This is a genomic window from Xanthomonas sp. NCPPB 901 (genome assembly GCF_056725085.1).
The window spans coordinates 4,331,516-4,556,443 of the sequence record NZ_CM161511.1 but is presented as its reverse complement, the minus strand read 5'-3'; the positions used below and the strand labels follow the sequence as shown (position 1 = coordinate 4,556,443).

Genomic DNA, 224,928 nt, shown 5'->3' with positions numbered 1-224,928 from the left:
TCCCTGGCCGCCAGCGGACCCGCGTTCGCAGGCGCCGGTGAGATGGCCGCTGCGGCGGGGATCTCGGGCAGCGGCGGCGCGCTTGCGGATGCGTCGGCCTCCTCGGCCGGCTGCGCCGCAGCGTCGCCCTGCGTGGCGGGCGCGTCGGGCTGGCGCAGCAAGGTGGCGAGGCTGGGACGGGGCGGGGTGCGATCGGGCATGCGCGCGGGCGACGACGGCGAGAGCCGTATTCAAGCATGCGCCGACTGGATCTGCAGCGCGCCGCCGGTTGACCCTGGCCGTTGCCAGGACCCGGCGCGTCGCGGAGCACGGCGCGCGCGGGCGCTCAACGCTGCGGCTTGCGGGTGTCGAGCAGGTCGAGCAGGCCGGCGCGCTGGCGCGGGCTCAGGCTTTCGAAGCGTTCCAGCAGGCGCAGTTGCTGGTCGGTGAACTGGTAGTGGTTGGGCAGTTCGCCGATGGCGGCGGCGTCCACCGCGATCGGTTCGCCGAACACGCGCTCGCCGCGGCCGGTGGCCAGGTATTCGAAGCTCAGCCCGCTGCGGCGGGCCAGGGCGATCAGGTGCTCCACTGCCGGCGCGGTGCCTTCGGCCATTTCCCACTGCGCCACCGCGCTGCGGGTCACGCCCAGGTCCAGCGCCAGGGCCTCCTGGGTCAGGCCGGTGAGCTTGCGCGCTTCGCGCACCCGTTCGTACAGCTTGCTGTTCACGCGCACCTCCGCAAGGGAGGCGAGATATAGCCGCGCCGGCCGCTACGGGTGGTTCGCTGCGCTGTCCATCGGCGAAATGTTAGCGATACTGTCTATGTGGCGCTGGCCCTGCCTGCCCCGGCGCGGGCCGCGCGCTGGCCTGGACCGCCGCGCGCCGGCGACGCCGGCCGCGGCCGCGCTCCGCTTCAGTCGCGGCGCACGCCGTCGATGCGCATCCAGTCGCCGTCCTGCTCGGTGCGCAGTTGGGTGAACCACGGCGCGTAGCGCTGCAGCAGTTCCTGTTCCTGCCCGTGCAGGATGCCGGACAGGGCGATGCGCCCGCCCGGCGCCACGCGCGCGGCCAGGGTCGGCGCCAGCGCGTCCAGCGCCGAGGCGAGGATGTTGGCCACCACCACCGGATAGGTGGCGGCCGGTTCGTCGGCGGGCAGGTACACCGCCAGGCGTTCGCCGACCGCGTTGCGTTCGGCGTTGTCGTGGCTGGCCAGCAGCGCCTGCGGGTCGTTGTCCACGCCCACCGCGGCGGCGGCGCCCAGCTTCAGCGCGGCCAGCGCCAGGATCCCCGAGCCGCAGCCGAAATCGAGCACGCGCGCCTGGGCCAGGGCGCCGTCGGCGGCCAGCGCGTCCAACCAGCGCAGGCACAGCGCGGTGGTCGGGTGGGTGCCGGAGCCGAACGCCAGGCCCGGGTCCAGGCGCACCACCGCGGCGTCGGCGCCGCTGGCGTCTTCGGGCAGGTCGTGGTTCCACGGCACGATGAAGGTGCGCGCGCCGAAGCGCATCGGCTGGAACTGGTCCAGCCAGGCCCGTTCCCAGTCCTGGTCGTCGACCTTGCGGAAGGTGACCTGGGTCCAGTCCAGCCCGGGGTCGAACGCCTCCAGCGCGGCCAGCAGCACCAGCGCGTCCTGTTCCTCGGGGAACAGCGCGCTGAGCACGAGCGTGCCCCACAGCGGGGTCTCGCCCACGCCCGGTTCCAGGATCGCGCGTTCGTTGCTGGTGTCGGCGTCGGCATCGAGCAGGGTCACCGCCAGCGCGCCGACGTCCTCCAGCGCGGTCTCGTAGCGGGGCTGGGTGGCGTCGGTGCAGCGCAGGGTCAGTTCGAGGAACGGCATCGGTCGGTGGGGCAACGAGGGAAGCGCGCATCTTAGACGGGCGGCGGACTTCGCGCTGGAGACCGCTTGGCCGGCGCGCCCGAGGCAGGGCGCGCGCCAGGGCTGGCGGCGACCGAACCGTGACTTGCCGGCGGCGTTCGGCATGCGACCCCACGATGGTTGTGGGCGGCGTCGCGCCGCTGTGGGTCGTTTGCCGGGGGAGAGCCGGCCAGGCGTGCGGCCGTCGTCGTGTCCGGCCGTATCGCTATGCGGGTGGCGCCGGCGCGGCGGCAGGACCGCCGCGGACCGCAGCCTTGGGCAAGGTGCGGCCGAACTAACCCGAGGCCGGGATGCGGCCGGCCGAAAGGGCGGGCACCACCGCCAGGCGCTGCCCGTTCGGGAAGGCGGGGCGAACCGGGCGGCGCGACGGCCATCGCGCCGTGCCGTTCGTCCGTCTCGCCGGTCCGCGCGCCCGCGCACCGGTGCCGCGCGGAGGCAGTTGGCGCATACCGCGGCCGTGGGCTGGGGTAGACTGCCGGCTCGCAGCGGCCGGGCGACAGGGGGTCCGGCTGCGCCTTTGCCCGTTGTCCGGCTCTTTCGCGCATGCCCGTCGTGTCCCGTCCAACCTGGCTGTTGCTGGCGCCCGCCGCGCTGTTGCTGGGCGTGGTCGCCTATCGGGCGCTATCGCTGCCGGCCGCGCCGGCGGCGTCTGCGCCGGCGGCCCCGATGGTGGTCGGCGCCGCGCCTGCGTCCGCCGCGCCGGCGACTGCGACTGCGCCGGTGGTGGCGTCGATGCCGGCGCCTGCGCGCCTGCGCGGGGAGGCCGACGGCGAACGGGGGGCCGACCTCTACCGCGCCGCGCAGCAGCTGTCGATCGCCGCCGCGCATGGCGACCCCGAGGCCTCCTGGCGGCTCAGCCGCATCTACGACTACTGCGCCGGCTATGCGATGGACCCGGTCGGCTACGGCGCCGACACCCGCGCGATCGCCGATGCACGCCTGCCGACCTCGGCGCAGATGGTGCAGGCGCGCGCCCGCGTCGGCCGCCGCTGCGCCGGGTTCGTGCCCGGCGACGGCCTCACCCGCCAGGCCATCGTCGCCCAGCGCGTGCAGGCCGCACGCGGCGGCAACCTGGCCGCCGAAGCGGCGCTGCTGGCGCTGGGCCAGCCGCTGCACGCCGGCGCCGAGTACAAGCGCGACCTGGTCGCGCGGGTGCGCGCCTCCGGCGATCCGGATGCCTATGTGGCGCTGGCGCCGGCGATGGGCCTGGCCGCCAGCGGCGACGACGGCCTGGACGGTCGCGTGGCCGGCACCCAGTTTTCCGAATTGGCCTGGCAGTTGGCCGCCTGCAGGCTGGGATTGGATTGCGGCCCGGATAGCGAGTTGATGACCCGCTATTGCGCCAACGGCGGGATCTGCTCGCGCGATCCCACCCAGGATTTCAGCAGTTTTGTTTACGACGCCGCGGTGCCGCGGCAAGGCACGGACACGATGAACGACATGGTCAATCGACTGTTGGACAGCAAGGGAGCAGGCTCATGAATTACCGGCGATGGCTGCATGGCGCCAAATTCTGGTTCTGGGTCCTGGCCTTCGTCGCCTACTCGGCGGCGGCGGCGGGCCTGTTGCTGATCGACACCGCCGAACAGCGCTACCGCGGCCTGTCCAAGGTCGAACTGACCACCGCGCACGCCGCGCCGGACCTGCGCCGCGCCGGCGCCGCACAGGTGGCGGCGATCTACCGCGCCAACAGCGGCATGCCGTTCTCCACCCTGGCCCCCGGCAGCACCTTCCAGATCGTCTGGCCGGACGGCTCCACCGAGACGGTGATGATCGTCAGCCCGACCTCGAGCCTGGGCGCGGAGCCGGTGGCGGGGACGCAGCAGGAGAAATAGCCGGGAATGGGGAGTGGGGAATCGGGAATCGCGACAGCGGTTCCCGGTTCCTCCTTGCTCTAGGCGACTCAGGCACGCCGACTTGCCGTGCGCCAGGTCTGTAGTACGGGCGTCAGCCAGCGGTCGCTGAGGTGCTGCATCCCCGTGGTCGTGGGCCTTCGTCATCGGACATCGGGAACCGGCACTGCCGATTCCCGATTCCCGTTTCTCCATTCCCCCCTTTCAAACCAACGCAATCGACTTGTTCTTGCGCTCGGCCAGGCGCTTTTCCAGGTAGTGGATGTTCTGGCCGCCGGCCTGGAAGCCCTTGTCGCGCATGATCCGCTGCTGCAGCGGGATGTTGGTCTTGATGCCATCCACCACCATTTCGCTCAGCGCCACGCGCATGCGCGCGATCGCGGTCTCGCGGTCGGGGCCGTGCACGATCAGCTTGCCGATCATCGAGTCGTAGTTCGGCGGTACCTTGTAGCCGCTGTAGATGTGCGTATCCACGCGCACGCCGGGGCCGCCGGGCGGGTGGAAGCCGGTGATCAGGCCCGGGTTGGGCATGAAGGTTTCCGGATCCTCGGCGTTGATGCGGCACTCGATCGCATGGCCGCGCAGGACGATGTCCTTCTGCTTGATGCTGAGCTTGTGCCCGGCGGCGATGCGCAGCTGCTCGCAGACCAGGTCGATGCCGGTGATGCGCTCGGTGACCGGGTGCTCGACCTGGATGCGCGTGTTCATTTCGATGAAGTAGAAGCGCCCGTTCTCGAACAGGAACTCGAAGGTGCCGGCGCCGCGGTAGCCGATGCGGATGCACGCGTCCACGCAGACCTTGCCGATCTCGTTGCGCAGTTCCTCGGTGATGCCCGGCGCCGGCGCTTCCTCCACCACCTTCTGGTGGCGGCGCTGCATCGAACAGTCGCGCTCGCCCAGGTGGATGGCGCCGCCCTGGCCGTCGGCCAGCACCTGGATCTCCACGTGGCGCGGGTTCTCCAGGAACTTCTCCATGTACACCTGGTCGTTGCTGAAGGCGGCCTTGGCCTCGGACTTGGTGGTCTCGATCGCGGCCTTCAGCGCGGCCTCCGAATGCACCACGCGCATGCCGCGGCCGCCGCCGCCGCCGGCGGCCTTGATGATCACCGGGTAGCCGATCTCGCGGGCGATCTTGGTGTTGGCGACGATGTCCTCGCCCAGCGGGCCGCCCGAGCCGGGCACGCACGGCACGCCGGCGGCCTTCATCGCGCGGATCGCCTCGACCTTGTCGCCCATCAGGCGGATGGTGTCGGCCTTGGGCCCGATGAAGATGAAGCCGGACTGCTCCACGCGCTCGGCGAAGTCGGCGTTCTCCGACAGGAAGCCGTAGCCGGGATGGATGGCCTGGGCGTCGGTGACCTCGGCCGCGGCGATCAGCGCCGGGATGTTGAGGTAGCTCTCCGACGAGGGCGCCGGGCCGATGCACACCGACTCGTCGGCCATGGCCACGTGCTTGAGGTTGCGGTCCACGGTGGAATGCACCGCGACCGTGCGGATGCCGAGCGTATGGCACGCGCGCAGGATGCGCAGCGCGATTTCGCCGCGATTGGCGATGACGACTTTATCGAGCATGGGAAGGCCGGGAATTGGGAATGGAGAATCGGGAATGGAGGACGGCGTGCATCGTCAATCTCCGCGCTTGCTCAGGACATTCATCAATGCGGTCAGTTTGGCGAAGATCGTATCGATCAATCCGTCGAGTGCCGCGATGTCGGGGGTGTAGTCGAGCCGGCGCGCGATCTGCAGATGCGTGCTTGCCTCGGACAGCGAGCCACGTGCGATCGACAGGAAGCGCAGGTATTCGGGAGTGGAGCGGCGTGCCGCGCCTTCGGCGATGTTGGCGGGGATGCTGACCGCTGCGCGGCGCAGCTGCGCCGTCAGCCCGAAACGTTCCGTCGCCGGAAACGTCTCGGAGAGGCGGTAGATCATTTCCACCAGATCCATGGAGTCGCGCCAGACGTCGAGCCGCTCGTGCGGCCGCTTTGACGATTCCCCATTCTCCACTCCCGATTCCCGGCGTCTCAGCCAATCACAAACAACGGCTGGTCAAACTCCACCGGCTGGCCGCTTTCGCCCAGGATCGCGACGATGGTGCCGGAGACGTCGGCTTCGATCGGGTTGAACATCTTCATCGCCTCGATGATCGCCAGGGTCTCGCCGGCCTTGACCGCCTGGCCGACGCTGACGAAGGCGGGCTTGTCCGGCGCCGGCGAGGTGTAGAAGGTGCCGACCATCGGTGCGCGCAGCACGTGGCCCTCGGGCAGGGCGTTGCCGGGCTTGGCGCTGCCGCCGGTGGAGGCTTCGGTGGGCGAGTTCATCGGCATCGGCGCGGCCGCCGCCGGCGCGGCCACCGGGGCGGCGGCCACGTACTGCGGCGCGCTGCCGGTCATGCCCTTGGGGGTGCGCGCCAGGCGCACGCTTTCCTCGCCTTCCTTGATCTCGATCTCGGCGAGATTCGATTCTTCCAGCAGGTCGATCAGTTTCTTGATTTTGCGGAGATCCATAACGGCCTCTTGAGGTGACTCGGAAAAAGACCGGGCGCGCGGCCCGGGGACTCAGACGGGGGTGTGCGGCACCGGTCGGGCGCGGCTCATGCGGCAGTTCCCAGCCGGGTCAGCGCCGCGTCCATCGCATAGCGGTAGCTGTCGGCGCCGAAACCGCAGACCACGCCGACCGCGTGGTCGCTGAAATAGCTGTGGTGGCGGAACGGCTCGCGGCTGTGCGGGTTGGACAGGTGGATCTCGATGAACGGGATCGCCACCGCCGCCAGCGCGTCGCGCAGCGCCACCGAGGTATGGGTGAAGGCCGCCGGGTTGATCAGGATGAAGGCGGTGCCGTCGGCGCGCGCGGCCTGCACCCGGTCGACCAGCACGTGCTCGGCGTTGGACTGCAGGCTCTCCAGCTGGTGGCCGGCGGCACTGGCCTGGGCCTGCAGCGCCGCGTCGATCTGCGCCAGGGTGGCATGGCCGTACACGCCCGGCTCGCGGGTGCCGAGCAGGTTGAGGTTGGGGCCATGCAGCAGCAGCAGTCGCGCCATCGGGAACAAAACAGCCGAAAGGGCGGCAGTCTGCGCGAAGCCGGCATTGCTGTCCAGTTCGGCGAAGTTGCGGGTGTTTTAAACAAATGTTTGATTTTGTCGCCGGGCTGCGGGGCGTCATGCGGCGCGCGGCGGGCCTCGGCCGCAGGGAGGACGCAGCGCCCGCGGCCTACGGTGATGGCCCATCGTGCGCGGGCCAGGCAAGTCTCGCTGCCGCATGGGTCGGGACGATTGCAGTGCCGGCGCCCGCGCGGCGCCGCCGCCATAAGTGGTATATACCATTTGGAAATCACTGAAATACCAATCGGGAGTGGGCGCATGCGAACCGACCATGGTGGCCGTTCCGGCCTTGGCCGCTACATCCTGGCGCTGGCGCTGCTGGCCGGCTCGATCGCCGCGCCCGCGCTGGCGGCGGCGCCGGCCACGCTGCCGGCGGTGTACCCGGCGCCGACCGCGCTGCGCCTGCTCGGGCCGGAACTGCCGCTCGGGCCGTCGGTGGTGCTGGTGCAGGCCGGCACGCCCGATCCGGCCACCGACGCGCTGGTGCGCGCGGTGTTGCGCGAGGCCGGGGTCTCCCGCATCCGCCGCGCCAGCGCGCTGCCGCGCGACCCGCAGGCGGTGGCGGTGGTGCTGGGCACCGTCGACGCCGCGCCGGTGCGCGATGCGCTGGCCGTCGTCGACCTGGACGTGCCCGAGCGCGCGGAAGGCTATGCGCTGGGCAGTGTGGCGCGCGGCCGCGGCGCGCTGATCGTGCTGGCCGGTCGCGACGGCGACGGCCTGTACCACGCGGCGCAGACCTTCCGGCAACTGGTCGCGCACGGGCGCATCGCCTCGGTGGCGGTGACCGACGCGCCGGCGATGCCGGTGCGCGGCACGATCGAGGGTTTCTACGGCAAACCCTGGAGCATGGCCGAGCGCGCCGCGCACCTGGCGTTCCTGGCGCGCTTCAAGGCCAACACCTTCATCTACAGCCCCAAGGACGACGCGTTTGCGCGCGATCGCTGGCGCGCGCCGTATCCGGCCGCCACGCTGGCGGCGCTGGGCAAGCTGGCCGCGGTCGCCAATCGCGAGCACATCAACTTCGTCTATGCGCTCTCGCCGGGGCCGTCGATCTGCTACAGCGACCCGGCCGACCTGCAGGCGATCCGGCGCAAGTTCGCCGCGCTGCGCGCACGCGGCGTGCGCAGCTTCTACATCGCCTTCGACGACATCGAATACACCAAGTGGAACTGCCCCGGCGACGCCACCGCGTTCGGCCCCGCCGGCGAGCAGGCCGCGGCCACCGCGCAGGCGCGGTTGCTCAACGCGGTGCAGGCGGACATCGCCGCGGCCGGCCACGGCGCGCTGATCATGGTGCCGACCGAGTACTACAACGTCACCGAGTCGCCGTACAAGGCGACGCTGCGACAGGCGCTGGATCCGCGCGTGGTGGTGCAGTGGACCGGCACCGACGTGGTCCCGGCGTCGATCTCGGTGAGCGACGCGAAGAACGCGACCAAGGCGTTCGGGCGCAAGACGCTGCTGTGGGACAATTATCCGGTCAACGACTTCGCCGAAACCGCTGGGCGCCTGCTGCTGGCGCCGTACGACCGCCGCCAGGCCGGGCTGTCGGCGGAGCTGAGCGGCATCGTCGCCAACCCGATGAACCAGGAAGTGGCCAGCCGGCCGGCGGTGGCCGGGGTGCTGGCCTTCGCCTGGAACGACCGCGGCTACGACGCGCAGCGCACTTGGCGTGCGGCCGCGCGCGACCTGGCCGGCGGCGACGCGCCGGTGGCCGACGCGCTGCTCACCTTCTTCGACACCCAGCACCTGGCGCCGACTTTCGGCCATCTGCCCTGGCAGCCGCAGGCGCCGCGGCTCAAGGCGCTGATCGACGCCGCCCGCGACGCGCTGGCCGACGGCGATCCGGCGGCCCGCACCGCGGCGCTGGCCGCGCTGGGCCGCGCGGCCGACGCCTTGGCGGAGGCGCCGCAGCGCATCCGTGCCGGCGCTGCCACCGGCGCGTTCGTGGCCGAGGCCGCGCCCTGGCTGGACGCGACCGCGCTGTGGGGCCGCGCGTTGCGCCTGAGCGTGGACGGGTTGAACCAGGCGCTGGCCGGCGATCCGGCGGCCGAGCAGGCCTTCGCCACCGCCGGGCAACTCGCCGCGCAGGCCGCGGCGATCCCCTCCATTCCTGGCGCCACCCGCTTCGGCGGCCCGGTCAAGGTCGCCGACGGCGTGCTCGACACCTTCGTTGCCGATGCGCCTGGCCTGGTGCAGCGTCCGCCGGCGCGCTAGCGGGGGGGCGTGACGGTGCGGATCGGCGCGAGTTGCAGGCGCAGCGCCGCAGGCAGGTCGTAGCGGCCATCGCGCAGCGGCACCGCGGCTAGCGCGGCGTGATCCGGTGCCGGCGGCAGCCATGCCGGCGCACGCAGGGACCGGGGCGGCGCGCTGGCGCGATCCTTCGTGCCGAGGTCTACGTGCTGCCTGGAAGATGCCGGGGTTGCGACAGCATGTCGCGGAGCGCTCGCGACGCGCCGGATGCGAGCGCAAGGCGGCTGCCTGACCGCAGCGGTGCTGGTGCGGACGTGCAGAACACGAACCGCATCCGCCGCAGTGCGCGCGGCCAGGCCGCAACCGACAGGTGCGGATGCTGTGCTACCCGCCCGCATGCCGGCCCAACGCGGCGGCGCTGGTCACGCACCGGCGCCTTCCGGCTTGCCCTGCGGATCGGCGCTCGCGCGGACACGCTCATGCGCATCGCCCATGTGCTGATGTCCGATCGCCATGCCGCCGAGCGCACGCATTAACCGGCGGTTTACACCTTCGGCCCGCATCCCGGGCACAAAGAACGCCCGACCGGCCACGAGGGCGAGCCATGCGAATTGCGATCATCGGCGCAGGATTCTGCGGCACCGTGCTGGCCGCGACGCTGGCCAGACAGGGCGCCGTCCGCCACATCACCCTGGTCGGCGTGGCCGACACCTACGGCCGCGGCATCGCCTACGGCGCGGCGCGGCCGGAACACCTGTTGAACGTGCGTGCCAAGGATCTGGGCGTGGACCCGCAGGCGCCGGGCGGCTTCGCCGACGCCCTGCAGCTGGACGCCGAGCAACGCCTGCGGTTCCTGCCGCGGCTGCTGTACGGCCGCTATCTGCAGCAGCACCTGGACGACGCGCTGGCGGCGTCGGCGGTGGAGGTGGCGCGGGTGAGCGAGGAGGCGGTGGCGGTGGAGCGCGATCCCGACGGCTTCCGTCTGTTCCTGGCCAACGGCGAGGCGGTGGTCGCCGACGTGGTGGTGCTGGCGATCGGCGCGCTGCCGCCGGCGGCGCTGCCGGGCATCGGCCCGCGCCTGGCGGTGCATCGGCGCTACATCGGCTGGCCGTGGCAGGACGGCGTGCTCGACGAGGTGCCGCCGCAGGCGCGGCTGTTGCTGGTCGGCACCGGCCTGACCATGGCCGATGTGGCCTTGACCCTGCGCCGGCGCGGCCACCGCGGCCCGATCACCGCCCTGTCGCGGCGCGGCCTGCCGCCGCAGGCGCACCTGGCGGTGCCGGGCGCGCCGGTGACGCTGCCGCCGAGCGTGGCGCAGGCGCTGCGCAACCACGACCTCGCCGGCCTGCTGCGCAGCCTGCGCCAGCTGACCACGGTGGTGGAAGACTGGCGCTGCGTGGTGGACGCCTTGCGCCCGCACCTGCAGCCGTTCTGGCAAGGCCTGGCGCCGGCGGCGCGCGCGCGCTTCCTGCGCCACCTGCGTCCGTACTGGGAGGCGGCGCGGCATCGGCTGGCGCCGGCCGCGGCGACCGCGCTGGCGCAGATGCAGGCGCAGGGTCAGCTGCGCATCCGCGCCGGGCGCCTGCTGCGCGCACGGCTGGGCGAGACCGCGGTGGAAGCGGTGATCCGCGATCGCGCCAGCAGCAGCGCGCGCACCGAGGACTTCGACGTGCTGATCCGCGCCACCGGGCTGGACACCGATGTCGCCCGCACCAGCCACCCGCTGGTCGCCACGATGCGCGACGCCGGCCTGCTGCAGGCCGATCCGCTGGGCCTGGGCCTGCGCGTGGACGAGCGCCTGCGGGTGCGCGACGGCAGCGGCCATCCGGTCGCCGGGTTGTACTGCCTGGGACCGCTGTTGCGCGGCGTGCTGTGGGAATTCACCGCGGTGCCGGAACTGCGCGCCGGCGCGCAGCGCCTGGCGGCGGAACTGGCGACGCTGGGGCAGGCACGGACCGCCGATGACGGTGCGGGCGACGCGCGCCAGCGACAGGCGTTCTAGCGATCGGATCCGGTACGGTGTTGGGGAGCGACGGCGGTCGCGGCGGGGCTTGAGCTGTATTCCGTCGCGACGGCAGGCGAGCTTCCGAGCATCCTGCAAGGCGCGCGCGTAGGAGCGGCGTCAGCCGCGACGGGTGTTCCCGGGAAGGCCCGTCGCGGCTGAAGCCGCTCCTCCAGGACACTGCACGCATCGGGACGCGCACCGGCTACGGCGACGGCTGGGCGCCGCCGCCGGCCCACGTCTCGACTTCGCCCGGCGCGAACGGGCCCAGCTTCTGCTTGACGATGCGGCCATCGGCGTCGATCAGCACGCTGTACGGCAGCAGGCCCTGGGTGTCGCCCAGGCGCACGCTGGCGTCGGCCGGACCCGGGGTCTCCAGGGCGATCGGGTAGCCGATCGGTACCCGCTGCAGGAAGGCGCGCACGTCCTCGGCGCGGTCCAGGGCGATGCCCAGCACCTGCACGCCGCCGTCGGCCTGGGCGCGGGCCAGCCGGTCCAGTTCCGGCATCTCGCGCACGCAGGGCTCGCACCAGCTGGCCCACACGTTGACCAGCAGCGGCCGGCCGCGGAACTGCGCCAGGGTCAGCTGGCCGCCGTCGAGCGTGGGCAGGCGCAGCGCCGGGGCGGGGTCGCCCGGCCGCGCTGTGGCGACCGGCGCCGCGGCGCGGCCGCTGGCCGTGGCCGGCACTGCCGTGGCCATGCCCGGCGCCCGCCGTTCCCACCAGTGCGCCGCCGCCACGCCCAGCACCGCCGCCACCGCGGCGACCGCCAGCAGGCGCGCGGCGCCGGCGTTCACCGCGCCGCGCGCAGCAGGGCGTCCTCGACCACGGCCTGGCTCAGCACCGGCGGCAGCACCGTCGGCGGCGCGCCGGGGCCGTAGACCACGTACAGCGGCACGCCCACCGCCTTGTGCTCGGCGAGGAAGGCGCTGATGCGCGGATCCTCGTTGGTCCAGTCGCCCTTCATGTACACCGCGTCGACCCGCTTGATCGTGTCGCGGAACGCGTCGCTGTCGAACACGTTGCGCTCGTTGGCCTTGCAGGTGACGCACCAGTCGGCGGTCATGTTGACGAACACCACGCGGTTGTCGGTGCGCAGGCGGTCGAGCATCTGCGGCGAATAGGCCACGGTATTGCGCTCGACGCTGGCGCTGGGCGGCGGCAGCCGGGTCACGCCCCAGGCCGGCAGCAGCGCCAGCAGCAGCAACACGCTGGCCAGGCGGGTGCCCAGCGCATGCCCGCGCCAGCGCGCGCGCTCGAACCACCACAGGCCCAGCGCCAGCAAGGTGGCGCCGATCAGCAGCAGCGCCACCGCGTCCACGCCGCGCTGCTTGCCCAGCACCCACAGCAGCCAGATCGCGCTCAGGTACATCGGGAACGCCAGCACCTGCTTGAGCGTCTCCATCCACGCCCCCGGCTTGGGCAGGCGCCTGGCCAGCGACGGCACGAAGCCGATCAGCAGGAACGGCAGCGCCAGGCCCAGGCCCAGGGTCAGGAACACCAGCATCGCCGCCGCCGCCGGCGCGGTGAGCGCATAGCCCAGCGCCGGGCCCATGAACGGGCCGATGCAGGCGCTGGACACCACGCAGGCCAGCACGCCGGTGAAGAAGTCGCCGACCGGGCCGCTGCGCGCCGACAGCGACTGGCCGACGCCGCCCAGGTTGGCGCTGAGGGTGAACACGCCCGACAGGCTCAGCCCGACCACGAACATCAGGTACACCAGCACCGCGACGAAGCCCGGGCGTTGCAGCTGGAAGCCCCACAGCAGGCGCGCGGCCACGGCGATGCCGCCGATCACGGCGAAGGAGGCGAGCACGCCCAGCGTGTACCACAGCGCATGGCTGCGGGCGCGGCCGCGGCTCTCGCCGCTCTGCGCCAGGCCCAGCACTTTCAGCGACAGGATCGGCAACACGCACGGCAGCAGGTTCAGCAGCAACCCGCCGCCCAGCGCCAGCAGCAGGATCCACAGCAGGTTCTGCGTGGCCGGCGGCGGCGCGGCGCTGCGCGCGGCGTTGTGCGCCGAGGCGTCCGGGATCGCCGGCAGGGCGTCGGCGGCCGCGGCGGCGGCCGCGTCGTTGGCGTCGGCCTGGCGGCTGTCCAGCGGGGTCACCAGCAACGGGCTGACCTCGGCCTGGTCGGCCGGGGTGACGGTGCCCTTGGGCAGCGCCAGCTTCACCCGCCGGGTCATCGGCGGATAGCAGATGCCGTCGGTCTGGCAGCCCTGGAAGGTCGCCACCAGGGTCGCGGCGGCGGCATCGGCGCGCTGGCGCTGCAGCGGCACGGTGACTTCGGCCTGGTCGAAGTACACCACCACGTTGCCGAAGTGTTCGTCCTGGTGCGAGCTGCCCTTGGGCCAGCGCGGCATGCCGGTGCGGATGCCGGGCGCGCCTTCCAGCGCCAGCGCGGTGCGGTCGCGATACAGGTAGTAGCCCGGCGCCGGGGTGAAGCGCAGCAGCAGGGTATTGCCGTCGCCGACGATGGCTTCGAACTGGAACGCCTGGTCCGACGGCAGCGGCAGGCCCTGCACCGCGGCGGCACCGGCGCCGGGACCGAACAGCGGCTTGGCGCCGGTGCCCGCGCCCGGGCCGCTGCCCGGCAGCCCGCCCGTCGCGGCCGGCGGCGGCAGCGCCGGATCGGCGGCGGCAGTGGCGGTGGCGGTTGCGGCCGGCAGGGTCACCTCCAGCAGGCGCTTCTGCGGCGGGTAGCACACGCCGGCATCGGCGCAGCCCTGGTAACGCACCTCGAGCTGCACGCGGCTGGTACCGGGATCGGCGACGCCGCTCTGCACCGCGTTCAGTGCGTCGCGGTAGGTCTCCACTTCGCCGAAGTACGGGTCGGTCTTCTTGTGGCCGGCCGGCAACTGCAGGGTCGGGTTGGGCTTGAAGCCGCCGATCACCTTCACCGCGATGCGGTGCCGATACAGGTAATAGCCCTTGGCGATGTCCCAGTGCAGCGCGATGCGGCCGCGTTCGGGCGCCTGCGCGCTGAGCGCGAAGGCCTGGTCCACCGGCAGCAAGTCCTTTTCGCTGATCGCCAGGGCGGGGAAGGCGGCCACGGCCAGCAGGCACAGGGCGGCGAGGCGGTGCAGCAGGGTCATCGGTTTACGGTTCCTCACGGGTTTCGGCATGGACCCACTGCAGGTAGGCCGGCAGGCCGCCGGCGACCTCGAGTTCGACCAGTTCGGGGACTTCATAGGGGTGCAGCGCACACAGTCGCTGCTGCAGGGCAGGCAGGCGGTCGGCGGCGGTCTTGATCAGCAGCAGCACTTCCTCGCCCTGTTCCACCGTGCCTTGCCAGCGATAGGTGGACTGCACGCCGGGCAGGCGGCTGACGCAGGCGGCCAGGCGCTCGTCGACCAAGGCCTGGGCGATCCGCGCGGCGCTGGCCGCATCGGGGCAGGTGCTGAGCAGCAAGCGGAGGGCGGGCGCGGACATGCGGCCGACAGTATAGGGATGCCGGCCCCGCTTTGGCGGCGCCGGCCGTGGCCGCTCGCGGCCAATTCCCAATCCCGGCTTTCAGCAGCCGCAGGCTGGTCATCCCGAATTCCCGCCCGCTGCAAACGCAGCGGGCGGGGCAACACGGCTCAGTTGACCAACTGGCAGCTGGCCGGCTTGGCCGAGGTGAACAGTGACGAGGTCGCCCACTCGGGGTGGTCGATGAACGGGTTGCGGTTGCCCTGGAAGCTGTAGATCACCTCGTTGCGGGCACGCTCGGCGTCGTCCGGCGGATCCTGCTGGCTCCACGCGATCAGGGTCGACAGCAGGCCCATGTAGGCGGGCGAGGACGAGGTCTTGACGATCTTGCTGCGGTCGTCGGTCAGCTCCAGGTCCGGCTCGGACTGCCCGGTCTTGGCATCCACCCCGCCTTCATAACGGATCGCCATGTACATCACCGCACGCGCCATGTCGCCCTTGCGGTGGTCCCACACCTCGAAGGTGCCGCTGTTGCCGTCCGGGGTGCGCACCCAGTTGGAATTGCCCGGGTAGCGGCCGCTGCCGCCGCCGAAGCCGGCGTTGGCCTCGGTGGCGCGCTCGCCGCAGTTGCTGTCGCACTTGGCGTAGGGCTTGTTGCCGCGGTCGGCGTTCCAGGTGGCGTCGGTCAGGTACAGCATGTGGGTGTCGGTGTACGGCGCGTAGGGCAGGCCCTTGTCGCCGGTGGCGGTGCCGAAGCCCAGCGAGTTCGGCCAGCTGTGCTCGCGGTTGTACTTCAGGCCGCTGCCGCTGCCGGCGCGGTCGCTGCCCTTGGCGTAGCTGCGGTTGCGGTAGGCGTCGAGGACGCGCTGGCTGTTGTTCGGATCCTCGTCGGCGATCTCCAGGATGGCCCAGGTGTCGGTGCCGGAGCTGCTGCTGTACGGATAGACGGTGTGGCCCTTGATCGTCTCGTGCAGCGAGCAGCGCAACTGGCTGGGGCTGGAGGTGTTGACGTGCGAGTAGTAGGTGCCGGCGCCGCTGCCGCCGCCCGAGCCGCTGGCCACGTTGAAGGCGACGCTGCGGTCCTGCGCCGGATGCGCGCCGTCGGCATCGCTCACGCGCGCGGCGACGATGCTCAGGGTGCAGCTCTCGCCGGCCTTCAGCGCGGTGTTGGTGGACAGCGTGAACTGGGTGCCGCTGCTGGGGTAGCTCAGCGCCACGCTGCCGGACTGCTGGCAGCTCAGGCCGAACGCGCCGCTGGCCAGGCTCACCGCCTCGCTGAAGGTCACCGCCAGGTCGCCGGCGGCGGGGAAGTCGGTGGCGCCCTGGGTCGGGGTGGTGGCGGTCACCGTCGGCGCGGCGTTGCTGCTGCCGCCGGCGAAGGTCTGGCCGTTGTTGCAGGCGCCGAAGGTATTGGCGGCGCTGGCGGCCCAGCTGAAATCGGCCGCGGCGCTGCCGTTGCCGCGCAGTTGCAGCGAGGTGCCGGCCGCGGTGCTGTTGCTCTCGCTGACCGGCAGGTTCTGGCTGGTCATCCCCGCGGCGGGACCGCCGCTGCCGGTGATGGCGCCCTCGTAGCTGAGGAACTGCACCACCTTGCCGTTGCCGTCGACCAGCGCCAGGCCGTCGTTGGGCCCGTTCTGGATGCCGTTGCTGGCATAGCCGACGGTGGCGATGCGCACCTGTCCGCCGCAGCTGACCAGGTTGCCGGCCGGCACCGCGCTGTTGGCGTAGACGGTGGCCGCGCTCGGGTTGCTGCCGTTGTACAGGTAGACGCGGTAGCCGCTCAGGCTCTCCCCGGCGGTGGCGACGATCTCCACACCTTCGCCGGTGTCGCCGGCGGCGGTGGCATCGTCGTAATGCAATTCGTTGATGAATACGGCGGCCTGGGCCGACCCGGCAAGGGCGAGCAGGCAGGCCAGCGGCAACGCAACGGCGGATGGCTTCATCGACAACTCCTTTTGGTGATGGATCCCCCCCTGGGTCCGCGCCCAGCCTAGCCCGACTCTGTGACACTGTGACGGGATTCGGTCACTGCTTGGAACGCCGCGCACGCCGCCGGCAAAAATTTTTTGCCGCCGGCCCTTGAAAGCGCCCGCCGCGGCACTACATCAGGCGCATCCCGGCCTTACCGGGTTTTTTCGCGAGCGTTGCTGGCAGTCGTCATGGGCGAGTGCTAACATCGCCGGCCTTTCCTAGACCAATCAATCACTTAAGAGGTCTCTCTCAATGAGCATCAAGCCGCTTCACGACCGCGTCGTAGTCAAGCCGATCGAAGCCGACGAAATCTCCGCCGGCGGCATCGTGATCCCGGATTCGGCCAAGGAAAAGTCCACCAAGGGTGAAGTCGTGGCCGTCGGCGCCGGCAAGCCGCTGGACAACGGCAGCGTGCGCGCCCCGGCGCTGAAGGTCGGCGACAAGGTCATCTACGGCCAGTACGCCGGTTCCAGCTACAAGGCCGAAGGCGTCGAGTACAAGGTGCTGCGCGAAGACGACGTTCTGGCGATCGTCGGCTAACAGCGCCGCCGATCGCGGGAATCGGGAATGGTGAATCGGGAATCGGTCAGGCGCCTTCGTCGCCCGCGATTTCCGTCCATCCCGACCGCCCGCTCTTGATCTGCCTATTCCCTGTTCTCCATTCCCTATTCCCGAGGTAACTCAACATGGCTGCCAAAGATATCCGTTTCGGTGAAGACGCCCGTTCGCGCATGGTGCGCGGCGTCAACATCCTCGCCAATGCCGTCAAGGCCACCCTGGGCCCGAAGGGCCGCAACGTCGTGCTCGAGAAGAGCTTCGGCGCCCCGACCATCACCAAGGACGGCGTCTCCGTCGCCAAGGAAATCGAACTGGCCGACAAGTTCGAGAACATGGGCGCGCAGATGGTGAAGGAAGTCGCCTCCAAGACCTCCGACAACGCCGGTGACGGCACCACCACCGCCACCGTGCTGGCGCAGGCGCTGATCCGCGAAGGTTCCAAGGCGGTCGCCGCCGGCATGAACCCGATGGACCTCAAGCGCGGCATCGACAAGGCCGTCGTGGCCGCCGTGGCCGAGCTGAAGAAGATCAGCAAGCCCACCGCCGACGACAAGGCCATCGCCCAGGTCGGCACCATCTCCGCCAACTCCGACGAGTCGATCGGCAACATCATCGCCGACGCGATGAAGAAGGTCGGCAAGGAAGGCGTGATCACGGTCGAGGAAGGCTCGGGCCTGGAGAACGAGCTGGACGTGGTCGAGGGCATGCAGTTCGACCGCGGCTACCTGTCGCCGTACTTCATCAACAACCAGCAGAGCCAGCAGGCCGACCTGGACGACCCGTTCGTGCTGCTGCACGACAAGAAGATCTCCAACGTGCGTGACCTGCTGCCGGTGCTGGAAGGCGTGGCCAAGGCCGGCAAGCCGCTGCTGATCGTCGCCGAGGAAGTGGAAGGCGAGGCGCTGGCGACCCTGGTGGTCAACACCATCCGCGGCATCGTCAAGGTCGTGGCGGTCAAGGCCCCGGGCTTCGGCGACCGTCGCAAGGCGATGCTGGAAGACATGGCCGTGCTGACCGGCGGCACCGTGATCTCCGAGGAAGTGGGCCTGGCGCTGGAGAAGGCGACCATCAAGGACCTGGGCCGCGCCAAGAAGGTGCAGGTCTCCAAGGAGAACACCACCATCATCGACGGCGCCGGCGACACCTCGGCGATCGAGTCGCGCATCAAGCAGATCAAGGCGCAGATCGAAGAGACCTCTTCGGACTACGACCGCGAGAAGCTGCAGGAGCGCGTGGCCAAGCTGGCCGGCGGCGTGGCGGTGATCAAGGTCGGTGCCTCGACCGAGATCGAGATGAAGGAAAAGAAGGCGCGCGTCGAAGACGCCCTGCACGCGACCCGTGCGGCGGTGGAAGAAGGCGTGGTCCCGGGCGGCGGCGTGGCGCTGGTGCGCGCGCTGAGCGCGATCGGCGAGCTGAAGGGCGCCAATGAAGATCAGACCCACGGCATCCAGATCGCGCTGCGCGCGATGGAAGCGCCGCTGCGCGAGATCGTCACCAACGCCGGCGAAGAGCCGTCCGTGATCCTGAACAAGGTCAAGGAAGGCAGCGGCAACTTCGGCTACAACGCCGCCAACGGCGAGTTCGGCGACATGGTCGAGTTCGGCATCCTGGATCCGACCAAGGTGACCCGTTCGGCGCTGCAGAACGCCGCCTCGATCGCCGGCCTGATGATCACCACCGAAGCGATGGTGGCCGAGGCCCCGAAGAAGGAAGAGCCGGCCGCCCCGGGCGGCATGGGTGGCGGCATGGGCGGCATGGGCGGCATGGATTTCTGATCCAGCCGGCCACGGCCGACCTGTTCCACGCAGTCGAAAGGAGCCCCGCAGCGATGCGGGGCTCTTTTTTTGCGTGCGCGCCGGTGGCGACCGCACCGCGTGACGGTCATCGCGGTGGCATGCCGATGCGCTCGTCCGCGCGTTCGCGCGCCTGGGCCAACGCCGCGGCGCATCCGCTTGCCGTGACGCCGCAGAACCTGCTTGGCGAGCGTCTGTGGAGCACTTCGGCAAGGACGAGGGAACCATGTTGCAGGAGCGGCTGCAGCCGCGGTGAAGCGTTACCGGCAATGCCCGTCGCGGCTGAAGCCGCTCCTGCGAGGACAACGGCGTGTCTCGCCGAGCTGCGGCAAGCAGCAACGCGCGTCATTGGACGCTGCCTGCCGCCGCACTCGTGCGATCTCCCCGACTGAGGCGCGGCACAGGCGCGCCAGGCGACAGAGCCCCGCTAGGGGGATGAGGATGCACGCGTCGCGCCGTGTACCCCAGCACCGCGAGACGCTGCGCGCCGGACGCCTCCACCCAACCTCCCGGTGGAGAGGGGCACGCCATTGCGACGCGGGCGCAGCGTCTCATCGCCCACCTGCAGCTCCGCCGGATCTGCTGCTCCTGGCGCTGTCCACGATGGCGATGCGGCGGCAATCGGCGCGCTGCGCGGCGAATCGTGCACAACGCGCAATCGTCTACAGGTGCGGGGTGGCCGCGTGTTGACAGGGTTTTCAGCGCCATGCAGGTTAGGACGCACGGGCGTGCAGGGGGATCTGCATGTCCGCATGTTCGTCTTCTTCTGTGCGTCGCGGCCGGCGCAGGGCGGCGCGTGCCTGCGGCATGCGCGGCACGGTCGTGGGCGGCGCAACGAAGAGGACGCCGCACGTCGTGTTCGCACGGCGCTGCTTCCATCCGCTGCCGGGGACATCGCATGCCACTTCGCCCACTCACCACCCTCGCGTTCGGCATCGTGCTGGCGCTGCATGGCGCGCCCGAGGCGCGCGCGCAGACCGCAGACGCCGACACCGCCGCGCCCAAGGCCGCCGCCACCGACCTGGGCCAGGTCGTGGTGACCGGTTCGCGGATCAAGCGCTCGGACGTGGAGGGCGCAGAACCGGTACTGACGATCAGCGCGCAGCAGATCCAGCAGGAAGGCTTCCTCACCGTCTACGACGTGCTCAGCACGCTCAACCAGCAGGGCAGCGTCGAGGCCGACACCAAGTATGGCTCGCACACGCCCAACGCCTCGCCGGTGAGTCTGCGCGACCTCGGTCCCGGGCGCACGCTACTGCTGGTCAACGGCCACCGCGTGGCCGACTACCCGCAGCCCTACGCCGGCGAGAGCAACTTCGCCAACTACGCCAACATTCCCTCCGCGGCGGTGGAACGCATCGAGATCCTCACCGGCGGCGCCTCGGCGATCTACGGCTCGGACGCGGTCGCCGGGGTCATCAACGTGATCCTCAAGCAGGGCTATGAAGGCAACCAGGTGCGCCTGCGCGGCGGCACCGCCACCGCCGGCGGGCGCGACGTGGTCGACCTGTCCTGGGTCGGCGGCCGCAGCGGCGACAAGTGGAACCTGACCTATGCACTGCAGTGGACCCGTCGCGATCCGCTCTCGGTCGGCGGGCGGCCGAAGATGGACGATCAGGACGACGAGTCCTACAGCAACTGGACCGCGCAGGCGCGCAAGTACGGCTTCAATCCGTTCACCGGGCTGAGCCTGGTCGACGCCGGCAACAGCCAGCGGCTGGCGCCGCCCAGCGGCACCTGCGCGCGTTTCGGCGGCCAGTTCATCGACGCGCAGCGGCTGAGCTACAACTACAACAGCGACACCGTGCGCAACCTCGGCGGCTACTGCGGCATGGCCCACGACTACGCCGACTGGCTGGCCGCCAGCGGCGGCGACAGCGGCTCGGCCTACCTGTACGGCACCTTCGATTTCGACAACGGCGTGCAGGCCTGGAGCACGCTGTCCACGACCAAGAGCCTCGGCTACTGGACCTACGACCCGCCCTACGTCTACCTCGGCCCGTTCCACGACACCGGCAGTGACCGCGACCTGTACGCGATCCGCCAGTTGACCCGTTTCGAATCCGGCGGCTGGAAGAACCTGGCCAACACCACCAAGGAACTGTCCTGGGACCTGAGCGCCGGCCTCAAGGGCCGCCTCGCCGATCGCTTCGATTGGGAGCTGGCGGTGGGCCGCGCGCGCTACACCGTGGACGAATACGTGCGCACCGTGGACACGCAGAAGGCCACCGCCTACTTCCTGGGCCCGCAGCTGGGCAGCACCGCCGACGGCACGCCGATCTACGACCTGGACGAAGCCCGTTGGTACCAGCCGCTAACCGGCGCGCAGTACAACGACCTGGCGGTGAAGGCGCACAACCGCGCCGATTCCTGGGTCAACCAGGCCAGCGCCAACATCACCGGCGAGCTGCTGCAGGGCTGGGCCGGGCCGATCAAGTTCGCCGCGGTCGGCGAAGTCGCCAAGCAGGGCTACCGGCTGGCGCCGGACCCCTGCGCCAACACCTGCTATCCGCTGGACGTGGTCGACTACGGCGGCGGCGAGCGCCTGCGCTATTCCGGCGGGATCGAGTTCGACGTGCCGCTGCTGTCCTCGCTCAACGCCAGCCTGGCCGCGCGCCACGACCGCTACGGCGACTACCGCGCCTACGGCAGCGACCTGGGCGCGGCGATCGGCACGCAGCGCGACACCACCTGGAGCGCCGGCCTGGAGTGGCGGCCGCTGAGCACGCTGCTGTTGCGCGGCAGCGTCGCCACCAGTTTCCGCGCCCCGGACATGCACTACGTGCTCGGCGAACCCAGTTCCACCGAGCAGACCGTGATCGACCAGTACCGCTGCATCCAGAAGGGCTACTACCTCACCGGCGGCTGCAGCGCCGAGAACAGCGACGTGTTCTACCTGATGCAGGTCAATCGCCGCGGCACGCCTGACCTGGAATCGGAGCACGGCCGCTCGGTCACCGCCGGCTTCGTCTGGGACATCGCCGAGGGCCTGTCGCTGACCGCCGACTACTACCGGATCCGGCTGCAGGACATGATCAAGGACCTCAACCGCGACGAGGTGCTCAGCGCCGAAGCCGGCTGCCGCACCGGCCTGACCACCGCCGGCGGCGTATGGGTCAATCCCGGCGGTGCCGAGTACTGCGCGCGCATCCTTTCGCGCGTGTCGCGCGATGCCGCCGGCCGCGTCACCGGCATCGAGCAGGGGCCGATCAACATCGCGCAGATGCACGTGTCCGGCGTCGACGCCTCGTTGAAGTACCGCCTCAACACCGCGCGCTGGGGCAACTTCAGCATCGCGCTGGATTACAACAACCTGATCGGCTACCACGAGCAGACCTACCGCACCGACGACGACAAGAACCTGCGCGATCAGAAGATCCGCAGCAAGCTGCGCGGCAGCGTGCACTGGGAGAACGGCGGCCCGCTGGACCTGACCGTGTACGCCAAGCGCTTCGGCTCCACCCAGGCGGTGAACTGGGGCACCTGCACCCGTTTCGACGACGGCTACCAGCCCAGTCCCTCCGACGCCTGCCGCGTCACCGACAGCGGCAACCGCCACTTCGGCCAGAGCACCACCCGCTACTTCGGCCGCGTCGGCCCGGCGCTGTACTGGAACCTCACCGCCGGCTACCGCATCGCCCCGAAGATGAAGGTCAACCTGTACATCAACAACGTGCTCAACACCGTCGGCTACGACAACAAGGAGCGCTACTACGGCTACCAGTTCTACAACACCACCCTGTACGACGCGATCGGGCGCGAGGTGGCGGCGGAGTACGTGCTGGATTTCTGAGGGGCGGGGAATCGGGAGTCGGGACTGGGGAATCGAAAGCGGAGCGGTGGCGCTGCTTTTTCCGATTCCCCATTCCCGATTCCCCATTCCCGGCTCCACAAGTTGCCAATGCAACTGTGGCGCCGCCGCAAACCCTGTGTTATCACTACGTCCCATGAACGCTTCCTGCCGCAGCTTTTACTTTTGGTACTACGGTTTTCCGATGCCGCTGGCGGAGGAAGGATCGCGTTCACCCTGAAGGACACTTCAGCCGCAATCCCGAAAGCCGCCAGCGAACCTGGCGGCTTTTTTCATGCCGCCGGCCCTGGCCCCACCCAAGCCCCCACGAGAGACACCCATGGCCCCGCATACCGACGATCTGCGCATCCGCAAGATCGAACCGCTGACCCCGCCCTCCCAGTTGCTGGCGCTGCTGCCCTGCGACGAGGAGGCCTCGCAGACCGTCGCCGCCTCGCGCGCGGCGCTGCACGAGATCCTGCACGGCCGCGACGACCGCCTGGCGGTGGTGATCGGCCCTTGCTCGATCCACGACCCGGTCGCGGCGATGGAGTACGCGCAGCGCCTGCGCCCGCTGCGCGAGACCTACGGCGATGCGCTGGAGATCGTGATGCGGGTGTACTTCGAGAAGCCGCGCACCACGGTCGGCTGGAAGGGCCTGATCAACGACCCCAACCTCGACGGCAGCTTCGACATCAACAAGGGCCTGCGCCTGGCGCGCGGCCTGCTGCGCGACATCAACCGCCTGGGCCTGCCCGCGGGCGTGGAATTCCTCGACATCATCTCGCCGCAGTACATCGCCGACCTGGTGGCCTGGGGCGCGATCGGCGCACGCACCACCGAGAGCCAGGTGCACCGCGAGCTGGCATCGGGCCTGTCGTGCCCGGTGGGCTTCAAGAACGGCACCAGCGGCGACGTCAAGATCGCGGTCGACGCGGTCGGCGCGGCCTCGCATCCGCACCATTTCCTGGCGGTGACCAAGGACGGGCAGACCGCGGTCGCGGCCACCGCCGGCAATCCCGACTGCCACGTGATCCTGCGCGGCGGCACCCAGCCCAACTACGACGCCGACAGCGTGGCCGCGGCGGCGCAGGTGCTGCAGAAGGCCGGCCTGCCGGCGCGGCTGATGGTCGACGCCAGCCACGCCAACAGCGGCAAGAACCCGGACAACCAGCCCAAGGTGATCGAGGACATCGCCCGTCAGCTCGAGGCCGGGCAGACCCGCATCGTCGGCGCGATGGTCGAGAGCCACCTGCGCGGCGGCCGCCAGGACCTGGTCGCCGGCCAGCCGCTGGTCTACGGCCAGAGCATCACCGACGGCTGCATCGACTGGGACAGCTCGGTGCAGGTGCTGGAGCGGCTGGCGCAGGCGGTGCGGGTGCGGCGTGCGCGCTGCCTGAGCGACGCGGCGTGAGGTCGGCGCGCGCCCGGGCCGCGGGTCCGGGCGCGCACCCCGCACTGCCGCGGCGCGCGCTCAGTGCGCTTCGTCGCTGTACACGAACTTGGGCATTTCCCATTTGCAGTGGATCGCCAGCAGGCGCAACAGGAAACCGCCGCCCAGGCACCACAGCGTGGCGGCGTTGAGCGATACGCCCACGCGCAGCAGTCCCAGCCAGGCCGCGCCGGTGAACAGGGTGATCAGCGCATAGAGTTCCTTCTGGAAGATCAGCGGCACTTCGTTGCACAGCACATCGCGCAGCACGCCGCCGAAGGCGCCGGTCAACATGCCCGCGATCACCACGATCGGCGCGGAGTGCCCGGCATCGCGCGCCACCGCGCAGCCGATCAGGGTGAACGCGATCAGGCCCAGCCCGTCCAGCACCAGGAAGGTCCGGCGGAAGTGATGCATCCAGCGCGCGACCCAGGTCGCGATCAGCGCCGCGCAGATGGTGAAGCCCAGGTACTCCGGATGCTTCACCCAGCCCAGCGGGTAGTGTCCCAGGACGATATCGCGCAGCGATCCGCCACCGAGCGCGGTGACGCAGGCGATGATGGCCACGCCGAACAGGTCCATGCGCCGGCGCCCGGCGGACAAGGCGCCGGTCATGGCTTCGGCGGAAATGGCGACGAGGTAGATCAGAGAGAGCAGCATGGGGAGGCTCCGGACACGGCAGGCGGGGACGGAAACGCGCCGCGCACGCGGGCGCGAGCACGCGGGCGTGGGGATTTCCGTTGCCGCTCCCGCTGTCCTTTTGCCTGAGAGTTCGGTGGCCGGGCCACGTGCCCCTTCGGCGGGTCATTGAAGACCTCTCTCCAGATCGGCGTACCGGATACATGGTTGGCGGCGTGTCGTGCCACCGGCCTGAGCGATTATGGGAGCCTGCGCCTTCGGCGGGCGCCGGCATCGGCGCCTCTCTCCTGCATCCGGTGCCGATTCTAGCAGCCGGCGCCGCCGCTCCGCTGGAGACTCCCGTTGCGCGCGCTGCATCGGCGCGCCGGTCCGGGCGATGGCGCTGCGACTTGGCCAGCGTACCCGCGGCGGTTGCAACAACGCTGCAGGCGGCGAGGCACACGGCGGAGACTGCGCCGCGCCAGCCAGCGGCCGCCGGCCATGACGCCGCGCCTGGCGGCCGAACACGCAAAAAAAACCGGCCGCGCCGCCGAATACGAAGGGAGAGAGCTTCGGTGTCGACGGCTGCGAGCCGGCGATGTCGTTATCCGCCTGCACGGTGGCCCTGGTATGCCGGTGTGTGGCAACGGCTGGCAAGGTGTTCGCAGCGCGTTAAGGCCTGTTGTGGCCGGTTCAGCGCGGCGGCGCGGGAGCAGGTTTGCCACCGCCCCGGATGGATGACGGGCGCGGACGCAGCGGCGATCGCCTGCCGAGGTGCGCCAGGTGCAAGCGCCAATACGTTCCGGCCAGCCTGCGATGGTCGCCGCCACTGCAGCCGCACACTGCCGCTGCTGGCGAAGCCGGCCGCCGCGTCGATAATGGGGCCATGGCCACCGACTCGCCCTGGTTCCTGTACCTGCTCGAATGCCGCAACGGCAGCTACTACGCCGGCATCACCCCGGACCTGCAGGCGCGCTTCCAGGCGCACCTGCGCGGCACCGGCGCCAAGTACACCCGCGCCAACCCGCCGCTGCGGCTGCTGGCCAGCCGCGCCTATCCCGATCGTGCCGCCGCCTCGCGTGCCGAGTACGCGCTCAAGCAATTGCCGCGTGGCCGCAAACTGGCGTTCCTGGGCGCGCCGGAATCCGTCCCCGCGGCCGACAGCCTGCAAGCGACAAGCCATGTAGGAGCGGCTTCGGCCGCGAGAGGCGTTACCAGTAAAGCCCGTCGCGGCTGAAGCCGCTCCCACAACGGCCAACGGCACCGGACATGTGCGCAGATGCCGAACGGCAGGAAGCCTGCATTGTGGGAGGGACTTCAGTCCAGACGCGATGTCCTGCAGTTGCTTGGCGAGCCTCCAGCAGAACCAGCGCCAGCAGGGGTAGGAGCGCTTTCAAGCGCGACTCCGGGGGCAGACGCGTCGCGGCTGAAGCCGCTCCCACAACGGTGCCTGACATTCGCGCGGATGTCGGATGAAGCGGCTTCACTGTGGGAGGGACTTCAGTCCCGACGCGATGTCCTGCAGTTGCTCGGTGAGCCTCGAGCAGAACCGTCGCCAGCAGGGGTAGGCGCGCTTTCAAGCGCGACCCCGGGGCAGAGGCGTCGCGGCTGAAGCCGCTCCCACAATGGCGCCCGACATTCGCGCGGATGTCGGATGAAGCGGCTTCATTGTGGGAGGGACTTCAGTCCCAACGCGATGCGTTCGAACGACCCGACAACCTACAACCGCCCCACCAAGCATCCGGCTGTGTGCTGTTCGCTGTCCGCACGCCCCAAGCACGAGCCGCCTCCGCGGCGAGGTCAATGCCACCCCGGACGTGGTCGAGCGCGCGCAGGCCGGCGACGTCGGTCTGGCCGTGCTCCTTGAGCAGCGGGTGGTGCAGGCAATCCGGCCGCTCTCTCAGTGCCGCGATCCACCGCCGGGCATCAACCGCCCGCGTGCATCGTGCCGGTGTCCAACCAGCGCTGGTGCCAGGACAGTGCCTCTGTCAGCAGGTGCGGGGTGTGCTTGCCGTAGCTGGCATGCAGGGCGCGGTCGAAATAGTCCTGCAGCTGCGCGCGGTAGCTCGGATCCACGCAGTGCGCCAGCAGCTGCTGCGCGCGCTGCCGCGGCGGCAGGCCGCGCAGGTCGGCCAGGCCGTGCTCTGTGACGATGATGGAGACGTCGTGCTCGGTGTGGTCGACGTGGCTGACCATCGGCACGATCGAGGAGATGCTGCCGTTCTTGGCGGTGCTGGGGCTGAGGAAGATCGACAGGAAGCCGTTGCGGGCGAAGTCGCCGGAGCCGCCGATGCCGTTCATGATGCGGCTGCCCATCACGTGGGTGGAATTGACGTTGCCGTACAGGTCGGCCTCGATCATGCCGTTCATGCCGATGCAGCCCAGCCGCCGCACCAGTTCCGGATGGTTGGAGATCTCCTGCGTGCGCAGAATGATGCGCTGCCGGTAGAAGTCGATGTTGCGCTTGAATTCCTCGTTGGCCTCCGGGCTCAGCGCGAAGCCGGTGCACGAGGCGACCCTGAGCACGCCGCTGCGCAGCAGGTCGAGCATGCCGTCCTGGATCACCTCGGTGAACGCGCTGAGGTCGCGGAAGCCGCTGCTGGCCAGCCCGGCCAGCACCGCGTTGGGGATGTTGCCCACGCCCGACTGCAGCGGCAGCAGGTTGGGCGGCAGCCGGCCTTTGCCGACCTCGTGCTGGAAGAACGCGATCAGGTGTTCGGCGATGCGCTGGCTGGTGGCGTCGGCCGGGGTGAACGGGCTGTTGCGGTCGGGGCCGTGGGTGCGCACCACCGCCACGATCTTGTCCGGGTCGCAGCGCAGCGACGGTTCGCCGATGCGGTCGTCGGCGTGCAGCAGCGGAATCGGCTTGCGCTGCGGCGGCAGCGCGGTGCCGTAGTACACGTCGTGCATGCCGTCGATGCCGGCCGGCTGCCAGTCGTTGACCTCGATGATCACCTTCTTCGCCAGGTCCAGCCAGGTCTTGTTGTTGCCGACCGAGGTCGACGGGATCAGGCGGCCGTCTTCGCGAATGCCGGCCACTTCCACCACCGCGGTGTCGATCTGCCCGTAGAAGCCGAACCACACGTGCTGGGCGACGTGGCTGAGGTGGATGTCGATGTAGTCCAGGCTGCCGGCGTTGATGCGCTGGCGTGCGTCCGGGTCGGATTGGAACGGCATGCGCAGGGCGATGCCGTCGGCCTTGGCCAGGGCGCCGTCCAGTTCCGGCGCGGTCGAGGCACCGGTCAGCAGCTGGATCTTGAACGACTGGCCCTGCAGATGCGCCGTCTCGATGCGCTGCGCCAGCGCCATCGGCACCGCCTTGGGATAGCCGGAGCCGGTGAAGCCGCTCATCGCCACCGTCTCGCCGGGCTGGATCAACGCCGCCGCGGCCTCGGCGCTGACGATGCGTTCGCGCAGGCGGGGATGGAGGATGCGTTCGGCGGACATGCGGCGACCATGGCGTGGGAAGGGGACGGCAATTATCGCGGATCGGGCCGGGGCCCGCGCTGGGACGTGTCCCCACTTTCATTTCCGTTGCGCCGCGCGCGTGCGCGCGGCAGGCAGCGCGGCGACGCAGGGGAGCGGCCCTCCACCCCTGCGCGCCGGCACACGCGCCGCGCGCGATGTGCTCCAGCGGCCGCTCGCGTGCTGTCGTGCCAGATCCGCCGTGCGCCTGCCCGGGGCGGACACCGTGCAACGGCATCGAGGCCGGGCGCCCGTGTGCCGCTTTCACGCGCTCCACGCCGCGCCGCGGCGATAGTGCGGCGGTGCCGCTCTCTGCCCGCCCGCTGACCGCCGTCCACGCACGCTACCGGCGTCTGCCGCGTGGCTGGCGCCTGCTCCTGCGCGGCCTGCTGATCGCCTACCTGCTGTACCTGCTGGCCGGCAACGTGTTCCTCAACACGCCGCTGTTCGACCTGGCCACCAACCGCAAGCCGGAGAAGTTCCGCATGCACACCGGGCCGGCAGTCACCGTGCTGCCCGGCTTCATCACCGCCTGGAACGTGCGCATGCGCGGCCATGTGCAGCGCAACGTCTGGCAGGTGCGCGCCGACCGCGCCAGCGCGCGCATCGCGCTGCTGCCGCTGCTGCATCGCGAGGTGCGCGTGCCGTGGATGGAAGCGGTGAACGTGGTCGGCGAGATGGATCGCGTCGAGCAGATGATCCCGCCGCCGCCGCCGAGCGACCAGGGCTGGACTCTGCGTTTCGACGCGATCCACAGCGGCACGCTGCGCCGCGCCCGCTTCGGCGACTTTGCGATCGAGGGCAAGGGCCACGGCACCGTCGGCTTCCTCAAGCAGCTGCGCGGCGGCCCGTCGCAACTGTTCCGCTCGCAGATCGTGTTCGAGGACGCCAGCGTGCGCTACGGCAAACGCCAGATCGCCGACCAGGCCACGCTGGATGCGCGCTTCTCGTTCCCGCGGCACTACCGCGCGCAGGCGCCGGGGCTGCGCAAGCTGGGCATCACCGACCTGGCGCTGCGCGTGCACGGCCGCAGCGTGGCCCTGCGCATCGACACCGCCGGCGACACCACGAAGCTGAGCACCGAACCCGGGCTGGGCCACATCCAGGCCGATCTGCACGTGCTGCGCGGCGCGCTGCAGCCCGGCAGCACGCTCAACTGGCGGGTGCCGCTGCATGCCGGCGTCGGTGCCACCGACCGCGGCGTGCTGGCGCTGCTGCTGGACGTGGAGGGCGACAGCATCCGCGCGCGTGCGCGCCTGCCCGGCCAGGTCGATCCGGGCAGCATGCTCGATGCCGACCTGCGCATCGCCGGGCGCCAGGTGCCGTTCGCCGACCCGGCGGCGCTGCTGCCGCGTACCTCCGGCCGCGTGCAGGGGCGCTGGCATTTCGAATCGTTGAACTGGATCAGCGACCTGCTGGTGCGCAAGCCGTGGTTCCAGCTCGACGGCGGCGGCGACGTCGCCGCGGACCTGCTGCTGCGGCAGGGCGCGCTGCAGCCCGGCAGCCGCCTCGACGTGCCCGACGTGCAGGCGGTGGCGGAGATCATGCGTGTGCGGGTGAGCGGCAAGGCGCAGGCGGCCGGCCGCATCGTCGGCAGCGCCGAACAGCCACGCACGCAACTGGACGTGCGCATGCGCCGCTTCGCGCTGGCGCCGCTGGACGATCCCAAGGCCAGCTTCGTCGAAGGCGAGAACCTGCAACTGGCGCTGCAGGGCGACGGCGCGCTGGCCACGCTGCGCGATTCGCTGCAGGCGCAACTGCGCTTCGCCGATGCGCGCGTGCCCGACCTGCGCGCCTACAACCGCTACCTGCCGGCGTCGCAGGTGCGCGTGCTCGGCGGCGACGGCCGGCTCAGCGGCGACCTGCAACTGGACGCGTCGGGCCAGGTCGGCCAGGGCCGCGTGCGCGTGCTCGGCCGCCGGGCGCGGCTGCAGACCGCGGGCCTGGAACTGGCCGGCGATCTCGACCTGGACGCGCGGCTGCGGCGTGCCGAACTGCAGGGCAAGCGCCTCGACCTCAGCGGCAGCACCCTGCGCCTGAAGGGCGTGCGCTACGGCAGCCAGCCCAAGCAGGGCGACTGGTGGGCGACGCTGCGCATTCCGCAAGGACGCATCGCCGGCGCGGCGCCGGTGCAGGCCGATGCGCAGGTGCAGATGCAGATGCGCGACGCCGGCCCGGTGCTGGCGGTGTTCGCGCAGCACAGCGATTCGCCGGCGTGGTTGCTGAAGCTCGCCGACGCCGGACAACTGCAGGCCAGCGGCCAGTTGCGCTGGCGCAAGGACGCGCTGTGGCTGGATCGCGTGAGCGCGGAGAACGAACGGATCGCGTTACGCGCGCGCCTGCGGGTGGGCGATGCCGGCACCCAGGGCGATCTGTACGCGCGCTGGGGCGTGCTCGGCGTGGGGGTGGCCTTGCGCGGCGAACAGCGGCAATGGCATCTGCTCGGCGCGCGCGAGTGGTACGACCGGCAACCGGCCTGGTTGCCGGAGGCGTCGGCACCGGCAGCATCGCCCTGACGCGACGACGCACGCGTCGTGCCGTGCGCCGGTGTGCGTGCGTCGGCAAGGGCAGGCAACTGCAATCGCGGCGTCCGCAGTGTGCGGGCCTGCGCAAGGCGCACAGCGCCCGCTTTTCCCGTTCCCGATTCCCGTTTCCCCACTCCCGCCAACCAAGCAGAATGTACTGCCCGGTATCGTTTTGCAGTGCAGCGTGCAATGTCCAAAAAAAGCGCCCAAGATCGCCCTGCATCCCGACGTGGGGGAGGGAGCAAAGCCCGCTGGCAGTTCGCTGCAAGCGGGCTTTTTTATTGCCTGTTTCCTGGTGCCGGGCCGGCGCGGGCGCTGCGCGATGGCGTGCTGTGGGATGGCGATCCCAATCATTCACCGCAGTGGCGTGAATGCGGCGCCCCCCGGGAACATCCGCGCTGGCCGCGCGGGTTTCGCGGCAACGCGGGCGACCGCGAGCGCGTCAGGTCGGCATGGCCTGCGACGGCGCTTCCGGCGACGGCGGAAGTTCCGGCCGGGTCGGATCCACGGTCAGCGGCTCGTCGTTGTGCAGCAGCGCGTGCGCCTCGGCTTCGCTGGCCACCGCCGGCGGCGAGCCGCGCAGCGGCAGGCCTGCGGTTTCGCGCACGAAGACCATCGTCGCGATGCCCACCACCGCCGCACCCATCAGGTAGTAGGCCGGCACCAGCGGATCGCCGGTGCGCTCGACCAGCCACGCGGTGACCAGCGGCGTGGTGCCGCCGAACAACGAGACCGACACGTTGAAGGCGATCGACAGCGCGCTGTAGCGCACCGGGGTGTAGAACAGCGCCGGCAAGGTGGAGGGCATCGAGCTGGTGAAGCACACCAGCGCCAGGCCCAGCAGCATCAGGCCGAGGAAGATCAGCCAATCGTTGCCGGTGCCGATCAGCAGCAGGCACGGCACCGCCAGCACCAGCAACGCGATGCACGCGCCGATCACCATCGGCTTGCGGCCCAGGCGATCGCTGAACAGTCCGCCGACCACGTTGAGCGGCATCATCACCAGCATCACGATGATGATCAGCAGCAGGCCCTTGCTCTCGGCATAGCCCATGGTGACGCTGAGATAGCTGGGCATGTAGGTCAGCAGCATGTAGTCGGTGACGTTGAACACCAGCACCAGGCCCACGCACTTGAGCAGCTGCGGCCAGTGGATGCGGAACAGCGCGCCCAGGCCGGGCGCGTCCTGCTCGCGCTTTTCCGCTTCCTCGGCATAGGCCTGGAACGCCGGGGTTTCCTCCAGCTTCATGCGCATGTACAGGCCGAGCAGGCCCAGCGGGCCGGCGATCAGGAACGGCACGCGCCAGCCCCAGTCGAGCATCTGCGCATCGCTCAGCGCGAAGTGCAGCGCGGTCACCGTGGCGGCGCCGGTGATGTAGCCGCCCAGCGTGCCGAACTCCAGCCAACTGCTCATGAAGCCGCGGTTGCGGTCGGTGGAGTACTCGGCGATGAAGGTGGCCGCGCCGCCGTACTCGCCGCCGGTGGAAAAGCCCTGCACCAGTCGCGCCACCAGCAGCAGGATCGGCGCCCAGATGCCGATGCGCTCGTAGGAGGGGATGATGCCGATCGAGAACGTGCCCAGCGCCATCAGGATCATGGTCGCGGCCAGCACTTTCTGCCGGCCGTAGCGGTCGCCCAACGGGCCGAACACCAGTCCGCCCAGCGGGCGCACCAGGAACGCCACGGTGAAGGTCGCGAACGTGGCGATCAGCTGCGCGGTGGGGTTGGTGCTCGGGAAGAACACATGGCCCAGGGTCACGGCCAAGTAGCCGTACACGCCGAAGTCGAACCATTCCATCGCGTTGCCCAGCGCCGCCGCGCCGACCGCCCGCCTGAGCATCGGTTTGTCGACGACGGTGACCTCTTCCACCCGCAGCTGGCGGCGGCGCTTGAACCATCCGAAATGGGCGTGGAATTCCGACATGTCTTCTCCTGTCCTAAAACGGTGAGGTGATGACCCCCGGCCCGCACGCGGCAGGGCAAGCAAGACGGAATGGCGCAGCGGCGCCGCATTGGTCTGCGGGGGCACGATCCCGGATGGCCGCGTCGACACCACGGCGCTGCGAGATCGAAGAGACGGAGCGGGCGGCGCGGGATCACGCGAGGCTCCGTCGAGGGGCGCATGATACACCATCGCCCGATTCGGCCGAGCGGCATGGTCCGCGAAACGCGGCGAACGTGGCGTGAAACGCTGCGTATTGCGGCGATGTGCGGCAACGCGCGGCGCGTACGGTGTCGTGTTTGCGACGTCTCAATTGCGCGGCCGGCACGCAGCGGGCATCGCCCCGGGACGCGCCTGGCGCGTGGTTTCGCGTGCAGGCCAATGGCGACGTGTCGCTTTGGGCGGATCGCAGCCGCAATGGGGCCGCGATGCCGAGAGGTTGCATGGCGATGGCAGCGGTACCTGTAGGAGCCAACTGTCATGCAGCCACGGCGCGCGAAGCGGCGTGCGTTCCGATGGCGCAATGCGTCGGGACTGAAGTCCCTCCCACAGTGCACCCGGCGAGCTCGCCGCAAGACCCGCTTTCGACACAAGCGGCTTCAGCCGCGACGGGGCGTCGCGGCTGAAGCCGCTCCCGCAGTGGCGGCGTCGGCACTGTCGGGAACTGCATTGTGGGAGGGACTTCAGTCCCGACGCGCCGACTCGGTTGCGCTCTTGAACCTCCGCGCGTCGCGGCTGAAGCCGTTCCCACCAACGCAACGGCGCTTCTGACGAGCCGCGAAAAGCATGCGCTGTTGGATGTGCCTGAACGCCCGAGATGCCAGAATCGCCTGATGTCCAACGCGTCCGCCGCCGTTCCCGCCGCCCTGCAGCCCACCCTCGATCGCAGCCTGGCGCGCCTGCGCCAGGCCGTGGCCGCGCAGCCGTGGCCGTCCTCTCCCGGCGTCGACGCCGCGCTGGCGCGCGCGTTGCTGGCCAGCGACTTCCTGCTCGACACGCTGTGCCGGCAGCCGGCGTTGCTCGCGCACCTGGCGCAGCCGGACCCGCCGCCGTTGCCGCTGCCGCAACTGGATCCGGCGCAGCCGGCGGCGTGGCCGGCGCAGTTGCGTCGCTACCGCGCGGCCGCCTCGGCGCGGCTGGTGTGGCGCGACGTGCTGGGCCTGGACGATGTCGATGCGACCCTGGCCGGCAGCACGCAGCTGGCCGAGGACTGCCTGGCGCTGGCGTTGCAGGCGCTTGAAGCCGAGTTCGCCACGCGTCATGGCGTGGTTCGCGCGGCCGATGGCAGCGTGCAGCGGCTGGTGGTGTTCGGCCTGGGCAAGCTCGGCGGTGGCGAACTGAATTTCTCCTCCGACGTGGACCTGGTCTACGCCTATCCGCAGGGCGGCGAGTCCGACGGCGCGCGCGCGCTGGCCGCCGAGGAATACTTCGCGCGGCTCGGCCAGCGCCTGGCGCGGCTGCTCGACGAGACCACCGCCGACGGCTTCGTGCACCGCGTGGACCTGCGCCTGCGCCCGTTCGGCACGGCCGGCCGGGTGGCGTTGTCGTTCGCCGGCATGGACCAGTATTTCCAGCGCGAGGGCCGCGACTGGGAGCGCTACGCCTGGCTGAAGGCGCGCGCGGTGGCCGGCGACATCGCCGCCGGCGAGGAATGGCTGCAGGCGCTGCGTCCGTTCGTGTACCGGCGCTATCTCGACTACACCGCGCTGGACGGCCTGCGCGAGATGAAGGCGGCGATCACCGCCGAAGTCGCGCGCCACGACCGCCTGGACGACATCAAGCGCGGCGCCGGCGGCATCCGCGAGATCGAGTTCCTGGTGCAGTCGCTGCAACTGATCCGCGGCGGTCGCGAAGCGGCCTTGCGCGAGCGCCGCCTGCTGCCGGCGCTGCGCGCGCTGGTCGCCGCCGGCCAGGTCGCGGCCGAGGACGGCGCGGCGCTGGCGCAGGCCTACCGCTTCCTGCGCCAGGTGGAGAACCGCCTGCAGATGCTGCGCGACGCGCAGACCCATGCGCTGCCGGAAGACCCCTTGGATCGCGCGCGCATCGCCTTCGGCCTCGGTTATGCCGACTGGGCGGCGTTGCACGCGGCGCTGCAGGTGCAGCGCGACCGCGTCGCCGCCGAGTTCGCCGAACTGCTGGCGCCGCGCGAGCGCGTGCTGGCGCCCGATGCGCTGGCCGACTATTGGCGCGGGCTGCCCGATGGCGGCCAGGCGCAGGTGCTGCGCGCCGCCGGCTTCGCCGACGCCGAGGGCGCCGACCAGGCCTTGCGCGGCTTCGTGCAGTCGTTGGGCGTACGCAGCCTGTCCGATGCCGCGCGCGCGCGCCTGGACCGGGTACTGCCGGCGCTGCTGCATGCCGCGGCGCGCTCGGCGCAGGCCGATGCCGCCTTGCACCGCGTGCTCGGCCTGCTGCAGGCGATCCTGCGCCGCGCCAGCTATCTGGCCCTGCTCGACGAACAGCCCAGCGCGCTGGCGCGGCTGGTCGACGTGCTGGCGCGCAGCGCGTTCCTGTCCGAACGGCTGGCCGCGCACCCGTTGCTGCTGGACGAACTGCTCGACAGCCGCGTCGCCGGGCCGCTGCCGGACCTGGCGGCGATGCAACGGCTGTGCGAGGCCGCGGTCGCCGCCGCCGGCGACGATCCGGAAGCGGCCTTGCGCGGCCTCAACGAAGCGCGCCAGTCGCTGAGCTTCCGCATCGCCCTGGCCACGCTGGACCGGCGCCAGCCGGCCCTGGCCAGCGCCCGCCAGCTCGCGCAGCTGGCCGAGGCGGTGGTGCTGACCGTGCTGCGCCTGGCCCGCGCCGACCTGGTCGCCGCGCACGGCGAGGTGCCCGGCGGCAGTTTCGCCATCGTCGGCTACGGCAGCCTCGGCGGCGTCGAGCTGGGCATTGGCTCGGACCTGGACCTGGTGTTCCTGTACGACCATCCACCCGGCGTGGAGGCCTCGGCCGGCCCGCGGCCGCTGGAGAGCGGGCGCTGGTTCGCGCGGCTGGCGCAGAAGGTGATCGCCCTGCTCGGCGCGGTCACCGGCGGCGGCCGCCTGTACGACATCGACGTGCGCCTGCGCCCGGACGGCGGCAAGGGCGCGCTGGTGTCGTCGCTGGCCAGCTATCGCGACTACCAGCGCGAGCGCGCCTGGACCTGGGAGCACCAGGCGCTGGTGCGCGCGCGCGGCGTGGCCGGCGATGCGGCGCTGCTGCAGCAGTTCGAGCAGGTGCGTGCACAGACCCTGGCGCGTCCACGCGAGGCCGCGGCCCTGCGCGAGGAAGTGCGCAAGATGCGCGCACGCATGCGCGCCGAACTGGACCGCAGCGATGCCGCACGCTTCGACCTCAAGCAGGGCGCCGGCGGCCTGGTCGACCTGGAATTCCTGGTGCAGGCCGGCGTGCTGCTTGGCGCCGCGCAGCAGCCGGCGTTGCTGGCGCCGCGCGACACCCCGGCGCTGATCGACGCGCTGGCGCACAGCGGCTGGCTGCCGTCGCCGATCGCGGCGAGCCTGCATGCCGCCCACGCCACGCTGCTGGAGGCCGGCCTGGCCTGCACGCTGGACCGGCGTCCGCGCCTGACCGCGCCCACCGCCGAGATCGCCGCGGCGCGCACGGCGATTCGCCAGGCCGCGGCCGCCCTGGAGCTGGTGTTCGTCGACGGGCGTGCGGGCGATGAGGTGGTGCACTGACACGCGACGGGAGCGCTGCGTGGAGGGGCCGCTGCGTGTGCTGTCCAGCGCATGGGCATGGGCGGCGGGGTGCCAGGGTCGAGAGAGCGACAGGAGCTGTAGGAGCCGCTCTGCACAGGAGTGGGCATGCGTTGCGATGCGGCTATGCACTGCAGCGCGGTCGACATCGCGCGTCGGGACTGAAGTCCCTCCCACAATGCAGTTCCTGACAGTGCCGACGCCGCCACTGTGGGAGCGGCTTCAGCCGCGACGCGCGGAGGCTCAAGAGCGCAACCGAGTCGGCGCGTCGGGACTGAACTCCCTCCCGCAATGCAGTTCCCGACAGTGCCGACGCCGCCACTGTGGGAGCTGCTTCAGCCGCGACGCGCGGAGGCCAAAGAGCGCAAACCGAGTCGGCGCGTCGGGACTGAAGTCCCTCCCACAATGCAGTTCCTGACAGTGCCGACACCGCCACTGTAGGAGCGGTTTCAGCCGCGACGGGCGGAGGCTCAAGAGCGCAACCGAGTCGGCGCGTCGGGACTGAAGTCCCTCCCACAATGCAGTTCCCGACAGTGCCGACGCCGCCACTGTGGGAGCGGCTTCAGCCGCGACGCGCGGAGGCCCAAGAGCGCAAACCGAGTCGGCGCGTCGGGACTGAAGTCCCTCCCGTAATGCAGTTCCCGACAGTGCCGACGCCGCCACTGTGGGAGCGGCTTCAGCCGCGACGGGCGGAGGCTCAAGAGCGCAACCGAGTCGGCGCGTCGGGACTGAAGTCCCTCCCACAATGCAGTTCCCGACAGTGCCGACGCCGCCACTGTAGGAGCGGTGTCAGCCGCGACGGGCGCAGCGGAGTGCCGCATGTGCCGATGGGTTTACCCAGCTATCGCGTCGGCGCCATCCGCCACAGCAGCGCGCGGAACGGCGCGAGCAGGCACACGCCGATGCCCAGCTTCACCGCCAGGTCGCCGGCGGCCCAGCTCAGCCAGGGCAGCGCCGAGCCGGCGAAGGCGATCGACCAGAAGATCGTGGTGTCCAGCGTCGCGCTGCAGGTGGTGGCGACGATCGGCGCGCGCCACCAGCGCCCGCGGCGCAGCCGGTCGAACACGGTGATGTCCAGCAGCTGCGCGGCGATGAAGGCCAGGCACGAGGCCGCGGCGATGCGCGGGGTGGCGATCCAGATCGACAGCAGCACGGCCAGCGCGAACCCGCACCAGGCCACCCGCCGCGCCGCGCGCGGGCCGAAGCGGCGGTTGATCAGGTTGCTGACCAGGAACGCCACCGGATAGCTGAAGGCACCCCAGGTCAGCCAGTCGTTGATCGGGAACTGCACCAGCACGTTCGACAGCAGCACCACCGCGCCCATCGCCAGCACGGACATCAGCAGCGCGCGCGGGGTCAGCGCGGCGAAAGTGGGCGAGGGAGCAGCGACGGAGGGCACGGCGATCGTGGGCAGGGCGGGGCGCGCATTATCGCGGCCCGGTCGCGCCATGACCAATGCCAGGGGCGCGGACATGCGCTTCGGAGGAGTGGCTTCAGCCGCGACCACGCGAGATCGGAAACGCCCTGTCGCGGCTGAAGCCGCTCCTCCAGTGGGAGCCCCGCGACGGGAACCGCGTTTGCGAATCCCCATCCCCTAATCCCCATTCCCGGCTCCATCGCGGCTGAGGCGGCTCCCACTCTTGCGGCACCTGCACTATCGGAAGCTGCATTGTGGGAGGGACTTCAGTCCCGACGCGACGATGCATCCGCTTCGCATAGCGAGCCCCCACCTCCGCGCGTCGCGGCTGAAGCCGCTCCTACAAGAGGAATCCCGCGATGGAACCGCTGTTGCGAATCCCCATTCCCTAATCCCATTCCCGGCTCCATCGCGGCTGAGGCGGCTCCCACTCTTGCGGCACCTGCACTATCGGAAGCTGCATTGTGGGAGGGACTTCAGTCCCGACGCGACGATGCATCCGCTTCGCATAGCCGAGCCCCCGACCTCCGCGCGTCGCGGCTGAAGCCGCTCCTACAAGAGGAATCCCGCGATGGGAACCGCTGTTGCGAATCCCCATTCCCTAATCCCATTCCCGGCTCCATCGCGGCTGAGGCGGCTCCCACTCTTGCGGCACCGGCCCTGTCGGAAGCTGCATTGTGGGAGGGACTTCAGTCCCGACCCGACGATGCATCCGGTTCGCACTGCGTGTTCCTTACTTTCATGCGTCGCGGCTGAAGCCGCTCCTACAGAAGCCACCACGACGGGACCGCTGTTGCGAATCCCCACTCCCTAATCCCCAATCCCGGCTTCATCGCAACTGAAGCCGCTCCCACCCTTGCGGTACCGGCACGGTCGGAGGCTGCACTGTGGGAGGGACTTCAGTCCCGACGCGACGATGCATCCGTTTCGCCCAGGGTGTCCCCGACCTCCGCGCGTCGCGGCTGAAAGCCGCTCCTATGGGAGAATCCCGCGACGGGAACCGCTGTTGCGATTCCCCAATCCCGATTCCCCACTCCCAGCGTCACCGCCCCGTCGGCGACGTTCCATCCACCGCGGCACGGCCCACGGCCGGGTCGTCGGTGAAGAAGCCATCGATGCCGGCGTCGATCAGCGCGCGCATCTCGGTGATGCTGCCGGCGGCGTTGACCGCGGCCGGACCGCGGCCGTCCTGCAACTGCCTGGGCAGGAAATAGTTCTCGGGCCGGAACGTGTACGGAATCACCTGCAGGCCGGCCGCATGCGCGTCGGCGACGAAGGACGTGGGCGCGGCCAGCGCACCGTCGGCGGTCACCGGCACGATCGCGCGCAGGTTCGGGCTGACCAGCTGCGCGTACTTGGCGATCGCGCGCAGGCCCTGCGCGCTGCCCATCTGCGCGTAGGTCGGGCCGTCGCGCAACTGGTCGCCCGGGCGCTCCTTGGGATCGCCCAGCAACTGCACCAGGCGCACGTTCGGATGGGTGCTTCCCAGCTTGCCGTGCAGATACTCCAGGTTGCCGATCTCGAACGACTGGATCACCACCGGCGCCTTGCGCGTGTAGGCATGCGCATCGAGGGTGGCGACCAGCTTGTCTTCCATCGCCAGGCCGAGCCCACGGAAATAGGTGCCGTGCTTGATCTCCGGGATCAGCCCGATCGGGCGTCCGCGCGTGGCCGATTCGGCCGCGGTGAAGTCGATGATCTCGTCCAGGGTCGGCACCTGGAACTGCCCGTCGAAGGCGGTGCCGCGCAGTTGCGGCAGGCGCTCGCGCGCGCGCAGGGTCTTCAGTTCGGCCAGGGTGAAGTCTTCGGTGAACCAGCCTTCCACGCGCTGCCCGTCGATCTGCTTGACGGTCTTGCGCGCGGCGAACTCCGGATGCGCGGCCACGTCGGTGGTACCGCCGATCTCGTTCTCGTGACGCGCCACCAGTACGCCGTCCTTGGTCGAGACCAGGTCCGGCTCGATGAAGTCGGCGCCGTCGGCGATGGCCTTGGCGTAGGACGCCAGGGTGTGCTCGGGGCGCAATGCGCTGGCGCCGCGGTGGCCGATCACCAGCGGCTTGTGCTCGCCCGGGGCGGCGGCCGGTGCGGCCGCCGCGGTGGTCGCCAACACGGCCATCGCGCATCCCAACAACCAGGAGGTGGATCGGATCATCGCATGCGTTCCGGTGCGGGGGCGGGCGGACAGGATGGACGCGCTCAGAAGCGCGCGTCCAGGGTTAGGAACGCCTGCCGCGGCGCACTGGCGTGGAAGGCCTGCGCGCGGCCGCTCGGATCGGTGTTGCTGAAGGACGTGAGGTTGGAGGCGTAGCGCTTGTCGGTCAGGTTGGTGACGTTCAACGACAGCTTCAGGTCCTGCAGGAACGACACCGCCCCGAAGTCGTAGCCGGCGCCGGCATCGAAGGCGGTGTAGCCGCCGAAGCCCTGGTCGTTGGTGTAGGTGTAGTAGCGCTGGCCGGTGTACTTGCCGCGCAGGTTGGCGTTCCAGCCGTTCCAGGTCCAGCTGATCTCGCTGGCGAACATGCGCTTGGGCGTGTCCACGGTGTACTTGCCGGCGGTGGGGATCACCGCGCCGTTCTGCACATAGTTGTCGTCGTAGGTGGAGCGGTTGATCGAGGCCGAGTTGTACCACTGCAGGTGCGCGTTCGGCTTCCAGATGAAGGTCAGCTCGCCGCCGCGGCTGCTCACCGAGCCGACGTTGAAGAAGCGCGTGGTGCAGGCCGGGCTGGTGCCCTGCTGGATGCTCGCGCAGGGGTTGAGCGAGAGCAGGCGGTTGTCGAAGGTGACGTCGTAGCCGACCAGCGAGGCTTCGAACTGGTCGCGCACCAGGCGGTAGCCGGCTTCGAAGGTCTTGGACTTCTCCGGTTGCAGCGCGCCGACGCTGGCGTCGAACGAGGCCTGGGTCACCAGCAGCGGGCCGCCGGCGCCGCCGCCCTGGAACGCGGCGATGTTCTCGGCGTAGGAGCCGAACACTTCCTGGCCCTCGCCCAGGCGGTAGCTCAGGCCGGCCTGCGGCAGCAGCGCCTTGCTGGCCTTGAGTTCGCCGTTGGCCACCGGCGACTCCACCGCGATCCCCGGCGTCTCGCGCGCGGTCATCGTGGTGTGCGGGCTCTTGGCGCCGATGTCCAGGGTCAGGCGCTCGTCGAGCAGCTTGAAGGTGCCCTGCACGTAGGCCTGCTTGGTGGTGATGACGTAGTCCTGCGAGAACAGCCGGCGGTTGGGGTTGCTCAGGAACACGTCGTCGTCGATCGGGCCGTCGATCCAGTAGAAGTTGCGCTCCACGTGGTGCTTGTTGCGCTCGTACCACACGCCCGCCTCCAGGTGGTGCGGGCCGATGTCCCAGCCCAGCGAGGCGATGCCGCCGGTGCGGTTGATGGTGTAGTTGGTGCTGCGGATCGAGATCGGCAGCGCCTGCGGCGTGCCCGGGTAGGAGGGCTGGCCCGGCGACCACCAGTGGCCCTGGCCTTCGTTCTCGTGGTGGTAGACCTGGGTGTGCACGCTCACCGCGTCGGACGGCTGGAAGTCGCCGGCCAGGTAGTACAGGTCGTCGTTGCGCAGCGCGCGGCTCTGGTAGTAGGCGTCGTTGATGTTGTCCACGCCGCCGCTGTAGCCGCAGCGGCTGGCATCGAACGTGGCCGGCGCGCAGTACGCCGCGGCCAGCGCGCGCTGCCAGTCCGGCGCGTACAGGTTCCAGTCCCAGCCCAGGCCGCGGTGCAGGCCGCTCTTGGACAGGTAGGCATAGTCGGCCTGCGAGGTGCGCGAGGTGTCGACGAAGGCGGTGAGCTTGCCGCCCTCGAACTGGTACACGCCCTTGCCGTTGAACTGCGCGGTATGGGTCGGCGATTCCGGCTTGGCCCACATGTCGGCGTCGGCATAGACGCCGGACAGATACGCGGAGAAGCCGTTGTGCTCGCCGGTATCCAGGCGCAGGTAGGTGCGGCGGTTGTTGTCCGAGCCCACGGTCTGCGCCAGGCGCACGCCGACCTCGGTGGACGGATCGTCGGAGTAGTACTGCACCGTGCCGCCAAGATTGCTGGTGGAGGCGGTGCCCAGGCTGCCGATGCCCGAGGCCAGTTCCACGCCGCCGAAGTTTTCGGCGATCAGCGCGCGGCTGATGTTCAGGCCGTTGTAGTTGCCGTAGGCGTTGTCGCCCAGCGGCAGGCCGTCCAGGGTGTAGCCCAGCCGCGTGCCGTTGAAGCCGCGCAGGCTGATGGTCTGCGATTCCTCGTTGGCGCCGAAGGCGTCGTTGGACTGCACGTTGACGCCGGGGATGCGGTTGAGCAGCTTCTGGATGCTGGTGCCCGGCGGCAGCACCGCCACGTCCTGGGCGGTGATGCGCTGCACCTGGCGGGTCTCGCCCTGGCCGATCACCGACACCGCGTCGAGTTGCTGCACGTCGGACGCGGCGCCATCGGCGGTGGCAGGCTCCGCGGCGGTGGCGGCGAAGGGCGACAACAGGGCGGCGAGGATCGCCGTGCTCAGCAGGGAATGGAGAGGCATGCGCAAGGGGGATTCGTAAAGGAAGTGCGCACACGATGCGACAGCGACGTTGCAGGTTGGCGTCACCGGCGTTGCGTTTGTCATGCAATGGTCCTGCAGCGTGGCATTGGCGTCGTGGCGGCAGGGCGCGTCATGGCCGCATGCGGACCATCGCGCGCCACTGCGCAAGACCTGGCGCGGCGCCGCGCGTATCGACATCAAAACGTTACAGAGTGGCGGTTATTGCCATGCATGGCAGGCACCGAACACATGTAAGCGCATGTGTCGGAAGCCCGGCGAAAGACGCTGTTTACAAAGTCGAAAAGGGCGTCGGCCGTCAAAGTTTTGCGGTGCATTCCTCTTCAATGATCACGCCTCGCCCAGCCCGACGAGGTGCCGATGCGTGCAGACATGAGCAGGACGCGCAGTGCACCCGCATCGGTCCGATGGCTGTCCGCGTGCCGCGCTGGATCCGCGCATCGCCGGCTCGGCGCGCGCATCGCTTGTCCCGCACTTTCACCCCAACCCCTCTTCCGAAAGGAGAGGAGCACCAGCGCCTCCCTTCTCCCCCCGGGAGAAGGTGCCCCGAAGGGGCGGATGAGGGTGCGGGCGAAGCTCGCAGCGATGGATCAACGCGTGCGCTGCGCGCTTCGCACCCTCACCGCAACCCCTCTCCCGGTGGGAGAGGGGCCACGCACTTCCCTTCTCCCCTCGGGAGAAGGTGCCCCGCAGGGGCGGATGAGGGGCCGGGCGCAGCGGCGCAGCAACGGACCAACGCGGGCGTTTCGCGCTCCGCACCCCAGCCCCTCTCCCGAAGAGAAAGAGGCAATCGATTTCCCACCGCGAGGCCGTTGCGGCCTCGTCCACCCGCTCTACCCCCGGAGAGACGCCCATGCTTGATCGCATCCGCCGTCGGCCCTTGCTGGCTGCCGTGTTGTCCGCTTCCCTGCTGTGCGCGCTCGGCACCGCCAGTGCCGCGCCCGACGCCTCCATCGCGGCGATGACCGCCGCCCTGCGCAGCGCGCCGGTCAGCTTCGACGTGCACCTGCCGTTGCGCGACCAGGCCGGTCTGGACGCGTTGCTGGCCGACATCCAGGATCCGCTCTCGCCGCAGTACCACCACTGGCTGACGCCAGCCGAATTCCAGCGCCGCTTCGCCCCGGCGCCGGCGCAACTGGCAAAGGTGCGCGCCGCGCTGCAGGCCGCGCACATGAACGTCGCCGAGGAGGGCGCCACCCTGCATGTCAGCGCGAGCGCGGCCAACGTCGAGCGCTTGTTCGCGGTACCGCTGACCGCCGAGGTGCAGCAGGGCAGCCAGGCCCGCCTCGCCGCGGCCGCGCCGCTGCAACTGCCGGCGGCGCTGCGCGACACCGGTGCGACGGTGATCGGCCTGACCCGCGGCGCGCCGCCGATGCACGTCAACTGGCAGCGCTCGGCCGTCAAGAATCCCGCCAACCGCTACGGCGCCGGCGGCACCACCTATTGGTACAACGACCTCAAGCAGGCCTACGGCTATCCGTCCTACCAGGCCACCACCGGCGCGGCGGGGCAGCAGCGCCGGCTCGACGGCAGCGGCAGCACCATCGCCATCCTGATCAGCAGCGACGTGCTGGATTCGGACATCAAGGCGATGTTCGACCACGAAAACTTCAGCCGCTACGCCGCCAACCGCGCCGACCCGACCCTGTACGCACGCCGCTACGTCGCCGGCGCCACGCCGGGCTTGCAGGACGGCAACGACGCCGCGGCAGGCGAGGCTGCGCTCGACGTGGAGATGGCGCTCGGCGGCGCGCCCGGCGCGCACGTGCTGCTGTACGTGATCCCGGACCTGAGCGACGCATCGGTATTGGCCGGCTACCGGCAGATCGTGCAGGACAACCAGGCCGACGTGGTCAGCTCCTCGTTCGGCGTCTGCGAGCTGTACTACACCGCCGCCTACAACGGCGGCAAGGATTTCACCCCGCTGCTGCGTCCCTACGATGCAGTGTTCAAGCAGGGCAACGCGCAGGGCATCACCTTCGTCGCCTCCAGCGGCGACAACGCCGGCCTGGACTGCGCCGACACGCAGTACGCGATCGACCACAAGGACGGCCGCTTCGTGGCCGGCGTGGAACACCCGGCGGCCAGCCCGCACGTGACCGCGGTCGGCGGCGGCAACCTGCTCACCGCCTACAAGAAGGGCAGCCTGGAGTCGGGCTACAAGAGCGAAAGCGCCTACGCCGATCCGCTGGAGACCGCCGATTACTACGGTGTCGGTGCCAACCTGGCCGGTGGCTACTGGGGCGCCGGCGGCGGCGTCAGCACCCTGTTCCAGCGACCGGCCTATCAATTGCGTGCGCTCGGCGGGACGCGCACGTCCATGCGCGCGTTGCCGGACATCGGCATGCTGGTCGGCGGCTGCCCGACGATCGCGACGCAGCCGTGCCGGGAGGGCGATAGCTCGGTGGCCACCTACTTCAAGGGCAATCTCGAGGCGGTGATCGGCACCAGCGTGGCCGCGCCGGAGTTCGCCAGCGCGGTCGCGCTGCTGGTGGAGAAGCAGGGCCGCCAGGGCAATCTCAACGACTACCTGTACCGCCTGGCCGCCAATGGCCCGGAGGCGCTGCATCGCGGCATCCCCGGCGACAACGGCGTGGTCGACAACAACCAGCCGATCAAGGGCAAGTACAACTACACGGTCGGCCTGGGCACGCCGGTGGTGCGGCTGCTGATCGGCGCGCTGGATGCGGCGCCGGCCGGCGTGCCGCGCTCGCCGAGCAATCCCTGACGGGTTGGGCCCGGTTGCCGTGTCGGCGTCGTGGCAGCGACGCCGGCGCGGCGGCCGATCAGGCCAGCGCCAAGCGGTCGCGGATCAACGCGGCCACCCGCGCGGTTTCGCGCAGCGGTGCGATGTCGGCGGCGTGCGCGCCGCCGGCATCCTCCGCCGGCAGCAAGCGCCCGCGCGCCTGCAAGGCGCGATGGAACGCCAGGGCGCGGCCGCGCGCCGCCTCCGGCATCAGCACCTGCACCGGCACGCGCGTGGCGCAGGCCTCGGACAGCAGGTTCACCGAATCCGGCGTGCAGGCCAGGCGTTCGGCCCAGCCGAGCAGGCCGGCGTAGGGATTGGCGCCGTCGTTCGCGCCGCACCAGACCACGCCCGGCACCCCAGCGAACGCGCGGCGCAAGGCCGTGGCTACCGCGGGCGGCGTGCGCCGCGAGGCGCTGGCGAGGACGCTGCCGCCGTGCGCGCGTAGCTGTGCGGCGAGCGCAGCGAAGGCGTCCTGTGCCTGCGCGTCACTCCACGGCGCCAGCCCGGACGGGCCGCCCACCAGAAGCCCCACGCGCGGCGAAGGCAACGCGCCCAGCGCAGGAAACGCCGTGCGCCCGGCGGCCAGCCAGGCATCGTCGATGGGATGCAGGCTGCCGAGCAGGGTCAGCACGTTGCCGCCGCGCAGGCGGTCGTGCTCCGGCACCACCACCATGTCCCAGTGCCGCGGGTCCAGCCGCGGGTCCAGGATCTGCACCACCTGGCTGCCGCGCGCGTGCAGTAGTCGCGTCGCCAGCGCCGCCTGGCGGCCGCAGCCCACCGCAAGCCGCGGCGGCTGCCGCAGCGCCGCGGCGAAGGCCGCGCCATAGGCGTGGGTCGCGCCGGGGAGCCGGCGCGGCGCCGCCCAGCGCCAGGGCATGTGCGGCTGCAGCAATAGCGCCTGGACCGGTGTCGCGGTCGGAAGCGCCAACGCGGCGGCCAACGCTTCGGCCTGGCGGGCGTTGCCGGCGCGGCCATCGCTAATCGCCCAGGTCGCGTCCGATCGTTTCACGTTTGGTAGTAATCCGTTGCATCGCGGCCGGGTGTTGCGGCAATCGTGCCACTCTACACTGGCCGCCTTGCATCGGGACGGCCCCACCGGGTCTCCTGGCGCTTCCCCCGACCAAGGAACTCCCCGCATGTCCGACGCCTTGCACGACGCCGCCCTCGACCAGTTGTTCCGCACCGCCCGCACCCAGAACGCGTTCCTGGACAAGCCGGTCGGCGAAGACACCCTGCGCGCCCTGTACGACCTGGTGAAGTGGGGCCCGACCGCGGCCAACGGCAGCCCGGCGCGTTTCGTCTTCGTCACCTCGCCTCAGGCCAAGGAAAAGCTCAAGCCGGCGCTGTCCGAGGGCAACCTGGCCAAGACCCTGGCCGCGCCGGTCACGGTGATCGTCGCCCACGACGAGGACTTCCACGAGAAGCTGCCGTACCTGTTCCCGCACACCGACGCCAAGAGCTGGTTCGACGGACCGCGCGAAGGCCGCAGCGAAGGCGCGTTCCGCAACGGCTCGCTGCAGGGCGCCTACCTGATCCTGGCCGCGCGTGCGCTGGGCCTGGATGCCGGTCCCATGTCCGGCTTCGACAATGCCAAGGTCGATGCCGCGTTCTTCGCAGGCACTGCGATCAAATCCAACTTCCTGGTCAACCTCGGCTACGGCGACCCCAGCGGCCTGTTCCCGCGCCTGCCGCGGCTGAGTTTCGACGAGGCCGCGCGCATCGAGTGAGCGCGCGCGTTTCGCTTCCCTGTCCCACCGCAGGCCCGCGCCTGCCGCAGTTTCGTCCCATCACCCCTCCAAGGAGTTCCACCATGACCAAGACCCGCAAACTGCTGCTCCCGCTCGCCATGGCCCTGGCCGTCGTCGTCGCCCAGCCCGCCACCAGCGCCTTCGCCGCGCCGGCCGCCGCCGCTGCCCCCGCCAAGGGCGTGTCCGGCACCTACACCCTCGACCCGGCCCACACCGACGTGCTGGTGCAGTGGAGCCATTTCGGCTTCTCCAACCCGTCCGCGCACTTCGGCGACGTCGACGGCACCCTGGTCTACAACGCCCAGGACGTGAGCAAGTCCAGCGTCAACGTGACCCTGCCGCTGTCCGGCCTCAACAGCTTCACCGCCAAGTTCGACGAGCACCTGAAGAGCGCCGACTTCTTCGACGCCGCCAAGTTCCCGACCGCCACCTTCAAGAGCACCAAGGTGACCTCGGCCGGCCCCAACAAGCTGACCGTCGCCGGCGACCTGACCATCAAGGGCACGACCAAGCCGGTGGTGCTGGCGGTGACCCTCAACGGTGCCGGTCCGCACCCGATGAAGAAGGTGCCGGCGCTGGGCTTCGACGCCACCACCACGGTCAAGCGCAGCGACTTCGGCCTGGGCGCCTACGTGCCGAACGTCAGCGACGAGGTGAAGATCCGCATCACCACCGAAGCGACCTTGAACGCGGCCAAGTAAGCCTGTCTGCGCGCGGCGGTGGCGCTTCGTGCGCTGCCGTCCGCCCGTAACGCGAACGCCCGCCATTCGGCGGGCGTTTGCGTTTCCGGACGCGCGTTGCGCGTCGCGCTGTGGACTACCTACATCGCCTGTTCGATCGACAGCGCGTAGACCTGTACGCCGTAGCGGCTGAAGGTGGCGGTGGTGTCGCTGCCGATGTTCATTTCCTCCAGTGGCGTGCCTTGCGCGTCGGCGAGGGTCAGCCGATAGATCGGCCCGAAGCGCGTGGTGATGTCCGTGGTGCTGATCTTCACCCGGTAGGTGCCGTTGCCCTTGAGCGCCAGCGGTTCGGAGAGCTGACCCGGGATCAGTTGCAGGTCGGTCGATGGCTGGCGCAGGTCGCCAAGGACTTGCACCGCGAAGGTCTGCGTCTCGGGGAGGGCGCGGCCGACGGGGGGCGCGGTCTGTGGAGCGCTGGCACCGGTTGCCGCGGCAGATGCGGCGGCGGCAGGAATCATCGCGGCGATTGCAGTAGCAGCGGTGCCGAAGAGGAAGTTGCGGCGGCTATCGTTCGTATGCGTTGTCATGGCGATCCACCTGGTGGTTGCACGTCAGCCCTGGCCTGGGCCGGGGGTGGGGGTGATGCAGGAGCCTTTGTTAGTGCAGTTGGTGTTGCTCCCTAACGAGCAGTCTTTTGTATTCGTGCACGCCGGGTTTGTGCCATTGCAGACTTCGTTGGTGGCGAGTGTGCCGAAGCGCCGCGTTGCCAATGCTTCCACTGCAGCAGCGGTGGAAGCTTCCGAGCCGTCGAACAGCACCTCGGCATTCTTGCCTAGGGATATCTTGTCTGGGTCTATGCGGATTGGCATTGGAATGCACCTCAGGTGCTTGCCAAGGTGGAAAGCGGGCAACCAAGCGTCTGCTCGGAGAGGTCGGAAAATCCGCTCATCCAACGACGCAGCTTGTCGTTTTCGATGTCGATGGTGCCGTCAGCGTGGAGGCGCCCGAGGTCGTTGCGATCATCGCTGAGCGCGACCGTGCATTTGCCGATCTTCCCGTTGGCGCGAATCATCAGTGAGTTCGGTTTTGCCGCATAGCAGATATACCCATCCAGGTGCTCTTCCGAAATCGGGCGCTCGTCCTTGGGCGGAAGATCGGTGGAGGCGGTGATATAGGCGATGGCGTCCAGGTAGCGGTCTCGCGGCAGCACCTTTTCCCCTATCGTGCTGCCGGCGCTCAAGTTCGAGACTTTGTGGAAGTAAACCGAGAACCGTGAATCATCGAGCAGCTCGCGATGCAGGCGTGCGTAGAGGCGCCGCACGGATTCAATATTGTCCTGGTGCAGATGCAGCCGCAGCGAGATGGAAAAGCGCGCCGCGAGTGAGCGATAGGCGATGAGGTTGGACCAGGTTTTCTCGAACGTCGCACCTTTGTTGGCGGTGACTCGCGTCTTGTCGTGCCATTCTGCGTCACCGTCCAGCGTGATCTGGAACTCGCGGTGCTGGAGTTCCGTAAAGCGTTGGAGCAAGGCGGGCTCCAGCAGATAGCCGTTGGTGGTAAAGCCGGCGCTGAAGGCGACGTCGTGTTGCGCGCAAACCGCATTTGCGTGTTGGCCGATCTCCAGGACGACATCGCGCGCCAGGAGGGGTTCCCCGCCGAACCAGGAGATATTGAGTCGATCCAGGTGGGGCGCGCGATTGGCGATCAATGCCTTGATGCCGCTGACCACGCTCGGTTGCATGCGGCCTATCGCAAAATCTTCATAGCAATAGGTGCAGCGGAAATTACATTTTTCGGTCGGCAAAAGGATGAGAGACAGGATGCGCGGAGAAAGCGCCTCGGCGACGGTGGCTTCGCTCAGCATCGGCGTGCCTCAACCGTTTGGCGAGGGCTGGCCGCCGGCGCGACAAGAGCCGACATTGGACGCTTTGGAACAGTCACCTGTGTTGTTGCAGGTGTAATTCGTGGAGGAGCAGGTGCCGGAGTTGGTGCACGTTCCGGCATTTTCGCTCATGGGGCGAATCGCCCCTGCCGTCGCTGAAGCGATTGCCGCGGCGCGCAATCGATGGTTGGCGAAGTTGATCGATCCGTCCGGGTTCAGCGTAATGCCGCGGGGATCGATCGCGTGAAATGCCTTGTCCATGTGCAAGCCGCCTCCCGAGATCCGTCGATGGGTAGGCGGGTTTGTAAAATGCAGGCCTCTGAAATATTGTGATGAAAGTCACAAATGAGTCGCGTGTCTACAGCACAAATGCGTGCTGCCCAACCCAACCTGCGATCGCACTTCGCCGCGTGGCGGCATGCCGTCGCCCCGGCGTGCTACTCGTCCTGGTCGCCGCCCGCCTTCCAATACCCGGTCGCCCGGATCCACTCCTTGGGCACGCCCAGGTGGCCTTCGACGAACTTGCGCATCATCCGCGCGCGGGCCGATTCGCAGGCGATCCAGTAGAACGCGTCGCCATCGGGCGGATCGAAGTCGCGCAGGGCGCCTTCCAGCAATTGGCTGCTGCGCGGGTCCACGCCATTGCGTTCCAGCCAGGTGACGCGCAACTCGGCGTCGCAATCCAGCGTCTGCCGGTCGGCGTAGCCGGGGATCTCGATCAGCGCGTCGACCTGCGCATCGGCCGGCACGGTTTCCAGCCAGCGCCCGATCGCCGGCAGCGCGGTCTCGTCGCCGATCAGCACGTAGGCATCGAAATCGTCGGCAGCCACGAACGAGCCGCGCGGCCCGCCGACCACCAGCGCATCGCCCGGGTCGGCCTGCGCCGCCCAGCGGCAGGCCGGGCCGTCGCCGTGCAGCACGAAGTCCAGGGTCAGTTCCTGCGCGTCGGCGTCGTAGTGGCGCGGGGTGTAGTCGCGGGCGGGCGAGGGCAGCGCGTCGGCCGGATACACCGGGCCGTGCTCGGTCATCGTCGGCAGCACGAACGCGCCGGCGGGGTTGGGGAAGAACAGCTTGACGTGGTCGTCCGGCCCGGCGCTGACGAAGCCGTCCAGCTCGGGGCCGCCGACGACGACGCGGCGCATGTGCGGGGTCAGGGGTTGCGTGCGCAGCACCTGGAGATGGCGCAGGCGCAGCGGGTGGCGCAGCAGGCGGTGTTCGTGAGTCGCCATGGGAATCCTCGGAAGTGGGGGAGAGGGTTGGCGGGCGACGCGGACGCCGAAAGCGCAGATGTCCGCGTGCTGGCTGGAAGGGAAATCAGGGGGGAGTGCCATCCATACCGTCGGCAGCGGCATTCAACAGCGCGGCGACTCGGTCGATCTCGTCCGGGTCCCAGCGTCCGTGCCGTGCCAGCAGGCCGTGCTTGATGCGGCGCATCGCCTCGCGCACCGGTGCCGGCACATTGGCGCGCACCAGGGCGCGCGCGCTGTGCTGGGTGCGCTGCAGCGCCGCGTCCACCTGCGCGCGCTCGGTGCGCACGAAGGCCTGGCCGGCCTCGGTGATCGCGTAGCGCTTGCGGGTGGCGTCGGCATCGGCCTGTACCAGGCCCTGCGCTTCCAGCTGCGCCAGGGTCGGGTAGACCGTGCCGGCGCTGGGCGTGTACAGGCCATGGAACAGTTCGGCGATCGCGCGGATCAGCTCGTAACCATGGCGCGGCTGGGTCTCGATCATCGCCAGCAGCAACAGCCGCAAGTCGCCGTGGCCGAGTGGGCGGGGGCCGCGCGCGCCGCGGCCGCGGCCGGTCCGGTCTTCCTCGAACAGGCGGTGCGCGGGGTGCGGGCCGGGGGTGTGGGGTCGTGGCATTTCGATATGTCGAATCTGGTGCGGAAACGATATATCGAAGTGGGGTGGTCGGCAAGCGCCTGGGAGGGCGGGCGTTGGAGCGCTGTGGGATTGGTTCAGCCAAGACGGCAGGGTGCGTTCGCGTCGTGCGCGTGCGTTCGGTGCGCGTGGGATCTCTGCGGGGGGAGTTGCGCAGGTCGCGTCGGCCAGCGGTGGCCCTTGTGGCAGTCCACTGTCATGCAGCCGCGACAAGCGACGCCGAAAGTCGACGGACACGCTCCGTCGTCGGGACTGAAGTCCCTCCCACAAGGGATGCCCAACCCATCCCTGTAGGAGCGGCCTTCGCCGCAGCGGGCTGTACGGCAAATCCCGTCGCGGCTGAGGCCGCTTGTGTCGAAAGAGGGTCTTGCGGCGAGCTCGCCGGGGCACTGTGGGAGGGACTTCAGTCCCGACGCATTGCGCCATCGGAACGCACGCCGCTTCGCGCGCCGTGGCTGCATGACAGTTGGCTTGTGTCGAAAGCGGGTCTTGCGGCGAGCTCGCCGGGTGCACTGTGGGAGGGACTTCAGTCCCGACGCATTGTGCCATCGGAACACACGCCGCTTCGCGCGCCGTGGCTGCACGACAGTTGGCTTGTGTCGAAAGAGGGCTTTCGGCGAGCTCGCCGGGTGCACTGTGGGAGGGACTTCAGTCCCGACGCATTGCGCCATCGGAACGCACGCCGCTTCGGGCGTTGTGGGCTGCATGACAGGCGACTCCCACGCAAGACGGGCTCATCACCATCTTGCTCACACCGCCGCGGCGGCATCGCGTCCAGCCAACGATGCTGGTGCCGCGCCCAAGCGAGCGCGCGTTCCCTTCGTGGGAAACAGCGCTACATCATCCAGTGCCTCAGGCCGCAGCGACTCCTGTGGGAGCGGCGTCAGCCGCGACGGGCTTTACCGACTGTGCCTGGCGCAGCTGATCCCGTAAAAGGGAACAAAGGCGGGCCTGCAAAAAAGCGGATGTGCCGATTTGATCGGTGGACGTCGCGCGCCTCAGCCACCGCGTTCCTGCTCCAGCACCCGCCGCTGCATCTCGTCCAGGTAGTCGTCCAGCTCCTGCACCGAGGTGAAGATCTCGTTCAACGGCACCGCCTTGACCACGTCGAACACCTTGCGGATCTGCGGTTGCGGGTTCACCACCAGCACCCGCCCGTCGCGCGCGGCCAGCACCTTGCGCGCCTTGAAGATCGAGCGGATGCCGGCGCTGCTGATGTAGTCCAGGTGCGAGAGATCCAGCACCAGGGTGGTGATCGGCGTGGCCAGCAGCGGCGCCAGCGCCTCGTCCAGCGCCTGGTAGGTATGCGTGTCCAGGCGCCCGCTCAGGGTGAGGCGTTGGCGCTTGTCCTGCGCCGGGTCGATCTGCAGGCTCAACGTGGTCATGCGGGCGACTCCTGAAGGGAGGGATCGGCGGGCTGCAACAGCACGATGCGCACGACGTTGCGGCCGGCGTCGTGGCGGTACTCCAGGCGATCGGCGAGTTGCTGCACCAGGTGCAGGCCGAGGCCGCCGATCGGGCGCTCGGCGATGTCCGCGTCCAGGTCCGGCACCGGCGCAGTGCGCGGGTCGAAGGCCGGGCCGCTGTCGTGGAACTCCAGCACCAGCGCGTCGTGCTGCAGGTGCACGATCACGTCCACCGGCAGCGGTGCGCGGCGCAGGTGGCCGTGCTCCAGGGTGTTGCAGGCCAGTTCCTCGACGATCAGCCGGGTGCGGCTGACCTGCTCGCCGCTCACCCCATGCCGCAGCAACGCGGCCTCCACGCTGTCGCTCAGCTGCGCCAGCGCGTCCAGTGCCGGTTCCATTTGCCACCGCAGCATCATCGTGTCGTCTCCCGTGCCGGATCCTGGCGCAGCCGGATCGCCAGCAGGGTAATGTCGTCGGACTGCGGTGCCAACGCGGTGAACGCCTGCACGTCGGCCAGCACCGCGGCGCACTGCGCCTGCGCGTCGGCGCCGGGCCGCAGCGCCGCCAGCAGCCGCGCCTCGCCATAGGCCTGCTCCTGCGCATCCATCGCCTCGGTGATGCCGTCGGTGTAGCTGAGCAAGGTCGCGCCAGCGGCCAGGCGCCCATGCACCACCGGATAGCGCGACTGCGGCTCCAGCCCCAGCGGCGGACCCGATTCCAGCGGCAGCAGCTCCGCGCGGCCGTCGGCGCGCAGCAGCAGCGGCGCCTCATGGCCGGCGCTGGACAGCCAGTAGTCGCCGCTGTGCACGTCGATCAGCCCGCACAGCACCGTAGCGAACATGCACGGCTCGTTGCCCTCCACCAGCCGCTGCGAGGCCGCGATCAGGATCGCGTCCGGGCGGGTGTGCCGGCGCGCGGCGATCTCCAGCACGGTCATCGCCCGGGTCATGAACAGCGCCGCCGGCACGCCCTTGTCGGAGACGTCGCCGACCACGAACCACAGCAGGCCCGGCTCGGTCTCGAAGAACTGGTAGAAGTCGCCGCCGACCATCTCCGCCGGCTCCAGCAGCGCATAGGTCTCCAGGTGCTTGTTGGCGCTGTCGAAGGTGCGCCCGCCCGGCAGCATCGCCTGCTGGATGTCGCGGGCGATCGACAGTTCGCTCTGCATGCGCTGCCGCGCCTGCGCCAGCGTGGCGATCTCCTCCAACTGGCGCTTGATCGAGCCGCGCGCGCTGTCGAAGGCGCGCGCCATCACCCCCACTTCGTCGGCGCGTTCCACATGCCGCAGTGGCGTATCGAACGCGCCCTGGCTCAGGTGCACCGCCGACTCGGTCAGATCCTCGATCGGCCGCACCAGGCGCACCGTGTAGCGGTGCAGCAGCCACAGCCACAGCGCCAGCGCCGCCGCGCCGGCCAGCGCACCCCACAGCACGATGCGGTTGAGCCCGGCCAGGATGTAGTCCTCGGACACGCTCAGCGCGAAAGTCCAGCCGGTGTCGCCCACCGCCGCGCTCTGCGTGAGGTAGCGGGTGCCGTCCGGCGCGGTGTGTTCGAAGCGCACCGGCGCGTGGGTGTCGGCCGCCTGCGCCAGCGGCGACAGGTCCGGCCGCGCCCGCGCCACGTGCACCTCCAGGGTGCGGCGGAAGCGCAGCGCCGGGTCCGGATGCAGCACGAACAGCCCGTCCGGCGACAGCAGCATCGGCTGCAGCCCGCTGTTGGCCGGCAGTTGGGCGACGGTGGCCTGCAGCCGCTGCAGCGGCACGTCCACGCTGACCATGCCGATCGCCGGCGCCTGCGGCCCGTCACCGGGCAGGCGCAGCGGCAGGTTGTAGGTGGTCAGGTAGGCGCCGCTGCCGCTGGCGTCGCTGTACGGCTCGGACCACCACGGCGCCGGCGCGGCCAGCGTGCGCCGGTACCAGGGCATGCTGGGCGCATCGAAGCCCAGCGCCTCGGTCGGCTGCTCCAGGATCCCGGTGGCGGTGCGCCGCAGGTGCCAGGCGAAGCCGCGGTCGTCGCCCTGCAGTGCGCCCGGCTCGATCACCAGCAGGGCCCCGGCGATGTCCGGGTCGCCCTGCAGCGTGGCGTGCAGCAGGCTGCGCAGATTGACCGGCTGCCGGCCCAGCCCGGCCGCGGCGGCGGCCAGGGTGCGCCCACTCACCTGCACCGAGCCCAGGGTGGCGTCCAGGCTGCGCGCGGTCTGCTGGGTCAGCCCGGCCACCTCCTCGCGGGCGTTGCGCACCATCACCTGGCGCGCGCCCAGGTAGAACAGCAGGGCCAGGCCCAGCAGCAGCGCCACCTGCAGCAGGCTGCCCCACAGCAGCAGCCGGGTGCGCAGGCTGTGCCGCCAGGCGACCGCGGAGGCGTCCTGCGCTGACGGGGCAAGGGCGATGGCGGCGCTCCACGGGGGCCTGGCTCCCGATCATAAGCGCAGCCGCGGCCACCCGGCGCAGCGGCGCCGGCGGCCGGCCCGCCGGGTGTCCCGGGCCAATGTGACAGTCCGTTCCATACGCTGGCGTACGAGGTCCTGCGAGGCGGTTGCGCTACACTTGCAGGCTTCGAGAAAACACATGCCATCGCGCGCGTGCGTGCGACCTACGGGAGCGTTATGAACTGGTTGAACGAGGTGCTGCAGAACGATCCGAATCCCACTGAAACCCAGGAGTGGATCGAATCGCTCAAGGCCGTCATCGATGTCGCAGGCCCCGAGCGCGCGCATCAGCTGCTGGAGGACATGGTCGAACTGACCCGTCGTTCCGGCGCCTACCTGCCGTTCTCGCCGACCACCGAGTACGTCAACACCATCGCCCCCGCCAACGAGGCCAAGAGCCCGGGCGACGCGGCCATCGAGTGGAAGATCCGCTCGATCATCCGCTGGAACGCCATGGCCACCGTGGTCCGCGCCAACCGCAAGCCGGGCGACCTGGGCGGCCACATCGCCTCCTTCGCCTCCAGCGCCACCCTGTACGACGTGGGCTTCAACCACTTCTGGCGCGCGCCCTCGGACAAGCACCCCGGCGACCTGCTGTACATCCAGGGCCACAGCTCCCCCGGCATCTACGCCCGCGCCTTCCTGGAAGGCCGCATCAGCGAAGACCAGCTCAACAACTTCCGCATGGAAGTGGACGGGCAGGGCATCTCCTCCTATCCGCACCCGTGGCTGATGCCGGACTTCTGGCAGACCCCCACCGTGTCGATGGGCCTGGGCCCGCTCAGCGCCATCTACCAGGCGCAGTTCATGAAGTACCTCGAGCACCGCGGCCTGATCGAGAAGTCCGACCGCAAGGTGTGGTGCTTCATCGGCGACGGCGAGAGCGACGAGCCCGAGACCCTGGGCGCCATCGCCCTGGCCGGCCGCGAGGGCCTGGACAACCTGATCTTCGTGGTCAACTGCAACCTGCAGCGCCTGGACGGCCCGGTGCGCGGCAACGGCAAGATCATCCAGGAGCTGGAGGGCGTGTTCCGCGGCGGCGGCTGGAACGTCATCAAGCTGCTGTGGGGCGGCTACTGGGACGCCCTGCTGGCCAAGGACACCAACGGCGTCCTCAAGAAGCTGATGATGGAAACCGTCGACGGCGAGTACCAGAACTGCAAGGCCTTCGGCGGCGCCTATACCCGCGCCAACTTCTTCGGCAAGTACCCGGAGACCGCGGCCATGGTCGCCGGCCTGTCCGACGACGACATCTGGCGCCTGAACCGCGGCGGCCACGATCCGCACAAGGTCTACGCCGCCTACCACCAGGCGGTGAACACCACCGGCATGCCCACCGTGATCCTGGCCAAGACCGTCAAGGGCTACGGCATGGGCTCGGCCGGCGAAGCGCTGAACCCCACCCACCAGACCAAGAAGCTGGACGACGACGCCGTGCGCGCGTTCCGCGACCGCTTCAACATCCCGCTCAGCGACAAGCAGCTGGCCGATGCCGAGCAGGTGCCGTTCTACCACCCCGGCCCGGACTCGCCGGAAGTGCAGTACCTGCAGGAGCGCCGCGCCTCCCTCGGCGGCTACCTGCCGCAGCGCCGCCGCAAGGCCGACCTGTCCATCCCGGCCCCGGGCCTGGACAAGTTCGAGCGCCTGCTCAAGGACAGCGGCGAGCGCACCTACTCCACCACCATGGCCTTCGTGCAGAGCCTCAACATCGCCCTGCGCGACAAGGAACTGGGCCCGCGCATCGTGCCGATCGTGGCCGACGAAGCGCGCACCTTCGGCATGGAAGGCATGTTCCGGCAGATCGGCATCTACGCCCCGTTCGGCCAGAAGTACAAGCCGGTGGACGCCGACCAGCTGATGTTCTACCGCGAGGACCAGTCCGGCCAGGTGCTGCAGCAGGGCATCAGCGAGCCGGGCGCGATCTCCTCGTGGCTGGCGGCCGGCACCAGCTACTCGGTCAGCAACGTGCCGATGCTGCCGTTCTACATCTACTACTCCATGTTCGGCTTCCAGCGCGTGGGCGACATCGCCTGGCAGGCGGCGGACATGCGCACCCGCGGCTTCCTGCTCGGCGGCACCGCCGGCCGCACCACGTTGAACGGTGAAGGCCTGCAGCACGAAGACGGCTTCAGCCAGGTCATCGCCGGCTCCATCCCCAACGTGCGCAGCTACGACCCCACCTTCGGCTACGAAGTCACCGTGGTCATGCAGTACGGCATCCAGCGGATGATGCAGGAGCAGGTGGACGAGTACTACTACATCACCCTGATGAACGAGAACTACGCCCACCCGGAAATGCCGGCGGGCGCGGAAGACGGCATCATCAAGGGCATGTACCTGCTCAAGGACGCCGGCAAGCCCAAGAAGGGCGAACTGCGCGTGCAGCTGCTGGGCTCGGGCACCATCCTGCGCGAAGCCATCGCCGCCGCCGAGCTGCTGGACAAGGACTTCGGCGTCACCGCCGACATCTGGTCCTGCCCCAGCTTCAACGAACTGCGCCGCGACGGCTTCGACGCCGAGCGCTGGAACCGCCTGCACCCGGAAGGCGAACAGCGCAAGCCGTACGTCACCCAGCTGCTGGAAGGCCGCCAGGGCCCGGCCATCGCCGCCACCGACTACGTGCGCGCCTTCGCCGACCAGATCCGCGCCTTCGTGCCGATGCACTACACCGTGCTGGGTACCGACGGTTTCGGCCGCTCGGATACGCGTGCGAACCTGCGCCGGTTCTTCGAGGTCGATCGCTACTACATCGCGCATGCCGCCATTGCGGCGTTGGCGAAGGATGGGAAGATGACTGGGAAGGATGTGGCCAGGGCGATCAAGCAGTACAAGATTGATCCTGAGAAGGCTAATCCGGTTGGGGTTTGATTAGATTTCAAAATTAGCAAAAAAAGGCGGCCGAGGTCGCCTTTTTTTTTAATAGAATTGGCACTAAACATCCTGGAGAATATGATGAAGGCTGTCGCTGTTTTTAATAATAAAGGCGGCGTGGGTAAGACTACGCTGCTGTGTAATTTGGCAGCATACCTCGCAAAAAAGAAGGGTTTTAAAGTATTGGTTGTGGACGCTGATCCACAATGCAACGCAACCCAGAGTGTTATCAAGCCAGAAATTGTCGAGAGGATATATTCAAAAGGTAAAGATTACACGCTGTGGAGCTTCGCTCAACCTATTAAGCTTGGAAAAGGCTACGCTCAGGATCTTAATTATTTTGAAACAAACGAGTTTGGATTTGGGCTAATTGCTGGTGATCCCAGGATGGCGCTCATGGAAGATCTATTGTCTTCTGACTGGCTTTCCTCTACTGGTGGTCAGGTTAGAGGTCTGCGTACTACCCTAATGTTCTCCGAGCTTCTTAGTAGGTGCAAGCAATTTGATCTAGTTCTTTTTGACATGGGGCCTTCTTTGGGGGCAATAAACCGAGCTGTGCTCCTCGCTTGCGATTATTTTGTGGTTCCTGCTTCACTGGATATCTTTACTCTACAAGCAGTGAGTAACATATCGGCCGCTCTTGGAGATTGGCGAAAAAGGCTGAATATTGGTTTGGCTAACATTGAAGCCGGCGAGGATGAACTTCTAGGGACATTCGAAGGGTGGAGATTAAAGTTTGGTGGATATGTGACACAGCAATACACTTTTAGGCGAGATGCACAAGGGGAAAAGCGAGCTGTAAAGGCGTACGAGCGTATTCTTAAACGGCTTCCCCAAGTAATTGGATCAGAGCTATTAAAAGGGTATGAGGGGACGAGCTCAACTCAAGTTCATCAATATCTGCTTGGAAGTATCCCGTATTTTCACTCTCTCGTCCCTCTCTCTCAGACAAGCAATAAGCCAATATTTGATTTGAAAGGTGGGGACGGCGTTGTCGGCGCGCACTTTGCCAAAGTTTCTGAATTTGAAGAAGTTATTGGAGAGGTTGCACATAACTTTATCATGCGTTGCGGGCTGCAAGAATGACAATTCAGTGGCCCGAATCGCTTATTAAAGATATCGCGCGCCGCCGCTGTGTTCTGTTTCTAGGTGCCGGCGTTTCAATGAACTCGGTTTCTGGAGATGGAAACAAACGGCCACCGGATTGGATTGGATTTCTATCTTCTGGTCTAAGTCGAATTCCGAAGCCCAATGGTCATATCGGTAAATTACTAAAATCGGGTGATCTTCTCACTGCATGTGAATTAATTAAGACTAGGCTGGACGAAGAATGGTTGGCTCTATTAGATCGAGAATTTGTAACGCCTAGATATAATCATGCGGAAATCCATGAGGAAATTCTGAAATTAGATTCGCGTATTGTATTAACCCAGAATTTCGACAAAATATATGACACCTACGCGCAAAATACAACGCAGAATAGCATTAGAGTGAAATCCTATTCTGATCCTGATGTTTCAGATTTTCTGCGTGGCGGGCAGTCTGTTGTCTTAAAGGCACATGGAACGATTGACGTCCCCGCCGAAATGGTGTTTACCAGGAGAGATTATTCGAAGGCGCGCCATGATTATCCTTCTTTTTATGCGATGCTGGATGCGCTTGCTGTAACCCATACATTCTTATTTATCGGTTGTGGTGTAAGCGACCCCGATGTAAGGATATTGCTGGAGAAAGTTGCATTTTTTCATAAGGGAGGACGTCCTCATTATATTTGCATGCCAAAAGCTGCCGGTATTCCTCATGAAGATATAATTAATAGCTACCGTGAAAATCTAGCGCTCAAATCTTTAACATATGACCCTAAAGGTGGGCACTCAGCTCTAACTAAGGCAATAGCTGATTTGGCTGTTATTGTCGAGGAGGAGCGGCGAAGTATGGCTGACACCCTAGCTTGGTAGATGAGCAAGACTGATCTTATGGGCTTGGCTGTATTTGACGAAAATATTCGATTGGTCCGGGGGAAGTATGAAAGCAGGATTTGTATACATAATGATCAATCCCGTTATGCGGGGTCTAGTAAAGATAGGTCTAACAAAACGAACAGCATATATCAGGGCTAAAGAAATTAGAGGGAGTGGGGTGCCTGACGATTTTACCGTGGTTTACGATGAACTGGTTGCTGATTGTGTAGCTGTGGAGCGTCGACTTCATCGGCGTTTTGATCGCTACCGATACCTCAATAATCGAGAGTTCTTCCAACTACCGGTGAAAGAAGCGATTAGGGGGCTAATAGAGGAGTCTTCTGATTTAATTGTTCCTCAAGTGGGTATGCGTGGTGGGATAGAAATTCTTGCGGATTTAAAAAGAAAATACCCCAGTTATCTAAAGCCAGATTTTCATTCAATTAAAATTGTACACAGTGGGGAAGTTGTTTATTTGGAATCGGCGCGATATCCGTATAAAGGTCTCCGAGATGAGATAATCGAGCGAATTGATCTTGGTTTCATAAATGAAGATGAGGTGGGTATGTTTCAGGCTTCAAGGCTTCCAAGTGACAATGCGCGCATTTTTATTCATCAGTTGGATGAGTTCTCCATGCTCAACTGCGCTGATCTATTTACAGCTGAGGCATGCAAAGAGATAGTAGCTAGGTACGAGCTTAGCTGTGAATAAAACATGGATTAAAGTGTCGCCAAGGCGATGGCGTGAAATGGAGGCATTTTGCTGTTTGCCATCTATCGCAGTCCAATGTGAAATCCTGGTTTAAGGAGTATGTATTCGCCCACGGTGCCGCTATCCGAGCCAGAGAATGGTGATAATGCAGTTGCAGCGCGATCGGCTGGGTTTCGCTTCCTGCACGATGCAATGCAGTCTGAGTGAGTCATGGAAGAAGCACGATGCTAAGCCTTGAAAGTCCGCGCTGGTCCGAACTGCAGCACGCATATGGCTCTGCCGGCGACATCCCCACGTTGTTGGCGTGGCTACAGGAGGTGCCTTCATCCGTGGATGGATCGGAGCCGTGGTTCACCTTGTGGAGCGCGCTTGCGCATCAGGGCGACGTCTATTCGGCTTCCTTCGCGGCCGTGCCGCATGTCGTCCATGCATTGGCACGGGCACCCGACAAGGCGGATCACGGGTACTTCCAGTTCCCTGCCTGGGTCGAGATCTGTCGCGCGAAGAGCCAGACCGAGATCCCCGAGGATCTTCGGGCTGCTTACCTGCACTCCCTCGCGCAACTCCCCTCCTTGGTCGCGGCTGCGTTCTCTCGCGCCTGGGACCCTGAGTTTCTTGCTTGCGCTCTAGCCGCCGTCGCCGCTGCCAAGGGGCAGCACGCGGTCGCGGAGGCCGTCCTTGAGCTGACGCCCGACGTCGCCGAGGAGTTCATGGAGTGGTTCTTTACGCGGTGACGCGTGCTTAACCACTTGCGGTAGTGTCTTTCCGGTTCGCTTCACCAAGCAGCTGCTCGTATGTCTGCACGCGAACGCGCAATCGGATCAGGTGCCAGGAAAGCGCGTAAGCGAACAGCAGCAAAAAGGCGAGAACGCTCTGCATGATCGTGATCTTGCTCAGGACGCTCCAGTCACCCCAGTGCCAGTCCTTGAACTGCAGATAGAGGGCGAGCAGCACCGGCATGATCCCGAGCTTCTCCATTCCGCCGGTGAACAAGCCCAGGCGTTCATGCATGTTCGTCCGGCGGTCACGCATGAAGGTCTCGCGTTGACGGCGCTGCTCAAGCGGAAACGCGCGTAGTGCCGTGACGATGTCTTGGTACTGGGAAAACTCCTGCTCCATCTGCTCTGCATGTGTGGCGTAGGGTTGTCTAACACCCGGCAGCTCTCGTTTGATCTGCAAAATCGCGGCGACTGCAAAGCCAATGAGCTCGATGGTGACTCCCACTGCAGCACAGACAAACCCGGCCTTGCCATCCAGCACAGTGCCGAACAACATGCCAAACCCCGCGCCCAACAAGCCAATGATGAAACTCCACCGCTCCACTGGGCCAGCGCGGTTCTGCTCGGTCACTTGCGAGTAGTGGCTCATCACCTCTGCGAGCCAAGGAAAGCTGAGTGCGTGGGCTGCCACACGATCTTCGGAATGCTTAGCGGGCGCTGCGGGCACTTCTTCCATTGTGTTCGCCATGTCTCTACCTTCGAGCGTCCAGCTGAGGCTGTCTGCCAAGTATTCCGTAGCCACTGACATCGCGCTAGAGCAATCCGATTGTCCACTGCAAGGTCTACAAATCGCTATTGACACGCCATGGCGTGCAGTAGCAATCTCCAATTCAAGGAGCGTCGAAACTCCCCTAACAGCGGTACCCACCTCCGACAAACCGGTGGGTTTTTTGTGCCCGAAGCTCGGGCGCAAGCCGACGCGATGCCTGCGTCGGGAGGGCGGCTAATACAACACCCTTCGGGGAAATACGCCCGCCGTCTGTTAGCGGTTTCGAACCTCCCGACTTCCCGTCCGCCGTCTGTGGCGGCCGGACCCCTTCATGGAACGAGGAGGCAACGATGGCGCACGACCGATTGGACGACGACGACATGCCCGGCTATTTCCTACCGGAGGACAGCCAGTTCCGCCTGACGAAGCTGCGCGATCACGTGCGCTTCCTGGTCCGGCTGGCGCAGCCACGCACGCAGGCCGAGGAGCGCGCCGCCGAACCCAAGGTGCGCATGGGCGAACTGGCGCTCTGCCTCGAGCTGTTGGCCGAGCAAGTGGACCTGGTGCTGGGAGCGCTGTCCTATCCGGCCCAGCGGATTGACACGACGCATGGCGCCTGGTCCGATGTGACCATGGATGTCAAGCCGAGCAAGGAGAGTGGTGCATTTCGGGTGACGCAAGAGCAAGTCGAGCGGTTCAACCTGCTGGTAGAGACCGTCGCGTTTCACGCTACGGTCAAGGCGTTCGACAGTGGATCCAAGGGCTGCGGCGAGATTTCGATGGGTGCCGGCATCACGCTCAGCGATGCGGTGAACGAAGTATGCGCACTGTTGCAGCAAATCAAGCGCCAGCCGCTACCTGCATCAACGCCCAATGGTGTGCGAGAGGATCGGGCGGTCTATGCGGTGCAGTGGGGCACTTTGCCTTCAGGAAGTGGGTGGATGCACTGATCCTAGTCTTACGGCGAGGGGGAGAACGAGGAGCGGCTTCGCGACGCGAGGACGCTCTAAGTTGCTGAGAGTCCTGACGCGCCACTAGCTACGCCGAGGTGCGAGTGGAAGTCGGCCTGATGCGGTAAAGCTCAGCGAGGCCAAGAGGGAGTTCGGATTCCAGTTTGCGCAAACTCACTAAGCGCTGCACGTATTAATATTTCTTCTATACTTTATGTTGGCTTGCTTTTGACTATCGAGGTTATTCCCTATCCGGGGCGTGGATATTACTTATATTAAAGACTCTTTCGGACTCATTATGACCCTCGATAGCCGTGCTTCAACTGGTCTTATAGGAGCCATAGTTGATTTTGTAAATATAAATCTGCGTGCAATAGTGGGACTGCTTATGGCGATCTCACTAAGCTGCGCTATATGGCTTGCCTTAAATCAGCCCTTCATTCGCTCTTTTATTTTTGGTGGCGGGTGGGGGTTGTCGATGCTCTATGGAGTACAGTTGCGTGGCCTGTTGCGGCGAGACGGATCTGTCAGCTGGACAGGAGCACTACTGAGTTCCACAATTTGGATTCTGGTTGCGCTTCCTCTTTTATTATCTTGGTCGCTAATCGGTTATGTTTTAGACTGGTGCATGCTATCGACGCTTTTGATTTATATCTCGGCGAAGCTTGGTTGTCACCGGATCGGATGCTGTGATTGGATGTTGGGGAGAAAAAGAACAATTGCCTCCCTGCCAATGCTAGAAGTTGTGATAACAGCACTCTTGGTAGTAATTGGGGTATTTTCTAGTTTAACATTAATCCCTGGCGTTACCGGGCTGCTGCTTCTGCTTTCACATGTAGCAGTGTGGACAAGCTTGAAAAAGTTCAGGCTGCCATTAGAAATGTGATGGATGTCAGAATCTTGTGCGCAACTCCACGCTAGCCTCACATCGCTGAATTTCAGCGAAACGGAGGTCTCTGTGAAGAAGTCAGCTCTAGTTCCTAGTATCGGTTTGTCATTGATTTCAATCGGCACAGCCGGGTGTGCCAGCTATAACACCTCTGTCCGCGCTTATGGAGAATGCAGCGCAAAGACAGGCGGAGGCGGCGAATGCAAAGCTGGTGCTGAAATCAAGTGGGAAAAGAAGGGAGGCGGGGGCGGAGGCGGTGGAGGAAAAGAAAGCATCATGCTGGCCGCTCTAGCGGCTGCGCTTGATTCCACTGCTGATGCTGCTCAATTCCAGATTGACACAACCGGTTCCACCATACCGTATCCGGCAAATGGGATGGTCAATGTCTTGCTTGTGAGGTCAAGCGACAACTCCGTTGTGGCTACTCACACTTTTCCATACGTGAAGTCTGGTGCGGTGATTCGCTTGGCGGACCCTGATTCGGTGAATTCTTGGGCATATTCGAATGCAGGTGACGCGGACAGCGTTCGTTACGAGACGGTGCCGTTTACGTCGATGTTCCAAGGCGAGAAAAAAATGTCGGTTGCCACTAAATATGAAGGACAGTCTGTCGCTTCTTTTACGGCGACCGTCTACGGGAATCCGCCGTGTACAAGATACCCTTCTCCAACGCAATGCCCTCCACAGTAAAGCGAAAAGGGGGGCTTAGGCCCCCCTTTTTTGAAAAAGGAGCGGCATACATACGTATGCTGATGGATTTCTTCTCTTTCCGCCTTGTTTTGCATGCAAAATTTGTTTAAAAAACCTCAGGGGAGTGAAAGTAAAGACGTTGCGATTAATAAATCAGTCGTGTCGCTGTTGCTAAGCCTGCTGATTGGTTTTTCTTTGCTAGATGTAAGCGCGTCAGAGCTGCCGCAACTCTCTATGGAGGGAATGAACAAGCACACGGCTACGTCCGGGCTCGGGTTATTTATTACGCGCTCGGAAGTTGCTACGCAAGGTGCGGAGAGTAAATTAATTCTTAGGAATAGGTACGCATGTGAAGATGTCCGCATCAGGTTGGCTATGGACGAAACGATTAAAGATTCGCCAAAGATCATCTGTAAAATAGCGGCGAGTGCGTTGGACTTTGTGCGTTCACAGTCACGGGTCGAAAATATCTCTATAACTTTGCTCATTGTGCCAAGCCGGGTTAATTACCACAAAAGTTTTTTCAGAATTGGCAGGGGGCCGAAGCTTGTACTCATTGCACCTGTACTCCAGACCGAGGAGGCGACATTGGCTAACATTGCAGACCTTGTCGCGCACGAAGCTTTTCATGTCGGCATGTTCGCCGCAGGCGATACAGCGTTGGCGGGTAACGAATACGCTGCCTATCACTACGGGCTGTGTGGACAACTGGTGGCGCTGGGGCGTCTGGAACCGTCGGCATTGCCCGGATTCGGAGTAGCCTCGAATGACTCGCACGTAGTGGATTCATCCGAAAGCGCTGAACGTGTTCGCGCAGAAGTCATCGAGGCTTTCGATGGTCACCCGATGACGAAGGAAAGCGACGCTGGAGAAGCTCTAATCGCGCAGTGCAGAGCGTTCAAGCCCGCCGGACATAGAGACTGAATTCTGCGTACCTTACCAAGGGACTTAATAGATGTTGCTTCTCCAATCTTCTAAAAGTGTCGTTGCGCCGGCCCTTTTCTAACCGTACGAACGCTGATCAGCACTACACTTCACCCGAACACTCTGCAGATATCTTGCTTCCCCCGGATGCGCTAGCATCCCCCGCAGACGAAGTAAAACAGGGGTCAGAGTGCACTTCCTCTACGCTTAGTTCAAATCCCGGCGGTTCAGTCGCCCGTGCCGGTCCATTGACATAGCGTTAGAGGAATCCGATTTCCCAACGCAAGGTCTACAAATCGCTATTGACACGCCATGGCGTGCATTAGCAATCTCCACGTCAAGGAGCGTCGAAACTCCTCTAACAGCGGTACCCAACACCGACAAACCGGCGGGTTTTTTGTGCCCGAAGCTCGGGCGCAAGCCGACGCGATGCCGGCGTCGGGAGGGCGGCTAATACAACACCCCTCGGGGAATACGCCCGCCGTCTGTTAGCGGTTTCGAACCTCCCGACTTCCCGTCCGCCATGCGTGGCGGCCGGACCCCTTCATGGAGCGAGGAGGCAACGATGGCGCACGTCCGTTTGGACGACGACGACATGCCCGGCTATTTCCTGCCGGAGGACAGCCAGTTCCGCCTGACGAAGATGCGCGATCACGTGCGCTTCCTGGTCCGGCTGGCCCAGCCACGCACGCAGGCCGAGGAGCGCGCCGCCGAACCCCAGTTACGCATGGGCGAACTGGCGCTCTGCCTGGAGTTGCTGGCCGAACAAGTGGATCTGGTGCTGGGCGCGCTCTCCTATCCCGCCCAGCGGACCGACACGACGCGCGGCGCCTGGTCCGATGCTGCTATCCAGGCAGCAACGGACGCCGGCAGCGGCACGTTCCGCATGACGCAGCAGCAGATCGACAGGCTCACTCAACTGGCCGAGACCGTCTCCGCCAATGCCCGGATAGTGGCGGCTGGCGATGCGGCCGAGGGTGCCGGTCAGGCGCTGCCGGAAGTGGGCAGCACGCTCTGTGCCGTGGCGAACGATGTGCATGAACTGCTGCTGCAGATCGCACACCAGCCGCTGCGCGAACCACCGTCGAACCGCGTTCGCGAAGAGCGGGCGGACTATGCGCTGGAGTCGACCGCACAGCCCGCAAGCGGCGGGTGGCTGCATTGATCCGACATCGAATGAAGCGATATCCAACACGCGCCACTGCTCTAGCGATGGTGCTCTCCTTGCTGACAGCCTGCACCTCCATTCAGGTGCCACCTGCCGACTTGCTCGCCAAAGAGGGCGCGCACGCGACCGCGGTGTCGAAGTTCGGACCGGTGTTCGTGGTCAGAACAGTGAGCGTGTTGCCTGGTAGCTCACGCGCGGCCGAAAAATTCACTGTCATTGACGAGTGTCGCAACGGAACGCTGCACGTCGCCTTGCGACGACAGGGGAGTGCAGACGCCTACGCTGCGCCCGCCTGTGACGCAGTGCTGGCGGCAATGCAGTACGCCGTCGCTACATCGAAATTGCCTGGCATGGAGTTGGAGTTGACTGTGGATCTGATCAGTCCCGGTCAACAACTCATTGCCCGCAAGTCGTCCCTGGCAACGGCGGCCAGCGCAAGCGCGCGCTATGCATTCGCGCTAGACAAGGAAAGTGATCTGGCCGCCGCGAATGTCGTCTCCACGACGGCACACGAAACATTCCACCTGCTGCGTGGTCTCAGCGGCACGACGTCCGAGATGCAACAGGAAGAGCGCCTGGCTTACACGATGGGTGCATGTGCGCAACTGCAGGCACTGGGATGGGTGAGGAGCAGGGATCTACCTTCGATTGCCCTCGCTCCTCACGTCAAAGATGTCTCGGAAAGTGTCGCGGCATCCAATGCCGTGGGTCTTTCGGTGACGAGAGACTTGATGCCGTTCTTGCGCAATGGCGCGGTGACAAAAGCATCGCAAGAAGGCAACGCGATGCAGCAGTTCTGCCTGAAAGCCCTTCGCTGAGGCGGCAGTGGAGTCGCCATACTGTGGTCGCTTGTAACTGCTGCGACGTATTCAAATGTTTGTGCGTCGGTCAGCGGTGTCATCCAGCTGTTCGGTCATGCAGAACCGCGTCGTCGTCACTATGCGAACCACGGTTTGAACGCGGACACGAAGAACAAGTTTTCACGGCGGTCCAGCGGCTGTGCCGCCTACAGCGGACGCCAATGCTATTGGAGCTTTACCGACGATGCGACCGCACTCAGCGTACGTTGCTCACACCGTTCTGGTAGCTGTGTCCTGCGTCCGCTGCTGCCGTTGAGTCTCATCCTGTTGCTGCGCGATCGCCTGTTGTTGGTTGAGTGCCAATGTTTGATGCGCGGTTTCCTGCAGCGGCGGCGTTGGTTGTGAAACATCCACCACGCAACGGAAGCCGGGCGTCGTCCCGTTCACCACAAGACGGTCTCCCAGCATGTGCACACTATCAATCTTGGACGCGTCCGCGATGCCATCCTGCTTCGCTGCATACAGTGCCTTTGCCACCACATCGTCCGAGAGATGGCCGGGCGTCGCGCCGCGGATCTTGTCGAATATCTGTCGATCCTCGGGTGGGAGCAGGGCCAATGCCTGGTTTTGTTCGGGTGTTCGCTCCGCTGCTGGTGCGTTGCTGGCGTAATGGGCTGAGCGCGCCTGGGACCACTGCGCGGCGTAGGTCTCCATGGTTCCCGATTGAGCGCTTTGCGGATCCACGTTCACACGCCTCTCGGATTCGAAGGCGTTGTAGCGCGCGATGCCCTGCACCTGGCCGTCGGCTCGCATCTCGACATTGGTGATGCCTTGCTTGTTTCGCTCCGCTTCTACGAGTAGTGCAGCGGCTACCTTCTCGCTGTGCGGTCCATGCGGAATGCCTTGCCCGTCCTCCATGCGGTGGACCTCGCCGAGGGTACGCTGAAATGCCGCGTTTCCGGGATGCGCAGGATCGCGCAGGTCTGTCGGCAATAGTGGCGTTGGGTTGGATTCAATGGCGCCTTGTCGTTGGCCACCGCGCTCTCCAGTCCCCGGGAGCGGTGCCTGCTGCACAGGTGTGGGTGGTGTCTGATCGACCGGGCCGGTTGCTGGTTGCGGCGGACGCAAGACCGGTGCATTCGGATTCAGGTGGAGCAGCCGATCGGTAGTGCCGCCGCGGCTGATGTTCAGATCGACAGTGCCGTCGTGGTTATTGACGCGCGTGAGGTCGGCGCGATTCACGTCGCTCCAAGCGCCGCCGATATAGGCCTTGCCCACTCCGTTCCCGTCCATCACGACGAAGTCGTCGCCCGAGGCATACAGGCTGGTGGACTGCGGCCGGGGACGCCCCTGACGATCAGGGACGTTGTAGCCGTAGGCTCCGCCCTGGTTCAATGCTTCGATCAGCGCAGGGGCATTGCTCTTCTGCAGGAACAGATTCTTGACCGTCGTGTATTCCGCGCTGAGATTCGGCCTTGCCGCGTCCTGCCCTGTCTGCGTTGGGTTGACCAGTGGATTGGCCAATACGTTCTGCCAGGGTTGATGTAGCGGGCTGCGCGCGTCCGCGTTGCGCAAGGCGTTGAAGACATCTGTCGCCTCAAGGGCGTGCGCAGCGCCGGTCTCGATGTAATCGGGCTCGGTTCGGCTTCGCCCACCACGATTGGGCAGAAATCCGTTGACGACGGTTTGGGCGTCTTCCGCGCTGGTGATCGTTCCTTTGCTGATGCCGTCGATGATCCTTGGGTAGTAGCGCTCCCCGCCTTGGTTCTCCAGCTTCAGCACGATGGTGGCCAGTTTGGCCTGCTCGTCCAGTGTCGCGCCTTGGTAGAGCGCTGTCTCTCGGAGCTGGTTGACCCCGCTACCGGGCCGCATCAACAAGTTGACCTGGGCAGTGTCACGCTCGTGGACGTAGGTGAGGCCCGCATCCGAAGTGAGGAAGGTATCCAGGTGCGATTTGACGGTCGCGTCCAAGGCCCGACCTTGCTGGGCCGTGATCGTGCGCCCGTTGCGGCCGAGGTCGCTGGCTGTTTGGGTTTGCTGCGCTTCGGTGAGCACCCAGTCCGGATGGGCTCTGCCCGCCCAGGTCTGATACGCCTCCACCAGAGACGCAGCTACCTCGGGATGCTGGCCCAAATCCGTCTGCAAGGTGCCGATGGAATAGCCGCTGTTTCCCACTGGGGTCATCACCCCATTGCGAACATTGCCGGCGAAGGAGAGTTGATAGGAGACGTTCTTCCCGCTGTCGCCTCCTTCTGATCCAATGCCCACGCCAAAGTAGGCCAGTGCCCGCAGCTCCGAATCCGTCAGTGTGGTCGCCGGCGGCGGCGTGGTGCCCTCATTCCCTTCTGCCATGACACTCCCTCGCGTTGGGGGCTACTTCTTCGTTGCGCCTTTGCGGCACAGGCCGATGTTGGTTCTCGCTGCGCGCACGATGGCCAGGTAGCGGTCCGCCAGCATTGGCGTCCATCCTTCCACGGCCGCGTCGTCGTCCTTGGCGGCGTCCTCGGCATACTTGTCGAGTGTGGCCAGGCACTGCGCATACAGGCCATTCTTGTACTGGGTGATGGCCAGATCGTTGCGAATGGCGCCTTCGTCTTCCCATTCCAGCGTCGGCAGGCAACTCGGCACGACTGGCGACAAGGTGGCGAGCGCCGCCTTGTAGTCTTTCGCATCATAGAGACGCTGGAAGGTCGTCCGTGTGCGGTCCAGCTCGTCCCGACCACAGCCATCCTTGACCCGCAGGTAGGGCGCCTCGAAATCCCCGTTGTAGCCGCAGAACGTCTTGCATTCGGCGGGCGTGGCAGCCGCTACGTCAATGCCCTGCGGCGTACTGGCGAACTTCACCTGGCAGGTGGGTTGGCCCTTGTTCCCCTTGGCGACGCCGGTGTGTCCCTCTATCGCGCCATTCAGCTCGCACACGTCTTCCCCCGTGGTGCTTTCCAGGGAGAAGGTCAATGTTCCGTTTTGCTGCTTGATCAGCAGGCGACCCCATCCCTTGTCGGTGATGTACTCGCCCGGCGGCGGAGCACTGTCGGGTGCAACTTGCGGCGCCGCCACGGCAGGCTGTTCCTTGCGCGCTGCCGGCTTCGGGGCATCGGCCGGTGGTTGTGCCGAACAGGCCGCCGTGGACAGGGTGGCGATCGCGGCGCAAGCCAGCCAGATCATCTTCAGCGGACGCGTCTTCGCCATATCCTTTTGTCAATTCTGTCTTCCGTCCTGCTCTTTAACGCGCGACGCGGCCATGCGTCAAGTCGGGAGTTCGCTGAGCTGGATAGCATGCGAACCCATCTCCAGCGGGATGTCCTGTGGAGCGCCACGAGCCCGATTGCTATCTTCCCTGCATACCAGTCGCAGACCATGTTCAAGGAGTGACCGATGGTTGAGCAACATCAACACAGGCCGCGCTTGTGGCTGGTCGCGCTTATCGTGCTGATCGCTATCTCCTTGGCCGGATGCGCTAATCTCCCTGCTGCCCGCGCAGAAGAGCCTCCGGGAGAAGCGCTCTGTAAGCAAGCCAGCGACTGGGATCGTGGATCGCCCGTGCCAGGGCTGCAGATCACTCCAACGGTGGTAGAAGGCGACGCGGGGCGCGCCTATCATTTCGACCTGGACGGAAAAGGTGGTCTTCAGGCGTTGGATGCCAATTGTGGTTGGGGCAGCTATGCCGAATGCATCTTCACAGCGCGCCGATCGGATGGCGGAACCTACCAGTTCTCGGATCTGTCGAGCTTCGGCCTGTGGGAAACCGAAGGTCGCTTATACCTGCTGTACCGCATCGTGTCTCCGAAGGGGGAGGCCGATGCCCGCAAGCGTCGCATTGTGAGGTTGGGCGATCCGCCTCAAGAGGTCTGTAACCAGGTTGGCGACTATTCGCGTTTGATGTAGGTCAAGGAGCGTCGGGTCTGCTTATGCCGGCAGATGCCTTGCACCCCGACGATGCGCTAGCATCCCCCGCACACGACGGCGCGCGGCGCCGTCCTTCAGGGGGACATCGATGAAATATTTCCTGCTGGCCGCCGCCGTGGCGGCCTTGCTGTGCGGCTGTACCGTGGTCTCGCCCGATCCAGGGCAGCAGGCGGTGCTGGTGGACAAGCCGCTGCTGTTCGGCAAGGGCGGCATCCGCCTGGACGACGTGCGCGATCCCGGCCGCACCTACACGTGGATGACGACCTCGGCCGTGTACGTGGACACCACGCCGCAGACGGTGCAGGTCGCCTTCGACGACTTCTCCTCCAGCGACAACATCCTGTTGGACTTCTCCACGCAGATCCAATACCGCATCACCGCGCCGGCGCGGCTGCTGTCCGGCTTCGGCCAGGACTGGTTCAAGAACAACGTCGCCAGCCAGTACGCGGCGATTGTGCGCGATCAGGTCAAGCGCTACGACATGACCCGGATGATGAGCGACCCGGATACGGCGCGGAAGATCGACGATTCGGTCACCGAGAACGTGCGCGCCCTGGTCAAGGAGCAGGGCCTGCCGATCCAGATCCAGAACATCACCCTCGGCCGCGCCCGTCCCAACCCGGACGTGCTGCAGCAGATGAACCTGACCGCGGCGCAGCAGCAGCGGGTCAAGACCCTGGTGGAAGCCACCACCGCCGAGCGCCAGCGCGAGCAGGAGCAGGTGGCCAAGGCCGATGCGGACAACGCCTACCGCAACCGCATGGGCCTGACTCCGGAGCAGTACCTGGCCAGCCAGATCGCCGAGATCAACGCCGAGGCCTGTGCCAAGGCGCAGGCGTGCTACATGGTGCCGTCGGGAACGTCGGTGATCGCCAAGTAGCGCGACGCGGCAGAGGCGGGCTCGGGTGGCCCGCCGTTTGCGGACATCGGTGGTGGCATGTGCGTCGCGAATGCGGTGCGCCGGCGGCGGTTGTCGCGATGCCGCGGGTCTGCCACTGTGACGGCTGAGTCCTGCGAGGAGATTCGCAGATGGAATCCACTCCGTCCCCCGTGTCGCAGCGCCCGCCGGCGACCCGCCTGTTCGCTCTACTGGCGCGCGAGGCGCGCACCGGCGTGATCTTCCGCCGCGGGCCGAGCAAGCAGGTGCAGTTGATCCACTGGGATCTGCGCGACGACAGCTTCGTGCACGGCCAGTGGTTCAAGGGCCGCATCTACGAGCGGCGCTGCGATCTGTCGCCGTCGGGACGGCTGCTGGTGTATTTCGCCTCCAAGCAGCATGGCGACTTCGGTACTTGGACCGCGCTGTCGCGGCCGCCGTTCTTCACCGCATTGGCGCTGTGGCCCAAGGGCGACAGCTGGGGTGGCGGCGGGATGTTCGAGGACGAGCGGACCTTGTTGTTGAACCATCGGCCGCGCGAGGGGCGGGATCCTTTTCCGATGCCGACCGGCTTCCAGTTGCCGCACGATCTGCAGGTGCGCCCGTTCGGTGCGGATTCGGGCGGCGGCGAGGACGAGCCGATCGACGGCGTGTTGCGCGAGCGCGATGGCTGGCAGCTGCGCGACGACGGCGAGGGCGAACGTGGCGGCCTGCGTGGCGACGCCCTGTTCCGCTTCAGCCGTCCGCGCGTGCGCGAGAAGCTCGGCGCCAATGGCCGCCGCCTGCAATCGCTGTTGCATGTGGTTGGCCAGGACAATCATGCGTGGTATGGCTCGGATCACCGGGTGCTGGACCGCGATGGCAACGTGCTGGTCGATCTGCCGGGCAGCGACTGGGCCGAGTGGGATGGCGGTGACCTGGTGTTCGCACGCGATGGTGGGCTCTATCGCCTGCGCAAGAGCGACTTCCGCGAAGTGGCGCAGCGGGGTGCGCAGGCGTTCCAGTTGCTACACGACTTCAGCGGCGCGCGCTTCGCGCCACTGGCGCCGACCGCGGATGCGCTGAAGTATTGAGGCGACCTGTGCGTGGCGCGCTCACCAGGCAGCTGCGAGCGACGCATCGCACGATGGGAGACGCATCTTGGAGTGCCTTGAACAACGACCAGCGGTATTCAGTTATACACGCTGCTTCCCATCAGCGCGCAGATGAGGCGAAGAGTTTGGGCTGGTCGTAGGGAGTGGATTGCGTACCATGGCCCATGGCGACGGTCGGAGCTTGCGCATGACCGCAGCCTAGGTCGCTGCGCCTCACTGCGGTGGCACACCCAGCAGAAACTTCAATCCATGGGTGAGCCCACGCGGCGCCACGCTCAGATGATCCTCGTCGGCGAGCACATCCATCTGTAGGCGCAGCGACGGATAGTGCCGTCCACGCAAGGTCTGCACCATCTGCTGCGCGTCGGTCACCATGTCGTAGTGCTTGCCGTAGCGGCGCTGTTCGTACTCGCCGACGTACAGGTAGACCTGCGCCGGCAGGTCGCGGTGACTCGAAGCGAAGCGCGCTTCCTCGGCGCGCATGGCATGCTCGCCGAACCAGTACGACGGACTGCCCAGGATGTAACCGGAGAACAGCTCCGGCGTGCTCAGCAGGATCTGCGTGCCGAGCAGCCCGCCGTAGGAGTGCCCAAGGAACAGGCGTCGCGCTTCATCGGTGCGATAGCGCTGGCCGACGAAGGGGAGCACTTGGTCGCGCAAGTACGCAATGTAGGTGCTGGAACCCCCGTGAGTGGCACCGGCGGCCGCAACATCGCCGGTCTCGGTGGTGGGCGTGTAGTCGCGGCGCCGGCTCGGCGTCGGCGCATCACCGAGCGCATACGACAAGCCCACCAGGATGAAGTCCTCGATTGCCGGCCCTTCGCCGTTCAAGCGCCGCGCGATCTGCCGTGCCACCGGAAACGCATAGTCGGCATCGGTGGCGTACAGCACCGGGTAGCGCCGCTCGGGATGGTCCGCATAGCCGGCAGGCAGCGCCACGAACACCTGATACGTGCGACCGGACACGGGATCGGGAACATCCCACACCTCGGTCCCGACCAGTTCATAAGGCGCACCGCTGCCGCGCTGTCCGCCGAGCTGCGTTGCCACTGTGCGTGCGGCAGGTGCCGCAGGCCGTGCGGCGGCTTCTTTCGCTGCTGCTACCGCCGCGGGTGCTTGTGCCACGTTCGTGCACCCTGCCAGCAGCAGGGACGTCCAGACCAGCCACAGCGCCTTCCTCATTCCTTCGTCTCCTGATGTCGTGCTAGTGCGGGGTTCGTATCCGGCACATGGTGCCATGTTGGCTGCGGCGACCATCCGGATAGACTGGTGCTTCACTCCGGGAGCATCCGATGAAACTGCTTCGCCGCCTGCTACTGCCGGCCTTGCTGTGCATCACCGCACTCGCCCAGGCCCAGGACGACACCCGCCGCATCGCGGTGACCATCGACGACCTGCCGTGGCAGCGCATCGAGCAGACGCCGCCAGCGCAGTTGCCGGCGCTGCATGCGCAGTTGATGGCCTCGCTGCGGCAGGCGCAAGTGCCCATCGTCGGCTTCGTCAACGAGGACAAGCTGGAGCAGGCGGGGCAGGTGCAGCCGCAACGCGTGGCGATGCTGCGCGATTGGCTGGACGCCGGCTATGCGCTGGGCAACCACACCTACGGCCACGTGAATCTGCACCAGGTCGGCGTGCCGGCGTACGAAGACGCGATCGTCCGTGGCGAGCGCACCTTGCGGTCGTTGCTGGCCGAACGCGCTCAGCCGCTGCAGTGGTTCCGTCATCCGTATCTGGCCACCGGCCGCAGCGTCGCCGACCGCGAGGCGGTCAATGCCTTCCTGGCCGCGCACGGCTACCGCGTCGCGCCGGTCACCGTGGACAGCGGCGAGTGGGTGTGGGCGTTCGCCTACGCGCATGTGCTGGAAGAGCCGGCAGGTCCGGCGCGCGATGCCATGCTGCTGCGGCTGCGCAAGGGCTACGTGCCCTACATGCTCAACAAGCTGGATTTTTTCGAACGCGAATCGCAGGCCCTGTTCGGCCGTCGCATCCCGCAGGTGTGGCTGATGCACGCCAACGCGCTCAACGCCGCTACCTTCCCCGAGCTGGTCGCGGCCACCCGCCGCCGCGGCTACGCTTTCATTTCCCTGGACGAGGCACTGCGCGATCCGGCCTACACCCATGCCGAGGGCTACACCGGCCCCGGCGGGATCAGCTGGCTGCACCGCTGGGCGATGGCCGAGGACAAGCCGAAGGCCTTCTATGCCGGTGAACCCGTGGTGCCGCGTTGGGTGTTCGCGCTGGCTGGGGTGGATTCGGAGTAGGTGGAGCATGCAGCTCATCGGCGACACCGGCAGGCCTTCACTACTTGCGCACGCGCGGCGGGATCACGATGGCCCGTCTCCGTTTGCCGTGACGCCCATGCCCTCGTCCAAGACGCCTCCGTGGAAGAAGCCGAATCCGCGCGGTCAGCGCAGCCAGCCGTTGTCGCCGTCGCAGAAGGCGGCGGCGGAACAGCGTGCCGAGGAGAACGGCCGCCCGTATCCGAATCTGGTCGACAACATGTGGGCCGCGCGCTTGCCGCGCGATGCGTCGTCCTCCAGCACGGCCAAGGCGAAGTAGGGCCGAACGGGTGGGGGCGGATCGCTGCGCCTGGGCTGACCTGTCGCGCGGCCGGCATCGTTTCGGGACACCCCGTCGCTGGCGCGGATACCGGCCGCAGGTGCTCACCGCGTGTTGTGGCCGTTCCTCTGGGTTATCCACCCCCGCTTGACTACAACGTCATGCTGCGAGGTGCCCGAATCTGCCGGACGCCATGCGCCGCCAGCATCTCTGCGGCGTCCAAATGCCGCGACTGGATGAATGCCGGCGCACTGGCGCACAGGGCATGCCCTTGGCGCGGGCTGGGCGATGCCCATACCGTGCCGTGCCGGCACTGGGCCGGTCATCGCATCCAGGTACGGGTATGACTCCGCAAGAACAGCAGCTTCTCGAAGACTTCCTGGCGCGCCTGCGCAGCGCCGGCGGGGTGGCCAAAGATCCGCAGGCCGACGCGCTGATCCATGCGCGCCTGGCCGATCAACCCGATGCCGTGTATCTGCTGGTGCAGCGCACCTTGCTGCTGGAGCACGCGCTGGAGGCCGCCAAGGCGCAGATCGCGCAGTTGCAGCAGGCCGCCACGCCACCGCCGCCGCCCGCCAGCTTCCTGGGTCAGGGTTTCAATGCAGCGCCGCCGCCGTTGCCGCCGGCGCCTGCCGCCGCCACGAGTGCACCCGGCTGGCGCGAGCGCTGGTTCGGTGGCGGGGCTGCGGCCGCGGAGCCGACGCCGGCCCCGGCCGCCGCGCGTGGTCCCAGCTTCCTCAGCACCGCGGCCACCACCGCGGCCGGCGTGGCCGGCGGCATGTTCCTGTTCGAGGGCGTGGAGAGCCTGCTGGGCGGCCACCACGGCGGCGGCCTGTTCGGGGGCGGCGCGCCGCAGGAGACGGTGGTCGAGAACATCACCAACAATAACTATTACGACGACACGCCGCAGCAGGACATCGGCCAGGACTTCCAGGACGACGGCGACTTCGGCAACGACAACTGGACGTGATGCCCGGCGCGCTCGCGTTACCGCGCGGATCGATTGATCGAGCGAGCGCCAGCCGGCGCTCGCGATCGGTTGCTTCGAGACATCGAAGCGACAGATCGGCGCAAGTATCTATTCATCAATCTATTCACGGTTGGCGCTCTGGATTGACGCATAGATGCAAGAAAGCCCAGAAAAACAGGCAGGGCCTTGCCCTGCGTCAGTCGATTATCTATTCATGCATCTATTCGATCGCAGGCGCGCGCGAGGCCCGACGTTATGTGTTCGCGGGGCTCCATGTCGTCTTCCGGTGTGGATGTGGTCTGGTGCATTGACTGGTGGCTGTCCGCGCCGCCGGCGCCGCGCAATGGCTGGCTGAGCTTGGTGGGTGCCGAGTGCCTGGGCGCTGCCGTTGCCAGACCAGCGCGACGACTGGCGCGCAGCGGCCGGCATGGCGGTGCAGTTCTGGGAGCGCGTCAGCGAGGACGCGCACATGTCCGCGGCATTCCACAGCATCGCGCGGGACGCCCTGGCCCAGTTGACGCGCGCCGTGTCGCGGATCGGTTGAGCGCTTTCGCATCACGTTAAACGACCCCACACATGGCAATCACGCGGGCAGGACATGCGGCAAGGGAAGCTGCCGCGACTCCCTACCACGAGGTCCTGCCCATGGCTGCAACCAGCGCACGCGTCCGTCTGCATGTCGAAGATACCGGCGGTGCCGGTCGTCCGGTGATCCTGATCCATGGCTGGCCGCTGTCGGCCGAGGCGTGGAAGGACCAGGTCGGGCCGCTGCAACAGGCCGGCTACCGGGTCATCGCCTATGACCGCCGCGGCTTCGGCCGTTCCGAGAAGCCGGCCGACGGCTACGAGTACGACACCCTGGCCGACGACCTGGCCGGCATCCTCGAGGACAAGCAGCTGCGCGACGCGGTGCTGGTCGGCTTCTCGATGGGCGGCGGCGAGGTGGCGCGCTACGTGGCGAAGCATGGCACCGACAAGCTGGCCGGCGTGGTGTTCGCCTCCGCGGTGCCGCCCTACATGCTCAAGACCGACGACAACCCGGAAGGACCGCTGAGCAAGGAGCAGGCGCAGGAGATGGAGCAGGGCCTGAAGGCCTCGCGCGAGACTTTCTTCGACGACTTCACCCGCGGCTTCTTCAGCGCGCACGGCACGCTGAAGGTGAGCGAGGCGCAGCGCCAGGAGGCGATCGCGCTCTGCCTGCAGAGTGACCAGACCGCGGCGCTTGGGTGCATGCAGGCGTTCGGTACCACGGATTTCCGCGAGGATCTCAAGAAGGTCGACGTGCCGACCCTGGTGCTGCACGGCGATTCCGACGCCACGGTGCCGTACGAGGGCTCCGGCCAGCGCACCCACCGCGCCATCGCCGGCAGCGACGTGGTGCTGCTGAAGGATGCGCCGCATGGCTGCAACACCAGCCATGCCGAGGAGTTCAACCAGGCCTTGCTGGCATTCCTGGCCAAGCTGGGCTGACCGCGAGTCCCAGTATCGGCGGCGTACCGCGGTGCCGCCGTGCAAGGCGCGGCACCGCACCGACGCGAGAAGCAAGCCTGTAAGAAACAGACCCGCGGCACCACTCGGCTGCCGCGGGTCGATCTGGCCTACTTACGCCATCACGCAGGTCACTCGCCGACCAGCGTCGCCACGCTCTGCGGGTCGACGTAGACCACGGTCTGGCCCGAGGTGACGCTGTACTTGCCGCCGTAGCCGACGTTGAGGCTGGACGAGGTGCTGTACTTGGTGAACGCGGTGGCGCTGCCGGCGGGAACGCGCACGGTGATCTGCCGATGCTGGGTGCCGGTATTGACCACGACCAGAGCCAGCTTGCCGCTCGGGGTCTTGTAGGCGCTGACTGCGACATCGCTATACGGCGCGGCGGTGGCACCGATGCGCACCGAGCCCGGGCGCACGAAACGCGCGTATTGCGACATCACATAACCACGCTTGCTCACCGTGCCGTTCTCGGCGATCAGCCCGTAGCTGCGGCGGATGTACCACCAGATGTAGCCGCTGTAGTTGGCGAGCATGCTGTTGTGCAGTTCGCTGGCCACGCCGAGCGCGGACGGCCAGGCATTGCCATCGGTGTTGTCGGTGTAGTGCTCGGTCATCCACAGCTGCTTGCCCTTGCTGCGCGCCAGCGGGTAGTCCTTGGGCTGCACCCCATACAGGTGCCCGCCGATGATCGACAGGTACTGGGCGGCGCTGCTGTTGAGCACCGGGTCGGTCAATGCCGGGTTGAAGCCCAGCGACTCGGCGGCGAGCAGCTTGAACTTGCCGAACTTCGCGCCCTGCGCGCTGATGAAGTTGAGGAAGTCGGTGCCGTTCCAGTCGCCCGACTCGTAGTCCGGATGCCAGTCCGGCTCGTTCTGCAGCGACAGGGCGTAGATCGGCGCGCCCTTGCTGTCCATGTAGGCGGTGAAGTCCAGCAGGTGCTTGGCGTAGGCGTCGTAGTACTGCGGCAGCAGCTTGCCGCCATTGTTGAGGTTGTTGTTCGACTTCATGTAGGCCGGTGCCGACCACGGCGTGGCCAGCAGCACCGCGCCGTGCGCGCGGGCGCGTACCGCCGACGGCACCTGCTGGCTCCAGCCGGAACTGGACGGATCGATGCGCAGGCGCATGATCGACAGGCCGATCTGCCCCGCGTCGCTGCCGAACGCCAGATCGACCTGGGCCGGGGTGAGGTCGGCGATCCAGCCGGCGCCGTTCATGCCGCCGAAGCCCTGGATGGTCTGGTGGACTTCGGACGGATTGACGGTGACGGTCTGCGCCGAGGCGCCGCCGGCCGAGAACAGCGTGGCGGCCGCGGCGAGCAAGGTGCCGAGCAAACGAGGGGTCTTCATGGTGTCTCCAGGGGTGGGGGAGGCGTGACGCTAGCCAGCGCAGGTGACCATTTCAATGTCGCGATCGTCCAAAGCGTCCAAGTGAGACCGGTGGCGCAACGCGAGCGCAACGCTGTCCTCAGTCCACATGGAGGCATGGGCCTTGCTGGATGACGCGCTGCAGCGTTGGCGCATCCTGCGTTACGCGATGAGGTGCGGGGTGCGGATTGTGCGCAGTTGCGCGCGCAAACGCCGCAAGATGCACAAGTGCACACAGGACAAAGCTGCGCACAATGCACACGCCGGCAGCACGCAGGGGGTGTGCCGGCATTTCCTGTTGCGAAGGATGTTGCGCATGCCACTGTTCCGTTTTCCGCAACGCTGCGGCGTTGCGCTGTTTGCCGTGCTGTTGTCGATCGCGCTCTGCGTGCCGCCGTTGGCGCAGGCGCAGGCGACCCGCTATCGCGACGCTGCGCCGCTCTTGCTCGGCGTGGCCTGGTATCCGGAGCAGTGGCCGGAAGCGCAGTGGGAGCACGATCTGGCGCTGATGCAGGCGGCGCACGTGCGCGTGGTGCGGATCGGCGAATTCGCCTGGAGCCGGATGGAGCCGCGCGAGGGGCAGTACGACTTCGCCTGGATGGACCGCGCCATCGCCGCCGCCGCGCGCCATGGGATGGTGGTGGTGCTGGGCACGCCGACCGCGGCACCGCCGGCCTGGTTGACCCAGACCTATCCGGACACCTTGCGGGTCAGCCAGGATGGCGTACGCGACGAGCACGGCAACCGCCAGCAGTTCTCCTTCGCCAGTACCCGCTACCGCCGCTTCGCGCACGCCATCGCCGAGCAGATGGCGCAGCGCTACGGGCACAACCCGCACGTGGTCGGCTGGCAACTGGACAACGAGTACGCGCAGTCCTCGTTCGATCCCGAGGCCAAGGCGCAGTTCCATGCCTGGCTGCAGCGCAAGTACGGCAGTATCGACGCCCTCAACCAGCGCTGGGCCACGGCGTACTGGAGCCAGACCTACAACGACTTCGCGCAGATCCCTGTGCGCGAGGACGAGGAGAACCCGGCCCTGCTGCTGGAGTGGAAGCGCTTCGTCAGCGACACCTGGACCGACTACTCGCGCAACCAGATCGATGCGATCCGCCCGCATGCCGATCCACGCCAGTTCATCACCACCAACACCATGGGCTGGTTCGCCGGTTTCGACGCCTACACCGTGCACGGCGTGCTCGACATCGCCGCCTGGGACGACTACGTCGCCGGCGAACGCTACGACTGGGTGGACAACGCGGCGCGCCACGATCTGACCCGCGGCTACAAGCAGCGCAACTACTGGGTGATGGAGACCCAGCCGGGCTTCGTCAACTGGCGCGCGACCAACGTGGCCCTGCGCAAGGGCCAGGTGCGGGCGATGGCGTGGCAGGCGGTGGCGCATGGCGCCGATGCGGTGTCGTACTGGCAGTGGCGCGCCGCGCCCAACGGGCAGGAGGAGTACCACGGCACCCTGGTCGGCGCCGATGGCGAGCCGGTGCCGGTGTATGCGGAGATCCAGCAGGTCGGCGCCGAGTTCGCCAAGGCCGGGCCGGCGCTGGCCGGCACCACGCCGCAGGCGCAGGTGGCGCTGATCAACGACTTCGACAGCCGCTGGGCGATCGGTTTCCAGAAGCACGCGGCCGACTTCGATCCGGTCGTGCAGATGAAGAGTTTCTACCGTCCGCTGCGGCAGCAGGCGCAGGTGGTCGACGTGGTCTCGGCGATGGCGCCGCTGGAGCGCTACAAGCTGGTGGTGGCGCCGGCACTGAACGTGCTGACCGAGGCGCAGGCGCAGCGGCTGAAGGCTTATGTCGAACACGGTGGGCACCTGGTGCTGGGGCCGCGCAGCGGCATGAAGAACATCGACAACGGCCTGCATCCGCAGCGCCAGCCCGGTCCGCTGGCGACCTTGCTCGGTGGGCGCGTGGAGCAGTTCTATGCGCTGGACAAGCCGATCCCGCTGGTCGGTGCGGGCGCAGACGGCAGCGCCAGGATCTGGGCCGAACAATTGCAGGCCTCCGCCGCCGACACCACCGCGCCGCTCCGGTACGGCACGGCCAATGGCTGGCTGGATGGCGCGCCGGCGCTGCTGACCCGGCGTGTCGGCAAGGGCCGCATCAGCTATGTCGGCGGCTGGTTCGACGACGCCACGCTGGACCGGCTCACCGGCGACTGGCTGCGCGACGCCGATGTGCACGCGCCGCTGGCCGACGTGCCGGACGACGTGGAAGTGGGCGTGCGCAGCGATGGCACGCGTTGCATCGTGGTGCTGATCAACCACGGCACCGCCGCGCATGCCGTGCGGCTGCCGGCGCCCATGCGCGCGCTGCTGGGCCCGGCGCCGAGCAACGACTCGGTGCAACTGGCGCCCGACGACGTGGCGGTGCTGGAACAGCGCCGCTGAGGTCTGCAGCGGTGCGCTGCAGCGCACCGCCGACGGGGCGATGACGGATTGGTGCGATTGCTGCGCACGTCCCGCGTGTGACATGGCCGCGTCGCGGCTGTGCACCAAGCGCGACGGCACGCTCTACAATGCAGGCGCCAGCGGGCGTCGCCGCCGCCATCGCGTCGCGGCCTCGTTCCCTTACTGGAGTCGCGCGTGTCCTTGTCTTCTTCTGCTCCGCTGTCGCCGGTGGGCCGGCTGTTCGCCGTTGCCGCCGTGTTCGAAGGCCTGACCTGGGCCGGCCTGTTGCTCGGCATGCTGCTCAAGTACGGCACCCAGACCACCGAGTTGGGCGTGTGGCTGTTCGGCCGCCTGCATGGCGTGGCGTTCCTGCTGTACGTGGTGGCCAGCCTGGTCGCGGCGCTGCGGTTGCGCTGGCCCTGGTGGGCATGGGCGTTGAGCCTGCTGGCGGCATTGCCGCCGTTGGTCACGGTGCCGCTGGAACTGTGGTTCCGCCGGATCGGCCTGCTCGGCGCGCCACGGCAGCGCACGGCGCGATAGCGCAGGCGCCGCGATCCAGGTGATGCACTGCGCCGCCTGCGGATGCGCTGCGTCGGTACTCCATCGCGCGCTGCGTTCTTCGCCACCGTTCTAGAATGCAGCCCCCAGCGCAGGCGAGGAGGCCATGGGCAAACGCCAACGACGACACCCGCCGCCCGCACCGCCACCCAGCCGCGCGCAGCGGCTGGTCGCGCGTCTGCAACGGCCGGTGTTGCTGCTGGTGGCCGCGGCCATCGGCGCGAGCGCGGTGTTGAAGCTGTACCTGCTGGCGAAGGCACTGCTGAGCGGCGTGTACATCGGTGGATCGCGCATCGGCCCGCCACGGATCCATCTGCTGCAGAGTGATCCTGGCCACTACTGGTTCTCGATCGCGTGGGACGGTGTCCTCAGCCTCGTGTTGCTGGCGCTGGCCGTCGCCCTTGGCTGGTCGGTCATGGCGCTGCGCAAGCCGACGTAGCACGCGGCCGCCGGATCGCCGCGGCATCACTTGTCCAGGCAGCGCTGCCAGCGTTCGGCCACGCGTTGCGCGAACCAGGCGGTGGTGAGCTTGCGGGTGATCTTCGGGCTTTCCAGGGCGATGCCCGGCAGCACCGCGCGCGGCAGTGGGCGGCCGGCATCGCGGTCGGCCAGCGCGAACACCTGGCGATACAGCGCGCTGTCGGCGAAATCCGCCTCGCCGCCACGCTGCAGTTCGCGGCGGATCCTGCGCGCGTCCATGCCCAGTTGCGTGCCCAGGCTGCGCACGGCGCGCTCGGTGGCGCCGGGCGTGTCGAGGTCGGCGCCTGGTGTCAGCAGATCGCCATCGAGCGCAAGCGCAATGCCGCTTGCGCGTGCCAGCGCCGCCTGGAACGCGGCGTTGCGGCTGGCATACCAGCCGGCATTGAAGTCGGCGAAGCGGTACAGCATCGCCGCCTCGTTCGGGTAGCCGAGCAGGTGGCGGGTGCCGAACCAGATGCCGCCGCGGCGGCTGAACACCGCATGGCGCACGCTGTCGCGCAGCGGGTACGGGTAGCCGTCGGTATGCGCCTCGGCGAAGGCGATGCTCACCTGCATCGGCCCGGCGGTGTGCACCGGGTTGAGATCGCCGAACAGGCGCTGGCCCAGCGGCACGCTGCCGGCGATGTCCTCGAAGATGGCGCTGAGATCCTGTTCGGTGCGTGCGGCGGCCAGACGCTCGGCATAGCTGCGGCCATCCGGTCCGCGCAGCTTGAGCGCCGCCTCCAGCGCGAACGCCGGCACATGCAGCGCGGCCGCGCGCTTTTGCAGTTCCGCCCGTGCGATCTTGCCCAGCCCCGGCACCGGCGGGTTGGTCTGGTAGGTCGATTCCTGTTCGATCACCGCCAGTACCGCACAGATGTTGGCGGCGCTGGTGCCGAGGTTCTGCGAGGCCAGGGCCACGTAGACGTCGTCGGCCCAGCCGCGGCGGTCGGGCACCGTCGCCGGGATGCGCCGGGCGATGTCGGCCTTGACCTCGCTGGGCGTGCGCTCGGGCACGCGCGGCGCCTGCGTGGCGCAGGCGCCGAGCAAGACGGCGCTGCACACGGCGAGCAGGCGGACGAAGACGGCGGCGGGCATCGGCGAGGCTGTTCCTGCTGGAGGGCGATCGTCCGCATCCTACATGTGCGGCGTCGCCGCCGCGCTACGTCGCCGACGTCGACGCGGTGTGCTCGGAGGTCGCTGCTGGTTGCGCGTCCGTACTGACGACATGGATGCCGACGCCGCTGCGGCCGGGGGCCAGATCGGCCCGCAGGGTCAGCGCCGGAATCGCGTAGTCGCCGCCGTTCTGCTTGCGGAAGGCGATCGGCGCGGCGCTGAACAGCGTGTCCAGGCGCTCGCCCAGCGCCGCGCTGGTCTGCGCGAAACGCGCCGCATCCATGCGTCCGCTGCGGTAGACCACGAACGGCGGCAGCACGTCGAAGCCCGGGTAGTGCAGGATGCCGTGCTGGATCGGGAACAGCAGGTCGTCGATGGGCCCGTTGATGCCGCGCGGCGCGTAGTGCGATTCCCAGCCGCCGGCGGTGACGATCAGCATCGCGCGCTTGCCGGCCAGCGTGCCTTCGCCGTAGCGATCGCCCCAGTGCGTGTCGGAGTGTTCGCCGACGCCGTAGGCGAAGCCGCAGGCATACACCCGGTCCACCCAGCCCTTGAGGATGGCCGGCATCGAGAACCACCACAGCGGGAACTGCAACAGCAGGGCGTCGGCCCAGCGCAGCTTGTCCTGCTCGGCGGCGATGTCCGCGCGCTGGCGGCCGCTGGCGTAGGCGCGCTGGGAGTCGCGCGAGGGATCGAAGCGCGCCTCCGCGGCGCCGTCCAGGCTGTCCTGCGCGTCGACCGTGGTCTTCCAGTCCATTGCGTACAGATCCGAGACCTGGACGTGGTGGCCGGCGTTCTGCAGGCGTTGCACCGCCACCTGCTTGAGGGCGCCGTTGAGCGAGGCGGGTTCGGGATGGGCGTAGACCAGCAAGACGTTCATGCGGGTGCTCGGTGAGGGGGGCCTCCACGCTAGGCCCTCGTTCGCTATAGTGGAAATGAATTACCTTAATGTCCGCTATTGCGATGGTTGATCTGCGACGCCTGGACCTGAACCTGCTGCTGACGCTGGACACGTTGCTCGACACGCACAACGTGACCCGCGCCGCGGCACGCCTGCATCTGTCCCAGCCTTCGGTCAGCGTGCATCTGGCCAAGCTGCGCGAGGCGCTGGACGATCCGCTGCTGCTGCCGGGACCGCGCGGGATGCGTCCCACAGCCCGCGCCGAGGCGCTGCGCGCCCCGCTGCGCGAGGCCTTGCAGGCGCTGCAGCAGGCGGTGGCGCCGGAAGCGCCGTTCGATCCGGCGCGGGCGCAGACGCTGTGGCAGGTGGCGGCCACCGACTACGGCGCCTCGACCGTGCTGTTGCCGGCGATCGCCGCCTTGCGCCGGGTGGCGCCGGGCTCCCGGCTGGCGGTGCTGCAGCTGGCGCCGCCGACGATCGCGCAGCAGGCCGAACAGGGCCAGATCGATCTGGCCTTGCATACCGTCGCCGACGCGCCGCCCGGCCTGCACCGCCGCACGCTGTTCGCCGAGCGCTATGTGCTGGTCGGCCGTGCCGGCCATCCGCGATTGCGGCGGCGGCCGAGCCTGGCGCAGTTCTGCACGCTCGACCACGTCATCGTCTCGCCCGACGGCGGCGGCTTCAGCGGCGTCACCGATGCGGCACTGCGCGCGCGTGGGTTGCGGCGCCGCGTGGTGCTGTCGGTGCCGCATTTCCTGTTCGTCGTCGCCGCGCTTCAGCGTAGCGACCTGGTGGCGATGCTGCCCGAGCGGCTGGCACGCGGGCAGCCCGGCCTGCAAGTATGCGCGCCACCGCTGGAACTGCCCGGCTACGAAATGGCCATGCTCTGGCACGAGCGTGTGCACCGCGATCCGGCGCATCGCTGGTTGCGCGAGCACCTCCTGGCGTCGATCTGACGTTTCGGCCGCGACGTGGCTTCAGCGGCGCGTGGCCAGCACCCCGTCCAGCGCCAGCTGCGTGGCGAAGCCGGCCTTCTCCAGGCGCTTGGCCACTTCGCGCGGCACGTCGCGGCCGCTGGTGAGCTTGTTCGGCGTGCCGGTGTAGTGGAACAGCCGGCCGCTGCGGCGCAGCACCCGTGCGAGCTGGTCGTAGAAGGTTTGCGCGTAGAGTTCGCCGGCGATGCCGAAGCGCGGCGGGTCGTGCAGGATCGCATCCATCGACGCGTCGGCGATGCCGCCGATGGCGGCGCCGACATCGCCATGGGTCAGCTGCAGACGGCCCTCACTGGCGGCCGGATCCGGCGACCACGGATTGAGCGTGCGCAGCCACAGCACATCCGCGTTCTTCTCGAACGAGTGCAACTGCGCCACGCCGGCCTCCAGCGCGCAGGCGGCGAAGTAGCCGAGGCCGCCGCAGGTGTCGAGCACCTGCTTGCCGCGCGGTTCCACCAGCGCCACCTTGCGCCGCGCGTCCTCGAACGGCGACAGCTGCGCGCTGGGCAGCATCTTGATGCCGTCGATCTCGAAGGTCGGCGCGCCCCACTCGGTCGGCACCAGCTTGATCAGCGCGCCGCCGAAGCGCGACACCGCTTCGAAATCCTCGCCATCCCAGTAGTAGAGCGTGCGGTCCTTGAGCTTGCCCGGATAGGGGTAGTCGCGCCCCTGCCACTGCCAACGTTCAGTGCCAAGCAGCGCCTGACCCTGACTGCGCTCCAGGTCGAGCGAGCCGGACCAGGTGGCGGTGCCGGCATCGCGCGCGGCGAGCAGCGCGGCGGCGAGCGGACGGGTCAGCAGGGGGCCGGAATAGCGGGTCACGTGGGATCTGCCGGCGCCAAGGGCGCGGCACGGGGCTCGGATGCGGGAGCGCATCGTAACCGACGCGGTGCCGAGAGGGGATGATCGCAACGGGCGAGCGCCGCATTTGCCGTCGCTAAGTGCGAAACGCATCGGCAGGGTTGCGGCACCGGCCCAAAGCGCTAATCCGGCAGAAGCGCTTTGCTCTCCGGTCCACATCTCATCGGGACCCAGGTGCCGCGCGCTGCGCGAGCAGCGCGGCAGCTTCGTTCAATGCGCCATGCCACCGCGTGCCTGGGCAGGTTCCTGTTGCTGGGCCGGCTGCTGCAATGCTTGGTCGCGCTGCTGATTCTGCGCATCCACCTGGCGAGTGCTTTCCTGCAGCGTCGGCGTCTGGTCCAGATCGACACGAGCGCGAAATCCTGGCGTGGTGCCAGCGACGAACGCAACCTTGTCCTGCACCGTGACCGTCTGCAGTTGCTGCGGGCCCTGGATGCCCTCGGCCTTGGCCGCTTGCAGGGTGTGCGCGACTTGCGCGTCGGTGGCGCCGGGCATGCGTTCGCGCAGTGCGTTGAAGAACGGATGGTCGGCGTGCGTGGCTTCGGAGAGCAGGGGCGAGCGCTTGGCCTCGGCCAAAGCTGCCCGTGTGTCGCGTCCGACAACGGCATCATCATCCAGGCCATGCGCGCGCTGGAACTCTTTCAGGGCATGGCGCGTATTGCGTCCGAAGTCGCCATCCGGCTTCAACGGCTTGCCGTCGGCGCCGCGATAGCCCAGTTCAGCCAATTGCTCCTGCAGCGCCCGGGTTTGCTGGTTGCGCTCATCCCCACCCATGCTGGCCAACTGCTGCAGCGAGATTTTGCCGCTCTGGATGTCGGCGATTAGTTCGGGCGTGATGGTCTGGGCCCATTGGTTCGCGGCCTGCACGCGTTCGTTGGCACCGTTGTCGCCACCATTGATGATACGGCCCGCTGCACGGGCGTTGTCGCGCAGGTTCTCCGGCACGCGATCCCGCCAGTAGGCCACCGCGAGATTGGCCGCCGTTTGCGGCTCGGCCGCCAGGTCCGGGTTGTTGGCGAGATCCACATTGAAGCGCTGGCCGTAGCGCTCGTAGTTATCGCGGCCGGTGTACTGCAGATAGCCGCGGCCATGAAACCGCCAGCCGTCGCCGGGTTCGGTATTGCCGAGATCGGCGCGGTTTTCGTACATCACGGTGGCAATGCGCTGCGGATCGCGGCTGGCGACGGCGTCCTCCACCTGTTTGCGGGTGAAGCGGTCATCGGCCGAGGAGACCGCGGCGATCACGCTGTCGGCCGAGGTATAGCCCAGGTTCTCGTGCATGCGGCGAAAGTGACCGGTCTCGACGGCGGCATTTCCCATCAGGTTGGCCAGTTCCGTCGGCGAGGTGATGCCCGAATCGACCGCCGTCTTGAGCAGCAGCGCCGAACTTTCGTTGAAACGGGGCATGGTTCTCTCCTTAGAATCGGATTACTGGACGACGGCGCGGTGCTTGTCCATGGCGTCCTGCAGTTTTTCTGGGTCGATCTGCGAGATCGGGGTCCATGCGAAGTCCGCCGGATAACTGGCGGTTCCGCGGAAGACGTCCATCGCGCCGCTCTGCGGATTCTCTGCAGGTGCCGTGCTGCTCGCTTCCGCCAGATACCAGGCTTTCTTGGCCGAGTCGTATTTCAGCGTGTAGGTGACATTGCTGCGGGTCTGCTGGTTGACGTAGACGATTTCCTGCGTCTTCAGGCTCAGGTTGTCGTCCAGGCGCTTCGCGTTGCGCGCCACATCGTTGTAGAGGCAGTCGACCGCTTGCGGGCTACGGTCGGCCACGCTCCATGCCGCATTCGCCTGTTGCAGGACCAGCAGCTCGCAGGTATTGCCTGATGCATCGGCATTGGCGTGGCGGACGATGGCGACGGCATCGGTCCCGCCGTTGCCGGTCAGGTCGTGCTGTTTGAAGGCGAGGATCTGGTCTCCCGGCTTGAGCAAGGGTTGCAGGGATGCCTCCCCTGAAAGGGACGCCGCCGGCGAGGGCGCCTTGTCGGTTGTTGGAGCAGGGGAGGGCGAGTCCGTGCCGCCGTTGGCGGCGTGGTCGGCCGGTGCGGTTTGCGCGGACGGCTGGCAGCCGATCAGGCTTGCCGAAAGGAGGAAAGGCAGACAACGTGGCAGTGATGGCATCGGGCGGTCTCTGGCTGCATGCAACGGACGCGTTGCGATTGGATTCAAGGCAGCAGGGAGGCCGACGAAGCGGTTTTGGGTTCGCGTCGTCCTGACACGGAGGCAACTCCCGCTCCCTGGATGCAACCGCGGGCGCACCCTTGGTTGCGCTGAGGCTTATAGCAACGCATTGCTTAAGAATTTGTTGGGTCTTGGACGGTTCGCGCGGTCGCTGCTTCCGTTCCCCCCGCATAATGGGCGCTAGTTCCCGTGTGCCCGGTATGGGGCGCCGTTCGATCGCAAGAGGCTCATGATGCTCAAGGGTGTGCTGCTCGGTTTTGCCTGTTATGCCGCCTATTCGATCAGCGACGCCTTCGTGAAGGGGCTGGAGGGGTCGTTGCCGGCCTACGAGGTGGTGTTCTTCGGCGCGCTGCTGATGCTGTCCGCGCTGCCGTTCCTGAAGAGGCCGGGCGACCGCTGGCGCGAGGTGGTGGTGGCGCAGCGGCCCAGCATCTGGCTGCTGCGCGCGTTCACCGGCGCGGCCGGCAACCTGTCTGCGGTCACCGCCTTCACCCTGCTGCCGATGGCCGAGGCATTCGCGCTGATCTTCCTGATGCCGATCTTCGTCACCGTTTTGTCGGTGCTGTTGCTCAAGGAGGAGGTGCGCTGGCGGCGCTGGCTGGCGGTGATCGTCGGCTTCATCGGGGTGCTGGTGGTGCTGCGGCCGGGCTTCCGGCACCTGGGCCAGGGCCATGTCGCGGCGATCGTCTGCGGGCTGGTGGGGGCGGTGTCGGTGATCAGCCTGCGCATGGCCGGGCCCGGCGAGAAGCGCCTGACCCTGTACGGCGCCGGCGTACTCGGCCCGCTGCTGATGGGCGGCCTGCTGATGCTGCCGACCTTCGTCTGGCCGACCTGGCAGCAGTGGATCCTGCTGGCCGGCTACGGCCTGCTCGCCGGCCTGGCCGCGATCTTCATGATGTACGCCTCGCAGGCGGCGCCGATCAGCGCGGTGGCACCGACCCAGTACAGCCAGATGCTGTGGGCGATCGGCTTCGGCTACTGGCTGTTCCACGACCACCTGGACTGGCCGATGGCGGTGGGCATCGCGCTGATCCTGGGCGCCGGCCTGTTCACCCTGGTGCGCGAGGAAAAGGTCACGCGGTGGTGGCGGCGCACCAAATTGGTGTGAGTGCCGCCGCCTGGGCCGATCTGGGGCGCCGCACGCGCGCCGATCAGGACATCGCCGGTACCGCCGCCCGCGCCGCGCCGTGCCGCCGCGGACCCGCCCGCGTCACGCGCGGCTGGCGCACGCTGCCGCCATCTTCTATGTTTGCAAGCTAATCCCTCGCGATGGCCTGCGCCCATGACCGATCCGTCCGCCCAGCCCGACCACCTGCAGCGCAGTCTCTCCAACCGCCACCTGCAGCTGATCGCGATCGGCGGGGCGATCGGCACCGGCCTGTTCATGGGCTCGGGCAAGACCATCAGCCTGGCCGGGCCCTCGATCCTGTTCGTGTACCTGATCATCGGCGTGATGCTGTTCTTCGTGATGCGCGCGATGGGCGAGCTGCTGCTGTCGAACCTGGAGTACAAGTCGTTCATCGACTTCTCCACCGACCTGCTGGGGCCCTGGGCCGGGTTCTTCTGCGGCTGGACCTACTGGTTCTGCTGGATCATCACCGCCATCGCCGACGTGATCGCGATCGCCGCCTACGCGCAGTTCTGGTTCCCGACGCTGGCGCCCTGGATCCCGGCGATGTTGTGCGTGCTGTTGCTGCTGGGGCTGAACCTGGTGACGGTGAAGCTGTTCGGCGAAATGGAATTCTGGTTCGCGCTGATCAAGATCATCGCGATCTGCGCGCTGATCCTCACCGGCGCCGGTCTGGTCGCCTGGGGCTTCCAGTCGCCGTCCGGGCACGTGGCCTCGTTGGCCAACCTGTGGAACGACGGCGGCATGTTCCCGATGGGGTTGGGCGGGTTCTTCGCCGGGTTCCAGATCGCGGTGTTCGCCTTCGTCGGCATCGAACTGGTCGGCACCACCGCTGCCGAGACCGCCGACCCGCGCCGCAACCTGCCCAAGGCGATCAACTCGATCCCGGTGCGCATCCTGGTGTTCTACGTGCTGGCGCTGGTCGCGATCATGGCGGTGACGCCGTGGCGCGAGGTGGTGCCGGGCAAGAGCCCGTTCGTGGAGCTGTTCGTGCTGGCCGGCGTGCCGGCCGCGGCCAGCCTGATCAACTTCGTGGTGCTGACCTCGGCCACCTCCTCGGCCAACAGCGGCATCTTTTCCACCAGCCGCATGCTCTACGGCCTGGCCGAGGAGCGCCACGCGCCGCGTGGCTTCGCCCGGCTCTCGCGTGCGGCGGTGCCGGCGCGCGGCCTGCTGTTCTCCTGCGCCTGCCTGCTCGGCGGCACCGTGCTGATGTACCTGATCCCGAACCTGGTCACCGCCTTCACCCTGGTCACCACGCTGGCCGCGGTGCTGTTCATGTTCGTCTGGTCGCTGATCCTGTGCGCCTACATCGCCTATCGACGCAAGCGCCCGCAGCTGCATGCGGCCTCCGCGTTCAAGATGCCCGGCGGGGTGGCGATGTGCTACGTGTGCCTGGCGTTCTTCGCCTTCGTGCTGGTGCTATTGACCCTGCAGGCCGATACCCGCCAGGCGCTGTTCGCCAGCCCGGTGTGGTTCCTGCTGCTGGGCGTGGGCTATGCGTTGAAGCGCCGCAGCGCCTAGGGCGGGTCACCAATTCCCGAGTATGCCGCGTTGGGTCTGGCAGGCGCGCCTGCCAGGCCCAACCCGAATGGCCGCGGTTGCGCGCGCCCGTGGCCGCGTCATCGCTCGGGCGTGGACGCACGTCCACTTCCTCGCGCTTCCTTGCCACAGGCGCGCGCAATCGCGGCGCGGCATGCTCGGGGATGGATGACACGCCCTAGCCTGAACCGGTGCGCGCGGCAGTCGTTGACGCTCCGCGCGCGCTGGCGGATGCTCGCGGCCTTTCCTGCGCGAGCCAGCACCGATGATCACCCTCCATCGCCTCGGTGGCACCTCCGACACGCCGGTATGCTGGGTGGACCTGTGCCGGCCGAGCGAGGCGGACCTGGCCGAGGTCGACCGCAAGGTCGGTTTCGCCGTGCCGACCCGCGCGGCCATCGGCGAGATCGAGTTCAGCAGCCGGGTGCGGGTGGAGGGCGACGTGCTGTTCCTCAACGTGCCGCGCTTCCAGGACGCCGACGGCCCGACCGCGCCGCTGGGCTTCGCAGTGTCGCCGCGGGTGCTGGTGACCCAGCGCGAACAGCCGATGGCCTCGCTGGACGCGGTGCTCGTGCAGTTGCAGCACAGCCCCTGCCGCAGCACCGACGACCTGCTGCTGCGGCTGCTCGACGAACTGGTCGGGCGCCTGGCCGACCGCCTGGAGGGGCTGGAGGCGCAGATCACCGAGACCACGCGTGCGGCGTTCGCCAAGCCGCATGCGCGGCACAAGGCGCGGCACCTGGAGCGGATGCTGCACGACGTCGGCGACATGGGGCGGCGCCTGGGCGGCATGCACAACGCCGGCCACGGCCTGTTGCGCCTGGCCACCTACCTGGACGATGCCGCGCCGGCCTGGTTCGGCGAGGGCGCGGCCAAACGCATCGGCCTGCTGCACAAGGATCTGTCCACGCTCATCGAATTCGAGCAGCACCTGGACGACCGCATCGAATTCCTGCTCGACAGCGTGCTGGGCATGATCAACGTCGACCAGAACAACGTGATGAAGGTGATGGCGGTGGCCTCGGTGGTGGGCATCCCGCCGACGGTGCTGGTCGGCATCTGGGGCATGAACTTCGCGCACATGCCCGAGTTGAAATGGCATGACGCCTACTACTGGGCGCTGCTGGTGATCGCGCTGAGCGTGGTGCTGCCGCTGGCCTGGTTCCGCCGGCGCGGCTGGATCTGAGCGCGATCGCCACTCAGTCCGGGCTGTGCCGCGTGCCGCGGCGTTTGCGCAGGTGCTGCCTGGCCAGACGTAGCGCACGCAGTCCCGGATAGGCCCAGTGCAGCGCCCGCGGCAAGGGCGTGGCCAGGCGGTCGTCCTCGGTGGGCGCCAGCAGGAACGGGATCAACTGCAGGCGGCCGCGCCAGTTCGATTGCAGCGACAACAGGCGCAGGGTATAGCGTGCCATGCCGAGCCGGGCGGCCAGGTCGGCGCCGCGATCGGAGCCGAGCGCGTCCAGGTGCGGCAGCAGCGTGTCGGCGGCGAAGCGGGCGCTGCGCAGCAGGGATGCCGGTTCGCGCAAGGCCGCGGGCACGGGCGCACCGAGCGCGGTCTCGGCGAGCAGGACGCCCAAGGCCAATTGCCGTTCCACGCCCAGTTGCCGTGCCAGGGCCAGGGTGGCGGCCCAGTCCTGCGACGGGCTGCGCAGCGCCTGCGCGAGATCCACCAGCCAGAAGGCGCGGTGCCAGTTGTGCTTGGTGCCGTGGAAGGCGGCATACACCACCGCCAATGGTGGCGCCAATGTGGTCACCTGCACCCCGGCCACGCGCACGGCGGCAGTGTGGTGGTCCCACAATGCCGCCGGTTGCAACGGAAATTCGCGGGCCTGGTTGGCCAGGCGCAGGTGCAATTCCAACTCCAGCCCGCTGTCGGCATGGCGCAAGGACAGGGCGTGATTGTCGCGCACGTAGCGATCGAGCGCGCGCGCCGCGTCGGGGTCGAGCCGATACCCCAGGCGTTCCAGCAGCGGCAGTACGCGATCGCGGTCGGCCGCATCGATCAACACGTCGATATCGCAGGCCTCGCGATGCTGCGGGGTGCCGAACAAGGCGGCGTAGCCCTGGCCCTTGAGCAGGCAGTGGCGCAGTCCCGCATCGTCCAGGCACTGCACGAGCGCGCGCAGCGCGGCGGTCTGCTGCAGCGTCTGCACGAGCATGCGCCGTTGTCGCTGGCGGAGCGCATCGCGGAGCGGCGCCGGCATGATGCCCCCCAGTGCGTTGGCAGGCGGCAGCGCAAGCGCGAGGCGATGCTGCGCAAGCACGCGCGCGAACGCCGGCGGATCGATCGCGCTCGCATCGCACGATGCGGTGTCTGCGCGCAGGACGCGCAGCGCGTAGTCGAACGCGGGCGACCAGCCGGAGCCGGTGTGCGGGCACGTCACCACGGGCGCTGTGTCGCGTCGCGCGCGCGATCGGCAATCGTGCCCAAGACTGGAGGTCGATCATGCATTGCAGTGGATTTGTATCTATGTGTAGACAAAATTTGCTGGCGAGGCCGCATCGCGCATGCAGAAGGACGTGCTAAGTGGCTCAGCGCACACATGATTCCGGTTCGTTCCCCAGGTTGTTTCGATGCGTATCAGTCTTGGACTGATGTATCGGTTGCACGCGCGCTGTGTAGCATACCCTTGACATGCGGCGCGATGCTCTGCGCGGCCTGGGGGAACGTTGGGGACGCATGCGATCGGCGACGCGACGCACGCGACGTGTTGACATCTGAGGAGCCGCTCTATGAATGAGACCGATGCGTTTGTGGGCGAAATTCGCCTGTTTCCGATCGACTGGGCACCCGATGGGTGGTTGCCATGCGATGGCCGCTCGTTGCCGGTCGGCCCCAATTCCATACTGTTTTCGTTGATCGGCACCGAGTTCGGTGGCGATGGCGTTAACACGTTCAATCTGCCCGACTTGCGGGGCCGCGTGCCGGTGAGCCAGGGCGTCAACCCGCTCGCCTCGCCGCCGGTGTCCTATAAGGTCGGCAGCTATGGCGGGCTGGAGAGCGTGGCGCTGACCGCTGCGCAGGTGCCGCCGCATACGCACGATGTGCGTGCGGTTGCGGCGCCAGCCACGACCGCTGCGGTAGTGAGTGGCGGAAATGACTTGCTGGCCGAACCCGAGGCGTCGCGGAACCTGTATGCGCAAACCGGCGCGTTCGCCGCGCTGGCTGCCGACTCGGTGAGCCGAGCCGGTGGTGGTGCCGCCCATGACAACATGCAGCCATCGCTGGTGCTGAATTTCTGCATCTGCACGGTAGGCGTCTACCCGCGCCGCCCCTGACACTGGCCACAAAGGAACGACACCATGGATGCCTACATCGGTCAAATCATTCTGTTCGCTGGCAATTACGAGCCCAAGGACTGGGCGTTCTGCGACGGGCGCCAACTCCAGATCAACAACAACATGGCGCTGTATTCGCTGATTGGCACCACCTACGGTGGCAACGGCAGCACCACCTTCAATCTGCCGGATCTACGTGGTCGCGTGGCGATCTCGCAAGGGCAGGGGATTGCGCGTGCGCCGGCGCCACAACTGACTGCGCGTGTGCTGGGGCAGAATTTCGGCACCGAGACGGTGACGCTGCAACTGGCCGAGATTCCCTCGCATCAGCATACGCTGCAGGCGTTCAATGCCCCTGCATCTTCGCCGGAACCCGGCGGGCGGTTGCTCGCCGTCACCCAGGGGAGTGAAACGGCGTACCTAGTCCCCCCGATTGGTTCGAACCCCGCCGACATTGAGTTGGGGGCCAATGCGGTGGGCATGGCCGGCGGCAGCCAGCCACACAACAATCGCATGGCGACGCAGACGCTGAACTATCTGATCTGCCTGAACGGGTACTACCCGCCGCGGCCGTGACCGACCATCGCAAAGGAGTTCGACATGTCCAATAGCTTTATCGGCGAAGTGCGCGCGTTTCCCTACAACTTTGCGCCGGAAGGCTGGCTCGATTGCATGGGGCAACTGCTCAGCATCCACGAGTATTCGGTACTGTTCGCGGTGATCGGCTTCACTTACGGCGGCGATAAGCAGAACACGTTCGGCTTGCCGGATTTGCGCGGCCGTGCGGTCATCGGCTTGGGACAAGGACCAGGTTTGAGCAACTACACCATCGGTCAGCCGCATGGCACCGATTTCGTTGGTCTATCGCTGACGCAGCTGCCCGCCCATACCCATACCATCACCAGCAAGTTCCTGCCGCCCAAGGCTTGGCCGGGGGCTGCCGTCAGCACGCCCAGCCCGATCGCGTACCTGTCGCGCTTGCTTAATCCTACGACGTCGCCGCCGACCTCGTACAAGGCGTATGCGCCGGCGACTCAACCTATTGTGGATCTGGCGTCCACGGCACTATCGCCTTTTCCGTCAGATGCGCAGCAGGCGCAGGTGCACGAAAATCGTCAGCCTTTCACAACGATTCGCTACTGCATCTGCGTCAACGACGGCATCTTTCCATCGAAGCCGTGATGCCATTGCAGTTCGCTTGCCCGGCATCATTGCTTGCGCGGGGCATGGCGATGCGTCCTGAATGCAGCGCCGACGTGCCGGAGCTGCGCGCCATGTTCCGCGCCCAGCGCTGGGCGACGTTCGCCATGCTGCCGTGGGACGATGCTGCGAAACAAGCGCTGCTCGATCAGCAGTTCGATGCGCAGCAGCGCCATTACGCGATGACCCACGCGCAGCGGTTGTTCCTGGTGCTGATGGAGCGCGAACATCTGGCGGGCAGGCTCTACCTGGGCCATGGCGCATCCGGCGAACTGTGTCTGCTGGATATCCTGTTGTCGCCGGATCACCAGGGGCGGGGCATCGGCACGATATTGATCGACGCTGTGCTGAAGCAGGCCGCGGCAGAAGGTCGGCACGTGGTGCTGGAGGTCGACAAGCGCAATCCTGCTGTCGATCTGTATGCGCGGCTCGGCTTCGAGGCGGTCGCCGATACCGGTGTCGGTTGGCGCATGGCCTGGGCCTCGGCCTAGTAGCCCAGCCAGGCCATCACGACGCCATGAGCGGCGCGCAGCCGCTCGGCTTGCGTGGTGTCGAGCGTCTCGCGCCAGGTGCCGGCCTGGCCCCGACGAAAGAATCGTGCCTGCCCGCGGCGGCGTTCGATGAAGCCCTCACGCGCTTCAGTTTCGCGCAGAGCCTCGAAGCGGCAGGCCGCGACCGCGCGTGCGAGATGCGGCGACGCGGTTGGTAGCCGGAGGAACGCGGCCAGGCGCGCCGCTTCCTGCAGCGGTTGCGCCAGCAGGTCCTCGTAACGCAGCAGCAGCAACGGTCCTGGTGCGCGTTGCAGCCACGACGCCGCGTGGCTCGACCAGGCACCGAAACGTTGCGGGGTCTGTGGCTGGTAGCCGGCGAGGCTTCGGCTCATGACCAGTTCGGTATCGCTCATCCGCGCGATCGCCGTGTCCAGGTCCACGCGCATGTGATCGGCCCAGGAGGGCGCGACGTCGCGCGGATCGCGCACGATGTACACCGTGCCCAGCGTTGCGTCCGCAGGAAACAGGGTCGGGTCGTAGCGGTCGTGCACCTTGAGCAGGCTGACGCCATGCGCCGCGCAACGGCTATAGGCGGCGGCACGCAAGCGGTGCAGTTCAGCCGGAAGCAGATCGCCGTTGTCCACGTCGACGAAGCGTTCCAGCCAGCTTCGCGATGCGGCATTGGGCAGGGTCCGACCCAGGCTGCCGAGGTCGATGCGTGCGGCGCCGGTCTGCAGGCTGGAGATCAGACAGCGCACCCAGGTGTTGCCGGATTTCGGGTAGGAGGCGATCCAGACGATGCCGCGCCGGTTCACGCCAGGCCGCTTTCGATCAAGTCCGCGGTGGCCTCCAGTGCCTCGAAGCGGCGCGGTCGCTGCAGGCGCCAGATTGGTACCTGGCGTGCGATCGCCGCGGCTTGCGCGAAGGTGGTGGCGCGCAGGCCGAGCCGGGCGGCCGCCTGCGGCCGGGCCAGATTGGCGTGTAGCAACGGCAACGCCGCCGCTGGCGAGCAGCGCTGCAGGCGTGGTTCCGGCGCGTCCTGCAGGAGCACGATCGCATCCAGCGGTGCGGGCGTCGCATCGAATCCGGCGTGCGGGCGCAGATCGAACTTGTCCATGCCCTGGCGCACCTGTGGCAATCCATCGCTGGAGATATGCAGGGCGTGCAGCGTGTCGTGCCAGAGCTTCAGGCGTGGAAAGGCCGGCAGCACCGTGATGCCGTGGTCGTCGTCCTGGATGACCGTCAGGTCGTCGCTGAGCAGGCGGTGGCCGCGCTGCAGCAGTACCGCCGACAGCGTGGACTTGCCGGCGCCGCTGTGGCCGGCGATAGCCAGGGTGCGTTCGCCGACGCGCAGGCAGGCGGCATGTAGGGGGAACAGTCCACGTTGCAGGCACAGGTACCCGAGCGCCGAACCGAGCAGGAACAGCCGCCAACCGTCGTCGTCGCGATCCAGGCGTTGGACCCGGATGAAGCGTCCGCCTTGCACATGAATGCGGACCAGATCGGGAACCTGCAGCAGCACCGAGCCGTCGGTGCCAATGCTCAGCCAGGTGCCTGGTGGTTCGGTTGGGTCGAGACGGTCTGGTACCTGCGTTTCCTCGATGAGCACATCGACGCCGACATCGGCGCTGGCGGCAGCCAGCCAAGGCGGCAGCTCCGGCAGCGACAGGGTGCTGCGCACACGCCAGCCGCACAGCAGATAATCGCGCGCCTGCGCCATCGCCGCCGCGTTGCCGATTGCGCAGTTCAGGCGCGGATCTCGATGGCGCCGGCGTCGCGCAGGGTGTCCAGCAACGCGACCACGTCGGCTTCGATGGTCGTGCGCGCGCCTGCATAGTCGGTGCACAGACGATCGCACAGGGCAGCGAGCGTGCAGGGAGCTGCGAGCATCGACCAGATGTGCCTGCCGATGGGATCCAGCGAAAGGTACAAGCCACGCTGGGGGCTCATGATCACCAGTTCCTCGCCCATCTCGGCGGCCAGGCAACCAGGGGTCTGCGCGATCACGGCATTCGAATCGATGCTCATGCGGAGGCGTGCGAGTCAGGAAGCGGCACCTTACCCGGGAAACGCCTGCGCTGAAAAGCGGTGCCGGCACTGCGGGAGTTCTTGCGCCGGATCAGTCGCTGGGCTTGGCGCGGCGGCGAAACACGGCTTGCTCATCGAACTGAACCGACAAACGCACATTGTCCGGTCCGAACAGCGGGGTATCCGCGCGCGGTTGCGTCGGCACGCTCAGCACCGGATCGAACCAGCGCGCCGCCTGCGTGTCGCGCAGGCGGAAGTTGGCATGGCGCAGCACCAGCAGTCCGCTCGGGCGCAGGCAGCGGGCGAAATCCAGCAGTTGCGCCTCCACGTCCTCGAAGCGGATCAGATGCTCGCAGCGTTCGCCGCGATGCCTGGCCAGGTCGCCGCGACGCAGCACCGCCAGGCAGAAAATGGCGTCGTAGGCCGCGTCGGCTTCGTCCGCGGTATTGCCGGCGACGCGGAAGCTCAGCCCCGGATCGGAGTGCGTGCGCTGCCGCTGCCGGCAGGTGGCGATGTGGCCGGGATGGATGTCCAGGCCGGTGATCGCGGCCTGCGGGAAGTACGTGCGCAGGCTGAACACCTCTTCGCCGCTGGCGCAGCCGAACGAGAGCAGGCGCAGATCGGTCGCCGCGCCCAGGGACGCCTGCGCGAACGCGAACAGTGCCGGATACCGGTCCATGGCGGTGGTGGCGTAGTCCTGGAACAGGGGAGCGGCGGAGGTTGCGTGCAACCACGCGTAGGTTCGGCCCTCGCGGTTGCGCAGTGCGCGGTACAGCAGACGGACACCGTGGATCGACAGCAAGCGTCGCCAATGGATCTGCGGCAGGTTCATCCGTGATCGCTATCCTGGAATGCCGTGGGCTGTGATGCACATGGACAGGATGCATGCGCTGAAAACGTATGTGTAGGCAGGGAGCGACATGCGGTGGTAATGTAGCCAAGGCAGCACCAGCTTAGCCTGCCGCCAGGATCGTTGGCGGGCGTCAGGCGCAGCCGCAGGGGGCGGGGAGGTGTCTGCACTGGCGATTGCTTCGATCCAGGAGTCGTCCTCCATGCAGTCGGCTACTCGAGTCGGCCCGTTGAAGACAGAAGGAACTTGCGATGAACGAGCACAACCCGGGAGTGTCCCCATCCGCTGCGCAAGACGGGCGCATGCCTTGGTCGGCACCGACGGTGGCCTTCCTTGCGATCGACGAGACCGCGACCAACGCTACTTCTGGTAACGACGGCAACGGTCCGACGACCGGTTCCTGAGCGGTCCCGGCTTGGCGTAATGAGTGAGTTCGCCGGCGTCTGGCGGCTGGACGATGCGCCGGTCACGCCGGCAGACCTCCAGCGGCTCGGTACGGCACTGGACGGGCGCGGGGTTGGTCCGCCGCGGGTGTGGCAGGACGGGCCGATGGCGATCGTCCACCGTCAGCGTGTCGTCACCACAGAGGATGCTGGTGAGGCGATGCCCTGGGTCGGTGCGTCCGGCGCGGTGCTGGCCGCGGATGTCGTGCTGGCCGCGCGCAGTGAATTGATCCACGCGCTGGGAGCGCCCGCCAGCAGGTCCGACACCGACGGCATGCTGCTGCTGGAGGCGCTGCAGCGCTGGGACATCGGGGCATTGCAGCGCGTGTACGGTTCCTATGCCCTGGCGCTGTATCGGCCGGATCGCCGGCGTTTGCTGCTGGCGCGCGACATCCTGGGGTTGCGCCCGCTGTTCGTGCACCGCGGACCGCGCCTGATCGCCTTCGCCACGCGCTTGCGTGCGTTGTTGGCGCTGCCCGGGATGTCGTGGGCGCTGGACGAGCAGATCCTGGCCGATCAGTTGATCATGGACCGGACGCGGCCGGAACGCACGATCTATCGCGCCATCGATCGCGTCCCGATGGCACATGCGCTGGTGCTCACTCCCGAGGCGACGCATCGCCAGCGCTGGTGGTCGCCGCCGGATGCGGGCTCGTTGCGCATGCGCGACGATGCGGAAGTCGAGGTGGCCGCGGCTGACGTCCTGGACCGGGCCGTCGCCGATGCGCTGCGTGCACGAGGGCCGGTGGCGGCTTGTCTGACCGGTGGGCTGGACAGCGGATCGGTCGCGCTCTCGGCTGCGCGGCAACTGGCACCGGCGCGCTTGCTTGCGTTGACACGGGTGCCGCAGGCCACGACCGCGGCGGCCTCCGCGACCCACTATTACGACGAGACGCCGCGCGCGCGCCTGCTGGCGGCCAGCCACCCGGGGATCGATTGGCGCATCGTCGGTGACGATGCCGAGGATTGGGGCGAGCACGATGCCGAGCGCTGGTGGCGGGAAAGCGGCCAGCCGGTGCGCGCGCCGTTGAACATGGCCTGGTTCTTCCCGCTGCACCGTTTCCTGCATGCGCGCGGCGGCCAGGTGCTGATCGGGGGCGAACTGGGCAATGCGTTCTTCAGCTACGACGGTCTGCTTCGGCTGCAGCAGTTGTGGCGCGAGCGTCGGTGGGGCGCGCTGCTGACGCAGGCACGCGCCTTCGGCAAGCGCGAGGGACTGAGTCTGCGCAAGACATTGCAGCGTTACCTGCTGCGCCCTTACGCGCCGGTGACACTGCTGCGCTACTGGCATCGGCTGCCGGCGGCGGTGTGGGAGCGCGATGCGCTGTTGCACCCCGCATTTGCGCGCGAACTCGGCCTGCATCGAACGCTGGACCGAAGCCTTTATCGGATCCGCCTGGGCGGCCGCCATCGATCGTTGCACGCCCTGCGCGACTGGTTGCTGGGCAACGCCGCCGCCATGGACGATTGGGGCGCGCTGCGCGCGCTGTCCGGCATCGACATGCGCATGCCGCTCGGCGATCGCCGGGTGATCGAGTTCTTCGGCGCGCTGCCGCTGGACCAGTTCCTGCGCGATGGCGTCAGTCGCTCGCTGCCGCGCCGGTTGCTGGCCGCGCGCGGCGGGCCGCCGGAGGTCCATGCCAACCGGGCCGTCGGCGTGCAGCACGGCGACTGGTTCGCACGTCTGAGCGCGCAGCGCGGCGCGATGCAGCGGCAGCTGGCCGTGGTGCGGACCTCGCCATCGGCCAATCGCGTCCTCGACCTGCCGCGCCTGCAGGCCTTGCTGGATCGCTGGCCGCAGGATGCCGCCGCAGCCGAGCCACGGCGCGGCGAGTATCTGCAGACATTGTCCTACGCGCTGCAGATGGGGGGCTTTCTTGCCTGGCACGAGCGCGGCGGTGTCTGAACGCGCCGGCCATGTGGACACGGCGCTTCCTGCGGCCGGAGTGCGCCAAGGTTCGGATCCGCGCCGCAATGCACCCGGCGCGGCGGCCGAGCCCGTCGTTTTCGCCCGGACGTGCTTGTCGCGCTTCCATCCGGGCGCGCTCGGGAGGTACCGACGCGGATGCCGATCGGGCTGCGGTCGCTGACCTGGTTCGCCGTGGTGGTCGGATCCGCGCGGGGACGCGCGCGGCGCTGACCGCGCGGATCAGGCGGCGAGGCTGTCGGCCGCCTCGGTGGCCTCGGCCTCGGCCGCGTCCTGCTCCTCGCCGCTGACGTGCTGCACCGGGGCGATGTCCCACGACACCGTGTCCGGATCGATCAAGGCGTGGATCGCCGCGCCATGCAGTTCGCGCATCAGCCGCCGCGCCGACGCGGTGCCGTGCGCGACGCTGTCCCACAGCACCATGTCGACCACGCTGCCGTCGCGGCGGCGGGCGATGCGCCGCGAGCGGAAACCGGGCTGGCGCTGCAGCCAGGCGTCGACCTCGGCGTTGGCGCGCAGGAAGGTGCGCCAGGTGCAGTCGTGCAGGCGGAAGGTGGCGATTTCCAGGGCTTCGGTATGGGGATGCATCGGTCTCTCCTGCGGTCTGCGTCGCCCGCATGGCGCGCTGGCGGCGACGCGGCAGCGCGACGGCGGGCGTGGGGGAAGGGACAGGGCCGTACGGCCGGAACAGGCGGGCGGGAGCGGGCGTTCCGGGACGGCGCCGGGGCGGGAACCGGCCGAGACAGGATGCTGGCGCGCGCCGCGCACGCGTTAGCGCGATCCAACGGAATTCTTGTACGATCCTGCAAGCCGCGTCGCGCCGTGGTCCGTGCCGGCGCAGCATCGTGCAAGCTTCGCTTCCTCCTCCGCACGCTACGGCGCCCTTGCCGATGACCGCGCTCGCCCACCGTTACCAGGAGATGGCCGCCCTGGTTGCCCGATTGGCCACTCCCGATGGCGACCACGAGACCGCCATCGAGGGCTTCTTCTGTTCCTACCGCTCCGCGCCGTCGCCGAAGATGCACACCGCGCAATGGCCGTGCTTCGCGCTGATGCTGCAGGGCGAGAAGTGCCTGACCCTGGGCAGCGAGGAATACCGCTACGGGGTGGGCACGTATCTGCTGGTGACGCTGGATCTGCCGGTGGTCTCGCGGATCACCCAGGCCAGCCCGGAACAGCCGCTGTTGGGCGTGGGCATGTCGATCCGGCCGGACCGGCTGCGCGAACTGCTCGAGCGCATCCCGTTGCCGCCGCAGGTCGGCGCCGAGCGCCCGCGCGGGGTCTCGGTCAACACCGCCTGCCCGGACCTGCTGGACGCCACGCTGCGCATGCTGCGGCTGTTGGAACGCCCGGCCGACATCGCGGCGATGGCGCCGCTGATCGAGCAGGAGATCCTGTACCGCCTGTTGGTGGGGCCGTGCGGGCCGAACCTGCTGCGCATCGCGCAGGAGGACAGCCCCAGCAACCGCATCGCCAAGGCCATCGCCTGGCTGCGCCAGCACTACGCCGAGCCGCTGCGGATCGAGGATCTGGCGCGCCAGGTCAACATGAGCGTGTCCTCGCTGCACCACCATTTCAGCGCCGTCGCGGCGATGACGCCGCTGCAGTACCAGAAGCAGTTGCGCCTACGCGAGGCGCGGCGGCTGATGGTGGTCGAACGCATGGACGTGGGCGCGGCCGGCTACCGCGTCGGCTACCAGAGCCCGTCGCAGTTCAGTCGCGAATACAGCCGGCTGTACGGGCGTTCGCCGCGCAGCGACCTGGCCGAACAGCTCGGTCTGGCCGGCTGAGCTGTTCGGCGCTGCGCGCGCTGCGTTGGCCGTATGGCGTAGCTGCGGTGCCGGCCGTGGTGCTGCTCGTTCGACGACAGTGCACCTCGAATCGCTCCGGGATGCGTCCCGTAGGAGCGGCTTCAGCCGCGACCGGGCGTTCCCGGTGAAGCCCGTCGCGGCTGAAGCCGCTCCTGCAGGGCAAGCAGGTTGTTCGAGGTGCGCTACAGGCCGCGCGGTGGCGCGCCTCGGTGTCCGTGCAGGACCGGGGCGGTCCTGCACGGGCGGCAAGACTACTGCAGTTGCTTGAGCCGCTCGACGATCTCTTCGGCGTGGCGCTCGATCAGGCCTTCGGAGGTGCCCCAGGCGGTGCTGTTGGTCGATTCCACGTCGAACTGCGCGGCGGTCTTGCCGTTGGCGTCGGCGATGTCGACCCGGCTCTTGATCTTGTCGCGCCCGGCCATGATGCCGGCCCAGAAGCGCGCGCCGTTGCTGCGCATGTAGTAGTGGTCGATGACGATGGTCATCTTGCGCGCGTTGGCCTGGCCCTGCACGCCGTGCAGGTGCGCCGCGTCCAGTTGTGCGTCGAGCTGGCGCCGGAACATGGCCAGGCTCTCGGCGTCGGTATCGGCGTTGCCGGTGAGCTGGTACCAGTAGGTTTCGGCGGTGGTCGCCTTGTAGCTCTGGTGCACCACGCTGTTGGTCGCGCAGCCGGTTGCCAGCAACATCACGCTCGCCAGCGCGAGCGTTTTCCATTGCAGTTTCATGCTCTCTCCTTGTCGATATCCCCAGGTGCCGGGACGAACGCCGCCGGCTGCGGCAGCATAGCGGCTGTGCGTGGGCCGGCGGGAGGTCTACGGCGTCGGTTCCGCCTCGCCCAGCCACGCGGCCACGACCCGGGCATAGGCGCCGCTGGCCTTGCTCAGGTGCAGCCATTGGTCGACGTAGGCCTTCCAGGCCACGTCGTCGCGCGGCAGCAGGAACGCCTTTTCGCTGTACTGCAGCGGTTGCTGCGGCGCCACCGCGCACAGGCCGGGCACCTGGCGCTGCTGGAAGCGCGCTTCGGAGGCGTCGGTGATCATGACGTCGGCGCGGCCCTCGCGCAGGTCGCGGAAGATGGCGGGGTTGTCGTCGGACAGGATCAGCTGCGCATGCGGCAGTTCGCGTCGGGCGAAGGCCTCGTTGGTGCCGCCGCGCGGTTCGATCACCCGCACCTCGGGGCGGTCGATCCGGGCGATGTCGCGGTAGCGCGCGCGGTCGGCGCAGCGCACCAGCGGGATCTTGCCGTCGACCTCCAGCACCGCACTGAACCAGGCCTGGCGCTACCGCGGCAGCGACACCGAGATGCCGCCGACGGCGATGTCGCAGCGATCGGCGCGCAGGTCCGGCAGCAGCGTCGGCCAGCGCGTGGGCACCCACTGCAGCTTTACCTCCAGGCTGTCGGCCAGTGATTGCGCCAGGGCGATGTCGATGCCTTCATAGCTGCCGTCGGCGCGCAGGCGGCTGTAGGGCGCGTAGTCGCCGGTGGTGCACACGCGCAGCACGCCGCGTTGCAGCACGCTGTCCAGGTGCGAGGGCGCGGCGTGCGCGGGCAGCGCCAGGGCGGCGCCGAGCAGGCCGGCGGCCAGGCGTCGGGTCATGCGGTTCTCCTGCGGCAGGGCGGGCATCGGTGCCCGCTGGCTGTACGCCGGCTGTCGCGCCGGCGGGGCGCGTCACCTTAGCCGTTTTCCGCATGTGCGGGCGCAATCCCTGGCACGACAAGGCCTTGCACGCACGCCGCGGCCGCAGGTGGCACCGTGTGGCGGATGGCGGCACGCGCCGGTAACGGAACTCACAGCACGCTGTACCGGTCCGTTCCCCGCACTCGCCACCGCCGCCTGCCCATGGATCTCCCACCGTCGTGACCGCCCGCCCCGCGCAAGACCGTTGGCTGCAGCTATGGGCGGCACTGGCGACCGTGATGATCCTGGCCTTGCTGGGGCGCTTGCTGTGGGGCGCGCCCTCGGCGCCGCCGCGGGCGGCGGCCGAGGATGCGCTGCGCCTGGTATTCCTGCCGCGACAGCCGGCACGCCGTGCGCCGGTCCCGCCGCAGGCGGCTGCGCGCACGCCCTCGCCCGCCGCGCACATGGCCGCCGCGGCGCGGCAAGCGCGCGCCGCCGCCGCGCCGCCGTCCTCGTCGACGCCGACCGCGCCGGTCGCGGCCGCGGCCACGACCGGCATGGCGGCGACGCTCTATACCGGCGATGGCCATCCGCGCCTGCCGGACGGGGTGGCGGTGGATCCGTTCGCGCAGGCGCAGGGCACGCCGCCAGGGACGCTCAATCCGCGCGACGTCGCCAAGTCCAAGCGCCTGCTCGAACGGCCCAACCCGATCGACTACCGGTCGACCCGTTTCGACAAGGACTGGGCCAGCGACGGCACCCTCGGCGATGTCGCCGTGCAGGGGATCGACCGGGCGATCAAGCAGCTGTTGCCCAAGAACACGCATCAGTCGGCCGTGGCGCGACCGCCGCCGGACGTGCGTTTCAACCCGGCGCTGCACGAACGCGCCAGCGACCTCGGCAGCGAGGCCACCGGCGACGCCTACAAGGCAGCGCCGATCGCGTTCGAAAAGGCCCCGGGGCTGGACGGCGAAGCCAGCCGGCGCATCCGCCAGCGCCTGGCCGAGCTGGAGCAACGCCGTGGCGCCTGCCCGGCGGCGCAGCGCGAGCGCCTGCTGGCGCCGGTGCGGGAGCACCTGGACGCGCTGCTGCACGTGGAAACCGCGATGGCCAAGGGCGCCGACCCGATCCGCGCACAGCAACTGCTGCCGCGCGAGGCCGACAGCGCCTACGACCTGGCGCGGCGTGCGCTGTGGTACGCCGATCAGAGGCTGGCGGCCTGCGCACCGTAGGTAAGCGTGCCGGTCGAAGGAGGCGCGCGATGGTAGTGGCCGCTTTAACCGCGAAGTGCGGAGGAGGTGGGCTATCCGGCCTTGGCAGCAGTCGGGACTGAAGTCCCTCCCACAGTGACCCAGCCGGCGCGTCGCAAGTCCTGCAGGAGCGGCTTCAGGGCACCTCCAATAGCGCCGGGACGCGTCCTGTAGGAGCGGCTTCAGCCGCGACGAATGAAGGAGGCGGGCTATCCGGCCTTGGCAGCAGTCGGGACTGAAGTCCCTCCCACAGTGCACCCAGCCGGCGCGTCGCAAGTCCCGCAGGAGCGGCTTCAGGGCACCTCTAGTAACGCCGGGACGCGTCCTGTAGGAGCGGCTTCAGCCGCGACGAATGAAGGAGGTGGGCTATTCGACCTTGGCAGCAGTCTGGACTGAAGTCCCTCCCACAGTGCACCCGGCCGGCGCGTCGCAAGTCCCGCAGGAGCGGCTTCAGGGCACCTCTAATAACGCCGGGGCGCGTCCTGTAGGAACGGCTTCAGCCGCGACGAACGAAGGAGGCGGGCTATCCGGTCTTGGCAGCAGTCGGGACTGAAGTCCCTCCCACAGTGCACCCAGCCGGCGCGTCGCAAGTCCCGCAGGAGCGGCTTCAGGGCACCTCTAGTAACGCCGGGACGCGTCCTGTAGGAACGGCTTCAGCCGCGACGAACGAAGGAGGCGGGCTATCCGGTCTTGGCAGCAGTCGGGACGGAAGTCCCTCCCACAGTGCACTCAGCCGGCGCGTCGCAAGTCCCGCAGGAGCGGCTTCAGGGCACCTCTAATAGCGCCGGGACGCGTCCTGTAGGAGCGGCTTCAGCCGCGACGAACGAAGGAGGCGGGCTATCCGGTCGGAAGCAGTCGGGACTAGAGTTCCTCCTACAGTGCCCAGCCAGCGCATCGAAAGTCCTTGTGGGAGCGGCTTCAGCCGCGACGCGCGAAGTCTGGCGGCACCCACGGTTTCGGCCATGGGTCGCGGCTGAAGCCGCTCCTGCCACGGGGCGTGCCGAAAGCGTGCCGAACCACCGCTCGTCACTCGCCTCGACGCGCGCTGCGCGATGATGCGCGCCCGTCCCGTCCGCTGGTGCCGCCGATGTCGCTTGCCCGTGCCGCGCTGTGCCTGCTGCTGTGCTGCGGTGTGGTCGCCGGCGCGTCTGCGCGCACCGTGTACCGCTGCGTGCGCGAGGGCACGGTCAGCCTGGCCACCGCGCCGGAGCCGGGCTCGCGCTGCACGCCGAAGGAACTGGACGATGCGGCGATCGCCACGCCCAATCTGTGGGGCAACCTGGGCGTGTTCAGCGGCACCCTGTACGAGCGCGAGCAGGACGGGCAACTGGTCTACTCCACGCGCAACCTGCCTGGCTCGCGGCCCTACCTGCGCTTCACCGCCGTGACCCCGCCAGGCGAGCGCGCGCACCCCGGCCTGGGCAAGCTCGGGGCGCCGCAACTGCAGGCGCACGCCAAGCAGTTCCGCGCCGCGGCGCGTGCCACCGGGGTGGACGAGCCGTGGCTGCGCGCGATCGCGCATGCCGAAAGCGGCTTCGACGCCGCCGCGGTCTCGCCCAAGGGGGCGCAAGGGGTGATGCAACTGTTGCCGGAGGTCGCCAAGGAATACGGCGTGCGCGATCCGTTCGCGGCCGACCAGTCGATCGCCGGCGGCGCACGCTACATGCGCGCGCTGCTGCGCCGCTACGCAGGCGATCGGGTGCTTGCCGCGGCGGCCTACAACGCCGGCATCGGCACGGTGGCGCGCTACGGCGGCGTGCCGCCGTACGCGGAGACCCGCGAGTACATCGACAAGGTGATGGCGCTGTACCAGCGCTACCGCGCCGCGATGGGGATCGCCGTGGAGACGCCGGCGCAGTAGCTGCGGCGCCTACCGCTCGCCATGACGCGTGTGCAGGCGGCCGCGGCATGGCCGCGGTGCCGCCGGCGGCGGCTCAGAGCGCCAACGCCTCCTCTTCCGGTTCCGCCTGCACCTGGGCATGCGAGGGTGCAGGCGCCGCGACGGGCGCCGCGTACAGGTCCATCAGCAACAGGGTCACGCCGTTGGTCCAGCCGAAGCCGTCCTGCAGCGCGTACTCGCCGCCGCCGCCGCCCTTGGCCTGTGCGTCCACCGCGTACTTCTCCACCAGCTTGTGCTGCTGCGCGAACAGCGCCTGCACCCGCGCCAGGAAGCGGCTGCCGATGCGCTGCGCCAGCGCGTCCTGGCCGTAGCGGCGCAGGCCGTCCACGGCGATCCATTGCAGCGGCGCCCAGCCGTTGGGCTCGTCCCACTGCTGGCCGGTATGCAGGCGCGTGGTCGCCACCCCGCCCGGGCGCAGCAACTGCGCCTGCACGGTGTCGGCGCTGCGCTTGGCCCGCGCCGGCGAGGCGGCGCCGACGAACAGCGGGTACAGCGCCGCCGCGGTCACCTGCTCGCGCAGCCGCCGCTGCTGCCAGTCGTAGTCGGCGTAGTAGCCGGCGTCGCTCCACAGGTGCTTGTCGATGGCCGCCTTGCGCGCGCTGGCCAGGGCGGCATAGTCGGTGTCGCAGCCGGCTGCGTCGGGGTGCTTGGCGCAGGCCAGGGCCAGGGTGCTCTCCAGGTGGTAGAGCAGGCTGTTCAGGTCGACCGGGACGATGGCGGTGGTGCGGATGCTGGCCAGGGTCTTGCGGTCGCCGAGCCAGCGGCTGGAATAGTCCCAGCCGCTCTCGGCGCCGGCGCGCAGATCGCGGTACACCTCGGCGGCGGGGCGGTCCTTGGCCTCGGCGGCGGTGCGCACGTCGTGCAGCCAGGCTTCCGGGCGCGGTGTGTCGCGGGCGTCCCAGTAACGGTTGAGCAGGCTGCCGTCGGCCAGCCGCACCACATGTGCATGCGCACTGCCCGGGGCCAGGGTCTGCGCGCCTTCCATCCAGTACGCGTATTCCTTCTGCAACTGCGGCAGGTAGCGCGCGTAGGCGGCGTCGCCCTCGACCTTGGCCTGCAACTGCACCATATGCGAGAAGAACGGCGGCTGCGAGCGGCTCAGGTAGTAGGTGCGGTTGCCGTTGGGGATGTGCCCGTAGCTGTCGATCAGGTAGGCGAAGTTGTCCAGCATCTGCCGGCTGCGCTCGTGCTCGCCGCTTTCCACCAGGCCGAGCATGGTGAAGTAGGAATCCCAGTAGTAGACCTCGCGGAAGCGCCCGCCCGGCACCACGTAGGGGTGCGGCAGCGACAGCAGGCTGCTGTAGGCCGGCACATCGACCTGGCGGCGTACCAGCAGCGGCCACAGCGCGTCGATGTGCTCGCGCAGGCCGGTGTCCTGGCGGATCGCCTCGGTCTGCACCGGGCCGGATTCCTCGAAGTTGGCGGCGACGAAGCGGCGCAGGTCGAAGCCGGGCTGCTGGCGCTGCGCCAGATAGTCGGCGTTGATCAGCGCCGGGTCGCGCAGTGGCAACGCGTCGACGAAATGCTTCTGGTCGTCGAACAGTTCCTGCCGCTGCACCGCCTGGAACAGTTCCGGGTAGGCCAGGTCGGGCGTCTGCGGCGGCGGTACCGGCGCGGTCAGCGTCGTCGCGGGCGCGGCCTCCGCCATGGCGGTATCGGCGGTGCCGAGCAACAGGCCGAGCGACAGGCTCAGCAGCGGGGTGCAGCAGGGAGGAGCGGCATGGCTCATGTCGGGTCCAGAGCAGGATGCGTGCGGCATGGTAAACGACCGAAGCGGGGACGGGGGGGCGCGGCCGGACCCGGCTGCGCCGCCGCCGATCCCGTCCTGGCGGCCGCGCGCCGCCCGGCTCGCACCGGTGAAGGACCGCAACGCCCCGAAGCATGCAAGAACGGGGCCGCGGCTGCGGCGTGGGCTGCAGCGCGGGGCTGGCAGGCGGCGCGTTTCGCCTCCCGGATGGTCGGCACAGCACCCGCCCGGGTCGGGGCGGCGGGTCGTTCAGCGCGCCACCAGCGGCCGCGCGCGCAGGTCGGCGTCCGCCCGCGGGTCAGGGCGCCTGCGACCGCTGGCGGTCCTTTTCGGCGCTGAGCGCGGCTTCGGCGCGCAGGAACACCTGCCCGATCGGCTCGTCCGCCCGATCGGCCTGGGCATCGCCGACCAGCACGGTCAGCCCGAGCGCCTGCTGCCGCGCGGCGATCTCGCGCAGGCCGCGCAGCTTCTGCTCGGCATCGGCGCCATGCAGCATGACGATGAACTCGGCATGCTCGGTGGCGCGGTCGACGCTGTCGGCGCCGCCATCCTGCACATAGCTGGCCAGGGTCCGGTCGAGCTGCTGCAGGCTGCTGCCGAGCAGACGTTCGCTCTGCCGCTCGGCCAGCGCGGCCAGTTCCTGCACTTCCAGGATCACCACCCGGTAGCGGCCGTCGGCGCCGGCGCCGTGGGCGTCGGCGGCGTGCGGTTGCAGGATCGCCTCGCGCTCGCGTTGGAGGGCGTGGCGGCGTTCGTCGAGCAGGCGCATGGCGGTGCGCGCCAGCGCGCGCAGGCCCTCGCGCTGGGCGTCGGTGAGCTGGCGCGGCGCGGTGTCCAGCACGCACACGGTGCCCAGCGCGACGCCGTCCTCGGTGACCAGCGGCATGCCGGCATAGAAGCGCGCGCCGGTATCGCCGCGCACCACCTGCATGTCGGAAAAGCGCGGGTCGTCGGCGAGGTCGGTGACCTCGAGCATGCGGTCGGGATGGCGGATGGCGTGATCGCACACCGCCTGGCTGCGCGCGGTCTGCGGCGGCTCCAGGCCCAGCCGGGCCTTGAACCACTGCCGGTCGCGGTCCAGCAGCGACAGCAGGGCGATCGGCGTGTCGCACAGTGCGGCGGCGATCTGCACGATGTCCTGGTAGGCGGCCTCGGGCAGGCTGTCGACGATGCGGTAGCTGTCGAGGACACGCTGGCGCTGGGCTTCATCGGTCATGGGCGGCGTCGGGTCTGGCGCGGATCGCGAGGCGCAGCACCATACCGCAGGGCGTGGCGATGTCGCGTGGACAAGCGCGCAAGCGTGACGCGGTGCACGCCGAAGGGCGGTGAGCCGCATCACGCGCCGCGCCGCGCTGCGATCGCCTCGCAGCGCGGCGCGGGTGTCGGCCGATCAGCGCTTGATCGGCTGGCCGTCGCTGTCCAGCACCTGCACCTCGCCCAGCTTCAGCGCGCGCACCGGCGCTTCGATCTGCTTGAGGTCGCCGACGATCACCCAGGTCATCGCCTGCGGCGCCACGATCTCCTTGATCGCCGCTTCCGCTGCCGGCTGGTCGACCGCTTCCAGGCGCGTCTTCAGCGTCTGCACGTAGTCGTCCGGGCGGCCGTACTGGACGATGCCTTCCATCGCGCCGAGCACCGCACCGGTGGTCTCGAAGCTGCCCGGCAGGGCGCGCACGCGCTGTTCCTTGATCTTGGCGATCTCGTCGACGGTCAGCGGCTTGTCGCCGACCACGGCCTTGGCTTCCTTGAGGATCTCGGCGGCCGATTCGGCGGTCTTGTCGGTCTGCACCGGAGCGAAGAACAGGAACGGGCGCTGGCCGATCGCGTCGATCATGAAGCTGTTGGCGCCGTAGGCCCAGCGCTTGTCCTCGCGCAGGTTCATGTTCAGCCGCGAGGTGAAGGTGCCGCCGAAGGCGCCGTTGGCCACGCCGATCGCCAGGTTGTTCGGCGCCTTGGTCGAGGGCGCCAGCAGGCCGGCCAGGATCAGCGATTGCGGGGCGTCGTCGCGGTTGATCAGGAACACGCGCGGCTTGGGCTGCGCGGCCACCTGCGGCAGGGTCTTGGTCGGACGCTTGCCGGCCGGGGCCTGCCAGTCGCCGAACGCGGCATCCAGCTGCGGGATGATCTTGGCCAGGGTGGTGTCGCCGGCGACCAGGATGCGTACGTTGTCCGGACGCAGCCAGTTGTTCTGGAACGCGCTCAGGTCGCTGGCGGTCAGGCTCTTGATCGCCGCCTCGGTGCCGGTGCCGGTGAGCGGCACGCCGTAGGGATGGGTCGGGCCGTACAGCAGCGGCGGCAGGGTGCGCAGCGCCAGGCCCTGCGGCTGGGTCTTCTCCTGCGCGATCGAGGCCAGCCACTGGCCGCGGATGCGCTCGATGTCGTCGGCCTTGAACGCGGGGTTGCGCACGATGTCGGCGAACAGCGCCAGCGACGGCGCCAGCTGGTCGTTGAGCGCGTTGAGCGAGGCGTCGCAGCTGTCCAGTTCGCAGGACACGCTGGTCATCGCGCCCAGGCGCTGGCGGCGCTGCGCCACGTCCACCGAATCCAGGTTGCGGGTGCTTTCGTTCATCAGCGCCGCGGTGAAGTTGGCGGTGCCGAGCTTGCTGCCGCGGTCGGTCGCGTAGCCGGCATCGAACAGCAGCTGGATCTGCGTGACCGGGATGGTGTGGCGTTCGGCCAGCACCACCTCGATGCCGTTCTTCAGCTTGCCGCGCTGCAGCTGCGGGAAGCTCAGGCTCGGGAACTGGGTGGTCTCCGGCACGCCGGCGGCGCGGTCCACCTGGGTCTTGCCGACGCTGTAGTTGCCCTTCGCCGGCAGCTTCGGCGCGGGCTTGCCCGGGGCCGCCGGCAGCGGCTTGACCGCCTTGTCCTCGGCCGCCGGGTCGAAGCCCTCCGGCGCCGGCAGCACGGTCAGCAGGTAGTCGCCCTTGCCGAACCAGGTGTCGGCGGCCTTGCGCACGCTGGCGACGGTGGCGTCCTGCGCGCGCTCCAGGTCCTTCTTGTAGGCGCCCGGATCGTTGCGGTAGACCTGACCCTCGGCCAGCACGGTGGCCTTGCCGCCGAAGCCGCCGACCTTCTCCAGGCCGCGCACGAAGCCGGCGCGGTAGCCGATCTGCGCGCGCTGCAGTTCGTCGGCGGTGGGGCCTTCGGCCAGGAACTTCTGCAGTTCGTCGGCGATGGCGGCCTCGACCTTGGCCGGATCCACGCCTTCCTTCACGTCGGCGGTGATCTGCAGCTGGCTGGCCAGGGCGAAGGGCTGCAGGCCGGCGGAGACGTCGTCGGCCAGCTTGTCGCGGTAGACCAGGCGCTGGTACAGGCGGCTGGTCTTGCCGCCGCCGAGCACGGTGGTGGCCAGGTCCAGCAGCACCGCGTCGTCGGTGCCCAGCTGCGGCGCGACCCAGGTGCGGTAGATGCGCGGCTGCGCGACGTGGTCGTGCTGCACGCCGCGGGTCTGCTTGGCCAGCGGGGTGATCCACGGCTGCTGGCGCGGCACCGGGCGGCCGGCGGGGATGTCGCCGAAGTACTGCTCGGCCTTGGCCTTGGCCTGCGCCACGGTGATGTCGCCGGCCAGCACCAGGGTGGTGTTGGCGGCGCCGTAGTTGTCGTGGAACCACTGCTTGACGTCGTCCAGCGAGGCCGCGTCGAGGTCGGCCATCGAGCCGATGGTGTCGTGCTGGTAGGGATGGTTGGCCGGGAAGATGTTGGCCAGGATGTTTTCGTCGACGCGGCCGTAGGGGCGGTTCTGGCCCTGGCGCTTCTCGTTCTGGACCACGCCGCGCTGGGTGTCCAGTTCCTTCTGGCCGATCGCGCCGAGCAGGTGGCCCATGCGGTCGGACTCCATCCACAGCGCGGTGTCCAGCGCGGTGGTCGGCACGGTCTCGAAGTAGTTGGTGCGGTCGAACCAGGTGGTGCCGTTCATGTCGGTGGCGCCGACCTTCTCGAACGGCTGGAAGTAGGTGCCCTTGTGGTTCTCCGAGCCGGAGAACATCAGGTGCTCGAACAGGTGCGCGAAGCCGGTCTTGCCCGCCGGCTCGTCGCCCGAGCCGATGTGGTACCAGATGCTCACCGCCACCACCGGCGCCTTGTGGTCCTCGTGCACCACCACGGTCAGGCCGTTGGGCAGGGTGAAGCGGGTGTAGGCGATCTCCGGCGCGGTCGCCTGGCTCGGCGCGGCCGCGGCCAGGGCCGGCGGCGCGGCCACCAGGGCGGCGCCGGTGCCGAGGGTGAGGATGCTGGAGATCAACAGCGACAAGGGTCGGAGCATGGGCCGGGCCTGAGTGTGGGACAGTGCGCCAGCATAGAGGCGCGGCGGCGGCCGCGGGAACGTGACTGATGGCACACCGTGGGGCGTGCCGGGTGGGCGGCATGGCGCGCGGCCATTCCCGGGAAATGGCCGCGCGCGTGGCGTCAGCGCCGCAGCGGAGCGCTCAGCGTGCGGCGCAGAAGCCGAACTCGGCGGTCGCGCCGGGGGCCAGGGTCTTGTTCCAGTCCACGCCGCTGGCGCTGAGGGTGGTGCCCGATTGGGTCCAGGTGGCGTTCCACAGGTTGCTGACGGTGCCGCTGATCGACAGGGTGGCGCTCCAGTCGCCGCGGCTGCCGCCGGTGTTGGTCACCTGCACGCGGTTGCAGTAGCCGGCGCTCCAGTCGCTGTCCACCAGCACCTTGGTGCTGAAGCTGCTGCCGGACGGCGGCGGCGTGGGCGTTCCGCCGCCACTGTTGTCACCGCCACCGCCACGGCCAGCATTGCCGCTGCCGGCGCCGTCCCACAGCTGCTTCAGCAGGGTCACCTTGTCGGTGCGCACCGTGCTCCAGTCGTCGTTGAGGATGCCGCCGGTGTCGCCGCTGTTCGGGTTCCACGACCAGTAGAAGCCGCTGTGGATGCCCTTGCCGATCAGGTAGTCGACCAGCGCGTTCTGCCACTGCACGTCCAGCGGGTTGCCCTGGCCGTACTTGCCGCCGAACTCGCCCAGCAGCAGCGCATGGCCGGCCTGGACGAACCGGCCGAAGTGCTGCTCCCAGATCGCCGGCATGTTGGCCGGGAAGTTGGCCGCGCTGAAGTAGGACTGCATGGACACGTCCGGCCCGTACACGTGCGGGGCCAGCAGCAGGCGGTTGGCGGGGATGGCCAGCGGGGTGCAGGCCAGCGGCTCCAGGTTCTCGCCCCAGAAGTGCGCGGTGCCGCTGGAACAGGTCGACGTGTCGGCGATGCCCTCGACCACGATCAGCCAGTTCGGCGCCAGCTTCAGCACCGCCGCCGCCGCGCGTTCGGCGGCCTTGTTCCAGTCGGTGGCGGCGTTGCCGCTGCCCCAGGTGGCGGCGCCGTGCGGCTCGTTCTTCAGGTCCAGGCCGATCACCCCCGGCACCGACGCGTAGCGCTTGGCGACGAAGCTCAGATCGTCCAGCCATTGCTGTTCGCTGTAGCTGCCGGTGTACCAGAGTTCGGAGATGGCGTTGCAGTCCGGCGTGTGGTGGTCGAGCAGCACGTACATGCCGCGGCTGCTGAGTTCGTTGATCACCTTGTCCAGGATCTGCAGCGAGATTCAGGCCTTGCAGGTCCGGGTTGCGGCTGTAGTCGATGCTGCCGGGCGACACCGCCTGCAGCGTCTGCGGGCAGAGCGGCAGGCGCACGGCGTTGAAGCCCAGGCCCTGCATCTGCGTGATCATGTCCTTCCAGTTGCGCGCCCACAGGCCGTGCACGATGTGCTGGGACGTTTCGAAACCGAACCAGTTGACGCCGCGCAGCTGCACCGCGTTGCCGGCGTCGTCCACCACCTTGCCCTGCTGGATGGCGTAGCTCCAGGCCGAGCCGCTGGCGAGCACGAGCGTCGCGGCCAGCAGGCAGCGGGTGAGGCGGGAATGCAGGGACCGATTCATCGCGTTGGCTCCGATGGCGGCCGGTGCGGAATGCGCCAGCCAAAGGGGGCGGATGCTGGCGGCCATGATCGGCAGTGGTGGCCGCGGCGATCGTGATCGCCATTTCAGAAGACGCGCTTGTCCACCGATTGCGTGCGGCAGGCGCGGCGCAGGCGCCGCCTTGGCCCGAGTTTACGCGAGCGCGCGCGACAGAAACGCCAACGGCAGCGTCGCGGGACGCTGCCGTTGGCAAGGTCACGGCGCGATGCGCGCCGTGCGCGGGTGCCGCCTCAGCGGGCCGCGCAGAACCCGAACTCGGCGGTGGCGCCGGGGGCCAGGGTCTTGTTCCAGTCCACGCCGCTGGCGCTGAGCGTGGTGCCCGACTGCGTCCAGGTGGCGTTCCACAGGTTGTTGACGGTGCCGCTGATGGACAGGGTGACCGCCCAGTTGCCGGTGGCGCTGCCGCTGTTGGTCACCTGCACGCGTTCGCAGTAGCCGGCGTTCCAGTCGCTGTCGACGATGATCTTGGTGCTGAAGCTGGCGCTGCCCGGGGCCGGCGTGGGCGTCGGGGTCGGCTCCGGCGTCGGCTCCGGGGTGGGCGACGGCGTCGGAGCGGGCGTCGGCGTGGTGCCGCTGGTGTCGCCCCACAGCCGCTTCAGCCCGACCATCTTCTCGGTGCGCACGGTGGTCCAGTCGTCGTCGAGCACGCCGCCGGTGTCGCGGCTGTTGGGGTTCCATGCCCAGTAGAAGCCGCTGCGGATGTTCTTCTTGATCAGGTAGTCGATCAGCGCCTTCTGCAGCACCGGATCCTGCGCCTGGTTGCGGCCTTCGTTGCCGCCGAACTCGCCGATCATCATGGCGTAGCCGCGCTGGGTCAGCTGGCCGAACTGGCGCTCCCAGATCGCCGGCATGTTGGCCGGGAAGCTGCCGTCGCCGAAGTAGGGCTGCCAGTTCACGTCCGGGCCGTACACGTGCGGCGACAGCAGCAGGCGGTTGGCCGGCACGTTGAGCTTGGTGCAGGTCAGCGGTTCCAGGTTGCCGCCCCACCAGTAGCCGTAGCTGCTGGAGCAGGTCGGGTTGTCGGTGATGCCCTCGACCACGATCAGCCACTTCGGTGCCACCTTCAGCACCGCCGCCGAGGCGCGCTCGACCGCCTTGTTCCAGTCGGTCTTGAGGTTGCCGGTGCCCCAGGTGTTGCGCCCGTTCGGCTCGTTCTTCAGGTCGATGCCGATCACGCCGGGCACCGACGCGTAGCGCTTGGCCACGAACGTCAGGTCGCTGAGCCACTGCTGCTCGCTGTAGGAGTCGGTGTACCAGAGCTCGGAGATGCCCTGGCAATCGGGCGAGTGGTGGTCCAGCAGCACGTACATGCCGCGGCTGCTGAACTCGTTGACCACCTTGTCCAGCACCTGCAGCGAGCTCAGGCCCTGCAGGTCCGGGTTGCGGCCGTAGTCGATGCTGGTCGGGGCGACGCCGCGCAGGGTCTGCGGGCAGAACGGCAGGCGCACGGCGTTGAAGCCCAGGCCCTGCATCTGCGTGATCATGTCCTTCCAGTTGCGCGCCCACAGGCCGTGCACGGTGTGCGCGCTGCCTTCGAAGCCGAACCAATTGACGCCGCGCAGCTGCACCGCGTTGCCGCGGTCGTCCACCACCGTGCCTTTGCTGACCGCGTAACTCCAGGCCGAACCGCTGGCGGCCAGCAGCGCGGCGGCCAGCGCGCAGCGGGTGATGCGGGTGAGGGGGGACATCGCCATTTCTGCAGGTCTCCGGAAGCGAGCCGGCCCCGCAGTCGGAGCGGCCCAGGATGAGGGGGGGGCAACGGACTCCAGGCCCGGCTCGGGTGGAAGCCGGGGCGGGCACGCGGATCGGCGGGGGCCACCGGATCGGCGCGGCCCCGCGATGCGCGAGCGCCGCATTAGAGCATGTTCAGCTTCGTATTTGAGTGGTTTATCACAATAAATTTTTGCGACAGCGCACGCATGGGGGTCGTTCGACCCATCCCGGCCCGGTGTGGGCGCCGCTACACTCGGTCCTCTTTGTGTCTACCGAGGGGAACTCCGTGAAACACCCGATCGTGAGCCTGCTGGCCCTGGCGCTGTCCGGCGCCTGCCTGGCGGCGCCGCCGCCCGCACCGACCTTCGACACCCAGCGCCTGTCCAGCGACGTCAAGACGCTGGCCTCCGACGCCTACGAGGGCCGCGCCCCGGGCTCGGCGGGCGAGGAGAAGACCGTGGCCTACCTCAGCGCGCAGTTCCAGGCGGCCGGGCTGCAGCCCGGCGGCGACCTGCGCGACGGCAAGCGCCTGTGGACCCAGGCGGTGCCGCTGCGCCGCGCCGACATCGTCGGCACCCCGCAGCTGGCGATCGCCAGCGGCGACCAGCGCCAGGCCCTGACCCAGGGCCAGCAGATCGCCGTGCGCGCCGCGCTCGACGGCAGCAGCCAGGTGACCCTGGACGGCGCGCCGCTGGTGTTCGTCGGCTACGGCGTCAAGGCGCCCGAGCGCGGCTGGGACGACTTCAAGGGCGTGGACCTGAAGGGCAAGATCGCGGTGGTGCTGATCAACGATCCCGACTTCGAGACCGGCAAGGGCGCGTTCGACGGCAAGGGCATGACCTACTACGGCCGCTGGACCTACAAGTTCGAAGAGGGCGCGCGGCAGGGCGCGGCCGGCGTGCTGATCGTGCACGAGACCGCGCCGGCGTCCTACGGCTGGGCCACCGTCGCCAACTCCAACACCAACAGCATGTTCGACGTGGTCCGCGACGATCCCAAGGCCGTGCACCCGGAGCTGGAGGGCTGGATCCAGCGCGGTCTGGCGGTGGAGCTGTTCAAGCGCGCCGGGCTGGATTTCGATGCGCTGAAGAAGCAGGCGCAGTCGCGCGACTTCAAGCCGGTGGAACTGAAGGGCGAGCGCCTGTACGCCGACTACGCGGTGAAGTCGGAAGTGATCACCTCGCACAACGTGGTCGCGCGGCTGCCCGGCAAGACCCGGCCGGACGAGACCCTCATCTACACCGCGCACTGGGATCACCTGGGCGTGGGCGCGCCCGACGCCAAGGGCGACCGCATCTTCAACGGCGCGCTGGACAACGCCAGCGGCGTCGCCGCGCTGCTGGAACTGGCCCGCGCCTTCGCCAAGGGGCCGGCGCCGCAGCGCTCGGTGGTGTTCATGGCGGTCACCGCCGAGGAGAAGGGCCTGCTCGGCTCGGAGTACTACGCCTCCAAGCCGCTGTATCCGCTGGCGCGCACGGTGGCGGTGATCAACATGGACGGCATGAGCCCGTTCGGGCCCTCGCGCGATTTCGGCATCTACGGCACCGCCAAGCTGGAACTGCTCGACGACCTCAAGCGCGTGGCCAAGGGCTGGGATCTGCGCTACACGCCCGATCCGAAGCCGGAAGCCGGCTACTTCTTCCGCTCCGACCACTTCTCCTTCGCCAAGCGCGGCGTGCCGGCGCTGTCCTTCGCCGCCGGCCAGGACTGGGTGGACGGCGGCGTGGCGGCCGGCAAGGCGGCCGCGGACGACTACACCGCCAAGCGCTACCACCAGCCCGGCGACGAATGGCAGCCGAACTGGACCTTCGCCGGCGCCGCGCGCGACATGCAGGTGCTGTACACGCTGGGCGAGGAACTGGCCAACTCGCCGCAGTGGCCGAACTGGAGCCGCGACTCCGAGTTCCGCGCCACCCGCGACGCCAGCGCCACGCAGCGCCAAGCCGCGTCCGCCAAGTGAGCCACGGCCCGTTGCCGCCTGCCTCGCAGGCGGCCTCGGACCCGCCGCCGGGCGCGCTCGCGGAAGGGGCCGATCCGGTCGAGGCGGACGCCGGCAACGATCCGCTGCCGCGCTGGCTGGTCGGCGTTGGCGTGGCGGTGGCGTTCCCGCTTGTCGGGCCGCCGCTGGGGACCGTGGTGGTCTGCCTGCCGATGATGGCGGTCGCGTCGATCTGGGGTGGTGCCCACTCCGGAGACCTTGGCGTCGGGCTGCTGTTGCTCCTGGGGATCGCGCTGTATTCCTACCTGTTCGGCGTTTTGCCGGCCTTGCTGACCGGTCTGGTCGCCGTCCGCGCCTGGCCGCGCCTGCGCGGCTGGCGCGCGCATCTGCGCATCGGCCTGGTCGGCGCGGGGTTCTCGGCGGCGTGCATCGGGGTGGCGATCGCGCTGCTCGACGGTTACGCAGGCATGGCGGCGATCGCCGGTGCGATAGGCCTGTGCGCGCTGGCCGGCTTCAGCGGCGCGACGCTGCTGTCGCGGGCGCTGGAAGCCTTGCGCCGCGGCTGAGCGCCGCCGCGGCTCAGGCGGCGCTGGCCTGCTGCAGCGACGGAGTGCGCCAGCCGGCGCGCACGCCCCAGAAGTAGAAGCCCAGCGCGACCACGCCGACCACCACCAGGTCCGGCCCGTAGGACAGGTAGCCGTGGCCGCCGAAGGTGGTGCTGCCGGCCCACGACAGCAGGGCGATGGTCGGCAGGTAGGCGATCAGCCAGCTGGCGCCGCGCAGGTGCCGGCGGAAATCCTTCCAGCCGTCGCGCTGCTGGTAGTAGGCGTACACCGGCAAGGCCACCAGCATCAGCAGGATGATCTCGCCGGTCAGCGGCCAGCGCGCCCAGTACAGCAGTTCGGTGGCCAGCACGAAGGCCGCCGCGGCCAGCACCGGCAGGCCGGCGATGCGCAGCGGGCGGTGCATCTCCGGCGCGTGCTTGCGCAGCGCCATGGCGCTGATCGGGCCGGTGAGGTAGGAAATGATGGTGGCCACCGAGATCACCGCCGCCAGCGTGCCCCAGCCACGGAAGAAGAACAGGAACAGGTAGGACACCAGCAGGTTGAAGAACATCGCCGGGCGCGGCACGCCCCAGGTCGGATGCACCCGGCCCAGCACCTTGGGCATGGTGCCGTTGCGCTCCATGCCGTAGATCATCCGCGCGGTGGTGGCGGTGTAGGTGATGCCGGTGCCGCTGGGGCTGACGAAGGCGTCCACGTACAGCAGCATCGCCAGCCAGTGCAGGTTGACGATGATCGCCAGCTGCGCGAACGGCGAGCGGAAGTCGATGCCGTGCCAGCCGGCCTTGGCCAGCAGGTCCGGGGGCACCGCGCCCAGGTAGGCCACCTGCAGCAGCACGTAGACCACCGTGGCCAGCGCGATCGAGCCGAGCACCGCGAACGGGATGCTGCGCCCGGGATTACGCGCCTCGCCGGCCAGGTTCACCGGGCTCTGGAAGCCGTTGAAGCTGAACACGATGCCGGCGGTGGCCACCGCGGTGAGCACTGCGGCGAAGTCGATGGTGTGGCTGCCGCCGTGCAGGCCGACGCTGAAGTTCTCGCTGTGGAAGCCGCTGGCGATCAGCGCCACGCCGGTCAGCGCCGGCACCACCAGCTTGAACACGGTGATCAGGCTGTTGGAGCGCGCGAACAGCTTCACGCTCCAGAAGTTCAGCAGGAAGTACACCAGCACCAGCACCGCGGCGATGCACAGGCCGGGGACCGACAGCTCGCCGGCGCCGCCGGGCTGCTGCACGTACAGTTCCTGCGCCCACTGCCACGGCCAGGACGCCATGTACTGCACCGAGGCCTCGGCCTCCACCGGGATCACCGACACGATCGCGATCCAGTTGGCCCAGCCGGCGATGAAGCCGACCAGCGAGCCGTGCGAGTAGTGGCTGTAGCGGACCATGCCGCCGGACTCGGGGAACATCGCGCCCAGCTCGGCATAGGCCAGGGCGATGGTGGTGACGATCGCCGCGCCCAGCACCCAGGCCCAGATCGCGCCCGGGCCGGCCAGCCCGGCGGCGCGCCAAGCGCCGAACAGCCAACCGGAGCCGATGATCGAGCCCAGGCCGGTCAGCATCAGGGCGAACGGGCCGACATCGCGGCGCAGGGCGGAGTGGGTCATGGGCGAGTCCGGGCGGCGGCGGGAAGCGGGGGATGATCGCATAAAGCCGGGAATCGGGATTGGGGAATGGGGAATCGGAAAAGCGGCGCACCGTTGGCCGAACCTTCCTGGCTTGCGCTCCTCGATTCTCCATTCCCGATTCCCGATTCCCCCTTACGCAAGCTTTACGCCCCAGGCCCACTTCTGCCATGGAACGCTTATGCGGCGCGCGCGCAGACTGCGCCCCGTCCTCTCCATTGGATGTGTTCCATGTCGATTCTGCTGATCCAGGGCCCGCATCGCGATGCGTCGGCCACCGCCGCGGCGCAGTGTCTGGCCGCGTCCCATGCCGCGCAGGTGGTGCCGGTGGCCTGCGCCGATGCCGCGCAGATCGTGGCGCGGCTGCGGCAAGGCGCGTGCGACGGCACCGAACTGGTGCTGCTGGATTCCGGCGAGTTGCCGGCGTCGGAGCTGGCCGATCACGGCGCGCAGCTGTGCGCGGCGCTAGAGGCGCTGGGCCACCCGTACATCGAGGTGCACGATGCCAGCGCGCAGGCGCTGGAGCCGCTGCTGCACCCGCGGCACGCGCCGTTGCTGACGGTGATCGCCAACGGCGCGCTCGCCGACAGCTACGCGATCGCCCTGGGCGTGGCGCAGCGCCGGTTCGGCGCGCGCGCGGCGCTGGCCAACTGAGGGCGCCGCCATGTCGATCCTGTTGCTCCGTGGTCCGGACTGCGTGGCCGGCCATCGCGGCCGCCCGGCGCGCATCGCTCCGCCGGTGATGCGGCAATTGCTCGCCCATGCCGGGCGCGCCGGCAAGACCCTGGCCGTGCGCGGCTGCGCCAGCGAGCGCGAACTGCTGCAGGCGCTGGCCCAGGCCGACCAGGCCGGCGTGGAGATGCTGCTGCTGGATCCGGGCGCGTGTTCGGACAGCGCCGTCACCGCCGACGCGGTGGCGCACCTGCGTCGGCCCTACGTGGAAGTGCACGACGATGCCAGCGATCGCCGCGAAGCCTGCCTGTGCGCCGCATCGGGGCAGCGCCTGGGCCAGGTTGGCGGCTACTGCGCACAGGGCTACGCGCTGGCGCTGTCGATCGCGCTCGAACACCTGGGCTGCAACGGCTACGAAGGCGATGTCCACGTCGGCACCTGAGCGCGCGCGCCACTACCTGGCCGACTACGAGGCCTACAGCTTCGGCCAGCGCGTGGCCTGGGGCACCCTGGCCCACACCTGGGCCGAGCCGGCGCCGCTGGACCCGGAGCGGCTGCTGTGCCGCCTGCGCGCGCAGGCGGCGCACCGCCACGGCGTGGACAGCAGCGAGATCCGCATCCGCAGCGTGAGCCGGCTGTAGCGCAGGCCCCTCGCGCGCCACGGCGCCGGCGTGCCAGGCGCGGGACACATTTGCTAGGCTGGCGCGTCCGCGCTTGCGCCATGGCCGCTCGGCAACGCGCCGCGGCGTCGATTGCGCCGGTTCCCGCGGTCGTCCTCTCTGCGCAGGTATCGCCCATGTCCGTCGTGTCGCCGCTTCCGCGTTCGCGCCTGCCGACAGTCCACCGCGTCGGTTCGGTGGTCGTCGCCGCGCAGGGCGCTGCGGTGCGCGCCGCGCGCCTGCGGCAGCGGGAAGATGCATGCCTGGCGGCCTGAGCGGCTTCCTGCGCCTGCCCCGGTTCGAACGCTGCCTGCTGCTGCCGGCCTGGGCGCTGTTGGGCGTGGCGCGCGCGGCGGTGCTGGCACTGGGATTTCGCCGCCTGGCGCCATGGCTGGGACGCGCCGTGGCGGAGCCGCCGCCGGCGCCGACGCTGGACGCGCGCGCGCACCGCCGTGCCATCCAGATCGGGCGGACCTTGCGTCTGGCGGCGCGGCATACGCCGTGGCAGTCCAATTGCCTGGCGCAGGCGCTGAGCGCGCGTTGCCTGCTCGGCCTGTTCCGGGTGCCGCACATGCTGTGCTTCGGCGTGGCGCGGGCGTCGGGAACGGCGTCGCTGCAGGCGCATGCCTGGGTGCTTGCGGGGGCCGTGCGGGTCACCGGCGGTGGCGGCGTGGAACGCTTTGCCCGGGTCGGTTGCTTCGTGGCGCCGGCGGAGACGCGGCGATGACGGCGTGGCGGGCCTTGTCGCGGCTGCTGGGATGGGCGCCGCGCGGTCGTCTGTTCGGCGTGTGCATGCTGATGCTGCTGGCCGGTGCCAGTGAAGGCATCGGCGTCTTGTTGCTGGTGCCCTTGCTCGGCGCGCTGCAGGGCGGGGAGGCGACCCGTGGCGGTCCGGTCGCGCATGCCGTCGGCGACGCCGTGGGTGCGCTCGGGTTGTCGCCCGGTGCGCCGCTGCCGCTGCTGGCGCTGTTCTGCGCGCTGGTGCTGTTGCGCACTGCCATCCATTACGCCCGCGAGCGCGCCGCCGCGCACTTGCAGCAGGACGTGGCCGAGCGCCTGCGCGAGGCCAGTTTCGCCGCATTGCTGGAGGCACAATGGCGCTGGCTGGTGGCCCAGCGCAGCAGCGACCATGCCAGCCTGATGTTGACCGAAGTGGAGCGGGTCGGGGTCGGGCTCGGCCATGCACTGCTCATGCTCGCATCCCTCGCCACGGCCGTCGTCTATCTGCTGGCGGCCTTCGTGTTGGCCGGGACGCTGGCGTTGGCGACGGTCGTCGCGGGTGCGCTGCTGCTGGTGCTGCTGCTCGGTCGCCGCCGCCGCGTGTTGCGGCTGGGAGGCGCGCTGACCCAGGCACGACAGCGCCTGCATGCCGGCCTGCACGACAGCCTGGCCGGACTGCGCCTGGCCAAGATCCTGGGGGCCGAGCCGCGTTATCGCGCTGTCGTGCAACGCGATGCGACGGCGGTGCGCGACCTGCAGGTGGGCTTCGCTTCGGGCCTGGCGCTGTCCAAGGCCCTGTTGCACAGTGCCGCCGCGGTCCTGCTGGCCGCATACGTGCTGCTGGGTCTGCAGGTCTGGCATCTGCCGCTGACCGAGTTACTGATCCTGGTGGTGATGTTCGCGCGCTTGCTGCCATTGCTGAACGTGGTGCAGCAGCAGCACCAGTACTGGTTGCACACGGTGCCTGCGTTCCTGGAAGTGGAGCGGCAACTGGCGCAGGCGCGCGAGTGGTCCGAGCCGGCGCTGCCGCCGCGTGCCATCGACTGGCAGGTCCAGGTGCAGATCGCCTTGCGCGATGTGCAGGTGCGCTATGCCGGGCGCGAGGCGCCGGCCTTGCAGCAGATCTCGCTGGTCTTGCCGGCGCGCACCACCACCGCCATCGTCGGCGCCTCCGGCGCGGGCAAGAGTACGCTGGCCGATGTGCTGTGCGGTTTGCTTGGCCCGGACCAGGGCGCACTGGAGATCGATGGGGTGGCCCTGGATGCGCATGCGCGCCGCAGCTGGCGGCACGCGGTGGCGTACGTGTCGCAGGACACCTTCCTGTTCAACGACAGCATCCGCAACAACCTGCTGCTGGCCGCGCCGCACGCCGATGCGGCAGCGCTGCACCTGGCCCTGGAGCGGGCCTCGGCGCAGTTCGTGCACGCGCTGCCGCAGGGATGGGACACCGTGATCGGCGATCGCGGCACGCGCCTGTCCGGCGGCGAGCGGCAGCGCCTGGCGCTGGCGCGCGCGCTGTTGCAACGGCCGGCGTTGCTGATTCTGGACGAAGCCACCAGCGCGCTGGATCACGACAACGAAGCGCGCATCCGTGCCGCGATCGAGCGCTTGCACGGCGATCTGACCGTGGTGGTGATCGGCCATCGGCTCGCCTTGCTTGAACGCGCGGACCAGGTGGTGGTGCTCGAGCAGGGCCGGGTGCGTGCGCAAGGGCGCTGGCACGAGGTGGCTGCGGCATGGACCGGCGCGGCATGAGCGGCCACGCAGCCGGCCGCTGCGGATGAGCGGGCTTCGCCGGTCTGCCTGGCGCACGGGCGCCGGTGCGTTGTCCGCGCAATGGGGCGCGATCCTGTGCGTGGCGGCGGTCTCGCTGGGGCTGTCGGTGTGGCTGGCGCGCAGCATGCAACCGGACGGATTCGGCCGTTACGCCTATCTGCTCAACCTGGCGACCTTGCTGGCGCTGGCCCAGGATGCGGGCATGCGGACCCTGGTGCTGCGCGAGCGCGTGGCGCCCAGTGCGGCGCTGGCCGGGGCCGCGGCGGCGTTGCCGGGCCTGGCGCGCGGGCATCTGCTGCTGGCGACGCTGTCGCTGGTGGGCGCGGCGCTGCTGCTGCCGCGCGGCAGCGGCGATCCGGCATTGGGTTGGGCGGTGCTGTGCTTCGCCGCGGTGACCCTGTCGCAACTGGTCTCGGCGCAACTGAAGGGCGCCGGGCAGTGGCGCCGCGAGGCACGCTGGCAGGTCGGCGCCCGCGCGCTGAGCGCGCTGTCGATCGTCCTGGCGGTGCTGCTGCTGGGCGCCCGTCCCGAGGTGGTGTTCGCGGCCTGGACCGTGGGGCTGCTGCTGGCGTACGCGCTGCTGGGCCGGGACCTGCACGAGCGGCCGCGCTGGCGGCCGCAGGTTGCGGTGTATCGCGCCGCGGCCGGCTTCCTGTGGATCGATCTGGCGACCTGCCTGTATCGACGCAGCGACATCGTCATCCTGCACCGCGCGGTGTCGCCGGCCGAGGTCGGCCAGTATGCCGCGGCCTATCGCCTGTTCGATGGCGTGCTGTTGCTGGCTGCGCCGGTGGCGCTGCTGTTCTTCCGGCGCCTGCGCCTGACCCGTGCCGATCCCGCGGCCGCGCAGCGTCTGCAGCGCCGTAGCCTGGCCGCCGCGGCGCTGGCCGGTATCGTCCTGGCGATCGCCGGCGCCGCGCTCGGCAGCTGGGTGGTCGGGTTCCTGTACGGGCAGGCGTACCGGTCTACGGCCGGACCGCTGGTGGGGTGGCTGTTCGTCGCCTTCGTCTTCGTGTTGCCCAACTACGTGCTGACGCAAACGGCGATCGCGCTCGAGCGCCAGCGCGGCTACATGATCGGCGCCGGTCTGGCGGCCGCGACCAACCTGGCGCTCAACCTGCTGCTGACGCCGCACTACGGCGCGCGCGGCGCAGCGATGGCGACGATCGCCACCGAGGCGGTGCTGGCGGCGACGTTGTGGCTGGGACTGCGCCGCGGCTCGGCAGCGCAGGCCTGACGTGCGTGCGCATTGCCGCCATCGCGACCCGTGTGGCACAGTGCCTGCCCATCCAGCCGCAGGCCGACCGGGGAGGCCTTGCCATGTCGCTCGCGGCTCCGTGCCGGGCTGGTGCCCACCTTGTATCCGAACACGGCGATGGATCCGATGCCTGGCAGAGACGATGTGCGTGACCGTGGCGACGATGCGTCCCTGGGCGACCTGGTACTGGAGTTGCTGCGGTTCTATCGGCAGTTCGGCCGCCTGCTGATTCCCGTGGCCGTGCTGCTGGCGTTGGCCGCCGCCGTGCTGGTCGCGCTGCGACCGCTCTACAGCGTCAGCGCGTTGCTGGACACGCCGCAAATGACCCTGGAACAGTGGCGGCGCCTGCAGCCGATGCTCTCGGACCGGCAACTGGTCGCCGATTCGGTGGCGGCCGCCGCATTGCCGGCGGAACTGCGCCAACGCGTGCAGCGGCAGTTCCAGCAGCCGCGCTACTGGCAGACGCACGTGCAGTACCGCAGCGCGGTCGAACGCGACGATATCCGCCAGCAGGTCAATATCGATCCGAAGACGGTCGGTGCGTTGGGCCTGGAAGTGACGCTGATTGCACGCGACGATGCGTCCGCCACGCGGCAGTTGCAGGCGATCGCCCAACACGTGCGCCAGGCAATGCTGTGGGGTGGCCTGCGCGATGCGCTGGACGGCATGCGCCAGCAAACCCGGGAAAAACGGCCGGAATTGCAGATCGCGCAGATCCAGCAACAGTTCGCCATCCAGCAGAGCACCCAACAGGCCGCGGACATGCAGGCCCTGCTGGAGCGCTATCCGGAACTGCGGCGCAGCGAGGTCAACACGGTCGTCTCGGTCGGCGATGGCGGCGGCAAGTATCTCTCGCCGCTGGCGCAGATCGTGGCGCTGCAGGCCACCATTACCGAAACCCGGGCCAATCTGCGGCAAGGGCAGCGCGAACTCGAGCAACTCGACTGGAAGCAGCGGTTCCTCGTGTGCGCCGATCGGCGCGCACCCACGCTGTATTCGGGCCAGGCGCTCGCGTCCTGGCTGCAGGCATGCCGCACGGCGGTCTTTGCCGATAGCGCGGAGACGGAGACGGACTCGGTACGCCGGCAGGTGGCGCGCGAGATCGACCTGACCCTGGCGCAGCAACTGGGCCGGTCGCAACAGGTGCGTTACCGGGCGCTGCCAGCGTTGTCGGCGACGCCGGTGCCGGCGCGGCGACCGCTGCTGGTCGCCGCCGTGGTGTTCGCTGGTTCGTTGCTGGCGATGTCGTTGGGGCTTGGCATCTATGTCGCGGCCCGGCGCCTGCGCGATCCGTCCGCACCCTGGTCGGCGCAACGCGATCCGCTGTTCGCGTGGCTGCCGGCCGCAGTGCGCCGCCGCCTGCTGCCCGAGGATGCGCCGCCGCGCGTGCAGGAGCGGCCGTGAAACGGGTGCTGGTGACCGGTGCCGCCGGCATGATCGGTCGCCGGTTGGTCGCCGCGTTGTTACAGCGTGGCGATGCGGTGGCCGGACTGGACGATCTGTCCAGCGGGATGGCATTTCCCGACGGCTTGCACATCGCCGCGGTCGCTGACGTCCGCGAGACCGCGGCGGTGCTGGCGTGCCTGCGCGACTTCCGCGCCGAGGCCGTGGTGCATCTGGCCGCGGTCCACCATATCCCGACCTGCGAACTGCAGCGCATGCATTGCCTGCAGGTGAACGTGGTCGGGACCGAAAGCGTGCTGCACGCTGCCGCCGAGGCCGAGGTGCAGCAGGTGCTGATCGCCTCCAGCGGGGCGGTGTACGCCTGGGGCCAGGAGGCGCTGGACGAAGCCGGCAGCCCCACCGAGGCACGCGACAACTACGCGCTGTCCAAGCTCTGCAACGAAGGCCAGTTGCGCCTGTGGTGCGCGCGCGGCAGCGGGCGCCGCGGCCGGGTGGCGCGCCTGTTCAACTGCATCGCCCACGACGACCCGAATGCGCACCTGATTCCCGACATCCTGGCGCAACTGGCCGCCGATCCGTCGCCGGCGCCGCAGGTGCGGCTGGGCAACCTGCAGCCGCGGCGCGACTACCTGCATGCCGACGATGCCGCGGCGGGCCTGCTGGCACTGCTCGACGACGCGCGGGCGGAGCCGGCCTACGATGTCTTCAACCTGTGTTCCGGCGTGGAGCACTCGGTCGGCGAACTGGTGGCGGAACTCGGCACCTTGCTTGGCCGCGTCCCGCACGTGGAGGTGGATCCGCAACGGCAGCGTCCGCACGATCGTGCACACCAGCTCGGCAACCCGGCCAAGGCGGGAGCGGTGCTGGGCTGGCGCACGCGCTGGACCCTGCGCGAGGCGTTGCGACGGACCCTGGCAGCGGAGCAGGCCGTTGCCACCGGCGTCACTGCACACCATGCGCCGGTTGCCGGATCGTCCGCCCTGCCATGAGCGCGGCCGCACGCATGCGCGCGGGCTTCGTCTCCGGCGCGCTACTGTACGCGCTGGGGCAGGGCTGCGCGCTGCTGTTCCAATGGCTGCTGTTGCGCCAGTTCGGCCTGCACGGCTATGGCGAGGTGGGACTGACGCATCTGGGATTGACGACGGTGCTGTTTCTGGCCGATCTGGGATATGCCTCGCTGTTCCTGCGCGAGGATCCGGCGACGCCGGGCTGGGAGACGCGCTGGCGGCAGGCGCTGCGCCACCGGCTGCTGGCCACCGTGGTGCTGGACCTGGCCTGGGTCGCCGCGGCCGGCTGGTCCTGGCAGTGGCATGGCCCAGGCTTCGGCTATGTGCTGGCGGTGCTGCCGGCCACCGCCTTCGGCCTGGTCGGCTACTCGGCGCCGTTGCTGGCGCAGGGGCGGCGGCTGGCGGGATTCGCCGTGCAGCAGGTGGCGATGCCGGTGGCGATCCTGGCCTGGCTGCTGCTGCGGCCATTGCCGGGCGGTGGCGGCGCCGCCGGTGCCGGCATCGCCGTGAGCATCGGCTATCTGGCGCAGGCGCTGCTCAACCTGGCGGTGTTCGCCGCGCCGCTGCGCCTGCTGTGGCCGCAGCGCGGCCAGGGCCGCCACCTGCTGGGCACGGCGGTGCAGCTGTCGCTGATGGGGATCGTCGGCATCCTGCACGACCGATTGACGCCGCTGCTGCTAGCAGCGGTGGCGCCGGCGTTCCTGCCGGTGTATCTGTTCCTGGGGTATCTGCTGAATGGGGCCAGCGGCGTGTTCAACCAGTTCAACCGCCTGCTCCTGGCCGAGGCCGCCAGCGAGGCCGGCCAGCACTGGGCGCAGTCGCTGATCTCGCTGGTGCTCGGCGGCGCGGCGCTGGGCGCGCTGCTGCTGCCGCTGGCGACCGCGGCGTGGGGCACCGCCGCGCAACGCGCATGGTTGCCGTGGGCGACGCCGGTGCTGGCCGGCGGCGCCACCGTGCTGCTCAGCAGCGTGCTGGCGGCGCTGCTGATCGGGCGCCATCGCGAACGTGCGCTGTTGCGCCTGCTGCTGATCGGGGTGCTGTGCAGCGTCTTGCTGCAACTGGCCGCTGCGGCATGGCCGGCGCCGCAGCTGCTGCTGTGGGGGCGGTTGCTGTGCCTGCTGGGCATCGCTGCCGCGAGCCTGCATCTGTGCGGCCTGCGTCTCAACGGCGGCGGCGTTGCGGCGCTGCTCGCGGCCTTGCTGGCGGCCTCGCTCTGCGGCGGACGCAGCGGCTGGACGTTGGCGGCGGCGCTGCTGCTGCCGGCGCTGTGGACGGCGTGGCGCCAGCGCAGCCTGTTCGCGCCCGCGCCGGAGCGTGCGGCGTGACGCCGTCATCGAGGGCCGCTGTCGTGCCGCGCCGCGGCGTACGTTCAAGGAGCTGCGCATGTGCGGGATAGTCGCGTTGCGCCGCTTTGGCGACGGCGCATCGCTACAGGCGCAGGCCGAACGCGCGCTGGCCGCCTTGGCCCGGCGTGGGCCGGATGCGCAGGGATTGGTCTGCGCGCTGCAGCCGGTACCGACCGCGCTGGGGCACCGCCGCCTGGCCATCCTCGATCTGAGCGAAGCGGCGACGCAGCCGATGCGCTGCGCCGAGACCGGCAACGTGGTGGTGTTCAACGGCGAGATCTACAACTTCCTGGAACTGCGCTGCGAGCTGGAAGCGCTCGGCCATCGCTTCCGCACCGATAGCGACACCGAGGTGCTGCTGCATGGCTGGCGTGCCTGGGGCGAAGACCTGTTCGCGCGCTGCAACGGCATGTGGGCGATCGTGCTGCTGGAGCAGGCGAGCGGCGAGCTGATCTACTGCCGCGACCGGCTCGGGGTGAAGCCGCTGTACCTGCACCACGACGGCCGGCAGTTGCTGCTGGCCAGCGAGATCCGCGCCATCGCCGCGGCGCTGGGCGGTTACCCGCCGCCCAATCCCGGCGCGATCTTCGATTTCCTGGTCGCCGGCCTGTCCGATCATCGCGGCGAGACGTTCTATGCCGGCATCCGCGCGGTGCCGCCCGGCTGGGTGTACCGCGTCTGCGCGGACGGGCACAGCCGCCGCCACCGCTACCACCGCTGGCCGCTGCCGGGCGAGGTGGCGCCGCTCGATGCCGAGGCGACGCAGGCGCTGCTGGAGGACGCCACGCGGCTGCGCCTGCGCTCGGACGTGCCCACGGTGACGCTGCTGTCGGGCGGGCTGGACAGCGCGATCCTGACCCGGCTCAGCCTGAGCGCCGCCGATGCGCCGCGCACCTGCTTCGCCGGCGCCTACACCTACGGCTACCGCGATGCCGAGCAGGCGCGCTTCGACGAGGTCGCGGCCGCGTCGGGGCTGATGGCCGAGTGGGGCGAGGCGGCGCGCCACCGCGTGCACCGCGCGCACGCGATCCCGGCGGAAGACGAGTTGCTGGAGCTGGTACGCGCGCAGGAGGAGCCGTTCTGCACCCCGTCGATCCTGGCCAGTTTCCGCATGTACCGGGCGATCCGCGACGCCGGCTACACGGTCGTGCTCAATGGCGAGGGCGCCGACGAGCTGTTCGGCGGCTACGTCCGCCTGTACCTGGCGTTGAGCGCGCGCAGCGCGCTGCGCGGCCTGCGCCTGCCGACCCTGGCGCGCCTGCTCGGCAGCGGCGCGGTGGATCCGCGGTTGCTGCTCAATCGCCTGGCCTGGGATCTGCCGGCGGGTCCGCTCGGGGCGCTGCTGCGCCGGCACCGGCCCAGCGTGGCCAGCATGTCGGCGGCGCTGTGGCTCGACCAGGCGCCACGCCTGCGGGCGCTGCAGACCGATCGCCGCGGCGACGTGCAGGCGCGACTGCGCGCCGACGTGCTGGCGACCAATCTGCCGATGATCCTGCGCATGACCGATCGCAACAGCATGCATTCGGGGGTGGAGGTGCGCGCGCCGTTCCTGGACTACCGCGTGGTGGAGCGCGCACTGGCCACGCCGGCGGACCGGCGCATGGGCGATTACCACGGCAAGGCGCTGCTGCGGCAGGCCTTCGCCGGCGTCCTGCCGCAACGCCTGGTCGGCCAGCGCAAGAGCACCGGGTTCGGCCATGCCGAGCAGTTCCTGGTCGACCGCATGCCGCTGCAGCCGATCCTGGCGGCCTTGCCGCCGGAACTGGGCGAATTCCTCGACCTGGCGGTGTTGCGCCGCCAGTGGCAGCGTGGCGAGGCGCACAGCACGCTGTGGTTCGCCGTGTCGGTCGCGCTGTGGTATCGGAGCATCTATGGCTAGGCTCGGACCTGCGCCGATGGAGCTGGCGGCCGACGATGGCGCCTGCCGCTGCTGCGGCGCCACCACGCGGCAGCGCGCGGTGTGGCCGGAGGTCTATGCCGGCACCGGCCAGGAATTGCGTCGCTGCGGCCATTGCGCGGCGGCCTATCTGGCACCGGATTTCACCGAGGAGACGCTGGCGCGGTTCTATGCGCACGATTACCGCCGGCTGTTCCCGGCCGAAGCGCCATGGCGCAGCGAAGCGCGCTTCTTCGCCTGGCGCGGCGACCTGCCGATCGCGCAGCGGCGGCTGCAGTGGATTTCGCCGCAACTGGCGACCGGCACCCGGCTGCTGGAAATGGGCTCGGGCTTCGGCGCCTTCCTCGGCGCCGCCGCGGCGGCGCGTCCTGACCTGGACCTGTGGGCGATCGAACCCGATCTCGACCACCGTGCGCGGCTGCTCGGCGACGCGCGCGTGACGTTCGTGCCAGACCTGCAGGCGGTGCCCGATGCCAGCGTCGATGCGGTGGTGGCGTTCCACGTGCTGGAGCATCTGCCCGATCCGCGCGGCTTCCTGCAGACCCTGGTGCGGATCCTGGCGCCCGGCGGCCGCGCCTGGATCGAGGTGCCCGACGTGATGAGCGACTGGCGCTCGCGCAACTACGTGCAACCGGCGCATCTGAGCTATTTCTCCGATTCGGTGCTGCAGCGGCTGGCGCTGAGCGCCGGGCTGGAGGCGGTGCAGTGCGGTGCGCATCCGGCCGGCGGCGTGCTGGCCGACAATCTGTGGATGGAGGTGCGGCGTCCCGCGCAGCCCTGCGTCAGCCCACTGGCGATCGCCAGCACCGAGGAGGTGAGGCGGCTCGATGCGCGGCTGGACAGCGTGTGCTGGGGCCTGCGCGATCGGCTGCGGCGCGCGCTCAAGCGTGCGATCGTGCGCGCGTTCGGTCCCGGCCTGCCCGGCGAGGTGCAACGCTGGCGCGGACGCCGGCAGGTGCGGGAGGCGATGCGCGATGCGCTTCGCTGAGTTCCAACAGGCGCTGCAAGCGCACTACGGCGAAGAGGCCGCGGCGGCGCGCCACGAGCTCTACTTCCTGGCCCGGCGTGGGCGTGGCGCGTTGCTGCGGGGATTCCTGGCCGCGCTGCGCGACGCCTGGCTGTGCTGGCGCCTGCCACGCGCGCCGGCACCGCTGGCCGCCTGGGTGGCGCTGGCGACGCTGCCCGGCGCCAACGGCTGGGGGGCGCTGGCGCCGTGCGTGGCCGATCTGGCGCAGCGCGGGATCGCCTGCAGCGTGCTGATCCATCCGCGCCTGCGCGGCCGCGTCGCCGGCGACCCGCCCGCACGCCCGACCGCGGCCGCCTGGCGCCACGCCGCCGGTGCCTGGCGATTGCGGCGGGCATCGGCAGGCACGGTGCCGCTGTCGCCCTGGCTGGTGCGCTGCTGCGTGTTCCGGCAACGCCTGTGGCGCGGCGCCTGGGCGCGCACGCTGGCCGCGCGTGGGCAGGCCACGTTGCTGCTGCACAACGACTTCGATCTGTACGCGGTGGCCGCGCAACAGGCGGCAGGGCCCGGCTGGCGTCGCGTGTGCGTGCAGCATGGCCTGCCCACCGACGAGTTCTTTCCGGTGCGCGCGCAGCGGCATCTGGTGTGGGGGCCGAGCAGCGCACAGGCGTTCGCGCGGCATGGGGTGGCGCCGCAGGCGCTGGCCTATGGCCCTGCGCAGGCGCAGGCCGATGCGGCCACAGCGGCCGGGACCGACACCGAGGCACCGGTGCCGGCGGCGCTGTACCTGGTCTCGCAGACGCACACGCCGATCTACGGCCGCGCGCTGGCGGCGGACTTCCTGGCATTGGCGCAGGCGCTGGCCGGTCGCGACGGGCCGGCGCTGCAGATCCTGCTGCATCCGGAAGAAGTGCGTGGCGGCCATCCCTATGCCGTGCCCGGTTTGGCCGGCTGTTGCCGGCACCCGCCGCATGCGCTGCTGGACGCGGCCGCGGCCGCGGCGCCGACGATCGTGGTCGGTTTCTGTTCCACCGCGCTGCTGCAGGCCGCCTGCCGCGGCCATTACGTGATCGGCCTGGCCTGGCCGGCGACGGCCTCGCTGGACGCGTTGGCGGTCGGGCGTCCACCAACGCAGGTGGACGATGCGTCTGCACTATGTGCGTTGATCGACCAGTTGTGCACGGATTCGTCGGCGCGCCGCCGCCTGCTGGCGGCGCAGGCGCAGTGGCTGCGCCAGACCTTCGCCAGCGACCCGCACTGGCCGCAGCGCGTGGAGGAGGCCGCATGAGGCGGCTGGGACTGCTGCTGCTGATCCTGTGGATCCATCTCGGCGACCTGTTGGTGGCCTGGCTGTACGCCGGCGGCGCGGTGCCGCAGGCGACCTGGCTGCGGCCGCTGCGCGATGCCACGGTGCTGGGGCTGGCCGCGCTGTGCCTGCTGACCGTGCGCATGCCGCGGCCGATGCTGCTGTCGGTGCTGGCCTTCGGCGCGTTGGCGGCGGCCTATGCGCCGCTCGGCTACATGCACGGATTGCCCGCCGGCATCGTGCTCGGATCGTTCGGTGTCGTGCTGGTGCCGGTGCTGTTCGTGCTGGCCGGGTATGGCGGCATGCCGCGGCCGCGCGACCTGCGCACCGCCACCCGCACCCTGGTCTGGCTGGGCGTGGCCAGTGCGTTGTTCGGCGCCTGGGATCTGACCCATACCGACTTCTGGGTGCGGCAGGTGCGTTTGCCGGACTACATGCAGCAGGTCAAGGGCGTGCTGCCGCAGGACACCGAACCGGAGACCGGCCTGCCGTGGAATTTCTTCGGTGGCGAAGACTATGCGCGCCGCGCCGGCGGGCTGCTCGCCGCGCCATTGGCGCAGGGCCAGTTCCTGGTGACCGCCGCGCTGGCGGCGCTGGCGCTGTGGCAGCGCCGCTGGCCGTGGCGGGCGGCGCTGGCCTGTGTCGGGTTGTTCGTGGCGATCTGGATGTCCGGCACCCGCGGGGCGATGCTGGCCGGCATCGTCGCGGTGCTCGGCTATCTGCTGACCGCGCGCGGTGTGGTGCGTTCGGCGCCGGCGCGGATCGCGCTGGCCGGCGTCGTGCTGCTGGCCATCGTCGCCGCCTCCTACGGCATCGTGGTGCAGTCGATCCAGTTCCGCGACGGCTCCACCATCGGCCATTGGTGGGCGCTGCAGCGCAATCTGGCCGACCTGCATCAGGTCGCGCTGTTCGGCGGCGGCCTGGGGCGCCAGGGCGCGTTCGCCGCGCGGCAGGGGCTGACCGATCTCGGCGGCGGCGAAGGCGCCGTGTTCAGCATCGCCTACCAGATGGGCGTGCCGGCGGCGCTGCTATTCCTGGGCTTCATCGGCTGGTGCCTGCGCACCCTGTGGCGCGCCTACCGCCAGCACGACGACCGCCTGGCGCTGGCCACGTTCTGGTTGCTGTGCGGCATGACCACCACGCTGGTGTCCTCGGACAACGCCCTGACCGTGTCCGGCGCGGGCGGCTTCTGGCTGTTGCTCGGCGGCGTGCTGCGGCAGTGCCGGACGCGGGCGCGTTCGGTCCAGGCGCGCGGCGCCGATCTGGCACCGCTGCCGGGCACGCCGGCGGAGGCCTGAGCCGTGCGCATCCTGCACGTGTACAAGGATTTCGCGCCGCACCGCGGCGGCGGCGGGGTGGCCCGGCACATCCATGGCCTGGCGGTGCTGGCCGCGCAGGCCGGGCACGCGGTGCGGGTGGCGGCGCCGGCGGCGCAAGACCCGGGCAAATCCGACTATGCCGCGGTCGCGGTCGCCGCGTCCGGGTTGTGGCCGCACGTCGGGTGGGCCGACGTGGTGCACGTGCACGGCGCGCGCACCCCGATCGCGGCGCTGGCGGCGCTGCTGGCGCGCTGCCGCGGCAAGCGCGTGGTGTATACGCCGCACTGCTACTACGACGATGCCCGCGGCCTCGGCAAGCGGCTGCGCAAGCGTGTCTGGGATGCGCTGGTGGAGCGCCCGCTGCTGCGCGGCGCCGCGCGCGTGGTGCTGTTGTCGGCCTACTGGCGTGACTACCTGCAGGCGCGGCGAATGCCGGCCACGCGCGCGCTGCTGTTGCCCAACGCGGTGCTGGCGGCGGAGCTGGCGCCGGCCCCGGCTACCGCGGCGGCGCTGGACGGGGCGCCGGCGCTGCTCTCGGTGGGCCGGCTGGATGCGGTGAAGCGCCTGCATGACGCGATCGCGCTGCTGGCGTTGCCGGGCATGGAGCAGGCCGTGCTGCACCTGGTCGGGCGCGGGCCGGACCGTGCGCGTCTGGAGGCATTCGCGCAGGGGCACGGCGTGGCCGCACGCGTGCGTTTCCATGGCTTCGTCGGCGATGCCGAGGTCGCGGCGATGGCCGCGGGTGCCGACGCGTTCGTGCTGCCCTCGACGGTGGAAGGCATGCCGACGGTGCTGATCGAGATGCTGCTGCTCGGCTGCCCGGTGGTGGCCAGCGACATCCCCGGCAATCGCGCGGTCCTGCAGCCGTTGGGGTTGCATGCGGCGCTGTACCCGTTGGGCGACACCACGGCGTTGGCCGCGCGCGTGGCGGCGTTGCGGCAGCAGCGCGTCGCGCCGCAGGTGGTGGCAGCGGTGCAGGCCGGCTTCACCTGGGAGGGCATCCGGCCGCAGGTGCTGGCGCTGTACGATGCGCTGATCGTCCAGGAGCCTGCCCCTTGAATCCCACGCCCCCGCGTCTGCGCTTCTTCGATTGCCCGCTGGATCTGCTCGCGCCTGCCGACCTGCTGCAACGGGCGCAGGCCGCGGCCGTCGGCGGCGCGCCGCTGCGGATCGAGGGCCTGAACGTGGCCAAGCTGATCGATGCGCGCGCGCAGGCGCCGTTGCGCGCGGCGCTGGACGAGGCCGAGCTGGTGCATATCGACGGCGGTGGCATCAGCATCGGCCTGCGCTGGATGGGCGTGGCGCCGCCGCCGCGGCGCGCCGGCATCGACCTGATGCAGGACCTGTGCGCGCAGGCCGCGCAGTCCGGGGACGGGGTGTATCTGCTGGGCGCGCGGCCGGCGGTGGTGGCGGCCGCGGCCGAGCGCCTGCGTGCGGCCGCGCCGGGGCTGCGCATCGTCGGCGCCCGCGACGGCTATTTCGGCGAGGCCGAGGTACCGCAGGTGGTGGCGGCGATTCGCGCCTCCGGCGCGCGCTACCTGTTCGTCGGCATCAGCTCGCCGAAGAAGGAACTGTTCCTGCAGCGGCACTGGTCCGAGCTGGGCGTGGCGGTGGCGATGGGTGTCGGCGGATCGTTCGATGTGCTGTCCGGCATGCTGCCGCGCGCGCCGCTGCTGATGCAGCGCTTCGGCATGGAATGGCTGTTCCGGCTGGCGCTGGAGCCGCGGCGCCTGGGCTGGCGCTACGTCCGCACCAACTTCCTGTATCTGCTCCTGCTGCTGCGTGCGCGGCTGAGCCGCCGCTATCGCGCGCGCGCGGCGATCCGCGAACCGGCATGAGCCCACCGGCGACGGGCGCGTCCGCCGCCGGCGCGCGCGCGCCGCAGCCGCTGGCGGTCGCGGCGTGCCTGTGCGTGTACCTGCTGTTCTGCCTGCAGCAGGTGGTGCTGACCGGCCGCTACTTCGGCGGGGGCCTGTCGCTGGGCTCGATGGCGATCCGCGCGTTCGCGCTGGGCGTGTCGCTGTGGGCGCTGTGGCGGCACGGGCTGCCGCCGATCCTGCGTCGGCCATTGCTGGCGATCCTGGCATGCCTGGCGGCGCTGGGCGTGTCGGTGCTGGCGTCCGCACACCCCGCGCTGGCCTTCAGGTTCGCCGTGCGCTACGCCACCGCCTTGCTGGCGCTGTGGGCGATGCTCAATCTCGCGTTCGCCTGCCCGCGCTGGCCGCGCGCGGCGACGCTGGCGGCGCTGATCGCGCTGTGGTGGAACCTGGCGTTGGGAGTTGCGGTGCGCCTGCACTGGCCGCCGGCGCTGCGCGGGTCGCTGGTCTTCCATGCCGAGGACAGCTTCAAGTACCTGCCGCGGATCTCCGGCATGTACGAACATCCGGCGCTGCTGGCGGCGAGCGCGGTACTGGTGGCCGCGCTGGTGCTGCAGGGCTGGCGCAACGGCGCGTTGGGGCGCTTTGCGCTGGGCTTGGCCCTGCTGGGCGCGGTGCTGGCGCTGGCGCTGACCCAGGTCCGCAACCCGCTGTTGCCGGTCGGCGCACTGCTGCTGTGGTGGGCGTGGCCATGGCGCGGCGCCACGCGGCCGCGCCGCCGCGCGGCTGCCGGCGCGCTGCTGGTGCTGCTGGCGCTGGTCGGATTCGTGCTGTGGCAGCGCTACGCGGACATGACCAGCGCGGTGCACGAAAGCACGCTCACCGCGGTGTCGCTGGGGCGCACCTACCTGTGGGCCGGCGCGCTCGAGGCCTGGCGCAGCCACCCCTGGTTCGGGCTGGGGCCGGGCGTGTTCCAGTTCCTGGTGCCGGACTACACCGGCGGCCGCTTCGATCGCGGCGAACTGCATGCGCACAATGCGCTGCTGGCGGTGCTGTCGGAAACCGGGCTGTGCGGGCTGCTGGCGTGCCTGGGCCTGCTGTATGCGCTGTGGGCGCCGTTGCTGCGCAGTGCCAGCGTGCGTGGCTGGGCGTTGATCTGGCTGCTGTTGCTGCTGGGCCTGGGAGTGTTCGACTTCTATCTGCCGTTCTACGCGTTCTCGCTGCACGCGGCACTGGCGATGGCCGCGCTGTATGCCGGCTTGCCCGCGCGCGCCGGCACGCTGCCCGCATCGCTCCGCGACGCACCGCGCTCCGCGATTGGGTGAGCCCGCACAGGCGCTCGCCGACGAGCGTGTTGTCCGCGAGTGCTGAGCGAGCGTGAATCGGTGTAGTGGCCTGTGCGCGCAGTCCTTTGGATGTGCCGATCAGGCCTGGCGCAGGCGCTGCGGCGCGTGCTGCTCGACCGCAGTGCCCAGCAGCGCTCCCAGGATGTCGCGGTAGGCATGGCCGTCGCCGAACGGATTGTGCCAGGCCACCGCGCGCGCCAGCAGCGTGTCGGCCGCCGTGCGCAAGCCGCGCATGTCCAGGCTCAGCGGCAACTCCGCGCCGCCGACCTGCAGGGTTTCCGGCCGCTCGGTATTGGTGCGCAGCACCAGGCACTTGCGCTGCAGGATGCACGCTTCCTCCTGGATGCCGCCGCTGTCGGTCATGATCAGCGACGCGCCTTGCTGCAGCGCCAGCATGTCCAGGTAGCCGACCGGCCCGATCGCGCGCAGGCAGCGATGCCGCGCGGATGCGGCATTGCCCATGCTCGCCAGGCGCGGATGCATCGGGAAGATCAACGGCACGCCGGCGTCCTCGGAGATCGCGGCCACCGCCTGCATCAGCGCGGCGAAATGCTGCGGGTCGTCGGTGTTGGAGCGGCGGTGGCAGGTCAGCAGGTGATAGCCGCCCTGGTGCAGTCCCAGCCGCTGCAGGATGTCCGAACGCCGCAGCGCGGTGCGCGCATGCGCCAGCGTCGCATCCGCCACGGTGTTGCCGGTGATGCGGATGCTGGCCGGCGCCAGGCCTTCCTCGCGCAGGATCTGCGCCTGCAGTGCGGTCGGGCAGAACAGGTGATCGGACATGTGGTCGATCAGCACCCGGTTCACTTCCTCCGGCATGCTGCGGTCGCGGCTGCGCAGGCCCGCCTCCACGTGCGCGACCGCGATGCCGCGCTTGTTGGCGGCCATGGCGCCGGCCAGTGCGCTGTTGGTGTCGCCCTGCACCACCACCACGTCCGGCTGGGTGCGTTCCAGCACCGGCTCGATGCCGCACAGCATGCGGCCGATCTGGGTGGCGTGCGGCGCCGAGCCGACTCCGAGGTTGTAGTGCGCGCGCGGCAACTCCAGTTCGTCGAAGAAGATGCGGTCCATCGTCTCGGCGTAGTGCTGATTGGTATGCACGATCGAGAAGCGCAGGCCGTCGCGCATGCTGGCGGCGATCAGCGATGCCAGTTTGATGATTTCCGGGCGGGTGCCGAGAACGTAGCTGATGTGCATCGGATTCGGACTCCCCAAGCCCTGCGGTCAATACGCGTCGCGGTCGAACAGCACGATCGCGGCGGTCTGCGCGATGATGCTCAGGTCCAGCCACAGCGACCAGTGCTGGATGTAGTACAGGTCGTAGTCGATGCGCTTGCGCATCTTCTCCACCGTGTCGGTCTCGCCGCGCAGTCCGTTCACCTGCGCCCAGCCGGTGATGCCGGGCTTGACCCGGTGGCGTTGCAGGTAGTTCGGCACCAGATCCTGGTATTGCGCGTTGTGCGCCAGCGCGTGCGGACGCGGCCCGACAATGGACATGCGCCCCTGCAGCACGTTGAAGAACTGCGGCAGCTCGTCCAGGCTGGTGCGGCGCATGAAGGCGCCGAAGCGGGTCACCCGCGGGTCGCCGCGCGGCGTCTGCGGTGCGGCATCGCCACTGTCGTGCAGGCGCATGCTGCGGAATTTCCACAGTTCGAATGGCTGCCCATCCCAGCCGTGGCGGATCTGCCGGAACAATACCGGCCCCGGCCCGGACAGCCTGACGCCCAGCGCCAGCGCCAGCAGCAAGGGGCTGCTCAGCAGCAGGATCAGCGCGGCCAGCAACTTGTCGGTGACATCCTTGAGCCAGTGCGCGGTGCGCGACAGCGGCCGCACCGACAGTTCCAGCAGCGGCATCCCCGCCACCTCGGCGATGCCGTGGTGGATCATGCCGAAGGCGAAAATGTCCGGGACCCAGCGCACGTCGACGCTGCTGGCGTCGAGGCGGCGCATGCTCTCGCGGATCAGCGCCTCCTCGCGCATCGGCCAGGTCAACCAGACTTCGGCGATGCCGTGCAGGTCCAGCCACTGCGGCAGGGCGGCGAGGTCGCCGCCGCGGATCGCCGCCGGCGCCGGCACCCACTGCAGCCCCGACCACGGGCCCTGGCAGATCCGCGCGCCGACCTGCTCGACCCGCTCCGGCGGTCCCAGCACCGCGATCCGGCGCGTGCCCACGCCATGCCGGTGCAGCCAGCGCAGCAACCGGTCCGCGGCCACGCGCACGCCCACCAGGCCGAACGCGCCGATCACCGCCCAGTACAGGAACCACAGGCGCGAGAAGCTGGGGCCGGTCTTGCTGAGGAAACTCAGCGAGGCGAGCACGCCCAGCACCACGCCCCAGCCCAGCAGCAGCCGGCCCAGCATCATCGTCGGCAGCGCCAGGCGCCAGCTGCGGTATAGCGCCAGTTGCGAGAACACCAGCAGCGCCAGCGCGGCGCCGGCCAGCAGTGCGTACGGATAGCGCGGCGCGTCGGGCAGGCTGGCCTGGCCCGCGCGCACGGCATAGGCGAGCAGGCCGCTGCCGGCCACCACTGCGGCATCGGCCACCTTCAGCAGCGTCGCCGCCAGTGCCATCGCATCGCCGACCCGGCCCGATGCCGCTGCCCGTGGCAGCGGCCCGCCCAGCAGTCTCATGCGCGTTCGCTCCGCGCGCGGCGCGAACGCCGTGCCTTGCTCCCGTGCGTCCCCAAGCTGCCCCTCATCCCTATTCCCCGTCTGCCGTCCCTCGCGTGCCGCAGATCCTGCGATACAGCGCAAGATAGGCGTCGACCATGCCATCGGCGGCGAACAACCGTCGGTAGCGCGCTTCCGCGTGCCCCCCGAAGGCCGCGGCGATGGGGGGATGGTCCCACAGATAGCGCATCGCGTCGCGCAGGGCCGCCGGATCGGCCGGCGGCACCACCAGGCCGGTCTCGCCGTCGACGTTGACGAAGCTGGTCCCGGTGCCGAGCTCGCAGGAGATCATCGGCTTGGCGTGCATCGCCGCCTCCAGCAGGGAAATGCCGAACGCTTCAGCGCGCAGATGGGACGGGAGCACCAGCGCTTCGCAGGCAGCGAGCAAGGCGTGCTTGTCGGTCTCGTCCACGCGGCCGAGGAAGTGCACGTGGGACAGGCCCGACGCCTGCGCCTGCGCGCGCAAGGCGGCCGCCTCCGGGCCGTCGCCGGCGATCGCGATCGGGATCTGCAGCCCTTGCGCGGCCTGCAGCAGGAAGCGCACTCCCTTGTAGTAGCGCAGCACGCCGACGAACAGCAGGAAGCGCGGACCCAGCCGCGCGCGCCAGGCCGCGACCCGCTGCGGCGACGCCGCATGCTGCGGGGCCGCATCCAGGCCGATGGGGATGACGCTGACCTTGGCGCGGTGTTCCGCCAGGACCGGGCTTGTGGCCAGGTAGTTCGGCGAGGTGGCGACGATGCGGTCGACGCTGCGCAGGAAGCGCCGCTGCAGCGGCCGGTACAGGCGCAGCAACTGGCGTTGCCGCACGATGTCCGAGTGGTAGGTCAGCACCGAGGGCGTCCCCGCCGAGGCGGCGAAGTGCAGGGCGTCCATGAACGGCCACGGGAAGTGGTAATGGATCAGGTCGGCGCGGCGCGCCAGTTGCGCGTAGCGCCGCACCAGGCCGAGCGAGACCGGCATCGAGGCGACCTCGGCGATGCGCCGCAGCCGATGCAGCGTATAGCCGGCATGGATCCGGGTGCCGGCCTGCGCGGCATCGCCGCACAGCGCCAGCACTTCGCTGTGCACCCCGCGTGCCTGGGCATGCTGCGCCAGCGTATGCACCACCTGCTCGATCCCGCCGATGGAGTCGGGCAGGGCGGTCTTGTAGACATGCAGCACGCGCATCAGGCGGACAATCCGGGGTTCATGCGCGCATCGCGTCGCGGTAGGCCGCGGCGGTACGCTCGGCGCAGGTGCGCCAATCGAACTCCGCCGCGCGACGGCGCCCGGCCGCGCTCAGCGCCGCGCGCCACGCCGCATCCTCAAGGCCGCGCGCGAGCAGGCCGGCCAGGGCATCCATGTCGCCGGGATCGAACAGGGCGGCCGCGTCGCCGGCGACCTCGGGCAGCGCCGCGGCATTGGAACACAGCACCGGCGTGCCGCTGCCCATCGCTTCCAGCACCGGCAGGCCGAACCCCTCGTAGCGCGACGGGAACACGAACAGCCGCGCCCCGGCGACCAGCGCCGGCAGCCGCGTCTCGTCCACGTAGCCCAGGTAGCGCAGCCAGCCGTCGCGTTGCGCCTGCGCCATGCGCTGGTGCAGCGCCTCGCTGTGCCAGCCGGGATGGCCGGCCACCACCAGCGGCCAGCGCGTGCGCAGCGCCGCCGGCAACGCGGCATAGGCCTGCAGCAGCGTCTGCAGGTTCTTGCGCGGCTCGATCGTGCCCAGGAACAGCGTATAGCCATCGGCCTGCAGGCCCAGCGCCTGCAGCGGCGCCTGCAGCTCCTGCGCGCGGTGCGGGCGGAAGGCCGCATTGCCGGCCAGCGGGATGGCGCGGATGCGTGCCAGCGGCCAGTCGAACTGCGCGGCGATCTCGCGCCGCGAGAATTCCGAAACCGTCAGGATCAGCTGCGCGCGGCGCAGCGACAGCGCCAGTTCCTTGCGCATGTAGCGCACCCGGTCGGCGCGATGGCACTCGGCCCAGCGATAGATCGAGACGTCGTGGAAGGTGGCGACGCAGGGACCGTCGAATGCCGGCAGATAGTAGTTGCAGCCATGGAACAGCGCCGGGGCCTGGCCGCGCAGCGCACGCGACCTGGCCGCGTTGTGCAACCGTCGGTACACGTCGACGGCCGGCTGCACGCCCGACAGCCGCTCGCGCAGCCACGGCACCAGCGTCGGCGCCGGTCCCGGCGCCGGCAGGTCCTGGCGCAGACGCCGGCCGTGCAGGAAGCGCAGCGACTGGATCTGCGGCAACGCCGCCAGCTGCGTGGCCAGTTCCTGCGTGTAGCGGCCGACGCCGGTCAGCGGATACCGGATCGACTCGGTCGCCAGGATCACATGCATCGGTGCACCGCTCGCGCACGCGGTGCGCCGTGCCTCGCAACGCCGTGCATTTCCTGCACGCGTGCGGCGTGGTGGCAGGGCGTCGCCGGGGAGGATGCCGCGCATGGGGCATGCGTCGGCGCGGCGCTGCATGGGAAGAGGGGCCGGCGCATTCTGGTTCCCGCTGATCGAGGTCAGAGTCTAGAGCGTGCGCTGCCCGGCGGCGAGCCGTCCTGGCCGGCGGCGCAGAGCCACGGGACGATGCGCCCGTGGCGGGCGGCGCGGCGCCCGGTCGCTGGCGCCGACGCCACCGCGAAGCGCGCGCCATTGCCGCTGCGGGTGCGGCGTCACGGCACGCCATGCCGGCGTTGCGCGGACAGCGGCCGCGTCGCCCGCGCCGCCGTCGGTTTGCACCGCCGATCCCGGTGCCCGCTCCGCGATTTCCCGGTTTCGTCGCAACCGGCTGGCAGCGCAGGCCGCGGCCGCTATGCTCGCCGGCATCTCCTCCAGCCCCGGCCGCCATGCTCGCCAGCCTGTTCTTCCTCGTCCGTCTGTTGTGCGCCTGGGCCGCGGCGGTGGTCGTGTCGGCCTTCGTCTGGGCCGGGCTGTTCTACGGCATGGAGTCCGGGCCGGGCTGGTTCTTCGGCCTGCTGGCGATGCTGCTGATGCTGTCGGCGCTGATCGCCGGCATCACCCACCTGCGCAAGGTCTGGCTGATCGCCGGGCGCCTGGACTGGGGCACCCTGGCCAGCCGCCAGCGGCGCCAGATCGAGATCCCGCTGGACACCCGCGAGGCGTTCGCGCTGCTGGATGCGGCGGTGCGGGAACTGCCGCGGGTGGAAGAGGTCGAGAGTACGCTGGACAGCCTGCAGGTACGCGCCAAGGTGCGCCGCATCGATCCGTACAACGGCCGCCCGCCGTCGCGCTGGAACCTGGCCGCGCGTTTTGCGGTCAAGCGCAACCAGGTGCTGGCGACGGTGACCCCGGGCACCGGCACCAGCAGCCTGACCCTGTTGCTGGAGCCGGACGCCAGCGCCTGGATCGACCTGTTCGCGGTCGACGAAGGCAGCAACTACGAGAACGCCGAGGCGCTGGGCCGGGCGCTGGCGCGGCGCGTGGCCGAGCTGCGCCGCGACGAACAGGCCGCCGCCGCGCAGGCCGCCACCGAGCAGGAACTGACCGTGGCGCGGCTGAACCTGCTGCACGCGCAGGTCGAACCGCATTTCCTCTACAACACGCTGGCCAGCGCGCAGGTACTGGCGCGCACCGACCCGCCGCGCGCCGACCTGATGCTCGGCTATCTGATCCAGTACCTGCGGCGCTCGCTGCCCAGTGCCGAGGATGCGATGAGTTCGCTCGGCGACGAACTGGAGCGGACCCAGGCGTACCTGGAGATCCTGCGCATCCGCATGGGTGCACGCCTGCAGCTGCAGGTGCAGGTGCCGGAGACGATGAAGACGCTGCCGTTGCCGTCGATGATGCTGCAGACGCTGGTGGAGAACGCGATCAAGCATGGCCTGGAACCCAAGCCCGGCGGCGGCACCATCTGGATCCTGGCGCGTGCGGTCGACGACCACGTCACCCTGACCGTGGCCGACGACGGCCTTGGCTTCAACAGCCAGTCCAGCGGCACCGGCATCGGCCTGAAGAACCTGCGCGAACGGCTGCGCCTGACCTATGCGGGCGCGGCGAGCTTCGCCATCGTTTCCAACTTCCCCAGCGGCGTGGCCGCCACCATCACCCTGCCGTTGCCGGCGGGGATGCCGCCGTCGCCGCCACCGCTGCCGGCGGCAGTGCCCACCGGAGCGCAGCATGACTGACGCGATCGTCGCCGAAGACGAGACCCTGCTGCGCGACGCGCTGGTCGCGCTGCTCGGCGAAGTGTGGCCGCAGCTGCGCATCGTCGCCGAGTGCGAGGACGGCGCCAGCGCGCTGGAGCGGCTGGCCGAGCTGCGCCCGGAGGTGGCGTTCCTGGACATCCGCATGCCCGGCCTGAGCGGCATCGAGGTGGCGCGCGCGCTGGGCGAACTGAGCCCGCGCACGCAGGTGGTGTTCGTCACCGCCTACGACCAGTACGCCATCGATGCCTTCGAGCACGGTGCGGTGGACTACCTGCTCAAGCCGATCGTGCGCGAGCGTCTGCAGGCCACGGTGCAGCGGCTGCAGGCACGCGCGGCGCAAGGGCCGGACCCGGCGGTGCTCGACGCGCTGCTGCAGCACCTGCAGCAGCGACCGGCCGCGCCGTCGGCACCGCCGCCGCTGGCCTGGGTCACCGCCAGCAGCGGCCGCGAGACGCGGCTGATCCTGCTCGACGACGTGCTGTATTTCCAGGCCGACAGCAAGTACACCACGGTGCTCACCCGCGACGGCGAGGCGGTGCTGCGCACCTCCCTGCGCGAGCTGCTGGACGTACTCGACCCGGCCGCGTTCCGGCAGATCCACCGCTCCACCATCGTCAACCTCAAGGCGGTCGCCTCGGTGGTGCGCGACGACACCGGCAAGGGCCGGCTGAAGTTGCGCCACCGCGACGAGGTGCTGACCGTCAGCCAGCCGTACATGAGCCTGTTCCGCGGCATGTAGCCGCGCCAGGTCCGTTCGCTTCGCACTGGAACAAGGAATCTCCGCCATGCGCCTGCTCTCCTTGCTGTGGTCGTGCCTGCTCGGCCTGCTCGGCTGCCAGGGACACGCCGATCTCGACCTGTCCGTCGGCGCCAGCCGCGAGACCGTGGTGCAGGCCAGCGAACGCGGCGTGCCCCTGCTCCTCAGTCGGACCACGTATCGCCGCGGCCTGGCCACGTTCCGCTGCATCGACAGCCGCAGCGGGCGCTGCCATTACCAGGTCTATGCCGACTGCGCGGCATCGCCGGCGGCGCGCGGCGGCGCCGGCGCCGCCTGTGCCCCGCGCCTGCTGCAAGCGTTCGATCTGCCGGTTGGCCGGCGCCGCGAGATCGCCGGGCTGCCGCGCGATTTCCGCCAGTGCGTGGTGTCGGATGCGTCGGCCTCGGCATGCGGGCGCGAGTGAGTGGCGATGGCCAACGGCTGGCTGCAGCGATCCTCCACCGTGTCCAAAGACCTCGCCATGATCGCGGCTGTTGTGGGAGGGACTTCAGTCCCGACAGCATGTGCAGCGAAGCTGCCGGACGCCCCCCCTCGTCGCGACTGAAGTCGCTCCCACAGGAGGCGTTGCCGCGATCCGGCGCGCGAGATGTAGGAGCGGCTTCAGCCGCCACCATGCATACGACGTCTAAGGATGCGGCACATCGCACCGTCCACTCCGTCTTCGCATCCGAAATGTCGCGATCTGATCGCGGCTATTGTGGGAGGGACTTTTCAGTCCCGACAGCGTGTGCAACGAGCTGTCGGATGACGCGTCGCGATTAAAGAGCACCTCTAATAACCTGCTTCTGCCGCGCATGACGTTGTCGCGTAGGAGCGGCTTCAGCCGCGACGGGCTTACCGGTAACGCCCGTCGCGGCTGAAACCGCTCCTACAGGAAGCTCTACTGCGACATCATCGCCTCGACGGGAACAGCCGCGTGCGCGCAATCGCCGGTGGCGATGGTGCGCTGCCGGTCGCCGGCAAGGCCGCTGTGGTCGAAGGCGTTGTTCCGGTGACGCGCTGGCCGCCGTCGTCGGTGACCAACGCGTCGGTGCCGGCGTCGCGCTGCTCAGCCGGCGACGCGGAACACGCCGGGCTGGCCGCCCGGCGGCGTGCCTTCGAACTGGATCAGCGAGGCGACCAGTTCGGCATGCAGGCGGATGCGGCCCATCTCGCGCATGATCCGGATGTCCTCGTGGCGCAGTTCGCGATTGGCCACCACCTCGCGCTTGTAGGCGAGGATCTCCGGGTACTTGCGCGCCATGTTCAGCGCGTCGGCCACGCATTCCACAGTGTCGGCATCGGCCGAGAGCGGTTCGCGGCTGTTGAACGCGGTGAGCCAGCGCTCGAAGCCGGCGGTGCGGTCGAACATGTTGGCGATGAACCAGATCACGAACAGGATCGCCACCCACGAGGTGACCACGATGACGATGCGCGAGAACGTCAGGTGATAGTCGTGCTGCCACAACTGCGCGGTGATCACGCCGAGCAGGATCAGCGAGATCGCCTGCCAGCCGATGATCGAGGCCACCAGCCACTGCTGCTTGGCCTTGGCCAGCAACGCCACCTCGTCGCGGATCTGCGCCTCGCTCTTGTGCTGCCAGTGCGCGACCTGTTCGGGAAACGAGCGCTGGTGCAGCGCGTTGTCCTCGAGCAGCAATCCCAACCCCTTGAACAAAGCGATCATGACGGGCTCCTTGCAGATGCGGTGACGAACGCGGAACGTCGGCGGGCGATCTTGAGGCAGCTTCTTTCTAGCACAGCGGCCGCAAAGTGCACGCTGCAGTCGCACATGCCGCGCGGCCCGCGTCCGCCATACGCCATCGCACGGCGCACTTGGGCCTGACGACGCAGCAACTGGCGCAATGGCCGGTACTGGACTGAATCGTTTATCCGGATCGCTGAACGCAACAACGCGTCACGGATGGTCAAGATCGCCGGTCTCGGGCCGCTGTATCCAGCACCTCCGCCGCACTCCCCCTCTCGATGTCGCTGAACCCGCTCGCCGACAGGAAGCGTGACCGTCGCTTCCGGCACAGCCTGCGGCGCGTCACGCGCGCGCCGCTGCGGGCGATCGCGACCTGGGGCCTGGCCTTGGCGGTGCTGCTGGCCGCCGGCCTGGTGCTGGTGCTGGCGCAGGACCGCCACACCCGCCTGGCCGCGGCGCAGCGGCAGAGCCTGGCGCTGGCCACCGGCGTCGACCGCCTGCTGCAGTTGCAACTGGACAATCTCGGCCATGCCCTGCATGGCGAAGGACAGGGCGCGCAGGCGCTGCTGGCGCAGACGCCGGCGCGTGCGCCCGAGCTGATCGCCGCCTCGCTGCGCGGCCTGCAGGCGCGGCGCCCGGAATTGCGCGAGGTGGCCTTGCTGGATAAGCAGGGCCAACGCCGCTTCGGCGACGCCGGCGATCCGCAACTGCGCGCGTGGCTGCCGCGGGCGCGCTGCGACGGGCGGGTGTGCGTGAGCCCGCCGCTGCGCCTGGCCGACGGCGAGGCGGTGGTGCGCGTGGCCGTGCCCTGGGGGACGGACGGCTGGGTCGAGGCGCAGTGGCGGGTGGCCGCCCTGCAGCGCATCGTGCGGGGCACCGACAGCGGGCGCGACGGCATCGTCGCCCTGACCGATGCGCAGGGCGTGCTGCTGGCCGCCAGCCGCCCGCTCGCGGCCGGCCAGCCGCGCCTGCCGATGGCGCTGGCGCAGCCGATGCCGCACGGTGGTGCGCTGGGCCTGCGCCGCGACGTCTTCGACGGCACGCCGCGGATCCTGGCGTTGAGCGGCGGCGGCGCGGATCCGTTGCTGGTGGTGGCCGGCGTGGGGCTGCGCGAGACGCTGTCGGGCTGGTGGTGGTTCGCCACGGTGGCGGCGCTGGTGTACATGCTGTACCTGCTCGGCCTGGCCTATCTGCTCGGCAGCCTGCGCCGCGCCGAGCGTCGCCAGCGCCACCTGCTGCAACGGCTGCGCCGCGGCGACGAGGACCTGCGCCTGGCCCACGGCATGGGCGGCATCGGTACCTGGCGCATCGACATCGCGCAGCGCGTGCTGCGCCTGTCCGAGCCGACCGGGGCGATGTTCGGCCTGCAGCGCATGCAGATGCCGATCGAGGCCTTCCTGGGGCGGATCGACGAGGCCGATCGCGCGCGGGTGGCGCAGCTGTACGAGGACGCCGCGCAGGGGCGCGCGGACTACAACACCGTCTACCGCATGCACCTGCCCGACGGGCGCCTGCGCTGGCTGGCCGCGCGCGGCGCGCTGGTGCGCACGCGTGAGGGCATGTGCATGACCGGTGCGGTGCAGGACGTCAGCGACCGGGTGATGGCGCAGGCGCGCCTGCTCGACGCCGAGCGGCAGTTCCGGCTGATGTTCGACCGCAATCCGCTGCCGTACTGGGTGTTCGCCGTCGACAGCCTGCGCTTTCTTGAAGTGAACCAGGCCGCGATGCGCCAGTACGGCTACAGCCGCGAGGAATTCCTGGCGATGGACCTGCGCGATCTGCGCCCGTCGGAGGATGCCGAGCGCTTGCTGCAGGACGTGCGCAAACCGCGCGAGGGCTTCGACGTGCCGAGCGTGTTGACCCACCGGCGCAAGGACGGCAGCCTGCTGTCGGTGTGCGTCCACAGTGCCGACCTGGAATTCGGCGGCGTACCGGCGCGGTTGATCCTGGCCGAGGACGTCACCGAGCGGCTGGCCCACGAACGCGAACTGGCGTACCTGGCGCGCCACGAGTTCAGCACCGGCCTGCTCAAGCCGCGGGCCCTGGCCGACGCCCTGCGCGCGCAGCGCGGTGGCTATGCCATCGCCTACGTGCAGGTGCGCGGCCTGGCCCTGATCGGCGACACCCTGGGCCGCGCCGCCGGCGACGCGGTGCGCGGCGCGGTGGCCGGGCGCATTCGCGTGCTCGGCGAGCGCTTCGGCCTGAGCGCTCACCAGCCGGCGCAGGATTTCGTGCTGGCGATCCTGGATCCGCAGGCGTTGCCGCAGGCCTTGCAGGCGCTGCAGGAGGCGCTGTATGCGCCGGTGCAGGGCGGCGGGTTCGCCCAGCAATTGCAGGCGCACATCGGCGTGGCGCTGTGTCCGGACGATGCCGCCGACGCCGACGAGGCCATCGGCAGCGCCGCGCAGGCCGCGCATGCGGCGCAGGCCGAGGGCCGCAGCCTGGTGCGCTTCGACCGCGCCATGGCGGCGCGGACCGGAGAGCGCCTGCGCCTGGCCGGACGCATCCAGCAGGCGATCGCGCGGCAGGAGTTCGAGTTGCATTTCCAGCCGATCATGGACGCCGCCAGCGGCGCCCCGCGCGAACTGGAAGCGCTGATCCGCTGGCCGCAGGCCGATGGCAGTTTCATTGCGCCCGATGCGTTCATCCAGTTGTGCGAGGACACCGGGCTGATCCTGTCGCTGGGACGCTGGGTGATGCGCGCGGCGGCGCACGCGCGCCGCGCATTAGCCGACCACGGCTGGCCGGACCTGGCGGTGGCGGTGAACGTGTCGGCGCTGCAGTTCTTCGATGGCGATCTGGTCGCCGACCTGGTGCAGGCCTGCGCCGAGGCCGGGCTGCCCGCCGACGGCCTGCAGCTGGAACTGACCGAGAGCAGCCTGATGCGCCAGCCGCAGCAGGCCGGCGACGTGCTGCGGCAACTGCGCGCGCTGGGCGTGCGGGTGGCGCTGGACGACGTCGGGACCGGCTTCTCGAGCATGGCGTATCTGCGCGACCTGCCGCTGGATGCGCTGAAGATCGACCGCAGCTTCGTCGCCGAGGTGGACCGCGATCCGCGCAACGCCTCGATCTGCCAGGCGCTGCTGACCCTGGGCCATTGCCTGGGGCTGGAGGTGGTCGCCGAGGGCGTGGAAACCGAGGCGCAGTTGCGCTGGCTGCGCGCGCACGGCTGCGGCCGCGTGCAGGGCTATCTGCTCGGGCGTCCGCTGCCGCTGGCGGAGGTGCTGCAGCAGCTCGGCGCGGTCACAGCATGAGGTCCACGTCGTGGCCGCTGCCGGGTGTCGGCAGCGCCTCGCCTTCCCAGTAGCGGCGCAGCGGGTCGCGCACCAGGTCCAGCGCGGTGGAGGCGCCGCGCGCACCCGGGTAGCGCAGCAGGTTGCGCGACTGCAGGGCGAGCATGCGCCGGTCCTGCTCGCCGACCCGGCGCAGCAGCGGCCACACCAGCAGGCGCACCGCCCACGCCGGCGCCCAGCGTCCCTCCACGTGCAGGCTGGCGAAGACATCGGTGCTGCGCACATCGCGCGGGGTGAAGTGCAGGCTGATCCGCACGCGGCCGCCGCGCGCGTAGCGGTATTCGATCTGCGCGCTGCCGGGAGCGGCGAAATGCGCGCGTTCCAGGATGCGCGGCGACTCGAACAGCCGGTACAGCCAGCCGCTCTGCGCCGCGGCGCCGCGGTAGTCCACGTGGAAGCCTTCGTCGGTGTGGCGCAGTTCGGCGCGCATGGCGGTGCGCGCGCCGCCACGCCGCACCAGCCCCGGATGCAGCAGGTGGGTGTGCAGCGGGTCCAGGAAGTTTTCCAGCGCATCGACCACGTGCGCGTCCCAGCGCGTGCGCCACAGGAACCGCCGCGCCGACGGCTGCAACGCCTGCACCAGCTGCGACGGCGCGTCCGCGCCCTCGGGATCGGGACGCAGCCAGATCAGCCCGTCGTGCTCGCGCGCGGCGAAGGCGCGCACCCGGACCGCCGGCGGCGCCTGTCCGGGCGGCAGGCCGGGAATCTCGCGCAGCGCGCCGGTGCGGTCGAAGCGCCAGCCGTGGTACGGACAGGACAGGCCGTCGCCGGTGGCGCAGCCGGCCGACAGCGGCGCATGCCGGTGCGGGCACCGGTCTTCCAGCGCCAGCAGGCCGCCGTCGGCGCAGCGCGCGATCGCCGCATGCCGGTCCATCACCGACACCGCCAGCGGCCGCCGTCGCAGCGCCGCCGCGGGGGCGACGGCGAACCATTGCCGGTACAGGGACGGATGCCAGGCGCTCATGTCGCCCGCATCGCGCGCATGGCGTGTCGCCGGCCGCGGGCGATCATGCGACGGTGGTGCCGGCGATCCGGTTGCGGCCGGCACGCTTGGCCGCGTACAGCGCCTGGTCGGCGGCCAGCACCAGGGTCTGCCAGGACGCCTGCGCGCCTGGCGACAGGCAGTAGCCGATGCTCACCGTGCATACCAGCGGCGCCTCCGCCGCGGCGTCGATCTGCTGTTGCGCGATGCGCCGGCGCAGGCGCTCGGCGAGGTCGCGCACGCCCGCTTCGTCGCCCTGCGGCACCAGCACCATGAACTCCTCGCCGCCGATGCGTGCCAACAGGTCGGGCAGGCGGACGTCCTGCGCCAGCGTCTGCGCGATGGCGACCAGCACCTGGTCGCCGATCGCATGGCCGAAGCGGTCGTTGATCGCCTTGAAATGGTCCACGTCGATCATCAGCACCGCGATCGACGCCTGCTTGCGCCCGGCATCGAGCATCGCCGCCTCGCCGCGCTCCCACATCACCCGGCGGTTGGTCACCCCGGTGAGCGGATCCTGCGACGCGTGCCGCGCCAGTTCCGCGTTCATTTCGCGGCTCAGCATCCACAGGATGCCGGGAGCGATGCTGGCGGTCAGCACGATGCGCGAGAGTAGGCCGAAGGTGGTGGTCGGGTCGTAGTTGAAACCGATGTCGGGATGGAAGGCCCACCAGGCGATCCGCAGCCCGATCATGCCAGCCCACAGGAAGTGGAGGACGGCGGTGAAGCGCGCCGCCGTGCGCATCACGCTGGCGGCATGGCGCCACAGCGCCACCGCCGTGGCCACGGTCAGCATGCCGCGCACCAGGCCGCCGAAGATCACCATGATCCGGTGATCGTGGCCGGCGTAGTGCAGGCTGTACAGTTCCAGCGCGCAGAGCAGCGCGACCGGCACCAACAGCGTCCATTGCAGCAGCGGGCGTTGCAGGTAGGCGTTCACCGCCACCAGCGTCAACGCGGTGGCCACGTCCAGGGTGACGTTGCCGGTGTGGTTGACCCAGGGCGCGGTGACGTTCCAGACCGGCGCCAGCAGGATGCCGAAGCCCAGGGCGAAGACGCCGTAGCTCAGCGCGAGCAGCAACAGGCTGCGCGCGTGCCGTTCCTTGCGGCCGGTGATGGACAGCGCCAGGAACATCGCCGAGGACAGCGCCGCGAGCAACGCATTGACGATCAGCAAGGTGCCGGCATGGGTCAGATGCGCAATCCATTCCACAGATGTCCCGGGCCGCAGCGGCGATAGGATGTTGCAGGTGCGGAAAAGTATAAGGCAGCGGCATTGCCCGCGACCTTGCGCGCACCTCAGGATTGGTGCTGGAAACGGTTACGGAGCGTGTCCCGGTGTGGCGCGGGCGCCATTCACAGCCGATGCCTGCGCATCAGCGGCACGCCGATGCGCCGGGTCAGTGCGCCGAGTGCGGCGATCGGCTGGCGCCGCCGCAACGGCAGGTGCCGCGCATCGACCGCACTGTATTCGATGACCGGCATGCCGCCGCGTTGGCGCTTGAAGCTGGCCGCGCCGGCGCTCTGGTTGAGGCGCTGTCCGTGCCGCCGCGCATGGTCGATGCCGCAGGCGGTGAGGGTGCGGTACAGCGCCAGCCGCTGCGGCAGGCGCAGGTCGTAGCCGACGATCGGCGCGGTGACGGTACCGCCGATGCCGAACAGGCCGGTGATGCACACCAGCTGCCCGGCGTCGTCGCGGAAGCCGTCCAAGCGCAGCAGCCCGGCGCGGTGCCAGGCGCGCAGGGCGTCGGCGCGATAGGCCGGATTGCAACGCGAGTACTTGTGCAGGTACAGCTGCGCGTACAGTGCGGCGATGCGCGGGTAGTCGGCCTCGCCGATGGCGTCGTTGCCGCAGCGCTGCAGGTCGCGCCGATCGACCAGCTTGAGGTCGCGGGCCAGGTCGCGGTGCCGCAGCAACCGCGGCCAGTCCTCGTACAGGTACACCTGGCGGCTGGCGATCAGGGTGAAGCCTTCGGCCTGCAGCGCCTGCAGCCACTGCGGCGTGTCCACCGCATTGAGCGAACGGAACCACAGCGCGTGGTCGGGCCAGCGCGCACGCGCGGCGTCCAGCAGCGTGCGCAGCCCGGTCGGCGGCAGCGGCGGGTACAGGTTGGTGGACAGCAGCCAGTTGTTGAGGGTGACCGCGCGGTCGATCCGCGCCCAGTCCAGCCACGCGCCGATACCGCCGCACAGGCCGCGCACCGGCGCGGCCAGCGCGCCCGGCAGCAGCCGCGTGGCCTCCTCGGCGGCGTAGTCGGCATAGGTGGTGCGCGGCGAGCACACCCAGGCATTGCCCGGGTGGCGCTCGGCCACCGTCACCGGCAGCGCCAGTGCGCCGGCCTGCAGCACTTCGATGCGCGCATGCGCGTTGTCGGCCAGCTGCTGCGCGTCGCCGCCGGCATGCAGCACGGCGAATCGCTGGAGTTGCGCGGCGAAGTCGGCGGCCGCGGCGTCGGCGTCGGCACTCATGGCGGCGGCAGCGCCTCGCCGTCCCATTCGGTATCGCGGGTGGCGGCCTCGCGCACGCTGCAGCGCCGCGCCAGCGCCAGCCGCGCATGGCTGCCCAGGTCGCGCAGCGCGCCGGCCAACGGCCAGCGGTCGCCGCGCGGCGCCAGCACGTCCTCGGCGCGCGCATAGTCCTGGCGCCACTGTCGCAGCCGGCCATGGCCCAGTGCCGCCGGCAGCGCCACGCCCAGCATCAGCACGCCCAGCATCGCCGCGCGGTCCGCGGCCGGGCGCAGCGGCGCCTGTGCCGCGCCCGCGTCGCCGCACAGCAACGGCACCAGCGGATCGGTCGCGGCGAACAGGTGCAGGCCGCTGGTCGCGCGCGGATTGCATTCGATCACGCTGCAGCGCCCTTGCGCGGACACCATCCAGTCGAAGGAGATCTGCCCGCTGAAGCGCAGCGACTGCACCAGCTGCGCGGTGAAGCGTTCGATCCGCGGGTCCGGCGCGGCGTCGAAGTAGTAGCTGGAACTGCGCCGCAGCCGGTAGCGCGGGCGGTACACCGCATGCGCCAGCAGCACGCCGTCGCGCGCCAGCGCGTACGAGCAGCGCTCTTCGCCGCGGCAGTAGCGCTGCGCGACCCAGTCGCCCTGGTCGGGCAGCGGCGGCGCGGCGGCGGGCACGCCGTGCGGGTACAGCCGCACATGCACGCCGAAGCGGGAGAACTCCGGCTTCAGTACAAGCGATCCGGCACCGGCCCAGGCCCGCGCCTGTTCCAGGCTGCGCACGCGCACGCTGGCGGGGACCTCGATCCCGCTGTCCAGCCCGCGCGCCAGTTCCATGAAGTGGTACTTGCTGTGCAAGCTGCGCAGCGTGTCGAAGTCGTGCAGCGGCAGCTGCAGCTGCGTGGGCAGTGCGCTGCGGTAGCGGGCCAGGTAGAACACCTCCTCGCAGGTCGGCACCAGCAGGTCGATCCGTTCGCGCAGCAGCAGCGCGTTCAGATCGGCCAGCCAGGCGCGCGCGGCATCGCGCGCCGGCGCGATGCGGTGATGCGCGGCGACCGCGCGCGACCAGCCGGAGATGCGGCTGGCGACGCTGTCGGCCAGGTGCACGCGCCAGCCCTGCGCGGCGAAGCGGCGCGCCAGGTCCAGCGCGACCGGCGCGCGCGCGCCGGTGATCAGCACGCCGGGCGCCTCAGCCATCGGCGTGCGCCTGCGGCGCCGGCCGCCATTGCCGGCAATGCGAGGGCACCAGGCGCAATCCTGGCTCGGCTTGGCGCAGCGCATGCAGCCGCGCCAGCGTGTCGCGGTACACACGATGCTCGCCGAGCAGGCGGGTGACCAGCGCCGGCGGCGGCGTGCCATCGGCCAGCGCGGCGCTGGACCAGGCCGCATCGGCGATCAGGAACACCGGGCCGTGCGCGTCCTCGAACCACAGGCCGTAGTGGCCGGGCGCATGTCCGGGCAGTGGCACCAGCAGCACGCTGCCGTCGCCGAACAGATCGCGCGGCGTGCCGAAGTCGTGCAGTGCGGTGGGGCGCGGCGCCGCCGGCAGCGACTCGATCCAGTGCATGCGCGGGCGCGCGCCGTGCAGCAGCGCCGGCAGGAAGCCTTCGCGCAGCGCGCCCAGCCGGCCGCGGCGCTGCAGGTCGTCCCAGGCCTGTTGCGCGCAGGCCAGGCGTGCGTGCGGAAACTCGGCGACGCCGCCGACATGGTCGCCATGGAAGTGCGACAGCACGATCCAGCCGATGCCGTCCGGCTCCACGCCGTCGCGCACCAGCTGTTCGCGCAGCGATTGTCCGGCTGCCAGCCGCACCGGGGTCAGCCAGCGGTACAGGCGCTCGGGAAAGCGCGCGGTCGCGTCGAAGAAGGGGCGGGCATAGCCGGTGTCGAACAGCAGCTCGCCGTGCTGCGGATGCTGCAGCAGTGCCGCCAGCGCCGGGAACGGGCAGGGCGCCAGCGGCGCGCCGCGGCGCGTGGCGCGTTCCGGATGCGTGCAGTGGCCGGCCTCGTACAGCCGCCAGCGCAGCCGCGGCGCGCTCATGGCCGCCCCAGCGCGGCCAGCCCGGCCTCGGTCGACAGCACCGGCGCATAGCCGAGCTCGCGGCGCGCGCGGCCGATATCCAGCGTCTGCGAATAACCGAGCACGCCGATGCCGTAGCGGCTGAGCCGCGGCTCCGGCTGGCCGCGCCGGCGCAGCGCGATCTGTTCGCCGAGCGTGGCCAGCGCCAGCGCCGGCCCGCGCGGCACCGGCAGCAGCCGCACACGCAGGCGCAGCGCCGCGAACAGCCCGGTCAGCAGGTCGCGCACCGCGATCGGCGTGCCGTTGCTGATGTTGTAGGCGCGGCCGTCGCCGATGTGCTCGGCGCGCAGCGCGGCCAGCGCCGCGGCCACCGCGTTCTCCACGCAGCACACGTCGATCATCGCGCGGCCGCCATGGACCAGCGGGAACCAGCCGCGCTGCGCCACCGCCAGCAACCGCGGCACGATCGCGTTGTCGCCATGGCCGAACACCGCGCGCGGGCGCAGCACCACCGCCGGCAGCCCGGCCGCCGCGGCCGCGCGCACCTTCTCCTCGGCTTCCCACTTGGTCTGCGGATAGCCGCCGATCCAGCGCGCCGGCGGGGTGAATTCCTCGCGCACCTGGTACTGGTCGGCGAAGCGGAAGTAGATGCTGGGCGAACTGAAGTGCACGAAGCGGCGCACGCGCGTGGCCAACGCGGCGGCGAGCAGGCGTTCGGTGGCGACCACGTTGGCCAGGTGGAAGGTTTCGGCGCTGGCCCACGGTACCGACAACGCGGCGCAGTGGATCACCGCGTCGCAGCCGTGCAGCAGCGGCGCCAGGTCGTCGCGGCAGAGGTCGGCGCGCAGCACCTCGATGCGCGGATCGCCGGCGAAGGCCGCCAGCTTGGCGGCGTCGCGGCCGCTGGCGCGCACCGGCACGCCGGCGTCGGCCAGGGCGCGCACGAGGTAGGCGCCGATGAAGCCGGACGCACCGGTGACGAGAATGCGCGCCATGTCAGTAGCGCAGCACCGCGCCGCCGAACGCCAGCCCGGCGCCGGAGCCGACCAGGCCGATCAGGTCGCCGCGGACGATGCGGCCGCTGTGGATCGCCTGGTGCAGCGCACTGGGAATCGACGCGGCCATCTGGTTGCCGTGGTCGCCGATGATCTCGACCAGCGCGTCCGGTGCCAGCCCCAGCGCGACGCGCAGGTGGCGCAGCGCCTTGGCGCTGGCCTGGTGGGGCACGATCCGCCGCACCTGCGCCAGCTCGACCCCGGCCTGCGCCAGCAGCCGCTGCAGGAAGCCGGGCAGCTTCGCCGCGGCGAGGCGGTAGGTGGCGCGGCCGTTCATTTCGAACTGCGAGCCGGCGCGCAGCGCCTCGACCCCGTGATCCAGGCGCAGGCGGGTGCCGCCGGCACGCACGCGGCAGTGGTCGATGCCTTCGGAATAGGTTTCCAGGCGCGCGCTCAGCAACTGCGAGCCGCTGTCGGCGTCGCCGGCGCCGAGCACCACGGCGGCGGCGCCGTCGCCGAACAGCGGTGCGGTGTCCGCATCGTCCGGGTTGAGGCCGACGCTGGCGATCTCGCTGGAGACGATCAGCACGCGCTGGTAACGGCCGGCGGCGATCGCGCAGGCGGCCAGGTCGAGCGCGGCGATGAAGCTCAGGCAGGTGGCGTTGACGTCGAAGGCCGGCACGCCGCTGCCCTGCAGCCCCAGCCGCGCGTGCAGCAGCGCCGCGCTGCACGGAATCGCCTGTTCCATCAGGCTGCAGGCGCTGATCACGCAGTCGACGTGCGATGCCTGCAGTTGCGCCGCGTCCAGCGCCGCGCGCGCGGCGCGTTCGCCCATCGCCGTGGCCGGTTCGTCGGCGCCGGCATAGTGCCGCGTGGCGACGCCGGTATGGCGCAGGGTCCAGCCGGCGGGCTTGCCCCAGCGCCGGTCGAACGTTTCCGCCGGCACCTGCTGCGCGGGCAGATACTCGCCCGTGCCGAGGATGCGCAGTGCGATGGGCCTGCTCCTGCTGGTGTGGACGCTCATCCGTAAAGCTCGCACAAGGGGGGCGCAGCGTACTGCCAGCGCATCGGCGCCGGCAACCGCGCCGGCGCGCTCAGCGCCCGCGGCGCTGCCCGTACCAGAAGCCCAGCCCGTCGCGCGAACGCAGCAGGCCGCGGCCGCGGCGCAGCAGGCGCAGCAACAACCCCAGGTGCTCGCGCTTGCTGAAGCTGCGCAGCTTGCGGTCGGAGGTGTGCACCGCCTCGCGCAGGATCACGAAGCGTCCCTGCCGCGCCAGCGCACGGCTCAGCGCCACGTCCTCGCCGGCGTAGTAGCGCTCGTCGAAACCGCCGGCGGCGACGAAGGCGCTGCGCGTGCAGAACAGGAAGCAGCCGGGGGCGATGCCGGTCCAGCGGAACAGCCAGCCGAACAATGCCTGGGCCAGGCGTTCGTACCAGGCGGGGTCGCCGAGCAGGCGCACCTGCGCGCCGCCGCCGACCGCGCCGGTGCCCAGCGCGCGCAGCGCCGCGGCCAGCAACGGTGTGTTGACCCGGGTGTCGGCATCGACGAACAGCAGGTGGCGGCCGCGGCTGGCGGCGGCGCCGGTATTGCGCACGGCGGCGATGTGCCGTAGCTCCACCTCCAGCACCTGCGCGCCGTGCCGGCGCGCGATCTCGGCGGTGGCATCGTGGCAGGCATCGGCCACCACCAGCGTCTCGCAGTCCAGCCGTAGCGCCTGCGCGGCGACGTGCAGCGAGGCCAGCGTGTCGCCGATCAGGGCGGCTTCGTCGTGCGCGGGGACGATGAAGGAGATCACCCGCGCATCATGCGGTGCCGGCGCGGCGCGGGCAATCGGCCCGCGCCGCGGCCGGGGGCGCGATTCAGCCCTGCAGGACGCCGCGCGAGGCGGCCGGATAGCGATGGCCGGCGGCGGCGTCGGCGGGGAAGATCGCCTCGATCTGCGCCAATTCCTCGGCGCTCAGCTTCACCTGCAGCGCGCCCAGGTTCTCTTCCAGGTAGGCCAGGCGCTTGGTGCCGGGGATCGGCACCAGGTCCTCGCCCTGCGCCAGCACCCAGGCCAGCGCCAGCTGGCCCGGGGTCACGCCCTTGGCCTGGGCCAGTGCGCGCACCCGCTCCACCAACTGCAGGTTGCGGGCGAAGTTCTCGCCTTGGAAGCGCGGCGAATGGCGCCGGTAGTCGTCGGCCTCGAAATCCTCCGGCGAGCGGATCGCCCCGGTCAGGAAGCCGCGGCCCAGCGGCGAGTACGGCACGAAGCCGATGCCCAGCTCGCGCACCGTCTCCAGCACGCCGTCGTGTTCCGGGTCGCGCGACCACAGCGAGTACTCGCTCTGCAGCGCGGTGATCGGATGCACCGCGTGGGCGCGGCGGATGGTGGCGGCGGCGGCTTCGGACAGGCCCAGGAAACGCACCTTGCCCTGTTCCACCAGCCGCGCCATCGCCCCGACCGTGTCCTCGATCGGCACGTTCGGATCCACCCGGTGCTGGTAGTACAGGTCGATATGGTCCACGCCGAGCCGGCGCAGGCTGGCCTCGCAGGCGGACTGCACGTAGTCCGGGCGGCCGTCGATGCCGCGCGCGGCCGGGTCGTTGGGGTCGAGCTTGATGCCGAACTTGGTCGCCAGCACGACCTGGTCGCGGCGCCCGGCCAGCGCCTTGCCGACCAGCACTTCGTTGGTATGCGGGCCGTACATGTCGGCGGTGTCGATGAGGCTGACGCCGTGCTCGATCGCGGCATGGATGACCGCGATCGACGCGGCGTCGTCGCTGCGGCCGCCGTAGAACGCGCTCATGCCCATGCAGCCGAGGCCGAGGGCGGAGACGCGGGGGCCGTTGCGGCCGAGGGTGCGGGTTTGCATGGAGGATGCTCCTGAGGGGGAGGGGAGGGAGAGCGTGGCCGGTGTCCGGTTCGCTCAGGGTGAGGGGGCGTCCAGCACCTCGCGGGCGATGGCCAGGGCGTTGAGCGCGGTCGGGAAGCCGACGTAGGCATGCAACTGATCCAGCACCGCGAAGATCTCGGCGCGGCTGGCGCCGGCGGCGCGCGCCGCACGCAGGTGCAGGCGCAGTTGCGGCTCGGCGTGGCCGAGGCTGGCCAGCACCGCGACGGTGACCAGTTCGCGGGTCTTCAGGTCCAGCGCGGTGCCGGGCCGGTAGATCTCGCCGAACGCGATGGCCGCGCCGCGGCCGGTGAGCGCGGTGTCCGGGGCGTCGGCCAACGCGCGGATCGCCTGCGCCTGCGCCGGCCCCATCAAGGCGTCGATCTGCGCGATGCCGGCGGCCTCGGCCTCGGCAAGCGTGGTCTGGCCGGGCAGGGCGGCGGGCGCGTCGGGCCGGGGCGGGGACGGCGGTTGCGCCGCGCTGGCGGCCTCGGCGCCGCCGACGGCCAGGCCGGCGGCCAGGGCCGCCTTCAGCACGGAACGATGGGGAGTGGACATGCGCTGCACCTCGCGATGAGAGACATGGGGGTCAACGGGGCTGGATCCGGGTGCCGCCGCTCAGCAGTGCCTGCGGATTGGGCGAGGCCAGGAAATCGTGCGGGAAGCCCAGTTCGATCGCGCTGACGGCATCCAGCCGCTGCAGGGCTTCGGCATCCAGGCGCAGTGTCAGCGCACCCAGATTGTCCTGCAACTGCGCCACGCTGCGCGCGCCGACGATCGGCATCGCCCCGCGCGCCAGCAGCCAGGCCAGCGCCACCTGCGCCGGCGAGCGCTGCAACTCGGCGGCCAGCGCCACCACCGTTTCGGCCACCGCCAGCGCGTGCTCGTTGAAGGTACGCTGCGAATGCGCGACCTCGGCACGGCCCACGCCGTCGACCTGCGCGCCGCCGGAGGCGGCCGCGCGCACCCGCGCCAGATCGGCGGCGCCGTACTTGCCGGTGAGCACGCCCATCGCCAGCGGCGACCAAGCCAGCACCGCCATGCCCAGCGCCTCGGCCATCGGCACCAGTTCGCGCTCGACCGTGCGCTGCGCCAGCGAGTATTCGATCTGCAGGGCGACGAACGGCGTCCAGCCGCGCAGGTCGGCCAGGGTCTGCATCCGCGCTACCTGCCAGGCGGGGGTGTCGGAGATGCCGGCGTAGAGGATCTTGCCGGCGCGGACCAGGTCGTCGAAACCGCGCATGACCTCGTCGATGCCGGTGGTGCCGTCCCAGGCGTGCAGGTACAGCAGGTCAAGGTAGTCGGTGCCCAGCCGCGCCAGGCTGGCGTCGACCGAACGCAGCAGCGCCTTGCGGTGGTTGCCGCCGCCGTTGGGGTCGCCGGGAAAGGGATTGAGCGCGAACTTGCTGGCGATCACCAGGCGGTCGCGGCGGCCGGCGACGAAGCGGCCGAGCAGGGTCTCGGCGCTGCCGTTGGTGTAGATGTTGGCGGTGTCGAGGAAGTTGCCGCCGGCATCGACGTACAGGTCGAACAGCCGGCGCGCCTCGTCGGCGTCCGCGCCCCAGCCCCAGTCGGCGCCGAAGGTCATGGTGCCCAGGCACAGCGGGCTGACGCGCAGGCCGGAACGGCCGAGCAGGCGGTAGTGATCGAGGGCCATCGCAGCGGTCTCCAGGTGGGGTGCGGGCACTGTAGGCGCCGCGTCGCCATGGATAAATCCGGGTAATCCGTATGTGCTTTGAAGGTGTGCTAAATAATGGCTGGCGCACCTGATGCGTCCGTCCTTCGCTGCTGCCCGCTCGCCATGCACCGTCCACCGCCGCTGTCCGCCGTCGTCGCCTTCGTCCGCGTCGCCCACCATGGCAGCTTCACCCGCGCCGCCGCCGAGCTGGGCGTCTCGCCCTCGGCGCTGTCGCAGACGCTGCGCGCGCTGGAGGCGCAGCTGGGCGCGCGCCTGCTCAACCGCACCACCCGCCGGGTCGGCCTGAGCGAGCATGGCGAGCGCTTCCTGCAGCGCGTGGCGCCGGGCCTGGCGCAGATCGATGCGGCGTTCGCCGACCTGGATTTCCTGCGCGACCGCCCGGCCGGCACGCTGCGCATCAACCTGCCGCTGGTGGCCGCCGAGCAACTGGTGTGTCCGCACCTGCCGGCGTTCCTGGCGCGCTATCCCGAGGTCAGCGTGGAGCTGTATTCGGACCGGACCCTGGCCGACATCGTCGCCGGCGGCTTCGACGCCGGCATCCGCCTGGGCGAGAGCCTGGCGCGCGACATGATCGCGGTGCCGGTGGGCCCGCCGCAGCGGCAGACGGTGGTGGCCGCACCGGCGTATTTCGCCGCACACGGGACGCCGCGCACGCCGGCCGAATTGGCCGACCACGACTGCATCCGCTGGCGGCGCACCGACGGCCGCCTGCAGGCTTGGGAATTCACCCGCGACGGCCACGATTTCCTGGTCGAAGTCACCGGGCGGCTGGTGGTCAACGACACCCTGGTCGGCCTGGACGCCGCGCGCCGCGGACTGGGCCTGGGCCAGGCGTTCGAATGGCAGGTCGCCGCCGACGTCGCCGCCGGCCACCTGCAGCGGGTGCTGGACGACTGGCACGCGCCGTTCGCCGGCTGGCACATCTACTACCCGGCGCGCGAGCACCTGCCGCCGAAGCTGCGGGTGTTCATCGATCACCTGCGCGCGGCGCATGCGGCTGGCGCCGCGCCGCCCGGCGCGTGACCGGCGCGGCCGCCTGGCGACCGCGCAGCGGTTCTGTCCGCCGCCCTTTAGTCCGGCAGCGCCGGCAGCGGCTGCAAGGTCTTGGCCGCGGCCACGAACGGCGCGAACATCGCCGCCATCGGCGTGGCGACCGCGGCCGGCGTGGTCGCCACGGTGCCGCCGGCGAACGGCGGTTGCGGGTTGTACTCGGCGGTCAGCATCGCGGCGGCGGCATAGGGCTGGCCGCGCAGGTGGGCGACCACGGACAGGCCGAAATCCAGCCCGGCCGAAACCCCGGCGCCGGTGATCAGCTTGCCGTCCTCGACCACCCGCGCATCCACCGGGGTCGCGCCGAAGCGCGCGAGCAGCGGGCGCACCGACCAGTGCGAGGTGGCGCGGCGCCCGCGCAGCAATCCGGCCGCGCCGAGGATCAGCGCGCCGGTGCACACGCTGGTGACGTAGTCGGCGTGCGGCGCGGTCTCGCGCAGGAACGCCAGGGTGCGCGGGTCGCGCGCCGCCGCGAGGGTGCCGTCGGTACCGCCGGGCACGAACACCAGGGTGAGCATGCGCGGGCAATCGGCGTAGGTGACGGTCGGCGCGATCGCCAGGCCCATGTCGCTGCGGACCGGCGTCAGGTCCTCGCCGTTGCTGACCAGATGCACCGTGGCGCCCATCATCCCGGCCAGGAAGTGATAGGGGCCGACCAGATCCAGCGCGGTGAAACCGGGATAGAGCAGCATCGCGATCTGCTCGTCGCCTTGCAGGCGCACCCCCGGCAGGCGCGCGAAGCGCTCGGCCCAGGCCGCGTCGGCCTGCGCGTCGCCGTGCGTGGGGTCGTGCGCCGCGGCGGCGCCGGGCAGCAGGCCGGCGGCAGTGCCGGCGAGCAGGCCGAGTACGGTACGTCTGTCCATGGCGATCTCCTTTGCCGCCGGGCGGCATGCGAAAACGGCGCGGGCCGCGGCGGGGCGGCCTGGCGCGTCGGCGATGGCGGCTGGCGTGCGCGAACGCGCGGCTGGCGTCTTCAGCGCTGCTGCGCCAGGCGTTGCAGCAGCGCGTCGGCCTCGTCCCAGCCGCGCAGCCGCGGGTAGCGCTGCTCGGCGGTGTTGTGGGGCGCGGAAAACAGCACGCCCTGGCCGCGGAAATGGGCGAAATGGCGGGCGTTGTCGTCGATCATGATATCCGCGGCGACGATGCGCTTGTCGCCGCAGAACACGATGTTCAGCGGATCCAGGAAATCGAAGTGGGTGCGCAGCCAGGTCCATTTGAACGGCATCGACGCCGGATATTCCATCGCCGCGGTGGTGACGAACACCTCGTGGCGGCGCGACAGCCGGCGCAGCGCGTCCTGGCTGCCGGGCATGCAGCGCAGCGTGCCGAAGAACTCGCCCAGTTGCAGATGCGCTTCCAGCGCCTCGGCGTGCTCGGCGGCGAGCAAGTGCCGCAGGCGTTTGCCGTGCAGTTGCGGCGCTTCCCAGACGTAGCCGAAGCGCTGCTGCAGCCACGCCAACTGTGCCGACAGCGCGTCGGCGATCACTTCGTCCATGTCCACTGCGATGCGCAGTCGCTGCATTGTCGGTCCTCCGTCGTGGCCACGCGCCGGCGCGCGTTGCGGGCGATGCCGGCGCCAGCGTAGCGCGGCGATGCCCAGGCGGATCTGAATGCCGCCGCGTGCCGGAGTCGCCGCGCAGCAGGCGTACGCTTGCGTGCACCGCTGCCTGGATGGCGTCGCGATGCGTGCAGTGTCTGCAGGCTTGTTCGTGTCCTCGGAGCGGCCTTGCCGCTGGCGGCCTTCCGGCCCTGGCTGGGCCAGGACGGGCTGCTTGAACGCGGCCCCATGCCCGAGATGCCGGAGTGCGTCGCCACCCCTGCCGCGTGATCGCCGGAGCGTGTCGATTCCCTTGAGCCGGGGGCGAACGGGCTGTGGCGCGTCAAGACAAGGGGCATGCGCCACGCGCGCGCTGGCAACGCTGCGCGCATGGCGCGTGCCTAGGAGTGTGGCTTGGCCGTCGAGCGCAGCGGCGCCATGCGTGGCCGACGCACGGCGCCGCCTGCGGTTTAGCCCTTGAGCTTGGCGGCGAACTCGGCCACGCGCTTGCCGAGCAGGCGCGCGGTTTCCAGGTCGCCGCTGCGCGGCGCCTCGTCCGGCGAGGCGTCGGACGGCGAGATCGCCAGTGCGCCGCCGGAGCCGGCGGTCCAGTTCACGTCGTTGGGGCCGTGCGCCTTGGTGTTGGACGGCAGCAGGCCGGTGCCGACCCAGATCTGGCCGTGCTGCTGGGCCAGGGTCCAGAAGTATTCGATGGTGGCGAACTTGTCGCCGTTGACCGAGGCCGAGTTGGTGAAGCCGGCGGCGATCTTGTCCTTCCAGGCCTGGGCGAACCACGGCTTGGAGCTGGCGTCGGCGAACTTCTTGAACTGCCAGGCGGGGCCGCCCATGTAGGTCGGGCTGCCGTAGATGATGGCGTCGGCCTGGCCGATCGCCTCCCAGGCGCCGTCGGGCAGGTTGCCGTCCTGGTCGATGCGGTACAGCGTGGCCTCGCCGACGCTGGCGGCGCCGGCGTGCACGGCCTCGGCCTGTTTGACGGTGTGGCCGTAGCCGCTGAAGTAGACGATCGCGATCTTGCTCATAAGCGGACTCCTGAGAGTGAGGGGAAAAGCGCGGGCATTGTGCGCATGCGCGGCCGCCGCGATCAGCGCCATCGGCAGGATGTTGTGTCCGGTCCGCGCGCCGGGGTTCAGTGCTCGGCCGGGGAGCGCATCGTGCGCTCGATCCCGACTTCGACCAGGTAATCGATGAAGCTGCGCACTTTCGGCGCCAGGTGGCTGCGGCTGGCGTAGACCGCGTACACGCCGATCGGGCCGAGTTCGTGGTCGGGCAGCACCCGCACCAGGCGGCCGTCCTCCAGCGCCGCCTCGGCCATGAAGTCCGGCTGCACGGTGATGCCCATGCCGGCGATGGCCGCCTCGCGCAGCACGTCGCCGCAGTTGGCGCGCAGGGTGCCGGCCACCCGCACCTGGGTCGCGCCGTCGGGGCCGTGCAGGGTCAGGTCGTCCTGCACGTAGCTGTAGCTGAGGAAGGCGTGGCCGGCCAGGTCGGCCGCCAACTGCGGCGTACCGGCGCGCGCCAGGTAGGCCGGCGCCGCGCACAGGAAGGCCTGCACTTCGCCGAGCTTGCGCGCGATCAAGGTCGGCGCCACCTGGCGGGTGATGCGGATCGCCAGGTCGTAGCCTTCCTCGACGATGTCCACCAAGCGGTCCGACAGGGTCAGGTCCAGGGCGACCTGCGGATAGCGCGCGCTGTAGCCGGCCAGGCGCGGCCCGAGCCGGGCGATGCTGAAACTGAACGGGGCGTTGATCCGCAGCGTCCCGGAAGGCGTCAACGCCTGCTCGCCGACCGCCGCTTCCATGTCGTCGAACTCGGCCAGCAGCAACTGGCAGCGCTGGTAGTAGGCGGCGCCGACGCTGCTCGGGCTGACCCGGCGGGTGGTGCGGTTGAGCAGGCGCGAACCCAGGCGCTGTTCCAGGAACGCCACCTGGCGGGTGACGCTGGCCGTGGACATGCCCAGCGCCTCGGCGGCGGCGTTGAAGCCGTTGCGGTCGACCACGGCGACGAACACCCGCATCGCATCAAGCGTATCCATTGTTGCGGATCCCGAAATGAATTCTCGAAATAACGATAATTTATTCGTGGCGGCGACGGGAATAGCCTGTACAGCATTCCCCATCCCACGGCCCGTCATGAGGTCTCCCATGTCCGCTCCCGTCTCCCGCCTGGCGCCCTACGGTGCCACCCTGCTGCGCCTGGCCATGGGCGCGCTGTTCCTGGTGCATGCACTGACCAAGCTGCTGGTGTTCACCCCGGCCGGCACCGCCGCCTACTTCGTGTCGCTCGGATTGCCGGGCGCGCTGGGCTATGTGGCGATGGCGTTGGAGTTCACCATCGCCGCGGCATTGCTGCTCGGCGTGTACGCGCGTTGGGTCGGACTGCTCGGCATCCCGCTGCTGCTCGGCACCATCGTCAGCGTGCACGGCGCCAACGGCTTCGGCTTCGCCAATCCCGGCGGCGGCTGGGAGTACCCGGCGTTCTGGGCGCTGGCGCTGGCGGTGCTGTTCCTGATCGGCGACGGCCGCTTCGTGTTGCGCACGCGCTGAGCGCGGTGTTGCCTGTCCTTTCTGGAGACCTGACATGTCCCGTCTGCCTTCCCTGTACATCTCGCACGGTTCGCCGATGACCGCGCTGCAGCCCGGCCTGGTCGGCATCCGTCTGGCGCAGTTGGCGGCGACGCTGCCGCGGCCGCGCGCCATCGTGCTGGCCTCGGCGCACTGGCTGGGCCGGCGGCCGCTGGTCGGCGCCGCGGCGCAGCCGCCGACCATCCACGACTTCGGCGGCTTCCCGCAGGCGCTGTATGCGATGCAATACCCGGCACCGGGCGCGCCGGCACTGGCGCACGAAGTTGCCGACCTGCTGGCGCAGGCCGGGCTGGCGCCGGTGCTGGACGAGCGCCGCGGCCTGGACCACGGCGCGTGGGTACCGCTGTCGCTGCTGTATCCGCAGGCCGACATCCCGGTGGTGCCGCTGTCGATCCAGCCGGAGCTGGGGCCGGAGCACCACCTGGCGCTGGGCCGGGCGCTGGCGCCGCTGCGCGAGGACGGGGTGCTGGTGATCGGCTCGGGCAGCATCACCCACAACCTGCACGACTTCGGCCGCTACGCCGAGGGCAAGGAGGGGCCCTATGTGCGTCCGTTCATCGAATGGATCGAGCAGGCGTTGTACCGCGACGACGTGCCGGCGATGCTCGACTACCGTCGGCAGGCGCCGTTCGCCGCGCGCGCGCATCCCACCGACGAGCACTGGCTGCCGATCTACGTGGCGATGGGCGCGGCCGGGGCCGGCGGGCTCGGCGCGCAGCGCATCGACGCGGGCATCGACGCCGGGATGCTGGCGATGGACATCTATCGCTTCGACGGCGCCACGGCGCCGGTCCCGGCCTGAGCGCCGCGGCGGCGTTTCGGGGTGCTCCGACCTGAGCGATTCATGGCGGTGAAGGCCGCACCGCATCCGCGTCTCACCGTTTGAGACGCGGGCCCGGCATCGTCGGCCGGTGAATACCCTCGAAAAACTCGCCGTGCTCGCCGACGCGGCCAAGTACGACGCGTCCTGCGCCTCCAGCGGCGCCGACAAGCGCCATTCGCTGCGCAGCGGCGGCATCGGCAGCACCGAGGGCATGGGCATCTGCCATTCGTACACGCCCGACGGGCGTTGCGTGTCGCTGCTGAAGATCCTGCTGACCAACTTCTGCGTGTTCGACTGCGCCTACTGCGTCAACCGCGTGTCCAGCAACGTGCGCCGCGCGCGCTTCACGCCGGCGGAAGTGGTCAAGCTGACCCTGGATTTCTACAAGCGCAACTACATCGAAGGGCTGTTCCTCTCCAGCGGCATCATCCGCAACAGCGACTACACCATGGAGCAGCTGGTGGAGGTGGCGCGGCAGCTGCGCGAGGAGCACCGCTTCGCCGGCTACATCCATCTCAAGACCATTCCCGATGCGGCGCCGGAACTGCTCGCCGCCGCCGGCCGTTACGCCGACCGGCTCAGCATCAACGTGGAGTTGCCGACCGAGCGCGGCCTGGCGCAACTGGCGCCGGAGAAGAACGTCGGCGGCATCCGTGCGGCGATGGGCGAGTTGCGCTGGCGCATCGAGGAAAGCAAGGAAGCGCGCAAGGCCGAGACGCGGGTGCGGGCCAAGCCGCCGCGCTTCGCCCCGGCCGGGCAGAGCACGCAGATGATCGTCGGTGCCGACGGCGCCGACGACCGCGCGATCCTGCACACCAGCCACAATCTCTACGGCAACTATCGGTTGCGCCGGGTCTACTACTCCGCGTTCAGTCCGATTCCCGACGCCTCCAGCAAGCTGCCGCTGCTGGCGCCGCCGCTGCAGCGCGAGCACCGCCTGTACCAGGCCGACTGGCTGTTGCGGTTCTACGATTTCTCGGTGGAGGAGATCGCCCCGCCCGCGGCCAGCGGCATGCTCGATCTGGACGTGGATCCGAAGCTGGCCTGGGCGCTGCGCAACCCGGAGCGGTTCCCGGTGGATCTCAATACCGCTGCGCGCGAACTGTTGCTGCGGGTACCGGGGCTGGGCACGCGCAACGTCGAGCGGTTGCTGCTGGCGCGGCGGCATGCGCGGCTGCGGGTCGGGGACCTGGCGCGGCTGCGGGTGCCGCTGAAGAAGCTGCTGCCGTTCGTCAGCGTGCTCGACCACCATCCGCGGCAGCGGCTGGACGATCCGCAGCGGCTGCGCGCGCAATTGGCGCCGGCGCCGCGGCAGGGTGGCCTGTTTGATTGACGCGATGCGGTGGTGTGGGTTTGGGCGGTGCAATGGTTGCTGCAACTGCAACTGCAACTGCAACTGCAACAGCAGCAACAGCGGCATCTGCGGACAGCGCGGTGGTTGCGTCGCTGTGGTGGCGGGCGTGCTGTGGCGGTTTGCGGTCGCTGCGGTGAGCCGATGAGGAGGGCGGGCCGTGTTTCAGGCTGAGGTGGTGCCGCCATGGAGCCTGGAGGCCTGGCGGGCGGTGGCGCGGGCGGCGTGGTGCGCGCAGGTGGCGCCGGAGACGCTGGCCTGGGATGGCGATGCGCAGGGCGGTCTGCTGGTCGGCACCGACGTCGCGACGCTGCCCGCGCAGGTGCCACCGCCGCGGGTGTCGGCGGCGTTCCTGGCGCTGGCCGGCGCGGTGCTGTGCCATCGCGATCCGCAGCGGCATGCGCTGCTGTACCGCCTGCTGTGGCGCATCGCCGGCGGCGAGCGCGCGCTGCTGCAGCGGGTCACCGATGTCGATGTGCACCGCGCGCAGCAATGGGCGCAGGCGGTGCGCCGCGACAGCCACAAGATGAAGGCATTCGTGCGCTTCCGCGAAGTGCCGGGCGAGCAGGAGGCGTACATCGCCTGGTTCGAGCCGGAGCACCACATCGTCGATCGCGTGGCACCGTTCTTCGCACGCCGTTTCGCCGGCATGCGCTGGGCGATCCTCACCCCGTACCGCAGCGTGCGCTGGGATGGCGAGACGCTGCAGTTCGGCGCCGGCGCGCAGCGCGCCGATGCGCCGGCCGACGATGCGCAGGACACGCTGTGGCGCACCTACTACGCCAACATCTTCAATCCGGCGCGGCTCAACCCGACGATGATGCGCCAGGAGATGCCGCAGAAATACTGGAAGCACCTGCCGGAGGCGCAACTGCTGCCCACGCTGATCCGCGACGCCGGGCAGCGCGTGCGCGAGATGGCCGAGCGCGCGCCGGCGCCGGTGCGTCGGCGCATTCCCGCGCCGGCACCGGCGCCGGCGGTGGCCGCCGACGACAGCCTCGAGGCGCTGCGCGCGGCGGCGCGCGACTGCCGCCGCTGTCCGCTGTGGCAGCCGGCCACCCAGACCGTGTTCGGCGAAGGCCCGCAGGACGCCGCGGTGATGGTGGTCGGCGAGCAGCCCGGCGACGAGGAGGACCTGAGCGGGCGTCCCTTCGTCGGCCCGGCCGGGCGCCTGTTCGACCGCGCGCTGAAGGAGCTGGGGGTCGAACGTGCCGGCATGTACGTCACCAATGCGGTCAAGCATTTCCGCTTCGAGCAACGCGGCAAGGCGCGGCTGCATCGCAATCCGGAGCGCGCGCACGTGGAGGCGTGTCGGATGTGGCTGGCCGGCGAACTGGCGCGGGTGCGCCCGCGCATCGTGCTGTGCCTGGGCGCGACCGCGGCGCGCGCGGTGTTGGGGAATGGCTTTGCGCTGATGGCCCAGCGTGGGCAGTGGCAGGCGCTGGACGACGGCACCCGCGCGCTGGCCACCGTGCATCCGTCGTGGGTGCTGCGCCAGCGTGGCGGCGAGGCGGGCCAGGCCGCCTATCAAGGCTTCGTGCGCGATTTGCGCGTGCTGGCAGCGCAGGTGCAGATGCCGCGCGGAGGCAGTGTCGACGACTGAACGCCGGTGCGCGTGGCTCGGTCCTCGGCGGCGGAACTCTGCCGCGGTGGCCGCATGGACGCGCAAAACAGGGACGGCCGTAGCCGTCCCCGCGATGCCAATGCACCCCCCGAAGTGTGCTTACGGCATCAAAACCTTGTCCACCACATGGATCACGCCATTGCGCTGCATCACGTCGGCAGTGGTGACGTGCGCGGTATTGCCCTTGCTGTCGGTGAGGGTGACCTTGCCGCCGCGGGTCTTGGCGATCAGCGCTTCGCCCTGCACGGTGGTCAGCTTGGCGCTGCCGCCGCCGGCCTTGATCTGCGCCAGCAGCGTCGCCGCATCGAGCTTGCCGGGGACCACGTGGTAAGTGAGCACCTGGGTCAGCTTTTCCTTGTTCTCCGGCTTGAGCAGCGTGTCCACCGTGCCTGCCGGCAAGGCGGCGAACGCGGCATTGGTCGGCGCGAACACGGTGAACGGGCCGGCGCCCTTCAGCGTGTCCACCAGGCCGGCAGCCTTGACCGCGGCGACCAGGGTGGTGTGATCCTTGGAGTTGACCGCGTTGTCGATGATGTCCTTGGTGGCGTACATCGGCGCGCCGCCGACCATCGGATTCGGCTTGGCCTCGCTCATCGCTGCGTGGTCGTGCATCGCGGCTTGGCTGGGGGCGGCCATGGCAGGCAGGGAGACGAGGCCGGCGAGGGCCAGGGCCAGCAATTGGAGTTTCATGGGCTTGCTCCTTGAAAGGGATGCGCGATCAGTCGACCGTGCACACGCTTTTACGGGCCCAGCGCCGGCGCGGTTGCATCACGCCAGCCAGATAATGATGAATAGGGGCGGGCATCGTCGCTCGCCTCAAGGGCGGTTCAGGCGAACGCCCTGTCGCACGGTGGTGCAGCTGCAAGGCCGGGCAGCGCTGTGGCGAACGGGCTACCAGAGTGCAGGCAGCGCGTCATCGTCGGCCTGCATCGATGAGATCACTGACACTGAGAAGGGATGTCCATCTGCTCGAACTGGCTTGCCAGTGGTAAAACGCCAGCCTCGAACTTGGCACCACGAAAGTCGCATTTCTTGAATTTCGCATCAGCAAAAATGCAGTTGATGAATGTTGATGCTCTGAATTCGACTCTGTCGAAGATAGCGCCGGTAAAATCGCAGTCTATGAATTTCACCCGGCGACCACCGTACTCCATTCCGTAAGATCCACCGGTAAACCGTGCTTTGACAAAATGGGTTTTCTCGCAAGTCGCATCATTCATGTTTATCGCGAGTTTGCTTCTTGAAAAGCTGCAGTTCTTTATTTCAGATCTGCAGAGAAGGGCTCTGTTCAAGCTGGAAATTTCAAAAATGACATTCTCGAAAAAACTATCGTTCGCGCTTCCCGATATTTTCGAGTAGGACAGGTCGGTGTTGCTGATTCTCGATTCGAAGAGATTTGCGGTTTTCAGTTGCTCCAGAATGGCAAATGGACCGATTATGATGCCGGAGAGGTCAGCGTCGCGAATGATCGGGCGTCCAGCCGCGATTGAATCAATGCTGTCGATGATGCTCGCCAAATAGTCATGGTTACGCCATTTATCGGTTGTATTTTTCATGGGCGGACGCCTTGGCGATGAAGTGGCGCAATGATATCTGCCATGCCGTGATGTTTAAGCATAGCTGCAGCATCAGACGCGCCGCGACGTCCCCACCCTGAGTGGCTGTCGGGTTCAGGGTCCGGGATGGATGACCGGTGTGTCGAACATGCTTGCCTTGTTGGTTGGCCGCGATCATCCCGTCGATGGCGTTCTCGGAACGCCGCTGCTTCCCGCTGCCGGCACGCGTTGAAGGGGCAAGGCGCGCCGGCTCAGCGTCGCTGCAGCACGTAGCTGTTCTCGAAGCCGTGGGCGCAGCCGAGCACGTAAAAGTCGCCGAAGTAGCCGGCGGCGCGCAGCAGGTCCACCGCCGGGCCGACCTCCGGCGAGTATTCCCAGTCGCCGTAATCGTCGAACACCACGAATCCGCCGGAGACGACGCTCGGCCCGTACAGCAGGAAATCCAGCAACACGTTGCGTCCGGTGTGGCCGCCGTCGATGTGCAACAGTGCCACCTTCGGCTCCATGGCGTAGAAGTGCTCGGCGCAGAACTCGGAATAGCCGCGGATGAAGCGCGCATTCGGCAGCAACTGCTGCCGGTAGTGGTCGAATTCCTCGAACTGGTTCGGCAACGCGAACGGATCCATGCCGATCACCCGGCGCTGGCGGCCAGACACCTCGTTCATCAGCACCAGCGACTTGCCCTTCCAGACCCCGATCTCTACCAGGTCGCCGGACACGCCCTCCAGCAGCAGGCACAGGTAGCCCAGCAGTCGCACGTGATCGTGGAAGGACAGCTCGCGCCGCTCCATCGCGTGCTCGGCCGGCAGGCCGGCCTGGGCCTGGGCGAAGTGGTCGCCGATCAGCTCCCAGATCCGCTGGACGCTGCCTTCCGCCGCGTGTGCGTCGATGAAACGGTTGAGTTCCTGGATGGTGAGCATGCGGTCTCCGGCGAAAAGGCGCCGGTGTCCGCCACCGGCTGTGTCGCCGGATAGTCGCCTGGGCGCCGCCGCGCCACTGGACATCGCCGCCGCGGTGCGCTTTGCTTGCAGGCTCCCCCATTCATGGGCGGCGCCGCCGGCGGGGCGCCGCCGTCCGGACGAGCATGCATTCGATCGAAGTGGTCTTGGCGATGTTGCTGGCGGTCGTGGCCAGCGGCTACCTGGTGCGCGTACTGCCGTTCTCGCTGCCGTTGCCGCTGGTGCAGATCGGCCTGGGCGCGATCATCGCCGGCGTGTTCAAGAAGGGCTACGCGCTGGAGCCGGAGCTGTTCTTCCTGCTGTTCCTGCCGCCGCTGCTGTTCCTGGACGGCTGGCGCATCCCCAAGCAGGGCCTGTTCCGCGACAAGGGCGTGATCCTGGAGCTGGCGCTGGGCCTGGTGGTGTTCACGGTGCTCGGCGCCGGCTTCCTGATCCACTGGATGATCCCGACCATGCCGCTGGCGGTGGCGTTCGCGCTGGCCGCGGTGGTGTCGCCGACCGATCCGATCGCGGTGTCCTCGATCGCGGCGCGCGCGCCGATCCCCAAGCGGCTGATGCACATCCTGGAAGGCGAGTCGCTGCTCAACGACGCGTCCGGCCTGGTCTGCTTCCAGTTCGCGGTGGCCGCGGCGATCACCGGCACGTTCTCGCTGGCCGACGCCTCGCTGACCTTCCTGTGGGTGGCGCTGGTCGGCGTGGCCGCCGGCATCGCGGTGGTGGTCGGCACCAGCCTGGCCCAGCGCTGGGTGTGGCGCCAGGTCGGCGAAGAGCCGGGCGCGGCGATCCTGGTCAACCTGCTGCTGCCGTTCGCCGCCTACCTGCTGGCCGAGGCGATCAACGCCTCGGGCATCCTCGCCGCGGTCGCCGCCGGCATCGCCATGAGCTACGTGGAGCTGAGCGGCCGCGCCCCGGGCAGCATGCGCGTGCAGCGCTCGGCGGTGTGGGACATGGTGCAGTTCACCCTCAACGGCATCATGTTCGTGCTGCTCGGCGAGCAGTTGCCGGGCATCGTGCAGGGCGCCATGCACAACATGGACGAAGCCGGGCACCTGGATCCGTGGTGGCTGCCCGCCTACGCGCTGGCGATCTACGTCGGCCTGCTGCTGCTGCGCTTCCTGTGGGTGTGGCTGTCGCTGCGCTGGACCCTGCTCAAGGCGCGCCGCCGCGGCGAGAACCGGCAGAGCCCGCCGTGGCGGATCGTGGTGGCGACCTCGCTGGCCGGCGTGCGCGGCGCCATCACCCTGGCCGGCGTGCTGACCCTGCCGCTGGTCCTGCCCAGCGGCGCCGCGTTCCCGGCGCGCGACCTGGCGATCTTCCTGGCCAGCGCGGTGATCGTCACCTCGCTGCTGGTCGCCAGCATCGCGCTGCCGCGGCTGCTGCGCGGGCTGGAACTGCCGGAGGAGCCGAGCGACCGCCTGGAGGAGGACCTGGCGCGGCGCGAGTCCTCGCGCGCGGCGCTGGCGGCGGTGGAGAAGCTGCGCCAGCGGCTGGTGCAGGACAGCGAGCACGCCGACCTGTACAACGAGGCGGCCAACCGGGTCAGCGCGCTGTATCAGCGCCATCTCGACCAAGGCGAGGCGATGGAGAGCGACCCGGAGGAAGCGCGGCGCCTGGACGCGGTGCTGCGCCAACTGCGCCACGCCGGCCTGCAGGCCGAACGCCAGGAGCTGTTCAAGCTGACCCGCCAGCGCAAGATTTCCGACGAGATCGCACGGCGCCTGATCCGCAATCTGGATTTGCTGGAGGCGCGGCGCAAGAGTTGAGGGCTGGGAATGGGGAATCGGGAATGGGGATTCGTGAAAGCGGGTTCCTGGCGCCGTTCCGGGCAGGGCGGCCTGTGTCTTCCCGCGGGCAGCCGGTTCGAGGGTCTTCGTCTCTGCCTGCAATGGGCGGCACGCCGCCGCCGCTCGCCTACGCCGCTGGCGCTGCGAGGCCTGCCCACGCGGCAGCGCACGGCTAGTACCCCGCGCTAGACATCCTCGGCCAGCGGCGGCAGCCGCCTGGGCACCGGGGTCGATTTCACGATCGCGGTATTGGTTTCGGCGCGTTCGCTGACTTTCGCCAGGATGCTGTCCAGATGCTGGATGGTGCGCAGGTACAGCCGGCAGACGAAGCAGTCTTCGCCGGTCACCTTGTCGCATTCGACGACCTCCGGAATGCGTTGCAGCAGTTCCTCCACCAGATGCAGCTGCCCCGGCAGCGGCTTCACCCGCACGATCGCCTGCAAGGTGTAGCCGAGCGTGCGTGGGTCGAGCTCGACCGCGAACCCGGCGATCACGCCCTGGTGCTGCAGCCGGCGCATGCGGTCGGCGGTGGCGGGCGCCGACAGGCCGATCTGCCGGGCCAGTTCGCTGGTCGCCATGCGCGCATCCTGCGCCAGCGCGGCAAGGATGGCGCGATCGGTCGCATCGAGCGTGGCGGCGGCTGGAGGGGAAAGGCGATTTTGCATGATAGCTTTCCTTTCGAAGGCAAATTTTGCGAAATGCCTAATTTAAAGCATGTTCTCGTGCGGTGGCGGTTTCTACAATGACTGCCATTCGTCGCCTTGAAAGGAACCGGGATGGCCTCCAACGAGATTCGCCGTGGCGCGGCCGAGATGGTCGTGGCCATGCTCATGTCCGGCACGATCGGCTGGCTGGTGGTGTCCTCGCGGCAGTCGCCGGTCAATGTGGTGTTCTTCCGCTGCCTGTTCGGCGCCGCCACCCTGGTCATCGTCTGTGCAGCCATGGGGCTGTTGCGCCGCAATGCGTTCTCGCCGCGGATGCTGGCGCTGGTGCTGCTCGGCGGGGTCGCGATCGTGGCGAACTGGCTGCTGCTGTTCGCCGCCTACGAGCGCGCCTCGATCTCGATGGCCACCGCCGTCTACAACACGCAGCCGTTCATGCTGGTCGGCCTGGGCGCGATCGTGTTCCGCGAGCGCATCAGCGCCTCGACCGTGGCGTGGCTGGCGGTGGCGTTCGTCGGGCTGGTGGGGGTGGTGCGCATCGCGCCGGCCGTGCTCGCGGTGCCCGGCGAGTACCTGCAGGGCGTCGCGCTGGCGCTGGGCGCGGCGTTTCTGTACGCGGTGTCCTCGATCGTCACCAAGCGCCTGAAAGGCACGCCGCCGCACCTGCTGGCGCTGCTGCAACTGGGGATCGGCATCGTGCTGCTGGCGCCGTTCACGCACTTCGATGCCTTGCCGTCCCGTCCTGGCGAGTGGCTGGATCTGGTCGTGCTCGGCGTGGTCAACACCGGGGGGATGTATGTGCTGCTGTACGGCGCCATCCAGAAGTTGCCGACCGCGATGATCGGGGCGCTGTCGTTCATCTATCCGGTGGTGGCGATCGCCGTCGATCGCATCGCCTTCGGCCAGTCGCTGGCGTGGACGCAGGTGCTCGGGGCGCTGCTGATCCTGCTGGCGGCGGCCGGGGTCAACTTCGGCTGGCGCGTGCTGCCGTGGCCGCGCCCGGCGCGACCGAGCGCCGGCAGGCTCGACACCGGCAAACGCTAGCCGGCGTTCGCCACCGCCACGGCGGCGCTGGCGCTGGCGCTCGGCGCGTGCAGGCACTGGTTCGCGCACTGTCCCGCATCCGGGAGAGTGCTTCCGCCGGATCGGGATTTATCCATCACGATCCGGCTTCTACCCTGGGGACCGTTTCCGCGCCCGCCGCGCGTCCAGGGAGTTCCCGTGTCGCCGATCATTTCCGTGCAACAGCTCACCAAGACCTACGCCGGGGGCTTCCAGGCGCTCAAGGGCATCGACCTGGAGATCCGCCGCGGCGAGATCTTCGCCCTGCTCGGCCCCAACGGCGCCGGCAAGACCACGCTGATCAGCATCATCTGCGGGCTGGTCAATCCCAGCAGCGGCCGGGTGCTGGCCGACGGCCACGACATCGTGCGCGACTACCGCGCCGCGCGCGGCAAGATCGGCCTGGTGCCGCAAGAGCTGGCCACCGATGCGTTCGAGACGGTGTGGGCGACGGTGCGCTTCAGCCGCGGCCTGTTCGGCAAGCCGCGCGACGACGCGCACCTGGAGCGGGTGCTGCGCGAGCTGTCGCTGTGGGACAAGCGCGGCAGCCGCATCTCCACCCTGTCCGGCGGCATGAAGCGGCGCGTGCTGATCGCCAAGGCGCTGGCGCACGAACCCGCCATCCTGTTCCTGGACGAACCCACCGCCGGCGTCGACGTGGAGCTGCGCCACGACATGTGGCAGATGGTGCGGCGCCTGCGCGAGCAGGGCACCACCATCATCCTGACCACGCACTACATCGAGGAGGCCGAGGACATGGCCGACCGTGTCGGCGTGGTCAACCGCGGCGAACTGGTGCTGGTGGAGGACAAGCGCACGCTGATGCGCAAGCTCGGCAAGAAGCAACTGGCGCTGACCCTGCAGGCGCCGCTGCCGGCGTTGCCGCCGGCGCTGGCGGCGCAGCCGCTGGAACTGTCCGCCGACGGCGCGACGCTGACCTACACCTACGATGCGCAGGCCGAGCAGAGCGGCATCGGCCCGCTGCTGCGGCAACTGGAGGAGCAGGGCGTGGCGATCAAGGACCTGCGCTCCAGCGAGAGTTCGCTGGAGGAGATCTTCGTCAACCTGGTGCGGCCGGCCGCGCAGGTGCGCGCATGAACCTGCACGCGATCGCCGCGATCTACCGTTTCGAGATGGCGCGCACCTTCCGCACGCTGACCCAGTCCATCGCCTCGCCGGTGCTGTCGACCTCGCTGTACTTCGTGGTGTTCGGCGCGGCGATCGGCTCGCGCATGGGCGCCATCGACGGCATCAGCTACGGCGCCTACATCATCCCCGGGCTGGTGATGCTGTCGCTGCTCAGCGAAAGCATCTCCAACGCCTCGTTCGGCATCTACATGCCGCGCTGGGCCGGCACCATCTACGAGGTGCTGTCGGCGCCGGTGGCGTGGTGGGAGGTGGTGGTCGGCTACGTCGGCGCGGCGGCGAGCAAGTCGGTGCTGCTGGGCCTGCTGATCCTGCTCACCGCGCGCGCCTTCGTGCCGTACGAGATCGCCCATCCGCTGTGGATGTTCGGCTTCCTGGTGCTGACCGCGCTGACCTTCAGCCTGTTCGGTTTCATCATCGGCGTGTGGGCCGACGGCTTCGAGAAGCTGCAGGTGATCCCGCTGATGGTGATCACGCCGCTGACCTTCCTCGGCGGCAGCTTCTACTCGATCAACATGCTGCCGCCGCTGTGGCAGAAGATCAGCCTGTTCAACCCGGTGGTGTACCTGGTCAGCGGCTTCCGCTGGGCGTTCTACGGCAAGGCCGACGTGCACATCGCGGTCAGTCTGGGCATGACCCTGGGGTTCCTGGCGCTGTGCCTGGGCGTGGTCTGGGCGATCTTCCGCAGTGGCTACCGGCTCAAGCCCTGAGGCGCGGCGCCGAGGGCCGTGGCCTGCGGCCCAGCGCCGTCGCGTGCCGGCAGGCGTTGCGCCTGCCGGCGGCCGCGCCTACTTGGCGTCGAGCCAGAACGCTTCGACCTGGCCCTTGACCTTCATGGTCATCGGGTTGCCGCGGCGGTCGCGCGCCTTGCCGACCTGCACGCGGATCCAGCCTTCGCTGATCGAGTACTCCTCGACGTTGTCGCGCTCCACGCCGTTGAAGCGGATGCCGACGCCGCGCGACAGCGTCTCGGCATCGTGGAACGGGCTCTGCGGGCTGACCGCCAGGCGGTCGGGGGGCGTGTCGGACATCGTGATGGCTTCGCGTGACGGCGGACAGCGCCGTCTTCCGGGCTGCGAAGGATAAACGCCCGCGGCGCCGTTGCCGAGTTCGGCGCTTCCGTCGCCGCGCCCGGCGCGGCACACTGGCAATCCCCGTGATGCCCGATGCGCCGCCGCCATGCCCGACAACAGCGCCGACTACGACGATCCCGACGACCTGTTCGACGACGACGACGATCCGGACACCCAGCAGGGCCTGATCTGGAACCTGCTGCTGCTGATCAATCCGGGCGACGAGGAAAGCGCACTGCGCCAGTTCGACGCCTACCGCGAAGCCGCCGGCGAGGCCGAGCGCGAGGACGCGGACTGGTTGTGGACGCTGAAGGACGCGATCGACTGGCGCGCGGGCTTCTACGTCGACGGCCACGACCGCGAGGCGCTGATCGGCGCGATCGACGAACTGGCCGCGCGCTGGAACCTGCGCATCGACTGGGGCGGCGACGTCGACGACGCCGATTTCCTCGAGGACCACGACAGCGCCGCGCTGCTGGCCGTGGCCTACGACCGCCTGCGCGAGCACGGCTACAGCATCTGGTGCTGGGACGCCGGCAGCGAGATCCGCGCCGGCTGGATGGCGCTCAGCCGCGACGACCAGGACATGCAGCGCCTGGCCGCGATCCTGGGCATCGACCTGCGCCCGGGCAGCGATCCGTTCTAGGCGCGCGTCAGTCGGCGCCCCGCCGTGCAGCAATGATTGGTGTTGTGGCCTTGTGTGCCAGGCATACGCAGCATCCTGTGGGAGCGATTTCAGTTGGGATGAGTGCAGCGGTCTGATTTTCTGGCGTCGGATGCAGTCGGGACTGAAGTCCCTCCCACAGTGCGCCCAGCAGCCTGTCGCAAGCGCCTGCAGGAGCGGCTTCAGCCGCGACGAACGAAGTCGGGACCGCACCGTTTGCGGCGAATGTCGGAGCTAAAAACACTACCGCGGAGCACCAGCACGCATCCGCAGCTCCCTGTAGGAGCGACGTCAGCCGCGATGAGTGGAGCGTTCGAATTTTCTGGCGTCGGATGCAGTCGGGACTGAAGTCCCTCCCACAGTGCACCCGGCAGCTTGCCGCGAGCGGCTTCAGCGGCGACGAACGAAGCAGGGAGCGCATCGCCCGTGGTGAATGTCGGGGCTGAAGCGCCTTCCTGCCGTGCACCGGCAAGCTTCGGCAGCTCCCTGTGGGAGCGACTTCAGTCGCGACGCGTGGAGTCGTCAGACGCAGCCGTGTCGGCCGCTGCCGGAAGCGCTGGCCCAGTGCCTCCGCATGCCCGCGCCGCAGCAAGGCGTCGGACGCCGCTGCCGCCATCACGTTTCAATCGGCCTCCCCACGCGCCTGCGCGCGGGCATGGCGGATCAGGGTTTTCAGCAGCGCGCGATCGCTGTGCCGCGAGACCGGCACCGCGCCCAGGCGGATCGCTTCCTCGCGCAGGGCGGCCGGCACGTCGTAGTGGGCACCGCTGAGTTTGTTCTGGAAGGCGCGGCGGGGGATGCCCAGCCGCGCCGCCATGGCGTGCAGTTCGTCCAGGGTGTCGGCGAGCAGGTGGCCCCAGCGCTGGCCGCGCCAGGGATGCACCGCATCGTCGATGTAGACCGCCATCGCGCCCGGTCAGGCCGGCTTGTGCGTGCCGTCGGCATCCGCCGCGGTGTCCGCCGCCGCGCTGCTGTCGGCCTGCGCCGGCGCGGCATCGGTCGTCTCCGGCGCGTCGTCCGCGTCGGTCTGGTCCTCGGCCGCGCCGTCGCCTGCCGCGAACTCGGCGACCAGCGCGTCCAGGTACTCGGCCGGGGTCTGGCCGGCCTCGGCCGCCAGCGCATCGATCATCTGCTGCAGCTGCGCCGAGTATTCGAGGGTGATGGTGTTGCCTTCCTGCTCCTGCAGGTTGGCCAGGTGCTTGAGCATCGCCAGCATCGGCACCGGATTGTCGGCATTGCCCATGGTCTGGCCGCCGACCGCCAACAGCCACTGGCGGCCCTGCAGGCCGATCGCGGCCAGCACGCGGCCGCTCTGGTCCTGCAGCACGGCGTGGTTGGCGATGGGCTGCTCGCGGCCCAGGCGGGCGAAGGGGCGCGGCGACTGCTGCTTCTTGCGCTTGTCGCGCTTGGCTTTGGATTGCTTGGACACGGCGGTCTCGTTAACGAAGTGGCAGCCATTGTAAGCGCCGCACCGTGTGCGGTCCCGCCGCGGCGATCGTAATCCGTGTGGGCGGCCTGGGGGCGCGCCGCGCGAGGTCAGCGCGCGACGGCTGCCTCGGCGCCGGCGGGGGCGGCATTGCTCGCCACCGGTGCGCTGCCGTTGATGCTGCGCAAGGCCTCGCGTGCGGCGGCGGCCGCCGCTTCCGGCGAGGTGGTGCGCGGTTCGGCGATCTGCACCGAGGCCTTGGCCGGCGCGGCCGCGGGCGCACCCTTGCCGGCGGCCGGTGTCGCCGCCGCGTCCGTCGCCGCCGCGCTCAGGTCCGGCACCTTGGTGTCGGCATCGGGCTGCACCGTGCCCAGGGCGACGCTGTGGTCGCCGTCGGCCGTGGCGGCTTCCTCGGCATCCTTGGTCATCACCACGATGCTGATGCGGCGGTTGATCGGATTGTTCGGCACCTGCTTGTCGAACAGCACCGACGAGGACAGCCCGACCACGCGCGAGACCTTGTCCTCGCCCATGCCGCCGGCAACCAGTTCGCGGCGCGCGGCATTGGCGCGGTCCGCGCTCAGTTCCCAGTTGCTGTAGCCGTTCTTGGCGCTGTACTGGGTGACGTCGGTGTGGCCGGTGATGCTGATGTGGTTGGGCACCTGGTTGATGAAGCCGGACAGCTCATGGAGGATGCCGCGGGTATAGGGCTTGAGCACCGCGCTGCCGAGGTCGAACATCGGCCGGTTCTCCTTGTCCACGATCTGGATGCGCAGGCCGTCCGGGGTCAGGTCCAGCAGCAGCTGGTCCTTGAACGGTTCCAGCGCCTGACTCTTGTCGATGGCCTGCTTCAGCTCCTGCATCAGCGTTTCCAGGCGCTCCTTCTCCTTCTCGCGTTGGCTGGATTTGCTGTTGTCGCCCTTCAGGCTCTTGCTGCCGAACGGATCCTTGTTGTTGCCACGCTGCATCTCGCCGGCGCCGCCGAGCTTGATCATCGAGGTGCTGGCGCCGCCGGGGCCGGCCATACCGGGACTCGGCGCCGGGCTCTTGCCGGCCAGCGGGCTCGGATTGCGGAAGTATTCGGCGATCGCCGCGCGCTGTTCCTTTGTGGTGGCCGCCACCAGCCACAGCACCAGGAAGAACGCCATCATCGCGGTCACGAAGTCGGCATAGGCCACCTTCCACGCGCCGCCGTGGTGGCCGCCGCCCTGGACCTTCTTGACCCGGCGGATGACGACGGTGGATTTGGTCTCGGCCATGACCGCGTTACTTGATCGTCTTCAGATGCGATTCGAAGTCGGCGAAGCTCGGCCGCACGTCGGTCGGCAGGGTCTTGCGCGCGAATTCGAGGGCGATCTTCGGGTTGTAGCCGCGCAGGCAGGCCAGCAGCGCGGTCTTCACCGATTCGAAGATGCGGCTGTCCTGCTCGGCGCGGGCTTCCATCGCCGCCGACAGCGGCGCGACGAAACCGTAGGCCAGCAGGATGCCGAGGAAGGTGCCGACCAGCGCGGCGCCGACGTGGTGGCCGATCTCTTCGATCGGGCCGCCGATCGAGCCCATGGTGATGACGATGCCCAGCACCGCGGCGACGATGCCGAAGCCGGGCAGGCCGTCGGACACCTTGCTCAGCGCATGCGCCGGCGCCATCGCCTCGTGGTGGTGCTTCTCCAGCTCCAGTTCCAGCAGCGGCTCCAGTTCGTGCGGCTCGATGTTGCTGCCGATCATCAGGCGCAGGCAGTCGGTGATGAAGTCGAGCAGGTGGTGGTCGGCCAGCACTTTCGGATAGTTGCCGAAGATGGCGCTGTCGGCCGGGCGCTCGACGTGGTCTTCCAACGCCATGAAGCCGTCGCGGCGCGCCTTGTTCAGCAGTTCGTAGATCAGGGTCAGGGTGCTGCGGTAGTCGTCGGCCTTGTACTGCGGGCCCTTGAACACGCCCAGCACGCCGGTCAGCGTCGCCTTGACGATCTTGCCCGGGGTGCTGACCAGGAACGCGCCCAGCGCCGCGCCACCGATGATCATCAGCTCGTAGGGCTGCCACAGCGCGCCCAGTTTGCCGTGCGACAGCACGTAGCCGCCGACCACGCTGATGATGACGACGATGAAGCCAACGATGATGAGCATGGCGGGGGCAGCCTGCGGGCCGGAGCGGGGACGCTCTAGATGTCGGCCCCGCGGCGCCATTCTGAAGGTGTGAACTGTGCCGGGTTTTTGGCGGCCCGGGCGGCCGACCGGCGGCTCAGCCGGTCATGCCGCTGTCGTGGCGGACGCATTTGAGCGTCTTGCCCACGCCCGCCAGGGTCAGCGTGGCCTGGTCCGGCTGCGACTGCAGGAAGACATTGCCCAGCGCATCGGTGTAGCGCGCGCCGGTGCCGGCATCGGTGCGCTGCATGTCCAGGCGGGTGCCGCGCACCTGCAGGGCCAGGCGCTCGCGGGCCGGATCGGCGGCCGCCTGCACCAATTCCTCGCCGCAGCGCCACTGCATGGGCAGGGCATCGGCCTGCAGGCCGGGCGCGGCGGTCGGCGAGGACGCGGCCGCCGCGGGGGCGGCCGGCGGCGGCGGGCCGGGGCTGCGCTGGCAGGCGCCCAGGCCCAGGAGTAGCGGCAGGAGCAGGACGGGACGCAACGGGGTATGCATACCGGTGTCTCCCTGTGGCGGCGCGGCGGCGCCGGAATCAGGCCGGTTCGCTCTCGCCACCGCCGCGGTGCAGCGGGTTGGGCAGCGCCTGGCCCTGTTCGGTGAAGTGCAGCGAGACCGAATTCAGGCAGTGGCGCTCGCCGCTCGGCGGCGGGCCGTCCGGGAACACGTGGCCGAGATGGCTGTCGCAGCGGGCGCAGACGATCTCGGTGCGGATCATGCCGTGGCTGGTGTCGCGCAGTTCGCGCACGTGGTCGGGGTGGTAGGGCGCGAAGAAGCTCGGCCAGCCGGTGCCGGAATCGAACTTGGCGCTGGAGCGGAACAGCGGCAGTCCGCACAGCCGGCAGGTGTAGACGCCCTCCAGCTTGTTGTCCAGGAACACGCCGCAGAACGGCGCCTCGGTGCCGTGCTGCAGCAGCACCCGGCGTTCCTCCAGGTTCAGTCCGGCCACCAGCTGCTCGCGTTCGGCGACGGTGGGGGGCGCGAGGTCGAATCGGCGCATGGCGGGGCCCGTGGCTGGAAGAGGGAAAACAACATGAGGGCTGTACGGGGCGGATCAAGCGCGCCGGCGCGGCGTCGACGCGCCGCCGCCGATGCGCTAGCGTGGAATCCTCTTCCCGGTCCGTCGATGGAGCCCTCGTGAACCGCTTGCTGCCATGTGCTGCCGCCGTCGTCCTGCTCGTGCCGGCGCTCGCCGCCGCGCAGGCGCTCAAGCCGGTGCCCGGCGCACCGGCCGGCAATCGCGACGCCAATACCTTGCAGTCCGCGCCACCGCCGCCGCCCTCGGTGGCCAGCCGTCTCGACGCGCGGCCGCCGGCGTCGGCCACCGCGCCCAAGGCCACACCGGTGTCGTCCAGCCTGGACGAGCGGCCGCAAGGAAAGACCCGGCACCGGCGCGCGGCCAGCCCCGCAACACAGGCCGCCGCGGTCGCCGACCCGTCCGGGCGCCGTCCGGTCCGCCTGTACGACCGCAGCGGCCAGGTGATCCCCGGGGCGATGCAGGTGGGGCCGAACCGCGCGCTGGACACGCGCACCGGCCGCTACTACAACACCGTGCCCAGCGGCGACGGGGTCCGCATCCAGGACTGATGCGGCGGCGTCAGGGCGGCCAACGCGCGGCGAACGCTGCGTGGCCGCCATCCTCACAAATCGGTTCCTAGACTGCCCCGACGGCCGCGATTCGCGCGGCGCCACGTTCGCCAGGAGAACCGATGAGCAAGCTTCCCGACAACACTCTGATCGTCGTCGCCGATCGCACCAGCGCGCGCCTGTTCCGGGTCAATCTGGCCGGCGAGACCGCGCTGCTGGAGCAGACCGAGGTGCTGAACCCGACGCCGATCGAGGGTGTGGAGGACGGCGACCGGCCGATGACCATGGACGAGGCCGGGTTCGTGCGCCAGGTGGCCGAGCGCCTGTACCAGGACGCGCTGCGCGGGCAGGTGGAGCACCTGATGCTGGTCGCCGACCCGCATACGCTGGGGCAGTTGCGGCCGCTGCTGCACAAGGAGGTCCAGAAGCGGGTGGTGGCCGAACTGGCCAAGAACCACGCCAATTCCTCGCGCGACGACTTGGAGAAGCTGCTGGTTTCCTGACCTGCGCCCAGCGCGAAACGCTCAGTCGGCGATCGGCAGGCTGAGAGTTTCCTTCACTTCCTCCATCACGATGTAGCTCTTGGACTCGCGCACGTGCGGCAGGGTCAGCAGGGTGCTGCCCAGCAGCTTGCGGTAGGACGCCATCTCGCTGATGCGCGCCTTGAGCAGGTAGTCGAAGTCGCCCGAGACCAGGTGGCATTCGAGCACGTTGGGCAGCTTCAGCGCGGCGCGGCGGAATTCCTCGAAGATGTCGCCGGACTTGTAGGCCAGGCTGATCTCCACGAATACCAGCAGGCTGGCCTTGAGGTAGTGCGGGTCCAGCCGCGCGTAGTAGCCGGTGATGGCGCCGTCGCGTTCCAGTCGCCGCACCCGCTCGGTGCACGGTGTGGTCGACAGGCCGACCCGCTCGCCCAGTTCGGTGAAGGAAATGCGCCCTTCCTGCTGCAGGATGCGCAGGATCTTGCGGTCGATCTTGTCCAGTTCGCGGAGGCGTGCGGCCATGCGGGCGGGTCTCAGGGGTTTGGCCTGCAGGGCCGGCAGAAATCAGGAGAAAATCCTGGGTTGTGCTGCCTATACTGCACCGAACTTCTGTCCTGGCGCCATCCAGCCAGGGAATTGATCCGAACGGAGTAAGCGCATGCGGGTTCTGGTTCTCGGCAGCGGTGTGATCGGCACGGCCACGGCGTGGTATCTGGCCCGCAACGGCTGCGAGGTGACGGTGGTCGACCGCCAGCCGGCGGCCGGCCTGGAGACCAGTTATGCCAATGCCGGGCAGGTCTCGCCCGGCTACGCCTCGCCCTGGGCGGCGCCCGGGGTGCCGCTGAAGGCGCTGAAATGGCTGTTCCAGCGCCATGCGCCGCTGGCGATCACCCCCACCGCCGACCTGCAGCAGTACCTGTGGCTGGCGCAGATGCTGCGCAACTGCACCGCCGAGCGTTATGCGATCAACAAGGCGCGCATGGTGCGCCTGTCCGAGTACAGCCGCGACTGCCTGGACCAGTTGCGCGCCGAGACCGGCATCGCCTACGAAGGCCGCCAGCTCGGCACCACCCAGTTGTTCCGCACCCAGCAGCAGTTGGACGGCGCGGCCAAGGACATCGAGGTGCTGCGCGAGTACGGCGTGCCCTACGAACTGCTGGACCGCGCCGGCATCGCCCGGGTCGAGCCGGCCCTGGCCAGCGCGCCGGCCAGCCTGGTCGGCGCGCTGCGCCTGCCCAACGACCAGACCGGCGATTGCCGCCTGTTCACCCAGCGCCTGGCGGCGATGGCCGCCGCGGCCGGCGTGCAGTTCCGCCAGGGCGAGACCATCGAGGCCCTGCAGGCAGACGGCGATCGCATCGACGGCGTGCGCATCGGCGGCCGGCTGGAACGCGCCGACCGCTACGTGGTCGCGCTGGGCAGCTATTCACCCGGCCTGCTGGCGCCGCTGGGCATCCGCCTGCCGGTGTATCCGCTGAAGGGCTATTCGCTGACCCTGCCGATCCGCGACGCGGCGCTGGCGCCGACCTCGACCATCCTCGACGAGAGCTACAAGGTGGCGATCACCCGCTTCGACGAACGCATCCGCGTCGGCGGCATGGCCGAGCTGGCCGGCTTCGACCTGTCGCGGCCGGCGCGGCGCCGCGCCACCCTGGAGAAGGTCGTCAACGACCTTTACCCGCGCGGCGGCGACCTGGCCGCGGCCGAGTTCTGGACCGGGCTGCGCCCGGCCACGCCGGACGGCACGCCGGTGGTCGGCGCCACCGGCTACCGCAACCTGTTCCTCAACACCGGCCACGGCACGCTGGGCTGGACCATGGCCTGCGGCTCGGGCCGTTACCTGGCCGACCTGATGGTCTCGCGGCAGCCGCAGATCAGCGGCGAGGGCCTGGACATCTTCCGTTATTCCCGCGGTTCCGCCGCATCCGTCGCCGAGGCCGTCGCGTGCGCCCAGCCCGTGCATTGATCGACCTCGACGCGCTGCGCCACAACTACCGCCTGGCCCGCCGGCTGAGCGGCGGCAAGGCGCTGGCGGTGGTCAAGGCCGATGCCTACGGGCACGGCGCGGTGGCCTGCGCGCGCGCGCTTGACGGCGAGGCCGACGGCTTCGCGGTGGCCTGCATCGAGGAGGCGCTGGAGCTGCGCCAGGCCGGCATCGCCGCGCCGATCCTGCTGCTGGAAGGCATCTTCGACGCCGAGGAACTGCCGCTGGTCGCCGAACACCGGCTGTGGTGCGCGGTCGCCTCGCCCTGGCAGGTGGAGGCGATCGCCGCCTTCGCCGCGCCGCAGCCGCTGTGCCTGTGGCTGAAGCTGGACAGCGGCATGCACCGGCTCGGCCTGGCGCCGGCGGAATTCCGTGCCGCGCACGCGCGGCTGAGTGCGTTGCCGCAGGTCGAGCGGCTGGTGCTGATGAGTCACTTCGCCCGCGCCGACGAGCTGGACAGCGCGCGCACGCAGGAGCAGGTGGAGGTGTTCCGCCAGGCCAGCGCCGGCCTGGCCGGCGAGACCAGCCTGTGCAACTCGCCGGCGCTGCTCGGCTGGCCGGGCCTGCGCAACGACTGGGGACGCCCGGGCCTGATGCTGTACGGCGCCGATCCGTTCGCCGCGGCGGCCACGCTGCCCGGCGAACTGCGCCCGGTGATGACCCTGCAGTCCCGCATCATCTCCGTGCGCGAGCTGGCACCGGGCGAGCCGGTCGGCTATGGCGCGCGCTTCGTCGCGGCGCGGCCGACCCGGGTCGGCGTGGTGGCGATCGGCTATGCCGACGGCTATCCGCAATTCGCGCCCAACGGCACGCCGGTGCTGATCGACGGCGCGCCCGGCGAGCTGATCGGACGCGTGTCGATGGACATGCTGACCGTGGACCTGACCGACCACCCGCAGGCCGGCCTCGGCAGCGAGGTGCAGTTGTGGGGCGAGCAGCCGCGCATCGACGCGCTGGCGGGGCGTTGCGCGTCCAGCGCCTACCGGCTGCTGTGCGGCCTCAAGCGCGCCCCGCGCGCCCCGCGCGTCTACCTCGGCGCGTGAGCCATGGCTGACGGCGCCGGCGCGATGCCGGCGCCGCGCGTGCGCTCTCAGCGCTCGGCGACCGCGCTGTCCTTGCGGAACTGGCGGCGCAGCCAGTCGTCGAGCATGCGCTTTTCGTAGCGCAGCGGGTCGGTACTCAGGCCGACCGAGCTGTTGTACAGATAGCTGGGGTCCATCAGCTTGGGCTGGCCCTGCGCCAGCACCTGGCCGTCGGCGCCGTACAGGGTGAAGTCCAGGCTGATCCGCGGCGGGTACAGGTCGCGCATCACCCGCACGTCGTTCCAGTTCGGGCCGTGCCACGGCTCGAAGTCGCCGGCGCGCTTGATGTCGGTGAGCTTGATGTCCAGGCGCTGGCCGGGCTGCAGTTGCTTGGCGGCCTGCTTCTGCAGATAGGCGGCCAGGTCCTGTACCCAGTCGCCGCGTTCGGCTTCCCAGCGGTTGCGGCTCTGCCGCAGTTCGCTGAAGGTGGCCGGATCGGCCCAGCTCACCTGCACCGGGCCGTCGCTGCTGAGGCTGCGCGGGGCCTGCGGGTCGGTGACGTTGCGGATCTCGGCGGAGGCGCCGCCTGCCCACAGGCAGGCAACAGCCAGCGCCGTCCAGGCATAGCGGATCTTCATGACGGATCTCCAGGAGGCGTACGCCCAGTGTGTGCCTGTGCCGGCGCGCCCGCAATCGCGGCGACGGGCGCGGCGGCGGCCGTTGGCCGCCGATTCATCCGTGCGGCATGACGGGCGGATCACGCCGCCTCGCCGCCTGCTTCACGGCGCGCGCGCCAACATGGAGGCCATTGGAGTGATGCGGGGATCGCATGAAGACGCCGTTGTTCCACCAGGCCCACACCGGCAGCGATGTGCGCCTGCAGTTCATCGACTGGGCCAAGCGCCACGGGCACAGCCCGGCCAGCGGCGCGGCCGCGTTCGTCGAGCATCAGGCCAACCTGGACGATGCGGCACGCCAGTTGCGGCTCAATCCTGGCGACGACGTGCGCCAGCTGTTGCGGCGCTACCTGGCCTCGCTCGGCGAGGCGCGGGACGTGGCCGTGCAGTTCCCGCCCAGCTACCACTATCGCAGCCCGCAGGGGCAGAGCTTCCGCTACACCCTGACCCTGGTGCTGGCCGAGGACGGCGTGGAGTGGAAGGCGCGGGTGTGGACCGGCCTGGAGTACCTGGGCCTGATCGTCGGCCGCGGCGCCGGCCCGCGCGCCAACTACTCGCGCCTGGCGCGGATGGCGGTGGAGCACGAACTGGCCGGCGACGCGCCGCGTTTCGCGCTGGGTTGAGTAATTCAGGAACGTTGTCATGTCCGTCGTCAGTGCACCTGAGCGCGCCGTGGTCCCCGAAGAATGCCGTCGGCACTGCCGGCAGCTGGGACCGGCGCGCGTGCAGCAGTTGCTGGCCGCGTCGTCGCCGCCGCCTTGGCGCGAAGAGGCCGAGCGCTGGCTGGAAGAGCAGGCGCTGCGCAATGCGCGCCTGACCCAGTGGATGGTGCTGGCTGGCATCGGCCTGTCGCTGCTGGGCATCGTGCTGGTGGTCGCCTTCCTCTGGTGACGGGGTCGGGTGAGCGCGAGCGCCGCAGACCCGGCGGCTTGACGGCGGCAGAGTGGCTTAACAAGATGGGGGGCCGTCTCGCGATTCTCGGCGCGCCGCTGTCGGCGCCACGGATGCGCGGCGATTTCATCCGTGGTCGCAGGCCGCTTCTAGAGCTACTCCGTCATGCATGCCAGTCCAGACTCCACCGCGTCTTCGTTCGCGCAGGCGACGAACCTGCATTACCGCGAAATCTTCGACAAGATCGACTCCGGCTTCTGCGTGATCCAGGTGCTGTTCGACGATGCCCAGCGTGCGGTGGACTACGTTTTCCTGGAGGTCAATCGGGCGTTCGAGCGCGAAACCGGCATACGCGACGCGGTCGGCCGACGCATGCGCGAACTGGCGCCGACCCATGAGGAGCATTGGTTCCAGCTGTATGGCGAGGTCGCGCTGAGCGGACGCTCGGCCAAGTTCGAGAATTTCTCCACGCCGCTGGGACGCTGGTGGACCGTGGATGCGTTCCGGATCGGCGCGCCCGAGCAGCGCCTGGTCGCCGTGCAGTTCCTCGACGTCACCGAGCGCAAGCGGGTGGAGCGCGACCTGGCCGAGAGCGAGGCGCGCTTCAGCGCGCTGGCCGAGGGCCTGCCGATGCCGGTGTGGGTGCTGGACGCCCAGGGCGAACTACGCTTCACCAATACCGCCTATGCCGAATTCTTCGGCATCGATCTGGATACCGACACGGCGCGCCCGGGCTGGGGCGACGTGCTGCATCCGGAGGACGTGGGCGTGTTCGCCTACGAACTGCGCAACGCGCTGCACGACCAGCGCAACCTGCGCGCGCTGGTGCGCGCGCGCCGCCACGACGGCGAATGGCGCTGGGTGGAGATGACCGCGGTGCCGCGCTATTCCGCCGAGGGCCAGTTCATCGGCCTGGCCGGCAGCAGCCCGGACGTGACCGAGCGCCGCGACATCGAACTGGCGCGCGAGCAGCTGCTGGAGTCCGAGCGCAGCGCACGCAACGCCGCCGAGAGCATGGCGCGGCTGAAGGACGAGTTCCTGGCCACGCTCTCGCACGAACTGCGCACGCCGCTGACCACCATCCTCGGCTGGAGCGACCTGCTGCTGCAGCGGCTGCCGCCGGGCGACCCCAGCAGCAAGGGTTTGTCGGTCATCGCCAGCAGCGCGCGCGCGCAGCAGCGGCTGATTTCCGACATGCTCGATCTCAGCAGCATGCTGCTGGGCAAGGTGCAGCTGGAAGTGGAGGCGCTGGACCTGGCCGAGCAGGTGCGCGAGGCGATGCGCGCGCAGGAGCCCGTGGCCGAAGGCAAGGACCAGGCGCTGAGCCTGCAGGCACCGGCGCAGCCGTGCAGGGTGCTGGGCGACGCCACGCGCCTGCAGCAGGTGTTCTGGAACCTGCTGTCCAATGCGATCAAGTTCACGCCCGCGCACGGGCGCATCGCGCTGGCGATCGAGCTGGAGGACGACGGCCAGCACGTCAGCGTGGCGGTGCGCGATTCCGGCGACGGCATCCCGCCGGAATTCCTGCCGCATCTGTTCGGCCGCTTCCGCCAGGCCGACAGCACCACCACGCGCCTGCACGGCGGCCTCGGCCTGGGCCTGGCGATCGTGCAGCAGCTGGTGGAGATGCACGGCGGCCAGATCAGCGCGGCCAGCGAAGGCCGCGGCTGCGGTTCGGTGTTCACCGTGCGCCTGCCGCTGCACCGCGACGCGCCGGGCTCGCGCCCGCTGCGCGAGGTGCGCGCGTTCGCGATGGCCGAGCAGGTGGTCGAGGCGTATTCGCTCAAGGGCGTGCGCCTGCTGGCGGTGGAGGACCAGCCGGACATGCTCGACTACCTGCGGCGCCTGCTTGAGGAGCAGGGCGCGGAGGTGGTGGCGGTGGGGTCGGCCAGCGAGGCGCTGGGGGTGCTCGACGGCGGCGGCCATGCCACGATCGACGTGATGGTGACCGACATCGGCATGCCGGGCATGGACGGCTACGGCCTGATCCGCACCGTGCGCGAGAACATGGGCCTGGACGCGGACGAACTGCCGGCGGTGGCGGTGACCGCGCTGGCGCGCGCCGACGATCGCCAGCGTGCGTTGCAGTCCGGCTTCCAGGAGCACCTGGCCAAGCCGTACAGCGTGGCGCAACTGGTCTCCGCGGTGCGCTTCGCGCGGCAGCGCTAGGGCCGGCCCTGCGCTCTTGCCCGCCGGCTCACGCCGGCGGCGCTAGGCTGCCGCGGTCCCTCCACGGAGTCCGCCGATGACCCAGTATGCCGAGCGTATCCACACCGACCAGGCGCAGATCCAGGCGCTGGAAGCGTTGATCCTGCAACTGCCCGGCCAGGCGCATGTGCGTATCGAGTTGAACGACGGCAGCGTGTGCTTCGGCACCGTGTCGGTGCGCCCCAGCATCCAGCAGTTCCGCGACGCCGACGGCAACGAGGGCAGCAATGCGCAGGTGCGCATCGACGACCTCGACGATCCGGCCCAGCATCGCTACCTGTGGCTGGACCAGATCCGCAGCGTGCGCCCGCTGCCGCCGCGGCCCTGGGACGTCGACCCGCGCAGCGAGGGCTCTTGACGCGTCTTTCACTCTTTCCGCGCCGGGGCTGTGCATCATCGGCGTTCCCCCGAGCTTCCGGATATCCAAGACACATGGTCATGTCTTCGCCGATTCGCGCCCGTTGGGTGTTGTGTGCGCTCAGTGCCGCCTTGCTCGCCGCCTGCGGCGACACCGCCAAGCACTCCATCGAGGAGGGCATGGGACCGGATCCGGTGCTGCCCGACCCGGTCAAGCGCATGATCCCCACGGTCAAGGTCGCCGAGGTCAAGCGCTGGGCCGATGGCGCCGCGCCGGTGCCGGCCGCCGACCTGGCGGTGCAGGCGTTCGCCCGCGACCTGGACCATCCGCGCTGGCTGTACGTGCTGCCTAATGGTGACGTACTGGTCGCCGAGACCGCCGAGCCGCCGGCGCCGGACAAGGACAGCGGCGGCCTGCGCGACAAGATCCAGGGCGCGATGATGGCCAAGGCCGGCGCCAGCGTGCCCAGCGCCAACCGCATCACCCTGCTGCGCGATGCCGACGGCGACGGCGTGGCCGAGGTACGCACGCAGTTCCTCAAGGGCCTGTATTCGCCGTTTGGCATGGCCCTGGTCGGCGACCGCCTGTATGTGGCCAACGCCGATGCGCTGGTCAGCTTCCCGTACAAGGACGGCGATACCCAGATCACCGCCGCGCCCAGCTTCGTCGCCAACCTGCCCGGCGGCATCAACCACCACTGGACCAAGAGCCTGCTGGCCAGCCGCGACGGCAAGAAGCTGTACGTGGGTGTCGGTTCCAACAGCAACGTCGCCGAGAACGGCATGGAGCAGGAACTCAACCGCGCCGCGATCCTGGAAGTGGACGCGGCCAGCGGCGCCACCCGCGTGTTCGCCAGCGGCCTGCGCAATCCGGTCGGCCTGGCCTGGCAGCCCGGCACCGACACGTTGTGGACCGTGGTCAACGAACGCGACGAGCTCGGCAGCGACCTGGTGCCCGATTATCTGACCTCGGTGCGCGAAGGCGGTTTCTACGGCTGGCCGTACAGCTACTACGGCCAGCACGTGGACGAGCGCGTGCAGCCGCAGAACGCGGAAATGGTGGCCAGCGCGATCAAGCCGGACTATGCGCTGGGCGCGCATACCGCCTCGCTGGGCCTGGCCTTCTACGAAGGCGCGCTGCTGCCGCCGACCTACCGCGGCGGCGCCTTCATCGGCCAGCACGGTTCTTGGAACCGCGACCCGCCGTCGGGCTACAAGGTGATCTACGTCCCCTTCGTCAACGGCAAGCCCAGCGGCAAGCCGCAGGACGTGCTGACCGGCTTCCTCGACGCCGAAGGCCGCGCGCAGGGCCGCCCGGTCGGCGTGGCCGTGGACAAGCCCGGCGCCCTGCTGGTGGCCGACGACGTCGGCAACATCGTGTGGCGGGTGACGCCGAAGCCTGGCAAGTGAGGGGCGGGCGCGCTGCACGCGCCTGCCTGCACTATGCGTAGGAGCGGCGACGCGGACGTCGTGGTGATGAAGCCCGGTCGCGGCTGAAGCCGCTCCTACGCATGCCTTGGTCGACACGGCGCGGCATAGGGCCCGAGCGATCGCGCATCGCGCTGTTCGCGGTTGCGCCGTGCAACGCCGCGATGCAGATGCGCCCGTAGGAGTCAACTGTCATGCCCCAGCGATAACCGGAGGAGCGTACGGTGCCTGATCGCGCGCGATGGCATTGAGCCAGCGCAGGAACTTGTGCATGCAGGCGACGATGGCGACCTTGGCCGGCTTGCCGGCCGCGCGCAAGCGCGCGTAGGTGTTGGCCAAGGGGGATTTGGCGCGGATGCTGGCCCAGGTGGCCATGTACAGCACGCCTCGCACGTCGGCACGGCCGCCTTTGATGCGACGTCGGCCTTTCCAGCAGCCGCTGTCGTGATTGAACGGGGCCAGCCCGACCAGGGCGGCGAGCTTGCGTGGCGGCAGCGTGCCCAGCTCTGGCAACCGCGCGGCCAGCACTGCGCGCAGGATCGTGCCGAGCCCAGGTACCTTGGGCAAGCTCGAGCAGGTCTTGCCCTGCTGCTCGATCTCCTGCGTCAATGTCTGGATCTGCTGGTTCAGCAGGGCGATCACCTCTCGGCAGCGGTGTTGCACCTTGGCGCTGGTGATGTGTTCCAGGCGCCGCCGATGGGCATCGCGCTGGCCCACCAGGGTGGCACGCAGGTCCAACAGTTCGCGAAGAGACTGCTGGTGCTCGGGCACCACGGTCGTGGGCGTGGTCGGGATGTGCTGGGCGGCGATGGCCAGCAGGCGCGCGTCCAGGGCGTCGGTCTTGGCCTGCAGGCCCAAGGCTTGGGCTAGCTTGCGCGGACGATCGGCGGCCATCCGCACTGCCGGCGGGGCCGCCTCTCGGAGCACCCGCAGCACGGCATGTTCGTAGCCGCCACTGGCTTCCAGCACGATCCGCTCGCAGCCCAGCTCCACCAGGCGTTGGGCCAGCACACGCTGCCTGTGGCGTATTGGGTTGGGTCCAGGCCTGCTCGTCCGGCAGGACATGAATGACCAGTTCGGCCTTGGATACATCGATCCCGACATAGCGCCGCATAGACGTTCTCCGCAGTAGACTCAGGAACGAGAGCACTCCTGCCGATGCCCATGCTTGTGGAGTTCGAGCTCGCGACTCGGGCAACTGTTCGGGCTGATGAGGCAGGAGATACGGGGTGCGGCGGCGCTGACTCCTACTCGTGCTTGCTGGCACTGCGGCTAAACGGCCTGCCGCACTCCGCTCTCACCTACAACGATAGACCCTCATTTGACACAAGCGGCTTCAGCCGCGACGGGCGTGATCGGTAATGCCTGTCGCGGCTGAAGCCGCTCCTACATTGGGAAAAGGTGACCGCATTTGCGGTCGGAAAGAGATGGAACAGAGGCGTGGGGCGCAGCAAAACGGCCTGCAATCGCCCTCGTAGGAGCGGCTTCAGCCGCGACCGACGCATTCACAGGAACGCCTGGCTCGCGGTTAAACCCACCCTGCAACGGTTCCTACATCGACTGCTGCCGTCAATGCTCCACCGGCGCCGGCTCCACACCGAAACGGCGGGCATAACCGCGTTCGTTGAACACCCGTTCGACTTCGGTGTCGCCCAGTTCCGGAGCGGCGTAGACGGCATAGACCACGCTGCCGTCGTCGCGCGCGCCGCGCTGGTGCAGGCGGTAGCGCGGACGCCCGGTGCCGGTGTTCTCCGGGTAGTGCAACGGCGGCTGGCTGCCATCCAGGTCCACTTCGCTGTTGTCGACGACGCCGCCGATGAACACTGCGCGCATGCTGCCTCTCCAGTCGTTGGGTGCCTTGCAGCCTAGGCGCGCCGATGTTGCCGGAACATCAATGATGCGTTGGATTCGCGCAAAATCCGGACGGTGGCGCGCTGCCGGTAGAATGCGCGTCCCTGTCCCGACGACCACGCCCGATGCCGGCTGCGCAAGACGCCCCCCTCGACACCCTGTTCCTGCCGTTCGCCCAGGGCGTGTTGCGCTGGCCTGCGGGCAAGGTGCTGTTCCTGCGCGCCCGCGACGGCTGGGCGCTGCGCCAGCACGCGCAGCCGCCGGCGCAGTTGGTCTGCGAACAGGACTACCGGCCGTTCGCCACGGCGCTGCAGCAGGGCGGCTGGACGGTGCGCGCCGAGCAGGACGGCGATGCCGATGCCGGCGGCTACGCGCTGGTGCTGGTGCTGCCGCCGCGCCAGCGCGAGGAAGCGCGGGCGCTGCTGGCGCGCGCCGTGGCGCTGGCCGCGCCGGGCGGCGTGGTGGTGGCCTGCCAGGCCAACAACGAGGGCGCGCGCTCCGGCGAGGACGACCTGCAGCAGCTGGCCGGCCTCGGCGGCAAGCTGACCAAGCACCACTGCCGGGTGTACTGGACCGCGCCGCTGCAGGGCGGCCACGACGCCGCGCTGCAGCAGCGCTGGGCGACGTTGGATGCGGTGCGGCCGATCCTGGACGGGCGCTTCCGCAGCCGTCCCGGCGTGTTCGCCTGGAACCGCATCGACCCGGCCTCGGCGCTGCTGGCCGAGCATCTGCCCGCCGACCTGCGCGGCCGCGCCGCCGATCTCGGCGCCGGCTATGGCTACCTGTCGGCGGAACTGCTGGCGCGCTGCCCGCAGCTGACCGCGCTGGACCTGTTCGAGGCCGACGCGCGTGCGCTGGCGCTGGCGCGCGCCAACCTGGCGCAGGCGCCGGCCGGCGTGGCGCTGGGCTTCCACTGGCACGACGTGACCGCGGGGCTGCCAGGGCAGTACGACGTCATCGTCAGCAATCCGCCGTTCCACGCCCCGGGGCGGATGGAACGGCCGGACATCGGCCGGCGCTTCATCGCGGTGGCGGCGCAGGCGCTGGCGCCCGGCGGGCGCCTGTTCCTGGTCGCCAACCGCCATCTGCCGTACGAGGCGGTACTCGATGCCAGCTTCGGCCAGACCGAGGTGCTCGCCACCCGCGACGGCTTCAAGCTGATCCACGCGGTGCGCAGCCGCGGCGGAGCGCGCCGATGAAACTGGTCAAGCATCTGGCCAACCTGGGCTACGGCAGCCGCAAGCAGGTGGCGCTGATGTTCCGCGAAGGCCGCATCACCGATGCCGAGGGCGAGGTGCTGTACGCCGACGACCAGGTGCCGCACGCGACGATCCGGGTCGACGGCGAAGCGCTGGATCCGCCGCCCGGGCTGATCCTGGCGCTGCACAAGCCGGTCGGCTACACCTGCTCGACCAAGGACCCGGGGCGCATCGTCTACGACCTGCTGCCGCCGCGTTTCCGCCTGCGCTCGCCGCTGCTGTCCACGGTCGGGCGGCTGGACCGCGACACCAGCGGCCTGCTGCTGATGACCGACGACGGCGCGCTGCTGCATCGCATCGTCTCGCCGAAGGCGCGGCTGGCCAAGGTCTACGAGGCCAGCCTGGCCGAGGACCTGCGCGGCGACGAAGCGGCGCAGTTCGCCAGCGGCACGCTGCTGCTCGACGGCGAGACCACGCCGCTGCTGCCGGTGGAGCTGGAGACGTTGGGGCCGCGCCAGGTGCGCGTGGCCCTGCACGAAGGCCGCTATCACCAGGTACGGCGCATGTTCGCCGCGGTCGGCAACCACGTCACCGCGCTGCATCGCAGCCGCATCGGCGGCTTCGGCCTGGGCGATCTGCCGGCCGGGCAGTGGCGGGTGCTGCAGGCGGCGGACGTGGCGGTGCTGTTTGAGGGCCGGGATTAGGGATTCGGGATTGGGGATTGGCAAAAGCGCATGGTGTCTGGAACGACGTGCGCGGCTCGCGTAGGAGCGGCTTCAGCGGCGACCGCGCCCCGCCTTTGCCAATCGCCAATCCCGACTCCCCAATCCCGACTCCCCAATCCCCAATCCCCAATCCCCAATCCCCAATCCCCAATCCCCAATCCCCAATCACGAATCCCGCCCCTCAACCGCCCGCTTCCAGCCCTCCAGGCCCAGCGTTTCCAGCGTCCGCAGATTGCGCTCCACGATCACGTCCGCGTCCGGGAAGGCGGCCACGGCACGCTCCACGCTGTCCTCGCGCAACAGGTGCAGGGTGGGGTAGGGCGCGCGGTTGGTGTAGTTGCCGATGTCGTCCGGTGCGGTGCCGGCGAACTGGTACTGTGGGTGGAAGCTGGCCACCTGCAGGATGCCCTGCAGGTCCAGCGCCTCGACCGCGGCGTCGGCGTTGTCGAGGAAGTCGTTGTAGTCCAGGAAGTCCTGCAGCACGTCCGGGTGCACGATCAGGGTGGTGTCGATCTGTTCGGCCGGGGTGTCGCGCAGCAGCACCAGTTCCTCGGCCAATTGTTCGAGCAGCGCCTCGGGCGTGCTCGCGTCGCTGAGCACGTAGCGGATCTGCTGCTTGACGTGCACCGCCTTGGCGAAGGGGCACAGGTTCAAACCGATCACCGCGCGTTCCAGCCAGCGGCGGGTGTCGCCCAGGTAGTCGGGCGCGTCGCCAGGGATCTCGTCGTGCATCGGTCGCGGAAGTGGCCTAGGGAAGGTGCAGGCGATTGTAGGCGGTGTCCAGCCACGCCGGCGCTTCCGTGTACATCTCGCGGATCAGCCGCTTGATCAGCGGCAGCAGCTCGGAGCTGTCGTTGCGGCGGTGGCTGAGGATGATCGGCGAGGTGGCGTGGGCGTCGTCGAGCAGCCGGTAGTGCAGGTCGCGGCGCAGCACCCGCACCGACGCGGGAATCACGCACACGCCCATCTCCGCGGCGACCAGGCCCAGCGCGGTCTGCAGTTCGCGCACCTCCTGCACCGCCAGCGGGCGGATGCCGCGGTCGTGCAGCAGCGACAGCACCTGGTCGGCGAAGCTCGGCCGCGGCTGGTTGGGGTAGACGATCAGGCGCTGCGCGTTCAGCGCCTCCGGTGCCAGCGGGGCGTCGGACGCTGCCAGCGGATGTTCCATCGGCAGCGCGACCACCAGGCGTTCCTCGCGCAGCACGAAGCGCTCCACCCTCTCGTCGTCGTGGCGGATGCGGCCCACGCCCAGGTCGATGCGGCCGGTCTTCAACGCCTCGATCTGCTCGCCGGACATCAGTTCCAGCAGGCGGATGTCCAGCGCCGGACGCTGCTGGCGCAGGCGCCGCACCAGCATCGGTAGGCCGCCGTAGAGCGCGGAGGCGACGAAGCCGATCGCGAACACGCGTTGCTCGCTGCGGCCGATCCGGCGCGCGGCGTCCTGCATCTGCTCGACCCGGCCCAGCACCTGCAGCGCTTCCTCGTAGAACAGCTTGCCGGCGTCGGTCAGCCGCAGCGGGCGGCTGCTGCGCACGATCAGGCGCGTGCCCAGTTGCTCCTCCAGGTGCTGGATCTGCCGGCTCAGCGGCGGCTGGGCGATATGCAGCAGTTCGGCGGCGCGGGTGAAATTGCGCTCGCGGGCGACCGCGACGAAGTAGCGAAGTTGGCGCAGGTCCATCGGAAGTCGTATTCGTTCGAGGTATGTTGCGCTGCAATAAAGCCAGCAATCATGCGGGTTACGCCAACAACATACCAAAAAGGTATGCAACGAGACCGACAGAGTCTTGGACGTGGCTGCGCGGCCGGCGCAGTGTGGCGCGCATGGACCCGTTGCCGACCCCCACCCGCCGCACCGCCCCCACCGTCGAGCGCGTCGAGACCCTGCTGCTCGACCTGCCGACCATCCGTCCGCACCGCCTGTCGGTGGCGACCATGCAGGGGCAGACCCTGATGCTGGTGCGCCTGCACTGCTCCGACGGCGTGGTCGGCCTCGGCGAAGGCACCACCATCGGCGGCCTGGCCTACGGCGCGGAGAGCCCGGAAGGCATGAAGCTGGCGATCGACCGCTACCTGGCGCCGCTGCTGGTCGGCGCCGACGCCAGCGGCGTGCAGGCGCTGATGCAGCGCATCGGCAAGCAGGTCAAGGGCAATCATTTCGCCAAGTGCGCGGTGGAGACCGCGCTGCTGGACGCGCAGGGCAAGCGCGTCGGGCTGCCGCTGTCCGAGCTGCTGGGCGGGCGCCTGCGCGAGCGCCTGCCGGTGGCCTGGACGCTGGCCTCGGGCGACACCGCGCGCGACATCGCCGAGGCCGAGCAGATGCTGGACCTGCGCCGGCACCAGGTGTTCAAGCTGAAGATCGGCGCGCGGCCGCCGGCCGAGGACATCGCCCACGTGGCCGCGATCAAGCGTGCGCTGGGCGCGCGCGGCGCGGTGCGGGTCGACGTCAACATGGCCTGGAGCGAGGCCGAGGCGGTGCGCGCGCTGCCGGCGCTGGCCGATGCCGGCTGCGAACTGGTGGAGCAGCCGGTGGCCTCGCGCGAGGCGATGCAGCGGCTGATGCAGCGCTTCCCGCTGGCGTTGATGGCCGACGAGATCCTGGCCGGGCCGGAGAGCGCGTTCCTGGCCGCGCGCGCGCCGGCGGCCGACGTGTTCGCGGTGAAGATCGAGCCGTCCGGCGGGCCGATCGCCGCGCAGAAGGTCGCCGCCATCGCCGAGGCGGCCGGCATCGGCCTGTACGGCGGCACCATGCTGGAAGGGCCGATCGGCACCGTCGCCTCGGCGCAGGTGTTCGCCACCTTCCCGCAACTGCAGTGGGGCACCGAACTGTTCGGGCCGCTGCTGCTGACCGAGCAACTGCTGACCGAGCCGCTGCGCTACGCCGACTTCCACCTGCACCTGCCCGCCGGCCCCGGCCTGGGCATCGCCCTGGACGAGGCGCGCGTGCAGGCCTTCCGCCGCGATCGCGGCCGCAGCGTGGTGGCGGTCAGCGCCACCGCGGAGGACTGAACCATGCTGTTCCACGTGACCATGGACGTAAATCTTCCCGCCGACATGCCGCCCGAACGGGCCGAGCAGCTCAAGCGCGAGGAGAAGGCGCGCTTCCAGGAACTGCAGCGCGACGGTCGCTGGCGGCACATCTGGCGGGTGGTCGGGCAGTACGCCAACGTCAGCATCTTCGACGTGGCCGACAACGCCGAACTGCACGCGTTGCTGCTGTCGCTGCCGCTGTTCCCCTACATGCGCATCGCGGTCACCCCGCTGTGCCGCCACCCCTCGTCGCTGTACGAGGACGATCGCTAGTTCCGCTGCGGACGCTCCCTCGGGAGGGGACGTGTCTCGGCCGCCATCGCCACCACGAGAAAGGAAGGGCATCACCATGAGCGTCAAGATCTTCGCCACCCCCGACGTGCAGGCGTTCCTGCGCCAGGTCAGCGGGTTGGACATGCCGGGCGGCACGCCGCGGGTGAAGCAGATCGTGCACCGCGTGCTGTCGGATCTGTTCCGCAGCATCGACGAGTTGGAGATCACCCCGGACGAGTACTGGGCGGCGATCGCCTGGCTCAACGACCTGGGCGCGGCCGGGCAGGCCGGGCTGATCTCGCCCGGGCTGGGCCTGGACCACTTCCTGGACCTGCGCCTGGACGCCATCGATGCCGAACTGGGCATCGACAACCCCACCCCGCGCACCATCGAAGGGCCGCTGTACGTGGCCGGCGCGCCGGTGGCGCACGGCGTCGCCCGGCTCGACGACGGCAGCGACGAGAACGGCCACACCCTGATCATGCACGGCACCGTGTACGGCGCCGACGGCCGCCCGCTGCCCGGCGCGACGGTCGAGGTCTGGCACTGCGACACGCGCGGCTTCTATTCGCACTTCGATCCCACCGGCAAGCAGGCGCCGTTCAACATGCGCCGCACCATCGTCGCCGACGACAACGGCCGGTACCGCTTCCGCAGCATCGTGCCCAAGGGCTACGGCGTGCCGCCGGGCAGTCCGACCGAACGCCTGCTGTTCGCGCTCGGCCGGCATGGCCAGCGGCCGGCGCACATCCACTTCTTCATCGGCGCCGACGGCCACCGCAAGCTGACCACGCAGATCAACATCGCCGGCGACCCGCTGGTCGACGACGACTTCGCCTACGCCACCCGCGACGGCCTGGTGCCGGCGATCGTGGAGCACCGCGACCCGGCCAGCATCGCCGCCAACGGCGTGGACGGCCCGTTCGCCGAGATCGCCTTCGATTTCCACCTGACCCCGCTGGTCGACGGCGTCGACAACCAGGCCAATCCGGCGCGCCGCCGCGCGGCCGCCTAGCCGGTTCCGCGCCGCGGCCACCTTGCGGCCGCGGCGCAGCACCCAACGCCGTCTTCAGTTCCTGGCACCCGTTGCCGCCGCCGCTTTCGGTGGCGGTACGGACCCCTGCGCGCCGCCGGCCGGCGGCCGCATCCACGCATCGGCTCGGAGGGAGGGCCCGATCATGCAGCAGTTTCCACATCCAACGCGCCGCAGGGCGCAACGCCACGGCACGCCGCGCTGGACCACGCTGCTGTGGACCATGGCGGCGGTCTCCGGCGGCGCCGCCGCCAACAACGGCGTGGCGCTGCCCGGCTATGGCGCGCAGACCCAGGGCCTGGCCGGCACCTCGATCGCCTTGCCGCTGGATGCGGCGGCCTCGGCCAACAACCCGGCCGGCATGGGCGCGGTCGGCGACCGCGTCGATGCCGACCTCACCCTGATCTCGGCGCCGGTGCGCAGCCAGGTCGGCACGACGCGCTACAAGGACGACGCGCTGATCCCGGTACCGACCGCCGGCTACAACCGCCAGCTCAACGACGACCTGAGCCTGGGCGTATCGGTGTTCGGCCATGGCGTGGCGCTGGACTACGGCACGCCGGTCTACGGCACGCACGACACCCTGTCCAAGCTGCAGCAGGTGGTGCTGGCGCCGACCCTGGCCTGGCGCGTGGGCGAGCATCAGTACCTGGGCCTGTCGCCGCGGCTGGCCTACCAGCGCCTGCACATCGCCGGCCTGGAGGGCATCGGTTTCCAGTCGGCCGGTGCCGACTCCGCGTACGGCTACGGCGTCGCGCTGGGCTGGTACGGCCAACTGGCGCCGGGCCTGAGCGCCGGTGTCACCTGGTCCAGCCGCATCCGCTTCGGCCGCCTGCAGCGCTACCGCGGGCTGTTGCCGGAAGGCCGCCTGGACCTGCCGCAGCAGGCCGGCGCCGGCCTGGCCTGGCAGGCCAGCGACGCGCTGACCCTGGCCGCCGACTGGCTGTGGATCGACTGGTCCGGCGAACGCGCCTACGGCAACCGCATCGACCAGGGCGGGGCGCTCGGCGCTGCGGACGGCCCGGGTTTCGGCTGGCGCAGCCAGCGCGTGCTCCGGTTCGGTGCCGAGTATCGCCTGGACGATGCGTGGTCGCTGCGGCTGGGCTATTCCCGCGCCAGTCGCCTGATTCCCGACAGCCAGGCGCAGCTGGCGGTGCTGGCGCCGCTGGCGCAGTACCGCCACTACGCGCTGGGCGCGACCTGGCGGCTGTCGCCGCAGCTGTCGCTGACCGGCAGCGTCACCCACGCGCCGGGTGGCGCGGTCGCCAGCGGCGGCGTGCAGGCCGGCACCCGCGATCTCACCTATTTCAATCTCGGCCTCGGCTGGACCTTCCGCTGAGCCGCACGGAGACGACCCATGCAAACCTATCTGTTGCTGCACGGTTCCTGGCACGACGGCCACGCCTGGGACGGCGTCGCCGACCACCTGCGCGCGCACGGCGTGCAGGTGCATGCGCCGACCATCGCCGGGCATGGCGCCGGCGCCGACAAGCGCGTCTCCCACGCCGACTGCGTGGCCTCGGTGGTGGACTACGTGCGCCGCCACGACCTGCGCGACCTCGTCGTGCTCGGCCACAGCTGGGGCGGCAGCATCGTGCAGCGCCTGGCCGAGGAGGAGCCGGAGCGCTGCAGACGCCTGGTGTTCCACAACGCCTTCGTGCTGCGCGATGGCGAGGCGCTGTTCGACCTGCTGCCGCCGCATTACCAGGCGCTGTGGAAGAACGCGGTGGATGCCGACGGCGGCATCATGCTGCCGTTCCCGATCTGGCGCGACGGTTTCATCGGCGACGCCGATCTGGCCCAGGCGCAGCAGGCCTACGCGCGGCTGAGCCCGACGCCCGCGCGCAGCCATTTCGATGCGGTGCCGCTCAAGCGCTTCCATGACCTGCAGATCCCGCGCAGCTGGCTCTACGCCACCGACGACGTGGCGTTGCCGCCAGGCGAGTACGGCTGGCATCCGCGGCTGAGCGCGCGCCTGGGCGCCTACCGCCTGGTCAGCCTGCCGGGCAGCCACGAAGTGTGTTTCAGCGCGCCCGCGCGGCTGGCCGAGAAGATCCTGCTGGCCGGCCGCGACTGACGTTCCCCACCGGAGACTCCAGATGAATCCTGCATCCCCCCTGCGCATCGGCATCGTTGGCGGCGGCATCGCCGGCGTCGGCCTGGCCCTGGGCCTGTGCCGCCACCGCCATCTCGACGTGCAACTGTTCGAATCGGCGCCGGCGTTCGGCGAGATCGGCGCCGGCGTCTCGTTCGGACCCAATGCGGTGCGCGCGCTGGCCGGCCTGGGCATGGGCGAGCCCTATGCCGAGCTCGCCGACCGCACCCCCGCGCCGTGGCAGGACGTGTGGTTCGAATGGCGCCGCGGCGAGGACGCGCGGCTGCTCGGGCAGACCCTGGCGCCCGGCGTTGGCCAGTCGTCGGTGCACCGCGCCGACTTCCTCGACGCACTGGCCACGCGCCTGCCGTTCGGGCTGGCCCGCTTCGGCAAGCGCGCGGTCGCCGTGGAGCAGGACGCCGATGCGGTACGCGTGCGCTTCGCCGACGGCAGCCAGTACGAAGGCGACGTGCTGATCGCCGCCGACGGCATCAAGTCGGCCTTGCGCGGCGAGGTGCTGCGCGCGCTCGGCCACGCGCCGGCGGCACCGCGCTTCACCGGCACCTGCGCCTATCGCGGCCTGATCGACGCGGCGCGCTTGCGTGCCGCCTTCGCCGCGCGCGGCGTGGACGCGCACCTGGTCGACGTGCCGCAGATGCTGCTAGGCCTGGACGCGCACATCCTCACCTTCCCGGTGAAGCAGGGCCGGCTGATCAACGTGGTCGCCTTCGTCTCCGACCGCAGCGACCCGTCACCGCAGTGGCGCACCGGTCAGGCCTGGGTACGCGAGGCCAGCCGTCGCGAGATGCTGGAGGCGTTCGCGCACTGGGGCGAGGCTGCGCGCACGCTGCTGGAGTGCATCGACACGCCCACCCACTGGGCGCTGCACGATCTGGCCGAACTGCCCGGCTACGTGCACGGGCGGCTGGCGCTGATCGGCGACGCCGCGCACGCCATGCTGCCGCACCAGGGCGCCGGCGCCGGGCAGGGCCTGGAAGATGCCTATTTCCTGGCGCAACTGCTGGCCACGCCCGGCCTGCGCCGCGGCGACCTGCCGGCGCTGTTGCAGGTCTACGAGCGCTTGCGCCTGCCGCGCGCCTGCCGCGTGCAGCGCACCTCGCACGAGGCCGGCGAGCTGTACGAACTGCGCGATCCGCAGGCCGGCGCCGACGATGCGCGGCTGGCGCAGACCCTGGCGCAGCGCTTCGACTGGATCTGGACGCACGACCTGGAAGCCGAGGTGGCGCAGGGGCGGCGGATGCTGGCCGCGGGCGTCGCCGCTGGCACCTAGCCGGGGACGGTGGCGCGCGCGGCGAGCGTCCGCGGCGCGGAGGCGGTCGTGCGGTGGCGTGGTGCCGTCCGGTGTCGACGCGCCGCACGCGTTTTCGCACGTGCTGCAATGCTCAGGATGCGCTGCGGTGGCCATGCCGGGGTGCGCGCGCCGGCACAGGCCGGACGGCGTGCGCAGGCCGCGACATGCAGCGCACGCCGTTCTGTCGCGCAGCCGTCGACGGTGAGGCGATGCGCATTCGCGTGCACCCGCGCACCACCGGTGAAGACATCGTGCGGTCGAGTGCAAGACAGCCCGTCGCCGCGGGGTGGTCGTCTTGCACCCGCGCACGGGCGTGGCCGGGACTCAGTCGCGGAAGTTGTCGAACTGCAGCGGCAGCTCGAAATCGCTTTTCTTCAGCAGCGCGATCGCGTCCTGCAGGTCGTCGCGCTTCTTGCCGCTGACCCGCAGCTTGTCGCCGTTGATCTGCGCTTCCACCTTCAGTTTGGCCTCCTTGAGCGTGGCGACGATCTTCTTGCCCAGCTTCTGCTCGATGCCCTGCTTGACGGTGATCTTCTGCCGCGCGCCGGCGAGGTTGGTCTCCATGTCGCCGAACTCCAGGCAGCGCACGTCGATGCCGCGCGCCAGCAGGCGCGCGCGCAGGATGTCGGTCATCTGTTTGACCTGGAAGTCGCTGGGCGCCGACTGCGCGATGACCTGGTCGTCGAGTTCGAACTTGGCGTCCACGCCCTTGAAGTCGAAGCGGTTGGCCAGTTCGCGGTTGGCCTGGTCCACGGCATTGGTCAGCTCGTGCTTGTCGACCTCGGAAACGATATCGAAGGAAGGCATGGTGAGTCCTCGGCAAAGATGCCTATCGTAGAACGTGCGGGTCGTGCATGGGGCAGGCCCCGGGGGCGGGGATTGGGGATTTGGGATTGGGGATTCGTGCGGCGTCCTGCGTCGACCCGACAGTCCCCCCCACTGGCGCCATGTCGTAGGAGCGGCTTCAGCCGCGACCGCCGCCCATGTCAGGTCGCGGCCGATCCTGCGAGGGCATGGAGCCACGCCGACGTGCGGCTGGCTCATGTGGGAGGGGCCTTCAGGGCATCCCAATCACCTGCTTTCGCCGCATTCAAGCCGGATCCAGGGTGCCGTGTGGGAGCGGCTTCGGTCGCGACGGGGCGTTCCCGGCAACGCCTGTCGCGGCTGAAGCCGCTCCTACGGCACAGTGCGATGCGCGGCAAAAGCAGGGGATTCGGGTGCCCTGCAGTCGCTCCCACAGGAGACGACAGTGGCCGATGCGCTGGTCGGCGCCTTGGGGGAGGGACTGCAGTCCCGACGCGATCTGCCCCGGCGCCACGCACGTCCCCGATCGCGGTGATAATGCGCCGATGCCCACCTCCCGTTCCAATGCCGTCGCCGCCGCGTGGATGATCGCCGCGGTCGCGTTCTTTTCGCTGATGGATGCGTCGATGAAGCAGCTCAGCGCGCACTACCCGGCGCTGCAGGTCGCGGCGCTGCGTGGTGGCGCCTCGCTGCCGTTCGTGCTGCTGTGGGTGCTGGCCAGCGCCGGGCCACGCGCGATCTTGCCGGTGCGCTGGGGGCTGCAGCTGCTGCGCGGCGTGCTGGGCATCGCCATGATCGGCTGCTTCGCCTGGGCCTTGCGCAGCCTGCCGCTGTCCACCGCCTACACCATCTACTTCGTCGCGCCGCTGCTGGTGGCGGCGCTGTCGGTGCCGCTGCTCGGCGAGTACGTGGGCCCGCGACGCTGGGCGGCGATCGGCGTCGGCCTGGTCGGCGTGCTGGTGGTGCTGCGCCCCGGCATGGACGGGTTCGTCTCGCTGCCGGGGCTGATGGTGCTGCTGGCGGCCGTCGCCTATGCGGTGGCCTCGGTGCTGGTCAGCCTGTTGACGCGCACCGACACGCCGCAGTCGCTGGTGGTGTGGTTCCTGCTGATCATGGCGCTGGGCGCCGGTGCGCTGGCGTTGCCGGACTGGACGCCGCTGCGCGCGGCCGATGGCGGCTGGATCGCCGGCATGGGCCTGGCCGGGGCGCTGGGCCAGGTGGCGCTGACCCAGGCGTTCCGCCGCGGCGACGCCTCGCTGGTGGCGCCGCTGGAGTACAGCGGCCTGCTGTGGGTGATCCCCTGGGACTGGCTGCTGTGGCGCAAGCTGCCCGATGCCTGGACCTGGGTGGGCGGGGCGATCATCGTCGCCAGCGGCCTGTACCTGCTGCACCGCGAGCGGATCCGCGCGGTGGCGCATCCGCCGCCGCAGGCGCGGCCCTAGCCATCCCGCGATGCGCGCCGACGTTAGAATCGAATGGAATAACGCACGCCATCTCGGCCTGCTAGGCTTTGCGCCCCCCGTCGCTGCCGGTCCCGCGCGTTGATCCAGTTCGAGCGCCTGCACAAGTCCTATTCCGTCGCCGGCCAGCCGGTCGTGGCGCTGCATCCGCTTGACCTGCGCATCGACGCCGGCGAGGTGTTCGGCATCATCGGCCATTCCGGCGCCGGCAAGTCGACCCTGATCCGGCTGATCAACCGGCTCGAGGAGCCCAGCGGCGGCCGCCTGCTCATCGACGGCGAAGACGTCACCGCGCTGGACCGCGCCGGGCTGCGCACGCTGCGCCAGCGCGTGGGCATGATCTTCCAGCACTTCAACCTGCTGTCCTCGCGCACGGTCGCCGGCAACGTCGCCTTCCCGCTGGAACTGGCGGGCACGCCGCGCGCGGAGATCGACGCGCGGGTGGCCGAGCTGCTGGCGCGGGTCGGGCTGGCCGCGCACGCCGGCAAGTATCCGGCGCAGCTGTCGGGCGGGCAGAAGCAGCGCGTCGGCATCGCCCGCGCCCTGGCCACGCGGCCGCGCATCCTGCTGTGCGACGAGGCCACCAGTGCGCTGGACCCGCAGACCACCGCCTCGGTGCTGGCGCTGCTGGCGCAGATCAACCGCGAGCTGGGCCTGACCATCGTGCTGATCACCCACGAGATGGAAGTGATCCGCCGCGTCTGCGACCGCGTGGCCGTGCTCGATGCCGGGCGCCTGGTCGAGAGCGGGCCGGTCACCGAGGTGTTCCTGCATCCGCGGCATCCGACCACCAAGCGCTTCGTCTCCGAGGCCGAGCATGTCGACGAGGGCGAACTGCACCGCGACCTCGCCGCGGTGGAGGGGCGCATCCTGCGCCTGACCTTCCTCGGCGTCGATACCTATGCGCCGCTGCTCGGGCGCATCGCCCGCGCCACCGCGGTGGACTACAACATCCTGTCCGGGCGCATCGACCGGATCAAGGACACCCCCTACGGCCAGCTCACCGTGGCCCTGGTCGGTGGCGACATGGATGCGGCGCAGGCCGAATTCGTCGCTGCCGGCGTGCATGTGCAGGAACTGCGCCGATGATGCCTTTCGCCACCGCCGCCACCGGCTTCTTCCGCAATCTCGATGCCGGCAAGTGGAGCGAGATCGGCCGCGCTACCGTCGATACGCTGCTGATGCTCGGCGGCTCGCTGCCGCTGACCCTGCTGATCGGCCTGCCGCTGGGCGTACTGCTGTTCCTCACCGGCCCGCGCCAGACCCACCAGAAGCCGCTGCTGTACGGCGGCCTGGCGCTGGTCATCAACGTGCTGCGCTCGGTGCCCTTCATCATCCTGATGATCGCGATGATCCCACTGACGCTGTGGGCGATGGGCACCTCGCTGGGCGTGCGCGGCGCGATCCTGCCGCTGGTGGTCGGCGCGGCGCCGTTCTACGCGCGGCTGGTGGAGACCGCGCTGCGCGAGGTGGACCGCGGCGTGGTCGAGGCCAGCCTGGCGATGGGCGCGACCACCTGGCAACTGGTGACGCGGGTGCTGCTGCCGGAGGCGCGGCCGGGCCTGATCGCCGGCGCCACGGTGACCACCATCGCCTTGATCGGCTTCACCGCGATGGGCGGCGCGATCGGCTCCGGCGGCCTCGGCGACCTGGCCTACCGCGACGGCTACCAGCGCTCGCATGCCGACGTGGCCCTGGTGACGGTGGTGATCCTGCTGCTGCTGGTGCAGGCGCTGCAGATGCTCGGCGACCGCCTGGTCGCGCACTACAGCCGGCGGTGAGCCGCATTGCCTCTTGTGCGCTCCCGTGCGCTTCCCCGCGCGTTTGCGTAGGGGGCGGCGTCAGCCGCGACCGCTGCACCGAGAAGACGTGGTCGCGGCCGATCCTGCGCGCGCGATCCCGGGCCTTTCGCCGCACGCCGCAGCCGGGTCTGCTAGCGTGCTGGCAGCGCCGCCGGTTGCCCTTCTCCTTCCCCACCTCTGCGGATTTCCTGCCATGACCAAACTCCCGTTCCGTCTCCTGCTCGCCGGCGCCGTGCTCGCCCTGGGCGCCTGCGGCAAGCCCGATGCCGGTGCCGCCAGCGACCACCTCAGCGTCGCCGCCACCGCCGTGCCGCATGCCGAGATCCTGGAGGTGGTCAAGCCGATGCTGGAGCAGCAGGGCGTGACCCTGGACGTGCGCGTGTTCAACGACTACGTGCAGCCCAACGACCAGGTGGTGCAGAAGCAGATCGACGTGAACTACTTCCAGACCGAGCCCTACCTGCAGGCCTACAACCGCGACCGCAAGAGCAACCTGGTCACCGTGGTCGGCGTGCACATCGAGCCGTTCGGCGCCTACTCGCGCCGCTACAAGTCGCTGGACGCGCTGCCGCAGGGCGCCGACGTGGTGATCCCCAACGACCCCAGCAACAACAGCCGTGCGCTGATCCTGCTCGACAAGGCCGGGCTCATCAAGCTCAAGGATCCGAGCAACGCGCTGTCCACCCAGCGCGACATCGTCGCCAACCCCAAGCAGCTGAAGTTCCGCGAACTGGATTCGGCGATGCTGCCGCGGGTGCTGGACCAGGTCGACCTGGCGCTGATCAACACCAACTACGCGCTCGACGCCGGCCTCAATCCGACCCGCGACGCGCTGGCGATCGAGAGCAAGGACTCGCCGTACGTGAACTTCCTGGTCGCGCGTCCCGACAACAAGGACGATCCGCGCGTGCAGAAGCTGGCCAAGGCGCTGACCAGCCCGGAAGTGAAGGCCTTCATCCAGCGCAAGTACCAGGGCGCGGTGCTGCCGGCGTTCTGACCGGCCCACACGCATGCCGCTGCTGCTGGCCATTCCGCTGGCGATCGTGATCGCGCTGGCGGTGACCGCGGTGCTGCTGCCGCTGTCGCTGCTGCAGCGGTTCCGCATGGGCACCACCCGGCGTCAGGCGCGTGGCTGGCTGGTCGCGGTGCAGCTGTGGTCGGCGCTGCTGTCCAGCCTGGTGCTGCTGGTCTTCGCCGTGATCGCCGGGCACTGGTGGCCGGGCGCGGCCACGTACGCGGCGGCAGGCTGGGGCATCGGACTGCTGCTGGGCGCGCTCGGCATCGTCGGCACCCGCTTCGAGCCGCTGCCGCACGGGCTGCACTACACGCCGAACCTGTGGTTGGTGCTGGGCATGACCGCGCTGGTGGCGGTGCGCATCGGGGCGGGACTGTGGCAGGGCTGGCGCAGCCTGGTCGATGGCGCGGCGTGGCCGACCCAGGGCTGGATGAGCCACGCCAGCCTGCTGGGCGCCGCGGCCCTGCTGCTCGGCTATGCCTGCGCCTACGCCTGGCTGTTGCGGCGGCGCCTGCGCCGCTTCGCGCGCCACCGCGGGTTCGATCGCTCGCCGCGCTGAGCGCTGCCGTGCCTGCAGGCGGTGCGCGATGCCGCTTCGTTCGGGCGCGCCGCCGGAGGCGGGAGAGCAGGCGCGAGCGCAGCGCACGCACAAAAACAAACGGGCCCTTGCGGGCCCGTTTGCGTGTGCGCTGGAGACGGAACGCTTAGAAGCGCGCGCCGACGCCGAAGCTGAACAGCCACGGATCCAGCTTCAGGTCTTCGCCGGTACCTTCGCCGGCCACCTTCAGCTCCGGACGCGAGTGCATGTAGCGCGCATCGGCACGGGCGAACCAGGTGGAGTTGATGTTCATGTCCACGCCGACGGTGCCGATGGCGCCCTTGGCGGTGTCCAGGCTGATGTGCTGATCCGGGTTCAGGCCGGCCAGCTTCTCGTTGCTGAAGTTGGACTCGTAGTAACCGACGCCGACGAACGGACGGAACACGTTGTCCGCCTGGCCGAAGTGGTACTGGCCGCTCAGCGCGATCGGCTGCTGCTCGACGGTGCCGACCTTGCCGATGCCGTCGGCCTTGACGCGGTGGTTGAACTTGTCGGCAGCGCCCCACAGTTCGACCGCCCAGTTGTCGTCGATCAGCCAGCTGGCGCTGATGGTCGGCGCCGGGCCGCCATCGACGTCGAGGCCGGCGGCCGGCTTGGAGTGCGGGTCGAGCAGAGTCGCGCTGCCGACGACGGAGAAGTGCTTGCCGGACGCGGTATCGCCATCCTGCGCGAATGCGGCGGGCGCAAACGCAAGGGCGGAAACCACAGCCAGGCTCAGGATCTGAATGGACCGCATGGGGTATCTCCTCATCTTTTTCTTGTGGGGCCACGGGAGTGGGCGCGCACACCCTATCGATGAGAAGATGAATCGTCGCCGACCCTCGCCGGACGAATGCAGACGACGTTCAGGCACTTGCGCAGGATGCTTGAAATAACGAGGTTTTAAGACTTTTGGCCGTTCATCCAGATGCGCGCGACGTGACGACGCAGCCCCTGTTGCAGGGCCTGCCCGCGCAGATACGCGACGACTGCCGGGTGCTGCTGCTCGGCTCCATGCCGGGTGCGGCGTCGTTGCAGCAGGCGCGCTATTACGCGCATCCGCGCAACCGGTTCTGGCCGTTGATGGGAGCGTTGTGCGGCTTCGATCCGGCACTGGACGCCGCGGCGCGGTTGCAGGCGCTGCACGCGGCCGGCGTCGGCCTGTGGGACGTGATCGGCCAGTGCCGGCGCCGCGGCAGCCTGGACGCGGCGATCGTGCGCGGCAGCGAAGTCCCCAATGCCCTGCCCGAACGCATCGCGCGGCTGCCGCAGCTGCGCGCCATCGCCTGCAACGGCGCGGCGGCGGCGCAGGCGTTCGCGCGCTTCGTGCAGCCGCAGTTGCCGTTGCGCGATCCGCCGCTGGTGCTGCTGGCGCTGCCCTCCAGCAGTCCGGCCAATGCCGCCTTCGCCTGGCCGCGCCTGCTGCAGGCGTGGTCGCCGCTGCAGCAATGGCTGAGCGTGCCGGCGGCCGGCGATTGAAGTGGCGCCGCTGGGTCAGCGCCGGACGCGCAGGCGCAGCCACAGGGTCTGCAGCGCCAGCACGGCGGCCAGCAGCAAGGCCACCCATGCCGCGGTCTGCGCACCGGCGAGCGTGTTGCCGGCCTGTTTGACGTAGACCGCGGCCAGCGCCCACAGCGCCGCCGCCGCATAGGCGAGGTTGCCGCGCATCGCCCGGTTCATGCCCAGCAGCAGCGCCGCCGCCAGCGCGAACAGCACCAGGCTCCACGGCAGCATCCGCTCGGTCGGCAGCCAGCGGTAGGCCACGATCACCTGCGCGGTGTTCAGGAACGCCGCCAGCGACAGCCAGCCGGCGTGCAGCGACAGCGGCAGCCAGGCCCACAGGGTCTGGCCGGGCTCGGCCGCCGGATCGCGCGACAGCCGCAGCGCGGCCAGCAGCGTCGCCGCCAGCGCGGTCCAGATCACCGCCAGCGCCAGCAGGAAGTGCTGCTGCGAGAACACCGGCATCCACGCCGCGGTCAAGGCGAAGCCCAGCGCCGCCGGCGCCCGCACCTGCGCCAGCGCGCTGCCGCGGTGGCGCCGCGCGCTGCATTGCCACAGGCCGAAGGCCAGATCGAGCAGGAAGATCACGCCCCAGATCGCGAAGGCGTAGCCGGCGGCGACGATCAGCGTGGGGTAGCGGTCGGAAATGGCGCCGTTGGTCGGGCCGAACGCGCCGCGTTGCGAGAACCAGGCGACCAGCGGCATCGCCAACGCCATCAACAGCACCAGGATCCGCATGCGTGCCCTCCGGAAATCTCGGCGAGCCTAGCGGTGGCGCCGTGAAGGCGGCGCACCGGCGGTCGGGCGCGGCGGGCGCGCAACATGCGCCGGCGTACAGTCCGGCGGCCGCGCCGGCACGCGGAGGCGATCGGGCTTTTTTGCCCTTCAAAGGTTGGCGCTGCGGCTGCGGGCCGCCACAATAGGGGTTTCCCCCTCATCAGTTGCCGGAGTTCCCCGCATGGCCGAAATCAAGGAAGCACTTGTCCCCGATATCGGTGACTACAGCGACGTCCCGGTAATCGAAGTGCTGGTGGCCGTCGGCGACACGGTGAAGAAGGATCAGAGCCTGGTCACGCTGGAGTCGGACAAGGCGACGATGGAAGTGCCGTCGCCGTTCGCCGGCGTGGTCAAGGAGGTCAAGGTCAAGGTCGGCGACAGCCTGTCCGAGGGCAAGGTGGTGGCGCTGATAGAGGTGGCCGAGGACGGCGCCAGTGCCGCCGCACCCGCCGCGCCTGCGGCCGCCAAGGCCGCCCCCGCGCCGGCCCAGCAGGCTGCCGCCCCGGCGGCCGCGCCCGCGCAGAACGCGGTCAAGCCGGCGCCGGCCGCTGCCGCTGCTGGCGGCGTGGTCGAGGCGCGGGTGCCGGACATCGGCGACTACAGCGAGGTGCCGGTGATCGAGGTGCTGGTCGCGGTCGGCGACACGGTCAAGAAGGACCAGGGCCTGGTCACCCTGGAGTCGGACAAGGCGACGATGGAAGTGCCCTCGTCGGTGGCCGGTGTGGTCAAGGAACTCAAGGTCAAGGTCGGCGACAGCCTGTCCGAGGGCAAGGTGGTGGCGTTGATCGAAGTGGCCGGCAGCGATGCCGCCGCGCCGGCCGCGTCCGCGGTCCAGCCCAGCGCCGAGACCGGCGGCGGCGTGGAGCCGGTGCCGGCCTCGGCGGCGCCGGACAAGCTGGCCCAGCGCGAGATCGCCCAGGTCCAGGCCACGGCGCCGGCCAAGGCCGCCGCGCCGTCGGCGACCCAGAGCAGCCCGCCGGTGGCGTTCGACGCCGACAGCGTGCTGCCGCAGAAGGTGCCCTACGCCAGCCCGGCGGTGCGCGTGTTCGCCCGCGAGCTGGGCGTGGACCTGTTCCAGGTCAGCGGCTCCGAGCGCGGCGGTCGCATCACCAAGGAAGACGTGCAGCGCTACGTCAAGGCGGCGCTGTCCGGCGCCGCCCCGGCCGCCGCCGGTATCGCGCCTGCCGAAGGCGGCAACGGCCTGAAGCTGCTGCCGTGGCCGAAGGTGGACTTCGCCAAGTTCGGCGAGATCGAGGTCAAGCCGCTGTCGCGGATCAAGAAGATCTCCGGCGCCAACCTGGCGCGCAACTGGGCGATGATCCCGCACGTCACCCAGTTCGAGCAGGCCGACATCACCGACCTGGAAGCCCTGCGCGTGGCCCTGAACAAGGAGAACGAGAAGGACGGCATCAAGCTGACCATGCTCGCCTTCCTGCTCAAGGCCAGCGCCGCGGCGCTGAAGCGGTTCCCCGAGTTCAACGCCTCGCTCGACGCCAGCGGCGAGAGCCTGACCCTGAAGAAGTACGTCCACATCGGCTTCGCCGCCGACACCCCGAACGGGCTGGTGGTGCCGGTGATCCGCGACGTGGACAAGAAGGGCGTGGTCGAGCTGGCGCGCGAGAGCGGCGAGCTGGCCAAGAAGGCGCGCGACGGCAAGCTGGGCCCGGCCGAGATGAGCGGCGGCTGCTTCTCGATCAGCTCGCTCGGCGGCATCGGCGGCACCGCCTTCACTCCGATCGTCAATGCGCCGGAAGTGGCGATCCTGGGCGTGTCCAAGTCGTCGATCCAGCCGGTCTGGAGCGGCAAGGAATTCGCGCCGAAGCTGCTGCTGCCGCTGTCGCTGAGCTACGACCACCGGGTCATCGACGGCGCCGCCGCGGCGCGCTTCACCACCTACCTGAGCCAGGTGCTGGCGGACATGCGCCGCGTGCTGCTGTAAGCCCTGTCGTCACGGCGCCGCGTCCGTCGCGGCGCCGGTTTTCCCCCACCTGCGCGCGCCGCCTGTTTGCGCGGCCGCGCCGACGAACTGCAAACGCCCCTCGCCGCGGCGAGGGGCCACAGGAGAAGCTGCATGGCGGTCATTGAGGTCAAGGTCCCGGATATCGGCGACTACAGCGACGTTCCGGTCATCGAGGTGCTGGTCGCCGTCGGCGACACGGTGAAGAAGGACCAGGGCCTGGTGACGCTGGAGTCGGACAAGGCCACGCTGGAAGTGCCGTCCGCGGCTGCCGGCGTGATCAAGGAGCTGAAGGTCAAGCTCGGCGACACCCTGTCCGAGGGCGCGGTGATCGCGCTGCTGGAGACCGCCGACGCCGCCGCCGCAGGCGCGCCCGCCGCGTCGCCGGCCGAGGTGCCGGCCAGCAAGCCGCCGGTGGCGCCGTCGCACCGTGCGCCGGCCGAGCCGCCGGCGCCGAAGCCGGCCCTGGCCAGCGGCAAGCCCGCCGACATCGAATGCAAGATCGTGGTGCTCGGCGCCGGCCCCGGCGGCTACACCGCCGCGTTCCGCGCCGCCGACCTGGGCCTGGACACGGTGTTGATCGAGCGCTACGCCAGCCTCGGCGGCGTCTGCCTCAACGTCGGCTGCATCCCGTCCAAGGCGCTGCTGCACGCGGCCGCGGTGATCGACGAGGTCGCCCATGCCGGCGACTTCGGCGTGGACTTCGGCAAGCCGAAGATCACCCTGGACAAGCTGCGCGAGTACAAGGAGAAGGTGGTCGGCAAGCTCACCAGCGGTCTGGCCGGCATGGCCAAGCAGCGCAAGGTGCGCACCGTCACCGGCGTGGCCAGCTTCGTTTCGGCCAACGAACTGGAGGTCGTCGGCGCCGACGGCAAGACCCAGCTGCTGCGCTTCGAGCAGTGCATCGTCGCCGCCGGGTCGCAGGCGGTGAAGCTGCCGAACTTCCCGTGGGACGACCCGCGGGTGATGGACTCCACCGACGCGCTGGAGCTGCAGGAGATCCCCAAGACCCTGCTGGTGGTCGGCGGCGGCATCATCGGCCTGGAAATGGCCACCGTGTACGGCGCGCTGGGCAGCAAGGTGACCGTGGTCGAGTTCATGGACCAGCTGATGCCGGGCGCCGACAAGGACCTGGTCAAGCCGCTCGCCGACCGCCTGAAGAAGCAGGGCGTGGAGGTCCATCTCAAGACCAAGGCGGCCGAGGTCAAGGCCGACAAGAAGGGCATCACCGTGTCCTTCGAAGCCGCCACCGCGGGCGAAACGCCGGCGCTGGCCGCCACCACCTACGACCGCGTGCTGGTCGCGGTGGGCCGTGCGCCCAACGGCAAGAAGATCGGCGCCGACAAGGCCGGCATCAACGTCACCGAGCGCGGCTTCATTCCGGTCGACCGGCAGATGCGCACCAACGTGCCGCACATCTTCGCCATCGGCGACATCGTCGGGAACCCGATGCTGGCGCACAAGGCGACCCACGAGGGCAAGCTGGCCGCCGAAGTGGCCGCCGGCGAGAAGAAGGAGTGGGTGGCGCGGGTGATTCCGTCGGTGGCCTACACCAACCCGGAAATCGCCTGGGTCGGCGTCACCGAGACCGAGGCCAAGGCCAAGGGGCTGAAGGTCGGCGTGGCCAAGTTCCCGTGGGCGGCCAGCGGCCGCGCCATCGGCATCGGCCGCACCGAGGGCTTCACCAAGCTGATCTTCGACGAGCAGACGCACCGGGTCATCGGCGGCGCGATCGTCGGCGTGCATGCCGGCGACCTGCTGGCCGAGATCGGCCTGGCGATCGAGATGGGCGCGGAGGCCGAGGACATCGGCCACACCATCCACGCGCATCCGACCCTGAGCGAGTCGGTGGGCATGAGCGCCGAGATCTACGACGGCACCATCACCGACCTGTACATCCCCAAGAAGAAGTGACGCCGCCCGGCGCGACCGTGCCGCCGTGTGCGGTGCGGTCGCGGCCGTGGTGAACCGACGCATGGAGGTCGAGGTGGGGCAGGCCGGCCTGTGTCCCGAGCTGCAGGCGCTGCTGCAGCGCGAACTGGCCGGCGGCAACCGCATTGCCGAACCGCCGCGCCGCACCGACTGGCCGCATCCGGGCTCGGTCTTCGTATCGCTGAAGCGCGACTTGCGCAGCGACGTGGCGTCGCTGCCGGCGGCGGTGCAGCACGCGATCTGCACCGATCCGCACTACGGCTGGCACGACGAGTGCTACTGCACCCTCCACCGGCATCTGCTGGTGGCCGGTGCGACCAAGCCGCCGTGAGCGCGTGCTGGCGGCGGTCGCGTCGTGCATCTACCACCTGCCCTAAAACGACAGAACCCCGCATCGCTGCGGGGTTCTGCATGAAGCCGTGCGGGTCCCGGGTCCCGGGACCCGAACGCATCAGAACGCGAAGGTCACGCCGGCGACCGGGCCCTTGAACTCCTGCTTCAGGCCGATGCTGGCGTTGTCGCGCTTGCGGTCCACGTCCAGCTTGAACCAGTCGTAGCCGGCGAAGATGCCGAAGTTGCGGGTAAAGCGGTACTCGACGATGGCGTTGGCGCGGCTCAGGTCGCCGTCGTAGTCGCCGAAATCACCCCACTTGGTGTTCAGGTACTGGCCCTGGATGTTGAACAGCCAGTGCTCGCTCGGGTGCGCGGTGAAGCGCACGCCGACCACCGGCGCGGCGCCGTCCTCGCTCTCGTCCAGGAAGGTGCCGGTGTAGACCGGGCCCAGGTCGGCGTAGGCATTGGACTCCACCTTGGCCCACTCGGCACCGATCTGCAGGCCCATGCTGAACTGCGGGTTGTCGATCACCGAGTAGTCGTACACCAGGCTGGCCACCTGGTACTTCAGCTCGCCCTTGACGAAGCTGCCGGTCGGCACGGTCACGCCGCCGAAGCTGACGTCCTGGCCCAGTTCCTCGCGGCGGTCCTTGTCGAACTTGAAGTAGTCGAAGATCAGGCGCTGGCGGGTGCTCAGGCGGAACACGCCGTCCACGCGCGGCTCCCATTCCTTGCCGCCGAAGTTGAAGTCCTGCGCGCCGGACACGGCGTTGCCATTGATCACGGCGTTGCCGCGCAGGGTGTTGTCGTTGTCGACGTTCATCGCGCCCACGCGCAGGGTGAAGCGGTCGTCGCCGTCTTCGGCGTGCGCGGGCAGGGCGTAAGCGGCGGCGAGCGCGCACGGCAGCGCAAGGGCAAGCAGGTGTTTCATCGGGGACAAGCTCCGTCGTCTTGGGATTTTTTGGATGGGGCGTCGATGGCAATGCCAGCGCGTGCCGCCACTATCCTTAAATTTGCGTCCACCATTCGTGAAAGTATGGTGGTCCGGGCCGCCACGTCTGTCCCAAAACGCGCCACGAAAAAAGCCCCGGAAGGACCGGGGCTCGGTGGGGCTGCGCGATAGGCCGACGAGGATGGGCGCAGTCCCTGTCCAATCGGACAGCGTGCTGGACAAAAAGTTCCCACGCAAAGACGTGCTGCATTGCCGCATTCGAGGCCGGTGGCGGGGTGCGGCCGTGCTATCGTCTACGTGCGGACCGGGATCCGGACGCCCTCAGGACCCTTGGCGGTTGTCTCGCAAATTGTCCCATTGCTATAATTCCGCGGCTCGACGGACGCGAAGTCGTCCTCACTCCACCACCAATTGCAGGATTTTCTGTGCTGAACTCCGTTGATGCGGGTCGGCGGCTGATGCTGCGCGCAGCGATTTACCCGCTGGTGGCGGTGGCCGTGGTGTCCCTGCTGTTCCTGCTGCTGGGACCGAAGTACGCGATGGGCGCCGCCGCGACCGGGCTGGCGACCGTGGCAGGGGGATGGCTGGCCGCACGCACCGCGCTCAATGGCGGCGTGCAGGCGGCAGGTTCGGCGCTGGCGCGGTTGATCGTGGCCATGGTGCTGAAGTGGGTGTTGGTGTTCGCGGTACTGGCGCTGGGCTTTGCCTGGTGGCGGTTGCCTCCTCTGGCCCTGTTGGCGGGTATCGCCGTCGGGCTGATGTTCCAGGTTCTGGCTCTGGCCAGGCGTTGATCGAATCAAGAAAAGGCTCAGGACTCATGGCGGGCGAGGCACTAACCCCTACCTCCTACATCCAGCATCACCTCAAGAACCTCACTTTCCAGGTGCAGGAAGGCGGGTTCTGGCAATTGCACGTCGACACCCTGGTGATGTCGCTGCTGATGGGCCTGCTGATGGTGTTCGGCTTCTGGCTGGCCACGCGCAAGGCCACTGCCGGCGTGCCCGGCAAGTGGCAGGCGTTCGTGGAGATCCTGCTGGAGTTCGTCGACCGCCAGGCCAAGGACACCTACCACGGCACCAGCAAGCTGGTGACCCCGATCGCGATCACCCTGTTCTTCTGGATCCTGTTGATGAACCTCATCAAGATGATCCCGGCGGACTTCCTCGCGATCCCGCTGAGCTGGGTCGGCGTGCACTTCTGGAAGCCGGTGCCGACCGCCGACGTCAACGCCACCCTGGGCATGTCGATCAGCGTGTTCTTCCTGATGCTGTTCTTCTCGCTGCGCTCCAAGGGCGTGGGCGGGATGACCAAGGAATTCCTCACCGCGCCGTTCGGCAAGTGGATGCTGCCGTTCAACCTGATCCTCAATATCGTCGAATGGCTGAGCAAGCCGGTGTCGCTGGCGATGCGACTGTTCGGCAACATGTTCGGCGGCGAGATCGTGTTCCTGCTGATCTGGGTGCTGGGCGGTGCCGGCATCCTCGGTGCGCTGGCCGGCGGCGCGTTCGGCTTCGGCTGGATGCTGTTCCACCTGCTGGTGATTCCGCTGCAGGCGTTCATTTTCATGATGCTGTCCATCGTGTACCTGAGCTTGGCGGAAGACAGCCACTGACGTTTCTGTTTCACATGTTCTAAGCAACCCTTCGTTCGATTCACCATCCTCAAGCAACTTTGTTCCTGGAGAAAACCATGTACTTCGCCGTCCTGACCAACCTCGCCCAAGTCCAGAGCTCCACCGTCCTCGCCGTCGGCATCATGATCGGCCTGGCCGCGCTGGGCGCCGGCCTTGGTCTGGCCATCATGGCCGGCAAGTTCCTGGAATCGGCCGCGCGCCAGCCGGAACTGATCCCGGTGCTGCAGGTCCGCATGTTCATCACCGCCGGCCTGATCGACGCCGCGTTCATCATCAGCGTCGCGGTCGGCCTGCTGTTCGCGTTCGCCAACCCGATGATCGGCGAGTTCGTCGCGCGTCTGCCGCAGGGCGGTTGATCCCGTCGTACCGGCGTGCGGTCGCCGCAGGCGGCCGCCGCTACGGATGAAGGTTCGGACGTGTCGCCGTGCTGGCGGCGCGTCCACCCCGTCACCATTGGCTGAGCGTACCCCATGAATATCGGTCTCACCCTCTTTGCCCAGGCGCTGGCGTTCGCCGGTCTGATCTGGATCGTCGCGACCAAGATCTGGCCGCCGCTGATGCAGGCCATCGAAGAGCGCCAACAGAAGATCGCCGAAGGCCTGGCCGCGGCCGATCGCAGCCAGAAGGACCTGGCGCAGGCGCAGGAAAAGGTCAACGAAGCGTTGAAGGACGCCCGCATCAAGGCCAACGAGATCATCGACCAGGCCCATGCGCGCGCCAACCAGATCGTCGAGGCGGCCAAGCACGAGGCGATCGTCGAAGCCAACCGGCAGAAGGAACTGGCCCAGGCCGAGATCGATGCCGCGGCCAACCGCGCGCGCGAGGACCTGCGTCGCCAGGTGTCGCTGCTGGCGGTGAGCGGCGCCGAGAAGCTGCTCAAGCGCGAAATCGACGCCAACGCCCACAAGGCGCTGCTCGACGAGCTGGCGGCGGAGATCTGAGATGAGCCAGGCCCTCACACTGGCGCGTCCCTACGCTCGCGCCGCGTTCGCCGCGGCCAGCGACGCCGGCAAGCTCGCGCCCTGGTCGCAGGCGCTGGCGTTTTCCGCCCAGGTCGCCGCCGACCCGCGCGTGGCCGCGTTGTTGCACAACCCGCTGTTGCAGCGCGAGCAGGCGGTGGCGCTGTTGGCGCCGGAAGCGGCCGACGAGCAGTACCAGCGCTTCCTGAGCCTGCTGGCCGAAGGCCAGCGGCTGCCGCTGCTGCCGGAGATCGCCGGGCTGTACGACCAGCTGCGGGCCGAGGCCGAGCGCGTGGTGCAGGCCAACGTGACCTCCGCGACGGCACTGAGCGATGCCGAGGTGGCCTCGCTGAAGGTGGCGCTGAAGCAGCGTTTCGGCCGCGAGGTCGAGATCACCACGGCGGTGGACGCTTCGCTGATCGGCGGCGCGGTGATCGACGCCGGCGACGTGGTCATCGACGGTTCGTTGAAAGGCAAGCTGTCGCGTCTGCAGTCCGCACTGGCCCACTAAGAAACGGGAATGGCGAATAGAGAGGAGAGAACCCGGCCCGGCGGCGACGCCACCCGCGATTCCCGATTCCCCATTCCCGATTCTCAAAGAAGCTAACCACACGTCGCCATCCGCCGTTGCGCGATGGACGATCCGAAGGAAACCAAGATGGCAACCACGCTCAACCCCTCCGAAATCAGCGAACTGATCAAGAACCGCATCGAGCAGGTCAAGCTGGCCGCGGAGTCGCGCAACGAAGGTACGGTCACCAGCGTGTCCGACGGCATCGTGCGCATCTTCGGCCTGGCCGACGTGATGCAGGGCGAAATGATCGAACTGCCCAACGACACCTACGCCCTGGCGCTGAACCTGGAGCGCGACTCGGTCGGCGCCGTGGTGCTCGGCGACTACGAGAACCTGCGCGAAGGCGACGTGGCCAAGACCACCGGCCGCATCCTGGAAGTGCCGGTCGGCAAGGAACTGCTGGGCCGCGTGGTCAACGCGCTGGGCGAGCCGATCGACGGCAAGGGCCCGCTGGGCACCAGCGCGACCGCGCCGGTGGAGCGCGTGGCGCCGGGCGTGATCTGGCGCAAGTCGGTCGACCAGCCGGTGCAGACCGGCTACAAGTCGGTCGACGCGATGATCCCGATCGGCCGCGGCCAGCGCGAGCTGGTCATCGGCGACCGCCAGACCGGCAAGACCGCGCTGGCCATCGACGCGGTGATCAACCAGAAGAACACCGGCATCAAGTGCGTGTACGTGGCGATCGGGCAGAAGGCCTCGACCGTCGCCAACATCGTGCGCAAGCTGGAAGAGAACGGCGCGCTGGCGCACACCATCGTGGTCGCCGCGACCGCCTCCGAGTCGGCGGCGATGCAGTACATCAGCGCCTACGCCGGCTGCACCATGGGCGAGTACTTCATGGACCGCGGCGAAGACGCGCTGATCGTCTACGACGACCTGTCCAAGCAGGCCGTGGCCTACCGCCAGATCTCCCTGCTGCTGAAGCGCCCGCCGGGCCGCGAAGCCTACCCGGGCGACGTGTTCTACCTGCACAGCCGCCTGCTGGAGCGCGCCGCGCGCGTGTCCGAGGAGTACGTGGAGCAGTTCACCAAGGGCGAGGTCAAGGGCAAGACCGGTTCGCTGACCGCGCTGCCGATCATCGAGACCCAGGCCGGCGACGTCTCCGCGTTCGTGCCGACCAACGTCATCTCGATCACCGACGGCCAGATCTTCCTGGAAACCGACCTGTTCAACGCCGGCATCCGCCCGGCGGTGAACGCCGGCATCTCGGTCTCGCGCGTCGGCGGCGCGGCGCAGACCAAGATCATCAAGAAGCTCTCCGGCGGCATCCGCATCTCGCTGGCGCAGTACCGCGAGCTGGCGGCGTTCGCGCAGTTCGCCTCGGACCTGGACGAAGCCACCCGCAAGCAGCTCGAGCGCGGCCAGCGCGTCACCGAGCTGATGAAGCAGAAGCAGTACATGCCGATGTCCATCGCCAACCAGGCGCTGTCGATCTACGCGGTCAACGAGGGCTACCTCGACGACGTGCCGGTCAACAAGCTGCTGGCGTTCGAAGAGGGCCTGCACGCCCACTTCGCCAACACCCAGGGCGAGCTGATCGCCAAGGTCAACGACACCGGCGACTGGAACGGCGACATCGAGGCCGCGTTCAAGAAGGGCATCGGCGAGTTCAAGACCACGGGCAGCTGGTAATCCAGCTGCAGGGAATCGGGAATCGAGAATAGGGAATCGTAAGAGCGGGATTCTGGCTTCGACCATTCCCGATTCCCCTTTCCCCATTCCCACGAAGCGAGCAAAGCGAGCGAGAGCATGGCAGGCGGACGCGAAATCAAATCCAAGATCAAGAGCGTGCAGAACACCCGCAAGGTGACGCGCGCGCTCGAGATGGTCTCGGCCTCCAAGATCCGCAAGGCGCAGGATCGGATGAAGACCTCGCGTCCTTACGCGCAGGCGATGAAGCAGGTG

The 224,928-nt window shown here is 69.3% G+C and carries 202 protein-coding genes, 2 pseudogenes and 2 riboswitches (2 of these 206 only partly in view); of the genes and pseudogenes, 113 read left to right on the top strand and 91 right to left on the bottom strand.

The annotated features are described in order from the left end of the window. The 3 genes from AC1PME_RS19350 to prmA all read right to left on the bottom strand — a co-directional run. Positions 1-200, bottom strand: the 5' end (the start) of a protein-coding gene (locus AC1PME_RS19350) for a DUF3426 domain-containing protein (protein WP_481096745.1). 649 nt of this gene lie to the left of the window's left edge; 200 of the gene's 849 nt are visible here — the first part of the coding sequence; its start codon is at positions 198-200; the stop codon falls past the left edge of the window. Positions 201-325: 125 nt separating this feature from the next. Further along, positions 326-706: a helix-turn-helix transcriptional regulator gene (locus tag AC1PME_RS19345; RefSeq protein WP_254459436.1), complete on the bottom strand. Its 381-nt coding sequence runs from the start codon at positions 704-706 to the stop codon at positions 326-328. A gap of 185 nt (positions 707-891) precedes the next feature. Beyond that, on the bottom strand, positions 892-1,812 hold the full coding sequence (gene prmA, locus AC1PME_RS19340) for a 50S ribosomal protein L11 methyltransferase (RefSeq protein WP_481096744.1): 921 nt from the start codon (positions 1,810-1,812) through the stop codon (positions 892-894). Between the two features lie 582 nt (positions 1,813-2,394). Between prmA and AC1PME_RS19335 the strand changes: the two genes are divergently transcribed. Then, positions 2,395-3,333, top strand: coding sequence for a hypothetical protein (locus tag AC1PME_RS19335; protein ID WP_481096743.1), 939 nt, complete (start codon positions 2,395-2,397; stop codon positions 3,331-3,333). Beyond that, positions 3,330-3,686, top strand: a complete 357-nt coding sequence (locus tag AC1PME_RS19330; protein WP_254459433.1) for a hypothetical protein — start codon at positions 3,330-3,332, stop codon at positions 3,684-3,686. The genes AC1PME_RS19335 and AC1PME_RS19330 overlap by 4 nt, the downstream gene beginning before the upstream one ends. Positions 3,687-3,908: 222 nt before the next feature. On the opposite strand, the gene accC is transcribed toward AC1PME_RS19330, so the two are convergent. The 4 genes from accC to aroQ form a co-directional block, all read right to left on the bottom strand. After that, entirely contained in the window at positions 3,909-5,276 is a 1,368-nt protein-coding gene (gene accC / locus AC1PME_RS19325) for an acetyl-CoA carboxylase biotin carboxylase subunit (protein ID WP_017911501.1), read from the bottom strand. A 54-nt stretch (positions 5,277-5,330) separates the two neighbouring features. Continuing rightward, a complete protein-coding gene (locus tag AC1PME_RS19320) occupies positions 5,331-5,708 on the bottom strand; it encodes a four helix bundle protein (RefSeq protein WP_295917639.1) in 378 nt (125 codons plus the stop codon). A 17-nt stretch (positions 5,709-5,725) separates the two neighbouring features. Next, the gene (gene accB / locus AC1PME_RS19315; RefSeq protein WP_254459431.1) at positions 5,726-6,208 is read right to left on the bottom strand and encodes an acetyl-CoA carboxylase biotin carboxyl carrier protein; all 483 of its coding nucleotides are present in this window, start codon (positions 6,206-6,208) and stop codon (positions 5,726-5,728) included. 86 nt (positions 6,209-6,294) lie between these two features. Next, the gene (gene aroQ / locus AC1PME_RS19310; protein ID WP_307546913.1) at positions 6,295-6,741 is read right to left on the bottom strand and encodes a type II 3-dehydroquinate dehydratase; all 447 of its coding nucleotides are present in this window, start codon (positions 6,739-6,741) and stop codon (positions 6,295-6,297) included. 318 nt (positions 6,742-7,059) lie between these two features. On the opposite strand from aroQ, the gene AC1PME_RS19305 reads away from it, so the two are divergent. Together AC1PME_RS19305 and AC1PME_RS19300 are read left to right on the top strand one after the other, a co-directional pair. Then, positions 7,060-9,018 (top strand): glycoside hydrolase family 84 protein, encoded by a 1,959-nt coding sequence (locus AC1PME_RS19305; protein WP_481096742.1) that lies wholly within the window; start codon positions 7,060-7,062, stop codon positions 9,016-9,018. 580 nt (positions 9,019-9,598) lie between these two features. Then, positions 9,599-10,996, top strand: coding sequence for an FAD/NAD(P)-binding protein (locus AC1PME_RS19300; protein ID WP_481096741.1), 1,398 nt, complete (start codon positions 9,599-9,601; stop codon positions 10,994-10,996). 205 nt (positions 10,997-11,201) lie between these two features. Here AC1PME_RS19300 and AC1PME_RS19295 read toward each other — a convergent pair whose 3' ends face one another. The 4 genes from AC1PME_RS19295 to AC1PME_RS19280 form a co-directional block, all read right to left on the bottom strand. Next, on the bottom strand, positions 11,202-11,792 hold the full coding sequence (locus tag AC1PME_RS19295; RefSeq protein ID WP_307546907.1) for a TlpA family protein disulfide reductase: 591 nt from the start codon (positions 11,790-11,792) through the stop codon (positions 11,202-11,204). Continuing rightward, positions 11,789-14,092 carry a protein-disulfide reductase DsbD family protein gene (locus tag AC1PME_RS19290; protein WP_307546905.1) on the bottom strand — a complete coding sequence of 768 codons (2,304 nt, stop codon included), beginning with the start codon at positions 14,090-14,092 and terminating at the stop codon, positions 11,789-11,791. Before AC1PME_RS19290 ends, AC1PME_RS19295 begins: the two co-directional genes overlap by 4 nt. Positions 14,093-14,096: 4 nt before the next feature. Then, positions 14,097-14,429 carry a divalent-cation tolerance protein CutA gene (gene cutA, locus AC1PME_RS19285; protein ID WP_481096740.1) on the bottom strand — a complete coding sequence of 111 codons (333 nt, stop codon included), beginning with the start codon at positions 14,427-14,429 and terminating at the stop codon, positions 14,097-14,099. A 149-nt stretch (positions 14,430-14,578) separates the two neighbouring features. Then, positions 14,579-16,351: an endonuclease gene (locus AC1PME_RS19280; RefSeq protein WP_481096739.1), complete on the bottom strand. Its 1,773-nt coding sequence runs from the start codon at positions 16,349-16,351 to the stop codon at positions 14,579-14,581. A gap of 280 nt (positions 16,352-16,631) precedes the next feature. On the opposite strand from AC1PME_RS19280, the gene AC1PME_RS19275 reads away from it, so the two are divergent. From AC1PME_RS19275 to AC1PME_RS19260, 4 genes are all read left to right on the top strand, one after another. Next, entirely contained in the window at positions 16,632-16,919 is a 288-nt protein-coding gene (locus tag AC1PME_RS19275) for a co-chaperone GroES (protein ID WP_010340979.1), read from the top strand. A gap of 146 nt (positions 16,920-17,065) precedes the next feature. After that, the gene (gene groL, locus AC1PME_RS19270) at positions 17,066-18,712 is read left to right on the top strand and encodes a chaperonin GroEL (protein WP_010340980.1); all 1,647 of its coding nucleotides are present in this window, start codon (positions 17,066-17,068) and stop codon (positions 18,710-18,712) included. An 895-nt stretch (positions 18,713-19,607) separates the two neighbouring features. Further along, complete coding sequence (locus tag AC1PME_RS19265; RefSeq protein ID WP_481098157.1) at positions 19,608-22,523, top strand: TonB-dependent receptor plug domain-containing protein; 2,916 nt, start codon at positions 19,608-19,610, stop codon at positions 22,521-22,523. A gap of 337 nt (positions 22,524-22,860) precedes the next feature. Further along, a complete protein-coding gene (locus AC1PME_RS19260; protein WP_254459421.1) occupies positions 22,861-23,934 on the top strand; it encodes a 3-deoxy-7-phosphoheptulonate synthase in 1,074 nt (357 codons plus the stop codon). A 60-nt stretch (positions 23,935-23,994) separates the two neighbouring features. On the opposite strand, the gene AC1PME_RS19255 is transcribed toward AC1PME_RS19260, so the two are convergent. Further along, the gene (locus AC1PME_RS19255) at positions 23,995-24,612 is read right to left on the bottom strand and encodes a trimeric intracellular cation channel family protein (protein ID WP_307546888.1); all 618 of its coding nucleotides are present in this window, start codon (positions 24,610-24,612) and stop codon (positions 23,995-23,997) included. Positions 24,613-24,696: 84 nt separating this feature from the next. After that, positions 24,697-24,787: riboswitch (glycine riboswitch) on the bottom strand. A gap of 12 nt (positions 24,788-24,799) precedes the next feature. Beyond that, a riboswitch (glycine riboswitch) is annotated at positions 24,800-24,891 on the bottom strand. 565 nt (positions 24,892-25,456) lie between these two features. Between AC1PME_RS19255 and AC1PME_RS19250 the strand changes: the two genes are divergently transcribed. Next, complete coding sequence (locus AC1PME_RS19250) at positions 25,457-25,807, top strand: GIY-YIG nuclease family protein (protein WP_481096738.1); 351 nt, start codon at positions 25,457-25,459, stop codon at positions 25,805-25,807. A 689-nt stretch (positions 25,808-26,496) separates the two neighbouring features. Here the strand turns inward: AC1PME_RS19250 and AC1PME_RS19245 are convergent. After that, positions 26,497-28,017 (bottom strand): acetyl-CoA hydrolase/transferase family protein, encoded by a 1,521-nt coding sequence (locus AC1PME_RS19245; RefSeq protein ID WP_481096737.1) that lies wholly within the window; start codon positions 28,015-28,017, stop codon positions 26,497-26,499. A 320-nt stretch (positions 28,018-28,337) separates the two neighbouring features. On the opposite strand from AC1PME_RS19245, the gene AC1PME_RS19240 reads away from it, so the two are divergent. After that, complete coding sequence (locus tag AC1PME_RS19240; RefSeq protein WP_481096736.1) at positions 28,338-30,551, top strand: translocation/assembly module TamB domain-containing protein; 2,214 nt, start codon at positions 28,338-28,340, stop codon at positions 30,549-30,551. A gap of 451 nt (positions 30,552-31,002) precedes the next feature. Here AC1PME_RS19240 and proP read toward each other — a convergent pair whose 3' ends face one another. After that, positions 31,003-32,484 (bottom strand): glycine betaine/L-proline transporter ProP, encoded by a 1,482-nt coding sequence (gene proP, locus AC1PME_RS19235; protein ID WP_481096735.1) that lies wholly within the window; start codon positions 32,482-32,484, stop codon positions 31,003-31,005. Between the two features lie 851 nt (positions 32,485-33,335). Between proP and glnE the strand changes: the two genes are divergently transcribed. After that, a complete protein-coding gene (glnE, locus tag AC1PME_RS19230; RefSeq protein ID WP_481096734.1) occupies positions 33,336-36,176 on the top strand; it encodes a bifunctional [glutamate--ammonia ligase]-adenylyl-L-tyrosine phosphorylase/[glutamate--ammonia-ligase] adenylyltransferase in 2,841 nt (946 codons plus the stop codon). An 859-nt stretch (positions 36,177-37,035) separates the two neighbouring features. Here glnE and AC1PME_RS19225 read toward each other — a convergent pair. From AC1PME_RS19225 to AC1PME_RS19215, 3 genes are all read right to left on the bottom strand, one after another. Continuing rightward, complete coding sequence (locus AC1PME_RS19225; protein ID WP_481098156.1) at positions 37,036-37,533, bottom strand: queuosine precursor transporter; 498 nt, start codon at positions 37,531-37,533, stop codon at positions 37,036-37,038. Between the two features lie 1,120 nt (positions 37,534-38,653). Continuing rightward, positions 38,654-39,727: a glycerophosphodiester phosphodiesterase gene (locus AC1PME_RS19220; protein WP_430543986.1), complete on the bottom strand. Its 1,074-nt coding sequence runs from the start codon at positions 39,725-39,727 to the stop codon at positions 38,654-38,656. Positions 39,728-39,807: 80 nt separating this feature from the next. After that, positions 39,808-42,108: a TonB-dependent receptor gene (locus AC1PME_RS19215; protein ID WP_254459412.1), complete on the bottom strand. Its 2,301-nt coding sequence runs from the start codon at positions 42,106-42,108 to the stop codon at positions 39,808-39,810. A gap of 871 nt (positions 42,109-42,979) precedes the next feature. Here AC1PME_RS19215 and AC1PME_RS19210 point away from each other — a divergent pair. Next, positions 42,980-44,854 (top strand): S53 family peptidase, encoded by a 1,875-nt coding sequence (locus tag AC1PME_RS19210; protein WP_481096733.1) that lies wholly within the window; start codon positions 42,980-42,982, stop codon positions 44,852-44,854. A gap of 58 nt (positions 44,855-44,912) precedes the next feature. Here AC1PME_RS19210 and AC1PME_RS19205 read toward each other — a convergent pair whose 3' ends face one another. Continuing rightward, positions 44,913-45,884 (bottom strand): mitochondrial fission ELM1 family protein, encoded by a 972-nt coding sequence (locus tag AC1PME_RS19205; protein WP_481096732.1) that lies wholly within the window; start codon positions 45,882-45,884, stop codon positions 44,913-44,915. 127 nt (positions 45,885-46,011) lie between these two features. Between AC1PME_RS19205 and AC1PME_RS19200 the strand changes: the two genes are divergently transcribed. Both AC1PME_RS19200 and AC1PME_RS19195 read left to right on the top strand, forming a co-directional pair. Then, a complete protein-coding gene (locus AC1PME_RS19200) occupies positions 46,012-46,602 on the top strand; it encodes a malonic semialdehyde reductase (protein ID WP_160946181.1) in 591 nt (196 codons plus the stop codon). An 83-nt stretch (positions 46,603-46,685) separates the two neighbouring features. Continuing rightward, entirely contained in the window at positions 46,686-47,324 is a 639-nt protein-coding gene (locus AC1PME_RS19195) for a YceI family protein (RefSeq protein ID WP_481096731.1), read from the top strand. 119 nt (positions 47,325-47,443) lie between these two features. On the opposite strand, the gene AC1PME_RS19190 is transcribed toward AC1PME_RS19195, so the two are convergent. The 8 genes from AC1PME_RS19190 to AC1PME_RS19155 form a co-directional block, all read right to left on the bottom strand. Then, positions 47,444-47,890: a hypothetical protein gene (locus AC1PME_RS19190; RefSeq protein ID WP_254459409.1), complete on the bottom strand. Its 447-nt coding sequence runs from the start codon at positions 47,888-47,890 to the stop codon at positions 47,444-47,446. Positions 47,891-48,183: 293 nt separating this feature from the next. Continuing rightward, a complete protein-coding gene (locus AC1PME_RS19185; protein ID WP_481096730.1) occupies positions 48,184-49,167 on the bottom strand; it encodes a radical SAM protein in 984 nt (327 codons plus the stop codon). A gap of 9 nt (positions 49,168-49,176) precedes the next feature. After that, entirely contained in the window at positions 49,177-49,446 is a 270-nt protein-coding gene (locus tag AC1PME_RS19180; RefSeq protein ID WP_160946186.1) for a hypothetical protein, read from the bottom strand. Between the two features lie 176 nt (positions 49,447-49,622). Further along, positions 49,623-50,414, bottom strand: a complete 792-nt coding sequence (locus tag AC1PME_RS19175; protein ID WP_254459407.1) for a siderophore-interacting protein — start codon at positions 50,412-50,414, stop codon at positions 49,623-49,625. A gap of 85 nt (positions 50,415-50,499) precedes the next feature. Next, positions 50,500-51,045: a PadR family transcriptional regulator gene (locus tag AC1PME_RS19170; RefSeq protein WP_481096729.1), complete on the bottom strand. Its 546-nt coding sequence runs from the start codon at positions 51,043-51,045 to the stop codon at positions 50,500-50,502. 1,016 nt (positions 51,046-52,061) lie between these two features. After that, positions 52,062-52,448 carry an STAS domain-containing protein gene (locus tag AC1PME_RS19165; RefSeq protein WP_481096728.1) on the bottom strand — a complete coding sequence of 129 codons (387 nt, stop codon included), beginning with the start codon at positions 52,446-52,448 and terminating at the stop codon, positions 52,062-52,064. Beyond that, positions 52,445-52,885: an ATP-binding protein gene (locus AC1PME_RS19160; protein ID WP_307546859.1), complete on the bottom strand. Its 441-nt coding sequence runs from the start codon at positions 52,883-52,885 to the stop codon at positions 52,445-52,447. Before AC1PME_RS19160 ends, AC1PME_RS19165 begins: the two co-directional genes overlap by 4 nt. Beyond that, on the bottom strand, positions 52,882-54,858 hold the full coding sequence (locus AC1PME_RS19155) for a SpoIIE family protein phosphatase (RefSeq protein ID WP_481098155.1): 1,977 nt from the start codon (positions 54,856-54,858) through the stop codon (positions 52,882-52,884). Before AC1PME_RS19155 ends, AC1PME_RS19160 begins: the two co-directional genes overlap by 4 nt. 216 nt (positions 54,859-55,074) lie before the next feature. On the opposite strand from AC1PME_RS19155, the gene aceE reads away from it, so the two are divergent. From aceE to AC1PME_RS19130, 5 genes are all read left to right on the top strand, one after another. Continuing rightward, positions 55,075-57,765 carry a pyruvate dehydrogenase (acetyl-transferring), homodimeric type gene (gene aceE / locus AC1PME_RS19150; protein WP_481096727.1) on the top strand — a complete coding sequence of 897 codons (2,691 nt, stop codon included), beginning with the start codon at positions 55,075-55,077 and terminating at the stop codon, positions 57,763-57,765. Positions 57,766-57,849: 84 nt separating this feature from the next. Continuing rightward, entirely contained in the window at positions 57,850-58,854 is a 1,005-nt protein-coding gene (locus tag AC1PME_RS19145; protein WP_481096726.1) for a ParA family protein, read from the top strand. Continuing rightward, complete coding sequence (locus AC1PME_RS19140; protein WP_481096725.1) at positions 58,851-59,726, top strand: SIR2 family protein; 876 nt, start codon at positions 58,851-58,853, stop codon at positions 59,724-59,726. Before AC1PME_RS19145 ends, AC1PME_RS19140 begins: the two co-directional genes overlap by 4 nt. Before the next feature lie 91 nt (positions 59,727-59,817). Next, positions 59,818-60,441 (top strand): GIY-YIG nuclease family protein, encoded by a 624-nt coding sequence (locus AC1PME_RS19135; protein ID WP_481096724.1) that lies wholly within the window; start codon positions 59,818-59,820, stop codon positions 60,439-60,441. A gap of 224 nt (positions 60,442-60,665) precedes the next feature. Next, on the top strand, positions 60,666-61,175 hold the full coding sequence (locus tag AC1PME_RS19130; RefSeq protein WP_481096723.1) for a hypothetical protein: 510 nt from the start codon (positions 60,666-60,668) through the stop codon (positions 61,173-61,175). A gap of 7 nt (positions 61,176-61,182) precedes the next feature. Here the strand turns inward: AC1PME_RS19130 and AC1PME_RS19125 are convergent, their stop codons facing one another. Continuing rightward, positions 61,183-61,908 (bottom strand): hypothetical protein, encoded by a 726-nt coding sequence (locus AC1PME_RS19125; RefSeq protein ID WP_481096722.1) that lies wholly within the window; start codon positions 61,906-61,908, stop codon positions 61,183-61,185. A 371-nt stretch (positions 61,909-62,279) separates the two neighbouring features. Here AC1PME_RS19125 and AC1PME_RS19120 point away from each other — a divergent pair, with 371 nt between their 5' ends. From AC1PME_RS19120 to AC1PME_RS19095, 6 genes are all read left to right on the top strand, one after another. Beyond that, positions 62,280-62,879, top strand: coding sequence for an XAC0095 family protein (locus AC1PME_RS19120; protein WP_481096721.1), 600 nt, complete (start codon positions 62,280-62,282; stop codon positions 62,877-62,879). 298 nt (positions 62,880-63,177) lie between these two features. Continuing rightward, a complete protein-coding gene (locus tag AC1PME_RS19115; protein ID WP_481096720.1) occupies positions 63,178-63,765 on the top strand; it encodes a hypothetical protein in 588 nt (195 codons plus the stop codon). Between the two features lie 72 nt (positions 63,766-63,837). Continuing rightward, positions 63,838-64,458 (top strand): hypothetical protein, encoded by a 621-nt coding sequence (locus tag AC1PME_RS19110; RefSeq protein WP_481096719.1) that lies wholly within the window; start codon positions 63,838-63,840, stop codon positions 64,456-64,458. 93 nt (positions 64,459-64,551) lie between these two features. Further along, the gene (locus AC1PME_RS19105) at positions 64,552-65,382 is read left to right on the top strand and encodes a hypothetical protein (protein ID WP_481096718.1); all 831 of its coding nucleotides are present in this window, start codon (positions 64,552-64,554) and stop codon (positions 65,380-65,382) included. Positions 65,383-65,947: 565 nt separating this feature from the next. Further along, complete coding sequence (locus AC1PME_RS19100) at positions 65,948-66,547, top strand: XAC0095 family protein (RefSeq protein WP_481096717.1); 600 nt, start codon at positions 65,948-65,950, stop codon at positions 66,545-66,547. Between the two features lie 47 nt (positions 66,548-66,594). Further along, positions 66,595-67,368, top strand: coding sequence for a hypothetical protein (locus AC1PME_RS19095; protein ID WP_481096716.1), 774 nt, complete (start codon positions 66,595-66,597; stop codon positions 67,366-67,368). 252 nt (positions 67,369-67,620) lie between these two features. On the opposite strand, the gene AC1PME_RS19090 is transcribed toward AC1PME_RS19095, so the two are convergent. Both AC1PME_RS19090 and AC1PME_RS19085 read right to left on the bottom strand, forming a co-directional pair. After that, positions 67,621-69,702 (bottom strand): XVIPCD domain-containing protein, encoded by a 2,082-nt coding sequence (locus tag AC1PME_RS19090; RefSeq protein ID WP_481096715.1) that lies wholly within the window; start codon positions 69,700-69,702, stop codon positions 67,621-67,623. A 21-nt stretch (positions 69,703-69,723) separates the two neighbouring features. Then, positions 69,724-70,539 carry a hypothetical protein gene (locus tag AC1PME_RS19085; protein WP_481096714.1) on the bottom strand — a complete coding sequence of 272 codons (816 nt, stop codon included), beginning with the start codon at positions 70,537-70,539 and terminating at the stop codon, positions 69,724-69,726. A gap of 186 nt (positions 70,540-70,725) precedes the next feature. Between AC1PME_RS19085 and AC1PME_RS19080 the strand changes: the two genes are divergently transcribed. The 3 genes from AC1PME_RS19080 (at position 70,726) to AC1PME_RS19070 (ending at position 73,206) form a co-directional block, all read left to right on the top strand. Continuing rightward, positions 70,726-71,235 (top strand): hypothetical protein, encoded by a 510-nt coding sequence (locus AC1PME_RS19080; RefSeq protein WP_481096713.1) that lies wholly within the window; start codon positions 70,726-70,728, stop codon positions 71,233-71,235. Between the two features lie 121 nt (positions 71,236-71,356). Next, the gene (locus AC1PME_RS19075) at positions 71,357-72,136 is read left to right on the top strand and encodes an SPFH domain-containing protein (protein WP_019797028.1); all 780 of its coding nucleotides are present in this window, start codon (positions 71,357-71,359) and stop codon (positions 72,134-72,136) included. 149 nt (positions 72,137-72,285) lie between these two features. Beyond that, positions 72,286-73,206, top strand: a complete 921-nt coding sequence (locus AC1PME_RS19070; RefSeq protein WP_481096712.1) for a hypothetical protein — start codon at positions 72,286-72,288, stop codon at positions 73,204-73,206. Between the two features lie 234 nt (positions 73,207-73,440). On the opposite strand, the gene AC1PME_RS19065 is transcribed toward AC1PME_RS19070, so the two are convergent. Further along, a complete protein-coding gene (locus AC1PME_RS19065) occupies positions 73,441-74,409 on the bottom strand; it encodes an alpha/beta hydrolase (RefSeq protein WP_481096711.1) in 969 nt (322 codons plus the stop codon). Positions 74,410-74,519: 110 nt separating this feature from the next. Here AC1PME_RS19065 and AC1PME_RS19060 point away from each other — a divergent pair, with 110 nt between their 5' ends. The 4 genes from AC1PME_RS19060 (at position 74,520) to AC1PME_RS19045 (ending at position 78,226) form a co-directional block, all read left to right on the top strand. Continuing rightward, positions 74,520-75,488: a polysaccharide deacetylase family protein gene (locus AC1PME_RS19060; protein ID WP_481096710.1), complete on the top strand. Its 969-nt coding sequence runs from the start codon at positions 74,520-74,522 to the stop codon at positions 75,486-75,488. Between the two features lie 97 nt (positions 75,489-75,585). Further along, positions 75,586-75,786, top strand: a complete 201-nt coding sequence (locus AC1PME_RS19055; RefSeq protein WP_481098154.1) for a hypothetical protein — start codon at positions 75,586-75,588, stop codon at positions 75,784-75,786. 343 nt (positions 75,787-76,129) lie between these two features. Next, on the top strand, positions 76,130-76,756 hold the full coding sequence (locus AC1PME_RS19050; RefSeq protein WP_481096709.1) for a DUF2076 domain-containing protein: 627 nt from the start codon (positions 76,130-76,132) through the stop codon (positions 76,754-76,756). Between the two features lie 645 nt (positions 76,757-77,401). Further along, a complete protein-coding gene (locus tag AC1PME_RS19045) occupies positions 77,402-78,226 on the top strand; it encodes an alpha/beta fold hydrolase (protein WP_307546820.1) in 825 nt (274 codons plus the stop codon). A gap of 149 nt (positions 78,227-78,375) precedes the next feature. Here the strand turns inward: AC1PME_RS19045 and AC1PME_RS19040 are convergent, their stop codons facing one another. Further along, positions 78,376-79,593, bottom strand: coding sequence for a glycoside hydrolase family 30 beta sandwich domain-containing protein (locus AC1PME_RS19040; RefSeq protein ID WP_307546818.1), 1,218 nt, complete (start codon positions 79,591-79,593; stop codon positions 78,376-78,378). A 334-nt stretch (positions 79,594-79,927) separates the two neighbouring features. Between AC1PME_RS19040 and AC1PME_RS19035 the strand changes: the two genes are divergently transcribed. From AC1PME_RS19035 to AC1PME_RS19025, 3 genes are all read left to right on the top strand, one after another. After that, complete coding sequence (locus AC1PME_RS19035; RefSeq protein ID WP_481096708.1) at positions 79,928-82,015, top strand: beta-galactosidase; 2,088 nt, start codon at positions 79,928-79,930, stop codon at positions 82,013-82,015. 201 nt (positions 82,016-82,216) lie between these two features. Continuing rightward, positions 82,217-82,555: a DUF3817 domain-containing protein gene (locus AC1PME_RS19030; protein ID WP_254459382.1), complete on the top strand. Its 339-nt coding sequence runs from the start codon at positions 82,217-82,219 to the stop codon at positions 82,553-82,555. 124 nt (positions 82,556-82,679) lie between these two features. Further along, positions 82,680-83,012, top strand: a complete 333-nt coding sequence (locus AC1PME_RS19025) for a hypothetical protein (RefSeq protein ID WP_254459381.1) — start codon at positions 82,680-82,682, stop codon at positions 83,010-83,012. 26 nt (positions 83,013-83,038) lie between these two features. Here the strand turns inward: AC1PME_RS19025 and AC1PME_RS19020 are convergent, their stop codons facing one another. Beyond that, positions 83,039-84,130: a DUF1615 domain-containing protein gene (locus tag AC1PME_RS19020; RefSeq protein WP_481096707.1), complete on the bottom strand. Its 1,092-nt coding sequence runs from the start codon at positions 84,128-84,130 to the stop codon at positions 83,039-83,041. A 64-nt stretch (positions 84,131-84,194) separates the two neighbouring features. After that, positions 84,195-85,028, bottom strand: a complete 834-nt coding sequence (locus AC1PME_RS19015; protein WP_481096706.1) for an NAD(P)H-dependent oxidoreductase — start codon at positions 85,026-85,028, stop codon at positions 84,195-84,197. A gap of 68 nt (positions 85,029-85,096) precedes the next feature. Between AC1PME_RS19015 and AC1PME_RS19010 the strand changes: the two genes are divergently transcribed. Continuing rightward, positions 85,097-86,005: a LysR family transcriptional regulator gene (locus AC1PME_RS19010; RefSeq protein ID WP_481096705.1), complete on the top strand. Its 909-nt coding sequence runs from the start codon at positions 85,097-85,099 to the stop codon at positions 86,003-86,005. Between the two features lie 21 nt (positions 86,006-86,026). Here the strand turns inward: AC1PME_RS19010 and AC1PME_RS19005 are convergent, their stop codons facing one another. The 3 genes from AC1PME_RS19005 to AC1PME_RS18995 form a co-directional block, all read right to left on the bottom strand. Continuing rightward, on the bottom strand, positions 86,027-86,917 hold the full coding sequence (locus AC1PME_RS19005; RefSeq protein WP_481096704.1) for a class I SAM-dependent methyltransferase: 891 nt from the start codon (positions 86,915-86,917) through the stop codon (positions 86,027-86,029). Positions 86,918-87,112: 195 nt separating this feature from the next. Further along, positions 87,113-88,309, bottom strand: coding sequence for a peptidoglycan-binding protein (locus AC1PME_RS19000; protein ID WP_481096703.1), 1,197 nt, complete (start codon positions 88,307-88,309; stop codon positions 87,113-87,115). Positions 88,310-88,330: 21 nt separating this feature from the next. Further along, positions 88,331-89,026: a hypothetical protein gene (locus tag AC1PME_RS18995; protein WP_481096702.1), complete on the bottom strand. Its 696-nt coding sequence runs from the start codon at positions 89,024-89,026 to the stop codon at positions 88,331-88,333. 292 nt (positions 89,027-89,318) lie between these two features. Here AC1PME_RS18995 and AC1PME_RS18990 point away from each other — a divergent pair, with 292 nt between their 5' ends. From AC1PME_RS18990 to AC1PME_RS18980, 3 genes are all read left to right on the top strand, one after another. Then, on the top strand, positions 89,319-90,194 hold the full coding sequence (locus AC1PME_RS18990) for a DMT family transporter (protein WP_481098153.1): 876 nt from the start codon (positions 89,319-89,321) through the stop codon (positions 90,192-90,194). A gap of 174 nt (positions 90,195-90,368) precedes the next feature. Then, on the top strand, positions 90,369-91,739 hold the full coding sequence (gene cycA / locus AC1PME_RS18985; protein WP_254459374.1) for a D-serine/D-alanine/glycine transporter: 1,371 nt from the start codon (positions 90,369-90,371) through the stop codon (positions 91,737-91,739). 283 nt (positions 91,740-92,022) lie between these two features. Continuing rightward, positions 92,023-92,943, top strand: a complete 921-nt coding sequence (locus AC1PME_RS18980) for a CorA family divalent cation transporter (RefSeq protein WP_481096701.1) — start codon at positions 92,023-92,025, stop codon at positions 92,941-92,943. Positions 92,944-92,956: 13 nt separating this feature from the next. Here AC1PME_RS18980 and AC1PME_RS18975 read toward each other — a convergent pair whose 3' ends face one another. Continuing rightward, a complete protein-coding gene (locus AC1PME_RS18975; RefSeq protein WP_481098152.1) occupies positions 92,957-94,141 on the bottom strand; it encodes a nucleotidyltransferase domain-containing protein in 1,185 nt (394 codons plus the stop codon). Positions 94,142-94,490: 349 nt separating this feature from the next. Between AC1PME_RS18975 and AC1PME_RS18970 the strand changes: the two genes are divergently transcribed. From AC1PME_RS18970 to AC1PME_RS18955, 4 genes are read left to right on the top strand one after another with little or no spacing between them, the layout of a single operon-like run. After that, positions 94,491-95,036 (top strand): phage tail protein, encoded by a 546-nt coding sequence (locus tag AC1PME_RS18970; protein ID WP_481096700.1) that lies wholly within the window; start codon positions 94,491-94,493, stop codon positions 95,034-95,036. Positions 95,037-95,060: 24 nt separating this feature from the next. Next, on the top strand, positions 95,061-95,612 hold the full coding sequence (locus AC1PME_RS18965; protein ID WP_481096699.1) for a phage tail protein: 552 nt from the start codon (positions 95,061-95,063) through the stop codon (positions 95,610-95,612). Between the two features lie 24 nt (positions 95,613-95,636). Continuing rightward, on the top strand, positions 95,637-96,218 hold the full coding sequence (locus AC1PME_RS18960; RefSeq protein WP_481096698.1) for a phage tail protein: 582 nt from the start codon (positions 95,637-95,639) through the stop codon (positions 96,216-96,218). Continuing rightward, entirely contained in the window at positions 96,218-96,727 is a 510-nt protein-coding gene (locus AC1PME_RS18955; protein WP_481096697.1) for an N-acetyltransferase family protein, read from the top strand. The genes AC1PME_RS18960 and AC1PME_RS18955 overlap by 1 nt, the downstream gene beginning before the upstream one ends. On the opposite strand, the gene AC1PME_RS18950 is transcribed toward AC1PME_RS18955, so the two are convergent. From AC1PME_RS18950 to AC1PME_RS18935, 4 genes are all read right to left on the bottom strand, one after another. Then, positions 96,724-97,542, bottom strand: a complete 819-nt coding sequence (locus tag AC1PME_RS18950) for a sulfotransferase domain-containing protein (RefSeq protein WP_481096696.1) — start codon at positions 97,540-97,542, stop codon at positions 96,724-96,726. The genes AC1PME_RS18955 and AC1PME_RS18950 overlap by 4 nt on opposite strands. Next, positions 97,539-98,447, bottom strand: a complete 909-nt coding sequence (locus AC1PME_RS18945) for a hypothetical protein (protein WP_307546787.1) — start codon at positions 98,445-98,447, stop codon at positions 97,539-97,541. Before AC1PME_RS18945 ends, AC1PME_RS18950 begins: the two co-directional genes overlap by 4 nt. 26 nt (positions 98,448-98,473) lie before the next feature. Further along, positions 98,474-98,755 carry a PqqD family protein gene (locus tag AC1PME_RS18940; RefSeq protein WP_481096695.1) on the bottom strand — a complete coding sequence of 94 codons (282 nt, stop codon included), beginning with the start codon at positions 98,753-98,755 and terminating at the stop codon, positions 98,474-98,476. A gap of 91 nt (positions 98,756-98,846) precedes the next feature. Continuing rightward, on the bottom strand, positions 98,847-99,587 hold the full coding sequence (locus tag AC1PME_RS18935; protein WP_481096694.1) for a methyltransferase: 741 nt from the start codon (positions 99,585-99,587) through the stop codon (positions 98,847-98,849). Positions 99,588-99,938: 351 nt separating this feature from the next. Between AC1PME_RS18935 and AC1PME_RS18930 the strand changes: the two genes are divergently transcribed. Further along, positions 99,939-101,954, top strand: coding sequence for an asparagine synthase-related protein (locus AC1PME_RS18930; protein WP_481096693.1), 2,016 nt, complete (start codon positions 99,939-99,941; stop codon positions 101,952-101,954). Positions 101,955-102,197: 243 nt separating this feature from the next. Here the strand turns inward: AC1PME_RS18930 and AC1PME_RS18925 are convergent, their stop codons facing one another. Further along, positions 102,198-102,563, bottom strand: coding sequence for a hypothetical protein (locus tag AC1PME_RS18925; RefSeq protein ID WP_307546779.1), 366 nt, complete (start codon positions 102,561-102,563; stop codon positions 102,198-102,200). Positions 102,564-102,865: 302 nt separating this feature from the next. Here AC1PME_RS18925 and AC1PME_RS18920 point away from each other — a divergent pair, with 302 nt between their 5' ends. Next, a complete protein-coding gene (locus tag AC1PME_RS18920; protein WP_254459362.1) occupies positions 102,866-103,765 on the top strand; it encodes an AraC family transcriptional regulator in 900 nt (299 codons plus the stop codon). A gap of 272 nt (positions 103,766-104,037) precedes the next feature. On the opposite strand, the gene AC1PME_RS18915 is transcribed toward AC1PME_RS18920, so the two are convergent. Further along, positions 104,038-104,511, bottom strand: coding sequence for a DUF4410 domain-containing protein (locus AC1PME_RS18915; protein ID WP_307546775.1), 474 nt, complete (start codon positions 104,509-104,511; stop codon positions 104,038-104,040). A gap of 87 nt (positions 104,512-104,598) precedes the next feature. After that, positions 104,599-105,384 (bottom strand): annotated as a pseudogene (locus AC1PME_RS18910) (transporter substrate-binding domain-containing protein). A gap of 320 nt (positions 105,385-105,704) precedes the next feature. Here AC1PME_RS18910 and AC1PME_RS18905 point away from each other — a divergent pair. Further along, positions 105,705-106,637 carry a hypothetical protein gene (locus AC1PME_RS18905; RefSeq protein ID WP_481098151.1) on the top strand — a complete coding sequence of 311 codons (933 nt, stop codon included), beginning with the start codon at positions 105,705-105,707 and terminating at the stop codon, positions 106,635-106,637. 1,105 nt (positions 106,638-107,742) lie between these two features. Continuing rightward, positions 107,743-108,516 carry a lytic transglycosylase domain-containing protein gene (locus AC1PME_RS18900; RefSeq protein ID WP_481096692.1) on the top strand — a complete coding sequence of 258 codons (774 nt, stop codon included), beginning with the start codon at positions 107,743-107,745 and terminating at the stop codon, positions 108,514-108,516. Between the two features lie 73 nt (positions 108,517-108,589). Here AC1PME_RS18900 and treA read toward each other — a convergent pair whose 3' ends face one another. The 5 genes and pseudogenes from treA to AC1PME_RS18875 all read right to left on the bottom strand — a co-directional run bounded on the left by treA (position 108,590) and on the right by AC1PME_RS18875 (position 117,903). Then, on the bottom strand, positions 108,590-110,284 hold the full coding sequence (gene treA / locus AC1PME_RS18895; RefSeq protein ID WP_481096691.1) for an alpha,alpha-trehalase TreA: 1,695 nt from the start codon (positions 110,282-110,284) through the stop codon (positions 108,590-108,592). 316 nt (positions 110,285-110,600) lie between these two features. After that, a complete protein-coding gene (locus AC1PME_RS18890; protein WP_481096690.1) occupies positions 110,601-111,518 on the bottom strand; it encodes a GAF domain-containing protein in 918 nt (305 codons plus the stop codon). 174 nt (positions 111,519-111,692) lie between these two features. After that, positions 111,693-114,566, bottom strand: a complete 2,874-nt coding sequence (locus AC1PME_RS18885; protein ID WP_481096689.1) for a M16 family metallopeptidase — start codon at positions 114,564-114,566, stop codon at positions 111,693-111,695. Positions 114,567-114,729: 163 nt separating this feature from the next. Then, positions 114,730-116,176, bottom strand: a pseudogene (locus AC1PME_RS18880) (cellulase family glycosylhydrolase). Positions 116,177-116,445: 269 nt separating this feature from the next. Next, entirely contained in the window at positions 116,446-117,903 is a 1,458-nt protein-coding gene (locus AC1PME_RS18875; protein WP_481098150.1) for a cellulase family glycosylhydrolase, read from the bottom strand. 311 nt (positions 117,904-118,214) lie between these two features. Here AC1PME_RS18875 and AC1PME_RS18870 point away from each other — a divergent pair, with 311 nt between their 5' ends. Both AC1PME_RS18870 and AC1PME_RS18865 read left to right on the top strand, forming a co-directional pair. Then, the gene (locus AC1PME_RS18870; RefSeq protein WP_481096688.1) at positions 118,215-119,888 is read left to right on the top strand and encodes a M28 family metallopeptidase; all 1,674 of its coding nucleotides are present in this window, start codon (positions 118,215-118,217) and stop codon (positions 119,886-119,888) included. After that, a complete protein-coding gene (locus tag AC1PME_RS18865) occupies positions 119,885-120,433 on the top strand; it encodes a hypothetical protein (RefSeq protein WP_481096687.1) in 549 nt (182 codons plus the stop codon). The genes AC1PME_RS18870 and AC1PME_RS18865 overlap by 4 nt, the downstream gene beginning before the upstream one ends. Before the next feature lie 13 nt (positions 120,434-120,446). Here the strand turns inward: AC1PME_RS18865 and AC1PME_RS18860 are convergent, their stop codons facing one another. Then, positions 120,447-122,039: an APC family permease gene (locus AC1PME_RS18860; protein WP_481096686.1), complete on the bottom strand. Its 1,593-nt coding sequence runs from the start codon at positions 122,037-122,039 to the stop codon at positions 120,447-120,449. Between the two features lie 249 nt (positions 122,040-122,288). On the opposite strand from AC1PME_RS18860, the gene AC1PME_RS18855 reads away from it, so the two are divergent. The 17 genes from AC1PME_RS18855 (at position 122,289) to AC1PME_RS18775 (ending at position 139,527) form a co-directional block, all read left to right on the top strand. Beyond that, positions 122,289-122,711, top strand: coding sequence for a hypothetical protein (locus AC1PME_RS18855; protein WP_481096685.1), 423 nt, complete (start codon positions 122,289-122,291; stop codon positions 122,709-122,711). Between the two features lie 10 nt (positions 122,712-122,721). Next, the gene (locus AC1PME_RS18850; RefSeq protein ID WP_017908518.1) at positions 122,722-123,171 is read left to right on the top strand and encodes a type II 3-dehydroquinate dehydratase; all 450 of its coding nucleotides are present in this window, start codon (positions 122,722-122,724) and stop codon (positions 123,169-123,171) included. Further along, positions 123,152-123,370, top strand: a complete 219-nt coding sequence (locus AC1PME_RS18845) for a hypothetical protein (protein ID WP_481096684.1) — start codon at positions 123,152-123,154, stop codon at positions 123,368-123,370. Before AC1PME_RS18850 ends, AC1PME_RS18845 begins: the two co-directional genes overlap by 20 nt. A 155-nt stretch (positions 123,371-123,525) precedes the next feature. Next, on the top strand, positions 123,526-123,663 hold the full coding sequence (locus AC1PME_RS18840) for a hypothetical protein (RefSeq protein WP_481096683.1): 138 nt from the start codon (positions 123,526-123,528) through the stop codon (positions 123,661-123,663). After that, on the top strand, positions 123,648-124,115 hold the full coding sequence (locus AC1PME_RS18835) for a lasso peptide biosynthesis B2 protein (RefSeq protein ID WP_307546743.1): 468 nt from the start codon (positions 123,648-123,650) through the stop codon (positions 124,113-124,115). The genes AC1PME_RS18840 and AC1PME_RS18835 overlap by 16 nt, the downstream gene beginning before the upstream one ends. Beyond that, positions 124,112-125,863, top strand: coding sequence for an ABC transporter ATP-binding protein (locus AC1PME_RS18830; RefSeq protein ID WP_481096682.1), 1,752 nt, complete (start codon positions 124,112-124,114; stop codon positions 125,861-125,863). Before AC1PME_RS18835 ends, AC1PME_RS18830 begins: the two co-directional genes overlap by 4 nt. A gap of 70 nt (positions 125,864-125,933) precedes the next feature. Beyond that, the gene (locus tag AC1PME_RS18825; protein ID WP_481096681.1) at positions 125,934-127,121 is read left to right on the top strand and encodes a lipopolysaccharide biosynthesis protein; all 1,188 of its coding nucleotides are present in this window, start codon (positions 125,934-125,936) and stop codon (positions 127,119-127,121) included. Positions 127,122-127,286: 165 nt separating this feature from the next. After that, positions 127,287-128,546 carry a hypothetical protein gene (locus AC1PME_RS18820; RefSeq protein WP_481096680.1) on the top strand — a complete coding sequence of 420 codons (1,260 nt, stop codon included), beginning with the start codon at positions 127,287-127,289 and terminating at the stop codon, positions 128,544-128,546. Continuing rightward, entirely contained in the window at positions 128,543-129,535 is a 993-nt protein-coding gene (locus tag AC1PME_RS18815; RefSeq protein ID WP_481096679.1) for an NAD-dependent epimerase/dehydratase family protein, read from the top strand. Before AC1PME_RS18820 ends, AC1PME_RS18815 begins: the two co-directional genes overlap by 4 nt. Next, positions 129,532-130,878 (top strand): hypothetical protein, encoded by a 1,347-nt coding sequence (locus AC1PME_RS18810; protein WP_481096678.1) that lies wholly within the window; start codon positions 129,532-129,534, stop codon positions 130,876-130,878. The genes AC1PME_RS18815 and AC1PME_RS18810 overlap by 4 nt, the downstream gene beginning before the upstream one ends. Positions 130,879-130,936: 58 nt before the next feature. After that, positions 130,937-132,778: an asparagine synthase (glutamine-hydrolyzing) gene (gene asnB, locus AC1PME_RS18805; protein ID WP_481096677.1), complete on the top strand. Its 1,842-nt coding sequence runs from the start codon at positions 130,937-130,939 to the stop codon at positions 132,776-132,778. Next, entirely contained in the window at positions 132,771-133,784 is a 1,014-nt protein-coding gene (locus AC1PME_RS18800; RefSeq protein WP_481096676.1) for a class I SAM-dependent methyltransferase, read from the top strand. Before asnB ends, AC1PME_RS18800 begins: the two co-directional genes overlap by 8 nt. Then, complete coding sequence (locus tag AC1PME_RS18795; protein WP_481096675.1) at positions 133,771-135,048, top strand: hypothetical protein; 1,278 nt, start codon at positions 133,771-133,773, stop codon at positions 135,046-135,048. The genes AC1PME_RS18800 and AC1PME_RS18795 overlap by 14 nt, the downstream gene beginning before the upstream one ends. Next, positions 135,045-136,364, top strand: coding sequence for an O-antigen ligase family protein (locus AC1PME_RS18790; protein ID WP_481096674.1), 1,320 nt, complete (start codon positions 135,045-135,047; stop codon positions 136,362-136,364). The genes AC1PME_RS18795 and AC1PME_RS18790 overlap by 4 nt, the downstream gene beginning before the upstream one ends. A gap of 3 nt (positions 136,365-136,367) precedes the next feature. Beyond that, positions 136,368-137,444, top strand: coding sequence for a glycosyltransferase family 4 protein (locus AC1PME_RS18785; protein ID WP_481096673.1), 1,077 nt, complete (start codon positions 136,368-136,370; stop codon positions 137,442-137,444). Next, positions 137,441-138,223 carry a WecB/TagA/CpsF family glycosyltransferase gene (locus AC1PME_RS18780; protein WP_481096672.1) on the top strand — a complete coding sequence of 261 codons (783 nt, stop codon included), beginning with the start codon at positions 137,441-137,443 and terminating at the stop codon, positions 138,221-138,223. The genes AC1PME_RS18785 and AC1PME_RS18780 overlap by 4 nt, the downstream gene beginning before the upstream one ends. After that, positions 138,220-139,527 carry an O-antigen ligase family protein gene (locus AC1PME_RS18775; protein WP_481096671.1) on the top strand — a complete coding sequence of 436 codons (1,308 nt, stop codon included), beginning with the start codon at positions 138,220-138,222 and terminating at the stop codon, positions 139,525-139,527. Before AC1PME_RS18780 ends, AC1PME_RS18775 begins: the two co-directional genes overlap by 4 nt. A gap of 99 nt (positions 139,528-139,626) precedes the next feature. On the opposite strand, the gene wecB is transcribed toward AC1PME_RS18775, so the two are convergent. The 4 genes from wecB to AC1PME_RS18755 all read right to left on the bottom strand — a co-directional run bounded on the left by wecB (position 139,627) and on the right by AC1PME_RS18755 (position 144,545). Next, complete coding sequence (gene wecB / locus AC1PME_RS18770) at positions 139,627-140,742, bottom strand: non-hydrolyzing UDP-N-acetylglucosamine 2-epimerase (RefSeq protein ID WP_254459334.1); 1,116 nt, start codon at positions 140,740-140,742, stop codon at positions 139,627-139,629. Positions 140,743-140,769: 27 nt separating this feature from the next. Further along, on the bottom strand, positions 140,770-142,176 hold the full coding sequence (locus AC1PME_RS18765) for an undecaprenyl-phosphate glucose phosphotransferase (RefSeq protein ID WP_254459333.1): 1,407 nt from the start codon (positions 142,174-142,176) through the stop codon (positions 140,770-140,772). A 70-nt stretch (positions 142,177-142,246) separates the two neighbouring features. Beyond that, the gene (locus AC1PME_RS18760) at positions 142,247-143,383 is read right to left on the bottom strand and encodes a glycosyltransferase (protein ID WP_481096670.1); all 1,137 of its coding nucleotides are present in this window, start codon (positions 143,381-143,383) and stop codon (positions 142,247-142,249) included. A gap of 19 nt (positions 143,384-143,402) precedes the next feature. Next, positions 143,403-144,545 carry a glycosyltransferase family 4 protein gene (locus AC1PME_RS18755; protein ID WP_481096669.1) on the bottom strand — a complete coding sequence of 381 codons (1,143 nt, stop codon included), beginning with the start codon at positions 144,543-144,545 and terminating at the stop codon, positions 143,403-143,405. A 500-nt stretch (positions 144,546-145,045) separates the two neighbouring features. Here AC1PME_RS18755 and AC1PME_RS18750 point away from each other — a divergent pair, with 500 nt between their 5' ends. The 3 genes from AC1PME_RS18750 to AC1PME_RS18740 are packed head-to-tail and all read left to right on the top strand — an operon-like array spanning position 145,046 to position 147,546. Next, complete coding sequence (locus tag AC1PME_RS18750; protein WP_254459330.1) at positions 145,046-146,344, top strand: sensor histidine kinase; 1,299 nt, start codon at positions 145,046-145,048, stop codon at positions 146,342-146,344. After that, the gene (locus AC1PME_RS18745) at positions 146,337-147,104 is read left to right on the top strand and encodes a LytR/AlgR family response regulator transcription factor (RefSeq protein ID WP_254459329.1); all 768 of its coding nucleotides are present in this window, start codon (positions 146,337-146,339) and stop codon (positions 147,102-147,104) included. Before AC1PME_RS18750 ends, AC1PME_RS18745 begins: the two co-directional genes overlap by 8 nt. A gap of 46 nt (positions 147,105-147,150) precedes the next feature. After that, positions 147,151-147,546, top strand: a complete 396-nt coding sequence (locus AC1PME_RS18740; RefSeq protein WP_481096668.1) for a hypothetical protein — start codon at positions 147,151-147,153, stop codon at positions 147,544-147,546. A gap of 645 nt (positions 147,547-148,191) precedes the next feature. Here the strand turns inward: AC1PME_RS18740 and AC1PME_RS18735 are convergent. Beyond that, a complete protein-coding gene (locus AC1PME_RS18735; protein WP_343237520.1) occupies positions 148,192-148,809 on the bottom strand; it encodes a hypothetical protein in 618 nt (205 codons plus the stop codon). Between the two features lie 299 nt (positions 148,810-149,108). On the opposite strand from AC1PME_RS18735, the gene AC1PME_RS18730 reads away from it, so the two are divergent. Beyond that, complete coding sequence (locus tag AC1PME_RS18730) at positions 149,109-152,084, top strand: bifunctional diguanylate cyclase/phosphodiesterase (protein WP_481096667.1); 2,976 nt, start codon at positions 149,109-149,111, stop codon at positions 152,082-152,084. Here the strand turns inward: AC1PME_RS18730 and AC1PME_RS18725 are convergent. From AC1PME_RS18725 to AC1PME_RS18675, 11 genes are all read right to left on the bottom strand, one after another. Further along, positions 152,074-153,087, bottom strand: a complete 1,014-nt coding sequence (locus tag AC1PME_RS18725; protein ID WP_481096666.1) for a Rieske 2Fe-2S domain-containing protein — start codon at positions 153,085-153,087, stop codon at positions 152,074-152,076. The two genes, AC1PME_RS18730 and AC1PME_RS18725, sit on opposite strands and share 11 nt — an antisense overlap. 43 nt (positions 153,088-153,130) lie before the next feature. Continuing rightward, entirely contained in the window at positions 153,131-154,318 is a 1,188-nt protein-coding gene (locus tag AC1PME_RS18720; RefSeq protein WP_254459325.1) for a GGDEF domain-containing protein, read from the bottom strand. A 143-nt stretch (positions 154,319-154,461) separates the two neighbouring features. Beyond that, a complete protein-coding gene (locus AC1PME_RS18715; protein ID WP_481096665.1) occupies positions 154,462-155,574 on the bottom strand; it encodes a hypothetical protein in 1,113 nt (370 codons plus the stop codon). After that, complete coding sequence (locus AC1PME_RS18710) at positions 155,571-156,752, bottom strand: ATP-grasp domain-containing protein (protein ID WP_481096664.1); 1,182 nt, start codon at positions 156,750-156,752, stop codon at positions 155,571-155,573. Before AC1PME_RS18710 ends, AC1PME_RS18715 begins: the two co-directional genes overlap by 4 nt. Continuing rightward, the gene (locus AC1PME_RS18705; RefSeq protein WP_481096663.1) at positions 156,745-157,593 is read right to left on the bottom strand and encodes an MBL fold metallo-hydrolase; all 849 of its coding nucleotides are present in this window, start codon (positions 157,591-157,593) and stop codon (positions 156,745-156,747) included. The genes AC1PME_RS18710 and AC1PME_RS18705 overlap by 8 nt, the downstream gene beginning before the upstream one ends. After that, the gene (locus tag AC1PME_RS18700; protein ID WP_481096662.1) at positions 157,590-158,567 is read right to left on the bottom strand and encodes an NAD-dependent epimerase/dehydratase family protein; all 978 of its coding nucleotides are present in this window, start codon (positions 158,565-158,567) and stop codon (positions 157,590-157,592) included. Before AC1PME_RS18700 ends, AC1PME_RS18705 begins: the two co-directional genes overlap by 4 nt. Before the next feature lies 1 nt (position 158,568). Further along, entirely contained in the window at positions 158,569-159,591 is a 1,023-nt protein-coding gene (locus tag AC1PME_RS18695; RefSeq protein WP_307552697.1) for a 3-oxoacyl-[acyl-carrier-protein] synthase III C-terminal domain-containing protein, read from the bottom strand. Positions 159,592-159,661: 70 nt separating this feature from the next. Then, on the bottom strand, positions 159,662-160,363 hold the full coding sequence (locus tag AC1PME_RS18690; RefSeq protein ID WP_307552694.1) for a glycosyltransferase: 702 nt from the start codon (positions 160,361-160,363) through the stop codon (positions 159,662-159,664). Between the two features lie 64 nt (positions 160,364-160,427). Beyond that, the gene (locus tag AC1PME_RS18685; protein WP_481096661.1) at positions 160,428-161,423 is read right to left on the bottom strand and encodes an aldo/keto reductase; all 996 of its coding nucleotides are present in this window, start codon (positions 161,421-161,423) and stop codon (positions 160,428-160,430) included. Between the two features lie 54 nt (positions 161,424-161,477). Continuing rightward, a complete protein-coding gene (locus tag AC1PME_RS18680; protein WP_481096660.1) occupies positions 161,478-161,999 on the bottom strand; it encodes a carboxymuconolactone decarboxylase family protein in 522 nt (173 codons plus the stop codon). A 31-nt stretch (positions 162,000-162,030) separates the two neighbouring features. Next, positions 162,031-163,098, bottom strand: a complete 1,068-nt coding sequence (locus AC1PME_RS18675; protein WP_254459316.1) for an aldo/keto reductase — start codon at positions 163,096-163,098, stop codon at positions 162,031-162,033. A gap of 144 nt (positions 163,099-163,242) precedes the next feature. Between AC1PME_RS18675 and AC1PME_RS18670 the strand changes: the two genes are divergently transcribed. Continuing rightward, entirely contained in the window at positions 163,243-164,163 is a 921-nt protein-coding gene (locus AC1PME_RS18670) for a LysR family transcriptional regulator (RefSeq protein ID WP_481096659.1), read from the top strand. A gap of 47 nt (positions 164,164-164,210) precedes the next feature. On the opposite strand, the gene AC1PME_RS18665 is transcribed toward AC1PME_RS18670, so the two are convergent. From AC1PME_RS18665 to AC1PME_RS18650, 4 genes are all read right to left on the bottom strand, one after another. Continuing rightward, complete coding sequence (locus AC1PME_RS18665) at positions 164,211-165,053, bottom strand: DJ-1/PfpI family protein (protein WP_307552685.1); 843 nt, start codon at positions 165,051-165,053, stop codon at positions 164,211-164,213. A gap of 110 nt (positions 165,054-165,163) precedes the next feature. Then, positions 165,164-165,712, bottom strand: a complete 549-nt coding sequence (locus AC1PME_RS18660) for a 5' nucleotidase, NT5C type (RefSeq protein WP_481096658.1) — start codon at positions 165,710-165,712, stop codon at positions 165,164-165,166. Positions 165,713-166,197: 485 nt separating this feature from the next. Continuing rightward, positions 166,198-166,767, bottom strand: a complete 570-nt coding sequence (locus AC1PME_RS18655; protein ID WP_481096657.1) for a flavodoxin family protein — start codon at positions 166,765-166,767, stop codon at positions 166,198-166,200. 107 nt (positions 166,768-166,874) lie between these two features. Continuing rightward, the gene (locus AC1PME_RS18650; protein WP_307552680.1) at positions 166,875-167,780 is read right to left on the bottom strand and encodes a LysR family transcriptional regulator; all 906 of its coding nucleotides are present in this window, start codon (positions 167,778-167,780) and stop codon (positions 166,875-166,877) included. Positions 167,781-167,889: 109 nt separating this feature from the next. Here AC1PME_RS18650 and AC1PME_RS18645 point away from each other — a divergent pair, with 109 nt between their 5' ends. From AC1PME_RS18645 to AC1PME_RS18630, 4 genes are all read left to right on the top strand, one after another. Next, positions 167,890-168,291 (top strand): DoxX family protein, encoded by a 402-nt coding sequence (locus tag AC1PME_RS18645; RefSeq protein ID WP_254459310.1) that lies wholly within the window; start codon positions 167,890-167,892, stop codon positions 168,289-168,291. A gap of 34 nt (positions 168,292-168,325) precedes the next feature. Beyond that, positions 168,326-169,132, top strand: coding sequence for a DODA-type extradiol aromatic ring-opening family dioxygenase (locus AC1PME_RS18640; protein WP_254459309.1), 807 nt, complete (start codon positions 168,326-168,328; stop codon positions 169,130-169,132). Between the two features lie 109 nt (positions 169,133-169,241). Then, complete coding sequence (locus tag AC1PME_RS18635; RefSeq protein WP_481096656.1) at positions 169,242-170,486, top strand: putative DNA modification/repair radical SAM protein; 1,245 nt, start codon at positions 169,242-169,244, stop codon at positions 170,484-170,486. 178 nt (positions 170,487-170,664) lie between these two features. Further along, the gene (locus tag AC1PME_RS18630) at positions 170,665-172,107 is read left to right on the top strand and encodes a UdgX family uracil-DNA binding protein (protein ID WP_481096655.1); all 1,443 of its coding nucleotides are present in this window, start codon (positions 170,665-170,667) and stop codon (positions 172,105-172,107) included. A 120-nt stretch (positions 172,108-172,227) separates the two neighbouring features. Here AC1PME_RS18630 and AC1PME_RS18625 read toward each other — a convergent pair whose 3' ends face one another. The 3 genes from AC1PME_RS18625 to AC1PME_RS18615 form a co-directional block, all read right to left on the bottom strand. Beyond that, positions 172,228-172,818 carry a fasciclin domain-containing protein gene (locus AC1PME_RS18625; RefSeq protein WP_481096654.1) on the bottom strand — a complete coding sequence of 197 codons (591 nt, stop codon included), beginning with the start codon at positions 172,816-172,818 and terminating at the stop codon, positions 172,228-172,230. Positions 172,819-173,066: 248 nt separating this feature from the next. Continuing rightward, positions 173,067-173,684, bottom strand: coding sequence for a pentapeptide repeat-containing protein (locus AC1PME_RS18620; RefSeq protein WP_481096653.1), 618 nt, complete (start codon positions 173,682-173,684; stop codon positions 173,067-173,069). A 251-nt stretch (positions 173,685-173,935) separates the two neighbouring features. Continuing rightward, a complete protein-coding gene (locus AC1PME_RS18615) occupies positions 173,936-174,604 on the bottom strand; it encodes a class I SAM-dependent methyltransferase (RefSeq protein ID WP_481096652.1) in 669 nt (222 codons plus the stop codon). Between the two features lie 164 nt (positions 174,605-174,768). Here AC1PME_RS18615 and AC1PME_RS18610 point away from each other — a divergent pair, with 164 nt between their 5' ends. Further along, positions 174,769-176,406 carry a Na+/H+ antiporter gene (locus tag AC1PME_RS18610; protein ID WP_254459304.1) on the top strand — a complete coding sequence of 546 codons (1,638 nt, stop codon included), beginning with the start codon at positions 174,769-174,771 and terminating at the stop codon, positions 176,404-176,406. A gap of 206 nt (positions 176,407-176,612) precedes the next feature. Here the strand turns inward: AC1PME_RS18610 and AC1PME_RS18605 are convergent, their stop codons facing one another. Next, the gene (locus AC1PME_RS18605) at positions 176,613-177,092 is read right to left on the bottom strand and encodes an Lrp/AsnC family transcriptional regulator (protein WP_307552663.1); all 480 of its coding nucleotides are present in this window, start codon (positions 177,090-177,092) and stop codon (positions 176,613-176,615) included. 111 nt (positions 177,093-177,203) lie between these two features. Here AC1PME_RS18605 and AC1PME_RS18600 point away from each other — a divergent pair, with 111 nt between their 5' ends. The 3 genes from AC1PME_RS18600 (at position 177,204) to AC1PME_RS18590 (ending at position 180,007) form a co-directional block, all read left to right on the top strand. Continuing rightward, a complete protein-coding gene (locus AC1PME_RS18600) occupies positions 177,204-178,133 on the top strand; it encodes a DMT family transporter (RefSeq protein WP_481096651.1) in 930 nt (309 codons plus the stop codon). 177 nt (positions 178,134-178,310) lie between these two features. Continuing rightward, positions 178,311-179,249 (top strand): ABC transporter ATP-binding protein, encoded by a 939-nt coding sequence (locus AC1PME_RS18595; protein WP_307552659.1) that lies wholly within the window; start codon positions 178,311-178,313, stop codon positions 179,247-179,249. Next, positions 179,246-180,007 carry an ABC transporter permease gene (locus AC1PME_RS18590; protein ID WP_254459300.1) on the top strand — a complete coding sequence of 254 codons (762 nt, stop codon included), beginning with the start codon at positions 179,246-179,248 and terminating at the stop codon, positions 180,005-180,007. The genes AC1PME_RS18595 and AC1PME_RS18590 overlap by 4 nt, the downstream gene beginning before the upstream one ends. Positions 180,008-180,085: 78 nt before the next feature. On the opposite strand, the gene AC1PME_RS18585 is transcribed toward AC1PME_RS18590, so the two are convergent. Next, positions 180,086-180,328 (bottom strand): DUF3297 family protein, encoded by a 243-nt coding sequence (locus tag AC1PME_RS18585; protein ID WP_048492240.1) that lies wholly within the window; start codon positions 180,326-180,328, stop codon positions 180,086-180,088. Positions 180,329-180,476: 148 nt separating this feature from the next. On the opposite strand from AC1PME_RS18585, the gene AC1PME_RS18580 reads away from it, so the two are divergent. Beyond that, the gene (locus AC1PME_RS18580; RefSeq protein WP_307552656.1) at positions 180,477-181,016 is read left to right on the top strand and encodes a DUF6630 family protein; all 540 of its coding nucleotides are present in this window, start codon (positions 180,477-180,479) and stop codon (positions 181,014-181,016) included. 640 nt (positions 181,017-181,656) lie between these two features. Here AC1PME_RS18580 and AC1PME_RS18575 read toward each other — a convergent pair. The 6 genes from AC1PME_RS18575 to msrB all read right to left on the bottom strand — a co-directional run bounded on the left by AC1PME_RS18575 (position 181,657) and on the right by msrB (position 185,597). Further along, entirely contained in the window at positions 181,657-181,941 is a 285-nt protein-coding gene (locus AC1PME_RS18575) for a DUF4031 domain-containing protein (protein WP_254459298.1), read from the bottom strand. Positions 181,942-181,950: 9 nt separating this feature from the next. Beyond that, positions 181,951-182,463: a hypothetical protein gene (locus AC1PME_RS18570; protein WP_254459297.1), complete on the bottom strand. Its 513-nt coding sequence runs from the start codon at positions 182,461-182,463 to the stop codon at positions 181,951-181,953. Between the two features lie 107 nt (positions 182,464-182,570). Next, positions 182,571-183,719: a flagellar motor protein MotB gene (motB, locus tag AC1PME_RS18565; protein WP_481096650.1), complete on the bottom strand. Its 1,149-nt coding sequence runs from the start codon at positions 183,717-183,719 to the stop codon at positions 182,571-182,573. Between the two features lie 7 nt (positions 183,720-183,726). Next, positions 183,727-184,581, bottom strand: coding sequence for a flagellar motor stator protein MotA (motA, locus tag AC1PME_RS18560; RefSeq protein ID WP_254459295.1), 855 nt, complete (start codon positions 184,579-184,581; stop codon positions 183,727-183,729). Positions 184,582-184,696: 115 nt separating this feature from the next. Further along, positions 184,697-185,095 (bottom strand): MliC family protein, encoded by a 399-nt coding sequence (locus AC1PME_RS18555; RefSeq protein WP_481096649.1) that lies wholly within the window; start codon positions 185,093-185,095, stop codon positions 184,697-184,699. 37 nt (positions 185,096-185,132) lie between these two features. Further along, on the bottom strand, positions 185,133-185,597 hold the full coding sequence (msrB, locus tag AC1PME_RS18550; protein WP_481096648.1) for a peptide-methionine (R)-S-oxide reductase MsrB: 465 nt from the start codon (positions 185,595-185,597) through the stop codon (positions 185,133-185,135). A gap of 137 nt (positions 185,598-185,734) precedes the next feature. On the opposite strand from msrB, the gene AC1PME_RS18545 reads away from it, so the two are divergent. Further along, on the top strand, positions 185,735-186,184 hold the full coding sequence (locus tag AC1PME_RS18545; protein ID WP_254459292.1) for a hypothetical protein: 450 nt from the start codon (positions 185,735-185,737) through the stop codon (positions 186,182-186,184). 122 nt (positions 186,185-186,306) lie between these two features. After that, complete coding sequence (locus AC1PME_RS18540; protein WP_048492458.1) at positions 186,307-186,687, top strand: baeRF12 domain-containing protein; 381 nt, start codon at positions 186,307-186,309, stop codon at positions 186,685-186,687. A 21-nt stretch (positions 186,688-186,708) separates the two neighbouring features. On the opposite strand, the gene AC1PME_RS18535 is transcribed toward AC1PME_RS18540, so the two are convergent. Further along, positions 186,709-187,188, bottom strand: coding sequence for an Lrp/AsnC ligand binding domain-containing protein (locus tag AC1PME_RS18535; protein ID WP_017908762.1), 480 nt, complete (start codon positions 187,186-187,188; stop codon positions 186,709-186,711). Between the two features lie 136 nt (positions 187,189-187,324). On the opposite strand from AC1PME_RS18535, the gene AC1PME_RS18530 reads away from it, so the two are divergent. Continuing rightward, positions 187,325-188,632, top strand: a complete 1,308-nt coding sequence (locus AC1PME_RS18530) for a D-amino acid dehydrogenase (protein ID WP_254459291.1) — start codon at positions 187,325-187,327, stop codon at positions 188,630-188,632. Further along, on the top strand, positions 188,611-189,693 hold the full coding sequence (gene alr / locus AC1PME_RS18525; protein ID WP_481096647.1) for an alanine racemase: 1,083 nt from the start codon (positions 188,611-188,613) through the stop codon (positions 189,691-189,693). The genes AC1PME_RS18530 and alr overlap by 22 nt, the downstream gene beginning before the upstream one ends. A 47-nt stretch (positions 189,694-189,740) precedes the next feature. On the opposite strand, the gene AC1PME_RS18520 is transcribed toward alr, so the two are convergent. After that, positions 189,741-190,310: a DUF3016 domain-containing protein gene (locus AC1PME_RS18520; protein ID WP_254459289.1), complete on the bottom strand. Its 570-nt coding sequence runs from the start codon at positions 190,308-190,310 to the stop codon at positions 189,741-189,743. A 191-nt stretch (positions 190,311-190,501) separates the two neighbouring features. On the opposite strand from AC1PME_RS18520, the gene AC1PME_RS18515 reads away from it, so the two are divergent. The 5 genes from AC1PME_RS18515 to AC1PME_RS18495 all read left to right on the top strand — a co-directional run bounded on the left by AC1PME_RS18515 (position 190,502) and on the right by AC1PME_RS18495 (position 195,215). Next, positions 190,502-190,972 (top strand): hypothetical protein, encoded by a 471-nt coding sequence (locus tag AC1PME_RS18515; RefSeq protein WP_481096646.1) that lies wholly within the window; start codon positions 190,502-190,504, stop codon positions 190,970-190,972. A gap of 19 nt (positions 190,973-190,991) precedes the next feature. Continuing rightward, positions 190,992-191,240: a hypothetical protein gene (locus AC1PME_RS18510; protein ID WP_481096645.1), complete on the top strand. Its 249-nt coding sequence runs from the start codon at positions 190,992-190,994 to the stop codon at positions 191,238-191,240. Positions 191,241-191,405: 165 nt separating this feature from the next. Continuing rightward, complete coding sequence (locus AC1PME_RS18505; RefSeq protein ID WP_481096644.1) at positions 191,406-193,409, top strand: PAS domain-containing hybrid sensor histidine kinase/response regulator; 2,004 nt, start codon at positions 191,406-191,408, stop codon at positions 193,407-193,409. A 76-nt stretch (positions 193,410-193,485) separates the two neighbouring features. Then, complete coding sequence (locus AC1PME_RS18500) at positions 193,486-193,806, top strand: DUF3247 family protein (protein ID WP_254459285.1); 321 nt, start codon at positions 193,486-193,488, stop codon at positions 193,804-193,806. 74 nt (positions 193,807-193,880) lie between these two features. Next, a complete protein-coding gene (locus AC1PME_RS18495) occupies positions 193,881-195,215 on the top strand; it encodes a PQQ-dependent sugar dehydrogenase (RefSeq protein ID WP_481096643.1) in 1,335 nt (444 codons plus the stop codon). 210 nt (positions 195,216-195,425) lie between these two features. Here AC1PME_RS18495 and AC1PME_RS18490 read toward each other — a convergent pair whose 3' ends face one another. Next, entirely contained in the window at positions 195,426-196,244 is an 819-nt protein-coding gene (locus AC1PME_RS18490; RefSeq protein ID WP_481096642.1) for an IS110 family transposase, read from the bottom strand. A gap of 558 nt (positions 196,245-196,802) precedes the next feature. Further along, positions 196,803-197,066, bottom strand: coding sequence for a hypothetical protein (locus tag AC1PME_RS18485; RefSeq protein WP_017908770.1), 264 nt, complete (start codon positions 197,064-197,066; stop codon positions 196,803-196,805). 143 nt (positions 197,067-197,209) lie between these two features. On the opposite strand from AC1PME_RS18485, the gene AC1PME_RS18480 reads away from it, so the two are divergent. Continuing rightward, on the top strand, positions 197,210-198,283 hold the full coding sequence (locus AC1PME_RS18480) for a class I SAM-dependent methyltransferase (protein WP_307552635.1): 1,074 nt from the start codon (positions 197,210-197,212) through the stop codon (positions 198,281-198,283). Next, positions 198,280-198,987, top strand: a complete 708-nt coding sequence (locus tag AC1PME_RS18475) for a pseudouridine synthase (protein ID WP_254459282.1) — start codon at positions 198,280-198,282, stop codon at positions 198,985-198,987. The genes AC1PME_RS18480 and AC1PME_RS18475 overlap by 4 nt, the downstream gene beginning before the upstream one ends. Positions 198,988-199,173: 186 nt before the next feature. Here AC1PME_RS18475 and AC1PME_RS18470 read toward each other — a convergent pair whose 3' ends face one another. Together AC1PME_RS18470 and AC1PME_RS18465 are read right to left on the bottom strand one after the other, a co-directional pair. Next, on the bottom strand, positions 199,174-199,740 hold the full coding sequence (locus AC1PME_RS18470; RefSeq protein WP_254459281.1) for a DUF1415 domain-containing protein: 567 nt from the start codon (positions 199,738-199,740) through the stop codon (positions 199,174-199,176). 16 nt (positions 199,741-199,756) lie between these two features. Beyond that, positions 199,757-200,686 carry a LysR family transcriptional regulator gene (locus AC1PME_RS18465; protein ID WP_307552630.1) on the bottom strand — a complete coding sequence of 310 codons (930 nt, stop codon included), beginning with the start codon at positions 200,684-200,686 and terminating at the stop codon, positions 199,757-199,759. Positions 200,687-200,829: 143 nt separating this feature from the next. Between AC1PME_RS18465 and AC1PME_RS18460 the strand changes: the two genes are divergently transcribed. The 6 genes from AC1PME_RS18460 (at position 200,830) to salA (ending at position 206,727) form a co-directional block, all read left to right on the top strand. Beyond that, the gene (locus tag AC1PME_RS18460; protein WP_254459279.1) at positions 200,830-202,014 is read left to right on the top strand and encodes a muconate/chloromuconate family cycloisomerase; all 1,185 of its coding nucleotides are present in this window, start codon (positions 200,830-200,832) and stop codon (positions 202,012-202,014) included. A gap of 3 nt (positions 202,015-202,017) precedes the next feature. Next, a complete protein-coding gene (gene catC / locus AC1PME_RS18455) occupies positions 202,018-202,308 on the top strand; it encodes a muconolactone Delta-isomerase (RefSeq protein ID WP_160969290.1) in 291 nt (96 codons plus the stop codon). Positions 202,309-202,384: 76 nt separating this feature from the next. Further along, positions 202,385-203,323 (top strand): catechol 1,2-dioxygenase, encoded by a 939-nt coding sequence (gene catA / locus AC1PME_RS18450; RefSeq protein ID WP_481096641.1) that lies wholly within the window; start codon positions 202,385-202,387, stop codon positions 203,321-203,323. 163 nt (positions 203,324-203,486) lie between these two features. Beyond that, the gene (locus AC1PME_RS18445) at positions 203,487-204,680 is read left to right on the top strand and encodes an OmpP1/FadL family transporter (RefSeq protein WP_254459276.1); all 1,194 of its coding nucleotides are present in this window, start codon (positions 203,487-203,489) and stop codon (positions 204,678-204,680) included. An 18-nt stretch (positions 204,681-204,698) separates the two neighbouring features. Then, positions 204,699-205,418 (top strand): alpha/beta fold hydrolase, encoded by a 720-nt coding sequence (locus AC1PME_RS18440; RefSeq protein ID WP_481096640.1) that lies wholly within the window; start codon positions 204,699-204,701, stop codon positions 205,416-205,418. 22 nt (positions 205,419-205,440) lie between these two features. Next, on the top strand, positions 205,441-206,727 hold the full coding sequence (gene salA / locus AC1PME_RS18435) for a salicylate 1-monooxygenase (protein ID WP_481096639.1): 1,287 nt from the start codon (positions 205,441-205,443) through the stop codon (positions 206,725-206,727). 345 nt (positions 206,728-207,072) lie between these two features. On the opposite strand, the gene AC1PME_RS18430 is transcribed toward salA, so the two are convergent. Then, the gene (locus tag AC1PME_RS18430; RefSeq protein WP_254459273.1) at positions 207,073-207,555 is read right to left on the bottom strand and encodes a YajQ family cyclic di-GMP-binding protein; all 483 of its coding nucleotides are present in this window, start codon (positions 207,553-207,555) and stop codon (positions 207,073-207,075) included. Positions 207,556-208,097: 542 nt separating this feature from the next. Between AC1PME_RS18430 and AC1PME_RS18425 the strand changes: the two genes are divergently transcribed. The 5 genes from AC1PME_RS18425 (at position 208,098) to AC1PME_RS18405 (ending at position 212,388) form a co-directional block, all read left to right on the top strand. Continuing rightward, the gene (locus AC1PME_RS18425) at positions 208,098-208,994 is read left to right on the top strand and encodes a DMT family transporter (protein ID WP_254459272.1); all 897 of its coding nucleotides are present in this window, start codon (positions 208,098-208,100) and stop codon (positions 208,992-208,994) included. 99 nt (positions 208,995-209,093) lie between these two features. Beyond that, positions 209,094-210,101: a methionine ABC transporter ATP-binding protein gene (locus AC1PME_RS18420; protein ID WP_254459271.1), complete on the top strand. Its 1,008-nt coding sequence runs from the start codon at positions 209,094-209,096 to the stop codon at positions 210,099-210,101. Beyond that, positions 210,098-210,793 carry a methionine ABC transporter permease gene (locus AC1PME_RS18415; protein ID WP_307552613.1) on the top strand — a complete coding sequence of 232 codons (696 nt, stop codon included), beginning with the start codon at positions 210,098-210,100 and terminating at the stop codon, positions 210,791-210,793. The genes AC1PME_RS18420 and AC1PME_RS18415 overlap by 4 nt, the downstream gene beginning before the upstream one ends. A gap of 214 nt (positions 210,794-211,007) precedes the next feature. Beyond that, a complete protein-coding gene (locus tag AC1PME_RS18410; protein WP_307552611.1) occupies positions 211,008-211,811 on the top strand; it encodes a MetQ/NlpA family ABC transporter substrate-binding protein in 804 nt (267 codons plus the stop codon). 13 nt (positions 211,812-211,824) lie between these two features. Then, the gene (locus tag AC1PME_RS18405; protein WP_307552609.1) at positions 211,825-212,388 is read left to right on the top strand and encodes a CcdC protein domain-containing protein; all 564 of its coding nucleotides are present in this window, start codon (positions 211,825-211,827) and stop codon (positions 212,386-212,388) included. Positions 212,389-212,533: 145 nt separating this feature from the next. On the opposite strand, the gene AC1PME_RS18400 is transcribed toward AC1PME_RS18405, so the two are convergent. Beyond that, positions 212,534-213,163 (bottom strand): OmpW/AlkL family protein, encoded by a 630-nt coding sequence (locus AC1PME_RS18400; RefSeq protein ID WP_254459267.1) that lies wholly within the window; start codon positions 213,161-213,163, stop codon positions 212,534-212,536. A gap of 182 nt (positions 213,164-213,345) precedes the next feature. Between AC1PME_RS18400 and AC1PME_RS18395 the strand changes: the two genes are divergently transcribed. After that, positions 213,346-213,885 carry a DNA-deoxyinosine glycosylase gene (locus AC1PME_RS18395; protein ID WP_481096638.1) on the top strand — a complete coding sequence of 180 codons (540 nt, stop codon included), beginning with the start codon at positions 213,346-213,348 and terminating at the stop codon, positions 213,883-213,885. Between the two features lie 15 nt (positions 213,886-213,900). On the opposite strand, the gene AC1PME_RS18390 is transcribed toward AC1PME_RS18395, so the two are convergent. Further along, positions 213,901-214,644, bottom strand: coding sequence for a hypothetical protein (locus tag AC1PME_RS18390; protein ID WP_481096637.1), 744 nt, complete (start codon positions 214,642-214,644; stop codon positions 213,901-213,903). Positions 214,645-214,864: 220 nt separating this feature from the next. Here AC1PME_RS18390 and aceF point away from each other — a divergent pair, with 220 nt between their 5' ends. From aceF to AC1PME_RS18375, 3 genes are all read left to right on the top strand, one after another. Next, a complete protein-coding gene (gene aceF / locus AC1PME_RS18385; RefSeq protein WP_481096636.1) occupies positions 214,865-216,622 on the top strand; it encodes a dihydrolipoyllysine-residue acetyltransferase in 1,758 nt (585 codons plus the stop codon). Positions 216,623-216,754: 132 nt separating this feature from the next. Then, entirely contained in the window at positions 216,755-218,554 is a 1,800-nt protein-coding gene (gene lpdA / locus AC1PME_RS18380; protein ID WP_481096635.1) for a dihydrolipoyl dehydrogenase, read from the top strand. 61 nt (positions 218,555-218,615) lie between these two features. Next, entirely contained in the window at positions 218,616-218,903 is a 288-nt protein-coding gene (locus tag AC1PME_RS18375; RefSeq protein WP_481098149.1) for a hypothetical protein, read from the top strand. Positions 218,904-219,023: 120 nt separating this feature from the next. Here AC1PME_RS18375 and AC1PME_RS18370 read toward each other — a convergent pair whose 3' ends face one another. After that, positions 219,024-219,836: a porin family protein gene (locus AC1PME_RS18370; protein WP_254459262.1), complete on the bottom strand. Its 813-nt coding sequence runs from the start codon at positions 219,834-219,836 to the stop codon at positions 219,024-219,026. 446 nt (positions 219,837-220,282) lie between these two features. Between AC1PME_RS18370 and AC1PME_RS18365 the strand changes: the two genes are divergently transcribed. The 7 genes from AC1PME_RS18365 to atpG all read left to right on the top strand — a co-directional run. Continuing rightward, on the top strand, positions 220,283-220,648 hold the full coding sequence (locus AC1PME_RS18365; RefSeq protein ID WP_026143249.1) for an ATP synthase subunit I: 366 nt from the start codon (positions 220,283-220,285) through the stop codon (positions 220,646-220,648). Between the two features lie 26 nt (positions 220,649-220,674). After that, a complete protein-coding gene (atpB, locus tag AC1PME_RS18360; protein ID WP_254459261.1) occupies positions 220,675-221,469 on the top strand; it encodes a F0F1 ATP synthase subunit A in 795 nt (264 codons plus the stop codon). Positions 221,470-221,546: 77 nt separating this feature from the next. Next, the gene (gene atpE, locus AC1PME_RS18355) at positions 221,547-221,846 is read left to right on the top strand and encodes a F0F1 ATP synthase subunit C (RefSeq protein ID WP_010340497.1); all 300 of its coding nucleotides are present in this window, start codon (positions 221,547-221,549) and stop codon (positions 221,844-221,846) included. 114 nt (positions 221,847-221,960) lie between these two features. Further along, entirely contained in the window at positions 221,961-222,431 is a 471-nt protein-coding gene (locus AC1PME_RS18350) for a F0F1 ATP synthase subunit B (RefSeq protein ID WP_017910291.1), read from the top strand. Between the two features lies 1 nt (position 222,432). Beyond that, complete coding sequence (locus AC1PME_RS18345) at positions 222,433-222,960, top strand: F0F1 ATP synthase subunit delta (RefSeq protein ID WP_254459260.1); 528 nt, start codon at positions 222,433-222,435, stop codon at positions 222,958-222,960. A 147-nt stretch (positions 222,961-223,107) separates the two neighbouring features. Continuing rightward, positions 223,108-224,655 carry a F0F1 ATP synthase subunit alpha gene (gene atpA, locus AC1PME_RS18340; protein WP_254459259.1) on the top strand — a complete coding sequence of 516 codons (1,548 nt, stop codon included), beginning with the start codon at positions 223,108-223,110 and terminating at the stop codon, positions 224,653-224,655. A gap of 117 nt (positions 224,656-224,772) precedes the next feature. Beyond that, positions 224,773-224,928, top strand: partial view of a F0F1 ATP synthase subunit gamma gene (atpG, locus tag AC1PME_RS18335; protein ID WP_254459258.1) — the start only. 708 nt of this gene lie beyond the right edge of the window; only the first 156 of its 864 coding nucleotides appear in the window; the start codon lies at positions 224,773-224,775; the stop codon falls past the right edge of the window.

Bases quoted from the DNA above. Each gene is read 5' to 3' on its own strand.
- AC1PME_RS18860 (WP_481096686.1), bottom strand. From the start codon at position 122,039: ATGACCCACTCCGCCCTGCGCCGCGATGTCGGCCCGTTCGCCCTGATG.
- AC1PME_RS18600 (WP_481096651.1), top strand. From the start codon at position 177,204: ATGGCCTCCAACGAGATTCGCCGTGGCGCGGCCGAGATGGTCGTGGCC.
- AC1PME_RS18710 (WP_481096664.1), bottom strand. From the start codon at position 156,752: ATGGCTGAGGCGCCCGGCGTGCTGATCACCGGCGCGCGCGCGCCGGTC.
- AC1PME_RS18640 (WP_254459309.1), top strand. From the start codon at position 168,326: ATGTCCCGTCTGCCTTCCCTGTACATCTCGCACGGTTCGCCGATGACC.
- AC1PME_RS18830 (WP_481096682.1), top strand. From the start codon at position 124,112: ATGACGGCGTGGCGGGCCTTGTCGCGGCTGCTGGGATGGGCGCCGCGC.
- AC1PME_RS19055 (WP_481098154.1), top strand. From the start codon at position 75,586: ATGCCCTCGTCCAAGACGCCTCCGTGGAAGAAGCCGAATCCGCGCGGT.
- AC1PME_RS18800 (WP_481096676.1), top strand. From the start codon at position 132,771: ATGGCTAGGCTCGGACCTGCGCCGATGGAGCTGGCGGCCGACGATGGC.
- AC1PME_RS18460 (WP_254459279.1), top strand. From the start codon at position 200,830: ATGGACCCGTTGCCGACCCCCACCCGCCGCACCGCCCCCACCGTCGAG.
- AC1PME_RS19050 (WP_481096709.1), top strand. From the start codon at position 76,130: ATGACTCCGCAAGAACAGCAGCTTCTCGAAGACTTCCTGGCGCGCCTG.
- AC1PME_RS18900 (WP_481096692.1), top strand. From the start codon at position 107,743: ATGTCGCTTGCCCGTGCCGCGCTGTGCCTGCTGCTGTGCTGCGGTGTG.
- AC1PME_RS18940 (WP_481096695.1), bottom strand. From the start codon at position 98,755: ATGAGCATCGATTCGAATGCCGTGATCGCGCAGACCCCTGGTTGCCTG.
- AC1PME_RS19065 (WP_481096711.1), bottom strand. From the start codon at position 74,409: ATGAGGAAGGCGCTGTGGCTGGTCTGGACGTCCCTGCTGCTGGCAGGG.
- aceE (WP_481096727.1), top strand. From the start codon at position 55,075: ATGAACTGGTTGAACGAGGTGCTGCAGAACGATCCGAATCCCACTGAA.
- AC1PME_RS18410 (WP_307552611.1), top strand. From the start codon at position 211,008: ATGACCAAACTCCCGTTCCGTCTCCTGCTCGCCGGCGCCGTGCTCGCC.
- AC1PME_RS18495 (WP_481096643.1), top strand. From the start codon at position 193,881: ATGGTCATGTCTTCGCCGATTCGCGCCCGTTGGGTGTTGTGTGCGCTC.
- AC1PME_RS18415 (WP_307552613.1), top strand. From the start codon at position 210,098: ATGATGCCTTTCGCCACCGCCGCCACCGGCTTCTTCCGCAATCTCGAT.
- AC1PME_RS18445 (WP_254459276.1), top strand. From the start codon at position 203,487: ATGCAGCAGTTTCCACATCCAACGCGCCGCAGGGCGCAACGCCACGGC.
- prmA (WP_481096744.1), bottom strand. From the start codon at position 1,812: ATGCCGTTCCTCGAACTGACCCTGCGCTGCACCGACGCCACCCAGCCC.
- AC1PME_RS18670 (WP_481096659.1), top strand. From the start codon at position 163,243: ATGCACCGTCCACCGCCGCTGTCCGCCGTCGTCGCCTTCGTCCGCGTC.
- AC1PME_RS18960 (WP_481096698.1), top strand. From the start codon at position 95,637: ATGTCCAATAGCTTTATCGGCGAAGTGCGCGCGTTTCCCTACAACTTT.
- AC1PME_RS18990 (WP_481098153.1), top strand. From the start codon at position 89,319: ATGCTCAAGGGTGTGCTGCTCGGTTTTGCCTGTTATGCCGCCTATTCG.
- AC1PME_RS18740 (WP_481096668.1), top strand. From the start codon at position 147,151: ATGCGCCTGCTCTCCTTGCTGTGGTCGTGCCTGCTCGGCCTGCTCGGC.
- AC1PME_RS18995 (WP_481096702.1), bottom strand. From the start codon at position 89,026: ATGCCATCACTGCCACGTTGTCTGCCTTTCCTCCTTTCGGCAAGCCTG.
- catC (WP_160969290.1), top strand. From the start codon at position 202,018: ATGCTGTTCCACGTGACCATGGACGTAAATCTTCCCGCCGACATGCCG.
- AC1PME_RS19275 (WP_010340979.1), top strand. From the start codon at position 16,632: ATGAGCATCAAGCCGCTTCACGACCGCGTCGTAGTCAAGCCGATCGAA.
- AC1PME_RS18855 (WP_481096685.1), top strand. From the start codon at position 122,289: ATGTCGATTCTGCTGATCCAGGGCCCGCATCGCGATGCGTCGGCCACC.
- AC1PME_RS19185 (WP_481096730.1), bottom strand. From the start codon at position 49,167: ATGCTGAGCGAAGCCACCGTCGCCGAGGCGCTTTCTCCGCGCATCCTG.
- cycA (WP_254459374.1), top strand. From the start codon at position 90,369: ATGACCGATCCGTCCGCCCAGCCCGACCACCTGCAGCGCAGTCTCTCC.
- AC1PME_RS19080 (WP_481096713.1), top strand. From the start codon at position 70,726: ATGGTTGAGCAACATCAACACAGGCCGCGCTTGTGGCTGGTCGCGCTT.
- AC1PME_RS18440 (WP_481096640.1), top strand. From the start codon at position 204,699: ATGCAAACCTATCTGTTGCTGCACGGTTCCTGGCACGACGGCCACGCC.
- catA (WP_481096641.1), top strand. From the start codon at position 202,385: ATGAGCGTCAAGATCTTCGCCACCCCCGACGTGCAGGCGTTCCTGCGC.
- AC1PME_RS18575 (WP_254459298.1), bottom strand. From the start codon at position 181,941: ATGGCGGTCTACATCGACGATGCGGTGCATCCCTGGCGCGGCCAGCGC.
- AC1PME_RS18655 (WP_481096657.1), bottom strand. From the start codon at position 166,767: ATGAGCAAGATCGCGATCGTCTACTTCAGCGGCTACGGCCACACCGTC.
- treA (WP_481096691.1), bottom strand. From the start codon at position 110,284: ATGAGCCATGCCGCTCCTCCCTGCTGCACCCCGCTGCTGAGCCTGTCG.
- AC1PME_RS19035 (WP_481096708.1), top strand. From the start codon at position 79,928: ATGCCACTGTTCCGTTTTCCGCAACGCTGCGGCGTTGCGCTGTTTGCC.
- AC1PME_RS19260 (WP_254459421.1), top strand. From the start codon at position 22,861: ATGGCCCCGCATACCGACGATCTGCGCATCCGCAAGATCGAACCGCTG.
- AC1PME_RS18680 (WP_481096660.1), bottom strand. From the start codon at position 161,999: ATGTCCACTCCCCATCGTTCCGTGCTGAAGGCGGCCCTGGCCGCCGGC.
- AC1PME_RS19305 (WP_481096742.1), top strand. From the start codon at position 7,060: ATGCGAACCGACCATGGTGGCCGTTCCGGCCTTGGCCGCTACATCCTG.
- AC1PME_RS19090 (WP_481096715.1), bottom strand. From the start codon at position 69,702: ATGGCAGAAGGGAATGAGGGCACCACGCCGCCGCCGGCGACCACACTG.
- AC1PME_RS18850 (WP_017908518.1), top strand. From the start codon at position 122,722: ATGTCGATCCTGTTGCTCCGTGGTCCGGACTGCGTGGCCGGCCATCGC.
- AC1PME_RS19280 (WP_481096739.1), bottom strand. From the start codon at position 16,351: ATGAAGCCATCCGCCGTTGCGTTGCCGCTGGCCTGCCTGCTCGCCCTT.
- AC1PME_RS18725 (WP_481096666.1), bottom strand. From the start codon at position 153,087: ATGAGCGCCTGGCATCCGTCCCTGTACCGGCAATGGTTCGCCGTCGCC.
- AC1PME_RS18685 (WP_481096661.1), bottom strand. From the start codon at position 161,423: ATGCAAACCCGCACCCTCGGCCGCAACGGCCCCCGCGTCTCCGCCCTC.
- AC1PME_RS19215 (WP_254459412.1), bottom strand. From the start codon at position 42,108: ATGCCTCTCCATTCCCTGCTGAGCACGGCGATCCTCGCCGCCCTGTTG.
- AC1PME_RS18660 (WP_481096658.1), bottom strand. From the start codon at position 165,712: ATGCAGCGACTGCGCATCGCAGTGGACATGGACGAAGTGATCGCCGAC.
- AC1PME_RS18790 (WP_481096674.1), top strand. From the start codon at position 135,045: ATGAGGCGGCTGGGACTGCTGCTGCTGATCCTGTGGATCCATCTCGGC.
- AC1PME_RS18400 (WP_254459267.1), bottom strand. From the start codon at position 213,163: ATGCGGTCCATTCAGATCCTGAGCCTGGCTGTGGTTTCCGCCCTTGCG.
- AC1PME_RS19005 (WP_481096704.1), bottom strand. From the start codon at position 86,917: ATGCGCTCCCGCATCCGAGCCCCGTGCCGCGCCCTTGGCGCCGGCAGA.
- AC1PME_RS18580 (WP_307552656.1), top strand. From the start codon at position 180,477: ATGCCCGACAACAGCGCCGACTACGACGATCCCGACGACCTGTTCGAC.
- AC1PME_RS18375 (WP_481098149.1), top strand. From the start codon at position 218,616: ATGGAGGTCGAGGTGGGGCAGGCCGGCCTGTGTCCCGAGCTGCAGGCG.
- aceF (WP_481096636.1), top strand. From the start codon at position 214,865: ATGGCCGAAATCAAGGAAGCACTTGTCCCCGATATCGGTGACTACAGC.
- AC1PME_RS18370 (WP_254459262.1), bottom strand. From the start codon at position 219,836: ATGAAACACCTGCTTGCCCTTGCGCTGCCGTGCGCGCTCGCCGCCGCT.
- accB (WP_254459431.1), bottom strand. From the start codon at position 6,208: ATGGATCTCCGCAAAATCAAGAAACTGATCGACCTGCTGGAAGAATCG.
- AC1PME_RS18645 (WP_254459310.1), top strand. From the start codon at position 167,890: ATGTCCGCTCCCGTCTCCCGCCTGGCGCCCTACGGTGCCACCCTGCTG.
- AC1PME_RS19025 (WP_254459381.1), top strand. From the start codon at position 82,680: ATGGGCAAACGCCAACGACGACACCCGCCGCCCGCACCGCCACCCAGC.
- msrB (WP_481096648.1), bottom strand. From the start codon at position 185,597: ATGCGCCGATTCGACCTCGCGCCCCCCACCGTCGCCGAACGCGAGCAG.
- AC1PME_RS18755 (WP_481096669.1), bottom strand. From the start codon at position 144,545: ATGCATGTGATCCTGGCGACCGAGTCGATCCGGTATCCGCTGACCGGC.
- AC1PME_RS19095 (WP_481096716.1), top strand. From the start codon at position 66,595: ATGGTGCTCTCCTTGCTGACAGCCTGCACCTCCATTCAGGTGCCACCT.
- AC1PME_RS19060 (WP_481096710.1), top strand. From the start codon at position 74,520: ATGAAACTGCTTCGCCGCCTGCTACTGCCGGCCTTGCTGTGCATCACC.
- AC1PME_RS18480 (WP_307552635.1), top strand. From the start codon at position 197,210: ATGCCGGCTGCGCAAGACGCCCCCCTCGACACCCTGTTCCTGCCGTTC.
- AC1PME_RS18715 (WP_481096665.1), bottom strand. From the start codon at position 155,574: ATGAGTGCCGACGCCGACGCCGCGGCCGCCGACTTCGCCGCGCAACTC.
- AC1PME_RS18665 (WP_307552685.1), bottom strand. From the start codon at position 165,053: ATGGACAGACGTACCGTACTCGGCCTGCTCGCCGGCACTGCCGCCGGC.
- AC1PME_RS18345 (WP_254459260.1), top strand. From the start codon at position 222,433: ATGAGCCAGGCCCTCACACTGGCGCGTCCCTACGCTCGCGCCGCGTTC.
- AC1PME_RS18650 (WP_307552680.1), bottom strand. From the start codon at position 167,780: ATGGATACGCTTGATGCGATGCGGGTGTTCGTCGCCGTGGTCGACCGC.
- AC1PME_RS18390 (WP_481096637.1), bottom strand. From the start codon at position 214,644: ATGCGGATCCTGGTGCTGTTGATGGCGTTGGCGATGCCGCTGGTCGCC.
- AC1PME_RS18425 (WP_254459272.1), top strand. From the start codon at position 208,098: ATGCCCACCTCCCGTTCCAATGCCGTCGCCGCCGCGTGGATGATCGCC.
- AC1PME_RS19145 (WP_481096726.1), top strand. From the start codon at position 57,850: ATGAAGGCTGTCGCTGTTTTTAATAATAAAGGCGGCGTGGGTAAGACT.
- groL (WP_010340980.1), top strand. From the start codon at position 17,066: ATGGCTGCCAAAGATATCCGTTTCGGTGAAGACGCCCGTTCGCGCATG.
- motA (WP_254459295.1), bottom strand. From the start codon at position 184,581: ATGCTCATCATCGTTGGCTTCATCGTCGTCATCATCAGCGTGGTCGGC.
- wecB (WP_254459334.1), bottom strand. From the start codon at position 140,742: ATGCACATCAGCTACGTTCTCGGCACCCGCCCGGAAATCATCAAACTG.
- AC1PME_RS18915 (WP_307546775.1), bottom strand. From the start codon at position 104,511: ATGAAACTGCAATGGAAAACGCTCGCGCTGGCGAGCGTGATGTTGCTG.
- AC1PME_RS18765 (WP_254459333.1), bottom strand. From the start codon at position 142,176: ATGAGACTGCTGGGCGGGCCGCTGCCACGGGCAGCGGCATCGGGCCGG.
- AC1PME_RS19120 (WP_481096721.1), top strand. From the start codon at position 62,280: ATGGCGCACGACCGATTGGACGACGACGACATGCCCGGCTATTTCCTA.
- AC1PME_RS19130 (WP_481096723.1), top strand. From the start codon at position 60,666: ATGCTAAGCCTTGAAAGTCCGCGCTGGTCCGAACTGCAGCACGCATAT.
- AC1PME_RS19115 (WP_481096720.1), top strand. From the start codon at position 63,178: ATGACCCTCGATAGCCGTGCTTCAACTGGTCTTATAGGAGCCATAGTT.
- salA (WP_481096639.1), top strand. From the start codon at position 205,441: ATGAATCCTGCATCCCCCCTGCGCATCGGCATCGTTGGCGGCGGCATC.
- AC1PME_RS18555 (WP_481096649.1), bottom strand. From the start codon at position 185,095: ATGCATACCCCGTTGCGTCCCGTCCTGCTCCTGCCGCTACTCCTGGGC.
- aroQ (WP_307546913.1), bottom strand. From the start codon at position 6,741: ATGGCGCGACTGCTGCTGCTGCATGGCCCCAACCTCAACCTGCTCGGC.
- AC1PME_RS18810 (WP_481096678.1), top strand. From the start codon at position 129,532: ATGAGCGCGGCCGCACGCATGCGCGCGGGCTTCGTCTCCGGCGCGCTA.
- AC1PME_RS19195 (WP_481096731.1), top strand. From the start codon at position 46,686: ATGACCAAGACCCGCAAACTGCTGCTCCCGCTCGCCATGGCCCTGGCC.
- AC1PME_RS18620 (WP_481096653.1), bottom strand. From the start codon at position 173,684: ATGAAAAATACAACCGATAAATGGCGTAACCATGACTATTTGGCGAGC.
- AC1PME_RS18965 (WP_481096699.1), top strand. From the start codon at position 95,061: ATGGATGCCTACATCGGTCAAATCATTCTGTTCGCTGGCAATTACGAG.
- AC1PME_RS19020 (WP_481096707.1), bottom strand. From the start codon at position 84,130: ATGCCCGCCGCCGTCTTCGTCCGCCTGCTCGCCGTGTGCAGCGCCGTC.
- AC1PME_RS19040 (WP_307546818.1), bottom strand. From the start codon at position 79,593: ATGAAGACCCCTCGTTTGCTCGGCACCTTGCTCGCCGCGGCCGCCACG.
- atpB (WP_254459261.1), top strand. From the start codon at position 220,675: ATGGCGGGCGAGGCACTAACCCCTACCTCCTACATCCAGCATCACCTC.
- AC1PME_RS18695 (WP_307552697.1), bottom strand. From the start codon at position 159,591: ATGAGCGTCCACACCAGCAGGAGCAGGCCCATCGCACTGCGCATCCTC.
- AC1PME_RS18700 (WP_481096662.1), bottom strand. From the start codon at position 158,567: ATGGCGCGCATTCTCGTCACCGGTGCGTCCGGCTTCATCGGCGCCTAC.
- AC1PME_RS18515 (WP_481096646.1), top strand. From the start codon at position 190,502: ATGAAGACGCCGTTGTTCCACCAGGCCCACACCGGCAGCGATGTGCGC.
- AC1PME_RS18540 (WP_048492458.1), top strand. From the start codon at position 186,307: ATGAGCAAGCTTCCCGACAACACTCTGATCGTCGTCGCCGATCGCACC.
- AC1PME_RS18705 (WP_481096663.1), bottom strand. From the start codon at position 157,593: ATGAGCGCGCCGCGGCTGCGCTGGCGGCTGTACGAGGCCGGCCACTGC.
- AC1PME_RS18470 (WP_254459281.1), bottom strand. From the start codon at position 199,740: ATGCACGACGAGATCCCTGGCGACGCGCCCGACTACCTGGGCGACACC.
- motB (WP_481096650.1), bottom strand. From the start codon at position 183,719: ATGGCCGAGACCAAATCCACCGTCGTCATCCGCCGGGTCAAGAAGGTC.
- AC1PME_RS18935 (WP_481096694.1), bottom strand. From the start codon at position 99,587: ATGAACCTGCCGCAGATCCATTGGCGACGCTTGCTGTCGATCCACGGT.
- accC (WP_017911501.1), bottom strand. From the start codon at position 5,276: ATGCTCGATAAAGTCGTCATCGCCAATCGCGGCGAAATCGCGCTGCGC.
- AC1PME_RS19010 (WP_481096705.1), top strand. From the start codon at position 85,097: ATGTCCGCTATTGCGATGGTTGATCTGCGACGCCTGGACCTGAACCTG.
- AC1PME_RS18675 (WP_254459316.1), bottom strand. From the start codon at position 163,098: ATGGCCCTCGATCACTACCGCCTGCTCGGCCGTTCCGGCCTGCGCGTC.
- AC1PME_RS18535 (WP_017908762.1), bottom strand. From the start codon at position 187,188: ATGGCCGCACGCCTCCGCGAACTGGACAAGATCGACCGCAAGATCCTG.
- atpA (WP_254459259.1), top strand. From the start codon at position 223,108: ATGGCAACCACGCTCAACCCCTCCGAAATCAGCGAACTGATCAAGAAC.
- AC1PME_RS18350 (WP_017910291.1), top strand. From the start codon at position 221,961: ATGAATATCGGTCTCACCCTCTTTGCCCAGGCGCTGGCGTTCGCCGGT.
- AC1PME_RS18735 (WP_343237520.1), bottom strand. From the start codon at position 148,809: ATGATCGCTTTGTTCAAGGGGTTGGGATTGCTGCTCGAGGACAACGCG.
- AC1PME_RS19165 (WP_481096728.1), bottom strand. From the start codon at position 52,448: ATGACCACGTTGAGCCTGCAGATCGACCCGGCGCAGGACAAGCGCCAA.
- AC1PME_RS18510 (WP_481096645.1), top strand. From the start codon at position 190,992: ATGTCCGTCGTCAGTGCACCTGAGCGCGCCGTGGTCCCCGAAGAATGC.
- AC1PME_RS18925 (WP_307546779.1), bottom strand. From the start codon at position 102,563: ATGCATCCCCATACCGAAGCCCTGGAAATCGCCACCTTCCGCCTGCAC.
- AC1PME_RS19160 (WP_307546859.1), bottom strand. From the start codon at position 52,885: ATGATGCTGCGGTGGCAAATGGAACCGGCACTGGACGCGCTGGCGCAG.
- AC1PME_RS18775 (WP_481096671.1), top strand. From the start codon at position 138,220: ATGAGCCCACCGGCGACGGGCGCGTCCGCCGCCGGCGCGCGCGCGCCG.
- AC1PME_RS18625 (WP_481096654.1), bottom strand. From the start codon at position 172,818: ATGAAACTCCAATTGCTGGCCCTGGCCCTCGCCGGCCTCGTCTCCCTG.
- AC1PME_RS19180 (WP_160946186.1), bottom strand. From the start codon at position 49,446: ATGGACAAGGCATTTCACGCGATCGATCCCCGCGGCATTACGCTGAAC.
- AC1PME_RS18530 (WP_254459291.1), top strand. From the start codon at position 187,325: ATGCGGGTTCTGGTTCTCGGCAGCGGTGTGATCGGCACGGCCACGGCG.
- AC1PME_RS18465 (WP_307552630.1), bottom strand. From the start codon at position 200,686: ATGGACCTGCGCCAACTTCGCTACTTCGTCGCGGTCGCCCGCGAGCGC.
- AC1PME_RS18760 (WP_481096670.1), bottom strand. From the start codon at position 143,383: ATGCGCGTGCTGCATGTCTACAAGACCGCCCTGCCCGACTCCATCGGC.
- AC1PME_RS19000 (WP_481096703.1), bottom strand. From the start codon at position 88,309: ATGCCCCGTTTCAACGAAAGTTCGGCGCTGCTGCTCAAGACGGCGGTC.
- AC1PME_RS19220 (WP_430543986.1), bottom strand. From the start codon at position 39,727: ATGGCCGTGTTGGCGACCACCGCGGCGGCCGCACCGGCCGCCGCCCCG.
- AC1PME_RS19250 (WP_481096738.1), top strand. From the start codon at position 25,457: ATGGCCACCGACTCGCCCTGGTTCCTGTACCTGCTCGAATGCCGCAAC.
- AC1PME_RS18730 (WP_481096667.1), top strand. From the start codon at position 149,109: ATGTCGCTGAACCCGCTCGCCGACAGGAAGCGTGACCGTCGCTTCCGG.
- AC1PME_RS18500 (WP_254459285.1), top strand. From the start codon at position 193,486: ATGACCCAGTATGCCGAGCGTATCCACACCGACCAGGCGCAGATCCAG.
- AC1PME_RS19100 (WP_481096717.1), top strand. From the start codon at position 65,948: ATGGCGCACGTCCGTTTGGACGACGACGACATGCCCGGCTATTTCCTG.
- AC1PME_RS19170 (WP_481096729.1), bottom strand. From the start codon at position 51,045: ATGCCACGACCCCACACCCCCGGCCCGCACCCCGCGCACCGCCTGTTC.
- AC1PME_RS18505 (WP_481096644.1), top strand. From the start codon at position 191,406: ATGCATGCCAGTCCAGACTCCACCGCGTCTTCGTTCGCGCAGGCGACG.
- AC1PME_RS19330 (WP_254459433.1), top strand. From the start codon at position 3,330: ATGAATTACCGGCGATGGCTGCATGGCGCCAAATTCTGGTTCTGGGTC.
- AC1PME_RS19210 (WP_481096733.1), top strand. From the start codon at position 42,980: ATGCTTGATCGCATCCGCCGTCGGCCCTTGCTGGCTGCCGTGTTGTCC.
- AC1PME_RS19245 (WP_481096737.1), bottom strand. From the start codon at position 28,017: ATGTCCGCCGAACGCATCCTCCATCCCCGCCTGCGCGAACGCATCGTC.
- lpdA (WP_481096635.1), top strand. From the start codon at position 216,755: ATGGCGGTCATTGAGGTCAAGGTCCCGGATATCGGCGACTACAGCGAC.
- cutA (WP_481096740.1), bottom strand. From the start codon at position 14,429: ATGTCCGCGCCCGCCCTCCGCTTGCTGCTCAGCACCTGCCCCGATGCG.
- AC1PME_RS18885 (WP_481096689.1), bottom strand. From the start codon at position 114,566: ATGCTCCGACCCTTGTCGCTGTTGATCTCCAGCATCCTCACCCTCGGC.
- AC1PME_RS18585 (WP_048492240.1), bottom strand. From the start codon at position 180,328: ATGTCCGACACGCCCCCCGACCGCCTGGCGGTCAGCCCGCAGAGCCCG.
- AC1PME_RS19105 (WP_481096718.1), top strand. From the start codon at position 64,552: ATGCAAAATTTGTTTAAAAAACCTCAGGGGAGTGAAAGTAAAGACGTT.
- AC1PME_RS18945 (WP_307546787.1), bottom strand. From the start codon at position 98,447: ATGGCGCAGGCGCGCGATTATCTGCTGTGCGGCTGGCGTGTGCGCAGC.
- AC1PME_RS18520 (WP_254459289.1), bottom strand. From the start codon at position 190,310: ATGAAGATCCGCTATGCCTGGACGGCGCTGGCTGTTGCCTGCCTGTGG.
- AC1PME_RS19300 (WP_481096741.1), top strand. From the start codon at position 9,599: ATGCGAATTGCGATCATCGGCGCAGGATTCTGCGGCACCGTGCTGGCC.
- AC1PME_RS18890 (WP_481096690.1), bottom strand. From the start codon at position 111,518: ATGACCGATGAAGCCCAGCGCCAGCGTGTCCTCGACAGCTACCGCATC.
- AC1PME_RS18485 (WP_017908770.1), bottom strand. From the start codon at position 197,066: ATGCGCGCAGTGTTCATCGGCGGCGTCGTCGACAACAGCGAAGTGGAC.
- AC1PME_RS18920 (WP_254459362.1), top strand. From the start codon at position 102,866: ATGACCGCGCTCGCCCACCGTTACCAGGAGATGGCCGCCCTGGTTGCC.
- AC1PME_RS19190 (WP_254459409.1), bottom strand. From the start codon at position 47,890: ATGACAACGCATACGAACGATAGCCGCCGCAACTTCCTCTTCGGCACC.
- glnE (WP_481096734.1), top strand. From the start codon at position 33,336: ATGTCCAACGCGTCCGCCGCCGTTCCCGCCGCCCTGCAGCCCACCCTC.
- AC1PME_RS18430 (WP_254459273.1), bottom strand. From the start codon at position 207,555: ATGCCTTCCTTCGATATCGTTTCCGAGGTCGACAAGCACGAGCTGACC.
- AC1PME_RS18745 (WP_254459329.1), top strand. From the start codon at position 146,337: ATGACTGACGCGATCGTCGCCGAAGACGAGACCCTGCTGCGCGACGCG.
- AC1PME_RS19015 (WP_481096706.1), bottom strand. From the start codon at position 85,028: ATGAACGTCTTGCTGGTCTACGCCCATCCCGAACCCGCCTCGCTCAAC.
- AC1PME_RS18980 (WP_481096701.1), top strand. From the start codon at position 92,023: ATGATCACCCTCCATCGCCTCGGTGGCACCTCCGACACGCCGGTATGC.
- AC1PME_RS18835 (WP_307546743.1), top strand. From the start codon at position 123,648: ATGCCTGGCGGCCTGAGCGGCTTCCTGCGCCTGCCCCGGTTCGAACGC.
- AC1PME_RS18750 (WP_254459330.1), top strand. From the start codon at position 145,046: ATGCTCGCCAGCCTGTTCTTCCTCGTCCGTCTGTTGTGCGCCTGGGCC.
- atpE (WP_010340497.1), top strand. From the start codon at position 221,547: ATGTACTTCGCCGTCCTGACCAACCTCGCCCAAGTCCAGAGCTCCACC.
- AC1PME_RS18845 (WP_481096684.1), top strand. From the start codon at position 123,152: ATGTCCACGTCGGCACCTGAGCGCGCGCGCCACTACCTGGCCGACTAC.
- AC1PME_RS18605 (WP_307552663.1), bottom strand. From the start codon at position 177,092: ATGCAAAATCGCCTTTCCCCTCCAGCCGCCGCCACGCTCGATGCGACC.
- AC1PME_RS19255 (WP_307546888.1), bottom strand. From the start codon at position 24,612: ATGCTGCTCTCTCTGATCTACCTCGTCGCCATTTCCGCCGAAGCCATG.
- AC1PME_RS18610 (WP_254459304.1), top strand. From the start codon at position 174,769: ATGCATTCGATCGAAGTGGTCTTGGCGATGTTGCTGGCGGTCGTGGCC.
- AC1PME_RS19045 (WP_307546820.1), top strand. From the start codon at position 77,402: ATGGCTGCAACCAGCGCACGCGTCCGTCTGCATGTCGAAGATACCGGC.
- AC1PME_RS18590 (WP_254459300.1), top strand. From the start codon at position 179,246: ATGAACCTGCACGCGATCGCCGCGATCTACCGTTTCGAGATGGCGCGC.
- AC1PME_RS18840 (WP_481096683.1), top strand. From the start codon at position 123,526: ATGTCCGTCGTGTCGCCGCTTCCGCGTTCGCGCCTGCCGACAGTCCAC.
- AC1PME_RS18905 (WP_481098151.1), top strand. From the start codon at position 105,705: ATGATCCTGGCCTTGCTGGGGCGCTTGCTGTGGGGCGCGCCCTCGGCG.
- AC1PME_RS19290 (WP_307546905.1), bottom strand. From the start codon at position 14,092: ATGACCCTGCTGCACCGCCTCGCCGCCCTGTGCCTGCTGGCCGTGGCC.
- asnB (WP_481096677.1), top strand. From the start codon at position 130,937: ATGTGCGGGATAGTCGCGTTGCGCCGCTTTGGCGACGGCGCATCGCTA.
- AC1PME_RS19125 (WP_481096722.1), bottom strand. From the start codon at position 61,908: ATGGCGAACACAATGGAAGAAGTGCCCGCAGCGCCCGCTAAGCATTCC.
- AC1PME_RS19070 (WP_481096712.1), top strand. From the start codon at position 72,286: ATGGAATCCACTCCGTCCCCCGTGTCGCAGCGCCCGCCGGCGACCCGC.
- AC1PME_RS19140 (WP_481096725.1), top strand. From the start codon at position 58,851: ATGACAATTCAGTGGCCCGAATCGCTTATTAAAGATATCGCGCGCCGC.
- AC1PME_RS18405 (WP_307552609.1), top strand. From the start codon at position 211,825: ATGCCGCTGCTGCTGGCCATTCCGCTGGCGATCGTGATCGCGCTGGCG.
- AC1PME_RS18615 (WP_481096652.1), bottom strand. From the start codon at position 174,604: ATGCTCACCATCCAGGAACTCAACCGTTTCATCGACGCACACGCGGCG.
- AC1PME_RS19225 (WP_481098156.1), bottom strand. From the start codon at position 37,533: ATGTCCGTGCTGGCGATGGGCGCGGTGGTGCTGCTGTCGAACGTGCTG.
- AC1PME_RS19085 (WP_481096714.1), bottom strand. From the start codon at position 70,539: ATGGCGAAGACGCGTCCGCTGAAGATGATCTGGCTGGCTTGCGCCGCG.
- AC1PME_RS19135 (WP_481096724.1), top strand. From the start codon at position 59,818: ATGATCAATCCCGTTATGCGGGGTCTAGTAAAGATAGGTCTAACAAAA.
- AC1PME_RS19175 (WP_254459407.1), bottom strand. From the start codon at position 50,414: ATGGCGACTCACGAACACCGCCTGCTGCGCCACCCGCTGCGCCTGCGC.
- AC1PME_RS18475 (WP_254459282.1), top strand. From the start codon at position 198,280: ATGAAACTGGTCAAGCATCTGGCCAACCTGGGCTACGGCAGCCGCAAG.
- AC1PME_RS18955 (WP_481096697.1), top strand. From the start codon at position 96,218: ATGCCATTGCAGTTCGCTTGCCCGGCATCATTGCTTGCGCGGGGCATG.
- AC1PME_RS18875 (WP_481098150.1), bottom strand. From the start codon at position 117,903: ATGTCCCCCCTCACCCGCATCACCCGCTGCGCGCTGGCCGCCGCGCTG.
- AC1PME_RS18795 (WP_481096675.1), top strand. From the start codon at position 133,771: ATGCGCTTCGCTGAGTTCCAACAGGCGCTGCAAGCGCACTACGGCGAA.
- AC1PME_RS19335 (WP_481096743.1), top strand. From the start codon at position 2,395: ATGCCCGTCGTGTCCCGTCCAACCTGGCTGTTGCTGGCGCCCGCCGCG.
- AC1PME_RS19200 (WP_160946181.1), top strand. From the start codon at position 46,012: ATGTCCGACGCCTTGCACGACGCCGCCCTCGACCAGTTGTTCCGCACC.
- proP (WP_481096735.1), bottom strand. From the start codon at position 32,484: ATGTCGGAATTCCACGCCCATTTCGGATGGTTCAAGCGCCGCCGCCAG.
- AC1PME_RS18970 (WP_481096700.1), top strand. From the start codon at position 94,491: ATGAATGAGACCGATGCGTTTGTGGGCGAAATTCGCCTGTTTCCGATC.